Source organism: Neobacillus pocheonensis (genome assembly GCF_050477905.1).
Classification (GTDB): domain Bacteria; phylum Bacillota; class Bacilli; order Bacillales; family Cytobacillaceae; genus Neobacillus; species Neobacillus pocheonensis_A.
Map to the genome: position 1 here is coordinate 1 of NZ_JBCNAD010000007.1, position 230,686 is coordinate 230,686.

General features: G+C 38.4%; 233 protein-coding genes, 2 pseudogenes and 1 other annotated feature (1 of these 236 cut by a window edge). Of the genes and pseudogenes, 206 read left to right on the forward strand and 29 right to left on the reverse strand.

Features of this window, described 5'->3' with window-relative positions:
• Positions 1 to 369: 369 nt before the first annotated feature.
• Both ABES02_RS02815 and ABES02_RS02820 read left to right on the forward strand, forming a co-directional pair.
• A complete protein-coding gene (locus tag ABES02_RS02815; protein ID WP_430131293.1) occupies positions 370 to 570 on the forward strand; it encodes a tyrosine-type recombinase/integrase in 201 nt (66 codons plus the stop codon).
• A gap of 99 nt (positions 571 to 669) precedes the next feature.
• Positions 670 to 954: pseudogene (locus tag ABES02_RS02820) on the forward strand (ferredoxin family protein).
• A gap of 136 nt (positions 955 to 1,090) precedes the next feature.
• Here the strand turns inward: ABES02_RS02820 and ABES02_RS02825 are convergent.
• Complete coding sequence (locus ABES02_RS02825; protein WP_430130447.1) at positions 1,091 to 1,438, reverse strand: hypothetical protein; 348 nt, start codon at positions 1,436 to 1,438, stop codon at positions 1,091 to 1,093.
• Positions 1,439 to 1,661: 223 nt separating this feature from the next.
• On the opposite strand from ABES02_RS02825, the gene ABES02_RS02830 reads away from it, so the two are divergent.
• On the forward strand, positions 1,662 to 2,186 hold the full coding sequence (locus ABES02_RS02830) for a hemerythrin domain-containing protein (protein WP_430130450.1): 525 nt from the start codon (positions 1,662 to 1,664) through the stop codon (positions 2,184 to 2,186).
• Positions 2,187 to 2,514: 328 nt separating this feature from the next.
• Here ABES02_RS02830 and ABES02_RS02835 read toward each other — a convergent pair whose 3' ends face one another.
• The gene (locus ABES02_RS02835; RefSeq protein WP_430130453.1) at positions 2,515 to 4,023 is read right to left on the reverse strand and encodes an ATP-binding protein; all 1,509 of its coding nucleotides are present in this window, start codon (positions 4,021 to 4,023) and stop codon (positions 2,515 to 2,517) included.
• A gap of 130 nt (positions 4,024 to 4,153) precedes the next feature.
• Here ABES02_RS02835 and ABES02_RS02840 point away from each other — a divergent pair, with 130 nt between their 5' ends.
• Together ABES02_RS02840 and ABES02_RS02845 are read left to right on the forward strand one after the other, a co-directional pair.
• Positions 4,154 to 4,594, forward strand: a complete 441-nt coding sequence (locus ABES02_RS02840) for a MarR family winged helix-turn-helix transcriptional regulator (RefSeq protein ID WP_430130456.1) — start codon at positions 4,154 to 4,156, stop codon at positions 4,592 to 4,594.
• 95 nt (positions 4,595 to 4,689) lie between these two features.
• On the forward strand, positions 4,690 to 6,384 hold the full coding sequence (locus tag ABES02_RS02845; RefSeq protein WP_430130459.1) for a M3 family oligoendopeptidase: 1,695 nt from the start codon (positions 4,690 to 4,692) through the stop codon (positions 6,382 to 6,384).
• Between the two features lie 43 nt (positions 6,385 to 6,427).
• Here ABES02_RS02845 and ABES02_RS02850 read toward each other — a convergent pair whose 3' ends face one another.
• A complete protein-coding gene (locus tag ABES02_RS02850) occupies positions 6,428 to 8,584 on the reverse strand; it encodes an AAA family ATPase (protein WP_430130461.1) in 2,157 nt (718 codons plus the stop codon).
• A 189-nt stretch (positions 8,585 to 8,773) separates the two neighbouring features.
• On the opposite strand from ABES02_RS02850, the gene ABES02_RS02855 reads away from it, so the two are divergent.
• Positions 8,774 to 9,823: a YkvI family membrane protein gene (locus tag ABES02_RS02855; protein ID WP_430130464.1), complete on the forward strand. Its 1,050-nt coding sequence runs from the start codon at positions 8,774 to 8,776 to the stop codon at positions 9,821 to 9,823.
• Positions 9,824 to 9,857: 34 nt separating this feature from the next.
• Here the strand turns inward: ABES02_RS02855 and ABES02_RS02860 are convergent, their stop codons facing one another.
• On the reverse strand, positions 9,858 to 10,472 hold the full coding sequence (locus tag ABES02_RS02860) for a CPBP family intramembrane glutamic endopeptidase (protein ID WP_430130467.1): 615 nt from the start codon (positions 10,470 to 10,472) through the stop codon (positions 9,858 to 9,860).
• A gap of 110 nt (positions 10,473 to 10,582) precedes the next feature.
• Here ABES02_RS02860 and ABES02_RS02865 point away from each other — a divergent pair, with 110 nt between their 5' ends.
• The gene (locus ABES02_RS02865) at positions 10,583 to 10,702 is read left to right on the forward strand and encodes a DUF6254 family protein (protein WP_430130469.1); all 120 of its coding nucleotides are present in this window, start codon (positions 10,583 to 10,585) and stop codon (positions 10,700 to 10,702) included.
• Between the two features lie 52 nt (positions 10,703 to 10,754).
• On the opposite strand, the gene ABES02_RS02870 is transcribed toward ABES02_RS02865, so the two are convergent.
• A complete protein-coding gene (locus ABES02_RS02870) occupies positions 10,755 to 10,943 on the reverse strand; it encodes a YkvS family protein (RefSeq protein ID WP_289982512.1) in 189 nt (62 codons plus the stop codon).
• Positions 10,944 to 11,165: 222 nt separating this feature from the next.
• Here ABES02_RS02870 and ABES02_RS02875 point away from each other — a divergent pair, with 222 nt between their 5' ends.
• The 12 genes from ABES02_RS02875 (at position 11,166) to ABES02_RS02930 (ending at position 20,964) form a co-directional block, all read left to right on the forward strand.
• On the forward strand, positions 11,166 to 11,360 hold the full coding sequence (locus tag ABES02_RS02875; protein ID WP_430130472.1) for a hypothetical protein: 195 nt from the start codon (positions 11,166 to 11,168) through the stop codon (positions 11,358 to 11,360).
• Positions 11,361 to 11,562: 202 nt separating this feature from the next.
• Positions 11,563 to 12,513 (forward strand): AAA family ATPase, encoded by a 951-nt coding sequence (locus ABES02_RS02880; protein ID WP_430130476.1) that lies wholly within the window; start codon positions 11,563 to 11,565, stop codon positions 12,511 to 12,513.
• Entirely contained in the window at positions 12,510 to 13,679 is a 1,170-nt protein-coding gene (locus ABES02_RS02885) for a DUF58 domain-containing protein (RefSeq protein WP_430130480.1), read from the forward strand. The genes ABES02_RS02880 and ABES02_RS02885 overlap by 4 nt, the downstream gene beginning before the upstream one ends.
• Before the next feature lie 15 nt (positions 13,680 to 13,694).
• The gene (locus ABES02_RS02890) at positions 13,695 to 14,891 is read left to right on the forward strand and encodes a hypothetical protein (protein WP_430130483.1); all 1,197 of its coding nucleotides are present in this window, start codon (positions 13,695 to 13,697) and stop codon (positions 14,889 to 14,891) included.
• A gap of 288 nt (positions 14,892 to 15,179) precedes the next feature.
• Entirely contained in the window at positions 15,180 to 15,446 is a 267-nt protein-coding gene (locus ABES02_RS02895) for a phosphocarrier protein HPr (RefSeq protein ID WP_430130486.1), read from the forward strand.
• A complete protein-coding gene (gene ptsP, locus ABES02_RS02900) occupies positions 15,446 to 17,158 on the forward strand; it encodes a phosphoenolpyruvate--protein phosphotransferase (protein WP_430130489.1) in 1,713 nt (570 codons plus the stop codon). The genes ABES02_RS02895 and ptsP overlap by 1 nt, the downstream gene beginning before the upstream one ends.
• A gap of 191 nt (positions 17,159 to 17,349) precedes the next feature.
• The gene (locus tag ABES02_RS02905; protein ID WP_430130492.1) at positions 17,350 to 17,496 is read left to right on the forward strand and encodes a hypothetical protein; all 147 of its coding nucleotides are present in this window, start codon (positions 17,350 to 17,352) and stop codon (positions 17,494 to 17,496) included.
• Between the two features lie 107 nt (positions 17,497 to 17,603).
• A complete protein-coding gene (locus tag ABES02_RS02910) occupies positions 17,604 to 18,239 on the forward strand; it encodes an FMN-dependent NADH-azoreductase (protein WP_430130495.1) in 636 nt (211 codons plus the stop codon).
• A gap of 112 nt (positions 18,240 to 18,351) precedes the next feature.
• A complete protein-coding gene (locus ABES02_RS02915) occupies positions 18,352 to 19,137 on the forward strand; it encodes an SDR family oxidoreductase (RefSeq protein WP_430130498.1) in 786 nt (261 codons plus the stop codon).
• A 90-nt stretch (positions 19,138 to 19,227) separates the two neighbouring features.
• Positions 19,228 to 19,701 carry a hypothetical protein gene (locus tag ABES02_RS02920; RefSeq protein WP_430130501.1) on the forward strand — a complete coding sequence of 158 codons (474 nt, stop codon included), beginning with the start codon at positions 19,228 to 19,230 and terminating at the stop codon, positions 19,699 to 19,701.
• Between the two features lie 144 nt (positions 19,702 to 19,845).
• Positions 19,846 to 20,724, forward strand: coding sequence for an NAD(P)-dependent oxidoreductase (locus ABES02_RS02925; protein ID WP_430130504.1), 879 nt, complete (start codon positions 19,846 to 19,848; stop codon positions 20,722 to 20,724).
• Between the two features lie 63 nt (positions 20,725 to 20,787).
• Positions 20,788 to 20,964, forward strand: a complete 177-nt coding sequence (locus tag ABES02_RS02930; protein WP_430130507.1) for a hypothetical protein — start codon at positions 20,788 to 20,790, stop codon at positions 20,962 to 20,964.
• A 50-nt stretch (positions 20,965 to 21,014) separates the two neighbouring features.
• Here ABES02_RS02930 and ABES02_RS02935 read toward each other — a convergent pair whose 3' ends face one another.
• Both ABES02_RS02935 and ABES02_RS02940 read right to left on the reverse strand, forming a co-directional pair.
• Positions 21,015 to 22,163: an aminotransferase A gene (locus ABES02_RS02935; protein WP_430130510.1), complete on the reverse strand. Its 1,149-nt coding sequence runs from the start codon at positions 22,161 to 22,163 to the stop codon at positions 21,015 to 21,017.
• 20 nt (positions 22,164 to 22,183) lie between these two features.
• Positions 22,184 to 22,663: a YkyB family protein gene (locus tag ABES02_RS02940; protein ID WP_430130513.1), complete on the reverse strand. Its 480-nt coding sequence runs from the start codon at positions 22,661 to 22,663 to the stop codon at positions 22,184 to 22,186.
• A 282-nt stretch (positions 22,664 to 22,945) separates the two neighbouring features.
• Here ABES02_RS02940 and ABES02_RS02945 point away from each other — a divergent pair, with 282 nt between their 5' ends.
• Positions 22,946 to 25,045: an EAL domain-containing protein gene (locus ABES02_RS02945; RefSeq protein WP_430130516.1), complete on the forward strand. Its 2,100-nt coding sequence runs from the start codon at positions 22,946 to 22,948 to the stop codon at positions 25,043 to 25,045.
• Positions 25,046 to 25,079: 34 nt separating this feature from the next.
• Here the strand turns inward: ABES02_RS02945 and ABES02_RS02950 are convergent, their stop codons facing one another.
• Both ABES02_RS02950 and ABES02_RS02955 read right to left on the reverse strand, forming a co-directional pair.
• Positions 25,080 to 25,955 carry a metallophosphoesterase gene (locus ABES02_RS02950; RefSeq protein WP_430130519.1) on the reverse strand — a complete coding sequence of 292 codons (876 nt, stop codon included), beginning with the start codon at positions 25,953 to 25,955 and terminating at the stop codon, positions 25,080 to 25,082.
• A 350-nt stretch (positions 25,956 to 26,305) separates the two neighbouring features.
• Positions 26,306 to 27,130: a C39 family peptidase gene (locus ABES02_RS02955; protein WP_430130522.1), complete on the reverse strand. Its 825-nt coding sequence runs from the start codon at positions 27,128 to 27,130 to the stop codon at positions 26,306 to 26,308.
• Between the two features lie 265 nt (positions 27,131 to 27,395).
• Here ABES02_RS02955 and ABES02_RS02960 point away from each other — a divergent pair, with 265 nt between their 5' ends.
• The 11 genes from ABES02_RS02960 (at position 27,396) to ABES02_RS03010 (ending at position 36,709) form a co-directional block, all read left to right on the forward strand.
• The gene (locus ABES02_RS02960) at positions 27,396 to 28,607 is read left to right on the forward strand and encodes an EAL-associated domain-containing protein (protein WP_430130524.1); all 1,212 of its coding nucleotides are present in this window, start codon (positions 27,396 to 27,398) and stop codon (positions 28,605 to 28,607) included.
• Between the two features lie 72 nt (positions 28,608 to 28,679).
• Positions 28,680 to 28,916, forward strand: coding sequence for a hypothetical protein (locus tag ABES02_RS02965; RefSeq protein WP_430130527.1), 237 nt, complete (start codon positions 28,680 to 28,682; stop codon positions 28,914 to 28,916).
• 192 nt (positions 28,917 to 29,108) lie between these two features.
• Positions 29,109 to 29,345 carry a YkuJ family protein gene (locus ABES02_RS02970; RefSeq protein WP_430130530.1) on the forward strand — a complete coding sequence of 79 codons (237 nt, stop codon included), beginning with the start codon at positions 29,109 to 29,111 and terminating at the stop codon, positions 29,343 to 29,345.
• Between the two features lie 116 nt (positions 29,346 to 29,461).
• Entirely contained in the window at positions 29,462 to 29,914 is a 453-nt protein-coding gene (cbpB, locus tag ABES02_RS02975) for a cyclic-di-AMP-binding protein CbpB (protein ID WP_430130532.1), read from the forward strand.
• Positions 29,915 to 30,043: 129 nt separating this feature from the next.
• On the forward strand, positions 30,044 to 31,474 hold the full coding sequence (locus ABES02_RS02980) for an MDR family MFS transporter (protein WP_430131296.1): 1,431 nt from the start codon (positions 30,044 to 30,046) through the stop codon (positions 31,472 to 31,474).
• A 34-nt stretch (positions 31,475 to 31,508) separates the two neighbouring features.
• Positions 31,509 to 32,387: a LysR family transcriptional regulator gene (locus ABES02_RS02985; protein ID WP_430130535.1), complete on the forward strand. Its 879-nt coding sequence runs from the start codon at positions 31,509 to 31,511 to the stop codon at positions 32,385 to 32,387.
• A gap of 87 nt (positions 32,388 to 32,474) precedes the next feature.
• The gene (dapD, locus tag ABES02_RS02990) at positions 32,475 to 33,185 is read left to right on the forward strand and encodes a 2,3,4,5-tetrahydropyridine-2,6-dicarboxylate N-acetyltransferase (RefSeq protein ID WP_430130538.1); all 711 of its coding nucleotides are present in this window, start codon (positions 32,475 to 32,477) and stop codon (positions 33,183 to 33,185) included.
• 56 nt (positions 33,186 to 33,241) lie between these two features.
• Positions 33,242 to 34,363: an N-acetyldiaminopimelate deacetylase gene (locus ABES02_RS02995; protein WP_430130541.1), complete on the forward strand. Its 1,122-nt coding sequence runs from the start codon at positions 33,242 to 33,244 to the stop codon at positions 34,361 to 34,363.
• A gap of 255 nt (positions 34,364 to 34,618) precedes the next feature.
• On the forward strand, positions 34,619 to 35,167 hold the full coding sequence (locus ABES02_RS03000; RefSeq protein ID WP_430130543.1) for a peroxiredoxin: 549 nt from the start codon (positions 34,619 to 34,621) through the stop codon (positions 35,165 to 35,167).
• A 66-nt stretch (positions 35,168 to 35,233) separates the two neighbouring features.
• Entirely contained in the window at positions 35,234 to 35,689 is a 456-nt protein-coding gene (locus tag ABES02_RS03005) for a TlpA disulfide reductase family protein (RefSeq protein ID WP_430130546.1), read from the forward strand.
• A gap of 204 nt (positions 35,690 to 35,893) precedes the next feature.
• Positions 35,894 to 36,709, forward strand: a complete 816-nt coding sequence (locus tag ABES02_RS03010; protein ID WP_430130548.1) for a DUF4349 domain-containing protein — start codon at positions 35,894 to 35,896, stop codon at positions 36,707 to 36,709.
• A gap of 40 nt (positions 36,710 to 36,749) precedes the next feature.
• On the opposite strand, the gene rnjA is transcribed toward ABES02_RS03010, so the two are convergent.
• Entirely contained in the window at positions 36,750 to 38,417 is a 1,668-nt protein-coding gene (rnjA, locus tag ABES02_RS03015) for a ribonuclease J1 (protein ID WP_430130551.1), read from the reverse strand.
• Between the two features lie 3 nt (positions 38,418 to 38,420).
• Positions 38,421 to 38,630 carry a DNA-dependent RNA polymerase subunit epsilon gene (locus ABES02_RS03020; protein WP_430130554.1) on the reverse strand — a complete coding sequence of 70 codons (210 nt, stop codon included), beginning with the start codon at positions 38,628 to 38,630 and terminating at the stop codon, positions 38,421 to 38,423.
• Between the two features lie 498 nt (positions 38,631 to 39,128).
• Between ABES02_RS03020 and ABES02_RS03025 the strand changes: the two genes are divergently transcribed.
• Positions 39,129 to 40,025, forward strand: coding sequence for a DMT family transporter (locus ABES02_RS03025; RefSeq protein ID WP_430130556.1), 897 nt, complete (start codon positions 39,129 to 39,131; stop codon positions 40,023 to 40,025).
• A 27-nt stretch (positions 40,026 to 40,052) separates the two neighbouring features.
• Positions 40,053 to 40,823 (forward strand): Cof-type HAD-IIB family hydrolase, encoded by a 771-nt coding sequence (locus tag ABES02_RS03030; RefSeq protein ID WP_430130559.1) that lies wholly within the window; start codon positions 40,053 to 40,055, stop codon positions 40,821 to 40,823.
• 28 nt (positions 40,824 to 40,851) lie between these two features.
• Here the strand turns inward: ABES02_RS03030 and def (ABES02_RS03035) are convergent, their stop codons facing one another.
• Positions 40,852 to 41,406: a peptide deformylase gene (def, locus tag ABES02_RS03035; RefSeq protein WP_430130562.1), complete on the reverse strand. Its 555-nt coding sequence runs from the start codon at positions 41,404 to 41,406 to the stop codon at positions 40,852 to 40,854.
• 159 nt (positions 41,407 to 41,565) lie between these two features.
• On the opposite strand from def (ABES02_RS03035), the gene ABES02_RS03040 reads away from it, so the two are divergent.
• From ABES02_RS03040 to ABES02_RS03065, 6 genes are all read left to right on the forward strand, one after another.
• The gene (locus ABES02_RS03040) at positions 41,566 to 42,228 is read left to right on the forward strand and encodes a YkyA family protein (protein ID WP_430130565.1); all 663 of its coding nucleotides are present in this window, start codon (positions 41,566 to 41,568) and stop codon (positions 42,226 to 42,228) included.
• Between the two features lie 381 nt (positions 42,229 to 42,609).
• Entirely contained in the window at positions 42,610 to 43,725 is a 1,116-nt protein-coding gene (gene pdhA, locus ABES02_RS03045; protein WP_430130568.1) for a pyruvate dehydrogenase (acetyl-transferring) E1 component subunit alpha, read from the forward strand.
• A 3-nt stretch (positions 43,726 to 43,728) separates the two neighbouring features.
• A complete protein-coding gene (locus tag ABES02_RS03050) occupies positions 43,729 to 44,706 on the forward strand; it encodes an alpha-ketoacid dehydrogenase subunit beta (protein WP_430130571.1) in 978 nt (325 codons plus the stop codon).
• Positions 44,707 to 44,784: 78 nt separating this feature from the next.
• Positions 44,785 to 46,101: a dihydrolipoamide acetyltransferase family protein gene (locus ABES02_RS03055; RefSeq protein ID WP_430131299.1), complete on the forward strand. Its 1,317-nt coding sequence runs from the start codon at positions 44,785 to 44,787 to the stop codon at positions 46,099 to 46,101.
• 3 nt (positions 46,102 to 46,104) lie between these two features.
• A complete protein-coding gene (gene lpdA / locus ABES02_RS03060; protein WP_430130574.1) occupies positions 46,105 to 47,520 on the forward strand; it encodes a dihydrolipoyl dehydrogenase in 1,416 nt (471 codons plus the stop codon).
• 101 nt (positions 47,521 to 47,621) lie between these two features.
• The gene (locus tag ABES02_RS03065; RefSeq protein WP_430130577.1) at positions 47,622 to 47,864 is read left to right on the forward strand and encodes a hypothetical protein; all 243 of its coding nucleotides are present in this window, start codon (positions 47,622 to 47,624) and stop codon (positions 47,862 to 47,864) included.
• Positions 47,865 to 48,059: 195 nt separating this feature from the next.
• Here the strand turns inward: ABES02_RS03065 and ABES02_RS03070 are convergent, their stop codons facing one another.
• Positions 48,060 to 48,494 (reverse strand): DUF1885 family protein, encoded by a 435-nt coding sequence (locus ABES02_RS03070; RefSeq protein WP_430130579.1) that lies wholly within the window; start codon positions 48,492 to 48,494, stop codon positions 48,060 to 48,062.
• A gap of 161 nt (positions 48,495 to 48,655) precedes the next feature.
• Here ABES02_RS03070 and ABES02_RS03075 point away from each other — a divergent pair, with 161 nt between their 5' ends.
• Entirely contained in the window at positions 48,656 to 48,955 is a 300-nt protein-coding gene (locus tag ABES02_RS03075) for a DUF3055 domain-containing protein (protein WP_430130582.1), read from the forward strand.
• A 165-nt stretch (positions 48,956 to 49,120) separates the two neighbouring features.
• Positions 49,121 to 49,243 (forward strand): GapA-binding peptide SR1P, encoded by a 123-nt coding sequence (locus ABES02_RS03080; protein ID WP_430130585.1) that lies wholly within the window; start codon positions 49,121 to 49,123, stop codon positions 49,241 to 49,243.
• 50 nt (positions 49,244 to 49,293) lie between these two features.
• Here ABES02_RS03080 and ABES02_RS03085 read toward each other — a convergent pair whose 3' ends face one another.
• Positions 49,294 to 50,766 carry an aminotransferase class I/II-fold pyridoxal phosphate-dependent enzyme gene (locus tag ABES02_RS03085; RefSeq protein WP_430130588.1) on the reverse strand — a complete coding sequence of 491 codons (1,473 nt, stop codon included), beginning with the start codon at positions 50,764 to 50,766 and terminating at the stop codon, positions 49,294 to 49,296.
• Positions 50,767 to 50,941: 175 nt separating this feature from the next.
• On the opposite strand from ABES02_RS03085, the gene ABES02_RS03090 reads away from it, so the two are divergent.
• Entirely contained in the window at positions 50,942 to 51,901 is a 960-nt protein-coding gene (locus tag ABES02_RS03090; protein ID WP_430130591.1) for an NAD(P)H-dependent flavin oxidoreductase, read from the forward strand.
• A 40-nt stretch (positions 51,902 to 51,941) separates the two neighbouring features.
• Positions 51,942 to 52,214 (forward strand): UPF0223 family protein, encoded by a 273-nt coding sequence (locus ABES02_RS03095; protein WP_430130594.1) that lies wholly within the window; start codon positions 51,942 to 51,944, stop codon positions 52,212 to 52,214.
• 37 nt (positions 52,215 to 52,251) lie between these two features.
• Here the strand turns inward: ABES02_RS03095 and ABES02_RS03100 are convergent, their stop codons facing one another.
• Positions 52,252 to 52,884, reverse strand: coding sequence for a YktB family protein (locus ABES02_RS03100; protein WP_430130597.1), 633 nt, complete (start codon positions 52,882 to 52,884; stop codon positions 52,252 to 52,254).
• A gap of 179 nt (positions 52,885 to 53,063) precedes the next feature.
• On the opposite strand from ABES02_RS03100, the gene ABES02_RS03105 reads away from it, so the two are divergent.
• Together ABES02_RS03105 and ABES02_RS03110 are read left to right on the forward strand one after the other, a co-directional pair.
• On the forward strand, positions 53,064 to 53,258 hold the full coding sequence (locus tag ABES02_RS03105; protein ID WP_430130600.1) for a hypothetical protein: 195 nt from the start codon (positions 53,064 to 53,066) through the stop codon (positions 53,256 to 53,258).
• A 222-nt stretch (positions 53,259 to 53,480) separates the two neighbouring features.
• Complete coding sequence (locus ABES02_RS03110; protein ID WP_430131302.1) at positions 53,481 to 54,281, forward strand: inositol monophosphatase family protein; 801 nt, start codon at positions 53,481 to 53,483, stop codon at positions 54,279 to 54,281.
• Positions 54,282 to 54,307: 26 nt separating this feature from the next.
• Here the strand turns inward: ABES02_RS03110 and ABES02_RS03115 are convergent, their stop codons facing one another.
• Positions 54,308 to 54,493, reverse strand: a complete 186-nt coding sequence (locus tag ABES02_RS03115) for a YlaF family protein (RefSeq protein ID WP_430130603.1) — start codon at positions 54,491 to 54,493, stop codon at positions 54,308 to 54,310.
• A 146-nt stretch (positions 54,494 to 54,639) separates the two neighbouring features.
• Here ABES02_RS03115 and typA point away from each other — a divergent pair, with 146 nt between their 5' ends.
• From typA to ABES02_RS03130, 3 genes are read left to right on the forward strand one after another with little or no spacing between them, the layout of a single operon-like run.
• Positions 54,640 to 56,478, forward strand: a complete 1,839-nt coding sequence (gene typA, locus ABES02_RS03120) for a translational GTPase TypA (RefSeq protein WP_430130606.1) — start codon at positions 54,640 to 54,642, stop codon at positions 56,476 to 56,478.
• Between the two features lie 16 nt (positions 56,479 to 56,494).
• Positions 56,495 to 56,809: a YlaH-like family protein gene (locus tag ABES02_RS03125; RefSeq protein WP_430130609.1), complete on the forward strand. Its 315-nt coding sequence runs from the start codon at positions 56,495 to 56,497 to the stop codon at positions 56,807 to 56,809.
• 19 nt (positions 56,810 to 56,828) lie between these two features.
• Positions 56,829 to 57,122 carry a hypothetical protein gene (locus ABES02_RS03130; protein ID WP_430130612.1) on the forward strand — a complete coding sequence of 98 codons (294 nt, stop codon included), beginning with the start codon at positions 56,829 to 56,831 and terminating at the stop codon, positions 57,120 to 57,122.
• Between the two features lie 38 nt (positions 57,123 to 57,160).
• Here ABES02_RS03130 and ABES02_RS03135 read toward each other — a convergent pair whose 3' ends face one another.
• A complete protein-coding gene (locus tag ABES02_RS03135) occupies positions 57,161 to 57,361 on the reverse strand; it encodes a YlaI family protein (protein WP_430130615.1) in 201 nt (66 codons plus the stop codon).
• 169 nt (positions 57,362 to 57,530) lie between these two features.
• Here ABES02_RS03135 and ABES02_RS03140 point away from each other — a divergent pair, with 169 nt between their 5' ends.
• Positions 57,531 to 57,986, forward strand: a complete 456-nt coding sequence (locus ABES02_RS03140; protein ID WP_430130618.1) for a pyridoxamine 5'-phosphate oxidase family protein — start codon at positions 57,531 to 57,533, stop codon at positions 57,984 to 57,986.
• A gap of 19 nt (positions 57,987 to 58,005) precedes the next feature.
• On the opposite strand, the gene ABES02_RS03145 is transcribed toward ABES02_RS03140, so the two are convergent.
• Positions 58,006 to 58,596 (reverse strand): YhcN/YlaJ family sporulation lipoprotein, encoded by a 591-nt coding sequence (locus tag ABES02_RS03145; protein ID WP_430130621.1) that lies wholly within the window; start codon positions 58,594 to 58,596, stop codon positions 58,006 to 58,008.
• A gap of 159 nt (positions 58,597 to 58,755) precedes the next feature.
• Between ABES02_RS03145 and ABES02_RS03150 the strand changes: the two genes are divergently transcribed.
• A complete protein-coding gene (locus ABES02_RS03150; RefSeq protein WP_430130624.1) occupies positions 58,756 to 60,084 on the forward strand; it encodes a PhoH family protein in 1,329 nt (442 codons plus the stop codon).
• A gap of 34 nt (positions 60,085 to 60,118) precedes the next feature.
• On the opposite strand, the gene ABES02_RS03155 is transcribed toward ABES02_RS03150, so the two are convergent.
• On the reverse strand, positions 60,119 to 60,616 hold the full coding sequence (locus ABES02_RS03155; protein ID WP_430130627.1) for a peptidyl-prolyl cis-trans isomerase: 498 nt from the start codon (positions 60,614 to 60,616) through the stop codon (positions 60,119 to 60,121).
• Positions 60,617 to 60,782: 166 nt separating this feature from the next.
• Here ABES02_RS03155 and ABES02_RS03160 point away from each other — a divergent pair, with 166 nt between their 5' ends.
• The 3 genes from ABES02_RS03160 (at position 60,783) to pyc (ending at position 66,147) form a co-directional block, all read left to right on the forward strand.
• A complete protein-coding gene (locus ABES02_RS03160; RefSeq protein ID WP_430130630.1) occupies positions 60,783 to 61,064 on the forward strand; it encodes a YlaN family protein in 282 nt (93 codons plus the stop codon).
• A 173-nt stretch (positions 61,065 to 61,237) separates the two neighbouring features.
• Complete coding sequence (locus tag ABES02_RS03165; protein WP_430130633.1) at positions 61,238 to 62,446, forward strand: FtsW/RodA/SpoVE family cell cycle protein; 1,209 nt, start codon at positions 61,238 to 61,240, stop codon at positions 62,444 to 62,446.
• Positions 62,447 to 62,703: 257 nt separating this feature from the next.
• Positions 62,704 to 66,147, forward strand: coding sequence for a pyruvate carboxylase (pyc, locus tag ABES02_RS03170; RefSeq protein WP_430130636.1), 3,444 nt, complete (start codon positions 62,704 to 62,706; stop codon positions 66,145 to 66,147).
• A 37-nt stretch (positions 66,148 to 66,184) separates the two neighbouring features.
• Here the strand turns inward: pyc and ABES02_RS03175 are convergent, their stop codons facing one another.
• On the reverse strand, positions 66,185 to 67,093 hold the full coding sequence (locus ABES02_RS03175) for a COX15/CtaA family protein (RefSeq protein WP_430130639.1): 909 nt from the start codon (positions 67,091 to 67,093) through the stop codon (positions 66,185 to 66,187).
• 487 nt (positions 67,094 to 67,580) lie between these two features.
• On the opposite strand from ABES02_RS03175, the gene cyoE reads away from it, so the two are divergent.
• The 7 genes from cyoE (at position 67,581) to ABES02_RS03210 (ending at position 74,186) form a co-directional block, all read left to right on the forward strand.
• A complete protein-coding gene (gene cyoE / locus ABES02_RS03180; RefSeq protein WP_430130642.1) occupies positions 67,581 to 68,519 on the forward strand; it encodes a heme o synthase in 939 nt (312 codons plus the stop codon).
• Between the two features lie 126 nt (positions 68,520 to 68,645).
• Complete coding sequence (gene coxB, locus ABES02_RS03185) at positions 68,646 to 69,704, forward strand: cytochrome c oxidase subunit II (protein ID WP_430130645.1); 1,059 nt, start codon at positions 68,646 to 68,648, stop codon at positions 69,702 to 69,704.
• 31 nt (positions 69,705 to 69,735) lie between these two features.
• On the forward strand, positions 69,736 to 71,607 hold the full coding sequence (gene ctaD / locus ABES02_RS03190) for a cytochrome c oxidase subunit I (protein ID WP_430130648.1): 1,872 nt from the start codon (positions 69,736 to 69,738) through the stop codon (positions 71,605 to 71,607).
• Entirely contained in the window at positions 71,607 to 72,233 is a 627-nt protein-coding gene (locus tag ABES02_RS03195) for a cytochrome (ubi)quinol oxidase subunit III (protein ID WP_430130651.1), read from the forward strand. Before ctaD ends, ABES02_RS03195 begins: the two co-directional genes overlap by 1 nt.
• 4 nt (positions 72,234 to 72,237) lie before the next feature.
• Positions 72,238 to 72,573: a cytochrome c oxidase subunit IVB gene (ctaF, locus tag ABES02_RS03200; RefSeq protein ID WP_430130654.1), complete on the forward strand. Its 336-nt coding sequence runs from the start codon at positions 72,238 to 72,240 to the stop codon at positions 72,571 to 72,573.
• Positions 72,574 to 72,704: 131 nt separating this feature from the next.
• Positions 72,705 to 73,610, forward strand: coding sequence for a cytochrome c oxidase assembly factor CtaG (gene ctaG / locus ABES02_RS03205; protein ID WP_430130656.1), 906 nt, complete (start codon positions 72,705 to 72,707; stop codon positions 73,608 to 73,610).
• 111 nt (positions 73,611 to 73,721) lie between these two features.
• On the forward strand, positions 73,722 to 74,186 hold the full coding sequence (locus ABES02_RS03210; protein ID WP_430130659.1) for a DUF420 domain-containing protein: 465 nt from the start codon (positions 73,722 to 73,724) through the stop codon (positions 74,184 to 74,186).
• A 38-nt stretch (positions 74,187 to 74,224) separates the two neighbouring features.
• On the opposite strand, the gene ABES02_RS03215 is transcribed toward ABES02_RS03210, so the two are convergent.
• On the reverse strand, positions 74,225 to 74,584 hold the full coding sequence (locus ABES02_RS03215) for a YugN family protein (RefSeq protein WP_430130662.1): 360 nt from the start codon (positions 74,582 to 74,584) through the stop codon (positions 74,225 to 74,227).
• A gap of 186 nt (positions 74,585 to 74,770) precedes the next feature.
• Between ABES02_RS03215 and ABES02_RS03220 the strand changes: the two genes are divergently transcribed.
• Both ABES02_RS03220 and ABES02_RS03225 read left to right on the forward strand, forming a co-directional pair.
• Complete coding sequence (locus ABES02_RS03220; RefSeq protein ID WP_430130665.1) at positions 74,771 to 75,205, forward strand: CBS domain-containing protein; 435 nt, start codon at positions 74,771 to 74,773, stop codon at positions 75,203 to 75,205.
• Between the two features lie 304 nt (positions 75,206 to 75,509).
• A complete protein-coding gene (locus ABES02_RS03225) occupies positions 75,510 to 76,466 on the forward strand; it encodes a CAP domain-containing protein (RefSeq protein ID WP_430130668.1) in 957 nt (318 codons plus the stop codon).
• 37 nt (positions 76,467 to 76,503) lie between these two features.
• Here ABES02_RS03225 and ABES02_RS03230 read toward each other — a convergent pair whose 3' ends face one another.
• Both ABES02_RS03230 and ABES02_RS03235 read right to left on the reverse strand, forming a co-directional pair.
• A complete protein-coding gene (locus ABES02_RS03230) occupies positions 76,504 to 76,860 on the reverse strand; it encodes a hypothetical protein (RefSeq protein WP_430130671.1) in 357 nt (118 codons plus the stop codon).
• Positions 76,861 to 76,883: 23 nt separating this feature from the next.
• Positions 76,884 to 77,366 carry a PaaI family thioesterase gene (locus ABES02_RS03235; protein ID WP_430130674.1) on the reverse strand — a complete coding sequence of 161 codons (483 nt, stop codon included), beginning with the start codon at positions 77,364 to 77,366 and terminating at the stop codon, positions 76,884 to 76,886.
• A 149-nt stretch (positions 77,367 to 77,515) separates the two neighbouring features.
• Here ABES02_RS03235 and ABES02_RS03240 point away from each other — a divergent pair, with 149 nt between their 5' ends.
• From ABES02_RS03240 to ABES02_RS03260, 5 genes are all read left to right on the forward strand, one after another.
• Positions 77,516 to 77,920: a YlbD family protein gene (locus ABES02_RS03240; RefSeq protein WP_430130677.1), complete on the forward strand. Its 405-nt coding sequence runs from the start codon at positions 77,516 to 77,518 to the stop codon at positions 77,918 to 77,920.
• Positions 77,921 to 77,938: 18 nt separating this feature from the next.
• Positions 77,939 to 78,178: a YlbE-like family protein gene (locus tag ABES02_RS03245; RefSeq protein WP_430130680.1), complete on the forward strand. Its 240-nt coding sequence runs from the start codon at positions 77,939 to 77,941 to the stop codon at positions 78,176 to 78,178.
• Between the two features lie 104 nt (positions 78,179 to 78,282).
• Positions 78,283 to 78,633, forward strand: a complete 351-nt coding sequence (locus tag ABES02_RS03250; RefSeq protein WP_430130683.1) for a hypothetical protein — start codon at positions 78,283 to 78,285, stop codon at positions 78,631 to 78,633.
• 59 nt (positions 78,634 to 78,692) lie between these two features.
• The gene (locus tag ABES02_RS03255; RefSeq protein ID WP_430130685.1) at positions 78,693 to 79,130 is read left to right on the forward strand and encodes a YlbF family regulator; all 438 of its coding nucleotides are present in this window, start codon (positions 78,693 to 78,695) and stop codon (positions 79,128 to 79,130) included.
• Positions 79,131 to 79,259: 129 nt separating this feature from the next.
• A complete protein-coding gene (locus tag ABES02_RS03260) occupies positions 79,260 to 79,535 on the forward strand; it encodes a YlbG family protein (RefSeq protein ID WP_430130688.1) in 276 nt (91 codons plus the stop codon).
• A 32-nt stretch (positions 79,536 to 79,567) separates the two neighbouring features.
• On the opposite strand, the gene ABES02_RS03265 is transcribed toward ABES02_RS03260, so the two are convergent.
• Positions 79,568 to 79,957: a DUF7147 family protein gene (locus tag ABES02_RS03265; RefSeq protein WP_430130691.1), complete on the reverse strand. Its 390-nt coding sequence runs from the start codon at positions 79,955 to 79,957 to the stop codon at positions 79,568 to 79,570.
• Between the two features lie 393 nt (positions 79,958 to 80,350).
• Here ABES02_RS03265 and rsmD point away from each other — a divergent pair, with 393 nt between their 5' ends.
• Both rsmD and coaD read left to right on the forward strand, forming a co-directional pair.
• Complete coding sequence (rsmD, locus tag ABES02_RS03270; protein WP_430130694.1) at positions 80,351 to 80,911, forward strand: 16S rRNA (guanine(966)-N(2))-methyltransferase RsmD; 561 nt, start codon at positions 80,351 to 80,353, stop codon at positions 80,909 to 80,911.
• Between the two features lie 13 nt (positions 80,912 to 80,924).
• Positions 80,925 to 81,407, forward strand: coding sequence for a pantetheine-phosphate adenylyltransferase (coaD, locus tag ABES02_RS03275; RefSeq protein ID WP_430130697.1), 483 nt, complete (start codon positions 80,925 to 80,927; stop codon positions 81,405 to 81,407).
• A 39-nt stretch (positions 81,408 to 81,446) separates the two neighbouring features.
• On the opposite strand, the gene ylbJ is transcribed toward coaD, so the two are convergent.
• Positions 81,447 to 82,661 (reverse strand): sporulation integral membrane protein YlbJ, encoded by a 1,215-nt coding sequence (ylbJ, locus tag ABES02_RS03280; RefSeq protein ID WP_430130700.1) that lies wholly within the window; start codon positions 82,659 to 82,661, stop codon positions 81,447 to 81,449.
• A gap of 204 nt (positions 82,662 to 82,865) precedes the next feature.
• On the opposite strand from ylbJ, the gene ABES02_RS03285 reads away from it, so the two are divergent.
• Together ABES02_RS03285 and ABES02_RS03290 are read left to right on the forward strand one after the other, a co-directional pair.
• Positions 82,866 to 83,645 carry a patatin-like phospholipase family protein gene (locus tag ABES02_RS03285; RefSeq protein WP_430130703.1) on the forward strand — a complete coding sequence of 260 codons (780 nt, stop codon included), beginning with the start codon at positions 82,866 to 82,868 and terminating at the stop codon, positions 83,643 to 83,645.
• Between the two features lie 7 nt (positions 83,646 to 83,652).
• A complete protein-coding gene (locus ABES02_RS03290) occupies positions 83,653 to 84,672 on the forward strand; it encodes a SepM family pheromone-processing serine protease (protein WP_430130706.1) in 1,020 nt (339 codons plus the stop codon).
• Positions 84,673 to 85,105: 433 nt separating this feature from the next.
• Here the strand turns inward: ABES02_RS03290 and ABES02_RS03295 are convergent, their stop codons facing one another.
• Entirely contained in the window at positions 85,106 to 86,320 is a 1,215-nt protein-coding gene (locus tag ABES02_RS03295) for a nucleotidyltransferase (protein WP_430130709.1), read from the reverse strand.
• Between the two features lie 225 nt (positions 86,321 to 86,545).
• Between ABES02_RS03295 and ABES02_RS03300 the strand changes: the two genes are divergently transcribed.
• The 4 genes from ABES02_RS03300 (at position 86,546) to ABES02_RS03315 (ending at position 88,886) form a co-directional block, all read left to right on the forward strand.
• Entirely contained in the window at positions 86,546 to 87,070 is a 525-nt protein-coding gene (locus tag ABES02_RS03300) for a YceD family protein (RefSeq protein WP_430130712.1), read from the forward strand.
• 82 nt (positions 87,071 to 87,152) lie between these two features.
• On the forward strand, positions 87,153 to 87,326 hold the full coding sequence (gene rpmF, locus ABES02_RS03305; protein WP_066318102.1) for a 50S ribosomal protein L32: 174 nt from the start codon (positions 87,153 to 87,155) through the stop codon (positions 87,324 to 87,326).
• An 87-nt stretch (positions 87,327 to 87,413) separates the two neighbouring features.
• Complete coding sequence (locus tag ABES02_RS03310) at positions 87,414 to 88,172, forward strand: enoyl-CoA hydratase/isomerase family protein (RefSeq protein ID WP_430130715.1); 759 nt, start codon at positions 87,414 to 87,416, stop codon at positions 88,170 to 88,172.
• 84 nt (positions 88,173 to 88,256) lie between these two features.
• Positions 88,257 to 88,886, forward strand: coding sequence for an RsfA family transcriptional regulator (locus ABES02_RS03315; RefSeq protein ID WP_430130718.1), 630 nt, complete (start codon positions 88,257 to 88,259; stop codon positions 88,884 to 88,886).
• A gap of 28 nt (positions 88,887 to 88,914) precedes the next feature.
• Here the strand turns inward: ABES02_RS03315 and ABES02_RS03320 are convergent, their stop codons facing one another.
• Complete coding sequence (locus tag ABES02_RS03320; RefSeq protein ID WP_430130721.1) at positions 88,915 to 89,385, reverse strand: N-acetyltransferase; 471 nt, start codon at positions 89,383 to 89,385, stop codon at positions 88,915 to 88,917.
• A 239-nt stretch (positions 89,386 to 89,624) separates the two neighbouring features.
• Here ABES02_RS03320 and ABES02_RS03325 point away from each other — a divergent pair, with 239 nt between their 5' ends.
• From ABES02_RS03325 to pyrE, 48 genes are all read left to right on the forward strand, one after another.
• Entirely contained in the window at positions 89,625 to 90,962 is a 1,338-nt protein-coding gene (locus ABES02_RS03325; protein WP_430130724.1) for an acetyl-CoA carboxylase biotin carboxylase subunit, read from the forward strand.
• 13 nt (positions 90,963 to 90,975) lie between these two features.
• The gene (locus ABES02_RS03330; RefSeq protein WP_430130727.1) at positions 90,976 to 91,188 is read left to right on the forward strand and encodes an acetyl-CoA carboxylase biotin carboxyl carrier protein subunit; all 213 of its coding nucleotides are present in this window, start codon (positions 90,976 to 90,978) and stop codon (positions 91,186 to 91,188) included.
• A 20-nt stretch (positions 91,189 to 91,208) separates the two neighbouring features.
• On the forward strand, positions 91,209 to 92,750 hold the full coding sequence (locus tag ABES02_RS03335; RefSeq protein ID WP_430130730.1) for an acyl-CoA carboxylase subunit beta: 1,542 nt from the start codon (positions 91,209 to 91,211) through the stop codon (positions 92,748 to 92,750).
• 96 nt (positions 92,751 to 92,846) lie between these two features.
• Positions 92,847 to 93,746 (forward strand): 2-dehydropantoate 2-reductase, encoded by a 900-nt coding sequence (locus tag ABES02_RS03340; RefSeq protein WP_430130733.1) that lies wholly within the window; start codon positions 92,847 to 92,849, stop codon positions 93,744 to 93,746.
• A gap of 2 nt (positions 93,747 to 93,748) precedes the next feature.
• Entirely contained in the window at positions 93,749 to 94,144 is a 396-nt protein-coding gene (locus tag ABES02_RS03345; RefSeq protein WP_430130736.1) for a DUF3397 domain-containing protein, read from the forward strand.
• A gap of 90 nt (positions 94,145 to 94,234) precedes the next feature.
• Positions 94,235 to 95,869, forward strand: a complete 1,635-nt coding sequence (bshC, locus tag ABES02_RS03350; protein ID WP_430130738.1) for a bacillithiol biosynthesis cysteine-adding enzyme BshC — start codon at positions 94,235 to 94,237, stop codon at positions 95,867 to 95,869.
• Positions 95,870 to 96,215: 346 nt separating this feature from the next.
• Positions 96,216 to 96,647 (forward strand): division/cell wall cluster transcriptional repressor MraZ, encoded by a 432-nt coding sequence (gene mraZ, locus ABES02_RS03355; RefSeq protein WP_430130741.1) that lies wholly within the window; start codon positions 96,216 to 96,218, stop codon positions 96,645 to 96,647.
• Between the two features lie 65 nt (positions 96,648 to 96,712).
• Complete coding sequence (gene rsmH, locus ABES02_RS03360) at positions 96,713 to 97,645, forward strand: 16S rRNA (cytosine(1402)-N(4))-methyltransferase RsmH (protein WP_430130744.1); 933 nt, start codon at positions 96,713 to 96,715, stop codon at positions 97,643 to 97,645.
• Positions 97,646 to 97,677: 32 nt separating this feature from the next.
• Positions 97,678 to 98,037, forward strand: a complete 360-nt coding sequence (ftsL, locus tag ABES02_RS03365) for a cell division protein FtsL (protein WP_430130747.1) — start codon at positions 97,678 to 97,680, stop codon at positions 98,035 to 98,037.
• On the forward strand, positions 98,034 to 100,274 hold the full coding sequence (locus ABES02_RS03370) for a penicillin-binding protein (protein WP_430130750.1): 2,241 nt from the start codon (positions 98,034 to 98,036) through the stop codon (positions 100,272 to 100,274). Before ftsL ends, ABES02_RS03370 begins: the two co-directional genes overlap by 4 nt.
• 119 nt (positions 100,275 to 100,393) lie before the next feature.
• Positions 100,394 to 102,313: a stage V sporulation protein D gene (locus ABES02_RS03375; protein ID WP_430130753.1), complete on the forward strand. Its 1,920-nt coding sequence runs from the start codon at positions 100,394 to 100,396 to the stop codon at positions 102,311 to 102,313.
• Positions 102,314 to 102,504: 191 nt separating this feature from the next.
• A complete protein-coding gene (locus ABES02_RS03380; RefSeq protein ID WP_430130756.1) occupies positions 102,505 to 103,971 on the forward strand; it encodes a UDP-N-acetylmuramoyl-L-alanyl-D-glutamate--2,6-diaminopimelate ligase in 1,467 nt (488 codons plus the stop codon).
• 2 nt (positions 103,972 to 103,973) lie between these two features.
• Positions 103,974 to 104,423 carry a hypothetical protein gene (locus ABES02_RS03385; protein WP_430130759.1) on the forward strand — a complete coding sequence of 150 codons (450 nt, stop codon included), beginning with the start codon at positions 103,974 to 103,976 and terminating at the stop codon, positions 104,421 to 104,423.
• Position 104,424: 1 nt separating this feature from the next.
• Positions 104,425 to 105,399, forward strand: a complete 975-nt coding sequence (gene mraY, locus ABES02_RS03390) for a phospho-N-acetylmuramoyl-pentapeptide-transferase (RefSeq protein WP_430130762.1) — start codon at positions 104,425 to 104,427, stop codon at positions 105,397 to 105,399.
• Complete coding sequence (gene murD, locus ABES02_RS03395; protein WP_430130765.1) at positions 105,400 to 106,752, forward strand: UDP-N-acetylmuramoyl-L-alanine--D-glutamate ligase; 1,353 nt, start codon at positions 105,400 to 105,402, stop codon at positions 106,750 to 106,752.
• A gap of 100 nt (positions 106,753 to 106,852) precedes the next feature.
• Positions 106,853 to 107,917, forward strand: a complete 1,065-nt coding sequence (gene spoVE / locus ABES02_RS03400; protein WP_430131305.1) for a stage V sporulation protein E — start codon at positions 106,853 to 106,855, stop codon at positions 107,915 to 107,917.
• Between the two features lie 283 nt (positions 107,918 to 108,200).
• Positions 108,201 to 109,304, forward strand: coding sequence for an undecaprenyldiphospho-muramoylpentapeptide beta-N-acetylglucosaminyltransferase (murG, locus tag ABES02_RS03405; protein WP_430130768.1), 1,104 nt, complete (start codon positions 108,201 to 108,203; stop codon positions 109,302 to 109,304).
• A gap of 63 nt (positions 109,305 to 109,367) precedes the next feature.
• Positions 109,368 to 110,276: a UDP-N-acetylmuramate dehydrogenase gene (murB, locus tag ABES02_RS03410; RefSeq protein WP_430130771.1), complete on the forward strand. Its 909-nt coding sequence runs from the start codon at positions 109,368 to 109,370 to the stop codon at positions 110,274 to 110,276.
• Between the two features lie 246 nt (positions 110,277 to 110,522).
• On the forward strand, positions 110,523 to 111,296 hold the full coding sequence (locus ABES02_RS03415) for a cell division protein FtsQ/DivIB (protein ID WP_430130773.1): 774 nt from the start codon (positions 110,523 to 110,525) through the stop codon (positions 111,294 to 111,296).
• Between the two features lies 1 nt (position 111,297).
• Complete coding sequence (locus ABES02_RS03420) at positions 111,298 to 111,999, forward strand: DUF881 domain-containing protein (protein ID WP_430131307.1); 702 nt, start codon at positions 111,298 to 111,300, stop codon at positions 111,997 to 111,999.
• 52 nt (positions 112,000 to 112,051) lie between these two features.
• On the forward strand, positions 112,052 to 112,783 hold the full coding sequence (locus tag ABES02_RS03425; protein ID WP_430130776.1) for a DUF881 domain-containing protein: 732 nt from the start codon (positions 112,052 to 112,054) through the stop codon (positions 112,781 to 112,783).
• Entirely contained in the window at positions 112,783 to 113,145 is a 363-nt protein-coding gene (locus ABES02_RS03430) for a small basic family protein (RefSeq protein ID WP_430130779.1), read from the forward strand. Before ABES02_RS03425 ends, ABES02_RS03430 begins: the two co-directional genes overlap by 1 nt.
• Positions 113,146 to 113,267: 122 nt before the next feature.
• Positions 113,268 to 114,563: a cell division protein FtsA gene (gene ftsA / locus ABES02_RS03435; protein ID WP_430130782.1), complete on the forward strand. Its 1,296-nt coding sequence runs from the start codon at positions 113,268 to 113,270 to the stop codon at positions 114,561 to 114,563.
• A gap of 42 nt (positions 114,564 to 114,605) precedes the next feature.
• Positions 114,606 to 115,745, forward strand: coding sequence for a cell division protein FtsZ (gene ftsZ / locus ABES02_RS03440; protein ID WP_430130785.1), 1,140 nt, complete (start codon positions 114,606 to 114,608; stop codon positions 115,743 to 115,745).
• Positions 115,746 to 115,937: 192 nt separating this feature from the next.
• Complete coding sequence (spoIIGA, locus tag ABES02_RS03445; protein ID WP_430130787.1) at positions 115,938 to 116,876, forward strand: sigma-E processing peptidase SpoIIGA; 939 nt, start codon at positions 115,938 to 115,940, stop codon at positions 116,874 to 116,876.
• 44 nt (positions 116,877 to 116,920) lie between these two features.
• The gene (gene sigE, locus ABES02_RS03450; protein ID WP_430130790.1) at positions 116,921 to 117,640 is read left to right on the forward strand and encodes an RNA polymerase sporulation sigma factor SigE; all 720 of its coding nucleotides are present in this window, start codon (positions 116,921 to 116,923) and stop codon (positions 117,638 to 117,640) included.
• A gap of 155 nt (positions 117,641 to 117,795) precedes the next feature.
• A complete protein-coding gene (sigG, locus tag ABES02_RS03455; RefSeq protein WP_430130793.1) occupies positions 117,796 to 118,575 on the forward strand; it encodes an RNA polymerase sporulation sigma factor SigG in 780 nt (259 codons plus the stop codon).
• Between the two features lie 923 nt (positions 118,576 to 119,498).
• Positions 119,499 to 119,768 carry a YlmC/YmxH family sporulation protein gene (locus ABES02_RS03460; RefSeq protein ID WP_430130796.1) on the forward strand — a complete coding sequence of 90 codons (270 nt, stop codon included), beginning with the start codon at positions 119,499 to 119,501 and terminating at the stop codon, positions 119,766 to 119,768.
• Positions 119,769 to 119,837: 69 nt separating this feature from the next.
• The gene (gene pgeF, locus ABES02_RS03465) at positions 119,838 to 120,668 is read left to right on the forward strand and encodes a peptidoglycan editing factor PgeF (protein ID WP_430130799.1); all 831 of its coding nucleotides are present in this window, start codon (positions 119,838 to 119,840) and stop codon (positions 120,666 to 120,668) included.
• Entirely contained in the window at positions 120,665 to 121,342 is a 678-nt protein-coding gene (locus ABES02_RS03470) for a YggS family pyridoxal phosphate-dependent enzyme (protein WP_430130802.1), read from the forward strand. Before pgeF ends, ABES02_RS03470 begins: the two co-directional genes overlap by 4 nt.
• Positions 121,343 to 121,353: 11 nt before the next feature.
• Positions 121,354 to 121,824, forward strand: coding sequence for a cell division protein SepF (locus tag ABES02_RS03475; RefSeq protein WP_430130805.1), 471 nt, complete (start codon positions 121,354 to 121,356; stop codon positions 121,822 to 121,824).
• 4 nt (positions 121,825 to 121,828) lie between these two features.
• Entirely contained in the window at positions 121,829 to 122,089 is a 261-nt protein-coding gene (locus ABES02_RS03480; RefSeq protein WP_430130808.1) for a YggT family protein, read from the forward strand.
• A gap of 34 nt (positions 122,090 to 122,123) precedes the next feature.
• On the forward strand, positions 122,124 to 122,897 hold the full coding sequence (locus ABES02_RS03485) for an RNA-binding protein (RefSeq protein ID WP_430130811.1): 774 nt from the start codon (positions 122,124 to 122,126) through the stop codon (positions 122,895 to 122,897).
• An 82-nt stretch (positions 122,898 to 122,979) separates the two neighbouring features.
• The gene (locus ABES02_RS03490; protein WP_430068910.1) at positions 122,980 to 123,495 is read left to right on the forward strand and encodes a DivIVA domain-containing protein; all 516 of its coding nucleotides are present in this window, start codon (positions 122,980 to 122,982) and stop codon (positions 123,493 to 123,495) included.
• Positions 123,496 to 123,549: 54 nt separating this feature from the next.
• Positions 123,550 to 123,791, forward strand: a binding site (T-box leader).
• A 75-nt stretch (positions 123,792 to 123,866) separates the two neighbouring features.
• Positions 123,867 to 126,638 carry an isoleucine--tRNA ligase gene (gene ileS, locus ABES02_RS03495; RefSeq protein WP_430130813.1) on the forward strand — a complete coding sequence of 924 codons (2,772 nt, stop codon included), beginning with the start codon at positions 123,867 to 123,869 and terminating at the stop codon, positions 126,636 to 126,638.
• A gap of 143 nt (positions 126,639 to 126,781) precedes the next feature.
• Complete coding sequence (locus ABES02_RS03500) at positions 126,782 to 127,066, forward strand: hypothetical protein (RefSeq protein WP_430130816.1); 285 nt, start codon at positions 126,782 to 126,784, stop codon at positions 127,064 to 127,066.
• 89 nt (positions 127,067 to 127,155) lie between these two features.
• Positions 127,156 to 127,647, forward strand: coding sequence for a signal peptidase II (gene lspA, locus ABES02_RS03505; RefSeq protein ID WP_430130819.1), 492 nt, complete (start codon positions 127,156 to 127,158; stop codon positions 127,645 to 127,647).
• On the forward strand, positions 127,619 to 128,530 hold the full coding sequence (locus ABES02_RS03510) for an RluA family pseudouridine synthase (protein ID WP_430130822.1): 912 nt from the start codon (positions 127,619 to 127,621) through the stop codon (positions 128,528 to 128,530). The genes lspA and ABES02_RS03510 overlap by 29 nt, the downstream gene beginning before the upstream one ends.
• 185 nt (positions 128,531 to 128,715) lie before the next feature.
• The gene (pyrR, locus tag ABES02_RS03515; RefSeq protein ID WP_430130825.1) at positions 128,716 to 129,258 is read left to right on the forward strand and encodes a bifunctional pyr operon transcriptional regulator/uracil phosphoribosyltransferase PyrR; all 543 of its coding nucleotides are present in this window, start codon (positions 128,716 to 128,718) and stop codon (positions 129,256 to 129,258) included.
• Between the two features lie 142 nt (positions 129,259 to 129,400).
• Positions 129,401 to 130,711: a solute carrier family 23 protein gene (locus tag ABES02_RS03520; protein ID WP_430130828.1), complete on the forward strand. Its 1,311-nt coding sequence runs from the start codon at positions 129,401 to 129,403 to the stop codon at positions 130,709 to 130,711.
• Between the two features lie 149 nt (positions 130,712 to 130,860).
• Positions 130,861 to 131,805 carry an aspartate carbamoyltransferase catalytic subunit gene (locus tag ABES02_RS03525; RefSeq protein ID WP_430130831.1) on the forward strand — a complete coding sequence of 315 codons (945 nt, stop codon included), beginning with the start codon at positions 130,861 to 130,863 and terminating at the stop codon, positions 131,803 to 131,805.
• Entirely contained in the window at positions 131,765 to 133,051 is a 1,287-nt protein-coding gene (locus tag ABES02_RS03530) for a dihydroorotase (RefSeq protein ID WP_430130834.1), read from the forward strand. The genes ABES02_RS03525 and ABES02_RS03530 overlap by 41 nt, the downstream gene beginning before the upstream one ends.
• Positions 133,048 to 134,154, forward strand: a complete 1,107-nt coding sequence (locus ABES02_RS03535; RefSeq protein WP_430130836.1) for a carbamoyl phosphate synthase small subunit — start codon at positions 133,048 to 133,050, stop codon at positions 134,152 to 134,154. Before ABES02_RS03530 ends, ABES02_RS03535 begins: the two co-directional genes overlap by 4 nt.
• A complete protein-coding gene (carB, locus tag ABES02_RS03540) occupies positions 134,133 to 137,339 on the forward strand; it encodes a carbamoyl-phosphate synthase large subunit (protein WP_430130840.1) in 3,207 nt (1,068 codons plus the stop codon). Before ABES02_RS03535 ends, carB begins: the two co-directional genes overlap by 22 nt.
• On the forward strand, positions 137,336 to 138,109 hold the full coding sequence (locus ABES02_RS03545) for a dihydroorotate dehydrogenase electron transfer subunit (protein ID WP_430130843.1): 774 nt from the start codon (positions 137,336 to 137,338) through the stop codon (positions 138,107 to 138,109). Before carB ends, ABES02_RS03545 begins: the two co-directional genes overlap by 4 nt.
• Entirely contained in the window at positions 138,106 to 139,047 is a 942-nt protein-coding gene (locus tag ABES02_RS03550) for a dihydroorotate dehydrogenase (RefSeq protein WP_430130845.1), read from the forward strand. The genes ABES02_RS03545 and ABES02_RS03550 overlap by 4 nt, the downstream gene beginning before the upstream one ends.
• Positions 139,019 to 139,735: an orotidine-5'-phosphate decarboxylase gene (gene pyrF / locus ABES02_RS03555; RefSeq protein WP_430130848.1), complete on the forward strand. Its 717-nt coding sequence runs from the start codon at positions 139,019 to 139,021 to the stop codon at positions 139,733 to 139,735. The genes ABES02_RS03550 and pyrF overlap by 29 nt, the downstream gene beginning before the upstream one ends.
• A complete protein-coding gene (gene pyrE, locus ABES02_RS03560; protein WP_430130851.1) occupies positions 139,732 to 140,364 on the forward strand; it encodes an orotate phosphoribosyltransferase in 633 nt (210 codons plus the stop codon). The genes pyrF and pyrE overlap by 4 nt, the downstream gene beginning before the upstream one ends.
• A gap of 29 nt (positions 140,365 to 140,393) precedes the next feature.
• On the opposite strand, the gene ABES02_RS03565 is transcribed toward pyrE, so the two are convergent.
• The gene (locus ABES02_RS03565; RefSeq protein ID WP_430130854.1) at positions 140,394 to 142,106 is read right to left on the reverse strand and encodes an Rqc2 family fibronectin-binding protein; all 1,713 of its coding nucleotides are present in this window, start codon (positions 142,104 to 142,106) and stop codon (positions 140,394 to 140,396) included.
• Positions 142,107 to 142,267: 161 nt separating this feature from the next.
• Here ABES02_RS03565 and ABES02_RS03570 point away from each other — a divergent pair, with 161 nt between their 5' ends.
• From ABES02_RS03570 to spoVM, 17 genes are all read left to right on the forward strand, one after another.
• The gene (locus tag ABES02_RS03570; protein WP_430130857.1) at positions 142,268 to 144,946 is read left to right on the forward strand and encodes a calcium-translocating P-type ATPase, SERCA-type; all 2,679 of its coding nucleotides are present in this window, start codon (positions 142,268 to 142,270) and stop codon (positions 144,944 to 144,946) included.
• A 92-nt stretch (positions 144,947 to 145,038) separates the two neighbouring features.
• Positions 145,039 to 145,914, forward strand: a complete 876-nt coding sequence (locus tag ABES02_RS03575; RefSeq protein WP_430130860.1) for a YicC/YloC family endoribonuclease — start codon at positions 145,039 to 145,041, stop codon at positions 145,912 to 145,914.
• Between the two features lie 60 nt (positions 145,915 to 145,974).
• A complete protein-coding gene (gene remA / locus ABES02_RS03580; protein ID WP_430130863.1) occupies positions 145,975 to 146,238 on the forward strand; it encodes an extracellular matrix/biofilm regulator RemA in 264 nt (87 codons plus the stop codon).
• An 11-nt stretch (positions 146,239 to 146,249) separates the two neighbouring features.
• On the forward strand, positions 146,250 to 146,864 hold the full coding sequence (gmk, locus tag ABES02_RS03585) for a guanylate kinase (RefSeq protein ID WP_430130866.1): 615 nt from the start codon (positions 146,250 to 146,252) through the stop codon (positions 146,862 to 146,864).
• A 1-nt stretch (position 146,865) separates the two neighbouring features.
• Positions 146,866 to 147,084, forward strand: coding sequence for a DNA-directed RNA polymerase subunit omega (rpoZ, locus tag ABES02_RS03590; protein ID WP_430130868.1), 219 nt, complete (start codon positions 146,866 to 146,868; stop codon positions 147,082 to 147,084).
• Between the two features lie 142 nt (positions 147,085 to 147,226).
• Complete coding sequence (coaBC, locus tag ABES02_RS03595; protein ID WP_430130871.1) at positions 147,227 to 148,435, forward strand: bifunctional phosphopantothenoylcysteine decarboxylase/phosphopantothenate--cysteine ligase CoaBC; 1,209 nt, start codon at positions 147,227 to 147,229, stop codon at positions 148,433 to 148,435.
• Between the two features lies 1 nt (position 148,436).
• On the forward strand, positions 148,437 to 150,848 hold the full coding sequence (gene priA, locus ABES02_RS03600; RefSeq protein ID WP_430130873.1) for a primosomal protein N': 2,412 nt from the start codon (positions 148,437 to 148,439) through the stop codon (positions 150,846 to 150,848).
• 120 nt (positions 150,849 to 150,968) lie between these two features.
• Entirely contained in the window at positions 150,969 to 151,454 is a 486-nt protein-coding gene (def, locus tag ABES02_RS03605) for a peptide deformylase (protein WP_430130876.1), read from the forward strand.
• The gene (gene fmt / locus ABES02_RS03610) at positions 151,451 to 152,395 is read left to right on the forward strand and encodes a methionyl-tRNA formyltransferase (protein ID WP_430130879.1); all 945 of its coding nucleotides are present in this window, start codon (positions 151,451 to 151,453) and stop codon (positions 152,393 to 152,395) included. Before def (ABES02_RS03605) ends, fmt begins: the two co-directional genes overlap by 4 nt.
• A 1-nt stretch (position 152,396) precedes the next feature.
• A complete protein-coding gene (gene rsmB / locus ABES02_RS03615; RefSeq protein ID WP_430130881.1) occupies positions 152,397 to 153,746 on the forward strand; it encodes a 16S rRNA (cytosine(967)-C(5))-methyltransferase RsmB in 1,350 nt (449 codons plus the stop codon).
• Positions 153,747 to 153,749: 3 nt separating this feature from the next.
• A complete protein-coding gene (gene rlmN, locus ABES02_RS03620; RefSeq protein WP_430130884.1) occupies positions 153,750 to 154,841 on the forward strand; it encodes a 23S rRNA (adenine(2503)-C(2))-methyltransferase RlmN in 1,092 nt (363 codons plus the stop codon).
• 6 nt (positions 154,842 to 154,847) lie between these two features.
• Positions 154,848 to 155,597 (forward strand): Stp1/IreP family PP2C-type Ser/Thr phosphatase, encoded by a 750-nt coding sequence (locus ABES02_RS03625; protein ID WP_430130887.1) that lies wholly within the window; start codon positions 154,848 to 154,850, stop codon positions 155,595 to 155,597.
• A gap of 6 nt (positions 155,598 to 155,603) precedes the next feature.
• Positions 155,604 to 157,583, forward strand: coding sequence for a Stk1 family PASTA domain-containing Ser/Thr kinase (pknB, locus tag ABES02_RS03630; protein WP_430130890.1), 1,980 nt, complete (start codon positions 155,604 to 155,606; stop codon positions 157,581 to 157,583).
• A gap of 71 nt (positions 157,584 to 157,654) precedes the next feature.
• Positions 157,655 to 158,536 (forward strand): ribosome small subunit-dependent GTPase A, encoded by an 882-nt coding sequence (rsgA, locus tag ABES02_RS03635; RefSeq protein ID WP_430130893.1) that lies wholly within the window; start codon positions 157,655 to 157,657, stop codon positions 158,534 to 158,536.
• A 2-nt stretch (positions 158,537 to 158,538) separates the two neighbouring features.
• On the forward strand, positions 158,539 to 159,183 hold the full coding sequence (gene rpe / locus ABES02_RS03640) for a ribulose-phosphate 3-epimerase (protein ID WP_430130895.1): 645 nt from the start codon (positions 158,539 to 158,541) through the stop codon (positions 159,181 to 159,183).
• Between the two features lie 61 nt (positions 159,184 to 159,244).
• Positions 159,245 to 159,892, forward strand: a complete 648-nt coding sequence (locus ABES02_RS03645; protein ID WP_430130898.1) for a thiamine diphosphokinase — start codon at positions 159,245 to 159,247, stop codon at positions 159,890 to 159,892.
• A 106-nt stretch (positions 159,893 to 159,998) separates the two neighbouring features.
• Positions 159,999 to 160,082, forward strand: a complete 84-nt coding sequence (spoVM, locus tag ABES02_RS03650) for a stage V sporulation protein SpoVM (protein ID WP_007087787.1) — start codon at positions 159,999 to 160,001, stop codon at positions 160,080 to 160,082.
• 126 nt (positions 160,083 to 160,208) lie between these two features.
• Here spoVM and rpmB read toward each other — a convergent pair whose 3' ends face one another.
• Positions 160,209 to 160,397 (reverse strand): 50S ribosomal protein L28, encoded by a 189-nt coding sequence (rpmB, locus tag ABES02_RS03655; protein ID WP_007087786.1) that lies wholly within the window; start codon positions 160,395 to 160,397, stop codon positions 160,209 to 160,211.
• Between the two features lie 224 nt (positions 160,398 to 160,621).
• On the opposite strand from rpmB, the gene ABES02_RS03660 reads away from it, so the two are divergent.
• The 66 genes and pseudogenes from ABES02_RS03660 to ABES02_RS03985 all read left to right on the forward strand — a co-directional run.
• Positions 160,622 to 160,984, forward strand: a complete 363-nt coding sequence (locus ABES02_RS03660; RefSeq protein ID WP_144548976.1) for an Asp23/Gls24 family envelope stress response protein — start codon at positions 160,622 to 160,624, stop codon at positions 160,982 to 160,984.
• A 35-nt stretch (positions 160,985 to 161,019) separates the two neighbouring features.
• Entirely contained in the window at positions 161,020 to 162,693 is a 1,674-nt protein-coding gene (locus tag ABES02_RS03665; protein ID WP_430130901.1) for a DAK2 domain-containing protein, read from the forward strand.
• A gap of 113 nt (positions 162,694 to 162,806) precedes the next feature.
• Positions 162,807 to 163,469, forward strand: coding sequence for an L-serine ammonia-lyase, iron-sulfur-dependent subunit beta (sdaAB, locus tag ABES02_RS03670; RefSeq protein WP_430130904.1), 663 nt, complete (start codon positions 162,807 to 162,809; stop codon positions 163,467 to 163,469).
• A gap of 21 nt (positions 163,470 to 163,490) precedes the next feature.
• Positions 163,491 to 164,381, forward strand: coding sequence for an L-serine ammonia-lyase, iron-sulfur-dependent, subunit alpha (gene sdaAA, locus ABES02_RS03675; protein WP_430130906.1), 891 nt, complete (start codon positions 163,491 to 163,493; stop codon positions 164,379 to 164,381).
• Positions 164,371 to 166,419 (forward strand): ATP-dependent DNA helicase RecG, encoded by a 2,049-nt coding sequence (gene recG, locus ABES02_RS03680; protein WP_430130908.1) that lies wholly within the window; start codon positions 164,371 to 164,373, stop codon positions 166,417 to 166,419. Before sdaAA ends, recG begins: the two co-directional genes overlap by 11 nt.
• Before the next feature lie 120 nt (positions 166,420 to 166,539).
• Positions 166,540 to 167,106 (forward strand): transcription factor FapR, encoded by a 567-nt coding sequence (fapR, locus tag ABES02_RS03685; RefSeq protein ID WP_430130911.1) that lies wholly within the window; start codon positions 166,540 to 166,542, stop codon positions 167,104 to 167,106.
• 12 nt (positions 167,107 to 167,118) lie between these two features.
• On the forward strand, positions 167,119 to 168,123 hold the full coding sequence (plsX, locus tag ABES02_RS03690; RefSeq protein ID WP_430130914.1) for a phosphate acyltransferase PlsX: 1,005 nt from the start codon (positions 167,119 to 167,121) through the stop codon (positions 168,121 to 168,123).
• Between the two features lie 14 nt (positions 168,124 to 168,137).
• Positions 168,138 to 169,085, forward strand: a complete 948-nt coding sequence (fabD, locus tag ABES02_RS03695) for an ACP S-malonyltransferase (protein WP_430130917.1) — start codon at positions 168,138 to 168,140, stop codon at positions 169,083 to 169,085.
• The gene (gene fabG / locus ABES02_RS03700; RefSeq protein ID WP_430130920.1) at positions 169,082 to 169,825 is read left to right on the forward strand and encodes a 3-oxoacyl-[acyl-carrier-protein] reductase; all 744 of its coding nucleotides are present in this window, start codon (positions 169,082 to 169,084) and stop codon (positions 169,823 to 169,825) included. The genes fabD and fabG overlap by 4 nt, the downstream gene beginning before the upstream one ends.
• Before the next feature lie 70 nt (positions 169,826 to 169,895).
• The gene (locus ABES02_RS03705; protein ID WP_223588553.1) at positions 169,896 to 170,129 is read left to right on the forward strand and encodes an acyl carrier protein; all 234 of its coding nucleotides are present in this window, start codon (positions 169,896 to 169,898) and stop codon (positions 170,127 to 170,129) included.
• A gap of 162 nt (positions 170,130 to 170,291) precedes the next feature.
• Positions 170,292 to 171,032, forward strand: coding sequence for a ribonuclease III (gene rnc, locus ABES02_RS03710; RefSeq protein WP_430130922.1), 741 nt, complete (start codon positions 170,292 to 170,294; stop codon positions 171,030 to 171,032).
• Positions 171,033 to 171,087: 55 nt separating this feature from the next.
• On the forward strand, positions 171,088 to 174,654 hold the full coding sequence (gene smc, locus ABES02_RS03715) for a chromosome segregation protein SMC (RefSeq protein WP_430130925.1): 3,567 nt from the start codon (positions 171,088 to 171,090) through the stop codon (positions 174,652 to 174,654).
• 18 nt (positions 174,655 to 174,672) lie between these two features.
• On the forward strand, positions 174,673 to 175,659 hold the full coding sequence (gene ftsY, locus ABES02_RS03720) for a signal recognition particle-docking protein FtsY (RefSeq protein WP_430130928.1): 987 nt from the start codon (positions 174,673 to 174,675) through the stop codon (positions 175,657 to 175,659).
• 95 nt (positions 175,660 to 175,754) lie between these two features.
• Entirely contained in the window at positions 175,755 to 176,087 is a 333-nt protein-coding gene (locus ABES02_RS03725) for a putative DNA-binding protein (RefSeq protein ID WP_430131310.1), read from the forward strand.
• A gap of 12 nt (positions 176,088 to 176,099) precedes the next feature.
• Entirely contained in the window at positions 176,100 to 177,452 is a 1,353-nt protein-coding gene (ffh, locus tag ABES02_RS03730; protein ID WP_430130931.1) for a signal recognition particle protein, read from the forward strand.
• Between the two features lie 121 nt (positions 177,453 to 177,573).
• Complete coding sequence (gene rpsP / locus ABES02_RS03735) at positions 177,574 to 177,846, forward strand: 30S ribosomal protein S16 (RefSeq protein WP_430130934.1); 273 nt, start codon at positions 177,574 to 177,576, stop codon at positions 177,844 to 177,846.
• 12 nt (positions 177,847 to 177,858) lie between these two features.
• Positions 177,859 to 178,089: a KH domain-containing protein gene (locus ABES02_RS03740; RefSeq protein WP_430130937.1), complete on the forward strand. Its 231-nt coding sequence runs from the start codon at positions 177,859 to 177,861 to the stop codon at positions 178,087 to 178,089.
• A 76-nt stretch (positions 178,090 to 178,165) separates the two neighbouring features.
• A complete protein-coding gene (locus tag ABES02_RS03745; RefSeq protein WP_430130939.1) occupies positions 178,166 to 178,552 on the forward strand; it encodes a YlqD family protein in 387 nt (128 codons plus the stop codon).
• Positions 178,553 to 178,556: 4 nt separating this feature from the next.
• Complete coding sequence (gene rimM / locus ABES02_RS03750) at positions 178,557 to 179,075, forward strand: ribosome maturation factor RimM (protein WP_430130941.1); 519 nt, start codon at positions 178,557 to 178,559, stop codon at positions 179,073 to 179,075.
• Positions 179,075 to 179,815, forward strand: coding sequence for a tRNA (guanosine(37)-N1)-methyltransferase TrmD (gene trmD / locus ABES02_RS03755; protein WP_430131313.1), 741 nt, complete (start codon positions 179,075 to 179,077; stop codon positions 179,813 to 179,815). Before rimM ends, trmD begins: the two co-directional genes overlap by 1 nt.
• A 144-nt stretch (positions 179,816 to 179,959) precedes the next feature.
• A complete protein-coding gene (gene rplS, locus ABES02_RS03760; protein ID WP_223588716.1) occupies positions 179,960 to 180,304 on the forward strand; it encodes a 50S ribosomal protein L19 in 345 nt (114 codons plus the stop codon).
• 175 nt (positions 180,305 to 180,479) lie between these two features.
• A complete protein-coding gene (gene lepB / locus ABES02_RS03765; protein ID WP_430130944.1) occupies positions 180,480 to 181,040 on the forward strand; it encodes a signal peptidase I in 561 nt (186 codons plus the stop codon).
• Positions 181,041 to 181,072: 32 nt separating this feature from the next.
• Positions 181,073 to 181,954 carry a ribosome biogenesis GTPase YlqF gene (gene ylqF / locus ABES02_RS03770; protein WP_430130946.1) on the forward strand — a complete coding sequence of 294 codons (882 nt, stop codon included), beginning with the start codon at positions 181,073 to 181,075 and terminating at the stop codon, positions 181,952 to 181,954.
• A gap of 49 nt (positions 181,955 to 182,003) precedes the next feature.
• Positions 182,004 to 182,807 carry a ribonuclease HII gene (locus ABES02_RS03775; protein ID WP_430130948.1) on the forward strand — a complete coding sequence of 268 codons (804 nt, stop codon included), beginning with the start codon at positions 182,004 to 182,006 and terminating at the stop codon, positions 182,805 to 182,807.
• A 177-nt stretch (positions 182,808 to 182,984) separates the two neighbouring features.
• Positions 182,985 to 184,145: an ADP-forming succinate--CoA ligase subunit beta gene (gene sucC, locus ABES02_RS03780; RefSeq protein WP_430130951.1), complete on the forward strand. Its 1,161-nt coding sequence runs from the start codon at positions 182,985 to 182,987 to the stop codon at positions 184,143 to 184,145.
• 23 nt (positions 184,146 to 184,168) lie between these two features.
• The gene (sucD, locus tag ABES02_RS03785; protein WP_223588529.1) at positions 184,169 to 185,071 is read left to right on the forward strand and encodes a succinate--CoA ligase subunit alpha; all 903 of its coding nucleotides are present in this window, start codon (positions 184,169 to 184,171) and stop codon (positions 185,069 to 185,071) included.
• Positions 185,072 to 185,162: 91 nt separating this feature from the next.
• Positions 185,163 to 186,062, forward strand: a complete 900-nt coding sequence (gene dprA / locus ABES02_RS03790) for a DNA-processing protein DprA (protein WP_430130954.1) — start codon at positions 185,163 to 185,165, stop codon at positions 186,060 to 186,062.
• Between the two features lie 322 nt (positions 186,063 to 186,384).
• Entirely contained in the window at positions 186,385 to 188,463 is a 2,079-nt protein-coding gene (gene topA / locus ABES02_RS03795) for a type I DNA topoisomerase (RefSeq protein WP_430130957.1), read from the forward strand.
• Positions 188,464 to 188,611: 148 nt separating this feature from the next.
• Positions 188,612 to 189,916 carry an FADH(2)-oxidizing methylenetetrahydrofolate--tRNA-(uracil(54)-C(5))-methyltransferase TrmFO gene (gene trmFO / locus ABES02_RS03800; RefSeq protein WP_430131316.1) on the forward strand — a complete coding sequence of 435 codons (1,305 nt, stop codon included), beginning with the start codon at positions 188,612 to 188,614 and terminating at the stop codon, positions 189,914 to 189,916.
• Positions 189,917 to 190,152: 236 nt separating this feature from the next.
• Complete coding sequence (gene hslV, locus ABES02_RS03805) at positions 190,153 to 190,695, forward strand: ATP-dependent protease subunit HslV (protein WP_430130960.1); 543 nt, start codon at positions 190,153 to 190,155, stop codon at positions 190,693 to 190,695.
• Between the two features lie 20 nt (positions 190,696 to 190,715).
• Positions 190,716 to 192,119, forward strand: a complete 1,404-nt coding sequence (gene hslU / locus ABES02_RS03810; RefSeq protein ID WP_430130963.1) for an HslU--HslV peptidase ATPase subunit — start codon at positions 190,716 to 190,718, stop codon at positions 192,117 to 192,119.
• A gap of 83 nt (positions 192,120 to 192,202) precedes the next feature.
• Positions 192,203 to 192,982, forward strand: a complete 780-nt coding sequence (codY, locus tag ABES02_RS03815; RefSeq protein WP_430130966.1) for a GTP-sensing pleiotropic transcriptional regulator CodY — start codon at positions 192,203 to 192,205, stop codon at positions 192,980 to 192,982.
• 297 nt (positions 192,983 to 193,279) lie between these two features.
• A complete protein-coding gene (gene rpsB / locus ABES02_RS03820; protein WP_289982282.1) occupies positions 193,280 to 193,984 on the forward strand; it encodes a 30S ribosomal protein S2 in 705 nt (234 codons plus the stop codon).
• Between the two features lie 134 nt (positions 193,985 to 194,118).
• On the forward strand, positions 194,119 to 195,003 hold the full coding sequence (gene tsf, locus ABES02_RS03825; RefSeq protein WP_430130969.1) for a translation elongation factor Ts: 885 nt from the start codon (positions 194,119 to 194,121) through the stop codon (positions 195,001 to 195,003).
• Positions 195,004 to 195,098: 95 nt separating this feature from the next.
• Entirely contained in the window at positions 195,099 to 195,824 is a 726-nt protein-coding gene (gene pyrH / locus ABES02_RS03830) for a UMP kinase (RefSeq protein ID WP_430130972.1), read from the forward strand.
• Positions 195,824 to 196,381 (forward strand): ribosome recycling factor, encoded by a 558-nt coding sequence (gene frr / locus ABES02_RS03835; RefSeq protein WP_430130975.1) that lies wholly within the window; start codon positions 195,824 to 195,826, stop codon positions 196,379 to 196,381. Before pyrH ends, frr begins: the two co-directional genes overlap by 1 nt.
• Before the next feature lie 423 nt (positions 196,382 to 196,804).
• Positions 196,805 to 197,584, forward strand: coding sequence for an isoprenyl transferase (locus ABES02_RS03840; RefSeq protein ID WP_430130978.1), 780 nt, complete (start codon positions 196,805 to 196,807; stop codon positions 197,582 to 197,584).
• 35 nt (positions 197,585 to 197,619) lie between these two features.
• The gene (locus tag ABES02_RS03845; protein ID WP_430130981.1) at positions 197,620 to 198,411 is read left to right on the forward strand and encodes a phosphatidate cytidylyltransferase; all 792 of its coding nucleotides are present in this window, start codon (positions 197,620 to 197,622) and stop codon (positions 198,409 to 198,411) included.
• 29 nt (positions 198,412 to 198,440) lie between these two features.
• Positions 198,441 to 199,583: a 1-deoxy-D-xylulose-5-phosphate reductoisomerase gene (gene dxr, locus ABES02_RS03850; RefSeq protein WP_430130984.1), complete on the forward strand. Its 1,143-nt coding sequence runs from the start codon at positions 198,441 to 198,443 to the stop codon at positions 199,581 to 199,583.
• Positions 199,584 to 199,601: 18 nt separating this feature from the next.
• Positions 199,602 to 200,864 carry an RIP metalloprotease RseP gene (gene rseP, locus ABES02_RS03855; protein WP_430130987.1) on the forward strand — a complete coding sequence of 421 codons (1,263 nt, stop codon included), beginning with the start codon at positions 199,602 to 199,604 and terminating at the stop codon, positions 200,862 to 200,864.
• 164 nt (positions 200,865 to 201,028) lie between these two features.
• Positions 201,029 to 205,357, forward strand: coding sequence for a PolC-type DNA polymerase III (locus ABES02_RS03860; protein WP_430130990.1), 4,329 nt, complete (start codon positions 201,029 to 201,031; stop codon positions 205,355 to 205,357).
• Positions 205,358 to 205,574: 217 nt separating this feature from the next.
• A complete protein-coding gene (gene rimP / locus ABES02_RS03865) occupies positions 205,575 to 206,045 on the forward strand; it encodes a ribosome maturation factor RimP (protein ID WP_430130993.1) in 471 nt (156 codons plus the stop codon).
• Positions 206,046 to 206,082: 37 nt separating this feature from the next.
• Positions 206,083 to 207,204 (forward strand): transcription termination factor NusA, encoded by a 1,122-nt coding sequence (gene nusA / locus ABES02_RS03870; RefSeq protein ID WP_430130995.1) that lies wholly within the window; start codon positions 206,083 to 206,085, stop codon positions 207,202 to 207,204.
• A gap of 17 nt (positions 207,205 to 207,221) precedes the next feature.
• Positions 207,222 to 207,494: an RNase P modulator RnpM gene (gene rnpM / locus ABES02_RS03875; protein WP_430130998.1), complete on the forward strand. Its 273-nt coding sequence runs from the start codon at positions 207,222 to 207,224 to the stop codon at positions 207,492 to 207,494.
• An 8-nt stretch (positions 207,495 to 207,502) separates the two neighbouring features.
• Positions 207,503 to 207,805, forward strand: coding sequence for a YlxQ family RNA-binding protein (locus ABES02_RS03880; protein WP_430131001.1), 303 nt, complete (start codon positions 207,503 to 207,505; stop codon positions 207,803 to 207,805).
• A 19-nt stretch (positions 207,806 to 207,824) separates the two neighbouring features.
• Positions 207,825 to 210,146, forward strand: coding sequence for a translation initiation factor IF-2 (gene infB / locus ABES02_RS03885; protein WP_430131004.1), 2,322 nt, complete (start codon positions 207,825 to 207,827; stop codon positions 210,144 to 210,146).
• Positions 210,146 to 210,424: a DUF503 domain-containing protein gene (locus tag ABES02_RS03890; RefSeq protein ID WP_430131319.1), complete on the forward strand. Its 279-nt coding sequence runs from the start codon at positions 210,146 to 210,148 to the stop codon at positions 210,422 to 210,424. The genes infB and ABES02_RS03890 overlap by 1 nt, the downstream gene beginning before the upstream one ends.
• A gap of 17 nt (positions 210,425 to 210,441) precedes the next feature.
• Positions 210,442 to 210,813 (forward strand): 30S ribosome-binding factor RbfA, encoded by a 372-nt coding sequence (gene rbfA / locus ABES02_RS03895; RefSeq protein WP_430131006.1) that lies wholly within the window; start codon positions 210,442 to 210,444, stop codon positions 210,811 to 210,813.
• Between the two features lie 259 nt (positions 210,814 to 211,072).
• Positions 211,073 to 211,993 (forward strand): tRNA pseudouridine(55) synthase TruB, encoded by a 921-nt coding sequence (gene truB / locus ABES02_RS03900; protein WP_430131009.1) that lies wholly within the window; start codon positions 211,073 to 211,075, stop codon positions 211,991 to 211,993.
• Between the two features lie 32 nt (positions 211,994 to 212,025).
• Positions 212,026 to 212,973, forward strand: coding sequence for a bifunctional riboflavin kinase/FAD synthetase (gene ribF, locus ABES02_RS03905; protein WP_430131012.1), 948 nt, complete (start codon positions 212,026 to 212,028; stop codon positions 212,971 to 212,973).
• A gap of 437 nt (positions 212,974 to 213,410) precedes the next feature.
• Entirely contained in the window at positions 213,411 to 213,680 is a 270-nt protein-coding gene (gene rpsO, locus ABES02_RS03910; RefSeq protein WP_430131014.1) for a 30S ribosomal protein S15, read from the forward strand.
• Between the two features lie 234 nt (positions 213,681 to 213,914).
• On the forward strand, positions 213,915 to 216,032 hold the full coding sequence (gene pnp, locus ABES02_RS03915; RefSeq protein WP_430131017.1) for a polyribonucleotide nucleotidyltransferase: 2,118 nt from the start codon (positions 213,915 to 213,917) through the stop codon (positions 216,030 to 216,032).
• A 131-nt stretch (positions 216,033 to 216,163) separates the two neighbouring features.
• Complete coding sequence (locus ABES02_RS03920) at positions 216,164 to 217,111, forward strand: polysaccharide deacetylase family protein (protein ID WP_430131020.1); 948 nt, start codon at positions 216,164 to 216,166, stop codon at positions 217,109 to 217,111.
• A 97-nt stretch (positions 217,112 to 217,208) separates the two neighbouring features.
• Positions 217,209 to 218,448 (forward strand): annotated as a pseudogene (locus ABES02_RS03925) (M16 family metallopeptidase).
• Between the two features lie 99 nt (positions 218,449 to 218,547).
• A complete protein-coding gene (locus tag ABES02_RS03930) occupies positions 218,548 to 218,790 on the forward strand; it encodes a YlmC/YmxH family sporulation protein (protein WP_430131022.1) in 243 nt (80 codons plus the stop codon).
• Between the two features lie 159 nt (positions 218,791 to 218,949).
• The gene (gene dpaA / locus ABES02_RS03935; protein WP_430131025.1) at positions 218,950 to 219,852 is read left to right on the forward strand and encodes a dipicolinic acid synthetase subunit A; all 903 of its coding nucleotides are present in this window, start codon (positions 218,950 to 218,952) and stop codon (positions 219,850 to 219,852) included.
• Positions 219,849 to 220,448: a dipicolinate synthase subunit B gene (gene dpaB / locus ABES02_RS03940; RefSeq protein WP_430131028.1), complete on the forward strand. Its 600-nt coding sequence runs from the start codon at positions 219,849 to 219,851 to the stop codon at positions 220,446 to 220,448. The genes dpaA and dpaB overlap by 4 nt, the downstream gene beginning before the upstream one ends.
• A gap of 189 nt (positions 220,449 to 220,637) precedes the next feature.
• The gene (gene asd, locus ABES02_RS03945; protein WP_430131031.1) at positions 220,638 to 221,684 is read left to right on the forward strand and encodes an aspartate-semialdehyde dehydrogenase; all 1,047 of its coding nucleotides are present in this window, start codon (positions 220,638 to 220,640) and stop codon (positions 221,682 to 221,684) included.
• Between the two features lie 34 nt (positions 221,685 to 221,718).
• Positions 221,719 to 222,963: an aspartate kinase gene (gene dapG, locus ABES02_RS03950; RefSeq protein WP_430131034.1), complete on the forward strand. Its 1,245-nt coding sequence runs from the start codon at positions 221,719 to 221,721 to the stop codon at positions 222,961 to 222,963.
• Between the two features lie 31 nt (positions 222,964 to 222,994).
• Positions 222,995 to 223,864, forward strand: coding sequence for a 4-hydroxy-tetrahydrodipicolinate synthase (gene dapA, locus ABES02_RS03955; protein WP_430131037.1), 870 nt, complete (start codon positions 222,995 to 222,997; stop codon positions 223,862 to 223,864).
• A gap of 285 nt (positions 223,865 to 224,149) precedes the next feature.
• Positions 224,150 to 225,817 (forward strand): ribonuclease J, encoded by a 1,668-nt coding sequence (locus ABES02_RS03960; protein WP_430131040.1) that lies wholly within the window; start codon positions 224,150 to 224,152, stop codon positions 225,815 to 225,817.
• Positions 225,818 to 225,934: 117 nt separating this feature from the next.
• A complete protein-coding gene (locus ABES02_RS03965) occupies positions 225,935 to 226,690 on the forward strand; it encodes a ClpP family protease (protein WP_430131042.1) in 756 nt (251 codons plus the stop codon).
• Positions 226,687 to 226,923, forward strand: a complete 237-nt coding sequence (locus ABES02_RS03970) for a YlzJ-like family protein (protein WP_430131045.1) — start codon at positions 226,687 to 226,689, stop codon at positions 226,921 to 226,923. Before ABES02_RS03965 ends, ABES02_RS03970 begins: the two co-directional genes overlap by 4 nt.
• Before the next feature lie 109 nt (positions 226,924 to 227,032).
• Positions 227,033 to 229,381, forward strand: a complete 2,349-nt coding sequence (locus ABES02_RS03975) for a DNA translocase FtsK (protein ID WP_430131048.1) — start codon at positions 227,033 to 227,035, stop codon at positions 229,379 to 229,381.
• 322 nt (positions 229,382 to 229,703) lie between these two features.
• On the forward strand, positions 229,704 to 230,429 hold the full coding sequence (locus ABES02_RS03980) for a GntR family transcriptional regulator (RefSeq protein ID WP_430131051.1): 726 nt from the start codon (positions 229,704 to 229,706) through the stop codon (positions 230,427 to 230,429).
• Positions 230,430 to 230,518: 89 nt separating this feature from the next.
• Positions 230,519 to 230,686 carry the 5' end (the start) of a BMP family lipoprotein gene (locus ABES02_RS03985; RefSeq protein WP_430131054.1) on the forward strand. The gene runs 918 nt beyond the window's last position, so only the first 168 of its 1,086 coding nucleotides appear in the window; it begins with the start codon at positions 230,519 to 230,521; its stop codon lies off the right edge, out of view.

Here is a 230,686-nt window from a genome sequence, read left to right on the forward strand (position 1 = left end):
TAGGAACATTTCGCACAACTATACTGCCCCGTTAGCCACCCATGCAGCGCAAAAATCAGCGCTGCACCACAGAGGATGAAAATAGTTAAGAAATGTCAATACTGATACTGACCTTAATCCAGTCAACCCTTATCCATAGTCTTTTTAATACCGCTCTCCTCTTTTTTTAACGATTGAGCAGAGTCTTCTTCAACATTGTCTTTTTTCGGAGTTAGATAAGTTTATTTTCATAGTAGTGCAATAAGCACGCTTCATAAATATGAATAAATATTAGTGTTCATACATGTTTACCCTTTAGTAATGATTCATAAAGATTAATAAACATACTGCCAAAACATACATCAGTTAATTTCCAGAAAAAGGAAGATAATTTTACGTTTTCATGATTTGCGTCACACTCATGCCACAATGCTAATTCAACAAAAAATTAATCCAAAGGTAATACAAGAGCGTCTTGGACATTCAAGAATTGGAATTACACTTGATATTTATAGTCATGTACTTCCAAGTATGCAACAAGAGGTTGCCATGAAATTAGACGAAATGTTAGGAAGTTTAACTATCATGTGACCAAATTTGTGACCAAAATCCATTTTCAAGGTTTTGGACCTTTATAAATAAAGGATTTTTTCATAAATTATGCCTTCGTGCTTGGAAGGCGGTGAAATAATGTCTACTAAAAATATCGAAGAAAAACAGTATCTTCTCCGTTTTAAGTGTGACACGAAATCCCATTTAACTGTACTAGATCATGATGTTTGCATGACCCAATGTCCTGATAAACTTTGTACAGTCTTCTGCCCGGCTGAAGTGTATAAATGGTAAAGAACTAGGATGCAGGTTGGCTATGAAGGCTGTCATGAATGCGGAAGCTGCCGTATTGGCTGTCCATACCAGAATATTAAATGGGAATACCCTAAAGGCGGACATGGAATTGTCTTCCGGTTAGCATAATAAATCCAAAAAGTGCTGTTGCATTAAATGCAAACAGCACTTTTTGATATATGGAAAAGAAAAGAAAACACTATATGTATGTTATTTCACAAGGAATGATAAAAAGAAGGTGAAGCAGAAGGTAGTATTTTAGAGGTTAGCTTATTTTCTCTAGTATTGTGGTGGAGGAAAGTTCATCTTTTTTGCTGGAGCATACAAAAGAGCTTGCAAGCTTTGTAGCACTGTCAATTGACTCCATATTTGCCGAACAATAATAAGGCTTTTTCCAATTAAAATCACCTTCACAGTCAGCAGGATAAATACTCACTTTCCAATGGTAGTATATCTTTGGTTGAGGGAGCTGTACCCCTTCAACGGCAATAAGCCAGTGAGTAGAGGGAGAACCAGGGATATAAGCATCTGAATCCTTAAGTGACATCAGGTCATTTAAACCAATTGGAATCAATGCCTTTTGATAAAAGTCGTGATAATTTGGTGTTTTCATGAATTGTTGTCCTCCTTTATCTGTCTTAACTATATTATATGAAACTATTAACGATTTTTGTGTGATAAATGTTAAAATTTTTAAAAAATATAAAGCGTTTTCATAAAATCGACAAAAAGTTTAAATTCTAACAAAAGTATTTTTTTTGTGACCAGCGTCACTACAAATATTTAAGTTTCTTTTTATACTTAAATTAATTAAAAGGTAAGAGGTGAACAATTAAATGAGCGGGTGTATGAGTGCATTTGGAGGAATGCCTTCAGGTGAATTAAGTGAAGGACTTAAACAATTAAAAAGTGAGCATCCCCCTTTATTAGCGCAATTAGAGGAATTGTATAGCTTAACCCAAAAAATTGATCAAGAAATAGTTCTTGAAGAGAGCTTTAACGAATTGATTAAGAAAGTAAAAGAATTTAAGGCAGCCTTAGATCCTCATTCAGAAAGGGAAGAGGGTGTTCTTTTTCCAATGATGGGCGTGTATATTGGAACAACTTCTGGACCAATTGCTGTCATGGAGTATGAACATGATCAGGCTAAAGCTAATATCGTGGCATTTCTTGAAAAATCGGCTGATGTACCTTCATCACCTGGTGAAATAAAATCATTGGCTGAATTAATCCAAAACGCTTACTTTATCTTGACCGACCACTTTGCAAAAGAAGAAAATGTATTGTTCCCAATGGCAGAGAGAATGCTGACAGATGAAGAAAAATTAGAATTATACCGTAAAATTCAAGAAATCAAATAAAAAGCGAGACAAATCAGACTCGTTTTCTCTGGCTGTCGAAAAACTATCGATAGCCTTTTATTGTATTCTTTTTCCATAATAACTCACAGAGTTAATTGTTATAAAAATCTAAATATATAGGGTTTTAACTTGTCTGTTGATTTGCGCTCCAGGCGCTTCGCTTTCCGCGGGCGTGCCGGGGAGCCTCCCCGCGGAAAGCGAGTGCCCGGATCGGAAATCAACAGGCCCAATTGCAGGGACAATCTATAAATTTGGTATTTAGATTCTGACTACATAAAAAATTACCGAGAAAAATAACCTTTCTAACAATCTAAAAAAACGAGACTAATCAGTCTCGTTTTTCTTTTATTATTGGCAATGTGATTTCTACTGTTGTGCCTATTGTTTCTTTACTGTTTATTTGAATGGTACCACCGAAAGAATTAATAATCCGCCTGCAAATTACCAGACCAAGTCCAGTTCCCGTTTCTTTGGACGTAAAGAACGGTCGGAATATTTTTTCTAATTCATCAGTCGGAATTCCCTTACCGTTATCGCTGATCTCTAACTTGCAAAAATCAGCAAATGCTTGAAGCTTTATTTCCAGCGTCCCTGAACTTTCAAATGATTCGAAAGCATTTTTTGCGATATTTAAAATCACTTGTTTCATTTGATCTTTGACACATTTTACTACTATCGGTTCATCGGATATCTGCCACACACATTCAACGTTATGAGAATTTGCCTCTGATATTATTAATGGCCGTAAATCATGAACTATTTCATGGATATTAACGTTTTCCATCAGTTGAGCCGTTGGTTTACCAAGTATTAAAAACTCGCTGACAATCTCATTTATTCGTTTTAGCTCAGAATCAATAACATCAAAATAATATCGGTCATCGGGTTCGGTATATTTTTCACTTAATAGTTGGATTAAACCTTTTACCCCAGTTAAAGGGTTCCGGATTTCATGGGCTGTACTGGCAGCCAGGGTACCAACTAGTTCAAGCTTTTGCAGCTCATTTTCTTTTCGTTCTTTACCCGTATGAATACTTAGAAGAATATATTTGATTAGTAAGAAAAGAATATGTGTGATGATAAGGAGAATAAATAAATATTCAGCCATTTCTTTGATAATCACATTCTTATTGCGTTCGGACATTTTTACTTTAATACTCCAAGGCAAGCGGTCCATTGGATAAGTGACCCATTCAGATGAATCCATCAAATCATTTCGGTTTACATTCATTTCAAGCAAGGTATTATCTGCCCCGTTTACAACGTATAGCTTTGTATCCGGTGTCAGAACCTTCATTAGATTCCTCATATAATCGATTCTGAGGTCAGCAACAAGAATGGCCTTTAGCTTGTGATTCTCATCGAGAACCGGGGTTGCTAACCCGATGATTCTTTGATTGTTTTTAAGAATTTCTTCATGTTCAGAAATAATGATATCCTTCGTATTGATTACTTCTTGAATAAAGTTTAATTTGGAAAAATCAGCATCATTTCGTAATGAAACTGTACCAATTAACAAGTTTCCTTTATCATCTAATAAGTAAAGACCTCCATATCGAGGGTCGTTCTGGTTTACCCTTGTGAGTAAAGGTTCCATTTTTTCTGGTAAAATTAGGTTATCCTCAGCTGAAAGGGATAAAATTCTCAAACTAGTCACGGTTTCGCTTATGAATTGGTCCCAATTCTTTTGATAAATGAATGCAACCCAACTGGCATGGTCTCTTCTGTTTTTATCATTATCTTTTAAAATATTATAATAAAAATATACGCCTAAAAGGAAAACAGGAATAATCACGACGATTAAATATGTAAGGATACTACCCTTGCGAATTCTCATGAATGTACCTCAATTAATTTCGTTATCATTATTAACGAAATTATTATACCATTAAAAGGGAATTTGACAGTACTTAAAAAATTTTTTATAATAATTTTGAAATCGAGATAATTTAAAAGGATGAGTTTTTATGGAAAACGATTCAGTTTCAACTTCATTAAAATTATTTATTGTTCTTTCAAGAGCCTATAAAGCTATAAATGAGCATGTTAATAAGGCCATACAAGCTAATGGATTAAATCCCACTGAATTTGCTGTTTTAGAGCTCCTATATCATAAAGGAGACCAGCCGATGCAACAAATTGGCGGGAAAATTCTGCTTGCAAGCGGAAGCATAACGTATGTAGTTGACAAACTTGAACAAAAGGGAATGCTGAAAAGGATTGCGTGCCCTAAAGACAGACGGGTAACATATGCGCAAATAACAGATGACGGGAAGAAGTTCATCCAGGAAATTTTTCCAGATCATGCCCAGCAAATTGATAAATTAATGTCGAGCTTAACTGCTGAAGAGAAAATGCAAGCCATTGAGTTGCTAAAAAAATTAGGAATACCTGCAGGAAAATTTTAATACGGCTAATGCCGTATTTTTTTTATATAAAGGAATATTATTGAATAGTGTCGAAATGTTTATATCTGGAAAATTAGAACAAAGGGGTTGTTTTAATGAGTTTTGAAAATTATACATATGCTCGTCCAAATTTGGAAGAAGTAACGGCGAAATTTGAAGTAGTCCTTGAACGCTTTAAAAAAGCTTCTTCAGCTGCTGAACAAATCAAAGAAATGATTGAGATTAATCAGTTGAGAAATGACCTTGGGACGATGTTCAATCTTTGTTATATTCGTCATTCGATTGATACAAATGACGAGTTTTATAAAGTAGAACAGGATTATATTGATGAAATTCAGCCTGAGGTTGAAGGCCTTGTGTCCAAGTATTATCAAGCCCTTGTCGATTCCAAATTCCGTATGGAGCTTGAAGAAAAGTTTGGAAAACAGCTTTTCGCACTTGCAGAAGGTCAGCTCAAAACATTTAAACCGGAAATCGTTCCATTACTTCAGAAAGAAAATCGCCTTTCCACGGAATATACAAAGCTACTAGCTTCGGCCAAAATTGTATTTGAAGGGGAAGAAAGAACGCTTGCTCAACTAGAGCCATATACTCAGGATACCAGCCGTGAGAAACGAAAACTGGCTAGTGAAGCGAAATTTGGCTTTTTTGCAGAGCATGAATCAGAGTTAGACCGTATTTATGATGAGCTTGTAAAAGTAAGAACCGAAATTGCCCAAACTCTGGGTTATAAGAACTTTGTAGAACTTGGTTACTATCGAATGATGAGAACCGATTATAATGCCGAAATGGTTGCCAATTTCCGTAATCAAGTAAAAGATTATATCGTTCCGATTGCGAGTAAATTAAAAGAGCGTCAAAGGGAGCGTCTTGGACTTGAGCAACTAAAATATTATGATGAAAACTTTATTTATCAGACTGGAAATGCGAAACCAAAAGGCAGTCCTGAGTGGATTATTGAAAATGGGCAAAAAATGTATGAAGACCTTTCGAAGGAAACAGGGGAATTTTTCAGCTTTATGCAGGAAAATAACCTGATGGATCTCGTTGCAAAAAAGGGTAAAGCCGGGGGCGGCTATTGCACTTACATTGAAAATTATAAAGCTCCGTTCATTTTTTCAAATTTTAATGGAACTTCCGGCGATATTGATGTGTTGACACACGAAGCAGGGCATGCCTTCCAGGTTTATTCCAGCCGTCATTTTGATATACCTGAATATGCATGGCCTACGTACGAAGCTTGTGAAATCCATTCTATGAGTATGGAATTTTTTACATGGCCATGGATGGAGCTATTCTTCAAAGAGGATACCGATAAATATAAGTTTTCACACTTAAGCGATGCGCTTTTATTCCTGCCATATGGTGTTTCTGTTGATGAGTTCCAGCATTGGGTATATGAAAACCATTCAGCCTCACCAGAAGAACGAAAACAAGCATGGCGTGAAATCGAGAAAAAATATTTGCCGCATAAAGATTATGATGGCAATGCGTATTTAGAAAATGGCGGTTTCTGGCAGCGTCAAGGACATATTTATAATTCCCCTTTCTATTACATCGATTATACTCTGGCACAAATTTGTGCATTCCAATTCTGGAAGCGTTCAAGAGAAAGTCAAAACGAAGCGTGGGCAGACTATGTGAAGCTTTGTAAACTTGGCGGAAGCATGTCCTTTACTAAACTTGCAGCTGCAGCGAATTTAATATCACCATTTGAAAACGGCTGTGTGGAGTCCGTTGTTGGCGAAATTGAGAATTGGTTGAATTCAGTTGACGATAAACAACTATAAATGACAAAAAAGCGAAGCCATATATGTGGCTTCGCTTTTACAATTATGAAATTGAAACAACTTCTGATTTCACCTTTAATTCCCCGGATTCGATTCCAGCAGTTAAATTTTTGGCATCAGGCTGTTCTAAAATATAATCCGCAATCTTATCCTCAAGCTGTTCTTGAATTACTCTGCGGAGTGGACGAGCTCCGAAAGCTGGGTGGTAGCCTAGTTCAGCTAATTTTTCTTTTGCTTCAGTTGTAATGGTTAATTCCATATCTTGTTCTTTAAGTGTTTCTTGTAATTCCTGAATCATAAGGTCAACAATAGTCAAAATGTGTTGTCTATTTAATGAATGAAATTCAATGATTCCATCAAAGCGATTTAAGAATTCAGGTTTAAAGAAACTGCCAAGGGAATCAAGAATACTAGCCTCTTCTACTGCTTCATTTGTTCCAAAACCAACATGTACAGTTTTATGCCCAACGCCAGCATTGCTTGTCATGATGATTACTGTGTCTTTAAAGCTTACAATTCTGCCTTGGCTGTCAGTGAGACGGCCGTCCTCAAGTATTTGCAGGAACATGTGCTGTACGTCCGGATGAGCCTTTTCAATTTCATCCAGTAAAATGATGCTGTATGGATTTCGGCGTACTTTTTCGGTCAGTTGTCCTGCTTCATCATGACCAATATAACCAGGAGGTGAACCGATTAATTTTGAAACGCTGTGTTTTTCCATGTATTCACTCATATCAAGACGAATCATCGATTCCTTAGTACCGAATAATTCCTCAGCTAACGTTTTCGTTAATTCTGTTTTACCGACACCTGTTGGACCAACAAATAGGAAGGAACCGATTGGGCGGTGTTTAGATTTTAAGCCGGCACGACTCCGTCTAATCGCTTTTGCCACCTTTTGGACAGCTTTTTCCTGTCCAATGACTTTTTGGTTTAAATTCTCTTCTAATTTTTTCATCTTTAGCTGTTCATCTTCATGCAACTTTCCTACAGGAATACCTGTTTTTTGTTCGATAATTTCTTGAATATGCGACACCGTGACAATGGGTCTTTCTGTGCTTGCTGCCGTATTTAAAGCTTTTTCAAGTTTTGCTTCTTCATCACGAAGCTTGGCAGCTGTTTCATAATGCTCATTTTTTAAAGCTTGTTCCTTCTTAAGAGCTATCTCTTTCAAACGTCCTTCAATTTGCTCATTGTTTTTGTATTCAGAAGTAAGATTTAATTTTGAACCCGCTTCATCCAGTAAGTCAATAGCTTTATCAGGTAAGAAACGGTCTTGAATAAAGCGCTGTGATAATTGGACACAGGCACGGATGGCTTCTTCTGTATAGGTTACTTCATGGTAATCTTCGTATTTCTTTTGGATTCCTTCTAAGATGTTAATCGCAGCATTTACATCAGGTTCCAGAACGTGAACAGGCTGGAAGCGACGCTCTAAAGCTGAATCCTTTTCGATTTGACGATATTCCTTTAAAGTTGTCGCACCAACAACCTGCAACTCTCCACGGGCAAGGGCAGGCTTTAAAATATTACCTGCATCCATGGAACCTTCTGCAGAACCTGCACCAACAAGGAGATGAATTTCATCAATGAACAGGATAATATTTTTTCGCTCTTGCAGCTCTGAAATTAACTGTTTCATTCGTTCTTCGAATTGACCACGTATTCCTGTATTAGCCACAAGGGAAGCGACATCTAGTAAATAAACCTTTTTATTTTGGAGCTTTCCAGGCACATTTCCATCGGCAATTTTCAGGGCAAGACCTTCTGCAATGGCTGTTTTTCCAACACCTGGTTCTCCGATTAATACAGGATTATTTTTATTTCTTCTGTTCAAGATTTCAATGACTCGTTTCACTTCTTCATCACGGCCAATAACAGGATCAATCAAGCCTGCTCTAGCCATTTGCGTTAAATTACGGCCGAATTGATCGATAAAGCCGCCAGCCTGTGATTTACGAGCGCTTTGCGGCGGAGTTTGACCATGAAAGTTTTGGTTTGGAGAAAAGCCCTTCCCCATAAACAAATCTTCAAAGGAGAAGCCTGGAAAAGAATTCATAGATGGGCCGAAGTCTGCTCCCATTGTTTTCTTTTCTCTTGAATAACATTCGTGGCACAATTTCATTTCTTTAAGTTGACCATTAATATTTAAAGTAAATTGTAAGTTTGCGTTGTTTTGATTACATTTTTGACAAAGCATGAATAATAACCTCCTTGTTATTTAGCTTTAATCAATTTGACTTTGACTATCTTTGACCTTATGACTAAAGTATACTCTGACCTTTTTTGACTTTCAAGATGTTTGCTTATAGTAAATCTTTACAATACAAGAAAAAGCTCGTCTTTGTTTGTCCCTTCATACATATATTGATGATAAGGGGGGGATGGTGTGAAGCGGAATTGGGCAGCAGCCTTTCAAATTGCGGCGGTCTATGTAGGGACTGTTGTTGGTGCAGGTTTCGCCACAGGAAAAGAAATCGTCGAATTTTTTTCGCGATTCGGTTTCTTTGGCTTTATAAGTATATTAATGAGCGGTTATTTTTTTGTCGCCATCGGCTCAAAGTTGATGCGTATGGCCGCTCAGATTAAGGCAAAATCTTATCAAGAGTTTAATGAGTATTTGTTTGGAAAATGGCCAAGCAGGCTTATCAATATTTTTATGCTCTTGATGCTGCTTGGAGTAAGTGCGGTAATGCTTTCAGGTGCAGGAGCTGTATTTGAGGAACAACTGAATCTTCCAAAAGCTGCTGGGGTATTTCTGACAATTTTTCTTTCTATAATTGTTATGTTAATTGGTACCAAGGGGCTCTTTGCTGTAAATACATTTGTAGTCCCGTTAATGATTTCTTTTAGCTTAATATTGATGGTTTATTCATTAAGAATGCCTAACTTCATCAACCAATTTTTATTTATTCCCCATGCCGACGACGGCTGGAAAAGTGTTGTGGCTCCATTTTCGTATGTGGCATTAAACCTTGGTTTAGCACAAGCTGTTTTAGTGCCAATTGCAACCGAGATAAAGGATGATTGGACAATTAAATGGGGCGGAATTCTCGGTGGGCTTGCTCTAACACTAATATTAATTGCGAGCCATTTTACCTTGATTATGTTGCCGAATCTAGAATTATATGATATTCCGATGGCAATTATCATGAAAAATTTAGCCCCATTTTTATATTGGATATTTGTTCTGGTCATTTATGGGGAAATTTTCACATCTGTCATTGGAAACGTCTTCGGGCTTGATCGGCAACTGAAGCAATACATGGCTATTCCAACGATAGCATCGGTATTTGCCATTTTTGCTGTTTCCTATCTCATTAGTTTGGTGGATTACAGTACACTCTTATCGTATTTATATCCATTGTTTGGTTATGTTTGCATGACTTTTTTTGTATTGCTTTGGATGAAACCTTTTACAGCCAATGAAAGAAAATAAAAAGACAGCTGTTCGATCATGAACAGCTGTTTACCTATTTTAAAGGCAAAATAATAAAAATCATGATTTCAAAAATGATATGAGAAACAATCACGAGTGGCATGCTTTTTTTCCAAAAATATAAGAAGCCCCAAACAAAGCCGGATAAAAATGCAGCAAGGACTAATAGGAAGGACCCTGAATAAATATTTACTGAAGCGTACAATAAAGAGGCTGTTAAAATACTGACCATGGGTCTAAAGTGCTTTGATAGTCGTTTTTGAATAAATCCACGCCAGAAAAATTCTTCTCCTGGTGCCGCCACGAACACAAGGGCAAGGTATTGCCAAAATAAAGATGGTGCATACCAATTATAGAGTTTAGTAATGCTCTTTTTAATTGGAAGATGGAAAAGGTGGATTGCATGGAAGCCCAGCCAAAAAACAGCATACAGAAGAAGTCCAGAGACGGCACCAAAAAATATATATTTTATGAAGGATGCCTTGTCATCGACGTCTCCTTGGAACATGGCGTAAACAATTAAAAACAGTAAAGATCCTGAAAAGATATACCAAAAAATCACTTTATCAAGGAAGGAAAAGTATATTAGGACATGGGCGATTAGAATTCCAATCACAAGACGCATATCTAAGAAGATATTCTTTATCATGGTGAACTCCTTTAAAAATCAATAAATTATTTCTCATTAAACATTTTATCCAATTCCTTTGATAAGAATTTGAAAAATAGAAAAAAATAATCAGGAAAGGAGTGAAAGAAATGAGCAAATCTCAAAGTCAGCAAGAGAGAGAATGGACTGTAAGAAAGCAGGATCAAAATCCTCATGGTAAGGTAAAGTCTTTAAAACAATTATCGAAAGAAGCTGGACAAGGTAAATAGGAAAAAAAAGAAAAGGCAGTGAATGGGCTGCCTTTTCTACAAATCTATTAATTTAAAAAGCGCTTTCTTTTACAACCTTATAGTTTTTATGATTCACAACTGTACGTTGGTCCAATTCTAAATCTCGATAATTATCCATATATGTTAGGTCGACTATTACAGAATTTTCATTCACTTTTTCTACTATCCCTTGTAAGCCACCACGGAATTCGATAATATTTCCTACTTCTGCTTTTTTCATTTAGTCTCTCTCCTTTGCCTTCAAAGCGTGAAATGAAATCCAATTAAATAACAGTTTGCACTAAATTTCCCGATTCGTAAAGGCTTTTGTTTGACAATTTTGTTAATTCTAAATGAATTATTTGATTATATGTGTAATATAAAATAATAGAATAGAAAGCGCTTACTAATATAGAATATGAAATGGAAAAAATTTGACTTAGATAAATGGTGGTGTTTATGAGTGAATGAAGAAATGATTACAGATATTTTGGATCGGATAATGAATGGTGAACTATCAGAATACTATGTTAAAAATGAAGATTTTATGGAATTTCGCCAGGTACTTGTAAAACGACAAGATTTTAAGCATTTCCGAGGCATTGGACAGCGGGGCGGGGACGTCCTATACCAATACTTAAAAGAACCAAGAAGTTAATTAGAAGAGCTCATATCGGGCTCTTTTTCTTTTTGTAATGGCTGTGTTAAAGGTAAATGTTGATTAATTAACTCTGTTGATTGGAGCGGAAATCGACAGGAAAGTTAACACAGCTTTTGTAATAGTAAAAGTTTGGAAGAGTTTAAAAATTTGGTAAAATAAAAAGGATGTATGAATAAAAGATTTCTAAGGGGATGCAGGAATGTCTTTAACTGAAAAAATCGTTCAACTAAAAAATGAAATCAGTAAAGTAATGGTTGGTAAGGATATGGAAGTAGAATTGATGGCTATTTCTTTATTATTTAATGGACATATTTTACTGGAAAGTGTGCCTGGAACAGGAAAAACAATGCTCGCAAAAAGCTTTGCAACCGGAATTGGCGGGGAATTTTCACGAATTCAATTTACACCCGATGTTCTGCCAAGTGATGTAACTGGGATACAATTTTTCAACCCTAAGTTGCAAGAATTTGAGTTACGTCCTGGTCCAATTCAAGCAAATATTGTTTTAGCAGATGAAATTAACCGAGCAACACCTAGAACACAGTCCAGTTTATTAGAAGTTATGGAGGAAAGGCAGATTACAATCGATAGGGAAACGGTCAAATTGCAGGAACCCTTTATGGTCATTGCTACGCAGAATCCAGTTGAGTCACAGCAAGGAACTTTTGCTTTACCGGTAGCGCAAATGGATCGGTTTTTTATCAAAATTAAAGTTGGCTATCCTGTTTATGAGGATGAAAAAAGAATCATGCAAATTCATCGTGGAGACAAGAAGCTAAACACCATTAAACAAGTGTTTTCAACAAAAGAAATTATGGAATTGAAGGAAAGAATAAACGGGATCCATATATCAAGTGATATGGAAGATTACCTTCTTAATATCATAAGAAAAACGCGTGAGAATAATAGTATTGAACTAGGAGTAAGCCCAAGAGGAACTTTGGCACTCATGAAAGCGGCACAAGGAAAGGCCTTCTTGATGGGACGTTCATATGTTATTCCAGATGATGTGAAACAAGTGGCCAAATATGTGCTAGGGCATCGGATTTTCATGTCCATTGAAGGGTCGTTAACAAAAACACCAGAAACTGTAATCGATGAAATCCTAGATTCTATTCCCGTTCCAGTAGAAGCGGAGGCTAATGGATGAGTTGGAATAAATATATGGTAGAAGAACGATTAATTCCGATAATTAACGGATTAGCAATTGTAATGATCATTGTAAGCCTTTATATGGATTCCAAATTAGTCCTTTTTCTAGCGATCTTTTCTTTAGCAGTATGTATTGGAAATCATTTTTATTTAAAACAAGTTGGAGACCTGCTATTTGTTGAGAATCTAGCTGAAAAAAAACGCTTTTTTATTAATGAAAAAGGCAATTGGGTAATCACCTTTCGGAATGAGGGATTTCCGATTTTAAAAGGGGAGATAAAGGTTTACTTCGACCACTTTGTTGCACCAGAAGGCGACCATATAGAATCTACCCTATCCGTGTATCAAATTACAGTTCCACTTTCCATCTATACTAAGCAAACAAAACAATTTAAGCTTTCTTTTTCAGCAAAAATGAGAGGGATTGCAAAAATTCGAAAGCTAGAAATACATATTCCCAGCCTTTTAGGATTTGGTGAAACCATCCTAGAATCCAAGTATTTTCTCAATCAACAAGCCATTGTCTACCCGGAAAGAATCCCCGTAAAAGGATTGAAGGACTATCTGTCAAATCTTCAAGGGACTAATGTGGTACCTTATTCAGTATATAAGGATCCGCTTGGACCTGTGGGAACAAGGGAGTATGTCCCTACCGATAGTTTTAACCATATTCATTGGAAAGCCAGTGCCAAACATCAATCATTACAAACAAAAATCTATGAAGCCATCTCGGAAAGAGGCTGGACAATTGCCATAAATGTCAGTGATGGTCATTCAATAACAGGCAATCTTGAAAGGCTGCTAAGTTGCATAACAGAATTTGCTTATTTTGCATTAGAACAGAAAATCCCTTATTCCGTATGCATTAACGTTCGAACTGCCGGAAATACTCCCTTTCTATTTTTATCAAAGGGAGAAGGTAAAGAGCATTTACAAAAGGTATTAGAGACACTTGCATCGATAAGTACACAAAATTCCAGTTTACCTTATGATCATATGCTGTCATTTATTAATAACCATCTAGGTGAACAGCCCTTTTTTCTTCATGCTGGGATACGGACGGATGCAACAAAAAGATTGTTATTTAATATGACAAAAAAAGGTACTAGATTGTTTGAATTAGTTTTAGAAAAAGAAACAGGTGTTTTAACTGGGCTGAAGTGAGAGAAGGGCGTTGATATGATTTATCGTGTAGCAGCTGTTTCCTATCACTTTACTTTAGAATTGATGTTGACTGTCCTTTGTGTATTTCTATTCTTTATTCAAAAAAACGAGTTACCACCTATTTTCGTTTTTCTTGGTATTTGTCTATTCGGCATTATCCTTTTCACCATGCTTTTATCTAAATTTCTGAATAAAGGAAAATGGCTTTATTTTATAACGATTTTTCCGCTGTTATTAATGGCTGGTCAACTGTTGGGATTCTCCCTATTGTTTTCGGCCATGTCTGGCTTATTTATTTTTTGGCGTGGTATTTCCTTGTTTGATGATTATTCTGAGCATTCTGAAGTTCTCATGGTTCTCCTTTCCTTTTTAATAGGCTTGGTTGTGATTATCTATTCAGCAATGAGACACTATTCTTATCAAAATCAAATTGTTTTCTTCCTTATTTTTGAAGTGTTTTTAGTGGTAACTGCCGCATTTATTAAAAAATGGAATGTGATTCATAGTGATAGATGGAGGTTTGCACAGTATTTTATTAAAATTCTTTCGGTGCTTTCTTTAATTGGTTTGATACTAACATCTTTATTTAAATATCTTCAGACTGTTGTTTTTTCCATCTTGCAGTTTATCGTAATAGGTTTGAGCAGTATTGTGGAACCTATGATAAACATTCTCCAATATCTTTTAAATAATTTTAGTAAAAAAGAGTTTAAGTCTACTTTGAAGGAAAGCGATGTTAAGCTTGATGGAGACAATTTCCACGAACATTCATTTGGAATAACAGAAAATATCTTGTATCATTTGCTCATTATGGCTGTGGTTGGTTTTATTATTTTTCTGTTTTATAAAAGGAAATTGAAGTTTCGGAAAATTTTGGGCAGTTCTTTAGCAAATGTCGAAATTACCAATGGGGTTTTGTCGGCACTCCAACCATCCTTTATGCGTAAGCGAGTGAAACCTCCCAACGATTTTATAAGAAGAGAAATATTTGAATTACAGAAGCTTGCTCATAAGCTTCATTTAGAACGTCTTCCCCACGAAACTTTGGAGGAATGGTGGAATAGAATTGGTATACCATCATCGGGAGACATAATCCAGATTTACGAAAAAGTCCGATATGGCGAGGTTGTTTCCTCAATTGAAGAGATTGCAAAAGTAAAAGTGGATTTTCGCGTTGTAAGACAGTATTTTAAAGATATTCATAATAAATAATAAGGAGCTTTCTTGTCTATTTTATGAAATTTGAAAAAAAAAATAAATTGTCATTTATTAATGCGCTTACATTATAGTTTTTAAGTTGTCTGTAGTGTTTGAACGTGTTATTCTAGCAATTGTATTACTGTTTATTAATCATAAATGAGGCTATCAGCTTACATACTTAATTTTATTTTAGGGGAAATTATCTTAAGTCTATTTGTGATATAAATGACTAAAAGAAATTAGTATTGGTAATAGAAGGCTCATTTTACTACATTTAAACTAAGAGGAGTTTGATTTTACATGGCAGAAAAGCACTTTAAAGTAACAGCGGAAACAGGAATTCATGCAAGACCAGCAACCTTGTTAGTTCAAACAGCAAGCAGATTTGATTCTGAAATTAATTTAGAATATAAGGGTAAAACCGTTAATTTAAAATCGATTATGGGTGTAATGTCTTTAGGAATTGGTCAAGGTTCAGACATTAAAATTTCTGCTGAAGGCAGCGACTCTGCTGATGCCTTAAATAGCCTTGAAGAAACATTGAAAAAAGAAGGATTGGCAGAATAATGACTTTTTTAAATGGAATAGCTGCATCAAATGGTATTGCTATTGCGAAAGCATACCGTCTCGTTGAACCAGATTTAACGTTTGAGAAGAAAACAATTGAAGATCCAAGTGCTGAAGTTGAACGGTTCCGTCAGGCTATGGCTAAATCAAAGTCAGAACTTGAAGCGATTCGTGACCGAGCAAAGGTTGATCTCGGTGCTGACAAAGCAGCAATTTTTGAGGCTCATTTACTTGTTCTTAGCGACCCTGAATTAAATTCGCCTATCGAGGATAAGATTCAGTCTGAAAAAGTAAATGCAGAGTTTGCCCTAAAAGAAACCGCAGATATGTTCGTTATGATGTTTGAACAAATGGATAATGAATATATGAAGGAACGTGCAGCTGATATCCGCGATGTTACAAAACGTGTATTAGCACATTTATTAGGTGTTCAATTAGTGAATCCAAGCATGATTGCCGAAGAAGTAATCATTGTGGCGGAGGATTTAACTCCATCCGATACCGCACAATTGAACCGTGAATTCGTAAAAGGGTTTACGACTAATATTGGCGGCCGCACCTCGCATTCTGCCATTATGGCGCGTTCGATGGAGATACCAGCTGTGGTTGGAACAAAAACAGCAACTGAAGAAATTAACAATGGAGACTTGGTTATTGTCGATGGTCTAAAAGGTGAAGTACATATTAACCCAACTCCAGAGCTTGTTGCTGAATACCGTAAAACCCATGAAGCATACGAAGTTCAAAAAGCAGAATGGGCTAAGCTTGTCAATGAAGCGACTGTCACTGCAGATGGCACGCATGTAGAACTTGCTGCCAATATCGGTACTCCAAGTGATTTAAAAGGGGTTATTGAAAATGGTGGTGAAGGTGTAGGTTTATACAGAACTGAATTCCTTTATATGGGCAGAGAACAGCTCCCAACCGAGGAAGAACAGTTTGAAGCCTATAAAGCTGTGTTAGAAGGTATGGCAGGAAAGCCGGTTGTCGTTCGTACATTGGATATTGGCGGTGATAAAGAACTGCCATATTTAGAACTACCAAAAGAAATGAATCCTTTCTTAGGTTTCCGGGCGATTCGCTTATGTCTTGAGGAACAAGGGATTTTCAGGACACAACTTCGAGCTCTTTTAAGAGCAAGCAGTTTTGGTAATCTTAAAATCATGTTCCCAATGATTGCCACTTTGGATGAATTCCGTGAAGCCAAAACGATTCTTGAAGAAGAGAAACAAAAGCTTGTTTCTGAAGGTCAAAACGTAGCTGATAAAATCGAGCTTGGGATTATGGTAGAGATTCCATCTACCGCTGTTTTAGCTGATCAATTTGCTAAAGAAGTTGATTTCTTCAGTATTGGAACTAATGATTTGATTCAATATACAATGGCGGCAGATCGTATGAATCAACGTGTTTCTTACCTTTATCAGCCATATAGTCCATCGATTTTACGATTGGTTAAAATGGTAATCGATGCAGCACATGCAGAAGGAAAATGGACAGGTATGTGCGGCGAAATGGCAGGGGACGAAACAGCGATTCCAGTTCTAATTGGACTTGGTCTCGATGAGTTTTCAATGAGTGCAACTTCAATTTTAAAGGCTCGCTCTCTTATTAAAAATTTAACAAAATCTGATATGGAGAAACTTGCCCAAGAAGTGTTAAATATGCAAACAACCAGTCAGGTTATTGATGCTGTAAACGCTACAACTAAATAATAAACATAAAACCGACTTTTAAAAGAGTCGGTTTTTTTTTATGTGTAAATTTCACTATTATTTTATTCATATTATTATGTCAATTTTGTGAAATATTTGGTATAATTATAGTCAGAAAGGCCTGAATTACATAAGTAAATAACTAAAAAATGCAAATGCTAAAAGTAGGAATTGGTGGAGGTGAATGTTATATGGAACAAAAACCTGTACATTATGATGGCAGTTTACAAGCAAGTCAGGCAGCAGATGAGTCAGTGGTAAATGAACCATTCCTAATGACTGATGAAATGAGACAAAGTATTGGTCGCAATCCTTATTCACTTGAAACAAACGAATAAAAAAGATGGAATAAAAGGATTTGTCAAAATGGCAAATCCTTTTTGGTTATTTTAGGGCTTTTTGACTAAAACTAAAATGTCATATCTCAAAAGGAAAGGTGATGAACATGGCACAGGTTTTATATATTACAGCCCATCCACATAATGAAACAACGTCTTATAGTATGGCAGTAGGAAAATCCTTTATTGACAGCTATAAACAGGTTAATCCGAACGATGAAGTCGTCCATCTAGATTTGTATAATGAAAACATCCCACATATCGATGCGGATGTATTCAGCGGTTGGGGCAAGCTTCGCTCTGGGCAATCTTTTGATGAGCTGTCAGCCGAAGAAAAGGCAAAGGTAGGCCGTTTGAATGAGCTAAGTGAGCAGTTTGTGGCAGCCGATAAATATGTATTTGTCACTCCATTATGGAATTTCTCATTTCCTCCAGTAATGAAAGCCTATCTGGATTCGGTTGCCGTTGCTGGAAAAACGTTTAAATATACTGAAAAAGGCCCGATTGGTCTGTTAACAGATAAAAAGGCATTACACATTCAGGCACGAGGGGGATTCTATTCAGAGGGGCCAGCGGCACAAATGGAAATGGGACACCGTTATATCAGTGTAATGATGAGTTTTTTCGGGGTTCCGACCTTAGAGGGACTGTTTGTCGAAGGGCATAATGCGATGCCAGATAAAGCCCAGGAGATTAAGGAAAATGCAATTGCTCGTGCAAAAGATTTTGCACACACCTTCTAAAATGAAAACTCGCCAATCGGCGAGTTTTCATTTATGTCAAAATACATTTCCAACTTTTTCTTTTTTTTTTTGTATAATAGAAATAGAACTTCAAGAAGGAGATGGAAAAGATATGGAATTAAATTTAAATGGTAAAACTGCGCTAATCGCTGCTTCCAGTCAGGGATTAGGGTTTGCCATTGCGGAGCGGCTTGTAAGAGAAGGGGCCAATGTGATGATTTCTGGCCGGGAAGATGAAAAGCTAAAACAAAAAGCTTATGAACTAGAATCTATTGGAGCAGGAAAAGTGGCCTACCAAAAAGCAGATATTACGAAAACGGCTGATATAAGAGAGCTTGTATCAGCTACCACCGAGACCTTTGGCGGGATACACATGCTTGTCAATAATGCTGGGGGCCCTCCAGCTGGTTCGATTGAGGATTTGAGCGATGAAGCATGGCAAGCGGCTTTTGAATTAAATCTATTATCATATGTTAGAATGATTCGCGAAGCTTTACCCTATTTAAAAATACAGGGAGGAAAAATCCTTAACATTGCATCTTCTTCCATAAAGGAGCCAATACCAGGTTTAATACTTTCAAACACGTTCAGGACTGGGATTATAGGACTATCTAAAACTCTCGCTTCTGAATTAGCTCCCGATAATATTCTTGTTAATACAATTGCGCCTGGGCGAATTGCGACTGACCGTGTAAAGCACCTTGATCAAGTAAATGCAGACAAGCTGGGATTAGACCGAGAAAGTGTTGAATTACAGGTTAAAGCGGGGATTCCTTTGAAAAGATATGGAACACCTGAAGAATTTGCCAATGTGGCTGCCTTTCTGCTTTCCGATGCAAATTCTTATATGACAGGCAGTTCATTTCTTGTCGACGGCGGCATGATCAAAGCAATTTAACAGCACTGGATAATTTCCCTTGATTAACCTTTCTTTACGTTTATTACCACTGTTTTTTGGCTATGGTAAAAATATAAAGGAGTGTTTTAGATGCGCAGGAATATTCGCATGATATTCGTTTTGGTTATCGGAATTTTTTGTTCGTCACTTGTAAGCGGCTGTGGGATTCTGTTTTCAAATGAACTTATTGTAAACCGTTATGCAGATGCATTGCTAACGAAAAATAACGAGCTTCAATTTCGTTTTAGGATCAATAATGAAATCTTAGAAGGCCAGCAATTATATAAGGTAAAAGTAACTATTCACGATGACAAGCTAGCTGCCGCAATCGGAAAAAGGGAAATCATCTATGGAGAAGATCAAGTACTTAACGGAGAATATTTAGAAGTAAAAGGGAAAAGTGAAAAATATATTTTTATGGATCCAATCCCATTAAAAGAGGATCTACATATACAAGAGCTTAAAACGATGATCGAAAAGGACAATGCCGTTTCTATTGAAGTATTCAACGATAAGGAAGTATTTGGAAGAGTATATTTAACGAACTTTTCTTCAGAGTTGTAAAAATAGGAGTATGATTAAAAATAAAAGGACAACATTAATATGTGCATAAATTTGGAGATGGAGCACAAGGACCGGAACGACTGAGACGTTTCGGTCTTTTTCGTGTTAAAATAATAGAAAATACTAATGAGAGGAAAGATCATTTTGATTAATCGGGAAAATACGGTTATTGGTTTTATTGGGACAGGTGTCATGGGTAATAGTATGGCTGGACATTTATTGAAGGCTGGATATTCTTTGTTGGTATATTCAAGGACGAAGGAAAAAGCTGCAGAATTATTGGAAAGTGGAGCCAAATGGGCGGCTTCGCCAAAGGAGTTAGCAGAAAAGGCATCAGTTGTTTTTACAATGGTTGGTTATCCAGCGGATGTAGAAGAAGTATATCTTGGTGAAAACGGTCTGATTAAACATGGCCTTCCAGGTGGTTATTTCATTGATATGACCACTTCAGCGCCATCTCTTGCCGTTAGAATCTATGAAGAGGCCAAGAGACGGGATATACATGCGATTGACGCACCTGTTTCCGGTGGGGATGTAGGAGCTAAAGAAGCCAAGCTTTCGATTATGGCTGGTGGTGAAAAGGATGCTTTTGACACGGTGCGCCCTTTACTTGAGTATCTAGGAACAAATATTGTCTATCAAGGGAATCCCGGAGCAGGGCAGCACACTAAAATGTGTAATCAAATCGCCATTGCCTCTAATATGATTGGAGTTTGTGAAGCGATTATATATGCTGAAAAAGCGGGATTAAATCCTGAGAATGTACTAAAAAGTATTACAACCGGAGCAGCCGGCAGCTGGTCGTTAAGCAATCTTGCTCCAAGAATGCTTAATGGAAATTTTGAACCAGGTTTTTACATAAAGCATTTTATTAAAGATATGAAGATTGCCATGGATGAAGCAGAACATATGGGAATGAAAGTGCCTGGATTGGCACTAGCGAAATCTCTTTATGATCAATTAGCGGAGCATGGTGAAGGAAATAGCGGGACCCAGGCACTCTATAAATATTGGAAAAACTAGTTTGAATAAATTTCTCCTGTCTTCAAAAAACTATGATAGAAAAGTTGATAGGAGGAATTTTTAATGGCGAAACGAACAAAAAAGAATGATGCCCAGCAAAAAAACAAAAAGGGGTTTGACTCCTCTAAGCTAAATGAAGAATTTGCTCATGAAATTGGCTCTGCAGCCACAAATAAAATCCATAAAGATAAAGCTAAAAAAGAAAAAGCTCCAAAAAACAACGGAAAATTTAATGGCTAATCTAAAAACAAGAAACCCTCACTTTTATTAATATCGTGAGGGTTTCCTGTTTATTTTTTAAAATACTTTTCCATCCGGTCTAGTCCGATTTGTAACATTTCCATCGAGCAGGCGAAGGATAATCGGAAATAACCTTCGCCATATTCTGAAAACGCACTTCCTGGAACAACCGCCACTTTTGTTTTTTTGACAAGGTCGAGTGCAAAATCAAAGCTATTTAACTGAATAGAGGATGGTATTTTTATAAAAAAGTAAAAAGCACCATCTGGCTTAACAGCTTTAAGACCCATTGCAGTTAGTCTTTCATAAACGAAGTCTCTTCTTCTTTCATATTCCTTTTTCATTAACAAGGCATCATCGATTCCCTCAGTTAACGCTTCGTAAGCCGCTTTTTGCGCAATCGAATTTGCACATGAAACATTATATTGATGAACCTTTAATATGTGTTTTGCAATGGTTTCCGGTGCAAATAAAAAGCCAATTCTCCAGCCTGTCATCGAATGAGATTTTGACAATCCGTTTATGACAATGGTTTTTTCCTTCAGGAAGCTAGCAATCGATTGATGCTCGCGATCAAAGGTTAGCTCGCTGTAAATTTCATCTGCTAGTACAAAAATATCCTTATCGCTCAAATAGTCAGCAATTTCCTTTAACTCGTCCGCTGAAAGACTTACCCCGGTTGGATTTGAAGGGTAGGGAAGTACGATACAGCGGGTTTTTTCCGTAATAAAGGGTTTAATCATATCAAGGGTAAAACGAAATTGATTTTCTCTAATGTCAACATGGACAGGCGCTGCTCCCATCATGCGTATGATGGGTTCATACCCAGGATAAATAGGACCTGGCAAAATAACTTCACTGTCTTCAGCGAGAATAGTCCTAAACGTGATATCAATTGCTTCACTTGCACCCATCGTAACGATCGCTTCTGAATCAGGATCGTATTGTAAGCCATATTTCTTTTCGACAAACTCACAAGCAGCCTTCCTTAATTCCAATGTCCCGGCATTATGGGTATAGGAGGTAAAATTTTGCTCAATTGCATCTTTTCCTGCCTGTTTCACATGCTCGGGAGTAGGGAAATCAGGCTGACCAATTGTAAAAGAAATCAAATCATCCACATGCGAAACCATATTAAAAAATTTTCTAATTCCTGAGATTTCAATATTTTTAACTCGTTGATTAATTAAATGCTCCACTTATGTCTTTCCTTCCAAATTTAAAAATATCTTTCGCCTAATTTTTTGAAAATAGGCTTTTGGTAAGTTCTGTGTTTTTGGCGTTGATCATTCGAAGGAGGCCCTAACTCAGATAATCCAGTATAAGACAGTAATATTGCTTTTGCTGCATTTAGCGAAAGTGTCGCCTTTGGGTTTCTTACACGGTCATCTAATTTACCCAAATGTGGAAGTTGTTCAAAATCCATTTTAGCAGGTGGAATATGGAACGTATACCTTCCGCATTCAACAAGGACATCAGATTGTTGTTGGCTATTTTTGGGGTTATCAGAAAAATGAAGACCAACTTTTTTTGCTTTGCCTTCTTCAATTAGTTTTTTTAATGATTCTTGTTTTAATTTGTATAAAAATTTGGGGTTTGTTGCTGTTTTTGCATGTCGATTCACAATAAAGACTGCTTGTGCGAGGTTATCGATGGTCAGATTTACATTTTTTTGGGGATATTTCTGATCGGGATTCAAGATATGTTCTCCTTTCTATCTTTTTGAACCTCTTTATTATACCTTTTTTTTACCTGAATTAAAATATAGCAGAGGTTCTATAAAATACTTGGATTATTGATAAACAGAATATGAATGCCAGTATTTCTTATACTAATGAAAGAATAATATAATTTTAGCAAAATAATCAATATTTTCAATAAATTGCTTTCTTTCAGTTAAATTAATTGTAAAATATAAATAAAAGATTGTAAAAACATTATTGTGAAAAATTTAGTACTTTTTCGTTTGAAGGATGATGTCATGAATCAATTGCAGAATTTATTAACGGATGAGCTAGCATCTGACAAAGCAAGTAACAAAATACAAAAAATAATCTTCGATATTATTTTTCAGCATATTCAAGATATGGTTTTTGTTATGAAGGTTGAAAAGGGACCCATGTTTCGTTATTTGTTTGTCAATGAGACAGGGATGAAAAAAGCAAAACTCTCTCCAAATTCAATTGGAAAAACTCTTCAGGAAGTTCTCCCTGTTGACATCGCCAATTCTCTTCAGCGAGAGTATGTGAAATTATTAAAAAGAAAAGATATTGTGATGTATGACGATCATTTCACTTTCAACAATGAGTTTGAGGTGTATGGAGAAACGATTTTAACTCCCATTTCACAAGAAAATAATACGATCAGTTATATTGTTGCGGTAACCCGTGATGTTACCCAGTGGTACATAGAGAAAAAGAAAATAATTGAAAGTGAACAAAAGTATCGCTCGATTGTGGAAAATAATTTGGATGCGATATTTACAATTAGCCCAGAAGGTAAGATTCTTGAAGCAAACCCGGCAGCATCACTGCTGACTGGGTATTCTCTAAGGCAAATGTCAAATAGATCCATTTACGACCTTATAAATGATTCTGATATTGAAAAATTTAAAGATCTTATAGAGAAAACATATACTGGGTATGCTTTGGAAACTTTAGATTGTAAAATCTTGCATAAAAAAGGGCCACTTTTACTTGTTCATATCAAAACAGTCCCCATTGTCATACACGGTGAAATTAACGGTCTTTATGTTATTTTTAAAGATTTATCAGAACAGGCCAAAAATGTGGAAATGTTAAAATTCATGGCTTTTCATGATCAGTTAACGGGTTTATTAAATAGAAGGTCATTAATAGATCATTTAAATGAAAATATAGCTACCAAATCAAAAAACATCCATAGTTTTGCTTTGCTTTCTATTGATTTGGATAGATTTAAACAATTAAATGATACCCTTGGCCATTTAGCAGGTGATGAAATATTAAAGCAGGTAGCAGGACGTCTAATACAGTTTCAAAACGAAAATTGTCTTATCTACCGCTTAGGTGGGGATGAGTATAATATTCTATTGCTTAAATCTAACCAAAAAGTGACAAGTGCGTTTGTACAAAAAGTGTTTTCTGCCTTTTCACAATCCTTTTATTTTAATTCGCAAGAGTATTTTATTTCACCAAGTATCGGGATAAGTATGTATCCTAATGATGGAAAAGATGCAGAAATGTTGATTAAAAATGCAGATGAGGCCCTTTTTCAAGTAAAGGAGAGGGGTAAAGGACAATCTCAATTTTATCGTTCAGAAATGAGCAATGTTTATTCCAATCTTGTTACATTAGAAACACACTTAAGAAGGGCGATAGACAATAATGAGCTTACCTTGTTTTATCAACCGCAAATAGAAATTACTTCTGGAAAGGCAAAAAGCTTTGAAGCGCTGCTTCGTTGGAATAATAAAGACTTTGGCTATATTCCGCCATCTGAGTTTATTCCATTAGCTGAGGATACAGGTCTTATTCTACCGATTGGCCATTGGGTGATAGATAATGTTTGTCGACAAATCATGCTATGGAATGATAGTGGATATGATGATATACGTGTTGCCATAAACATCTCGCCTAAGCAATTTCATCAACCAAATCTTGTTCAATTTATTAAATCAATGATTGAAAAGTATAAAATTAAGCCATCTTCATTAGAAATTGAAATTACTGAAGGGGTCATGAGTGACACTAAAGAAGCCATCCCAATTATAAAAAAAGTAAAAGAATTAGGCATTTCGATTTCAGTTGATGATTTTGGAACCGGCTATTCATCGCTAAATTATATAAAACGACTTCCTATTGATGTTCTAAAAATTGATCAGTCCTTTATTCGGGATATCATGGTTGATGAGAAGGATGCAGCGATTACCACAACGATTATCCATCTTGGAAAAAGTCTTGGTCTTGAAGTTATCGCAGAGGGAGTAGAATCGAAAGAACAAGTAGAATTTCTTGTAAATGCAAAATGCCATAAAATTCAGGGCTATTATTATTCTAAACCTTTGCCAATCGATGAACTTGAATATCGATTTTTAAATTAAAAAATCCTTATCTTATTTAATGAGTAAGGATTTTTTATATTGTAGTTTGTTTTAAAGTGAAAATGGTTAATTCTGGTTTTGCCAAAAAGCGAAAAGGGAGTCTGGTTGTTCCGATTCCTCGATTGACATAGAGCGTTAATGGGTTGTCCACTCCAATGGAATAAAGGCCTTCAGGATAATTTTTAGCAAATGGTGGGATGACGAGCGCCCCAATAAACGGTATTTTAACTTGTCCTCCGTGGCTATGGCCGCTAATTTGCCATTCAATAGGATATCTCGATGCATCCTCAGCGAGATCAGGTGCATGGGATAAAAGAATCTTGAAACGATTCTTCGGTATTTTTTTTAAGGCCATGGGCAAATCTGGCTTCCCTAACATCGCATCATCAATACCCAGTAAAAAGATACTGCTTCCATCCTTTAATCTAATGGATGTCGACTCATTTAATAGGACGGTAAAATTAGTAGCTTCCATAATATTTCGATAAATATCAGACCCATAGCCGCCATGGTCGTGATTACCGAAAATACAGAATTTCCCTAAGGGTGGGCGCAATTTTTCCAAAATAGGAATCAATTTATTAATTTCAGTGTATTTATTAGGCTCATCCATTAAATCGCCAGTAAAAAAAATAATGTCAGGCTTAAGTGAATTGATTTTATCTACCAATTTTGTGAATTGATGTAAGTTATATTGAAAGCCAAGATGCGTATCGCTAAACTGGATAATTTTTATACCGTTAAAGCTTTTAGGGATTAAAGGGTGTTTAATTTCTATTTTTTTGATATCGAGTAATGAGGGCTCAATCCGATTGGCATAAAAGTAGCCCCCCGAACTTAGGCCGAAAACGGTAAGAAGTGAACCAAAAGTTCGTTTCAAAAACGTTCTCCTTTTCAGTTTTTTAGGCATTTTTATCTACCAACCCATCTTTAATTTACTTTAATGAAGGCGCTGTTAAACGATATTGTTGTTTATGTACTCTGTTGATTGGAGCGGAAGGCGCTCGACTCCTGCGGGAGTACGGGGCAGGGGAGACCCCACAGGTGCTAATGAGCCGAGGAGGCTCCCAGGCACGCCCGCGCGGCGCTGAGCGCCTGGAGCGGAAATCGACAGCCAAATTTAAAAGTGCCTTAATAAAAAGTAGATTCCCTATGTATTTTCAGTAAAATTAACTCTTTTTGCAAGTGATATAGTTACTATTAATTTTTATTCGAAAAAAATAAGAAAATTCATAAAAAAAGCAGCCTGATCGGGCTGCTTTAACGATAGCTTACTGCACGATTTTGCAGTGCTTTCCATGAGGTGATAAATTGCTGTTTGTTAACTCTAACCTGTTTCCTTCCTGAAAGCGGATCATTTAAATAAACATGATTGGTATCATATCCTACAAGAACGACGGCATGTAAATCAAGTGGTGTTTTAATATATTGGTTTCCGTGATACCAACCTTCCCAACGGTCAGGAATACGATAATCCCCCGTAGTCCATACCACCACTGGGTATCCAGCGGAAACATGCTCTAATACCCGTTCAAAAGGCAGACTGGTTAGATTGACGGCCCTGCCGGGAAGTTTTTGGTTAATTAAAGCAATCATTGGCTTATCAAACACCGCATATCCGGCTCTTCTCCCAGACATATCCCCAACGAATCCATCAGCTGGGTTACCCCATCGCAATATATCACCCTTAGGCGACTTGATAAGCGGGTCAGGATCTTTTTGAACCTGTCGGTATAACTCCATTTTATTCGTTTTAACACCGGCATAATTTAACACCATCGCCAGGCTGGTCACTTCACAGCCATATCTCAACTCTGGGTTTTGCCTAATTAATATGACATTGAGCATGGCTGAATTTTTTTTCGCTGTTGTATTAACGGTTGTATTTTTATATTCTGTATTTTTTGGATTAATCACTTGGTTGGTAAGATCATTAATCGAATAGCTTGTGGTCTTGGGTTCTTCCACAACTGAATATGATGAAGCAGGCTTGTTCTTTTTGGGGCTTGAACTTGGTGTATCATCATTAAAGTGGCTGCATCCAAACATCGGAAGGATCGAGGCAACTAAGCAAAGTTTTTTCAAAAACTTATCCTCCTTATTTGTCTAGCTCCAGCGCCTAGGGGCTCTTTGGTCTAAGCCAATCCGTCGCAAAGGTTAAAAAGCAACCTTTCCGCCGGCTCGTCTTATGCTTGTCGCCCCTGTTCAAGGAGCCTCCGCTTTTCTAACAAGCTTGAGAATAGTGTTTGATTGTTTCTTTTCTGCTATAATGGTATCCTTTTGGTAATGAACGGGCTGGAGCATGTTAACGTATGGTATTATAAGTAAAATTTTTTTTGGAGGTACTTGGATGGATGCCTTGGAAATCCTATCGGATCTTGAAAATGTTTTTCCTTATTTCCAACCGATTTTTAGTGCCGATGAGCAACAAGTCATTGCCTATGAAGTTTTGGGAAGATATCGAACTGAGGATAATATTATTAGCCTGGGGCCCTTTTTTAAGGATGATCAAATTCCGGATGAATATAAATTTGAAGTGGACCTGCTGTTAGTTAAGAAAGCACTAGAAAAAGCATTTGATCTTGAGAATGATATAAGTATATTTCTGAATCGAAATGCTGAGTTATTAATGTATGGACATGGTGAGCCTTTTTTACAAGAACTATTAGCTTTTGAAAAAAAAGGATTTAACTTAAGCCGGATCGTCCTTGAAATTTCGGACCGAAATTATCGGGGTGATTTAGATCAATTTGATCATTTGTTACAGTATTATAGGACATATGGGATAAAAATTGCAATTTCCAGCATTGATAGTGAAAGCCATCATTTTGAACGCATTGGCCAGCTGGAACCAGATATTTTGAAAATTAATCTAGAAGCACTTAAATCAACTGCCACTGGAGTGAACTTTAATGATGTGTTGTTCACGTTATCTCTTTTAGCAAGAAAAATAGGAGCCACGCTCTTATTTGAAAATATTGAGATGAGCTATCAACTCCAGTTCGCATGGAAGAACGGCGGCCGCTATTATCAAGGCTTTTATTTATATCCACCTGAAGCTGAATTTATTCAAAGAGATTTTTTAAAACATCGCTTAAAAGAAAAATTTCACGATTTTATTTCTTATGAAAAAAGAAAATTAGAGGGTGTTTATTTAGCTACAGAATATTTTCATGTAAAAGTCCAAGAAATCGTCATGAAAAACAAAAAAGTTGGCTATGAAGAGCTATTTCAGGCGGTAGTGAAGGAAATGGATCAAATTGCTTTTCGAATGTATATTTGTGATGAAGATGGTTTTCAAAAATCAGCGAATTTTTTTAATGGAAAAAATGGATGGGTTATTCAATCAGAATATATGAACAAAAACTGGAGCTGGCGACCTTATTTTTTAGAAAATATCATTAAAATGAGAAACGAAAGAAAAGGGATATTATCCGATTTATATTGTGATATCGAAACAGGAGAGAATATTCGAACCTTTTCATATCCCATGAACGAAAATGAATATTTATTTATCGATATTTCTTATCAATACTTATTTGAACACGATCAATTACTGTAATTTTGTCCTTGTATAAGATGATTCATGGTGTGGCAATTTAATCTTAGATTTTATTATGAAGGAGCAAAAGCCATGAATCTTTTTGAAATGACCATAGCTATTATCATTGCAGGGTTACTTGCGGTTTCGTTTATTTATACACTTGTTGTTGGAAGACAGCAAAAAGTGGCGGAAGGGGACATTGATACCCAAATAGCAAAGCCGATCCAAAAAAATGTTTATGTAAAAAATCCCATTTTTCTAGCTTATGGAATCTTTTTTGCATTAGCATTGTTTATCGTCCTTTTTGTAGCCATCACCTTTTATTAGGAGGTCTCGTTCCACATGAGGCCTATTTTTTTTGCTATTTTAAAAAAATTAGCCAATTTTTTCATTTTTACTTGGACAAATAGAGTTTGTTATTTTATTCTTTTAATATTGGCATGTGAATAAGGATAGAAACAAGTCAATTGCGAAACATAAAAGTATAAGTTTGTTTGTGTTTGAAAGGAGAATAAATTAATGTCACAGCTTCAAGGTATATTAACAAGATTAAAAAATCTTCAAGAACAATCAAGCAGCGGTGAGCCTGCGCAGCGTTATTTTGAGGTTAATGGAGAAAGAAAGTGCCAAGTCACTTTTCATCCTAAGACGGAAACGTTTGAATTAGAAGTATATAATGAAAAGGAAAAGCCAAAACGATATCAATTTGATAATGTTGATATGATTACAATTGAAATCTTTGATCTAATTCAATAGGAACCTTTATGGTTCCTTTCTTTTCCTAATGCTCAAGGTATTTAAAGTTACACAGACATCCGAAAACTATGATAAAATATGTCTGTAGAAAAACATACATTGAGGAGTTTTCGGCGATGATTAGTCTTCCCAGTGGGGAATTTTTAGAATTAACGATTAAAGAATTAATGATCCCATCTGAACGGGTAGCACATGTGCAAATTGGTAACAGTCTCGAACATGCCTTATTGGTTTTAACAAAAAGCGGCTATACCGCGATACCAGTCCTAGACCCGCATTATAAGCTTCATGGGCTGATTAGCACTCCGATTATCATGGACTCCATTCTTGGGCTGGAAAGAATTGAATTTGAAAAGCTTGAGAATAAACGTGTAGAAGAGGTTATGAAAAAATCTATTCCTCGGATTAAAATATCCGGTTCGCTTAGCAGGTCCTTGGAGCTGCTTGTCACTCAGCCCTTTTTATGTGTTGAGACAGAAGATGGATTTTTTGAAGGGATTTTGCCAAGAAGCACTGTATTAAATCAATTAAATAAATTGGTAAAACGTTTTACAAAACATGATAAATAATTGCTCCTGGCCCCCTTTTTGGGGGCTGTATTTTTTTAAATAGGTGAGGTGTGAAGTTTGGGCACTGCTATTGAGAAATCAACGGCTCAAAAAAAACAAACTAAAAGACCGCTTGTTTTAGCAGCTGTCATGCTTGCGATGTTCATGGGGGCAATCGAAGCGACCATTGTTTCAACTGCGATGCCTGCAATAGTTGCTGATTTGGGTGGATTTACTCTTTACAGCTGGGTATTTTCTGCATATCTTTTAATGAATGCCGTCACGGTGTTGATTTATGGTAAATTATCTGATCTTTTTGGTCGAAAACCCATTCTTTCAATTGGAATTATTATCTTTTTAATTGGATCGATTCTATGCGGGTTTGCTACATCTATGAAAACCTTAATTATTTTCCGATTAATTCAAGGTCTTGGAGCAGGTGCGGTTACTCCGATTGCTACAACCATTGTAGGGGATATATATACAGCTGAGGAAAGAGCGAAAATTCAAGGGTATCTATCTAGTGTTTGGGGAATCTCTGCGATTACTGGACCTGCCGTTGGTGGACTGCTTGTACAATATGTCAGTTGGCATTATGTCTTTTGGATTAATATCCCTCTAGGAGTTCTAGCTCTTCTTGGGTTATGGCTATTTTTGCATGAGAACCTCGCTAAGAAAAAGCATAAGATTGACTATATTGGTGCTACTCTATTAACGATTGCCATTTCATCGCTAATGTTTGTTTTAGTAGAAGGTGGTAGTCATAGGCCTTGGAGCTCATGGCAGGTTCTTGGTCTTCTCACCATGTCCGTAGTAGCTTTTATCTGTTTTGTCTATCAGGAAGGACGTGCAAGCGAACCCGTCATGCCTTTCTCTATTTGGAAGGAAAGATCAATTTTTATTGCCAATATTACTTCGCTAACAACCGGAATAATGTTAATTGGAATTTCCAGCTTTTTGCCTACCTTTGTACAGGGGGTAATGGAACAGACGGCCATTGTAGCTGGGTTTTCATTAACAACCATGTCCATCGGTTGGCCGATTTCCTCGGCTCTCGCTGGTAAAATGCTTATCACGATTGGTTATCGAAAAACCTCCATAACAGGCGGTGTATTTTTAATTATTGGTAGTATTGCATTTGTGACTATGTCTGCTTCATCAGGCCCTATTTGGGCAGCAGTGGGTTCCTTCTTTGTAGGAGTGGGTATGGGCTTAACCTCAACGGCTTTTATCGTCTCGATCCAAAGCACTGTTAGCTGGCAGCAGCGTGGTATTGCTACGGCAGCCAATATGTTTATGAGAAACCTCGGGAATACCATTGGTGCTGCACTACTAGGTGGAATTTTAAATAATCGTTTAAGTAATTATTTAAATGAGAAAGATAAGTCATTAACAGTGGATGATGCAAATATACTTCTCAAAGCCAATGAGCGGGATAAACTGCCCTATTCTGTCCGTAATTTATTACAAGATGGATTAACGATATCGTTACATTCTGTTTATTATATTGTTCTCGCTTTTGCCTTGATTAGTTTACTGTTAATATTTTTTATACCCAAAAAGGAAGATAGCTCTGTGTAATCGGCACAGAGCTTTTTTGAAGGAGGAGAAGACCATGTCCTCATTATCGGAATTTCAATTATTATCAGTTTTAGCTCAAGAAATGAATATGCGTAAAGCATCGGAGCGGCTATTTGTCTCACAGCCGGCCCTTTCTCAGCGCTTGCAAACCATCGAAAAAGAATGGGGGGCTAAATTATTTATCCGCTCGCAAAAAGGCCTAGCCCTCACTCCTGCAGGAGAGCAAGTAATTAATTTTGTAAATGACGTTCTCAATAAGCAAGAAAAGGTTCGTGAAAATATTTATTCGCTGCAGTCCGGAGTGTCAGGCACCCTGAAAATAGCAGTTGCCTCGATAGTAGGTCAAAACTGGCTGCCTCAAGTATTAAAGAAATTTATTGATAAATATCCCCAAGCGAAAATATCATTGGTTACAGGTTGGAGCAGTGAAATATTAAAATGCTTATATGATGATCAGGTTCATATTGGTATTATCCGGGGTACTCCTGATTGGAAGGGGGTGAAAGTACATTTATTCGATGATCCCCTTTACCTGGTTGACAGGGAAATTACAAGTCAGGAACAAGTTTTGGATATCGACCGTCCATTTATCCAGTTTAGAAGTGACTCGAACTATTATCAGGAAATTCAGGACTGGTGGATGAGAAATTTTAAAACATCGCCAAAAAGAACAGTGCTTGTGGATCAAATTGAAACCTGTAAACAGATGGCCTTTAACGGAATTGGCTATGCCATATTGCCGGGGATTACTCTGACTAAAGCAGAACGGGATATTTTCAAAATTCCCCTTTTAGATGAGAATGACAAGCCGCTTAAAAGGGATACATGGCTGCTGGGATATGAGTCTTCCTTCCAATTAAAGCAGGTTCAGGCATTTGTTGAACTCATAAAAGAACATATTTCTGAATCTTAGGAAGGTTTCGGGCTATTTTTCTTGTTTTCAGTCCTTTTGTTTGGTAAATTATTTTTTAGTACATACAATTAGGGGGTACAAAGCATTATGAAAATGATGGATGCACATGAAATTATTTCTTTTATCCAAAATAGTAAAAAATCTACTCCAGTGAAGGTTTATTTAAAAGGTGATTTAGCTGGGATTGATTTTGGCGCTAGTGCTAAGACTTTTGTAAATGAAAATACTGGCGTTGTTTTCGGTGAATGGGCAGAAATTAGCGAAGCGCTGGAGGCAAACAAACAAAAAATTGAAGATTTTGTTGTTGAAAATGATCGCCGTAATTCCGCCATTCCATTACTTGATACAAAGCATATCAATGCCCGTATTGAACCAGGTGTTACCATTCGTGATCAAGTTGAAATCGGTGATAATGCCGTTATTATGATGGGGGCTGTTATCAATATTGGAGCCGTTATCGGCGAAAAAACAATGATTGATATGGGTGTTGTTCTAGGTGGAAGGGCAACAGTCGGAAAGAATTGTCACATTGGCGCTGGAACCGTTCTAGCAGGCGTCATTGAACCGCCATCAGCAAAGCCAGTAGTTGTTGAAGATGATGTTTTAATTGGTGCTAATGCTGTAGTTCTAGAAGGAGTTACCATTGGACAAGGTTCCGTTGTAGCGGCAGGCGCAGTGGTTACTCAGGACGTAGCTCCATATACCGTTGTAGCAGGAATGCCAGCTAGAAAAATTAAAGATATTGACGAAAAGACAAAGTCTAAAACGGAAATTATGCAGGAACTTCGTCAACTATAATAAAACGGAAGCGTGGAGAACCTCCACGCTTCTTTTTAAAAAAGGAGAGGCAAAAAATGGATTCATTAATCAAAATACGCCGTGACCTTCATCAAATTCCTGAACTTGGATTTCAGGAGTATAAAACGCAAGCATACTTATTGGCGTATTTAGAGAATTTACCTCAAGAGCGATTATCGATTAAAAAATGGAAAACAGGATTATTTGTAAAGGTTCATGGTCTAAAGCCTAAAAAAACAATAGGTTTCAGGACGGATATTGATGGATTGCCGATCAGTGAAGAAACAGGCTTGCCGTTTTCATCTTCGCATGAGGATAGAATGCACGCCTGTGGACATGATTTTCACATGACAATCGCTCTTGGAGTTCTGAAGCATTTTGTCGAAAATCCGATTAAAGATGACCTGCTGTTTATTTTCCAGCCAGCAGAAGAAGGACCGGGCGGAGCCGAACCAATGTTAAAAACAGCAGAAATGCAGGAATGGAAGCCTGATATGATTTTTGCTCTTCATATTGCGCCGGAGTATCCTGTCGGGACAATTGCTGTGAAAGAAGGGCTTTTGTTTGCCAATACCTCGGAATTGTTCATTGATTTGAAGGGAAAAGGCGGGCATGCAGCCTATCCACACCAAACAAATGATATGGTTATAGCGGCATGTACACTCGTTACTCAGCTACAAACTATTATTTCAAGAAATGTAAACCCGTTAGATAGTGCTGTTATAACAATTGGAAAAATTACCGGGGGAACCGTTCAAAATATCATTGCTGAAAAAGCAAGGCTCGAAGGAACGATTCGAACATTGTCGCCAGAATCGATGAAGAAAGTGAAGCATCGCATCGAGGCATTAGTAAAAGGAATTGAAACAGGCTTTGAATGTGAAGCTGTCATTGATTATGGCTCTATGTATCACCAAGTTTATAATACGGAATCCATAACAAGGGATTTTATCAATTATATACAAGAAAATACAGATGTTCAGGTGATCGAATGCAAAGAGGCCATGACTGGAGAGGATTTTGGGTACATGCTTAAAGAGATTCCTGGTCTCATGTTCTGGCTTGGTGTCGATTCACCATTCGGGCTACACCATGCCAAATTAAATCCCAATGAACAGGCTATAGAGGTTGCTGTTAAGATAATGACGAGCTATTTATCGTATAAAGCTGAAGGCTAATCATTTTATTCTCTAGGATAATCATGGTAAAATATAAGAGAATAAAAGGAATATTGTTACATATCGTCGTTTATTATCGAACAAATAGGAGAAACTGATTAAGGGGAATTTTAGGTTATAATTAATAATAAGTATTTATTTAAATTAATTATAATTTAATATTGACTCAAATTTAGATTTGTCCTATAATAAAAAATGTCAAAGAGATAGCAAATGAGAATTGCTATAATACTTAATTAATTTGGAGGGATTCAAATGCCAGAACGTATGGTAGCTAAACAAGCCCCGCGCTTTGAAATGGACGCAGTATTGCCAAATAAAGAATTTGGTAAAGTAAGTCTTGAAGAAAATATGAAAAATGATAAATGGACAGTTTTGTTCTTCTATCCAATGGACTTTACTTTTGTTTGTCCAACTGAAATTACAGCTCTATCTGATCGTTATGATGAGTTTGAAGACCTTGATGCACAAGTAATCGGTGTTTCAACTGACACTATTCATACACACCTTGCTTGGATCAAAACAGATCGTAAGGAAAACGGACTTGGCGATTTAAATTACCCATTAGCGGCAGACACTAACCATGTTGTAGCCCGTGATTATGGCGTTCTAATTGAAGAAGAAGGTATTGCACTTCGCGGCTTATTCATCATCAGCCCTGAAGGTGAATTAATGTATTCTGTTGTTAACCACAACAATATCGGCCGTGACGTTGATGAAACATTACGTGTTCTTCAAGCATTACAAACTGGCGGTCTTTGCCCAGCAAACTGGAAGCCAGGACAAGCTACTCTTAACGTATAATTATTAACCAAACAAGATAGACCTAACCTTTTAAAGTGTTAGGTCTTTTTCATAGGAGGAATTTCGATGAAATTACGTGAGCCAATGCCAGAATTAACCGGAGCAACGGAATGGTTAAATAGTGAAGTAACGAAGGATGAGTTAATTGGTGACAAGCCAACCTTAATCCATTTTTGGTCGATTAGCTGCCATTTATGTAAAGAGGCAATGCCGCAGGTTAACCAATTCCGTGATGACTTTAAAGATAAACTAAACGTGGTAGCAGTTCATATGCCAAGATCGGAAAACGATTTGAACCTTGAGGAAATTAAACAAGTGGCTGCTGAACATGGCATAAACCAACCAATCTTTGTTGATAGTGAGCACAAGTTAACGGAAGCATTTGAAAATCAATATGTACCTGCTTATTATGTATTTGACCGTGAAGGAAAGCTTCGTCATTTCCAAGCAGGCGGCAGCGGAATGAAAATGCTTGAAAAGCGTGTAAACCGTGTTTTAGATGAATTGGAAAAAACTGAATAAATATCAAAGACTGTTCGTCTCTATCGGCGAGCAGTTTTTTATTGCTTCACTGTAACCTTGTCATTATTTAACCGTCCGTAATAATAAATAGAGAAAAAGGGGTGTCAAAGATTGAAAATGGTAAAAAAGATGTTCCCTATTTTTTTCATAGTTATAATGCTTGGTATTACAGGGTGTAGTTCAAATCGTTCTGAGGATGTAAAAATGAGTAAGGATGATACGGCTGCCATGGATTCAGCGCAGTCAAGTAATGGGGAGAAAGCCTCGATTTATTCTGGTGAGACAGATAATTCGAGCACTCCAAAGGAGAAATCAAAAATAGATTTACCAAACAAGATGGTAATCTATCAAGCTGATCTGCAGCTGAGGGTAAAAAAGTTTGAACAAACGATTGGAAATCTTGAAGAAAAGGCCGAAGCGTATGGCGGATACGTCGCGTCCTCTAATGTAACAAAGGAAGGCAAAGAACAGGTGAGTGGGAGTATAACCATCCGAATCCCTCAAAAGAATTTTCAAGCTTTTTTACATGACGCAGAGGGGCAGGCTGTGGAGGTCCTACAGAGAAACATTACAGGTCAGGATGTAACCGAGGAATATGTCGACCTGGAATCCAGATTAAAATCGAAGCGGCTAGTTGAAGAAAGACTATTATCATTTATGAAAACCGCAACGAAAACAGAGGATTTATTAAAAATATCCGCTGATTTAGCGGCTGTTCAAGAGGAAATTGAGACGATTGAGGGTAAAATGAAATTTTTAGAAAATCAAACTTCATTTTCAACAGTAACCATTACTCTTTTTGAGAACAAGGTTGTCGTCCCCGATATTGATAAAGACAAACTAAATACTTGGGAAAAAACGAAAAAGCAATTTATGAAAAGCACAAATACGTTATTAGCTGGTCTATCAGGTCTAGTGGTATTGATTATTGGTAATCTGCCGATTCTGGCGATCTTAGCTATTATAGGTTTCGTCGGATATCTTTATTTTCGAAGGAAGAAAAATAGTAGTAGAGAATAACAAAAGCGGAAGCCTCTTTAAAAGGCTTCCGCTTTTATTATTAAACTTCCATAATGATTGGTAAAATCATTGGTCTGCGTTTTGTTTTTTCATATAGGAAAGGCGCTAATGTGTCAGTGATTTCATTTTTGATTTCGGACCACTGACTTGTTTTTCGCTCCATAACCTTGTTTAAATGTTTAGTTATTAAACTTTGAGCATCGTTGATCAAATCGCCTGATTCTCTCATATACACAAAACCACGAGAAATGAGATCTGGTCCTGATGCAATTTTAAATTCCTTCATATTGATGCTTACAACCACTACAACTAAGCCTTCCTCTGAAAGGATTCGACGGTCACGTAATACAATATTCCCAATATCTCCTACACCGCTTCCATCAATATAAACTGAGCCTGATGGAATCTTTCCTGCAACTTGTGCAGAGTTTTCAGAAAGGGCTAATACTTCACCGTTGTCCATAATAAAGCAATTTTCTTCTTCGACACCACAGTCCACTGCAAGCTTAGCATGCATTCGCTGCATCCTGTATTCACCATGAATTGGCATGAAGAATTTAGGTTTAATTAAACGAAGCATTAATTTTTGTTCTTCTTGGCCGCCATGTCCAGAAGTATGGATATTGCTTAATTTTCCGTGAATGACGTCAGCACCGGCTCGATACAGCATGTTAATTGTTCGGCTGACACTTATCGTGTTACCAGGAATAGGAGATGAAGAAAAGACAACAGTATCTCCAGGAATGATTTGAATTTGTCTGTGTGTGCCGTTTGCTATTCTTGAAAGGGCTGCCATTGGTTCTCCCTGACTTCCCGTACAAAGAATGGTGACTTTGTCAGCAGGTAAACGATTAATTTGGTTAGCTTCAATAAAGGTTTCTTTTGGAGCACTTATATATCCTAATTCAAGGCCAATATTAATTGCAGCCTCCATGCTCCGACCAAAAACAGCTACTTTTCTGTCATTTTCTACAGCGGCCTCTACTACCTGCTGTAGCCTATGGATGTTAGATGCAAAGGTAGCAAAAATAATTCGGCCATCAACTTTACGAAAGATATCATTGATATTTTCGCCGACACGTCGTTCTGACATAGTGAAATCCGGGATTTCACTATTGGTACTATCTGAAAGTAGACATAAAACGCCTTCTTTTCCGATTTCGGCCATTTTCGTTAAATTGGCAGGTTCACCAACAGGAGTGAAATCAAATTTAAAATCACCTGTATGAACAATTTGACCTGGCGGTGTTTTGACTACTATTCCATAGGAATCAGGAATACTATGGGTAGTGCGGAAAAACGTAACAGATGTTTTTCTGAATTTAATTACGTCGTCTTCTTTTATCTCAATCAATTTTGCATTCCTTAAAAGGCCATGCTCTTCTAATTTATTTTTTATTAAACCAAGCGCCAGTTTCCCGCCGTAAATTGGTATGTTTATTTCACGCAACAAATAAGGGATACCACCGATGTGGTCCTCATGTCCATGGGTAACGAATAATCCTTTAATTTTCTCTTCATTTTTAACTAAATAGGTATAATCAGGAATGACATAATCAATACCTAATAACTCATCCTCAGGAAATTTAATTCCAGCATCAATTAAAATAATTTCATCCTGGAATTGAACTGCATAAGTGTTTTTGCCAATTTCTCCTAAACCACCCAGGGCAAAAACAGCAGTTTGATCATTTTTTACAAATTTCATAAATTATATCTCCAATACTTTAAAGTCTTCATTTTGTTTTTCATATTCTAAATAAGCGCCACTAACTTCTTGTACAAGCTCAACGTTATATCCACGGTCGGCAATTTTTTTACGAACATCACGAACGGATTCACCCTCAATATAAAGAGTTTTAGTGTTCTCTCTAACTGGTACTTGCTTAATACTTTCTTGGTAGTAAACTTTAAATAGCATAACTATATCGCTCCTCACTAAATCATAGCTTTTTCTATTATATAAAACATTTTCATCTTTTTCATTTATTTTCTTAGAAAACCCTTAGGCTTATTGTGAAAAGTATGTAAAAAAAGAATCTGTTTTTACAATTTACAATAATGAAGGAGCCCTTCGCAAGTTTGAAGGGCTCAAAAAATTTAGGCAATAGATTTTTTTCTCAGTAAATCTTTCCACTGTTTTAAGAGCTTTTTCCTTAGCTTCTTTAACATAGTGGATCATCTCCTTACTTCTTATTTTAAACAATCCTTGTCCAATGTAAAGCAAGCAATGGTAGATAATTGAAATTTTTTTAAATGATCGTTTTTTTACTACTATTATATGATTAAAACGCTGATTCTTTCATGGTTAAACATGGAATTAATTGTGAAAACAAATTGACAATTAAAATGAGAAGGTTTAGTGTTTTAAAGGGATAAACTAAGGAGACAACAAGAATAGGAAGAGGATTTAAGAGAAATGGGAAGATTATATTCAGCTTTGATTGGATTAAGCCTTATTTGGGGGACATCCTTTTTATTCATAAAAATACTCTTATCATCAATGGGACCTGAAAACATCGTACTTGGCCGCTCCCTTTTTGGAACTATTATACTTTTACTGATCATTTTATTAAAAAAGAAAATAACGAACCTTAAAAAACTTCCTTGGACTAAAATATTCGTTGTTGCTTTGACCAATAACGCACTTCCATGGTTTTTAATTTGTTCAAGTGAAACAAAACTAACCTCTAGTATGGCTTCGATTATTAATGCTACTACACCTATTTGGACTTTAATAATTGGCTTTTTCTTCTTTTCTTCCTCACTAAGAAAAAGTCAATGGATTGGCATTTTAGTTGGCTTTATGGGAATCTTTGTTTTATCTGGCATTAAATTAGGTGATTTTTACTCAGGACATATTTCCGGCATTCTACTTATGACTGGTGCCACTCTTTCTTATGGATTGGCTTCACACCTAACAAAAAAGCATTTAACCCAGTTATCGGTGCTTGAAACATCCTTTTTTACTCTATTATTTTCCACTATTATAAGCTTTTTTGTCATATTATTTATGAATCCAAGGTCACTGTCTTCTTTTTTAACTATTGAAACGGTCGGATCTTTTATTGGTTTAGGAGCACTTGGTTCTGGGGTAGCATATTTGCTATTTTATTATCTCGTTAAGAAAGGCAGTCCGGAATTTGCTTCTCTGGTGACCTATCTTGTTCCAATTTCCGCCCTATTATGGGGTACCATATTATTAAATGAGGAAATACATCTATCAATGGTTTTAGGATTAATTGTGATTTTTATTGGTGTATACATTTCCTCTCTCAAACCTAAGGAAAAATCAAAAGAATCACATGCAGCATAGATGTTTGCTTAAAGGAGTTTGTGAGTTATGAAAAAAATAGTCTTTTTTGACATTGATGGGACATTACTTGATCACGAGAAAAATCTACCGCTCAGCACAAAAAGAGCAATCCAATTATTAAAGGAAAACGGAGTTTTTGTTGCTATCGCAACGGGAAGGGCTCCTTTCATGTTCGAAAGCTTGCGCGAGGAGCTCGACGTGGATTCCTTTGTAAGCTTCAATGGCCAATATGTGGTCTTTGAGAATAAAGTGATTTATGAAAATCCCTTACATGAGATAGGGATTGAGAAACTCTATCAGGATGCCCTAATGAATAAGCATCCACTCGTCTTTATGAACGAAAAAACAATGAAGGCAAGTGTGCAGCATCATCGCTTTATTGAGACCAGTATGGGTAGTCTTAACTTTTTACATCCTGAGGAAGATGCTCGCTTTTACGTAAATAGAAAACTATATCAATCATTACTTTTTTGTGAAAGTCAAGATGAACCACTGTACTTTGATGCTTACCCGGAATTTGATTTTATACGATGGCACCCATATTCAGTGGATGTCTTGCCAAAAGGCGGCTCAAAAGCCGAGGGAATAAAAAAAATGATTGAACAATTAGGATTTGAATTAAAGGATGTCTATGCCTTCGGAGACGGTTTGAATGATTTAGAAATGCTGAAAGAAGTAGGGACAGGAGTGGCTATGGGAAACGGAGTTCCTGAAGCAAAAAAATTGGCAGATATAATCACTTCGGACGTTTCCAATGATGGTATTTGGAACGGATTAAAAGAACTTCAATTAATATAACAAAAACTCGCCAAGCGGCGAGTTTTTGTTATCTTTCAATGGGAATTGCTCCTTGAATCTCTTTTAGAGGTTCCTGTTTATCGATATGGTCATAAAACATTACACCATTTAAATGATCAATTTCGTGTTGAAAACAAATAGCTGGAAGTCCTTTTAAGCGAAGCTTAACCTCTTCACCGGTATGAGTTATTCCTTTTACAGTAACTCTCGCATACCTCGGAACGTAACCAGGAATAGCCTCGTCCACTGAAAGACAGCCTTCACCTGACGTTAAATAAGCCATTTCAACAGAGTGGCTGATAATTTTTGGATTAAATAAGGCATAACTATAAAGAGTTCCCTTATCGTCCATGAGATGAACAGCAATCATCCGTTTAGACACATTAATTTGAGGGGCTGCCAAACCGATTCCAGGACGCAATCCGTATTGATAGGCAATTTCGGGATTTTGGCTGTTGATGACGTATTCTAACAGACTAAGTAAAATTTTTGTATCCTCTTTAGATGGCGGCATTTGTACTTCAGCAGCCACTTTTCTTAGAGTAGGATGGCCATCTCGAATGATATCCTCCATCGTTAACATAAACCTTCACTCCTGATTTTAATTATAATTAAGTCCAACATTAGTCTATCAAACAATGTAGAAAATGTTAACAATTGATTATGAAAACAACCACTTTATATTGTCAAACCAACTAAGTACCGATATAGTAGGAAATGGTATAGATAGGAGGTTCCAATAATGTTTTTTTCTGGAAAATATAAGTTTTTATTAATGTTAATAGCAATATTTTTATTAGCATCAGGGTGCAGTAATAAAAAATCATCCGTAGAGAAGATGTATGATGTGTTAGAAAATGTAGTATCGAAAGAAAAGGGATTTGAAGAACAACAAGAACCACTTGTTTCATTAGAAAAGAAAGAAAAAGAACTATATGATAAGATCATTGGTCTTGGGATGAAAGAATACGACGAGATTGTAAAGCTCTCCGATGAAGCAATAGCTCTTGCCAATCAACGGCAAGAACATATGGAAAAAGAAACAAAGAGCATGAAGGAATCTGAAAAAGAGTTTAAAAAAGTAACTGATATTAAAGATGGGTTAGAAGATCCAGCACTAAAAAAATTAGCAAATGAACTTTATGTGATTATGATTGAAAGATACAAGGCCCATGATGATCTTTACACGGAATATTCAGAGGCATTAAAGGATGATAAACAATTATATGAAATGTTTAAGGATAAGAATCTGCCCTTAGAAGACCTTGAAGGACAGGTAAATAAACTAAATGATTTGTATAAAAAGGTTTTTGATACTAATGAAAAATTTAATAAGCTAACTGAACAATATAATGAAAAGAAACTTGCTTTTTATAAAAAGGCTGAATTAAATACAAACAAATAACCACTTAAAATAAAGAATCGGCCTATGGTCGATTTTTTTCTATATTATAACAATAATTAAAAATAGTGAAATTATATATAACAGTTTAACAGTGAATATTAGTACAGGGATAAAAAGTGTAACGACTATTATTAACTTGTTTGTGGTGAAAAATTATTATGCAAAGGATTTGACGCTTTAAAATGATTGGTGTAAACTCATATTGTGATAAATAATTGTATCAATAAAGTTACATAAAATAATGATACAGAATAAGATAGTGGTAGGATAAAAAAATGATGTCACTTTCACATCAGGCTTTTATTCGTGTTTTTTGGGTAATCTAACTTAGTGGATTTTATTTTTTATTTATCTTTTATCTAGAAAGGAAGATGTGACCAAATGGCTTCAAAACTTAAGAACGCCCAGCTCGATGCGAAAAAAGCACTCGAGACAGTAGAAAATCAATTTGAAACTCTTCAAATATTAAACGAAGAAGGCGAAGTCGTTAATGAGGCGGCAATGCCAGAGCTAACGGATGACCAACTTCAGGAATTAATGCGCCGCATGGTTTATACACGAATTCTTGACCAACGATCTATATCGTTAAATCGACAAGGAAGATTAGGATTCTATGCACCAACTGCTGGTCAAGAAGCGTCCCAATTAGCATCCCAGTTTGCCCTTGAAAAAGAAGATTTTATTTTACCAGGCTATCGTGATGTTCCGCAATTAATCTGGCATGGATTACCATTATATCAAGCATTTTTATTTTCTCGTGGACACTTCCAAGGAAACCAAATTCCTGAGGGTGTGAATGTTCTTTCGCCACAAATTATTATCGGGGCACAGTATGTTCAAACTGCCGGTGTTGCCTTAGGATTTAAAAAGAGCGGTAAGAAAGCTGTTGCCATTACCTACACAGGTGACGGTGGTGCTTCGCAAGGGGATTTCTATGAAGGAATTAACTTTGCGGGGGCATTTAAAGCACCAGCCATTTTTATTGTTCAAAATAACCGTTTTGCGATTTCGACTCCTGTAGAAAAACAATCAGCAGCAAAAACGATTGCTCAAAAGGCGGTTGCGGCTGGTATTCCAGGTGTTCAAGTTGACGGTATGGATCCATTAGCTGTATATGCAGCGGTTCATGACGCTCGTGAACGTGCTGTTAATGGTGAAGGGCCAACATTAATTGAAACATTAACTTACCGATATGGTCCACATACAATGGCCGGAGATGATCCTACTCGCTATCGTACGGCTGATTTAGATAATGAATGGGAAAAGAAAGATCCGTTAGTTCGTTTCCGTAAGTTCCTTGAAAAGAAGGGCCTTTGGAGCGAAGAAAAGGAAAATCAAGTTATTGAACAAGCAAAAGAGGATATCAAAGAGGCAATTAAAAAAGCGGACGCAGCACCAAAACAAAAGGTTACCGACCTCATGTCCATCATGTTTGAAGAAATGCCTTCTAACTTAAAAGAACAGTATGAAATTTATAAAGCAAAGGAGTCGAAGTAAGTCATGGCTCAAATGACAATGATTCAAGCTATTACCGATGCACTGCGCACGGAACTGCGCAAAGACCCCAATACATTAGTTTTTGGTGAAGACGTAGGTGTTAACGGTGGTGTTTTCCGTGCAACGGAAGGCTTACAAAAAGAATTTACCGAGGACCGAGTATTTGATACTCCTCTTGCAGAATCTGGTATCGGTGGATTGGCGATTGGTTTGGCGCTGACTGGATACCGACCAATCCCTGAGATTCAATTCTTTGGATTTGTTTTCGAAGTAATGGATTCGATTGCCGGCCAAATGTCTCGTATGCGCTACCGTTCAGGCGGCCGTTACAACATGCCAATAACTGTACGTTCTCCTTTTGGCGGCGGTGTTCATACACCTGAAATGCACTCAGATAGCTTGGAAGGTTTAATGGCACAAACTCCGGGATTAAAGGTCGTTGTTCCTTCCACACCATATGATGCAAAAGGATTATTACTTTCTTCCATTCGTGATAATGACCCAGTCATTTTCCTTGAGCATTTAAAACTATATCGTGCTTTCCGTCAAGAAGTTCCTGAAGAAGAGTATACTATTCCTCTTGGAAAAGCTGATGTGAAGCGTGAAGGTACAGATTTATCCATTATTACTTATGGTGCGATGGTTCATGAATCATTAAAAGCGGCAGATGAATTAGCAAAAGAGGGACATTCTGTTGAGGTAGTTGATTTACGTACTATTAGCCCGCTTGATATCGAAACGATCATTACTTCTGTTGAAAAAACAGGTCGAGCTATCGTTGTTCAAGAGGCTCAAAAGCAAGCAGGTGTTGCTGCGAACGTTGTAGCTGAGATCAATGACCGGGCAATTTTAAGCCTTGAAGCACCAGTATTGCGTGTTGCTGCAGCTGATACAATCTATCCTTTCTCACAAGCAGAATCAGATTGGTTGCCAAACTACAAAGACGTAATTGAAACAGCTAAAAAAGTATTATCATTCTAATAGAGAATTTTCAGAAATCTATAAACAATAGGAGGATGAATCCAAGTGAGCGCAACCGCAACCACATTTCAATTTAAAATGCCTGACATTGGTGAAGGTATTCATGAAGGTGAAATCGTCAAATGGTTCATCAAACCGGGCGATAAAGTTCAAGAAGATGACGTACTTTGCGAAATACAAAATGATAAGGCGGTAGTTGAAATTCCCTCGCCTGTTGAAGGAACCGTATTAGAGGTTTTAGTTGGAGAGGGAACCGTAGCAACTGTCGGACAGGTGCTTGTTACCTTTGATGCTCCAGGATATGAAAACTTGCAATTTAAAGGTGATCATGGTGATGAGGGGCCTGCTCAAGTTGAAGCGGCTGCACCAATGCCTGAATCAAAGCCAGAAGCAGCACCTCAGACAGTACCTGCAGCGGCCGTTGTTCCTGCTCAGCCTCAAGCGGAGGTTGATCCAAATCGCCGCATCATCGCAATGCCATCAGTAAGGAAATACGCCCGAGATAAAGGTGTAGAGATTGCATTAGTTGCTGGTACTGGGAAAAATGGCCGGATAATGATAGCGGATATTGATACCTTCTTATCTGGCGGAGCGCAAACTGCAGCACCTCAAGCGGCAAATGTTGCTGAAACTCAAGCAGAGGCTCCAAAAGTTGAAACGGCAAAAGCAGCAACTCCAATTCCACAAGGTGAATATCCTGAAACTCGTGAAAAAATGAGCGGAATTCGGAAGGCTATTGCAAAAGCTATGGTTAATTCTAAGCACACCGCTCCACATGTAACATTAATGGACGAAGTGGATGTTACCAAACTCGTTGCACACCGAAAGAAATTTAAAGAAGTGGCTGCAGCTAAAGGCATCAAGCTTACATTCTTGCCATACATCGTAAAAGCCTTAACAAGTGCATTACGTGAATTCCCGGCACTGAATACATCACTTGATGATGCAACAAGTGAAATAATTCATAAGCATTACTTCAACATTGGAATTGCGGCTGACACAGAAAAAGGCTTATTAGTTCCAGTTGTAAAAGATGCAGATCGTAAGTCAGTTTTCTCTATTTCTAATGATATCAATGAATTAGCAACCAAAGCCCGTGATGGCAAACTTGCTCCGGATGAAATGAAGGGCGCGTCATGCACGATTTCAAATATTGGATCTGCAGGCGGACAATGGTTTACGCCGGTTATTAATCACCCTGAAGTAGCTATTTTAGGTGTTGGAAGAATTGCAGAAAAACCGATTGTTAGAGACGGAGAAATTGTTGCTGCACCAGTATTAGCACTTTCATTAAGCTTTGATCATCGTATGATCGACGGTGCTACAGCGCAGAATGCAATAAATCACATTAAACGATTGTTGAACGATCCAGAACTATTGTTAATGGAGGCGTAATAAATGGTAGTTGGAGATTTCCCGATAGAAACAGATACTATTGTCATTGGTGCAGGTCCCGGAGGATATGTCGCAGCCATTCGTGCGGCACAGCTAGGACAAAAGGTTACCATAGTGGAAAAAGAATATGTTGGCGGAGTTTGTTTAAATGTAGGCTGTATCCCTTCAAAAGCATTGATAGCAGCGAGTCACCGGTACGAAACAGCCAAACATTCTGAAAGCTTTGGGATTACAGCTGAAAATGTTAAAGTTGACTTTTCGAAGGTTCAAGAATTTAAATCTGGTATTGTAAACAAGTTAACTGGCGGTGTCGAAGGCTTATTAAAAGGAAATAAAGTAACGATAGCTCGTGGTGAAGCTTACTTTGTGGATGCGAATACCCTTCGCGTCATGGATGAAAATTCTGCACAAACGTATACCTTTAAAAATGCCATTATCGCGACAGGTTCTCGTCCAATTGAGCTTCCTGCTTTCAAATATTCGAAACGAGTTCTTAATTCTACAGGTGCACTTAATTTAAATGATATTCCCGAAAAAATCGTTGTTATTGGCGGCGGAGTAATCGGAATTGAACTTGGCGGTGCATACGCAAACTTTGGCAGTCAGGTAACTGTATTAGAGGGTGCGGATGAAATTTTAGGTCTTGGCGTTTTTGATAAGCAAATGGCTGCACTCGTTAAGCGAACTATGAAGAAAAAAGGTGCAGAATTCTATACTAAAGCATTAGCTAAGGGTGTAGAAGAAACAGAAAATGGTGTAGTTGTCACTTTTGAAACAAAAGGCGAAGAGAAGAAAATCGAAGCTGACTACGTATTTGTCATGGTTGGCCGCCGTCCAAACACTGATGAAATGGGCTTGGAACAAGTAGGTGTGAAATTAAGTGACAGAGGTTTAATTGAAATTGACAAACAATGTCGAACAAATATAAGCAATATATTTGCAATTGGAGATGTAGTTGCTGGACCTCAATTAGCACATAAGGCATCCTATGAAGCTAAAATTGCCGCAGAGGCGATTGCCGGTCACTCTTCAGAAATTGATTATTTAGGCATACCTGCAGTCGTTTTCTCTGACCCAGAATTAGCTTCTGTGGGTTATACGGAATCACAAGCAAAAGAAGAAGGCATAGATGTAATTGCTGCTAAATTCCCATTCGCGGCAAACGGGCGTGCTTTATCACTCGATAGCGGTGATGGCTTCTTAAAATTAATTACTCGTAAAGAAGACGGCCTTGTAATTGGGGCGCAAATTGCCGGTGCTAGCGCTTCAGATATGATTGCTGAACTTGGTCTTGCCATCGAAGCAGGAATGACTGCTGAAGACCTTGCAATGACCATTCATGCCCATCCGACGCTTGGCGAAATAACAATGGAAGCGGCTGAAGTAGCTCTTGGTAGTCCGATCCATATAATCAAATAAAAAGTAAAATAAAGTCCTATTCCTTGTAATAAAAAGGAAAGGACTTTATTTTTTTTTGGCGAATAAATATATAGATAAATGCAATTTGTGTGGTGATAAATATGAGGGTCTATGTTGTCATGATGCTGCAATTTATCATTTGGAGTGGTTATACATTAATTGAATGGCTATCAAAGCATGATCAGTTAGTTTATAAAGTAATTATGTTTTTTGTATTTTTTTATTTGGCTTTTTTAATAGGTAATCAGGTAACCCGGTCTGCGCGTAAAACGCTATTCCTTACCTCTTTAAGTTTAGTCATCTATACTTCCATCCATTATACAATGGCCCTTTTTACCCATTAGGGCTCTTTTCGTAAACTTTGCCGCTTTTGGAACTTAATAAGGTTCATTTACAAAGTTTCTAGGCAATTTTCGCAAAATGTTCTTACGAAAAGATGCCACGATGCTTCTAGATATACGGGTTGATAAACTTATACGAAAAACAACAATCTATGCGAAAATAGCCTTCATTAAAAAAAGCCCCATTAGGGAGCTTTTTTATTTTCTTGGATAGTAATACATGATTCTTTCATTAAAAAGGTGTAGTTCTCCTTGAAGTTTCTTCGCCAAGAATTTACAAAATTCATTTGCTTTTCCTTTATCTCCAAAGGTGGACTGTTCAGGTAAAGTAACTTGGATGTACATTTGTTCTCTTTCTTGCCCATTTTCGTCTCGAATAGTTTCCTTATCGATTCCTGTTAAAATTGCATAGTAGCGCTCGTGGTCAGAGTGTAAATAAAACCACTTGCCTTTTCCGTCTACGGTCTCCTTAATTTCATATGGAAAAGCATTTTCTCCGTACTGCCAGTTTAATTGATCACCGGTTTTAGCAGTAATATTCTTATAGTAATGAAAAAATTCTTTTAACTCTTCAATAGTTATCGTTTGCTTTGCAGATGAAGGCACAAGCTTAATAAATGCGTTTTCAGCCATCATCATTCCCCCTCACTAGTCCGATATGTATGCCCCTTCTATTCTAGCATTGAACAAAAAGTGATGACAACACTTACAAATAAATTGTCAAGATTTCTTGTCTTTTTTTAAAATATAAATTATAATAATATTCTAAATATTAAATGAAAAGGAGGAGTAAAATGGAATTATTTGATAAGCTCTATGATGAGCATGAAAACGCTAAAGTGAGGTTTATTGGCTTTACAACAGAACATACTCGTTACGACTTTGGTATTATTTACACAACTATGTTTTTCGGAAAACCTCTTGTCATCTGCATGCAAACCGGCCGTTCAACTCTCCTCGACCCCAAAGATATTGAAGATATTGATTACCTTCAAACTGTATTCCGTATCCCAGATAAACAACAAGCATCTGATTTGGCTGAGTTCTTTAGTGAAGCACTACCTGCTATACCGTTTGTCACTCAATATGAATAAAGAGTATAAAAAAGGCCTTTAAAGGTCTTTTTTTATGCTATTTTTTTAAATGTGACATACAAATTAGGCTTGAAAAATTAAATGTGATATATTATTATTGTCTTAGGGATATTTAAACGCTTTCAATAAGGGTCAATATTAATTAATGAAAAGGGGATTGGACAGATGGGAACACTTGTATGTCAAACTTGTAACTCTACTATTGATCATTTTGAAGATGAAAAAGTAACAGTACTTTATTCTAAATGCAATTGCTGCGAAGAACAGCATAACCACGAAGAAGCATAATTGTTTTTTGATAAAATAAAACAGGATTCCTTGTAGGGAATCCTGTCTTTTTATTTAATGGCTTTATATTCTTTTATGACATGAATCGTTTTGATTTCGTCATCCTCCGGCCCTTGAACAGGCAGGCCGACTTCCAGGTTTTTCTTGATATAATGAAGGTTTTCCTTCGTAATGATTTCTCCAGGAATAAAGATTGGGATCCCAGGTGGATATACCATCACAAATTCTGCAATAATCCTTCCTTCGGATTCATCAAAAGGAATTACTTCTGTATCCGAATAAAATGCATCTCGAGGTGTTAAGGCAAGCACAGGAATTTCAGGAAGAAGAACTTCAACTGGTTCCACTTTTTCAGCACGGTGCTTACATTCTTCAGCAAGATCTTTCATAGCTGATACTAAGAGGTCTGCTTCATATTCTGTGTCCCCTAGAGAGATAATACAAAGAATGTTATAAAGGTCAGATAATTCAACTTCAATGTTATGCTTTTCTCTCAGCCATTTTTCTACTTCAAAACCTGTTAGCCCTAAATCTTTAACAGAAATAATCAACTTGGTGGGGTCAAAATCAAAGGTTGCTTTTGAACCCAAAATTTCTTCGCCAACACAATGCAGATTGTCAATTTCGTTTATTCTTTTGCGAATAGATTGGGCAACGTCAATTGTTTTATCAATCAATTCCCTCCCTTTAGTTGCTAATTGCTTACGAGCAACATCAAGAGAAGCAAGCAATAAATAGGAAGTAGAAGTTGTTGTCAGCATGCTTAGAATGGATTGAACGTGTTTAACAGATACTAGTCCTTCTTTCACGTTAAGAATGGAGCTTTGTGTCATGGAACCGCCAAGTTTATGAACACTTGTCGCAGCCATATCTGCTCCAGCCTGCATGGCCGATAAGGGCAAATCCTCATGGAAATGAATATGAACGCCATGTGCTTCATCAACAAGAACAGGAACATCATAGGAATGGGCAATTTCGACGATTTTCTTTAAATCTGCAGAGATGCCAAAGTAGGTAGGGTTTATAACCAGTACTCCCTTTGCATCAGGGTGCTGTTCAAGTGCTCTTTCAACAGCGTCATTTGTAATGCCATGGGAAATTCCTAATTCCATATCGATTTCCGGATGAATAAATACAGGGATAGCTCCAGAAAAAACAATCGCTGACATAACAGATTTATGAACATTCCTTGGAACGATAATCTTTTCTCCAGGACCACAAACGGCCATTACCATTGTCATAATTGCTCCGCTTGTTCCTTGGACCGAGAAAAATGTATGATCGGCGCCAAAAGCTTCAGCTGCAAGGTCCTGGGCCTGTTTAATCATTCCTTTTGGGGAATGCAGATCATCAAGTGGTCCAATATTAATTAAGTCTATAGAGAGGGCATTATCTCCAATAAAATTTCGAAATTCAGGGTCAATTCCTGCTCCTTTTTTATGGCCGGGAATATGGAATTGGATCGGATTTCTTTTTGCATGCGCTAATAACCCGCTAAATAACGGTGTTTGATTTTGTGACAATTTATAACCACACCTCTTTATCTAAAAAATACTCATTTTATCTTTAGGCAAACAAAAGCATTATAGCACTTATCTCTTACCTTGCATAGGATTTAATTTAGTTTTCCTTTAAGACAGGAAAATTACCCTTTTAGGACGAAATAAGAAAGAATCAAATTATTAGGAGGAAGTTAAATTGAATTGGCAAACGAGGGTAACAGACATTCTCAACATTCGATATCCGATTATTCAAGGGGGACTGGCGTATTTAGCTTACTCTGATTTGGCAGCTGCAGTGTCCAATGCCGGAGGTCTTGGACAAATTACGGCCATGTCTTTAGAAAATCCGGAACTGTTAAGGGAAGAAATTAGGAGAGTGAAACAATTAACTGATAATCCCTTTGGTGTTAATTTCGCAATTGGGCAGCATGGCAGGCCGTTCTCTGAGTTCCTGCAGGTTGCCATTGATGAAGAGGTACCTGTCGTTTCGATGACTGGCGGTAATCCTGCACCCATTTTTGAACAATTAAAGGGAACATCTATTAAAACTCTTGTCCTTGTTGCTGCCAGAAGACAGGCAGTTAAAGCAGAAGAGCTTGGCGCTGATGCGGTCATGGTTGTAGGGCAGGAAGGTGGTGGACACCTCGGTCGTGATGACGTTGGAACAATGGTATTAATTCCGCAGGTGGTGGACAGCGTTTCCATCCCAGTCATTGCATCCGGGGGAATTGGTGACGGCAGAGGGCTGATGGCTGCGCTCAGTTTGGGTGCTGAAGGAATTGAAATGGGTACAAGGTTTATTGCCACAAAAGAATGTGTTCATGCTAACGAGGTATATAAACAGGCGCTAATAAGAGGTACAGAGGCGGACACTGTTGTCATTAAGAGAACACTAGGCGCGCCTGCACGGGCCGTTTTGAATAGCTGGACTGAAAAAATCCTTGAAATTGAAAAAAATAAAGGTGAGTATGAACAATTAAAAGATTTCATTAGTGGGATAGCCAATAAACGTTACATATATGATGGCGCTGTCGATGAAGGGTTTGCATGGGCTGGGCAGGTTATGGGCCTCATTAAAGATGTTCCAACAGTATCTGAACTATTTGAACGAATGATAACTGAATCGGAACAAATTCGTGCTAAATGGGGAAAATAAGGTATGATACTCTTGAAGAAACAAGTAAGAAGGTGAGTGAATGGAGTACCAATACCCGATTGATTATAACTGGTCAACTGATGAAATCGTTGACGTTATTAACTTTTTTGAAGCAATTGAAAGAGCTTACGAAAAGGGAATCGAACGTGATGAAGTAATGATGCATTATCGCCGTTTTAAAGAAATTGTCCCTAGCAAGGCAGAAGAGAAAACAATTTGTGGAGAATTTGAAGAAATCAGCGGTTATTCATCCTATCGGACAATGAAGAAAGCAAAAGAAGCATCATCTGGAGATAGAATATTGATGAGGTAAATAAGAGAAGCTCCCGAACCATGTTCAGGAGCTTTTTCTATTTGATGTTCAGTGCAATTTTATATAGTGGAGCTACTTGCTTAAAAACTTCTTCGATTTTATGTACTAATCCATCAGGACCCATCTCGATTAAACTTTCCCTGTTAATTGTATACCCGCATAATAATTCTGCTTTTTTTACGTTTTGGAAACGGTCGATTAGGGATTGCAATTCTTTTTTTGACAAATTCCCGTGTATGACAGTGTCTGGTTTCATATGATCGCCAGACCAGGCATAATCCTTCGGCGTTTCTTTGAAAAGCTTGTTTATCTTTTTGGTGAATCTTTCCGCAATGATTTCTTTTTGTGGTGCTTCATAAATGATTGCAAACCAAATAAATAAATGGGTGTTCCATAAGCCAATTTGAAAATGAGGGAGCATTTTATAGCCCCTAGAATTATTTGCAAATGCGACCCAGGTGTCCTTTGGTGGATTGATGGTCCTTCTTGCGTGTTTCGCTACATGGACAAACATTTCATCTCCAGTCAGCGCAGATAAGATCGGTGCAAAATGCTGGCCTAAAACTTCCAATTTCGGACGAATCGTTTCTTTAAGTGCCTCCATTCTTGCCTCTAAACCATCTATTTTAAATACATCAAAATCCTCATTTGTAAATCCTTTGAATTCCATTTTTTTACCCCCAACCAACCATTTGTCATTTATTGTAGCATATCAGAAAAAAGACAAGAAGTTTGATGCATTTCTAGGTTAAAGCACATATTTGTTGCAACATATCAATTCGGCTCATATTATACAGTAAAAAAAATAATCTGAAAAATTAGTTAAATCTTCGAAAGGGGAGGAGAAGTGTGAAACAATTGATGAATACTTCATTAAAAAAAGCTAGTGATAAGGAAAGAACAGCTGTTTTGAGATTAGAAATGGATTATGAATTAGCGGTATTATTTGAGGCGATTGAAGAAAAGAATGAAAAGAAAATGAAAGAGTGTAAGCAAAAATTAGAAAAAATTCGCCAAGAATTATTACGATTAAAAGCTCTTTAATTTGGCATGTTCATATCTTTCTAAGGGGAAACAAGATAGAATGAAGATTAATATTGGACTCATCTAAACGAACTCCAAAAAGTGAGGGGAGTTCGTTTGTTATTGTCTGGAGATTGAATAAAAAGGAAACCCCAAAAGTTGATATGGCTTTACAATTTGATTAAGCTATAGATACGACTACATAGAAATTTTGAAAAATAATCCATTGAGATTTGGAGGGGAATCATGAATTGGGAAAGTATTTATGCCAATGCAAAAGAATGGGTAAAAGAAGCAGGGGATAGAATCCGCTCCTCCTTTAATGAGACCTTAAATATTCAGACGAAAACAAACCCAAATGATCTGGTCACGAACATGGATAAGGAAATTGAACAGTTTTTTATTGCTAAAATAAAAGAGGTATACCCAGGGGATAAAATTATGGGGGAAGAGGGATTTGGAGACAAGCTCACAAACCTTGAAGGAACTGTTTGGATAATTGATCCCATTGATGGAACGATGAACTTTATTCATCAGCAAAGGAATTTCGCGATTTCCCTCGGAGTATATGAAAATGGTGTAGGAAAAATTGGGATTATTTATGATGTGGTCCATGATGAGCTTTATCATGCTTTTAATGGAAAAGGGGCATATTTAAACGAAAAACCTATTCCTCGCTTAGAGGAAACTACCGTACAGGAATCGATTATTGCGTTGAATGCGACATGGGTAATGGAGAATCGTCGAATAGATCATAATTTAATGATACCATTAGTACGGGCTGCTAGGGGAACAAGATCATATGGAACAGCTGCCCTTGAAATGGTGTTTGTGGCTACAGGTAGAGTGGATGCCTACCTTTCGATGCGCCTATCACCATGGGATTATGCTGCTGGAGTGGTCATAATAGAGGAACTTGGCGGAAATGTTACAAATTTAAGGGGGGAAAAGCTGGACTTTCTCACCCAGGATTCCCTTTTCGCTGCCAAACCTGGTCTTCACCAGACGATACTGAAGGAATATTTAAAGGATGGAAAATGGTAAAAGAAGCCAATCGATTGGCTTCTTTTTTATAGTTTCCCGTTTTCACGCATTCTTTTTTTAGTTGAAAAGCCTAGTCCCATAATAACGATCACGGCCAATATACTTCCAATAATCCCAAGTAAGCTTTTTTCACTTATGGCAACGCCTATCCCCATAATACTTGCTGCGGCTAAAATTGCATAAATCAGTAATGGCCATTTAATGTTTTTCATTTTTTTTGCCCCTTAAATATATATTTATTTTTATTCTACATAAAATGCTTTTAGGTTTCCACATTAATTATGGTATAATGTTTTAGTTGTAAATGGGAAACTATAAATAGTTTTATTTTTTATTATAAAGGCAGGAGTGGAAATTTTTGAAAATTAGAGAAGATATTCGTAATATAGCGATTATTGCCCACGTTGACCATGGGAAAACAACCTTGGTTGACCAATTGTTAAAACAATCAGGTACATTCCGTTCGAACGAGCATGTGGAAGAGCGTGCAATGGACTCGAATGATTTAGAAAGAGAGCGCGGAATTACCATCCTCGCGAAAAATACGGCGATTCAATATAAAGATACACGAATCAATATTTTAGATACACCTGGACACGCAGACTTCGGAGGCGAAGTAGAGCGTATTATGAAAATGGTTGATGGGGTTTTACTTGTGGTTGATGCATATGAAGGCTGTATGCCGCAAACCCGTTTCGTGCTTAAGAAAGCACTTGAGCAAAACTTAACACCAATTGTGGTTGTTAATAAAATTGACCGTGATTTTGCCCGTCCAGCAGAAGTAATTGATGAAGTTATTGATTTATTTATTGAACTTGAGGCAACAGAGGACCAGCTTGAATTCCCTGTCATCTATGCTTCAGCAATAAATGGTACGGCAAGTACTGATCCAGAAAAACAAGACGAAAACATGCAATCCTTGTATGATTCCATTGTTGAGCACATTCCAGCACCAATTGATAACCGTGAAGAGCCGCTTCAATTCCAGGTAGCGCTTCTTGATTATAACGATTATGTAGGCAGAATCGGAATTGGACGCGTCTTCAGAGGAACAATGAAGGTTGGACAACAAGTAGCATTGATGAAATTAGACGGATCTGTTAAACAATTCCGTGTAACTAAGATTTTTGGTTTCTTTGGATTAAAACGAGAAGAAATTCAGGAAGCAAAAGCAGGAGATTTAATTGCTGTTTCCGGTATGGAAGATATTAATGTCGGTGAAACCGTATGTCCAGTGGAACATCAAGAAGCATTGCCAATTTTAAGAATCGATGAGCCAACACTTCAAATGACGTTTGTTGTTAATAATAGTCCATTTGCAGGAAGAGAGGGCAAGTATTTAACATCAAGAAAAATTGAGGAAAGACTTCGTGCCCAATTACAGACTGATGTTAGTTTACGTGTTGAAAATACAGATTCACCAGATGCTTGGATTGTCTCTGGCCGCGGCGAACTTCATTTATCGATTTTAATCGAAAATATGCGCCGAGAAGGATATGAGCTGCAAGTATCAAAGCCTGAAGTTATCGTAAAAGAAGTTGACGGTGTTCGTTGTGAGCCGATTGAGAGAGTACAGATTGATGTTCCAGAAGAACATACTGGTGCTGTAATGGAATCAATTGGTGCCCGTAAAGGTGAAATGCTTGATATGGTTAACAACGGGACTGGTCAAGTTCGCTTGATCTTCAATGTTCCTGCTCGTGGACTAATCGGTTATACAACAGAGTTCTTAACCATGACACGTGGTTATGGAATTATCAATCATACCTTCGATAGCTACCAGCCGATGGTACAAGGAAATGTTGGCGGCAGACACCAAGGTGTACTTGTTTCAATGGAATCTGGAAAAGCTTCCACCTATGGAATCATGCAGGTTGAAGACCGTGGTACGATTTTCGTTGAACCGGGTACAGAGATTTACGAAGGAATGATTGTCGGAGAACATACTCGTGAAAATGACTTAACAGTCAATATTACGAAGGTAAAACAAGCAACCAATGTTCGTTCAGCAAATAAAGATCAAACGTCTGTCATTAAGAAACCAAGAATAATGACATTAGAAGAATCTTTAGAGTACTTAAATGACGATGAATATTGTGAAGTAACTCCTGAATCAATTCGACTTCGAAAGAAAATTCTTGATAAAAACGAACGTGAAAAAATGGCGAAAAAGAAGAAATACGCTGAAATGAGTTAATTGAGGAGGTTTTATCGTGGATGTTGCAGAACGTCTCTCATTCTTTGCTGCCCTCTATAAAGTAAGCGAGCAACCCAAGGTTGGTATGTGGCTTTTATATTTAACAATTGTTGCTTTATCAATTGTTGTTTATAAACTGGGTTTTGCCAAAAAGCTGCCACTTGGAAAATCAATTATCATTTACATCTTTTTAGGTGTAGGATGCACAATTCTTACTTTTTTGGGAATCTTTTTGCCTGTCGCCGAGGGCTTGGTAGTCGCGGCTTTAATCTTAATTATTTATAAAATCCGCTTACACCAATCGAAGAAACAGCAAACAGAAGCAAAGTAAGTAACGGGGGTAAAACGTAATGAAATCCTTACAAGATGCACTTTATAATTGGCTTACGATTAAGATTGTCTGCGATGCACGTCCCGATGACTCAGCCGCAAAAGAAACACTTGATCTTTTCGATGATATGTTAATCTCACAGCATCATGTATCGAACATAGAGGTCACAACAGATGATGTCATGTATTATGTATCGTATCAACAGAACGGGGAAAATAAAAAAACACGGTACCCTCGTGAATTAATTGAGATTATGCTCAATCAAATTAATCAAGAGCCTGAAAAATATGAGAACTACCCAATTGAGGATTAAAAAAACACAGGGCATACTAGAGTATGCCCTGTGTTTTTTTACCAATCATCCTTCTCGGATTTGGCACGATAAAACTTGAAATTTCCAGTATCTATTCTAGCATTTGTTTTTTCTGTAATTCTCTCGCTGCAGTTTTTACACATATATGTATGAATAGGCCGATTACGGAGTCGTTTTGCTGCTAATGACTCATCTTCAATCGCTTCAATTTTATCGCATATTACACATTTTACTCTCATTAAAGCACCTCATGATTTCATTATCATAACTTATTACTTTAATTATACTATACCAGTTTAGAGTACATTAGGTAAATAAGTGTTTAAGTTGATGAAAAAAAGGGATAGTAGTAATATGAGAATATCTGTTTTGAAATAGATATTTGGAATTAATAAAGGGGTTGTAAGGATGGCAAATCAAGTGGAAGAAAGGCTGATTAAGCCTTTATATGATGAGTTGCAAAAGGAAAGGTTTGTAACGCTAGCAACAATTGATCATGAAACAGGCGGACCTAATGTAAGTTCAATATCTTGGGTGTTGGCTAAAGATGAAGGGACCATTTATTTTGCTGTGGATAATCGTTCGAGAATTCTCGAGAATATTAGGAAAAATAACAAGGTAGTCATTAATTTGATTGCTAATGAATCTACATATTCGATCTTCGGAGAAGCAACAATAAAAGAAGAGCGACTACCTGATGTTCCATTAAAGTTAGCCTTGGTGGAGATTGGTATTAAAGAAGTGAGAGATGTCATGTTTTATGGTTCAAAAATTGTCTCTGAAGTCCAATATGACAAAACATATGATAAAAATGCTGCCGAAAAATTAGATCGTCAGGTTATGGATGCGATGAAAAAAGCTTAGGAAAACCCTAAGCTTTTTTCTATTTATAATGGTTTGATTGGTCTTCCTGTTCTCTTTTAAGCTTTTTTTCTTGTTTTGGGGGAAGCTTTTTATCTGGCTTTTCAGTTGCGTTTTTCGGGCTTGGTGTAATTAAGTCACCAGGAATCTCTGGCATAAGTCGGCCGGCCACATCCGCGAGCTCCTCCATGATGCCTCGAATGGGTCTCCCTTTATTGATATCTGACTGAATTTCTTTTAAACGTTGTGTGGTATCAGCATCAGCAACGACTACTGCATTTGCTCCATATGGATCCTTTCTTAAGCTCTCGGCCACAGAATATTTAATCGACCCAACCTGGGACCGATCAATCTTGGCATTTACATCAATACCAACAATGGCGTATCTACCTAATACTACAGCAGTAGCATCATTTACATTGGGGATACTCGTAGCTAACTCGACCAATCGCTTAGATATTTGTTGACCCGTTTTACGATCGACATTATCCATGTAGCTGTTTTTTACATTCACTAACGACTGTTTTTCATTATTCGCTATTTCTTTATTTTTTTCGGTATTACATCCACTTAGGAGCAAGAAGAAAGCAAATGTCATTAAGATATACTTCATTTATACCCCACCTCCAAGATAGTCCTGTTTACAATTATTGTGCGGAACGTCTTCTATCTTTATTCCAATAAACATATATTTTACCAAAGTCCAATCTAGCAAAAGGTTTGTTTAATCTTTAAAAACAAGCCTTACAACAAGTGAAGCGGAGGCGTCGCTTTGAGTAAAATATACGTGTTAGATACAAATGTCTTGTTGCAAGACCCGTATTCCATTTTTTCCTTTGAAGACAATGAAGTTGTTATTCCTGCAGTTGTTCTCGAAGAAGTGGACTCAAAGAAAAGGTACATGGATGAGGTCGGGAGAAATGCAAGGCATGTATCAAGATTAATTGATGGTCTTCGGGCCTCAGGCAAGCTACATGAAAAGATTCCACTCGAAAATGGCGGGACAATTCGAATAGAACTTAATCATCGTACATTTCATGAGCTTCAAGACATTTTTATTGAAAAAACGAATGATAACCGCATCCTAGCGGTAGCAAAAAATTTATTCCTAGAGGAGCAAACGAAGGAAAATGGGAAACCGGTCATCCTTGTTAGTAAGGATGCTCTAGTAAGGGTTAAAGCAGATGCAATTGGATTAGATGCGGAGGACTTTTTAAATGATCGTGTTGTTGAAATCGATCATATATATACTGGATTTTATGAGGTGTTTATACCAATTGAATTACTCGGCCGCTATTATGAAAAAGGGGAATTAATCCTATCCGAAATAGTAAATCATCCCTTTTATCCAAATCAATTTCTCATTATGAAAGATGCAAATGGAAGTTCCGCTTCTGCAATCGGAATGGTTGATAAAACCAGCAAAAAAGTAAAGAAATTGGTCTTAAATCAAGAACATGTTTGGGGGATTCATCCGAGGAATGTTCAGCAAACGATGGCGATTGAATTATTGCTGCGAAAGGATATTCCGCTTGTCACTTTAATCGGAAAAGCAGGAACAGGTAAAACCCTGTTAGCCTTGGCAGCTGGTTTAATGCAGACTGAAGATTTCCGGGAATATAAAAAGCTCTTAGTTGCTAGACCAATCGTACCAGTCGGAAAAGATTTAGGTTTTTTGCCAGGTGAAAAACAAGAAAAGCTCAGGCCATGGATGCAGCCCATTTACGATAATCTGGAATATCTATTTAATACAAAAAAACCTGGTGAACTTGATGCTATATTAGCTGGAATGGGCTCGATTGAGGTGGAGGCGTTAACATATATTCGCGGAAGAAGTTTACCAAAACAGTTTATTATCATTGATGAAGCACAAAATCTAACAAAGCACGAAGTAAAAACCATTTTAACCCGTGTAGGGGAAGGAAGTAAAATTGTGTTAATGGGTGACCCGGAACAAATCGATCATCCCTATCTGGATGCCTATAATAATGGCTTAACATATGTGGTAGAACGATTTAAGGATCAGGATATTTCTGGACATGTGAAACTTTTAAAAGGTGAACGGTCTGGATTAGCACGCTTAGCAGCAGATTTACTATAAAAAAGATAACGGGCGCCCAAGGGCACCCGTTTTATTATTTCACCAAAAAGCCTATAACATTTTTTATTGGATTTAACTGATTTGTTCCGTCACCAAAATAAATATGTACTGGTCCATCTGATGATAATGGTTTACCATTTTGTGAGAAACCTAAGATAAGATCATACGCTTTTTCTATAGGAACCTCATAATTCTTATTTACACACTTGACGACTAAGAAGCGTGAATCATCAGCGGGTTCAGCATTTTTCAAAAATGGTTGAAAAGGAATTCCAAAAGTGCCGGTCATTACCTTTTCTTTTTCAAATTTTTTTTCGCTTTTTAATGTTGGTGGATAAATTGCCCCTTCCATAATTTCACGATCCCAGTGTTTTGAAACAGCTTTTGTATATTCCTCAAGTGAATCAATCTTCTCTTTATCAGTTGAAAAATAAGTAGTTAAATCAATTCGACGGTCGTCGAAAATCCAGACACCCGGATCAAGAGTAATGGTATATTTTACACTCCCTGAAATGATAAGGATATTTTCCATGTTCTTACCCCCTATAGTTAACATTATTAAGTATAGCCTTTTTTCAAAAGATTGTCATAATCCGAATGCTTGGTGTCCTAAACCTTATTGTTCTTGCAATTTTCGATAGTTAAAGGTAAAATTTATAGATAAGTTGAATAATCGCTCTGAAATGGGGGGATCAATGTTGGCGTCTGAAATGATCGTGAATCACCAGGAAAAAGCTTTAGCTTTATTACAGGCTGACGCTGAAAAAATATTAAAGCTAATCAAAGTGCAAATGGACAATCTCACGATGCCTCAATGCCCTCTTTATGAAGAGGTGTTGGATACACAAATGTTCGGCCTTTCAAGAGAAATAGACTTTGCTGTAAGATTAGGCTTAATAGATAGTAAAGATGGAAAAGAGATACTAGATAAATTAGAAAGAGAATTATCTGCTTTGCATGACGCATCCTTAAGAAAATAAGAACATAAACTCAAACAATGAAGTCGAGTTGTTTGGGTTTTTTATTAATAGTACAATTCTGAATATTCATGATTAAAAAAATACTTCAACAGTAACATTTCCTCAAGTAATGAAATGCATAATCCATTATAATAGAATGTAGAAATTTAATTTTGAAAATGAGGAAATAAAAAATGGTTAAAAAAATATTAAAATCCTATGATTTTACTTTAATAATTGCCATCATCCTTTTATGTGCTTTTGGACTGGTAATGATTTATAGTGCCAGTATGGCTTATGCTGTTCAAAGGTATGAAGTGGCAAGTGATTTTTTCTATCAAAGGCAAAAAACTTTTTTACTAGTTTTTGCTGTAATCTTTTTGATTACAGCTATTGTTCCTTATAAAATGATGCAGTTTACCAAATGGTTTCAAGTACCAATGGTATTTGCCTCTATTATTACGCTCCTTGGTTTATTTGTTTTTGGACAAACCAAAAACAATGCGCAAAGCTGGTATCAAATTGGAACCTTTTTATTCCAACCCGCTGAGTTTGTTAAGCTTGCTGTGATTATTTATTTAGCATCAGTTTATGCAAAAAAGCAAGACTATATCAATCAATTTAACAAAGGTGTCCTACCACCACTGGTATATCTGGTTATCGTATGCGGCCTTATTGTTATTCAACCAGACTTTGGTACGGCATTTATCATTGCTCTCATTGCAACTACAATCATTTTATCATCTGGGATGAATTTCAAAAGTATCGGAAAGTTACTCATATCGGCTCTTATCATTCTGATTCCGCTTGTATTAGTGCTATGGGGAACTGGAAAGTTATTTTCAGAAGAACAAATGAGCCGTATTCACGTTTTAAAAAATCCCTTTGCTGATGCTCAGGATGCTGGTTTTCATTTAGCAAACTCATTCATAGCCATTGGTTCTGGGGGTGTAAATGGACTGGGGCTAGGTAAAAGTATTCAAAAGCTCGGCTATTTGCCTGAATCACATACGGACTTTATTATGGCTATTATTGCAGAAGAATTAGGAGTATGGGGAGTCGGTTTTGTATTAATCTTGCTTGCCTATGTTGTATTAAGGGGAATTTATATTGGTGTTCAATGTAAAGATCCTTTTGGAAGTTTACTTGCAATTGGAATATCAAGCATGATTGGAATTCAGTCCTTTATTAATTTAGCTGGTGTATCGGGGATTATTCCGCTAACGGGTGTACCGCTGCCATATATTAGTTATGGTGGTTCATCCTTGTTAATGCTTGCCGCAGCAACCGGAATCCTTGTTAATGTATCCATGTTTGTTAAATATGAAAAAAAATATAAACATAAACAAGAACAACCAAACAAAAAAATGCAAAATCGTGATGGTAAGGTTTTTTATATTTAGCTGTGGTAAAGGTAAATGTCTATTTTGTAACTATGATGATTGGAGTGGAGGGCACTCGACTCCTGCGGGATAGAGAGGTCACTGGAGACCTCACAGGCGCCAAAGCGCTGAGGAGGCTCCAGTACCTCCCCGCGGAAAGCGAGTGCCTTGAGCGGAAATCAACAACCAAATTTAACATTGCAATATTTAAATAAAACGCGGGGGTCATATTTGCTCCTCGCGTTTTTTAAAAATACATAGATTATGAGGTGCTCTAAGTGACTAGACAGATTAATAAAGTATTGGTTGCCAATCGAGGAGAGATAGCGATAAGGGTTTTTCGCGCTTGTACTGAACTGAATATTCGGACTGTTGCGATTTATTCCAAAGAAGATTCAGGGGCTTTTCATCGTTATAAGGCAGATGAAGCCTATTTAGTTGGGGAAGGGAAAAAACCAATTGAAGCCTATTTGGATATTAATGCAATAATTGCTATTGCTAAAAAAAGCGGTGCTAACGCTATCCATCCGGGTTATGGTTTTTTGTCTGAAAACATTCATTTTGCTAAGCGGTGTGAAGAGGAGGGGATTATTTTTATTGGCCCGTCCTCGAAACACCTTGATATGTTTGGTGATAAGGTAAAAGCAAGAAAGCAGGCAGAACTTGCAGAAATCCCCGTTATTCCTGGAAGTGATGGCCCGATAATTGGGCTTAATGAGGTAGAGGAATTTGCAGATAGGCATGGCTACCCAATCATTATTAAAGCCTCGCTTGGCGGTGGTGGCCGTGGCATGAGAATCGTTAGGAACCATGATGAAGTCAAGGAAGCTTATAACCGTGCAAAATCGGAGGCTAAAGCAGCTTTTGGAAATGACGAAGTTTATGTGGAAAAGTTAATTGAGAAACCCAAGCATATAGAAGTGCAAATTATTGGGGATAAACATGGAAATATCGTCCATCTATTTGATAGGGATTGTTCGGTGCAAAGACGCCATCAAAAAGTTGTTGAAGTCGCCCCAAGCGTTTCTATTTCAAATGAACTAAGAAATAAGATTTGTAACGCAGCAGTAAAATTAATGGAAAATGTTTCCTATCTTAATGCTGGTACTGTTGAATTTCTTGTTGCAGGAAATGACTTCTATTTTATTGAAGTAAACCCTCGCGTCCAAGTTGAACACACCGTTACTGAAATGGTAACCGGTATTGATATCGTACAGACGCAAGTTTTAGTTTCGGAGGGTCATGACTTGCATGGGCCGATTATTGGGATTCCTGAACAGGATAAAATCCAGTTAAATGGATTCGCCATTCAGTCACGTGTTACAACAGAGGACCCGCTAAATAATTTTATGCCTGATACAGGTAAGATAATGGCCTATCGCTCAGGAGGCGGTTTTGGAGTACGGCTTGATGCAGGAAATGGCTTTCAAGGTGCGGTCATTACTCCTTATTATGATTCATTACTCGTAAAGCTTTCAACATGGGCATTAACGTTTGAACAGGCTGCTTCCAAAATGGTTAGAAATCTGCAGGAATTTAGAATAAGAGGAATTAAAACGAATATTCCTTTTTTAGAAAATGTCGTCAAACATGAGAAGTTCCGAAATGGCGAATATGATACATCTTTTATTGACACGACTCCTGAGCTGTTTATTTTCCCAGTTCGTAAAGACCGTGGCACCAAAATGTTAAGCTATATCGGAACAGTTACTGTAAATGGATTTCCAGGAATTGAGAAAAAGAAAAGACCTGTTTTTTCGAAGCCAAGAATACCAGCATTACCATTTGACCTTTCATACCAGTCAGGTACAAAGCAAATATTAGATCAGAATGGTGCTGAGGGCCTTATTAAGTGGGTTAAGAGTCAAAAACAGGTATTATTAACAGATACAACCTTTAGAGATGCTCATCAATCATTATTAGCGACAAGAATGAGAACGACAGATCTGGTACACATAGCAGAACCTGCAGCAAAACTATTACCAGAATTATTTTCATTCGAAATGTGGGGCGGTGCCACGTTTGATGTGGCTTATCGTTTCCTAAAAGAGGACCCATGGGACCGATTATTAACGCTTCGGGACAAAATTCCTAACGTATTGTTTCAAATGTTGATTCGTGGTGCAAATGCAGTCGGATATAAAAATTATCCTGATAACCTAATTAGAGAATTTGTTCAACAATCAGCTTCAGCTGGAATCGATGTTTTCCGGATTTTTGACAGCCTAAACTGGCTTAAAGGGATGGAAACAGCCATTGATGCTGTTAGACAAACAGGAAAAATTGCTGAGGCTTCTATTTGCTACACAGGGGATATTTTAGACACAACAAGAACGAAATATAATCTAACATATTATAAAACATTAGCAAAAGAACTGGAGCAGCAAGGGGCTCATATATTAGGAATAAAGGATATGGCGGGTTTGTTAAAGCCGGAAGCTGCCTACAGATTAGTGTCTGAATTAAAAGAAACTGTCGATATCCCTATTCATCTTCATACTCACGATACTAGCGGAAATGGAATTTTCACCTATTCCCGGGCCATTGCTGGAGGTGTTGACATTATTGATACAGCTTTAAGTACAATGGCAGGATTAACTTCACAGCCAAGTGCTAATTCCTTATATTACGCTCTGGAAGGGACAGAAAGAAAACCCGCCGTTAATATTGCGTCACTTGAAAAGTTATCTTATTACTGGGAGGATGTACGCAAATATTATCAAGATTTTGAAAGTGGTATATTGTCACCTCATTCCGAGATTTATCAGCATGAGATGCCAGGGGGACAGTATAGCAATCTTCAACAGCAGGCAAAAGCAGTTGGGCTGGGTGAACATTGGGATGAAGTAAAAGAGATGTATGCGCGGGTAAATAAAATGTTTGGTGACATTGTTAAGGTTACTCCATCTTCTAAAGTAGTCGGTGATATGGCGCTATTCATGGTTCAAAATGAATTAACGGAAGAAGATGTTTTACAAAAAGGACAGTCGCTTGATTTTCCTGATTCAGTAATTGAATTATTCGAAGGTTCCCTTGGACAGCCGCACGGTGGTTTTCCAGAAGACCTTCAAAAAGTGATTTTAAAAGGCAGAAAACCTTTAGAAGTCCGACCGGGTGAGTTGCTTGAAGCAGTCGATTTTGATCAACTCAAAAAAGAACTTTTTGAAGAATTAGGAAGACAAGTAACGACATTTGAGATTATTTCCTATGCATTATATCCAAAAGTATTTATGGAATTTATGAAAACAGTTGATCAATTCGGTGATATTTCCGTACTTGATACCCCCACATTCTTATATGGAATGCGCTTAGGTGAAGAAATTGAAGTGGAAATCGAAACAGGAAAAACGCTCATTGTCAAGCTTGTCTCCATCGGTCAGCCACAAGCAGATGGAACAAGAATTGTATATTTTGAATTAAATGGCCAGCCGCGTGAAGTGGTTATTAAAGATGAAAATATTAAAGCCACCGTAATATCGCGGTTAAAAGCTGACCCGAAAAATGAACAACATCTCTCAGCATCCATGCCAGGAACGGTTATTAAGGTTCTTGTTGAAAAGGGTGAAAGGGTTGAACGTGGCGATCATTTAATGATTACGGAAGCGATGAAAATGGAAACGACGGTTCAAGCTCCTTTTTCAGGAATTGTAAAAGATATTTATGTAACGAGTGGCGCTGCGATTCAAACAGGCGATTTGTTACTAGAAGTAGATAAAGCATAAATTAAAAAGTTGTCGGGAATTTTCCCGACAACTTTTTTTATGGATGGTTCCTTCTTGATCTTGAATATAAAAGAAGAAAATAACTTAATACCCCGAATAAACAAGTAATAAAGAAGGCATGTAGGAGCGCAATATAAAGATTTAAGCGGCTAAAAATGATTAAAGCACCTGCAGTCACTTGTAAACAAACGAGTATAAAGGAAATGATCCATCCCCAATAAAGAACTTTTTGATCCTTGTAATGACGGATAGCCAGATAGGTAATATAGGCGATCCAGATAAAGATTAATCCTGCAGCAGCTCTATGTCCCATTTGCACCCATTCGTACATATTACTTGGAAATGCCGGTGCGTCGTTTAGACATAAAGGCCAATCCCGACAAATAAGACTTGATTTTGTGTGGCGTACAAGGGCCCCAGAATAAATAACAAGGTAACTGTAAATGGAAACACCAACAATATGAAAGCCCATTCTCTTATCGATTATTAGTTTTTCTGCTTCAAACTTTTTATCAACTTCAAAAATAAGTAACGTCAACAAAAATACTGATGAAAACGAGATAAGAGAAATTCCAAAATGCAATGCAAGGACAAAATCAGATTGTCCCCATTTCACTGCTGCAGCACCAATTAACCCCTGCAGAAGTAAAAAGAAGAAAGAGAGAAAAGAAAGAAATTTAGTTTCTCGAACATGGCCAATTGCTTTCCATGACCAGATAGATAATACTAACACCATGATTCCACCGATACCTGAGACGAGGCGGTGAGCAAGTTCAATCATTAATTCAGGTGTTATATCTAGTGGTAGAAATTTCCCGTGACATAATGGCCAGGATCGACCACATCCCATCCCAGAGCCAGTTTTTGTTACTAGTGCTCCTCCAATTAATATAAAAATCATTCCGATTGTAGTGGCAACAGCCAACCACTTCAAAGAGCGTCGCAAAAAATTCACCTCTTAAAAAAGTTCAATCATTTGTCAAAATATTCCCTTGACAGTATAATGAGTGAAAAAAAGTAGAAAGATTAAAAGTACATATCCCATCATAACGAATAAACAAGAAAAAGAACAGAATTTAAGTCAAGATTTTTTAAGGGAAATTTTTATTTAATTTCACTTAATCAATAATTTTTATTTTACACTATTATTATAGTGAAAAACGTTGAAACTCGGTTTTCAGTCTGTTAAAACTATAATTGGAGCATTTAAAAATACATATTATTTAGTAACTAGATTTTCAAAAATGCAGTATAATAAGTAGTAAATAGGCGTTGTCACAATTTAGTCAAAAATTATTCAAAAAAAATTCACAAAAATATCGCAAAGTGTGATTTAATATACAGAGAAAGTGATGTTAAAATCACGGCTTTTTATTATTTAATTTCAAAAAAATGTTTGAAGATTGGTTTATTAAGGATTAGGAGGAAAAAATATGTCCAACTCAAAGGCTTATGGAGATACAACCATTAATACTGGTTCTTCAAGCCTTCATTCTGATACAGAAAAAACTTCCGTTTGGAAAGATTTTATGGCACTAATCAAAATTGGAATTGTGAATTCTAACCTTATAACAACCTTTACAGGATTATGGTTAGCACTTCATTTTTCAGGCCAAAGCTTTCTGAATAATCTAGATATCGTGTTTTTCACAGTTGCTGGTTCCTCCCTAATAATTGCTGGTTCATGCGCGATTAATAATTATGTTGATCGGGATATTGACCATTTAATGGACAGGACGAAAGCAAGACCTACAGTAACAGGGAAAGTACTTCCGGTAAAAGTTCTTGTGTTGGGTATTTTACTTATTGGGTTGGGAACACTGTTTTTATTCTTTACTACCATGACTGCAACAGTAATTGGACTGCTTGGAGTTTTTAGTTATGTTTTCCTCTATACCTTGTGGTCAAAGCGACAGTTAGTATCGAACACAATAATTGGCAGTATTTCTGGTGCGGTTCCTCCGCTAATTGGCTGGGCTGCAGTTGATGGTAACCTGGATATAATGGCCTGGGCATTGTTTGTCCTCATGTTTGTTTGGCAGCCCCCTCACTTTTACGCACTTGCGATGAGAAGAGTTGAGGAGTACAGAGCAGCTGGTATTCCAATGCTTCCTGTGGTAAAAGGATTTAAAACCACAAAAATACACATTCTAATTTGGATAGCGCTCTTATTGCCAATCCCATTTTTTCTAACTAAGTTAGGAATCCCATTTCTAATTCTAGCTACCATTTTAAATATTGGCTGGCTTGTCTTAGGGATTTATGGATATAAGATCAAAGATGACATAAAGTGGGCAAAACTAATGTTTGTTTATTCACTGCAATATTTAACTATTATTTTTGTAGCGATGGTTATAGTTACATTAATTTAGTTTTGCAAATTGATTCTCTCCGGTTGTTAAGCAATTATTGTTACAATGGAGGAATCGTCCTACATACTTCTTTGGTCAACATAAAATTTTAAGAATTTATAAGCGAAAGAGGGGTTTGATTAAGCTATGAAAAGGCTTGCAAAATGGCGTCTGATATCGTTGTTCGCGATTTTAGCGCTTGTACTCTCCGGATGTGGTGAACCGTTCCTTTCAACGTTAAATCCAGCCGGTGAAGTTGCAAAGACACAATATGATTTGATGAAGTTGAGTACCTTGATAATGGTTGGTGTAATCATTGTCGTATTGATTATTTTCGCTTTGGTTTTTTTACGTTTTAGAAGAAAAGACGAAAAAATTCCAAAACAAGTTGAAGGAAGCCATAAATTGGAGATAATCTGGACTGCTATCCCGATTCTTTTACTTTTAATTCTGGCTGTCCCAACCGTTGCTGCTACATTTAAACTTGCTGATGTTGCACCGATGGATAAAAAGAATTCTAAAGCACTCGTCATTAATGTTCGCTCCCATTTATATTGGTGGGATTTTGAATATCCAGGACAAAAAATTGTAACAAGTCAGGAATTAGTCGTTCCTACTAATGAAAAAGTATATTTCAGCTTAAAGTCAAATGATGTAAAACACGCGTTCTGGATTCCCGCTGTCGGCGGAAAAATGGATACAAATCCCGAAAATATCAATAAGTTCTGGTTGGAATTTGATGATAAAAAAGCAAATGAAGCCGGAAATCTTTTCTATGGTAAATGTGCTGAACTTTGCGGACCATCCCATGCTTTGATGGATTTTAAAGTAAAAGCGATCAGCCGTGACAAGTTCGATGATTGGGTTTCTGCGATGCAGTCTGTTAAAGCACCGCAAAAAGCCACAACTGATTTAGCATCACAAGGACAAGACATTTTCAATAAAAGCTGTATTGGCTGTCACGCTGTAACACCTTCTAACAAAATGCCTGATACCGCTCGTGTGGCACCGAACTTAACCAATTTCGGCGACCGCTCTCGAGTTGCTGGTATTTTAGATCATAACAAAGAAGATGTGAAGAAATGGATTAAAGATCCTGAAGCGTATAAACCGGGTAATATGATGACTGGTAAATATGGAAATCTGACTGATGATCAAATTAATGCATTAGCAGAATATTTAATGGGATTAAAGGTTCAGGACTAAAAGGGGATTTGGTTGAAAGGGAGGTAAAATTGTGAGTACCTATGCTCAAAAAAAGGGATTCGGCGCAACTTTGTGGGATTTTTTAACAACTGTAGACCATAAAAAAATCGCCATCCTATATCTGATTGCAGGCGGATTATTCTTCGTGATTGGCGGAATTGAAGCGGTATTTATCCGCATCCAGCTTGCAGTGCCAAACAATGATTTCGTAAGTGCAGGTTTATTTAATGAAATTATTACCATGCACGGAACTACGATGATTTTCCTTGCAGCGATGCCGCTCGTATTTGCTTTTATGAATGCGGTTATGCCTCTGCAAATTGGAGCTCGTGACGTTGCTTTTCCATTTGTTAACGCCATTAGCTTTTGGTTATTCTTCTTTGGAGGAGTATTCCTAAACCTTTCATGGTTTTTAGGAGGCGCGCCAGATGCAGGTTGGACATCTTATGCATCACTAGCCATGGCTTCTAAGGGACATGGTGTTGACTTCTATATCTTAGGTTTGCAAATTTCTGGTTTTGGTACATTAATGGGAGGTATTAACTTCCTTGTCACCATTATTAATATGCGTGCACCTGGTATGACATATATGAGGATGCCGTTGTTTACATGGACAACATTTGTTACCTCGGCCCTAATATTATTTGCTTTCCCTCCATTAACGGTTGGTCTCGTATTAATGATGTTTGACCGTATGTTTGGGGCTCATTTCTTTGAAGCAGCAATGGGTGGTAATACTGTTATTTGGGAACATCTTTTCTGGATTTTTGGACATCCTGAAGTGTATATTCTTATACTTCCTGCTTTCGGAATTTTCTCGGAAATTATTCCAATCTTTTCAAGAAAACGTCTTTTCGGTTATTCATCGATGGTTTTCGCAACCGTGTTAATCGGTTTCTTAGGTTTCATGGTTTGGGCCCACCATATGTTTACAACTGGTTTAGGACCAGTTGCTAATGCAATCTTTGCAGTGGCAACAATGGCAATTGGTGTACCTACAGGTATCAAAATCTTTAACTGGCTTTTCACCATGTGGGGAGGAAGTGTAAAGTTTACTACACCAATGCATTGGGCCTTTGCATTTATTCCATCATTTCTTGCCGGTGGGGTGACAGGGGTAATGCTTGCCTCTGCAGCAGCGGATTATCAATACCATGATACCTATTTTGTTGTTGCACACTTCCATTACGTAATTGTTGGTGGTGTGGTATTTGCACTCTTTGCAGGTACTCATCTTTATTGGCCAAAAATGTTCGGTACAATGTTGAATGAAACATTAGGAAAAATTACCTTCTGGACTTTCTTCATTGGTTTCCATATGACATTCTTTATCCAGCACTTCTTAGGCCTTTGGGGAATGCCACGCCGTGTATTCACATACCTTCCTGGTCAAGGCTTTGAAACAGCAAACGCGGTAAGTTCACTTGGAGCAGCATTTATGTCTGTTGGTGTAATCGTTATGTTGATTAATATCATCATGACATCAGTGAAGAATGTTAAAGTGGGGAATGACCCATGGGGTGACGGAAGAACACTTGAATGGGCTATCCCATCACCACCACCTTTCTATAACTTTAAACAGCTTCCGCTTGTACGCGGTCTTGATGCATATTGGTTAGAAAAAATGGAAGGCAAAAATGGGATGACACCTGCGGAACCGCTTGGTGATATCCATATGCCTAACTCATCATTTTTACCATTTATTATGTCGTTAGGATTATTCATTGCTGCTTTTGGTGTAATGTATCATGTTGATAAGGAAGCATGGGCATTGCCAGTAATGATTTTAGGCTTACTGATTACATTTGGTGCAATGTTTACGCGTTCAGTTAAAGATGATCATGGTTTCCATATTCACAAGGAAGAGCTAATGGACGATGATGATAAGGGGGTTAAGGCATAATGCACGCTGAGGAAAAATTTACTTATGAAACATGGCCTGCTGCGCCGGAAAAATCAACCCTTGAAGCAAAAAATAAATTTTTAGGTTTTTGGTTCTTCTTAGGGGGGGAGACAGTTCTTTTTGCCTCACTCTTTGCAACCTACCTTGCATTGAAGGATAAAGTACCGAATACAAACATGCCTTTAGCAAAGGATTTGTTTGAATTACCGCTGACATTTGTAGCAACAATGCTGTTATTAACCAGCTCGTTAACAAGTGTTTACGCAATGTATCATATGAAAAACTTTGCTTTCAAAAAGATGATGCTATGGCTTGGAATTACGGCACTACTCGGCGCCGGTTTCTTAGGCCTAGAGGTTTATGAGTTTAGTAAATATGTCCATGAGGGACATAAATTTACAAGCAGTGCCTTTGGATCTGCATTCTATACGTTAGTCGGTTTCCACGGAGGTCACGTTGCTTTTGGATTGTTATGGTGTATTACGCTAATGTTGCGCAATGGAAAACGTGGTTTGAACCTTTACAACGCACCAAAGTTCTATGTATTTAGTTTATATTGGCACTTTATCGACGTTGTTTGGGTGTTTATCTTTACAGTAGTTTATTTAATGGGAATGGTGGGATAAACTGATGGCAAATCCACAATTAAATTCAGGTAACCCAAGAGTTGACATTGAATATCGCCGTAGAAAAAGTGCTGAAGAGATGAGATATCAAGTAGTTTCATTTGCTTTGATGATTTTCTTAACTCTCATTGCCTTTGCGGCCGTAGCGATTAAAGGATTTACTTCATGGTTTACTATACCATTTATTATCCTGTTAGCCGTAGTTCAAGTGATTTTCCAACTTTACTATTTCATGCATATGAGTCATAAAGGTCATGAGGCTCCATCACTATTTTTATATTCTGGTGTATTAGTTGGAGCAATTACCGTCTTAGCTTTTTCAACCATTATTTGGTGGTAAATACAAAAAAAGAAAATCGGCATTGGCCGATTTTCTTTTTTAAGAATTGGAAAGTATCCTGCTTTGCTTCCTACTTATACGAAGAGTATAATCAAGTTGTGATATTTTTAATATTATTGAGGTGATATGTGGTGCTTACTTTAGATATCTTTGGTTTTAAAGCACTTTGGAGCCCTTACTTTTTACTCATTTTAGCTGTTTTAACAGCAGGATTTTTTATCCTGACTACTAAATTCAGGTCTTTATTTCCTGATAGTGAGCCCTTAACAAAGAAACAAGGAGCATTATTTTTACTATCGATGATTCTCCTCTATGCCATCAAAGGATCTCCTATTGATTTACTGGCCCACCTTATGTTCTGGATGCACATGATTCAAATGGCTGCCCTCGTATTAATTGTTCCTGTAATCTTCATTTTCGGTGTACCGAACTGGGTTTGGAGGAAGGTTTTAAGAGTAAGAATCGTAAGTTCCTTATTTAAGTTTTTTACAAAGCCTCTCATGGCGTTAGTACTTTTCAATGGATTCTTTTCGTTTTATCATGTTCCATTAATATTTGACCATGTCATGCAAAATATTTGGTTACACGCAGGCTATTCTGTCTTGTTATTTACTGTCGCTATCTTCATGTGGTGGCCATTGATTAACCCGCTACCCGAGCATCAGACATTAAGCGGCATAAAAAAGGTCGGTTATATATTTGCTGATGGGATTTTATTAACACCTGCTTGTGCTCTAATCATTTTCGCTGATAATCCTATCTATGCAACATATTCAGATCCTCACGTATGGGGACAAGTAATGAGTTTGTGTGTGGGAACGGCCAATTTTGACAGTTTGAATTTAAGTGGACCAGAGCTGTTCAGTTCGATGTCAATAATTGATGACCAGCGGCTGGGTGGTGTTATTATGAAAATTATCCAAGAAGTCATATATGGTGTGATGCTTGGTCATGTTTTCTTTGATTGGTACCGAAAAGACCAAGCGGAATCTGAACGGGAAATGAAGCAATCTCTGAATCCATCGTTGATTAAATAATCTCCCATAAACAATGGGAGATTTTTTTTGCAGAAGGTTATCAATCATTGAAAAAATTGGGGAATTACACTACTATTATTATAGAATAATGTAAAAAGAGAGGACTAGTTAATGATCTCCTTACCGATATTACCAACGATAAGTACTTCATTTATTGTTTTAAGTGGAATTACTGTTGCAATTGGCTGGTGGCAAATTAAGCAAAAAAATATTGAAGCACACAAAAAGACAATGACATTGGCAAGCATTTTTGCTCTAATTTTCTTTATTATTTATGCTTCTAGGACCATTTTTATAGGAAATACTTCGTTTGGTGGACCTGATGATATTAAAATTTATTACACAATCTTTTTAGTGTTTCATATTACTCTGGCTACAATTGGTGCGGTTTTAGGTGCCTTCTCACTTACTACAGGGTATAAGAATAACCTAAAACTACATCGCAAGCTAGGCCCAATCACCAGTATTGTTTGGTTCTTTACTTCCATTACTGGTGTAGCGGTCTATTTGTTACTTTATGTATTCTACCAAGGCGGACAAACGACATCGATGATTAAAGCAATTCTTGGATTTTAAAAAAGAAAGGCGCATGACCGCTCATGCGCCTTTCTTTTTTATTCTGCGAACTTACTTACTTCGTTCTTTACTTCATCGAGAATTTTTTTACATTGGGTCACAAGGGAAGCTGGGAAGTTTTCACCCTCGCCATATTCAACACCGTGAGGATAATAATGCTTTCCTAATAATGGTGTCATTAATTGAATAGTGGCTTTAAAGGTATCGACATCACCTTCAGTCGCATAGCCTTGAACACGAAGGTAAAATACCCCTTCCTTCATTTCGAACTTGCGGTCATATGTAACTCGATCGTAGTCCCATTGGCCGGCACGAATTAAACCGTGATTATGCATTACTTCATCCAAACGGTTTATTTCAGCCTTTAATTTCTCAATTCCAGTATTCTCGAATTTCACAATAAATCCCTCCTAAAAACAATGCCATGCCCCTAAAGATCATTACTTGGAATTATAGCAAGTTTAATTCATTTTTAATAATAGATGAAAATGCTACAACTTGCAATGGATACATTCAGTGAATAAATCATTCTCAGTTGGAAAACCTAAATTATGTTCCGAGCAAAAAAACATGGGGGCGAAGTAATGGAAAAAATCCGTGATATTATGACAGATGAGATTGAATGCTGCACATTATTAGATAATATCTTTGAAGTAGCTGTAAAGATGAAAGAACTAAATGTAGGTGCTATTCCAATTGTGGATCAGGAAAAACTTGTCGGTATGATTACAGACCGTGATATTGTTATTCGTGGAGTGGCAGAAAAACATCCTGGCTCAACCAAGGTTGAAGATATAATGAGTAACCAACTCATTACGGTTTCTCCAGAAACAGCAAGCAATGAGGCGGCAAAGCTAATGGCGGAGCATCAAATTCGCAGGCTTCCTGTTGTAGAGGATGGTAAGCTAATAGGAATTGTCTCATTAGGAGATTTTGCTATTCGTGAATTAACCGATGACCAAGCAAAGGAAGCACTTACCCAAATTTCTGAGCAGAACTATAATGGAGTTCAACATTAGAAATATTATTTTGATAATAGGATTTAAACTATAAAACAGGTGCAAATGCACCTGTTTTATTTAATTAATGATGCATTTATCAGACATATTTGATAATAACTATTACTAATCAAGTTAATGATGATATAATTATTTTATCTATACATATATATGATAGAAAAAGGAATAGAGAGGGTGAAAGCCTCTGCGAGCACTGCTTAGAATCTTAATACTTTCCGCTGTTTTCTTGACGATTGGTTTCTATGCTAGTATAAACGATAAACCTAAAGATAGGGTTTTAATAAAGGAAGATCATACCTCGGAAATGAAACAATCTTCGTCACAGGAGAATCCAGATAACAAGCCCAGTAATAAAACCGCTTCTGAAAAACCTAAACAAGGATTGGCTTTATTTATTGGTAATGATATTTCTTCCCTTGAAAAAGAATTTGGTAAACCAGTTCGGATTGATGAATCATTGTATGGCTATCAATGGTATATATTTAATCAGGATAATAAGCATTACGTACAGGTTGGCGTTGAGGACCAACAAATTGTAACCATCTATGCTATTGGTGAAAATCTAGATGTCGCACCTTTTGAGATTGGACAACCTGTTGAGGAGATATTTAACACACAATTTATTGATACAAATATAAGTATTGACCTGAATGGGAACTCCTATCGTTTTGAATTAAATGACACTGATTTAAATCTCCGTCCCATTGTTCAGCTAGGTGATGTGTATGTTCAACTTTATATTGATAAGTTTACTGGAAACCTTTCTAGTGTCCGCTTTCTAAATGCAACCACCTTGATTAAGCAACGGCCCTACGAGCTGAGCTATCGCGGGCAATTAATTGAACCTCCTGTACCCGATGAAAATAAGATGAAATTAATTGAAAGTGGTACAGAACATGAGATATTTGATATAACCAATGTTTTACGTATAAGGCATAAATTAAAACCTTTGAAATGGGATGAACTAACGGCAGAGGTGGCCTTTGGTCATAGTAGAGATATGTCAGAGAATAATGATTTTTCCCATACATCCAAGAAATTTGGTGATCTTTCTAATCGATTAAAAACAGCCAAAGTTGCCTACCAATCTGCAGGTGAAAATATTGCAGCCAATTATACAGATGGTCCTGCCGTTGTAGAAGGCTGGCTTAATAGTAAAGGACATCGTGATGCTTTACTAAATAAAGACTTCACACATCTTGGGGTAGGTGTATATCAAAAATACTATACACAAAACTTCATTCAAAAGGTTGAACAATAAAGAAACAGAAAAGGTGGCAATGAAATTGCCACCTTTACTATTTAATTGCTTCAAAATAGCTAAATACAAATTTTGAGCCTTCCCAACTTCCAAAAACACGAATCATTTCCCCTTTATGAAAATTCATCATTTGAACATTTTCGGTAAGGGGAGTAATTTTTTTCGCTGTAACTAACCTGTCGATTGTTTGAAGTTGCAGAGTTTGAATAACTATGTATCTATGGTAATAAAAGCGCTGTTTCTCCTCTACAATACTTTTTACTTCTCCCGTTAGTACCGCCTCATGAGGAAAATTGCCTGCCGCGAGCCATTTTTTGTCGTGCTCTTTCATCTCTTTTCGAGTAAGCAAAAAAAAATAAAGGCAAATAATCGGGATTACAATGGCGGTCACCATTTTTAATCAAACTCCTGATGAAATTATTTTTTTATAATAAAAAACGTACCAGATGCATAAGCGACTTTCTTTCCATCGCTTCGATAGGCTTCCCCAGAGATGACAAAAGTTTTTGTACCTTGATGAACGATTTCCGCCCTGCAGCGAAGTTGATCCCCAATGCCAGGAGCAGTGTAATGGATATTAAGTTGATTAGTGACTGCACCATAGCCTTCTGGAAGCAGATAATTAGCCAATGTCCCCATCGCTGTGTCAAGAACAGTTGCAGTGATCCCGCCATGAACGATATTTAAGTTATTATGAATTGCTGAATTAAGCGGAATGGTAATTTCACAAGAATGATTATCCAATTTTTTCTCCATATGGAGAAGCCCGTCAATATAGGTACTGTTTTTACGATTAATTTTTCTTTGAACCCCTTCTATCATGAAGGAAAGGGCTTCTAAGTCCTCTTTCGAACCTGTTTCGATGCAGGTTTCTAAAAGTTGACGCAGCTCATCTTTCATACTTTTACCTCTTTCATTATTTTTTTCTTTAGTCATCTTACCACTTACTGTCATATTAATAAATATTTTCACCTTGATAAGAGGTTTCACATTTTAAATTATTTTTCATATTGTATTAGTGGCGATGAGAATGGGCAGAGGTGAGAAATATGACGCAAAAAGAATTGCACCCATCTGTATTAAAATTTAAAGAATTCGTAAAAAATAATCCAACTATTATTCAAGAGGTAAGGAAAGGAAAGGCAACCTGGCAGGAGTTATACGAGGACTGGTATTTATTGGGTGAAGAAGATGAACGGTGGGAATCACATGGAGTAGAAAGAAGTTCAGAACCTGAAGCAAGTGCTGATTCCAAGGGAGATTGGATGTCCAGTATTATCGGAATGGTCAAGAAAATGGATCCAAATCAAATGCAAAATCATATTAATAACCTAAGTCAGGCACTTGGTGCTATTCAAGGTGTTATTTCACAATTCCAAGGAACGAATTCTTCAGGTGGAACAGCAAAGTCTCAAGAAGGACCAAAACACCCCTTTTCATTTAGAAAAGATTAGAGGAAGTGACTATCAATTATGCGCCGAGAGGTCTTAGAGTATTTAGGAAATCAAAAGGATCTTAAACAATTTGTCAGAGAACAACCACAATGGTATCGCAAACTTTCAAGGAATCCATACGAACTGCAATCACTCGAGGTTGCTTCGTTACACTATTATAAAAAGACAATACCTGACCAAGTTGAAAAGTTTTCAAATAGCGTACAAATGGCTTCGATGATGTATCATATGTTCCAAGCAATGAAAAATCAAAATTAACATAAGTCCACATGAAAAAGGATGTGGCCTTTTTTTATTTTAACTTAGAGAGACTAAAAATTATCAAGGAGGCGAAAAATACTGGAAAGAAGGAGTGATAGGTTTTGAAAAGGTTTCTTCCATTTGGCCTCATAATGTTGATGATAATTTTTATTTGTGGGTTCACTTCAAAAGAATTTCCAACGTTCTCTGTACAGCACCACATAAATGGAAATCAGGTTATGGTTGAATGTGTCGTCACAGGGATTAGTTTTCGGGAATTGGACCATAAAAAAGATAAAGTCGGTAAATTGGTGCTCTGGGTAGATGGGGAAAAGAATCAAGAAGTCAAAACTGCGGCATTTATAATAAAAGATCTTTCACCAGGCAGCCATAAATTAAAACTTGAAGTCGTTAAATTAAATAATGAACCATACGGCTTAGCCGAGGAATTTGTGGTAAATATCCCTAAATAAACGGAAATTTTCGCTTTCTCTAAGCTTTCGTGGTAAAATGGCTTTGGAGGTGAGCATAAGTGCTTGCTACTTTAGAAAGAATTGAATTATTGGAACAGGCGAATCATCTAGCTAAAATGGTGTTAGAGTCTGATATCGCAGAACACTATCAGATTTGTTTATATAAAATGCAATCTAATAAGGAAACACAGCGGAAAATAAACCAATTTGTTGGATTAAAAGAGCTTTATGAAGAAGTTCAACGGTTTGGCAAATACCACCCTGACTACAAAAGAGTAATGACTCAAATAAGGGAATATAAAAGGGAAATGGATTTAGACCCGCTCGTAGCAGACTTTAAGTTAGCAGAAAATGATTTGCAAGGTCTTTTAGATGAAATTAGCATGTTAATTGGCGGTGCAGTGTCTGAACATATAAAAGTACCAACTGGCAACCCGTTTTTTGATTCCGGCCATGGCAGCGGCTGCGGTGGTGGAGGAAGCTGTGGTTGTGGTTGAAAAAACAGCTTCACTGAAAGCTGTTTTTTCATTTATATTCTTAAAGGTTTTGAAAAGTTTGAATTGAAATATAATGTTTTGGTATGCTAGACTTATTTATAATGATGGTTTTGTTGAAGGGGAAAAAATATGTTTGTTCAAAGACAAGGATTAGTAGTTTGGCTTTACTCTTTAAAACAAGCTAAAATGCTTAGGCGCTTTGGAAATGTACATTACGTTTCAAAGAAACTTAAATATGTTGTCCTTTACTGTAATCAAGATGAAGTAGATGGAATCATGGAAAAGTTAAATTCTTTTTCATTTGTAAAAAGAGTAGAACCTTCTTATAAACCATTTTTAAAAATGGAATACGAGAATTCAGCACCAGATAAAGCTAAAGAATATGATTATAAAATGGGCATTTAAAAAGGTGGGGCTATCTTAAGCCTCACCTTTTCTTATTGGAGTGGAGCGATATAATGATTCAATCTTAAAATCCCAATTAGATACTGATAAAATAACTCTTTTTCATGAAAAAGAGTAGAAGCCTTTACCGAAAGCTCAAAAATGGGCTTGTCCAGTTCCTTGGCTGTTTGGGCAAATAGTTCATAGCGTTTGTTTGGTATATAATTGGGATTTGGAATCCCCTCACGACAAATATAAAGTCCCTGAAATTTACCTGGGTCCGTGGGTTTTAGACCTACGACTAATGAGGAAACTTCCTTATTTTCAATTTTGGTGTGTAAGACCATCATTAAATGCAAGCGGTGCTGATTCGCTTTTGCAAGCTCGATAAGTTCATATAAATCAGAATATCCCTCACCTAATTCTATAAAACGTTGTATCAAGTAAAACTCTCCTTTAAAATGTTAATCATCAATACTTTACCACTTGTAGTCTTTTTTTGAAATAGAATAAAAAAAACCCTGCAGAAAAATTCTACAGGGTCCTTCTACATCCTATCAATAGGATAGAAGGCAAAGGGAGAGGAGAAACCGGAGGAAGAACTTATGGGGAAACGTAAGTCTTCTCCGCGGTTGGCAACAACATCCTCGAATTGATGTTGTTAATAACATTATTTCCAACACCAAAAAGCTTATACGTATTTTTTTATAAAATTTCTATTCGGATTAAAACTATGGTAGGATATTAGAAAAGCGGAAGCGCCTCGAGCCCCTAGGCGCTGTAGCTGGACAGTAATCAAAGTTAAAGCTAATTTTGAATAAAATGTGGTGATAGTTGTGAGAGTTGTTTCAGGTGTATGTAAAGGAAGGCCTTTAAAAGCTGTTTCCGGCAGCTCAACAAGACCGACTACCGATAAGGTCAAAGAGGCCATTTTTAATATGATTGGTCCTTATTTTGAAGGCGGGCTGGGCTTGGATCTTTTTGCCGGAAGCGGTGGTTTGGGCTTGGAAGCGCTTAGTAGAGGATTAGATAAGGTTATTTTTATTGATCGGGAGTCAAAAGCAATACAGGTTATTCATGAAAATATTAAAGCCTGCCAATTTGAAGAAAAAGCTGAGGTCTATCGAAATGATGCAGACAGGGCTTTGAAAGCTCTAATAAAAAGAGAAATCAGCTTTAATTATATATTTTTAGATCCACCGTATAAAAAACAGCAGCTGGTCAGTTTAATGGAAAAAATGGATGAACAGGAAATAGTCAAAACGGATGGAATTATTGTTTGTGAACATAGTTTTGACGTAGAATTACCTCAAATGGTTGGACGTTTTAAGCAAATTAAACATGAAAAATATGGGATTATTGCAGTGACGATTTATTCAAAAATTGATGAAGTGTAGAGGGGGAGTCATTTTGGCTAGTATTGCCGTTTGTCCAGGAAGTTTTGATCCAATTACATATGGTCATTTAGATATTATTCGCAGAGGTGCTAAAGTTTTCGATCAAGTTTATGTGGTGGTATTAAACAACTTAGCAAAGCAACCTCTATTTTCTGTGGAGGAACGAATTAGTCTCATTCGAGAAGTGACAAAAGATATACCAAATGTAAAAGTAGATGTTTTTTCGGGCTTGCTGATGGACTACGCTAAAAGTGTAAACGCAAATGCCATTCTACGCGGCCTGAGAGCTGTTTCTGACTTTGAGTATGAGATGCAAATCACTTCAATGAATAGGGTACTGAATGAAGATATAGAAACCTTTTTTATCATGACCAACAATCAATATTCTTTCTTGAGTTCTAGTATTGTTAAAGAAGTAGCTAAGTATAATGGAAAGATTTCAGAACTTGTACCGCCAATTGTTGAAAAAGAATTGCAAAAAAAATTTAATGGGTAATTAAAAAAGGAGCTAGGCCTTGGCCTGGCTCTTTAATTATTAGTTATTCCTTAATCTGAAAACTAATATTATCACATACACTAATAGCGAAAAGATTGTAATGATTGGACCTATTTCGATTAATTGATGGTAAAAATGACCTGTCCAGGTTCCGTCACCAAAAAAACCAACAGGCAGAGCGTTAGAGGGTTGTTCGCTATTGTTAAAACGAACATAAACGGGTTTCCAAAGGATTAGAGCAAACAGACTAGCGAACATGCCTTGAAGGATTCTAGCCAAAAAAAATGGCTTAAATCTGATATCAGTTTGGGCAAGAATACTGGCAACCTGTGCCTGCACACTAAAGCCGCTAAATCCAAGAATGAAGCTTGTAATCATGGCCTTTTGCAAAAGCGTTGACTCATTGACAAGGCTTGTAAGTTGACTTCCTGATGTGATTTCAAATAGTCCTGAGATAAAAGGTATACTTAACATTTCCGGGAATGACAAAGACGAGAGTAGAAGTTCAACTGTTTTTGCCAGTATCGCTGTTATATGTAAATGATAAAGCAGTTTATTTACCACGGAAAATAAAATTATGAAACCGCCCACCATTAGAAGCGTTTGAATCGAAGAATTTACAGCATCCCCGAGAAGTTTACCGATTGGCCTATTATCTTTTAATCTAGTTTGATGCAGGGCGGAAAGAGCTGACCTAATTTTGGATTTTTTCTGCTTCTTCGAATCATCCTCTGGGGTTTCATTTCCATAAAAGCGCATGATAATTCCAACACATATATTTCCTAAATAATGAGCCAGGGCAAGCAAAATTCCTAAATGGGTATTATGAAAGAAGCCAATAGAAACAGCCCCAAAGATAAATAATGGGTTCGATGAATTTGTGAAAGAAACAAGTCTTTCTGCTTCAATTTGTGTTAGCTGTCCTTCTTGGCGTAACCTAGCGGTAAATTTTGCTCCTGCAGGGAAACCTGAGGCCATACCCATAGCCCAGACAAATCCTCCTACTCCAGGCACCTTAAAAAGAGGTCTCATAAGGGGCTCCAGCAATACCCCAATGAATTTTACAACGCCGAAGCCGATCAACATTTCGGAAACTATGAAAAATGGCAAAAGGGAAGGAAAGACAATTTCCCACCACATATTAAGTCCGCGGATTGAGGCATCAAACGATTCTTGTGGGAAAGAAATAAGTGATGCGGCTAATATAGTAACCGAAATAGATAAAATGATTGTTTTTAGTTTCGAACGAAACAATGGAGTTGTCCTCCTCCCCAGAGGTTTTTTATACTTACTGTCCAATATGTGATTTCAATGATAAAATAGGAATAATTCCTTCTTGAATGCCTTGTCCTCATATAACACAAATATACTCATAGAACATTAATTTAGACCATAAGATTGAACGAGTTTCGATTTAATCGTTATTGTCATTATTTGATTTTTTGGGAGGTAGCGAACATGGAGCACCCTAAAATTGGCTTGGCACTTGGTTCAGGTGGTGCCCGTGGTTTTGCTCATTTAGGTGTCATTATCGCCTTAAAAGAAGCTGGAATTCCGATTCATTTGATTGCTGGCAGCAGTATGGGGGCTCTTGTCGCTAGTTTTTATGGTGCTGGTCTTGATTTAGAACGGTTATATAAATTATCAACCGCATTTAAAAGGAAGTACTTTTTGGATTTTATTGTACCTAAAATGGGGTTAATCTCTGGTAAGAAAGTAAAAGAATTTATTCGGTTATTTACTCATGGGAAAAACATTGAGGATTTAACAATACCCGTTGGTATAGTGGCAACTGATTTATTGACAGGTGAAAAGGTTGTTTTTAAGTCAGGGCCTGTTGCCGAAGCAGTTAGAGCCAGTATTTCCATACCAGGGATCTTCGTACCTGAAAAATACAATGGCAGGATTCTTGTCGATGGGGGTGTATCTGACCGAGTCCCAGTTTCTGTTGCTAAAGAAATGGGGGCAGATATCGTCATTGCAGTTGATGTTTCGAGAGTTAAACGTAACGCTGAAATTTCCTCGATTTACGACGTTATCATGCAAAGCATTGATATTATGCAAGCTGAAATTCTTAATAGTAGGGAGATAGCGGCTAACATAATGATACGACCGCCAGTTGAGATTTTTAGCTCTCGAGCGTTCACCAACGTCGAAGAAATTATTAAATTGGGTGAAGAAGAAACAAAAAAACATTTGCAGCAAATTAAAGCTGAAATTGAACAATGGAAGGGGTGAATATTGCATGCGTAAAAAATTATCTATTGGATCTTTCTTATTGCTTATTTTTATTTTAATTGGCGGTATGTATTATTCATTGCCTTATTATGTATCGAAGCCGGGGATGGCTAAAGAACTTGCTCCGATTATAACGGTTGAAAATGGATATAAGGACGAAGGAAACTTTATGCTGACAACGGTTAGGATGGGCAGAGCAAATATTTACTCTTATTTGGAAGCAAAGATCAGAAAATATGAGGAAATTTATCCTGTGGATTTGATTTTAAATAAAAAAGAAACAGAAGAAGAATACAATGCAAGGCAGCTTCATTTAATGGCCGGATCGAAGCTGAATGCCATTGAAGTGGCATATCGGCATGCTGGATTGCCAGTAGATTACAATTATAAAGGAATTTATGTCATGCAAGTTCTGCCTGGTATGCCGGCGGAGGGAAAACTTCAAGCCGGTGACCGGATATTTAAAGTGGATGGGCACGAATTCTCATCTTCAGAAAAATTTATTAACTATGTTGGATATAAAAAGGCTGGAGAAAAAATTACGGTTACTTTTCTTCGTAACAAAGAGACGAAAACAGCTAACGTAAATTTGCAGCCTTTTAAAGAGGACCCTAAAAAGATAGGAATTGGAATATCCCTAGTGGACGATAAAGAAATAAAAGTTGACCCGAAAGTAAAAGTTAGAACTGATGAAATTGGCGGACCATCTGCAGGACTTATGTTTTCATTGGAAATATATAATCAATTAACAAAAGATGACCTAACGAAAGGGTACCAAATAGCTGGAACCGGAACGATTGATGTTGATGGAACGGTCGGACCAATTGGTGGAATTGAACAAAAAATTGTTGCTGCAGACAAGGCGGGAGCAGAAATCTTTTTAGCTCCAAATGAAAAAGGAATTAAGGGTTCCAACTACAAAGCGGCGGTGAAAACTGCTCATGAAATTCATACGAAAATGAAAATAGTCCCAATTGATACGTTTGATGATGCTGTTAGTTACTTAGAAAAGCTTCCAGAAAAGTAAAAAAAAGATGGTGCAAGCCATCTTTTTTTTATGTTCTGCTTAAAAACTAGGTTTACCCTTTGTACGTGACCTTAATCCTCTTATCCTGCCGGTTTGGGTCACGTAGACCGAGTCTATGTGACCCAATTCCTCATATCATCTCATTTTCGGTCACGTAGACCCTGTTTATGTTACTCAAATCCTCACTTCATTTCAGTTTCGGTCACGTAGACCCCTTCATGTTACTCAAATCCTCATATCATCTCAGTTTAGGTAACGAAAAACATGTCTACGTGACCCGAATCCTCTTTTCAACCCTGTCTCAGTGTTTCATTTACCGAAGACGCCCACATTTTCGATTTTGGGTAAATGCACCGCACTTTCCTTTACCGAAGAAGCTCTCATTTTCGTTTTTCGGCCAATGAACACACTTTTTTATATTATTAACAAAGCCTTAATTAATAAAGATTGGTGTCTCTTTATATTCTTGAAGTAATAGCGCGTGATTAATGTTAATTCTAATTCCCAATGAATATATTCGGGCTGCTTTAATATCACTAAAAATGTTTTTCTCTTTATAGGAAGATAGTTTGGAAACAAGCGGCAGGCTAAACTGTTTTTTCATCTTATTTAGATACTCTTTACCAGTGGATGTCATACCTAAAAGTCGTAAATAATCTGCTTTTTCAGGAAGTCCAGCCATATCCGATTTGCAGGTATTGGTTAAAATATGTATGCATAGTCTTTGCAGTCTTGTCCATGTATATCGTTTTGTTTTGATCTTTTGCATGAAGTCCTGAAAATTATCAGACTCTAATGCTGCCGCAATCAATCGATTTTCCAGCCCTTCTTCGACTTCGTAAATTTCTCTAAGTTGTTCAGGAGTGCATTGAATAAGCCGAAATTGCAGATAGTTCCAATAACTTTCCCAATGATGAAACATACCAAATTTTTGTATGTATTCGATTAATAAGTGCTTAGTTGGAATGGGTATAAATTGGCTGATGTCTATATTATTGTCGTCACCAGCAAAGATTGCCTTTCTTATGCTTGTAGCACTAGCAATCGTTTCAGAAGCAAAATGTTCATCATGATAATCGGCATTTTTTCTTTGCACCGTCAATGGCTTAATCGAACTTTTTTGTTTATGGATGGCTTTTATGTATTGAAATCCAAGAATATTATTGGGCTTTGCTAAATCTAAAAACTTTTCTGAATCAGATAAATGCTGAAATGCCAATGCCATTGCCTTTGGATAACTGACGCCAGTATGGATGAACTGTTTTATATTTTCGTCATATGATTTTTGATTTTCTTCTAGGAAATGAATGGTCTGCAGAAACGAAGAAATATCCCCACTTTCACTTCCAAAACATAACGATTCGCAGCCTGCAGCATCTAAAATGGAAACGGCACCATTTGCAAAGGTTTCTGCCTTTTGCACAGCAAAACGGTAGGGAAGTTCAAAGACGAGATCAACTCCATTTAATAGCGCCATTCGTGTACGGTACCATTTTGAAACAAGAGCAGGTTCCCCTCTTTGCAAAAAGTTTCCGCTCATCACCGCTATCACAACATCCGCACCGGCTGCTTCCTTTGCAGCCTGTAAATGATAGGCATGCCCGTTATGAAAAGGATTGTATTCGACAATTAAGCCAACAGCTTTCATTTGCTTTCTCCTTGTTTTGAAAATAAAATTATTATCATTATAGCAAATTGATAAGGAAATCAATCAAATATTATGATAAGATGTTCAAGACGTTTGTAAAAAGCGCTAATGGATACAATAGTAAAGGAATTCTTTTAAAAATCACCTGACGAGGTGTAAAGAAAAAACATTGACAAAAATATTATCGAAGGCTATAATTACCTTTGTTGCCTTGGGGTGATTCATTTGAAATGGACATTAAGTCAATTACAAAAATATCGAAACAAGGAATTTCTAATTGATGATATCATTCGAGTTGATGAGATTAAGGAGACGGATCCATCAATTCGAGAAGTGTCTCCGATGCATATTACGGGTCGGGGTGATATTGATTCAACGAAAGTAACCTTCCATTTAAAAATAGTTGGTTATCTAATCCTTCCTTGTTCTCGTACTTTAGTTGATGTAAAACTTCCGATTAATGTCGAAACAACTGAAACGTTCCTCTTGCAAGGTTCAGAATATGAAACTGAAGAGGAATCACATCAAGTAAAGGGTGATATGATTGACTTAAAACCAGTCATTCGAGAAATCCTGTTACTTGAGGTTCCAATGCAAGTTTTTTGCGAAGATTTTGATAGTGAAAAAGCTGCCCCGCAATCCGGCAAGGATTGGGAAGTTATTCACGAAGAAGTCGGGTCGAATAGGATTGATCCTCGACTCGCAGGACTTGCCAAGTTTTTTGACGAAAACAAATCTTCCGATTCATAATCGGCAAAAAAAGAAGCAAAGTGAAGAACCAGCATTCCTGGCCTTCATTACTTTCTTATAACTCTTTAAGGAGGTGGGAAGAATGGCTGTACCTTTTAGAAGAACTTCTAAAACTGCAAAAAGAAAGCGTCGTACTCATTTTAAATTAAACGTACCTGGTATGGTAGCTTGCCCAAACTGTGGTGAAATGAAACTTGCTCACCGCGTATGTAAAGCTTGCGGAACATACAAAGGAAAAGATGTAGTAAACGACTAAGTTTCTACTTAGATAAAGCACAAGGAGCATTATGCCCTTGTGCTTTTGTCATTTCTGGCTATATCTAAATGAAAGGACGAGGTAGATTTGTCATACATAATCGAAAAACGAGAAAAGGGATATTTATTATTTACGATTGCAAGAAGTGAAAAAAGAAATGCGATCAATTATGAAGTAATGGAAGGGCTGAGCGAGGCAATAAAAATATCCCAACAAGCTGATATGAAGGCTCTTGTTATCACTGGTACAGGTGAGAAAGCATTTTGCTCAGGCGGTGACTTGTCAGTTTTTCATGCTCTTCATACGAAAGAGGAAGCTTATCCAATGCTTTCCAAAATGGCAAAAATTCTATTTTCGCTGCTAACCTTACCCATTCCGACAATTGCCCTAATGAATGGGACTACGGTAGGAGGAGGGTGTGAGCTGGCAGCTGCTTGTGATTTTCGTTTAGCCCGTAAAGGTATTAAAGCGGGCTTTGTTCAAGGGAACCAAGCAATTACGACCGGCTGGGGTGGAGGGTCCATCCTTGCAGAAAAGCTTCCCGCCTCCTTTGCTATGAAGTTATTAATGGAAGCAGAACTACAATCAGCCGAATATCTAAAAGATGGTGGTTTTGTAGATTTACTTTACGAAAATGATTCTCATGCAGCTTGTGAGGCCTTCTTAGAAAAGCTATTAGCTAAAGATGGAAGTGTATTGCAATCGTATAAAAGAATTTGGCTGCGGAAGTGGGAGGCATCTATGCTTTATGAAAGAATAGAGGAAGAAGTTAGAAATTGTTCCTTCCTTTGGGAAAGTGATGCTCATCTTGACTATGTGAAAACATTTATAAGAAAAAATTCATAAATAAAAGTAAATCAGCACGCATGTTAAGTCTATCTTTTCTAGTAGATGCATATGTATTATAAAAACACTAGGAGGGATATTCTGATGTCACCAACTCGACAAGATGCGTGGTCTCAGGACGAGGATTTGTTACTCGCAGAAGTAGTGTTAAGACATATCCGCGAAGGAGGTACACAGCTGCAAGCATTTGAAGAAGTTGGAAAACAGCTGACAAGGACCTCAGCAGCATGTGGCTTCCGTTGGAACTCGTTTGTAAGAAAGCAATATAAATCAGGAATTGAGCTTGCTAAGAAACAGAGAAAAGAGTTAAAAAAACAAGCAGTCGAAAGTGAAGGGGAACCAATTCAAGAACAAATTGAAGTGGAAATGGGATCATCACCGTCTACCAGCGACCAAGTTGGTACTCTTACCTTTCCTGCCGTCCTTCATTATTTAGAAAGTCTCCATAAAAAAGTGGAGGATTCGTCCGCCATTGCAGAGGATAGAAATAAATCTATCGAAAAGATCAAAGAGTTGGAGAAGAAAACTTACTATTTGGCTGCGGAGAATGAAAGACTGACAAAAAACTTGAAAGCTATTGAAGAAGATTACCGTTCGTTAATTGAAATTATGGAAAGAGCTCGTAAAATGGTCGTATTACAAGATGAAGACCGTCAGCAAAAAGTAAAATTTCAAATGGACAAAAACGGTAATCTCGAAAGGATAGAAAAGTAGAAAAGCGGACTTCACCAGTCCGCTTTTTTTAAAGTTGTGCTTCGACACCCTCAGGATACCATACTAATGGATTTTCCCCTCGGTCACGCTCCATATCATATTCTACATTTTTGAAGTTCATTTTTTCCCAAAATCCGCTTGATTTCACCCTTGGATTTGTCTTTATTGGCAGCCCAAAGCTTTTGGCAAACTCAACAAGTAGTTTTCCATAACCCTTACTTTGATATTCAGGTAGTACCTCTAGCTTCCATAATTCTAAATAATTCTGCGGTGGATAAAAATAGCGGTCAAATTTTGCATCAATTTGATATAAGCTCATACGCGCTACTAGTTTGTCTCCAAAATATACACCGTAAAAGGGTGAGTCACTATCATTATCAACCATATTGGCTTCAAGATCTTCAAGCATCGATAATTCTTGTATCCCATATTCCTTAAACTTTTTAAATTCTTCAAGCGTTTTAAAATTAACTTTTAATTTTTCCACTTTTGCTCTCATTGTCAAACCTCCTAATAATGATAACCTTCTATTTGTATATATTCATTTTATCGTGAATAATTATGAAGGGTAATAATTTTTGCATTTTTCAAAATGAATTAATATCATTATATAACAAAAAACAAAAAATTTCTTCTAAGAAACTTTAGAAACCGTTTTCAAAATTTGCAGGAAATTCGGAGAAAGATGTAGAAACATATTATTTGGAGGAAGAAAAGGGGTATGAAAGGGGAAATAAAGTGCAAAAAATTTTAATTGCCAATAGGGGAGAAATTGCTCTACGAATTATAAAAACATGCCATGAGATGGGAATTGAAACAATCGCGATCTATTCAGAGGCTGATAAGGATATGCCATTTGTAAAAGCGGCTACCAAAGCGGTATGGGTTGGAGAACCACCAGTAAACAAATCCTACTTACAGGCAGATAAAATATTAGAAATCGCCAGAAGTGAAAAAGTAGACGCAATCCATCCAGGGTATGGCTTTTTGTCTGAAAATGCCAGGTTTGCAGAACAAGCTATTAATGAAGGTATAATTTTTATTGGTCCGAAGCCAAAGACGATTGAATTAATGGGGGATAAAATTGTTTCCCGTCAAACGATGGAAAAGGCAGGAGTTCCTGTCGTACCAGGGAGTGGCTTTGGCTTAAAGTCGATTGAAGAGGCAAGTAAACTGGCTGAAGAAATCGGCTATCCTGTTATGCTTAAGGCAAGCAGTGGCGGCGGTGGAATTGGCATGGTGCTTTGTGAAAATGAGCAAGCGCTCATTAAGTCATATGATTCGACAAAATCAAGAGCCTTGGCCTATTTCGGTTCTGATGAAGTTTTTATAGAAAAATATATTGCAGAGAGCCGACATGTCGAGGTGCAGGTGTTTGGAGACGATGCAGGTAACATTGTTCATCTTTTTGAAAGAGACTGTTCCATCCAAAGAAGGCACCAAAAGGTTGTAGAGGAATCACCTTCTCCCTTCCTTTCAGAAGAGGTTCGCCAAAAAATGTTCGAAACAGCTCTAAAAGCTGCCCGGGCCGTGGACTATGTCAATGCAGGAACAATTGAATTTATTGTTGATGAGAAGGAGAACTTCTACTTTCTCGAAATGAATACACGACTGCAGGTAGAGCATCCGGTTACCGAAATGATCACAGGACTTGATTTGGTTAAATGGCAAATTCTTATCGCTAGAGGTGAGACGATACCATTATTACAAGCGGAAATTAACTCGTCAGGAAATGCAATTGAATTCCGTTTGTATGCTGAAGACCCTGTTCGCTTTTTACCTTCACCTGGAAAAATTACTACATTAAATTGGAATCAAACGGAAAGCGTGAGAATTGATGCAGGGTACGAAGAAGGTGGTTCAGTAACCCCATTTTACGATCCAATGATTGCAAAATGTATTTTCCATGGAGATACCCGTCAAGCAGCATTAGCATCTGCGGAAACCTTTTTTAGAAATGTACAAATTGAAGGGATTAAAACAAATGCCCCGTTATTCTTGAATATTCTAACAAATAACGATTTTCAAAATGGGGTATATACAACCAGCTTTTTATCCAAAAAATTAGTCAAATAAGGAGTGTTATAGAATGAAAGAAATCACAGCATCAATGGCAGGTACAGTATTAAATATTTTTGTGGCAGCAGGGGATCAAGTAAACGCAGGCCAGGAAGTATTAATGCTCGAATCGATGAAAATGGAAATCCCGATTGAAAGTGAAACAGCGGGGGCGGTACAGGAATTGAAGGTAAACATCGGTGACTTTGTTAATGAAGGCGATGTTTTACTTGTTCTAGAATAGTGTTATGAGGGGGAACTGATATGGCATCAATGAATACGTTAACAGATCTATTAAATGAGAATAGAAAACTCATTGAAGCAGGCGGCCATCCAAAATATCATGAGAAAGCCAAAGAGCAGAAAAAGCTTTTTGTACGCGATCGCCTTGCGTTATTGTTTGATGAAGGAAAGTATGAAGAAGATGGTAAGTTCGCCAATTTTAAAGCAGGTGATCTCCCAGCTGATGGTGTTGTAACAGCGATGGGTAAAATTAATGGCCAAACGGTTTGTGTTATGGCTAATGATTCTACCATCAAAGCGGGATCATGGGGAGCACGTACAGTTGAAAAAATAATTCGTATACAAGAAGTCGCAGAGAAATTAAAGGTTCCACTTCTCTATCTTGTTGATTCTGCTGGGGCTCGAATTACCGATCAATTAGAAATGTTTCCGAACCGCCGCGGGGCTGGAAGGATTTTTTATAACCAAGTGAAACTTTCCGGGATGATTCCACAAGTTTGTATTTTATTTGGACCTTCAGCCGCTGGCGGAGCTTATATCCCAGCCTTTTGCGATATTGTCATCATGGTTGATCAAAATGCTTCCATGTACCTTGGCTCACCTAGGATGGCAGAAAAAGTTATCGGTGAAAAGGTAACACTTGAGGAAATGGGCGGTGCCCGCATGCACTGTTCAGTAAGCGGTTGTGGCGATGTCCTTGCCTTCAGTGAAGAAGAAGCAATTGAATCTGCTAAAAAATATCTCAGTTATTTTCCGGCTAGCTTCAAAGAAAAAACAAAATTGGTGAATGGAATTGCTGTAAAAGAAGGCCGTGAACTTGAAGCGATTATTCCGGAAAATCAAAATGCCCCATTCGATATGTACGAGTGTATTGATAGACTAGTTGATAATGCTAGCTTTTACGAGATTAAAAAATTGTTTGCGCCTGAACTCATTACGGGATTAGCAAGAATCGACGGAAGAGCAGTAGGAATTATTGCCAATCAGCCGAAAGTAAAAGGCGGAGTGTTATTTGTTGATTCCGCTGATAAAGCCGCAAAATTTATTCAACTTTGCGATGCTTTCCATATTCCGTTATTATTCCTAGCAGATGTGCCAGGTTTCATGATTGGAACTAAGGTTGAACGTGCAGGCATTATTCGCCATGGTGCAAAATTAATTGCGGCCATGAGCTCAGCCACTGTTCCTAAAATTTCGGTCATTGTTCGTAAAGCATATGGTGCCGGATTATATGCTATGGCGGGTCCTGCCTTTGAACCGGATTGTTGTATTGCGCTGCCAACAGCGCAAATTGCCGTCATGGGTCCTGAAGCAGCCGTTAATGCTGTTTATTCGAATAAGATAAATGAAATTACTGATCCAAAAGAAAGAATCGCTTACGTTCAAGAAAAACAAAAAGAATATAAAGAGCATATCGACATATATAAGCTTGCTTCCGAGATGATTGTCGATGAAATTGTGGCACCAGCAGAATTAAGAAATGCACTTATTGAACGCTTTGCTTTTTACGAAACAAAAGAATTAAACTTTAGTGTACGAAAGCACCCCGTTTATCCGGTATAAAAATCTAAAACCCTTTTCGATCATCATCGAAAAGGGTTTATTTTATCATAAAATCATACTAAAATTGGATAAAGAAGATAAAAAAGAGGGGTTCGCATGAAAGTTGGAATTATTGGGGCCGGCTCAATTGGATTATTATTTGCAGCCTACTTAAGTAAGCGTTTTGATGTTGAAATATACACTAGAACACCTGAACAATCATTTGAAATAAATAAATTTGGTATTTGTGTTCAAAAAGGATCTGAACGCACAATATCGGTGGTTAAAGCCTATCCAATTTCTGAGTGGAGAGGTTTAGAGGATTTTACCATTATTACCGTAAAACAATATCAACTTAAAGAGATTATTATGCACAATAATAAGTTAGCTTCCATGCCTAAAAATCTATTATTCCTACAGAATGGGATGGGCCACTTAAAGTTGCTAGATAATATTCGCGCACATAACACTTATGTGGGCTCCATTGAGCATGGGGCATTAAGAGAGAATCCCTATACAGTTAGTCATAATGGTGAAGGTATTACAAATGTTGCGGTATTTAACGGAAATTCACAACCGTTAATTCAATTTATAGCTTTCGCACCTAAAGATTTTCCTATCATCTTGAAAGAGAATTACTATGAGATGCTAGTAAATAAATTAATGATAAACGTGGTGATCAATCCATTAACAGCGATTCTTCGAGTGAAGAATGGAGAATTAGTCCAAAATCATTTTTATTTTCAAGCTTTGAAAAACCTTTTTTCCGAAGCTAGCTCCATATTAAAAATTGAAAACAAAGAATTTTATTTTGACCAAATCCTAAATATTTGCAGGTCAACTGCAGAGAATCGCTCCTCTATGCTAAAAGATATTGAAGCAGGAAGACTTACAGAAGTTGACGCTATCTTAGGCTATATATTGGAGGAAGCGAAAAGACAAAAAAGAAGTGCTCCTCAAATAGAAAATTTATTTTTTTTGATTAAAGGGAAAGAACGGGAACAAGGGGGAGTATAATTTTGAGTAGCATCATTTCGACGGTATTAACGTTTTTCATTAGTTTGCCATTCTTCGGATTTTTGTTTACGCTGTTCATATTTAAACTGGTTACGAAAAATACACGTAAATCCGTACATAGGGCGTTAGATTATACAACCATTTTTTTCATCTTCTCCGTGCATTTTTTAATCATTACTATCTGGGGAAAATCACTATTTTGGTTAATAATACTAATAATGATTGTTTTTGCAATGGTTTTTGTCATTGTACATTGGAAAGTGAAGGAAGAAATTGTCCTCAAGAAGGTATTAAAGGGTTTTTGGCGTTTTAATTTTATTTTCTTTATCATAATTTATATCACCCTGACCCTTTATGGTTTAATACATCGTGCTGTAACTTTTACCTTTTCCTCCTAAAATATTGGAGCAAATGTTTTTTTTTATTAGGGTGGGTAGTGGTATACTCGAAAAAGAATGAATTTGGGTGATCAGAAAGGAAGTACATGAATGGAGATTTTAAATCTCTCTTTACCAGCAACCAATCGCTTTGCTTCTAATTATTTGGAACAATCTGCTGCTATTCAGCCTTTTTTCCATTATCGATATAATGATTTAAGCGATGACGAAAAAAGAGTTGCTGAATTAAGAATCAGGACATTCCCGCGCTTGGAGGTTGCTGAACATATTGAGAGCTTTATGGAGCGTTTTCCATCTTCAAAAGCTGTTAAAAGTTCGATTGAGAAGCTAAGACAAAGTGAAAGCGTAGTTGTAATTGGAGGCCAGCAAGCTGGTATCCTTACAGGACCGCTTTATTCGATACATAAAGTGATTTCAATTATAAAATTGGCGGAGCAAAAGGAAAGGCAGCTTGGCGTTCCGGTTATTCCAGTTTTTTGGATTGCCGGTGAAGACCATGATTTTCAAGAAGTAAACCATGTGTTTGTTCCAGTAAAGCAAAAAGTAGATAAATGGGTATACCCTGAAAAAGTTCTTCAAAAAAAGATGGTGTCGGATATCCAGTTAAATCGGGACCTTTGTCTATCATGGGTGAAAAATTTAATTGAAAATTTCGGAGAAACAGACCATAGTAATCATCTTTTAGCTTTTGCCGAAGAAAAAATTAGTAAATCTACAACATTTGTCGACTTCTTTGCTTTTATCATTATGGAGATGTTTAAGGATTCTGGACTATTAATCGTCGATTCAGGCGACAAAGATTTCCGCCGTTTGCAGAAAGAATTCTTAAAAGATCAGATTGTTCATCATGACTCAATCACTTTCTCCTTACTCGAACAGCAAAAAGAGATTGAGAAAAATGGGTTCCCGATTACCATTGATGCAGGCGAACAAAACGCTAATCTGTTTTATTATGATCAAAAGAAGAATGAACGTATTTTATTGGAATATGATCGTATTGATGACCGGTTTGTGGGGAAAAGTGGTGGCGTTTCTTTTTCAAGAGAGGAATTAGTGGAGCTTGCGGAAGAGAATCCGGCAACATTAAGCAATAATGTGGTGACTAGACCCCTTATGCAAGAATGGCTTTTTCCGACACTTGCGTTCATTGCCGGGCCAGGTGAAATTTCCTATTGGGCAGAATTGAAGCTTGTTTTTGAGTATTTTAAAATTAAAATGCCACCTATTGTCCCAAGGTTAAATATTACCTTTTTAGATCGTTCCATTGAAACGGATTTAATGGAGTTAAATGTAAATATCGAGGATGCTCTTAAGCGTGGTACAGCTAAGGAGAGAGAACAATTCTTATCCTCAATTAAAGACAAAGAAATGGACGAATTATTTTTACAGGCAAAAGAACAGCTAGTAAGTCAGTATCGGCTAATAGAAGAGAAAACCTTGGAGTTGGATCGAGGCCTTTTGCCACTTTTAAAGAAGAATGAAAGTTATTTACTGAAAGAAATAGGTTTTATGCAAACTAGATTGGATGAAGCGGTTAAATTGAAGCATGAAGTCAATCTTAATAAATTTACTCGAGTTGATTTTGCTATAAGGCCGGATGGTTACCCACAAGAAAGAGTTTGGAATATCTTTTATTATTTAAATCGATATGGACTGAACTTTATTAATGATATCATGACATGCTCGTTTGAATTTGATGGAACACATAAGGTAATTAAAATATGAAAAACTTCACTTTATTGTGGAGTTTTTCTTTTTTTTGTGGCTCTGTTAGATAGGCTGTTGATTTCCACTCCAGGCGCTCAGCAAACCCGCTGGCGTGCCGGGGGGCCTCCTCGGCGCTTTGCGCCTGTGGGGTCTCCCCAGCCCCGTACTCCCGCAGGAGTCGAGCGCCTTCCGCTCCAATCATCAGTACATAAAAATACAAGAATATTGTTTATCAGAGACTTTTTTGTAAAAAAAATCACAGTGTTAAAAGGATTTTTATGATATAAAGACGAATTGTAAAAAAATAAGTGGTGGAAAGTGGGGGAATGTGGTACATTTTTAATAGAAAGTGGGGGTAATGGGTATGTTCATGGGTGAATACCATCACAGCATTGATAATAAAGGCCGTATGATTGTGCCCTCCAAATTCCGTGATGAACTAGGTGAAATGTTTATCATCACAAGAGGTTTGGATCAATGTTTGTTTGGTTACCCATTATCAGAGTGGGAGCTGATAGAAGAAAAGCTAAAAGGCTTACCTCTGACCAAAAAAGATGCCCGTGCTTTTACTAGATTCTTCTTTTCAGGTGCTACAGAAAGTGAACTGGACAAGCAAGGAAGAATCAATATCCCTGCACCACTTTTGCAATATGCAAAGCTGGAAAAAGAATGTGTGATTTTGGGTGTTTCCAATCGAATTGAAATTTGGAGCAAGCAGATTTGGGAAGACTATTTTACAGAGTCAGAAGAATCTTTTGCGGAAATTGCAGAAAATATGATTGGCTTTGATATATAATGGATAAGTTATATTAATATATTTTCTGTCTAGATTATCGTTTGATTGGAAAAGGTGGTACGAATATGTTTAAACATACAACTGTGTTATTAGAGGAAGCCGTTAATGGCCTAAACATTAAGCCAAATGGTATTTATGTTGATTGTACATTGGGTGGGGCCGGACATAGCTCACTTATTCTTTCAAGACTTGGAGAATATGGCAGGCTGTTTGCATTTGACCAGGATGAGACTGCAATAGCAAATGCTAAAGAGAGGTTAACCGAATACAAGGATCAACTAACCATTATTAAAAGCAATTTCTTATTTTTACAAGAAGAACTGTTAAAACAAGGAATCGAAAAAGTAGATGGAGTTCTTTATGACTTAGGAGTGTCCTCTCCACAGCTGGATACACCAGAAAGAGGCTTTAGCTACCATCACGATGCCCCGTTAGATATGAGGATGGACAATGAAGCGGATATTTCAGCTTACGATGTGATTAATCATTGGTCCTATGAAGACTTAGTCCGCATCTTTTTTCGTTATGGTGAGGAGAAATTCTCCAAGCAAATTGCGCGGAAAATAGAAGCGGCTAGACTAGTTAAACCAATTGAAACAACGGCTGAGTTAGTTGAACTGATTAAGGAAGCGATCCCTGCTCCTGCCAGAAGAAAAGGCGGACACCCTGCCAAACGAGTTTTTCAGGCAGTGAGGATTGCTGTTAATGATGAATTGGCTGTTTTTGAGAAATCACTAAACCAAGCGATTGAATTGTTAAACCCAGAAGGTCGAATAAGTGTGATTACTTTTCACTCCCTAGAGGACAGGATTTGCAAGGCTGCCTTTAAAAAGGCAAGTGAAACCCCTGATTTACCTCATGGCCTACCAATTATTCCGGAAGAGTACAAGCCAATTTTAAAGTTAATTACCCGTAAGCCGACTATTCCATCCGAAGAAGAATTAGAACAAAACAATCGTGCACGTTCTGCAAAACTTAGAATTGCGGAAAAACTATAAAAAATAAGAAAAAATAATCCGGAGGGGAAAGAATGAGTAATCTTGCCAGGAATTTTGAGCAACAGCAGCGAGTAGAACAAAAAAGCCAAGACAGGAGCCAAGTAAAAATTAAAAAATCCTGGCTTACTCCAGGGGAAAAAATTATTGGGGTAGCTTTTGCTGGATTGATGTGTTTCGGTGCCGTCCACCTGATTTCAAACCAAGCTAAAATTTATGAAGTGAATAAGGATATTCAAAATGTCCAGACAAAGGTAGACGAACAACAAAAAGTTAACAGAGATTTACAGGATCAAGTCAGTGAATTAAGTTCATATGAACGGATTTTTGAAAAGGCTAAGAAAATGGGTCTATTAATAAATGAAAATGACGTCAAGGTTGTGCAGGAGAAATGAACAAGAAACAGCCATATATGAATTTAGGAGCAGCCTGCTTATTTGGATTATTCGGCCTGCTCTTTTTTGTATTACTTATCAGGTATTTCACCATTCAAATTACTGGCGAAGTTGGAGGGCAGGCCCTCGCGGCTAAAGCAGAGCAAAAATATAGCCGAAATGGAGTCTTACAAGCCTCAAGAGGAACTATTTTTGATCGCAACGGAGAGGTTGTGGCTGAAGATACTGCAGCCTATACCTTAATTGCTGTTTTGGATAAGAGGATGACAACGAATCCTAAAGAACCTCATCATGTAAAGGACCCGAGTTTTACAGCTAAAGAGCTTGCTAAGTACATTAAAATGGATGAATCCGAGATTTATAAGATCTTAACCGATGGGATGAAAAAGAAAAGATTTCAAGTGGAGTTTGGACGGGCAGGAAGAGATATTTCGCATGAAACTAAGATAAAAATCGAAGCCTTAAAGCTTCCTGGGATTACTTTTACCCGTGATTCGAAACGCTTTTATCCTAACGGTGTTTTTGCTTCACATCTAGTCGGTTATGCGGATCGTATCGAGCAGAAGGATGGAACCTATAAATCAATAGGAAAAATGGGGATTGAAAAGGCTTTTAACAAAGATTTAACAGGTAAGAATGGTGAAATCAATTATGAAAGTGATTTGTGGGGATATTTACTCCCTGACGGCAATGAAAAAATCAAGGCCGCCCAGAATGGAAATGATATTTATTTAACCATTGATCAAAAGATCCAAACCTTTTTAGAAGATGCGATGAATAAAGTGGTAAAGGATTATAAACCGAAAAAAATTATTGCTATTGTTGCTGACCCGAAGACCGGTGAGATTTTAGCAATGGGACAACGTCCATCCTTCCATCCGAGAACGAAAGAAGGAATTGATGAGGGATGGCATAATGAAGCTGTCGAAACCTCATTCGAGCCTGGATCGACGATGAAAATTTTTACACTTGCTGCAGCTGTCCAGGAAAATGTTTTTAATCCAAATGAACTCTATAAGTCTGGTTCTTATCAGGTAACCAATAAGGATAAGGCCATCCATGATCATAATGGATCAGGTTGGGGAACAATCTCATACCTCGAAGGTGTCCAGCGTTCATCAAATGTTGCCTTTGCAAAAATTGCCAAGGAAAAATTGGGTTTTGAAAGATTCAGAGAATATTTAACCAAATTTGGCTTTGATAAACCAACGGGTATTGAATTACCGGATGAAACTTCAGGGAAAATTCAATTTACTTATCCAATTGAAAAGATCACAACAGCCTATGGACAGGGCACAGCCATCACGCCGATTCAACAAATTCAAGCCGCTACAGCGATAGCAAATGGCGGGAAAATGATGAAGCCACATGTCGTTGAAAAAGTTGTCGATCATAATACGGGAGAAATAATCAAAGATGGATCTCCGGAAGTAGTTGGAACACCGATTTCGGCAGAAACCGCAAAAAAGGTTCGTGACATTCTCGAAACAGTTGTAACATCTCCGAAGGGTACAGGTGTTCGTTATAAAATAGATGGCTATAGTGTTGCAGGGAAAACAGGAACTGCTAATATCCCAGGCCCTGATGGGAAATATTTAAAGGGCGCGGACAATTATATGTTCTCATTTCTCGGGATGGCACCAAAAGACGACCCGAAGCTGATTGTCTATGTGGCTGTTCAACAACCAGATCTTGATGGAACCGGCCAAGGGGCACTTCCTGTATCAGCAATTTTTAACCCGGTTATGAAAAATAGTTTGCATTATTTGAATATCCAGCCATCAACAATAGAAAAAACGACAGTCAATAAACTAACAAATCTAAAGGGACAGTCAGTAGATGAAACTGTAAAATTGCTTAAGGCTCAGGGCTTAGAAACCGTTGTCTTAGGAAAGGGAAATGAAGTGATCGGTCAGATGCCAGAGGCAGGGACCTCCATTTTAGAGGGTGAGAAAATCATTTTACAAACGGACGGTCAGTTACTTGCGCCAGATTTAACAGGCTGGTCTCTCAGAGATGTCATGAAAATAGCTAACATTTCCGGATTAAAACTAAATTCTAAAGGCAAAGGTTATGTCAATCAGCAAAATATCAAACCTAAGACACCTTTAAATAAGGGAGATTTCCTTATTGTCGATTTAAAAACTCCTGAAGAACAATGGAAAAATGAGACCGGCACTAAGAAAGATGTGAAAGGAACACAAGAGGAAAAACCAGAAGAAAAAGTTAAAGATTAACGAAGAATCCCGCTGAATGAAGCGGGATTTTTACTAGTTGTGACCCTGATTCGTCGGTCTATTCAAATAAGTACAAGCATATATTTGAACGATAAGTTAAGAGGAGGATCGTTCATACTATGCGTGTTTCAAATGTAACTGTTCGTAAACGCTTAATGATTGCACTATTCATTGGAATTCTAACCTTCTTAATTATTGATGTTCGCCTTGGCTATGTACAATTTTTTCTAGGGGATACGTTGACTGACCGAGCAAAGGGATTGTGGAGCAGAAATATTCCTTTTGAACCCGAACGGGGCCAAATTGTTGACCGAAATGGAGTAGCGCTCGCAACCAATATTAGTGCACCAACCGTTTATGTGATACCTAGACAAATCAAAGATCCGGCAACAACAGCAGAAAAGCTTGCTTCGGTGTTAAATATGTCAAAGGAAAAGGCCTATCGGGATATAACGAAAAAAGCCTCGTCTGTTCGAATTAAAGAGGGCAGAAAGATCTCACATGAAAAGGCAAAGGAAATCAGAGCATTAGGACTTGAAGGTGTATATATTGGTGAGGATTCTAAACGTTATTACCCATATGGAAGCTTTCTTTCTCATGTTTTAGGTTTTACAGGGGTGGACAACCAAGGGTTAATGGGATTAGAACAATACTATGATAAAGAGCTTAGTGGTGAACGAGGGGCTGTTAAATTTTACGCGAATGCTAAAGGTGAACGAATGAATAGCATGGCTGATGATTATGAGCACCCTGTTAATGGCCTGGATTTAAAACTGACGATTGATTCAAAAATCCAAAAAATAATGGAGCGAGAACTGGATAATGCCGAGGCTAAATATAATCCAGATGGAATAATTGCCATTGCAATGAACCCCAATAATGGTGAAATTTTAGGAATGTCAAGCCGGCCAACGTTTGATCCCGCTAATTTCAGAAATGTCTCGCAAGAGGTGTATAACCGCAACCTGCCTGTTTGGTCAACCTATGAGCCCGGTTCTACATTTAAAATTATCACGCTCGCTGCTGCCCTAAATGAGGGTAAAGTAAATTTAGAAAAAGAACATTTTCATGATTCAGGTTCGGTTCAGATTGCAGGAGCAAGGTTAAAATGCTGGAAAAGAGGCGGTCACGGAAGCCAAACCTTTCTAGAGGTGGTCCAAAACTCCTGTAACCCAGGGTTTGTAGAATTAGGTGAGCGGCTTGGAAAAAACAAGCTATTTCAATACGTGAAGGATTTTGGCTTTGGGCAGAAAACAGGAATTGATTTGCAAGGTGAGGGAACGGGAATTTTATTTAACTTAGATCGAGTTGGTCCTGTTGAACAGGCTACCACTGCTTTTGGACAGGGAGTCTCCGTTACACCTATTCAACAAGTTACAGCTGTTTCAGCGGCCATTAATGGCGGAATTTTATACAAGCCTTTTATCGCCAAGGAATTAATTGATCCCCTTACAAAAGAAGTGGTGATGAGAAATTCACCTGTTGAAAAACGAAGAGTCATTTCAGAGAAAACATCTAAAGAAATTCGCCATGCTCTTGAAAGTGTTGTTGCACAAGGTACTGGAGGCAGGGCCTTTGTGGAGGGATATCGTGTCGGTGGGAAAACAGGGACAGCCCAAAAAGCACAAAACGGGAGATATTTAGAAAATAACTTTATCGTTTCGTTTATTGGTTTTGCTCCTGCTGATGACCCGCAAATTGTTGTATATGTGGCAGTGGATAATCCTAAAGGTGTGACTGCTTTTGGTGGAACCGTTAGTGCACCGATTGTAGGCAATATTATGAAGGATGGATTAAGTGCTTTAGATGTTCCGCCTCGTAAAGATCAAATTGAAAAAGAAATTAAATGGCCTGATACGCCTTTAATTAAGCTGCCTGACTTTGTCGGATTATCAAAATTAGAGCTTGGGGAGCAGCTTATTAATTTAAGAATAGATGCCAGCGGTGAAGGAGATGTTGTAGTTAGGCAGTCTCCAGCCCCGGGAACCAAGGTAAAAGAAGGAGCAAAAATTAGGCTTTATTTCGGTAAGGAAGAATAACAGAATTATGATAATACAAACATGAAGGCGGCCGGAAGATTTTCTGCCGCCTAATTTTTCTTTAAGGTTTGATTACTAAATAGCAAAATAAAATATTTTAATGTAAAATAAGATGGAACTTCTGTCAGGAGATTAGCGTTTTTTTTAGTCTGACAAAATTGTATGTAAGGTTATGAGAGGATTTGAGAGCAATGAAGTTACACAAGCTACTTGAAAATTTGCACCTATTAATTCCTTTTAAAGGAGAAGATCCAGAAATTACTTCGATTGAAAATGATAATCGAAAGGTGCAAAACGGGAGCTTATTTATTTGTATTAAAGGCTATACAGTGGACGGTCATGATTATGCAGAATCTGCTGTAAAAAATGGAGCAGCGGCTATACTTGCAGAACGGCCGCTACAGCTTGATGTCCCAGTCATCATTGTTCAGGATACAACAAGAGCAATGGCAGTGCTGGCTGACGCTTTTTATGGGCAGCCAACTAAAAAACTACATTTGATTGGCATTACAGGAACGAATGGAAAAACAACTACTAGTCATTTAATTGAAAAGATATTTGCTGACAAGGATAAAAAAACGGGCCTAATCGGTACAATGTATACAAAAATAGCTGAAAAGAAAATCGAAACAAAGAATACCACTCCAGAAAGCTTAACACTGCAAAAAACCTTTCAACAAATGGTGCAGGAAGGTGTCGAGGTTGCCGTGATGGAGGTTTCTTCGCATGCTCTTGATTTGGGAAGAGTGCATGGTTGTGATTATGATGTGGCAGTATTTTCAAACCTGACACAGGACCATCTTGATTACCATAAAACAATGGAAGAATACCAACGCTCCAAAGGTCTATTGTTTGCTCAGTTAGGCAATACCTTTAATATCGAAAAGCCCAAATTTGCGATATTAAACGCAGATGATCCGGCATCTGATATGTTTAAAAGATCGACAGCGGCGCATGTCATTACATATGGAATTGATCAAAAGGCAGATATACTGGCAACTAACATTCAAATGACATCTGCCGGTACACAGTTTGAGCTCGTTATAGCGGAGCGCAGTTACCCTATTAAAATGCAGTTAATTGGGAAATTCAGTGTATACAATGTATTGGCAAGTATTTCTGCTGCGATTGTATCTGGAATCCCGTTATCCGATATTATTAATTCTATTGAAAGTGTAGATGGTGTTTCAGGAAGGTTTGAGCTTGTAAATGCTGGACAGGATTTTACAGTCATCGTTGATTATGCGCACACCCCAGACAGTCTTGAAAATGTATTAAAAACCATTCAACATTTTGCCAAGAAAAAGGTTTTCGTTGTTGTTGGCTGTGGTGGAGACAGGGATCGAACCAAACGTCCATTGATGGCTCAAATTGCTTGTAAATTAGCAACCAATCCAATTTTTACATCGGATAATCCAAGGAGTGAAGATCCGGTAGAGATATTAAAGGATATGGAGGCTGGGGTGCAAGAAGGATCATTCAGCTATCATGTTATACCTGATCGAAAAGAAGCTATTAAAAGTGCTGTTGAGCAGGCAAAAGCAGGGGATGTGATTTTGATTGCCGGTAAAGGACATGAAACCTATCAAATTATTGGCAGTCAAGTTTATGATTTTGATGACCGGCTTGTGGCACGTGAGGCCATTGAGGGGAGATAAGTATGTATCTAGCTTTAGATGACATAGCCAGTTTATTTTCAGAACATCAGGGGATTCAAGACAATCTGATATTTTATACTGTTACAGATGTAGCAAGCGTCATTCAGCCGAGAGGTTTGTTTGTGCCGATAGACGCAGATGCGGGGGAACTTTCGGAAGCGATAGCAAATGGAGCTATAGCAGCTATCTGGGATCGTGAAAAGAAGCTGCCTCATTATACCCCCAATCATTTTCCGGTGTTTTTTACATCAAATAAGGATGAAGCGATAGAGAAGCTATTAAAACTCTATCTTGAAAAAAAAAATGGAGAAACAGAAAAGACAATGGAGAAAACGAACTTTAAATTTACAAATAAAAAACTTCTTAATAAAAACGAAGAAACATATGATATTGCTGTGATGCTTAAAATGCTAACGCATGAACAAGAAACTGATTCAGAAGGGAGGGAGTAATATGCTGCAGCAAGTTATTTTTTTCACAATTATAATGGGCTTTCTCTTAACAGTTTTGCTTTCTCCAGTGTTTATTCCCTTCTTGAGAAGGTTGAAATTTGGACAAAGCATTCGAGAAGAAGGACCTAAATCACATCAAAAAAAATCCGGAACGCCAACAATGGGCGGACTTATGATTTTATTTTCAATTGTGATCACGACAATTGTGATGGCAGAAAAGTTCTCAGAACCAACTGTAAAGACGTATTTGCTTCTTTTAGTAACACTTGGATTTGGCTTACTTGGATTCTTAGATGATTTTATTAAAGTGGTCTTGAAACGAAATTTAGGGTTAACTTCTAAACAGAAGCTTTTAGGTCAAATCATCATATCAGTCATTTTTTATTTAGTTTATAAACAGAATGGTTTTTCTACTGAAATAAATATTCCATTTACCGATACCTCCTTCGATTTGGGATGGTTTTTCATATTTTTTATTATTTTTTGGCTGGTCGGATTTTCCAATGCTGTTAACCTGACAGATGGACTCGATGGCTTGGTATCAGGAACGGCAGCCATTGCTTTTGGAGCATTTGCCGTACTTGCTTGGAGTCAATCACAAATGGAGATTGCCATTTTTTCTGTGGCAGTTGTTGGAGCAGTGTTAGGATTCCTCGTTTTCAATGCCCATCCAGCAAAGGTTTTCATGGGGGATACCGGTTCTCTTGCACTTGGTGGGGCGATAGCCACGATTGCGATCCTGACAAAGCTTGAAATATTACTTATTATCATTGGCGGCGTTTTTGTCATTGAAACATTATCAGTTATTCTGCAAGTTGCATCTTTTAAAACAACTGGTAAACGAATCTTCCGAATGAGTCCTCTTCACCATCATTATGAATTAGTCGGTTGGTCAGAATGGAGAGTTGTCGTTACCTTTTGGAGTGTTGGATTAATACTTGCAATACTAGGAATCTATATAGAGGTGTGGTTGTAAGTGAAGCAGATTGAAAAGTACCGTCATAAAAAAATTCTAGTTCTTGGATTGGCTAAGAGCGGGGTTACCGCTGCCGCTTTATTACATACGCTTGGCGCATTTGTAACAGTGAATGATAAAAAACCCCTTTCGGAAAATCCGGAAGCCCAAGGATTATTAGAGCAGGGAATTAAGGTGATTTGCGGAGACCATCCTGTTGAGTTGCTAGATGAAGGCTTTGAGCTAATCGTAAAAAATCCAGGAATCCCTTATAATAACCCGATGATTGAAGGTGCAATTGAAAAGGGAATTCCGGTGATTACGGAAGTTGAGCTTGCTTATGAAATCTCTGAAGCACCTTTTATTGGAATTACTGGCACAAATGGTAAAACAACCACCACAACCCTTATTTACGAGATGTTAAATGAGGGCAGCAAGAAGCCATTAATAGCTGGCAATATTGGAACAGTCGCATCGGGAGTTGCTCAAAAAGCAACAAAGGAAAATACAATCGTAATCGAATTATCTTCTTTTCAGCTAATGGGAATTCAAACCTTTAATCCGAAGATTGCGATCATCACAAATCTTTACGATGCCCATTTGGATTATCATGGGACAAGAAAAGAATATATTGCGGCAAAGGCAAATATTACGAAGAACCAAACAGAGTTGGAGTATCTAATTCTCAATGCCGATCAAGAAGAGACCTTTGAAATTGCCCGGCAGTCTAAAGCGAAAATAATCCCCTTTTCAACCAAAAAAGAATTGTCGGAAGGTGCCTATATCCGTGACGGATGGATCTACTTCAATGATGAAAAGGTCATGCCGATTGAGCAAATTGCTTTGCCAGGCCAACATAATCTAGAAAATATTTTATCGGCAATGGCCGCTGCAAAGCTTTCTGGTGTGGAGAATAAAGCAATTGGGGAAGTACTCCGTACCTTTACAGGTGTAAGGCACCGCTTGCAATATGTTACGGAAGTGGATGGCAGAAAATTTTATAACGACTCAAAGGCAACGAATATTTTAGCCACTATCAATGCCCTTGCTGCCTTTGAGACTCCAGTCATATTGTTAGCTGGTGGACTTGACCGCGGCAATGAATTTGATGAACTCAAGCCTTATCTTAAAAATGTAAAAGTATTAATTACCTTTGGGCAAACAGCAGCTAAGCTTGAGCGTGTTGGACGTGAGGCTGGAATAAAAGTCATTAAGCATGTCGATAATGTTGCTATGGCTGTGCCTGAAGCATTCGGTTTATCTGATTCAGGAGATGTCATCTTGTTATCTCCTGCTTGTGCCAGCTGGGATCAATATAAAACTTTTGAAGTCAGGGGAGACATTTTTATCGATGCGGTGCATAAGCTTAAATAAGGGCTTGTCTTACTAGACTTCACTCACTACTAAGCCCAAAAACTTGCAGTTGAGGTGTTTAGTGGTGCCGACAAAGAGAACTACTCCTGATTTTATTCTAATGATTGTTACATTTACGCTGCTGGCAATTGGGCTCATTATGGTGTACAGCGCAAGTGCTATTTGGGCAGAGTATAAATTCAATGATTCATTTTTCTTTGCAAAAAGGCAGACTTTGTTTGCTGGAGTAGGGATCGCTGCCATGTTTTTCATTATGAACATTAACTATTGGACCTGGAGAACATGGGCGAAAACCATTTTAATTGTATGCTTCGTTTTATTAGTCTTAGTTTTAATTCCTGGGGTAGGAAATGTCAGAAATGGATCGCGAAGCTGGATTGGAGTGGGGGCTTTTTCCATCCAGCCATCAGAATTTATGAAGCTTGCGATGATTGCCTTTTTGGCTAAATATTTGTCTGAACGGCAAAAACTGATTACTTCCTTTAAAAAAGGACTTGTCCCATCATTAGGTTTGGCTTTTGTCGCATTTGCGATGATCATGCTGCAGCCTGATTTGGGAACTGGTACGGTGATGATTGGAACTTGCGTTGTTATGATTTTTATTGCTGGTGCCAGGGTTAGTCATTTTGCTTTCTTGGGCTTTTTGGGTGTGGCAGGGTTTGTTGGATTAATCGCCTCGGCTCCGTATCGAATAAAACGGATTACTTCCTTTTTAGATCCTTGGTCCGACCCGTTAGGCAGTGGATTTCAAATCATTCAATCCCTTTATGCGATAGGGCCAGGCGGTTTATTTGGATTAGGGCTTGGCGAAAGCAGGCAAAAGTTTTTTTATCTTCCTGAGCCGCAAACAGATTTTATATTTGCGATTCTTTCGGAAGAATTAGGCTTTATTGGCGGATCATTTATTTTGCTGTTATTTGCTTTATTGTTATGGAGGGGAATCCGCATCGCCTTAGGCGCACCTGATTTATATGGAAGCTTTCTCGCGGTTGGAATTATCGCAATGGTGGCAATCCAAGTTATGATTAATATCGGGGTTGTTACGGGTCTAATGCCGGTAACAGGTATTACCTTGCCGTTCCTAAGTTATGGCGGTTCATCATTAACCTTGATGCTAATGGCAATAGGTGTTCTCTTAAATATTAGCCGCTATTCAAGATATTAAGGATACCCTGTTCCCGCAGGGTTTTTTATATTGTCCAGCTCCAGCGCACAGCGACTAGTGTCCTTCGCTCTCCGCCCTACGATAAGTCAAGCACGAATGCGCTGTCGCTCTTCGTGTTTCCTTTATCTCAGTTGGAGTGCTCCAGGCCATACGTCGCTAGACGTGCGCTTGCGCTTTTATTTTTACATTTAGATAACATTCTCATATCATTTGCTTTTTTTATTCATTTTTTATAGTAAGATAGGAATGCATTCAGGTTTTAAATTGTTAATGAGGTGGAAAAATGAAAATAGTAGTAAGCGGCGGGGGAACTGGCGGACATATCTATCCTGCACTCGCTCTCATTAGAGAAATTCAAAAAGAGAACAAACAAGCTGAGTTTTTATACATAGGTACAATCAATGGCTTAGAAAGTAAAATTGTCCCAAGAGAAAATATTGCCTTTAAATCCATCCATATTACAGGCTTTAAAAGGAAACTTTCCTTTGAAAATGTGAAAACTGTTTTTCGATTTCTGAAAGGCGTTCAGGACAGTAAAAAAATTTTAAAAGAGTTTAATCCAGACGTAGTAATTGGGACTGGAGGATATGTGTGCGGACCTGTCGTTTACGCAGCTTCTAAGCTCCGTATCCCTACGATTATTCACGAACAAAATAGTGTTCCTGGATTGACAAATAAATTCTTAAGCCGTTACGTTAGCAAAATAGCGATTTGTTTTGAAGAAGCTAAAGAATATTTTCCAAAAGACAAAGTTGTGTTTACTGGAAATCCCCGTGCTTCTGAGGTGATTGGCAAGGATGGAATCAAAGGGCGTCTATCAGCAGGGTTAAGTACAACAATGCCCGCTGTCCTCATCTTTGGCGGCAGCCGGGGGGCACGACCTATCAATGAAGCTGTCGTTAAGGCATTAGCGGAATTTGGTGAAAAACCTTACCAGATTCTCTATGTTACTGGGGATGTGCATTTTGATGATGTTAAAAAGGAAGTAGAGCTGGTGGGGAATCCCAAAAATGTTGTGATAAAGCCATTTATTCATAATATGCCGGAAGTATTGGCAGGTATTGATTTAGTTGTTTCAAGGGCTGGTGCAACGTCATTAGCTGAGATTACCTCGCTTGGGATTCCAAGTATATTAATCCCAAGTCCTTACGTGACTAATAATCATCAAGAAAAAAATGCCCGCTCCTTAAGTGATCATGGGGCAGCAAAACTTTTATTAGAAAAAGAATTAACTAACAAAAGTTTAATTGGACATATTGATCGAATTCTTTTAAATAATGAAAATCTGAACGAAATGAAAGTAAAGGCCAAAAAACTGGGTGTTCCAGACTCTGCAAACAGGCTTTATAAGGTAATGGAACAGCTTGTTGAAGGGAATCAAAAGTAGCCCATATTATTTTTTTGCATAGACTAAAATTATATGTACGTTTGGAAAGTTAGGGTGGTATATATGGACGCAATATTAGCTGAATTACAAGCTTCAAATCTTGGGAAAGTAAAGAAAAATGAACCACTGGCCCATCACACCACAATTAAAATTGGCGGTCCTGCAGATATTTTTATTGAACCTTCGTCTGTAGAAAACTTATATAAAGTAATGGAGATCATAAATAAACATCGGATAAATTGGCGTGCTATTGGCAGAGGATCCAATCTTTTGGTCTCTGATAAAGGGATTGAAGGGGCCATTATTAAACTTGGATCAGGAATTGATCACCTAGATATTTCTGGGTCAGAAATTACGGTTGGCGGCGGTCACTCCCTTGTTAGTTTGTCAACACTTATCAGTAAAAAGGGGCTGTCAGGTCTTGAGTTTGCCAGCGGCATTCCCGGTTCCATCGGCGGTGCGGTTTATATGAACGCAGGGGCACATGGTTCAGATATTAGTAAAATATTAACAAAAGCTCATATTTTGTTTGAAGATGGAAAGATGGAGTGGCTTTCTAATGAAGAAATGGAATTCGCCTATAGAACATCGGTCCTTCAGAAGAAACGCCCTGGAATCGTTGTTGAAGCGGTATTTCAGCTTGTTGAAGGAGAAAAAGCGAATATCGTAACGCAAATGCAAAAAAATAAAGATTATCGAAAAGAAACACAGCCTTGGAATTACCCTTGTGCTGGAAGTATTTTTCGCAACCCTCTGCCTAATTATGCTGGTAAATTAGTTGAGGTAGCTGGATTAAAAGGTTTCAGTATTGGCGGTGCGAAAATCTCAGAAATGCATGGAAATTTTATCATCAATGCAGGAAATGCAACGGCAGGAGATGTCCTCTCATTAATTCAGCACGTGAAAGATACCATCTATAGCCTATATGAAATAAGAATGGAAACAGAAGTAGAAATAATTGGCAGAAAATAGAAATATAGTGGTGGTTCATTTATTTTCCTCCAAATTTATCCATACTTTTAAAGTAATTATACTCTTACGAATGACAAATTTTGTGGTATAATAACTGATAATATTATAGGTGCGAACTCTGAGGTAAACGAATGACGGCATGATTTTTCGTGCCGTTGTTTCCTTTTCAAGGTTATCTCTAGCCAGTTTAAGGACAAGCTTTGGTTGTTATTTTAGGGCAACTGCATTTATGTGGGGGAATAATGAATGGAAAAAGGGAAAATCGTTGCTCTCGAGGACCGTATTCCAAAACTAAAAGAACAGAGACGACGTAAAGCTAACAAACGGCTTGTGCTCCTGCTCATTTTGTTTTTTACCATGATCGTGGTTGTCGCCTATACACAATCACCACTAAGTCATGTTAAGACGATAACCATTAAAGGTAATGAAATATATACAAAACAAGAGATTATCAAGAGTAGCGGCCTTTCGAATCATATGAATATTTGGAAAGTTAGAAAGGACACTGTTTCTTCAAAAGTGCGAAAATTATCTGAAATTAACAATGTGGATGTTAAGACAAAGTGGCCCAATACCATTCTAATCGAAGTTAAAGAGCATAAAAGGATCGCTTATTTAAAAAAGGATACAAACTACTTACCAGTAATGGAAAATGGAAAAATTCTTAAAAATAGAAAAACGGAAGTGATTCCTGTAAATTCTCCAATTCTTTTCGATTTCAAAGAAGGGGCAGCTCTTGGCGAAATGATAAAAGAGTTAGAAAATCTTCCTAGTGAAATCGTAAACTCCATTTCTGAAATTCATTACACTCCCAAAAAAACAGATAAGTACCACATTTCCTTATTTATGAATGATGGATTTGAGGTTAGCGCCACTTTAAGAAGTTTTTCAGATAAGATGGTGCATTATCCGTCTATTATTAGCCAATTGGATCCAAATAAAAAAGGAATTATTGACTTAGAAGTTGGTTCATATTTTAAAGCTTTTGAAACGGAAGTGGAGGAAAAAACAGTTGAATAGGATGAAGGTAAAGGGTAAACACGTTATATTGTCCCTTGTCTGCCTTGTTTTAGGATTTATGCTTGCTTTTTCCTATCATCTTACGCAAATTGAAAATCAGAAAGAAAAGCCGAAGATGTCCGGAAAGCAATATGAAAATACCCTTGCATTACGGAACGAATTGATTGCACAAGAAGAGACCAATCGCAAGCTTCAAAAAGAATTAAATCAAAAGCAAGATAGAGTGTTAAAAAATGAAAAAAATCTCGCAAAAGAGGCACAAGTATTTCAAAATTTTGCCGAGGACGCGGAAAAATACCGGATGTACTTAGGTAAGGTGAAAGTAAAAGGTAGTGGGGTTAAGGTTACCCTAACAGACGGCGCTTACGATCCAAAAGAAGATAATATCAATAATTATCTCGTCCATGAACATCATGTATTTAAAGTGGTTAATGAACTTTATATATCCGGTGCAGATGCAGTTGCGATAAATGGGCAAAGGCTAACAAGCCATTCTTATATCGTTTGTAATGGACCAGTTATTACAGTTGATGGGATTCAGCATCCTGCACCATTTATCATTACAGCAATTGGTGACCCAAATGTTCTTTCGTCTGCATTGAATCTTACAGGCGGGGTTAAGGATCAGCTGGTGAATGACAATATTATTTTCTCATTGGAAAAAGAAAGTGATATCACTCTAAATCCAATTTTAGGAAGCTAAAAAAAGGATTTTGATGTCCACGATAAACATAGTAAAAGGTTAGGTGAAAAAAGTGGACAAACAAAAATTAAGTATTAGTTTCACTTTAATTGCCGCGGTAGTTGGTTTTATGATTGCCGTTCAATTTCAAACCGTGAAAAAACCGGAAGAACGGGACACACGTGATATTTGGCAGCTGAGGGAAGCATTGCTTCAGGAAAAAGAACTTCAGTCCAATTTATTGACAGAAATACGTTCTAATGAAGAAAAACTATCAGCCTATGAATCTAAACGGAAGCAAAGTAAGGAACAAGCTCTAAGAGGAACCTTAGATGAATTAAAAAAAGAGGCAGGTTTAACAGAGATAACGGGTCCTGGAATCACTTTAGAGATTGAACCAGCTGTAGAGGATACTCAATTAGGAGATCCTGTTACAAGGGGTGTCTCACCAGAATTATTAAAGAGACTATTGAACGAGTTAAATATGTATGAAGCAAAATATGTTTCCATTGATGGTCAACGAATTATTAATACTACCGTTATTAGGGATATCAACAAGGAAACAAAAATTGATGGTCATTCAATTAAGAGTTTACCAATTGAAGTAAAGGTGGCTGTTGATGATTCCGCTACAGCTGATAAATTATATAATCGGATGAAAGTATCAAAATCAAGGGATGAGTTTTTTACTGAAGGCTTGAGACTGAATGTTTCGGCGCCTAGTCAGAATATTAAGGTTCCTGCCTATGATAATCCAATTCGTATCCGGTTCTTGGAACCGATTAAAGAAGGGGTCGGTACCTAATGTGGCTTCCGTTTATGGGACTTGTGATTGGAATCGTTCTTGGTTTATTAACGGAGATACGAATTCCTGAAGAATATTCGAATTATTTGTCGATTGCTGTCCTCGCGGCTTTCGACACGTTATTTGGTGGAATTAGAGCATACTTGCAAAATATCTATGATGAAAAGGTGTTTGTATCAGGTTTCTTTTTTAATATTGTACTAGCTGCAAGTTTAGCTTTTCTCGGTGTACATCTTGGTGTAGACTTGTATTTAGCAGCAGTTTTTGCGTTTGGGGTCAGATTGTTTCAGAATATTGCTGTAATTCGTCGAATATTATTGACAAAATGGTCAACCAACAAAGAAAAATTAGAAAAAAGTTGAAATTATTTAAAGGGAATCATTTAATTGTGACGAATATTTTTATAAGATATGACTATGTGAATTTAATTGAACAAAGAAAATTGTTGTTCTATATTTAGGAAAAATGAAGGAGGTGCCAAAGAATGAACAGCAATGAAATATATGTTAGCCTTGACATCGGTACATCCAGTGTAAAAGTAATCATTGGTGAAATGGTTCATGATTCAGGAAAAGGCTCGTTAAATATAATTGGTGTAGGCAATGTGAAATCTGAAGGGTTAAGAAAAGGTTCGATTGTCGATATGGATGATACGGTTCATTCTATTAAGCGGGCAATCGAACAGGCAGAAAGAATGGTAGGAATGGAAATCAGGGAAGTTGTTGTCGGAATTCCAGGACACCATGTTACACTTCAGCCATGTCATGGTATTGTGGCAGTTTCTGGCCAAAATCGAGAAATCACAAATGAAGACGTTATTCGTGTCATAGAAGCCTCCCATGTAGGATCCATTCCTCCTGAAAGAGGGAAAATGGGGGTTATCCAAAGGCAATTTATCTTAGATGGTAAAGATGAAATTAATGATCCCCGTGGTATGATTGGTGTCCGCTTGGAAATGGAAGGAACACTGATTACGGGTTCTAATTCCGTCCTAGCCAATACCATACGCTGTGTCGAGCGCGCTGGTCTTAGTTTTTCAGATATCATCCTTCAGCCGTTAGCTGCAGGTGAATATGCTTTATCCAAGGATGAAAAAAACCTTGGTGTCGCTTTGATTGACCTTGGCGGCGGATCAACCACCATCTCTGTTTTCCAAGATGGCTTTATTACCGCAACTGGTGTAATTCCAATTGGCGGTGACCATATCACAAAGGATCTTTCTGTCGGACTCAGAACTTCTACTGAGGATGCTGAAAAAATAAAGATGAAATATGGACATGCCTTCTATGATGATGCATCAGAAGATGAAGTGTTCAGTGTACCAATCATTGGCAGTGATCAACACCAGCAATTCAATCAATTGGAACTTTCCGATATAATTGAAGCCAGAATGGAAGAAATTTTTGAATTGGTTGCCCATGAATTAAAGCGTTTGGGTGTAACCAGTTTGCCAGGAGGATTTGTATTAACTGGCGGCGGTGCCAACATGCAAGGAGTTTTAGAACTTGCTCAAGATATGTTTCAAAATCCAGTACGGATTGCAGTACCAGATTACATTGGTGTAAGAGAACCTCAATATACAGCAGCGGTTGGCTTAATAAAATATGCCTATAAGAATGCTAGATTACCTGGTGGAACCATGAGCTCTTCATCATCTGTTTCTGAGCCAATCGAAAAGAGAGTACCAAAACAGCAACAGCCAAAAGCTAAAGTAGAAAAACATCCGGAAGATAAGATGTCATCAAAAGTAAAAAAATTCCTTGGTTACTTTTTCGAATAGGCATAATCGAAAAGGGATATCGACGAATTAGGAGGATTTGTCATGTTAGAATTTGATACAAATTTAGATTCTCTTGCAACCATAAAAGTAATCGGGGTTGGCGGCGGAGGTAATAACGCTGTTAACAGAATGATTGAACATGGCGTACAAGGCGTAGAATTTATCGCAGTAAATACCGATGCACAAGCATTAAATTTATCAAAAGCTGAAGTGAAAATGCAGATTGGCGCTAAGCTGACTAGAGGTCTTGGTGCTGGAGCAAACCCTGAGGTTGGAAAGAAAGCTGCTGAGGAAAGCAAGGAGCAAATTGAGGAAGCACTTCGCGGCGCAGATATGGTTTTCGTTACAGCTGGTATGGGCGGCGGTACAGGAACTGGTGCAGCACCTGTTATTGCTCAGATTGCTCGTGACTTGGGTGCGTTAACAGTGGGTGTTGTTACCCGTCCATTCACTTTTGAAGGTAAAAAGCGTTCAAATCAAGCCTCTGGCGGAATCGGCTCGATGAAAGAGGCAGTAGATACATTAATCGTAATACCAAATGACCGCCTTCTTGAAATTGTTGATAAGAGCACTCCGATGCTTGAAGCGTTCCGTGAAGCAGATAATGTGCTTCGTCAAGGGGTTCAAGGTATTTCAGATCTTATCGCGACACCAGGTCTTATTAACCTAGACTTCGCTGATGTGAAAACAATTATGTCTAATAAAGGCTCTGCATTAATGGGCATTGGTGTTGCCGGTGGTGAAAATCGCGCCACTGAAGCAGCAAAGAAAGCTATTAATTCACCTTTATTAGAAACATCTATCGATGGAGCACAAGGCGTTCTGATGAATATTACAGGTGGTACCAATTTAAGTCTTTATGAGGTTCAAGAAGCCGCAGATATTGTTGCAACGGCAACTGACCAGGAAGTAAACATGATTTTCGGTTCCGTAATCAATGAAAATTTAAAAGACGAAATCATTGTAACCGTAATTGCAACAGGCTTCAACGAGGAAGTAATTCAGCCGAAGGTAACTCGTCCAACCTTTGGTCAAAATAAAGCTCCAGTAAACAGCATTAAAAGAGAGCAGCAGCCAAAGCGAGAAGAGGTTCATCAAGAGCCAGTCCGTAATAACAATTCTTCTCCAGAGGAAACATTGGATATTCCAACATTCTTGCGTAATCGCAATCGCAGACGTTAATTATTAAAAAAGGCATTGCCCCATTATTATTAGGGGCAATGCCTTTTTTTGTAAATATTATCTGACAAAATCCGTTTTTAAAGGTGAAAATTTCTGTTTTTTTGATTACAGAAAGTGACACACTTTAGGGTTCTACTACGTTATACTTTTTCGTAAACAGATTAATAGAACTGCCTTAAAGGAGGAAGCTGTTTGGTTGTTTATTTAGATGTGATTTGGGCTCTTAACTTGTTTTTTGATAGCCTACTCCTTTATTTAACAGCTATCTTTCTAAAAAGAAGGATTCGAATTTGGAGATTATTAGCTGGGGGATTTATTGGTTCACTAATTATTCTATTAGCCTTTACACCATTAAATGTCTACTCAAACCATCCAATTGCAAAACTGTTTTGTTCCATCATGATGGTTCTGGCGGCCTTTGGGTATAAACGTTTATCTTATTTTATTAAGGCATTAATGACCTTATATCTAGCTACTTTTTTAATTGGCGGCGCATTATTGGGGACCCACTATTTTATTCAATATGATGTAGAACTAACTACAAAGGTGTTAATGTCTAGTATAAAAGGCTTTGGGGATCCTGTCAGTTGGCTATTCGTCTTAATTGGCTTTCCAATTGCTTGGCACTTTTCAAAGAAAAATGTAGAAGACATGGAAATGACTAAAATACAATTTGAACAAATTGTAAATGTAAGCCTGATTATTGAGGGGGAAACATTTATTTTTAGAGGGTTGATAGACAGTGGGAACCAACTGTATGATCCGTTGTCAAAGCTCCCCGTTATGTTTGTCTCAATCAAAAACCAATTGGATGGAATTCCTAATCCAATAAGGAAAATTGCCGAGAGCCCAGATCCACTACTGATCAGTACCGATGATGTTCCGGTTGAATGGCAAAATAGGTTAAGAATTGTCCCTTGCAAGGTGGTGGGACAAGAGCACCAGCTAATTGTTGCCATCAAACCTGATAAAATATTAATTGAACAAAATGGTGACGAGTACTTGTGCGAAAAAGGGCTTGTATCCTTCACTACACAGCAGCTTTCTGGAGATGATGCCTTTGAATGTATTGTCCATCCAAAAATGCTGACAGGACCTAAGCAGCAAGGGGGGGCTGTGAAGGTAAGTTAATATTACTATACTCAGAAAAACACATTTTAGAAGGAGGAACAAGAATGAAAAAGTGGAAACTTCGCTTATCCTACTACTGGTATAAATTATTGATAAAATTAGGTTTGAAGACAGATGAAGTTTATTATATTGGCGGTAGTGAAGCACTGCCTCCTCCTTTGAGTAAAGATGAAGAAGAGATGCTATTAAAAAAGCTGCCTGGCGGTGACAAAGCGGCAAGGTCAATCCTAATTGAACGAAATCTTCGTCTTGTTGTTTACATTGCCAGGAAATTTGAGAATACAGGGATCAATATTGAGGACTTAATCAGTATTGGAACAATTGGGTTAATCAAAGCGGTTAATACTTTTAATCCTGAAAAGAAAATCAAACTAGCTACATATGCTTCAAGATGTATTGAAAATGAAATTCTCATGTACTTACGGAGAAATAATAAAATCAGGTCAGAAGTGTCGTTTGATGAACCATTAAATATCGATTGGGATGGTAATGAGCTTTTATTATCAGATGTTTTAGGAACTGACGATGATATTATTACAAAGGATTTAGAAGCCAATGTTGATCGGAAGCTCTTGACTAAAGCTTTGCATCAGCTGACCGATCGTGAAAAACAAATTATGGAGCTTCGCTTTGGCCTAGCAAATGGTGAGGAAAAAACGCAAAAGGATGTAGCTGACATGCTTGGAATCTCCCAATCCTATATCTCAAGATTAGAAAAAAGAATTATTAAACGATTAAGAAAAGAATTTAATAAGATGGTTTAAGAAATTTTTTTCTACCAAAAAAAGCCTTTCATTTCGTGATTTAATTGCAATTTTCGACAATCATGCGTCATTCGCTTCACTTGGACAGGTGCATATTTTTCCTCCTCAAGGAAATACTGTTTTTTGTACAGCAGCTCCTGTGAGGAGGGAAAAGATTGACTCGAAATAAAGTTGAAATTTGCGGTGTGGACACATCAAAACTTCCTGTATTAAAAAATGAAGAAATGAGAATTCTCTTCAAGCAAATGCAAGAGGGCGATATTTCCGCTAGGGAAAAGCTCGTCAATGGAAATTTACGACTCGTATTAAGTGTCATTCAGCGATTTAACAACCGTGGGGAATTTGTTGACGACCTATTTCAGGTTGGCTGTATTGGATTAATGAAATCAATTGATAACTTTGATTTAGGTCAAAACGTAAAGTTTTCCACTTATGCCGTACCAATGATTATTGGGGAAATAAGAAGATATTTACGAGATAATAACCCTATTCGTGTGTCCCGATCCTTAAGGGATATCGCCTATAAAGCCCTTCAGGTTAGGGAAAGATTAATGAGCGAAACCTCACGAGAACCAACTGCTGAAGAGATTGCGAAGGTTTTAGAGGTGCCACATGAAGAAATTGTCTTCGCCCTCGATGCCATACAGGACCCTGTGTCCTTGTTTGAGCCTATCTACAATGATGGCGGCGATCCCATTTATGTAATGGATCAATTAAGCGATGAGAAAAATAAAGATATCCATTGGATTGAAGAAATTGCTTTAAAAGAAGGAATGCGACGTTTAAATGATCGCGAAAAATTAATATTACGAAAAAGATTCTTTCAAGGTAAAACACAAATGGAGGTCGCTGATGAAATTGGGATTTCCCAAGCTCAGGTTTCCCGTTTAGAAAAAGCAGCGATTAGACAAATGAATAAAAATATCCAAAGCTAAGGCTGTCATATCGGGCAGCCCAGATTGTCGAGAAAAGGTAATTTTCTCGGCAATTTTTTAGTTAGTTAGCATCTAATCACCAATTTTTAATGTTTGTCCTTGCTAATGGGCCTATTGATTTCCGCTCCAGGCACTCGCTTTCCGCGGGGAGGTCCTGGAGCCTCCTCGGCGCTTTGCGCCTGCGGGGTCTCCAGTGACCTCTCTATCCCGCAGGAGTCGAGTGCCCTCCGCTCCAATCAATAGGGAGGCAAATCAACTTTTAGAATTGCCACACACTTTTTCCAATCTGGCTAAGTGTGTGGCAATCTTTTTTTTGAAGAAATGAAAACTATACTTTTGGTATGGGAATTCATATGCGGAGAATTTCCGGCTAATGTATATATAGCAAGCTTAAGAAGCAGATATAAGTGGAGATATTCCGATTAACGGCTCTAAATAATACAAAATCCAAAGATTTGAATAATATAAACGGAAAAATCCTTTTATTTTTAAGGAAATAAGGGGATTTCCCAATTTAAGCGGAATTTTACCGTTTATTTTTCAAACACAGTGAAATCACCATTCAGTTAAAACAGAGCCTAAATTTAAACTAAGTAAAAGAACTCTGTTGATTGGAGCGGAAGGCGGCGAAGACTCCTGCGGGAGTATCGGGCAGGGGAGACCCCGCAGGAGCGAAGCTATGAGGAGAAGAAAAGCGGAAGCGCCTTGTTCAGCCCCGACAAGCGCTGGAGCTGGACAGGCTCCCCGGCACGCCCGCGGAAAGCGAAGTCGCCTGGAGTGGAAATCAACAGACAAAGTAAATATACACTCAAAATTATAGTGACATTTTCAGTGGCTAGTCTTAAGGGACAGCTTTTTCTATTACTAAATTAATTGTCACAATCATATATTCTAATTAGGAATATGACTAGGAGTGGTATAGAATGGTTAAAATTTCTGAATTTCAGATAAAAGATGTTGTAAATGTTGCAGATGGTAAAAGACTTGGTAATATAGGAGATATTGAGATTAATTTATCTACTGGAAAGATAGAGGCTGTCGTGATCTCTGGGAGCGGAAGAGTTCTGGGCTTTTTTGGGAAGGATGAAGATATAGTGATTCCTTGGAAAAATATTATTAAAATTGGTGAGGATGTTATCTTGGTAAGATATAAAGGAAGTGTAGAACGAATTACGGAAGAGGCAGAAGTCTAACCATGCTGATTTAAAATGACCAATTTTTTGTTTCATGATAAACTAGAGGAAAACAGAAGAGGTATAAATATGGAGCCCTTTGTTTTAAAAAATAATTCATTTTTAACAATTGAAACCTGGATGGAGCAATTTCCAGGGCTAGTTGCCGGTATGACAACTAAAAACGGAGGGACGAGTAACGGCAGCTATGGAACATTAAATCTTGGCTTTCATGTAGGAGATGCTTTTAGTGATGTTTGTTCAAATAGAGAAAATCTTTCCGGGCTCATGGAATTCCCATTAAATTATTGGGTTGGAGCCGAACAAACTCATGGTACTTTCATTAAAAAAGTGTCCAAAGCGGAGCGTGGGATAGGAGCAACCTCTTACGAACAGTCATTTAAAAACACTGATGGTTTTTATACAAACGAAGAGGGAATCCTGTTAACTCTGTGCTTTGCTGACTGTGTCCCTCTTTTTTTTATTGCTCCAGATTCACGGATGATTGGGGCAGCCCACGCAGGTTGGAAGGGAACAGTAGGAAAAATTGCAGGACAGATGATTGCAGCGTGGGATAAAGAAGGGATAGCGCCCGAACAGATATTTGTCGCTATAGGACCTTCAATCTGCGAAAAATGTTATATAGTGGATGATCGTGTCATTAACTTAGTTGAAAATACACTAGAAGATGTCGAAGGAAAACCATATAATCTAATTAGGGATGGTCAATATTCATTAGATTTGCGTGAAGTAAATCGACAAATCCTTTTAAAAGCAGGCGTACCGAATAAAAATATTAGTATAACTGAATTTTGCTCAAGCTGTAATCATGAAATGTTCTTCTCTCACCGCCGTGATCAAGGCAGGACAGGAAGGATGTTAAGTTTTATTGGCTGGAAGGAGACTAAGGTTCGTTTATGAAGGTAGAATCAAAGCTAGAACAAGTTAAACAACAAATTATTGAGGCATGCCTAAAAGTAAATAGAGATCCTGAAGAGATAAAGTTGATTGCCGTTACAAAATATGTCAGCACAGAAAGAGCTAAAGAAGCCATAGATGCAGGGATTAATAATCTAGGAGAAAATCGAGATGAAGGACTACTTGCAAAGTGGGAAGTATTAAGGGACAAGCCATCTTGGCATTTTATTGGCACACTTCAGACCCGTAAGGTCAAAAATATTATCGATAAGGTTGAATATATTCATTCTTTGGACAGACTTTCTTTAGTTGAAGAAATTAATAAACGTGCTGGACGAAAAATAAAGTGCCTTGTACAAGTTAATGTTTCGCAGGAAGAATCCAAACATGGGTTATCTCCTGAAGAAGCCATTAGCTTTATTAAATCCCTCCGCCCTTATGAAAATATAAGTATTGAGGGTTTAATGACAATGGCGCCATTAACGGATGATGAAAAGGTTCTTCGTGAATGTTTTCGCAAATTAAGAGAACTTCGCACTCAAGTACAGGCTGATCATTTGGATTTTGCTCCATGTACCGAGCTTTCGATGGGAATGTCAAATGATTTTCAAATTGCCATTGAAGAAGGAGCAACCATGGTAAGAATAGGCACGGCACTTGTCGGTGAAGATGGTTAGGAGAGAAAAAAATGACGATAAAATCAAAATTAAAAACATTTTTCTTTTTAGATGATGAATATGATGATAACAATGGTGATAATCTTGATGCGGTTGAACCAATAAAGCAAAAGAAACAAGCTGTGGTCAAAACGCAGAATGTTGTAAGTCTTCAAAGTGTCCAAAAATCATCAAATATCAATACTAGCAACCCTTCAAAATCATCAAAGGTAATATTGGTTGAACCACATAGTTATTCTGATGCTACCGAGATTGCCGATCAATTAAAAAATCGCCGTGCTGTTGTGGTGAATCTTCAGCGAATTGATAATGAGCAAGGTAGACAGATTATTGACTTTTTAAGTGGAGCTGTATATGCAATCGGGGGAGAAATTCAGAAGATCGGAACCTGTATTTTTTTATGTACTCCTGATAATGTAGAGGTATCAGGAAATATATCGGACCTTATTCCCGACGATGTAAATCGAATACAGAGGTGGTAATAAAATGGATTTTGTAGTGAGTCTCCTGACACAGTTAATAGGAATTTATCAGTGGGCATTGATCATTTATATACTAATGTCTTGGTTTCCAAACGCAAGAGAGACGGTAGTCGGTCGTTTTTTAGCGAATATTTGTGAGCCTTATTTAGAGCCGTTTAGAAAAATTATTCCTCCAATTGGAATGATGGATATTTCGCCAATTGTGGCATTTCTTGTTCTGAGATTTGCTACCAGTGGCTTACTTCGTGTTGCTGCTTGGTTTTAGCTAAGAATTTTATTAGTAGGTTGTGTGTTTATAAATGAACATTTATCAGCATTTCAGGCCAGAGGAACGGGATTTTATCGATCAAGTATTACATTGGAGAAACTATGTTGAGACACAATATACTCCTAAATTAACTGATTTCCTCGACCCAAGGGAACAGCATATATTAAAAATGTTAATTGGTGAGAATGGCGATGTGAAATATACTCTTTTTGGGGGGAGCCCCGGAGTAGAAAGAAAAAGAGCATTAGTGCAGCCAGATTATTTGACAGCTGTTCAAGGAGACTTTCAAATTTGCCTCTATGAAATAGATTATCCTAAAAAGTTTGTCACAATTGAGCACCGGCAGGTTTTAGGTACCCTCATGTCCTTAGGGTTAAAGCGCGGGAAATTCGGTGATATTCTTACCCATGATGGGCAGATTCAATTTTTCGCTGCGAAGGAAGTCAGTGAGTATATCCAAAGTAATCTTCAATCAATAGGGAGGGCGGGGGTTAAATTGGTGGAAACATCACTTAGTCATGCCCTTAGCTCTCAAGAATTATGGGAAGTAAATGAATTAACAGTTTCTTCATTACGACTGGATACGGTTATTTCTAATATTCATCATCATTCACGGCAAAAATCGCAAACTTTTATCCAACAAGGACTTGTTAAGGTTAATTGGACATTAATCGAAAACCCTTCATTTGAATGTCAAGTCGGTGACATGATTTCTGTTCGTGGTCATGGCAGAGTAAAAATCATGTCTATTGAAGGAAGAACTAAAAAGGAAAAATGGCGAATTATTGCAGGAAAGCAAAAATAATTAATTTTTATGCAGGATTTTCGAAAAACATGTCGAATATTTCCTTATACATAGTGTAGTACAGATTTATGGAGGTGGCATCATGCCGTTAACGCCGTTAGATATTCATAATAAAGAATTTAATAAAGGCTTTAGAGGATACGATGAGGATGAAGTAAATGAATTCTTAGATCAAGTTATTAAGGATTATGAATTAGTTCTCAGAGAAAAAAAAGAGATGGAAGAACGCTTGAATGATATGAAAGAGCGGTTAGGCCATTTTACTAATATCGAAGAGACGCTTAACAAATCCATCATTATAGCTCAAGAAGCTGGTGAAGAAGTTAAACGTAACGCTCAAAAAGAAGCAAAGCTAATTATTAAAGAAGCCGAGAAAAATGCGGACAGAATCGTGAATGAATCACTTTCCAAAGCTAGAAAAATTGCGCTTGAAATTGAGGATTTAAAAAAGCAATCTAAAGTATTCCGAACTCGTTTTAAGATGCTGATTGAAGCACAACTAGACATGCTTAATACGGACGATTGGGATCACTTATTAGAATATGAAGTGGATGCCACAGAGCTAAAAATCCACGAAGAAGAAGATTCATTAGCTTGACGAAATATGCATAAATAGCATATAATTTTTTAACAGATTATTATGAATAGATTACAATTGACGATGAAAGGGACAGTACAATTTTTCATAGGCTTTTCTAGCGAATCGGGGATGGTGAAAGCCCGGTAAAGCAGAAAAAATTGGAAGATCACCCTCGAGTCCTAAGGTCGAACTTCGTGTAGCATAAGTAGGTCTTGGCGTGTTATTCACGTTACGAATCGAAAGAGGATAGAACGGCAAGAATCGTTCTATTTATCAGGGTGGTACCGCGGGAATCAAACCTTCTCGTCCCTATTTTGGGATGAGAGGGTTTTTTTATTTGTCAATTGGCAATTCTGTGTTTATGAAGTGAGTTACAGGAGGAAAAGAAAATGGAATATAAAGATACGTTATTGATGCCGCAAACCGAATTTCCGATGCGTGGGAATCTTCCGCAAAGAGAACCAGATATTCAGGCAAAATGGGAAGAAATGAACATTTATCAAAAAGTGCAGGAGCGCACTAAAGGGCGGCCAATGTTTGTCCTGCATGATGGTCCTCCATATGCAAATGGCGATATTCACATGGGCCATGCCCTAAATAAAATTCTAAAAGATATGATTGTTCGTTTTAAATCGATGAGCGGCTATCATGCACCATATGTACCTGGATGGGATACCCATGGGCTCCCCATTGAACAGGCACTTACGAATAAAGGTGTTAAACGAAAAGAAATGACCGTTGCAGAATTCCGAGAGCTTTGCACCAAGTATGCACTCGAACAAATTGATAATCAACGTACCCAGTTTAAACGTTTAGGGGTCCGCGGTGATTGGGAAAATCCATATATTACTTTAAAACCTGAATACGAAGCACAGCAAATTAAAGTGTTCGGTGAAATGGCGAAAAAAGGATATATTTATAAAGGGCTTAAACCGGTTTATTGGTCGCCTTCAAGTGAATCTGCCCTTGCGGAAGCAGAAATCGAGTACCAAGATAAGCGGTCTCCATCCATCTATGTTGGCTTTAAAGTCAAAGATGGCAAGGGTGTCCTAGATACTGATACGCAAATTGTCATCTGGACGACAACTCCTTGGACCATTCCTGCCAACCTTGGAATTTCTGTTCACCCAGAGCTTTCTTATGTGGTGGTTTCAGCTAACGGAACCAAATATTTAGTGGCTGAGGCGCTTTTAGAAGCCGTTTCAAAAGAAATTGGCTGGGAAGATGCTGCAGTAGTTCAAAAGTTCAAGGGAACGGAATTAGAACACATCGTTGCTTCTCATCCGTTATACGGGCGTGATTCATTAGTTATGTTGGGTGAACATGTTACTACTGATGCAGGTACTGGTTGTGTTCATACTGCACCAGGGCACGGGGAAGATGACTTCCATGTCGGCCAAAGGTACGGATTAGAAGTGCTTTGTCCTGTTGATGACAAGGGTAACATGACTAGCGAGGCTCCAGGATTTGAAGGGCTATTTTACGAAGAAGCAAATAAGCCAATTGGTCAGGCGTTAGAAGAAGCAGGTGCTTTGTTAAAGCTGTCATTTATTACACACTCCTACCCACACGATTGGAGAACAAAAAAGCCGGTTATTTTCCGTGCAACAGCTCAGTGGTTTGCTTCCATAAAAGACTTCCGCAGCGAACTTCTAGAAGCCGTGAAGGAGACCAAATGGGTTCCAGCATGGGGTGAGACCCGTCTATTTAATATGGTTCGTGACCGAGGAGACTGGTGTATTTCACGTCAGCGTGTCTGGGGCGTTCCTATCCCTGTTTTCTATGCTGAAAATGGTGAAGAGATTATTACTGATGAAACAATTGATCATGTATCAAATCTTTTCCGTCAACATGGGTCTAACATTTGGTTTGAACGGGAAGCAAATGACCTTCTGCCGGACGGCTTTACTCATCCAGGAAGTCCAAATGGTACCTTTACAAAAGAAACAGATATCATGGATGTGTGGTTTGATTCTGGTTCATCTCATCAAGCCGTTCTGCTTGAGAGAGAGGATTTAGTCCGCCCTGCTGACCTTTATCTTGAAGGGTCTGACCAATATCGTGGCTGGTTCAACTCTTCTTTATCAACTGCTGTAGCCGTTACTGGTAAAGCGCCGTATAAAGGAGTATTAAGCCACGGATTTGCTCTTGATGGTGAAGGCAGAAAGATGAGTAAATCATTAGGTAATGTAGTCGTCCCTGCAAAGGTAATGAATCAATTAGGTGCAGATATCCTTAGGCTTTGGGTTGCATCCGTTGATTACCAATCTGATGTTCGTGTTTCAGATGCGATTTTGAAGCAGGTTGCAGAAGTTTACCGTAAAATCCGTAATACCTTCCGTTTCCTATTAGGAAACCTTGCAGACTTTGATCCTTCGGTAAATAAGGTTGCATATGAAAACTTGCGTGAAGTGGATCAATTCATGCTTGTTAAATTAAACAAACTTATCAAATATGTTCGTCATGCTTATGAAAATTATGAGTTTGCCGGTATTTACCACGCAGTTAATAATTTCTGTACACTTGATTTAAGTGCATTCTATTTAGATTTTGCAAAAGATGTTCTTTACATTGAAGCCGTTGATCATCATGATCGTCGTGCTATTCAAACTGTTTTATATGAATCCTTGCTTGCGTTAGCAAAATTGGTTTCACCAATTCTTTCTCATACAGCGGATGAAGTGTGGAAATTCATTCCTGCAGTTAAGGAGGAAAGTGTTCAATTAACGGATCTTCCTGAATATGTGGACCTTCCTGGTGCACAAAACTTAGAAGAAAAGTGGACTTCATTTATGAAGCTTCGCGATGATGTCTTAAAGGCTCTTGAGGAAGCCCGAAATGAAAAGGTAATTGGTAAATCGTTAACAGCCAAGGTTAGTTTGTATGTTAATGATCAATCAAAAGCGTTATTAGAATCGATTGACGAAAATATGAAACAGCTGTTTATCGTATCTGGTTTTGAAGTAGCAGGCTCATACGAACAGGCTCCTGAAAATGCTGTTAGATTAGAAACAGCAGCTATTGTCATTACAAAAGCAGAAGGCGAAACTTGTGATCGCTGTTGGATTGTTACTCCGGAAGTAGGTCAAGATCAAGATCATAAAACACTTTGTCCTCGTTGTGCGCAAGTGGTAAAAGAAAACTATTCACACCTTGCATAAAAGTTCGCCCCGTGCATTTTTTGTACGGGGCTTTTAAATTTTTCCTTCTCCGTTAATTGTTTCAGTTGATGTCAAATGTTTGTCCGTGTCAGAAAACCACTGCCGGTAATAATAAAACAAAGACAATCACGGAGGTAACAACTATGAATGCACTGCAGGAAAAGCTGTTTTTGGAACTCCGTCAAACAAAGGTAGAAATTGAAAATTCATTAAAAAACAAGCAAAAAAAAGATTGGTTAACGAAAATCTTAGAAGAAGAACTTGATGATATTAATTGTGCAATCCAAAAGCTGGCCGATGGCAATTATGGTCAATGCGAAATTTCTGGTGAATTTTTATCTGATGATTTGTTGAAAATGGTCCCTACAATTAAGTCGGTGAAGGATTCGGAATATTTAGAAGTATTTTGTAAAAAAACTCTTCATTAATCATTTTTATATGTTACATTGTCGTTTTACAATTAAGTATGCTAAAATGCTAAAGAAGTAAGTATAGGTTGATGTGGGGGTATTTCTTAGTGTTTTATTACTTAATTGCACTTTTTGTCATTTTATTAGATCAATTTACGAAATGGTTAATCGTGAAAAATATGTATTTAGGAGAAAGCATTCCAATTATTGATAATATTTTGTATATTACTTCTCATCGCAACCGCGGGGCCGCCTGGGGAATTCTGCAAGGACAGATGTGGCTCTTTTATGTCATTACCATATTGGTCATTATCGGCATTATGTATTATCTTTACAAAGCAGCTAAAGGTAAATGGTTATTGGGGGTTTCTCTGGCATTTATGTTAGGAGGAGCGATCGGGAACTTTATTGACCGTCTCATTCGGAAAGAAGTTGTCGATTTTATCCATACTTTTATTTTTAGTTATAATTTTCCTGTCTTCAATATTGCTGATTCAGCATTAGTGATTGGAGTTATTTTGTTGATGATTCAAATGCTTCGAGAAGAGAAGGAATCGAAGGAGAAGTCTTATGGAGAAAATGGAACACACCATTCTTGAAGAACAAAAAGGGGATCGAATTGATAAAGTCATCTCCACTCTTGATGAAGAATGGTCAAGAACACAAGTACAACAATGGATTAAGGATGGAAATGTCCTGGTGAATGGACAAAGGGTTAAAACCAATTATAAATGCAGCTTGAATGATGAAATTGAAATTAGTATTCCTGATCCAGAAGAACTGGACGTCATCCCTGAAGATTTGAACTTAGAAATATATTATGAGGATAGAGATGTATTGGTAGTAAATAAACCTCGTGGAATGGTCGTTCATCCTGCCCCAGGACATATGACGGGTACGCTCGTGAACGGATTAATGGCCCATTGTAAGGATTTGTCTGGAATTAATGGGGTGTTAAGACCTGGGATTGTTCACCGAATTGATAAAGATACCTCCGGCTTGCTAATGGTCGCTAAAAACGATATGGCCCATGAAAGTCTTGTCAATCAATTAGTGGAAAAAACCGTTACTCGAAAGTATAAGGCGATTGTCCATGGGGTAATTCCTCATGATTTTGGGACGATTGACGCACCGCTGGGAAGAGATACAAAGGATAGACAAAGTATGGCAGTAGTGGATAATGGAAAACATGCCGTCACCCATTTTCATGTGATTGAACGGTTTAAAGATTTTACTTTTGTAGAATGTCAATTAGAAACAGGAAGAACCCATCAAATTCGCGTTCATATGAAATATATTGGCTACCCGCTTGCGGGTGATCCGAAATATGGACCGAAGAAAACGCTTGATATAGATGGACAGGCATTGCATGCCGGAGTGCTTGGCTTTACTCATCCAAGAACAAACGAGTATTTAGAATTTGAAGCCCCACTTCCTGAAGAGTTCGAAAGACTGCTTAACCAGCTTCAAATTAATCGTTGACATTATATTAGTATTATTGTAAGATGACTATAGTTTAATAAGCCTTTAAATTCAGTCCCGTGAGGCTGAGAAGGAAACGGATAAATTAGTAAGGGGCAGTCTATACCTCCTATTAGTTGAACTTACACGTTAACCTCTCGCCGATCGGTGAGAGGTCTTTTATTTTATAAAAAGCAGGTGTACCTATGAATCAAAAAGCTCTTGTACTTGATGAGCAGGCAATTGGCCGTGCATTAACAAGGATAGCCCATCAAATAATTGAAAAAAATAAAGGGATAGAAGAGTGTATTCTTGTTGGCATTCGTACGAGAGGCATTTATATAGCCAAACGGCTTGCTTTAAGAATCGAAGAAATCGAGGGAAGCCCAATACCTGTTGGAGAACTTGATATTACCCTTTATCGAGACGATTTATCGAAGAAAACGGAAAATCAAGAGCCCCTTGTTAAAGGATCAGATATTCCAGTCAACATCAGTGATAAAAAAGTCATTCTCGTTGATGATGTTTTATATACAGGACGTACGGTCCGCTCAGGACTTGATGCCCTAATGGACTTAGGGCGACCTGCAGCCATTCAGCTTGCTGTATTAGTCGACCGGGGTCATCGGGAGCTTCCGATTCGCGCCGATTATGTCGGGAAAAACATCCCGACATCAAGTGAAGAAAAAATCGTAGTCGAGCTTGTTGAAGTAGACCAGATTGATCAAGTTAGCATATTTGACAAATAAATAGCTGCCCTTTTAAATGCAGTCCTGTGAGGCTGACAAAGGGGAAACTGCCGAAATTCTTTGCGGCATTTCCAAACCCTCTTTGTCATGCAATGGACATAGAGGGTTTTTTATTAAAAAAATGATTTCGGGGGAGATAATAATGAACAACAGACCAATCTTAGACGTACAAGATAAACCAAAACTATCCCAATGGCTGACATTAAGTATTCAGCATTTATTCGCCATGTTCGGCGCAACCATTCTCGTACCCTATCTCGTAGGCTTGGACCCAGCGATTGCCCTAATATCAAGTGGACTTGGAACCTTAGCATTCTTGTTAATCACAAAATTTCAAGTACCTGCTTATCTTGGCTCATCATTCGCCTTTATCGCACCAGTAATAGCTGCTAAAGCTGCTGGTGGTCCGGGTGCGGCAATGGTTGGAACTTTTATCGCCGGCCTTGTTTATGGAATTGTCGCACTAGTGATAAGTAAAGCAGGTCATCGTTGGATTATGAATTTGCTCCCGCCAATCGTAGTGGGTCCTGTTATCATCGTAATCGGCTTAGCACTTTCTGGAACAGCCGTAGGAATGGCCATGAATAACCCAGACGGGAAATATAGCATGCTTCATTTCTCTGTAGCGCTTGTAACCTTAGCTGCAACGATTATCTTCTCGATTTATGCAAAAAAAATGTTGAGTATCATTCCAATCTTGGGTGGAATCATTGTAGGTTATATTTACGCATTAGTGGTGGGGCTTGTTGATTTCAGTCCAGTTTTGAAAGCATCTTGGTTTGAAATGCCAGAATTTATTATCCCTTTTGTAAGTTATAAAGTGAAGTTCACATGGGATTTAGTAGCACTAATGGTACCAGTTGCAGTTGTAACCTTGTCAGAACATATTGGTCATCAGCTAGTACTTAGCAAGGTAGTAGGGCGTGATTATATTAAGGAACCAGGTTTGCACCGCTCCATTCTTGGTGATGGTACAGCAACGATGATTTCCGCTCTAATTGGTGGACCGCCAAAGACAACTTATGGTGAGAATATCGGGGTCCTTGCCATTACTCGAGTATACAGTGTTTATGTGATTGCTGGAGCGGCAGTGTTCGCGATCATCTTCGGATTCATTGGAAAAGTGACAGCCTTAATCCAAACCATTCCAACACCCGTAATGGGCGGGGTATCCATCCTTCTGTTTGGAATCATTGCCTCTTCCGGATTAAGAATGCTAGTCGACAGTAAAATTGATTTTGGAGATAAACGCAACCTAGTCATTTCATCCGTCATTTTGGTACTTGGAATCGGCGGAGCGATCGTGAAACTTCCTTTTGATATTCAAATACAAGGGATGGCTTTAGCAGCAATCATTGGAGTGTTGTTAAACCTTATCCTTCCTGGCAGACAATCTGCGGACGAAAACATGTTTGAAGTAGAACAATCAGAGAAAGTGAAGAAAACAGCATAATAAAAACCTTTTAAAGGAAGTCCAGAGAGGCTTATAAGGGTGTTAATCTTGAACCATTCTATAAGAATTGGTTTAAGGATGGATTCATCGCACCCTGATCTTTTGGTCAGGGTGTTTTTTTACAAAAATATAAAAAGGTGGGGAACAAATTGCTAAATCATTTACTTACCACGAACGAATTAAAGGTGGAAGAGATTTATCAAATCTTAGATGATGCGCAGCGTTTTGCTGAAGGCATGACATGGCGTCCGGAAGGTCAAATGTTTTCTGCTAACTTATTTTTCGAAAATAGTACTAGAACAAAATGTAGTTTTGAGGTAGCTGAAAGAAAATTAGGTTTAGGGGTAATCCCATTTGAAGTGCAAACCTCGAGTGTCCAAAAGGGTGAAACATTATACGATACGGTTAAGACGCTCGAATCCATCGGTGTAAACACAATCGTGATTCGACACGGACAGGATCGGTACTTTGACGAGCTCGTTGGAAAAATTAATATTCCGATAATTAACGGGGGAGATGGCTGTGGTCACCATCCAACACAATCACTTCTCGATCTATTGACAATTTACCAAGAGTTTGGCAGTTTCACGGGGCTAAAGATTGCCATTATCGGGGACATTCGCCATAGCAGAGTAGCACGATCAAATGCCGACACCTTAACAAGGCTTGGAGCGGAGGTCATCTTTTCAGGTCCGGAAGAATGGTTTGACAGCCATAGTTTACATGCTGCGAGATTTATCCCGATTGATCAAGCCATCCAGCAAGCGGATGTGGTTATGCTCCTTCGAGTGCAGCATGAACGTCATCAAAAAAAGGGAAGCTTTACGGCAGCAGAATACCACCAACAATTCGGACTTACCCTAGAAAGAGAAAAACAAATGAAGCCGAATAGCATTATTATGCACCCTGCCCCGGTTAATCGAAATGTCGAGATTGCTGATAGTTTAGTTGAATGCCAGCGTTCAAGAATCTTTAAGCAGATGGAAAATGGTGTGTTTGTCAGAATGGCAGTTTTAAAACGATCAATCGAAAGTATGAATGGAGGAATTACGAATGAAAATTCTTATTCAGAACGCCAATTACATAGCATCTAACGGAGAAAATAAACAGTCCGATATTTTAATAGAAAATGGAAAAATAACTAAAATCGAGAAAATGATTGAAGCCAATGTCGACCGCAAAATAGATGCTGCAGATATGCTAGTATCACCTGGGTTCATCGATTTACATGTCCATCTTCGTGAACCAGGCGGAGAGAAAAAAGAAACAATTGCAACGGGTACACAAGCAGCTGCAAAAGGCGGCTTCACAACGGTAGCCGCTATGCCAAATACAAGACCGGTGCCTGACACCATTAACCACATGGAAGACTTGCAAAAAAGAATTCAAGATACTGCACATGTTAGAGTTTTGCCATATGCCTCTATAACGACAAGATTGCTTGGCCAAGAGTTGACAGATTTCGAGGGACTAAAAAATGCCGGGGCATTTGCCTTTACAGATGACGGTGTAGGGGTTCAAACGGCGAGTATGATGCTCGAAGCCATGCAAAAAGCTGCAGCTTTAAATATGGCAATTGTTGCTCACTGTGAAGAAAATACCCTCATTAATAAAGGCTGTGTTCACGAAGGGTCATTTGCGAAAGAAAATGGATTAAACGGGATTCCTTCTATTTGTGAATCGGTGCAAATTGCCAGAGATGTTCTACTTGCTGAAGCAGCAGGCTGCCATTACCATGTCTGCCATGTCAGTACGAAGGAATCTGTCCGGGTCATTAGGAATGCAAAGCGGGCAGGAATAAAAGTTACTGCGGAAGTAACCCCACACCACTTATTATTAACCCAGGATGATATCCCAGGGCTTGATGCCAATTATAAAATGAATCCTCCGTTAAGAGACGCTGCTGACAGGGAGGCGTTAATTGAAGGGCTCTTAGATGGAACGATTGATTTTATTGCAACCGATCACGCACCACACACCATGGAAGAAAAAAGTGAAGGAATGGAATTAGCCCCATTCGGCATTGTTGGGTTAGAAACAGCATTCCCTCTTCTTTATACAAACTTTGTCTTAAAAAATAAGCTCTCACTTGAACAGCTAATCGGATTTTTGACACATAAGCCAGCAGCAAGCTTTTCCCTTCCATACGGAAACATGGAGGTGGGGGCACCAGCGGATCTCGTGCTGCTGGACTTAAAAGAAGAACGTGAAATTGAAACGAAAGAATTTTTATCTAAAGGGAAAAATACTCCATTTGGCGGCTGGAAATGTAAAGGCTGGCCAGTTTTGACAATCGCAGCAGGAAATATAGCTTGGGAAAAAGGATGTGTAACAGCATGAAAGCACAGTTAATTTTAGAAGATGGAACGATTTTTATCGGAGAAGGTTTTGGAAGTCATATGGACACTTTTGGTGAAGTGGTATTTAACACAGGTATGACTGGTTATCAAGAAATTCTTTCAGATCCATCCTATTGTGGACAAATCGTCATGCTAACCTACCCTTTAATCGGGAATTACGGTATTAACCGCGATGATTTTGAATCGATTAATCCTGCCGTCAAAGGATTTATTGTTAAAGAAGCCAGTGATTTTCCGTCCAATTGGAGAAGTGAATTTACCATCGATGAATATTTTAAAATGAAAAAAATTCCAGGGATTGCCGGGATTGACACAAGAAAACTAGCACGAATTATCCGCCAGTATGGAACATTGAAAGGGGCCATTTGCAGCATTGAAAACGATGCAGATGAGGTATTAAGAAAATTAAGGCAAACTCGGCTTCCAATTGACCAGGTTCGAAGGGTATCAACGAAAAATGCCTATCCGAGTCCAGGAAGAGGCAAGCGAATTGTTCTTGTAGATTTTGGCATGAAACATGGTATTTTAAGGGAGCTAAATAAACGCGGTTGTGATGTTGTCGTCGTTCCTTACCATACTACAGCAGAGGAAATTCTCCAGCTTCGTCCTGATGGGATCATGCTTTCCAATGGACCTGGAGATCCGAAAGATGTTCCAGAAGGCATTCAAATGATTAAAGAGGTGATTGGGAAAGTTCCACTCTTCGGCATCTGTCTCGGCCATCAATTATTTGCTCTTGCCTGCGGTGCGGATACTGTGAAAATGAAGTTCGGGCACCGTGGTTCCAATCATCCTGTAAAAGAACTTACAACAGGTAAAGTGTCGATAACCTCCCAAAACCACGGGTATACAGTTGACGGTAAATCGATTAAAAACACTAGGCTTGAGGTTACTCATATTGCATTAAATGATGATACGATTGAAGGCTTGAAACATACAGATTATCCAGCATTCACCGTGCAATACCATCCAGAGGCTTCCCCTGGACCTGAGGATGCAAACGGCCTATTTGAACAGTTCCTTAACATGATTGAATCGGAAAAACAGGAGGTAACAGCAGCATGCCAAAACGTACAGATATAAACTCCATTTTAGTAATCGGATCAGGACCAATCGTTATCGGCCAGGCAGCAGAGTTTGATTATGCGGGCGCTCAAGCCTGTATGGCTTTGAAGGAAGAAGGATATCGCGTCATTCTGATCAATTCAAATCCAGCAACCATTATGACAGATACAGAGATGGCTGACGCGGTTTATATTGAACCATTAACATTAGAATTTGTAAGTAAAATTATCCGAAAGGAACGTCCAGATGCCCTGTTAGCCACACTTGGCGGGCAAACAGGACTTAACTTAGCTGTAGAACTAGCAAACTCCGGGGTTTTAGATGAGTGCGGGGTTGAAATCTTAGGAACGAAGCTATCAGCAATCAAACAAGCAGAGGACCGGGAATTATTCCGTAATCTAATGAATGAACTAGGGGAGCCGGTACCTGACAGTGAAATCATTCATGAATTAGAAGAAGCGAATGCCTTCGTTGAAAGAGTTGGCTTCCCAGTCATTGTCCGCCCTGCTTATACCCTTGGCGGTACAGGAGGCGGCATTTGCCACAATCAAGAAGAATTAGAAGAAATCGTGACAAGCGGGTTAAAGAACAGTCCTGTTCATCAATGCTTACTGGAGAAGAGTATTGCCGGATTTAAGGAAATCGAATATGAAGTGATGCGCGATGCTAATGATAGTGCGATTGTCGTTTGTAATATGGAAAACATTGACCCCGTTGGTGTTCATACTGGTGACTCCATAGTTGTTGCTCCCAGCCAGACATTAAGCGACCGAGAATACCAATTATTAAGAAATGTATCCTTGAAAATTATTCGTGCATTAAAAATAGAAGGCGGCTGTAACGTTCAACTTGCCCTTGATCCATATAGCTTTAACTACTACATTATTGAAGTCAATCCGCGTGTAAGCCGTTCATCGGCCCTAGCTTCAAAAGCAACAGGGTATCCGATCGCGAAGCTTGCCGCAAAGATTGCAGTTGGCCTTACCCTTGATGAAATGAAGAATCCAGTTACCGGTAAAACGTATGCAAGCTTCGAGCCTGCTCTTGATTATATCGTTACAAAAATTCCAAGATGGCCGTTTGATAAATTTGAATCAGGAAATCGCTCACTTGGAACACAAATGAAAGCAACGGGTGAAGTCATGGCGATTGGCCGCAATTTTGAGGAGTCATTATTAAAAGCAATCCGCTCCCTGGAAGCTGGGGTTCATCATTTTGAATTGAATGATGCAAAGGATTTTGCAGATGAAGTTGTCGAAAAGCGAATTCGGAAAGCTGGGGATGAGCGACTCTTCTACATCGCCGAAAGCTTAAGAAGGGGAACCACAATTGAGACGATCCACGAATGGAGTAAAATCGATTTATTTTTCCTAAAGAAGCTAGAAGGAATCCTAAAATTAGAAGAAAGTCTGTTAGAAAATCCATTAAACGCTGAAATCCTATTGGAAGCAAAACAAAAAGGATTTACTGATAAAAAGATTGCAGAGTTATGGGAAATGACGGAAACAGAACTTTATCACTATCGAAAAAACAACCAAATAATTCCTGTCTATAAAATGGTCGATACATGTGCAGCTGAATTTGAATCAGAAACACCTTATTATTATGGGACTTATGAGGAAGAAAATGAGTCAATCGTTACCGATAAACAGAGTGTAGTTGTTCTTGGGTCAGGTCCAATCCGCATTGGTCAAGGAATTGAGTTCGATTATGCGACTGTTCACTCTGTCAAGGCAATTAAGGAAACCGGCTATGAAGCTATTATTATTAATAATAATCCAGAGACCGTTTCAACGGATTTCAGTATATCTGATAAGCTTTATTTCGAACCGCTCACCATCGAGGAGGTCATGCACATTGTTGACTTAGAAAAGCCGCTTGGTGTAGTCGTTCAATTTGGCGGGCAAACAGCGATTAATCTGGCTGCAAAACTGGCTGAAAATGGGGTAAAAATTTTAGGAACAAGCCTGGAGGATTTAGACCGTGCAGAGGACAGAGATAAATTTGAATATGCTCTTCAGCAATTAAATATTCCGCAGCCGCTTGGTAAAACGGCCCTATCTGTTGAAGAAGCACGATTGATTGCGGAGGAAATCGGCTATCCAGTCTTGATACGTCCTTCTTATGTGTTAGGCGGCCGGGCAATGGAAATCGTCTACGAAGAGGAAGAACTGCTTCGTTATATGGAAAATGCCGTAAAAATTAACCCAGAACATCCAGTCTTAATCGATCGTTATTTAACAGGAAAAGAAATTGAAGTAGATGCCATTTGCGATGGGAAGAATGTATTGATTCCAGGGATAATGGAGCATATTGAACGGGCCGGAGTCCACTCTGGTGATTCGATTGCCGTGTATCCGCCGCAAACATTATCAACCGAAATTAAACAAAAGCTCGTTGAGTATACAGAGAAATTAGCAATCGGCTTGAATATTGTCGGGTTATTAAATATTCAATATGTCATCTCTGATAATCAAGTTTTTGTACTGGAAGTGAATCCGCGTTCAAGCCGGACGGTACCATTCTTAAGTAAAATCACAAATGTTCCAATGGCAAAAATTGCGACAAAAGCCATTTTAGGAGTTTCCTTACCAGATCAAGGCTATCGTGGCGGATTAGTTCCGGAAAAAGAGGGCGTTTATGTAAAAGTGCCAGTATTCTCTTTTGCAAAGCTGAAAAGTGTTGATATCAGCCTTGGACCGGAGATGAAGTCTACGGGTGAGGTAATGGGCAAGGATGTCACGCTTGAAAAGGCCTTATATAAAGGGTTAGTTGCTTCAGGTATGAACATTCACAAGTTTGGTACGGTATTATTCACAGTGGCTGATAAGGACAAAGTGGAAAGCTTAAAGCTTGCGAAAAGGTTTGCAGCCATCGGCTACCGGTTAATGGCCACAAGCGGAACAGCTTCAGTCTTAGAGGCAGCTGGCCTTCCAGTCAAAGTTGTCGGTAAAATCGGCTCAGAGGGTGCAACACTAATCGACGTCATTCATCGTGGTGAAGCTCAGTTTATCATTAACACCCTTACAAAAGGAAAGCAGCCGGAAAGTGACGGCTTCCGAATTCGCCGTGAAGCTGTAGAAAATGGTGTGCCTTGTTTGACCTCATTAGATACCGCTGATGCGATTCTTAATGTGATTGAATCGATGAATTTTTCCGCTGAAGCGATGAAAGCTCCAAAAAAGGAGGCGGTATTTGCATGATCCGCAAAGAATTATGCAAAATCGTTTCTCAAAAGGAAATTGCCGAGGATATTTACGAACTGACTGTAAAAGCAAGGTTCGTTCATGAAATAAAAGCACCTGGACAATTTGTTCATATAAGGGTCTCTAATGGATGGGACCCTCTTTTACGGAGACCAATAAGTATTTGTTCGTTTGATAAAGTGAAAGAAGAGTTTACGATGATTTACCGGAAAGAAGGACAAGGAACATCTATGCTTGCTGGAACGGTGGCTGGAATGGAAGTAGATATTCTTGGTCCCTTAGGGAATGGATTTCCTGTTGAAGAAGTACATGTTGGTGAAACTGCCTTGCTTGTCGGCGGCGGAATCGGTGTACCACCGCTCTATGAGCTTTCTAATCAGTTAGTGGCTAAGGGAGTAAAGGTTATCCACGTACTTGGGTTTCAAACGGAATCAGCCGTTTTTTACGAAAGCGAATTTTTGAAAAATGGGGAAACCTTTGTTACGACTGTAGATGGGTCATATGGGCAAAAGGGTTTTGTTACCGATATTATGAAGGAATTGAGTTTTGATTGTATTTTTACATGCGGTCCAACTCCAATGCTCAAAGCTATCGAACAAGGGTATCAAAATAAAAAAGTGTTTTTATCATTGGAGGAACGAATGGGCTGCGGAGTGGGTGCATGCTTTGCCTGTGTGTGTAAAAAAGCAGATGATCCATCCGGTGTTTCTTATAAAAAAGTGTGCAGTGATGGTCCTGTATTCCGTGCTGGGGAGGTACTGATATGAGCCGTTTAAACATGGAGTTACCGGGTTTAAATTTGAAAAATCCCATTATGCCTGCCTCCGGTTGTTTTGGATTTGGGAGAGAGTATAGTCAATTTTATGATTTAAGTACGCTTGGGGCGATTATGATTAAGGCGACAACTGTTGAACCTCGGTTTGGTAATCCTACACCGCGAGTCGCAGAGACTCGTGCTGGAATGTTAAATGCCATCGGACTACAAAATCCTGGACTTGAAAAAGTTATTGGTGAAGAACTGCCATGGCTATCTCAGTACAATGTACCAATTATAGCGAATGTAGCAGGATCCCTTGAAGAGGACTATGTTGAAGTTGCGCGGAGAATTTCAAAAGCACCCAATGTTCAAGCTTTAGAGCTAAATATATCTTGTCCAAATGTTAAAACCGGAGGTATTGCCTTTGGCACGATTCCTGAGGTTGCAAAAGAATTAACTAGAAAAGTAAAAGAAGTCTCAGAAGTGCCTGTTTATGTGAAATTATCACCAAATGTAACAAATATTGTTGAAATGGCGAAGGCTGTTGAAGATGGCGGAGCAGATGGGTTAACAATGATTAACACGCTCGTAGGAATGAGGCTTGATTTAAAGACGGGTAAACCAATTTTGGCTAACCGAACTGGCGGACTTTCTGGTCCTGCGATAAAGCCTGTCGCGATTCGAATGATTTATGAAGTCAGCCAAGCAGTGAACATTCCTATTATCGGAATGGGCGGTATCCAGTCAGCTGAAGATGTAATTGAATTCTTTTATGCCGGGGCAAGCGCCATTGCAGTCGGTACAGCAAACTTTGTCGATCCGTTTGTTTGTCCGACTATCATTGAGGAGCTGCCGCAGCTGTTAGAACGATTAGGTTATGAACACATCAGTGAATGTATCGGAAGGAGCTGGAACAAGCATGAACAACTCACTCATCATCGCGCTTGATTTTGCAAATGGCAATGAGGTGGAACGGTTTTTAAAGCCGTTTGCGGGCACGGAGCTTTTTCTAAAGGTTGGCATGGAACTTTTTTACCAAGAAGGTCCCGCTATTATCCAGCTATTAAAAGAACAAGGACATCGTATTTTTCTAGATTTGAAGCTTCATGATATTCCAAATACGGTTAAAAGTGCGATGAAAGGTCTTGCGAGACTGGATTGTGATCTGGTCAATGTTCATGCAGCAGGTGGGAAGGAAATGATGGAGGCGGCTCTTGAAGGACTAGAGGCGGGAACACCTGCAGGAGTGCAGCGCCCGAAGTGTATTGCTGTCACACAGTTAACAAGTACCTCTGAAGAACAAATGAACAGAGAACAACTTATCCCCGTTAGCTTAAATGAGTCAGTGCTTCATTATGCTTCGTTAACAAAATCGGCAGGATTAGATGGAGTTGTTTGCTCAGCCTGGGAGGCTCATTCGATTCGAGAACAGATTGGCCCTGACTTTTTTACTGTCACACCAGGAATTCGGATGGAGGATGACAGTGTTGGCGATCAAAAGCGTGTTGCGACACCTGCATTTGCGAGGATTACTGGAGTTAGTTCCATTGTAGTCGGCCGTTCAATAACAAGGGCAGTTGACCCGGTGAAAAGCTATGAAAATTGGATGAAAGCATGGAGAGGGGTACTTCAATGAAACAATTAATTGCAGAAAAATTATTAGAAATCAGCGCGGTTGCATTAAAACCACAAGATCCTTTTACGTGGACTTCAGGCTTACGTTCCCCGATTTATTGTGATAATCGTTTAACTTTATCGTTTCCTTCAGTGCGAAGAGAAATTGCTGGCGGGCTGCAAAAATTAATCCTTGAACATTTTGGAGCAACGGAAGTCATCGCCGGGACTGCAACAGCCGGCATTCCACATGCTGCTTGGGTAAGTGAACTAATGGATTTGCCAATGTGTTATGTACGTTCAAAAGCCAAAGGTCACGGTAAAGGTAATCAAATCGAAGGTAAAGTCGAGCCGGGGCAAAAAGTGGTGGTAGTTGAAGATTTAATCTCAACTGGCGGCAGTGTTATAACTGCTGTTCAAGCACTTAGAGAAACAGGCTGTGAGGTGCTTGGAGTCGTTTCTATATTTACATATGGGCTTGAAAAAGGGAAAGAAGCCTTTGAGCAAGAAGGAATAAGGAGCTTTTCGCTAACCGATTTTCCTGCATTAGTCGAAGTTGCAATTCAAAAAGACTATATTAGTGAGGGAGATCAAGAGAGTTTGCTAGCTTGGAGTAAGAATCCGGGTGAATGGAGTAAGAAGTGGGAATAAAATAAAGCCCCGGAACCCCCGGGGCTTTTCTAATTTTTCTTTAATTTCAATACGAGCTCCTCATCCGGAGTAACATAAACCGTCTGCTGATTGTCGTAAATAACAAATCCAGGCTTGGCACCGCTTGGTTTTTTAACAAACCGAACCTTTGTGAAATCTACAGGAACTGAGCTTGAAGTACGTGCCTTACTAAAGTAAGCCGCCAAATTGGCTGCCTCAAGAATCGTTTCGTCAGATGGTTCTTTACTGCGAATGACCACGTGTGAACCAGGAATATCCTTTGTATGCAGCCATATCTCATCCCTCGCAGCAAGCTTATTGGTTAAATAGTCATTTTGCTTATTATTTTTCCCAACGATAATATCGGTTCCATCAGTGGATAAAAAGTGATCTAAAACAGGTTTAGCGTTTTGAATCTTTTTTCCGCTCCTTTTTTGACGTTCCCGAACATAACCGCCCTCGACAAGCTCTTCACGAATTTCTTGAATATCTTTCGGCGAAGCTGCCTGCACCTGTTGCAGTAAATTATCAAAATAATCAACCTCAAGCCGAGCCTTTTCAATTTGTTCTTCAACTACCGAAACAGCATTTTTGGCTTTCTGGTATTTAGAAAAATATTTTTGAGCATTTTCTGAAGGTGTTTTCCGTGGGTCAAGCGGAATTGCCAGCGTTCCACCTAATTCATCATAATAATTAAGTACTTCTATTTCCTTCATGCCTTTTTTTGCGGCATATAGGTTCGCCGTTAACAGTTCACCAAAGCGCTGGTATTGCTCCGCCTTTTCCGCTTCCTTTAACGTCCGATTAAGCTTTTCAATTTTCTTTTCATTCTTTTCTTTTTCATTGATGATAAACCGTTCAACATCATTTCCCTGCTGCTTCACTCGGTCGCGTTCGGCCTTGCCAAAATAATAGCGGTCCAGCATTTCACTGAGGGTCGAAAAGCTCTTTACCTCACCCTTTAAATGTTCAAGCGGAAATAAATAAAAGGCTTCCTTGCCACCAGTAGACATGATTGAGGGTGATAAATCGCCACTCTCGATTTTTTTAACTAAACTTATAAATGCTAGCGGAACTGTAGTCCGATTCGCTAACCCGCTTTGAAAAATTACTTCCTTCGCAAAAAGGGGAGAAGTACCAGCAAAATGCTCGACTAGCTGGCGGTCTAACTTTCCGCTATTAAAATCGATTTTCCGCAAAACATCCTCTTCCGAAAGGCCAAATGGATTGGTTTTGTTCTGTTCAGGTGGAAAGATGTAAGCCTGGCCTGGCATTATCGCCCTGTGACTATTTATCGCAAAAGAAATATGCTTAATACTATCAAGAATGATATTGCGAGTTTTATCCACTAAGACGATATTACTGTGCCTGCCCATAATTTCAATAATGAGTTGCTTATAGCTGATATCCCCGATTTCATTTCGTCCCTTTATTTCAAAAATAATCATCCGATCATTTTCAACTTGATATAAGTCTTCTAAAATGTAACCCTCAATATGCTTTCTTAGTAGCATACAGAACATTGGAGGTTCACTTGGATTCTCATATGCTTCATTTGTTAATTGTACCCGTGCATAGCTTGGGTGGGCCGATAATAACAGCTTTTGATTCACACCGTTTGCCCTAATGGTTAAAATAACTTCATTTTTATAGGGCTGATGAACTTTATTAATCCGGCCGCCCTTTAAAGAACGCGAGAGTTCATCGACCATTGCTTTTGTAAATAAACCATCAAATGACATGGAAAAACATCCTTTTCTTCAAACATATCTTTCATTATATCCTACTTCAATAAAATCTGTCTTATTTTCCCGCTGCAAGAAAGTTAATATAGCATTTTTTTGGACGACCCTGAATAAGATTTCTTTAGACATGTTATATAAGGGGGAAGTGAGATGGTCGGATGAAGTTCCATGAGATGGAGATAAAACAAGTAGAAAAGGTCTTAGAAACCGACTTTTCAATTGGATTATCACAGGCAGCAGCCGAAAAAAGGATTGCAGAGCACGGACCAAATGAATTGGACGAAGGAGAAAAGCAATCGGCTTTACTCTTATTTTTTAGTCAATTTAAAGATTTTATGGTCTTAGTACTGCTTGCTGCGACCTTGATTTCTGGATTGTTAGGTGAATATATTGATGCCATTGCCATTATTGCAATCGTGATCATAAATGGGTTTCTTGGTTTTTTCCAGGAAAGACGGGCAGAAAAATCACTTCAAGCCCTTAAGGAATTATCTGCTCCACAAGTGTCTGTCCTTAGGGATGGGCAATGGATCAAATTACCGTCCAAAGAAATTGTCAGCGGGGATATTTTAAAATTCTCGAGTGGAGACCGGATTGGCGCAGATGTCCGGATTATTGAATCAAGAAATTTAGAAATAGAAGAATCTGCTCTTACAGGGGAGTCAGTGCCTGTTTCAAAGCATTCAGATTGTTTAACCAATCCAAACCCGGGAATTGGCGATATGGAGAATATTGCCTTTATGGGAACGATGATTACCAGGGGAAGCGGAGTCGGTGTCGTCATTGCTACTGGGATGAAAACAGCTATGGGCCAAATTGCAGATTTACTGCAAAACGCCCAATCACAAGAAACCCCTCTCCAGCGCCGATTAGAGCAACTGGGGAAAATTCTCATTACCGTTGCACTTGCTTTAACCGTTCTTGTGGTTGCGGTGGGTGTTATTCAAGGGCATGACCTCTATACGATGTTTTTAGCAGGGGTTTCCTTAGCAGTAGCAGCCATACCAGAAGGGCTGCCGGCGATAGTAACGGTAGCATTATCCCTTGGTGTACAAAAAATGATAAAGAAAAATGCCATTGTTAGGAAACTGCCAGCCGTTGAAACACTCGGATGTGCATCGGTCATTTGTTCCGATAAAACGGGAACCATGACTCAAAATAAAATGACCGTAACTCACCTGTGGAGCGGCGGTCATACTTGGACCGTGGATGGGGTTGGTTATCAGCCGCAAGGGAATTTTTATCGAAATGATCGAACGGTCCAGCCAAAGGATGAAAGAGCCCTGCAGCAAATGCTGATATTTGGGATGCTATGCAATCATTCGGATCTGGTCATGAAGGACAATGATTATATTCTTGATGGAGACCCGACTGAAGGGGCATTGCTGGTAAGTGCGATGAAGGCGGGGTTTGCTAGAGCGAAATTATTAGATGAGTTTACGATTTTAAATGAATTCCCGTTTGACTCAGCCAGAAAGATGATGAGTATTCATGTAAAAGACAAACAAGGGAGACATTTTATTGTCACAAAAGGAGCCCCTGATGTCATTTTAGGCATTAGTGAATCCATCCTTTGGGATGAGCGAACGCAATTTTTAAACAAGGAAACACAAATTAAGGTTCAGGATGCGATAAATGGTCTTGCCTCACAGGCACTTCGGACGATTGCCATTGCTTTTAAACCAGTACCCGCAAATACGCTAATCCTAAGTGAAAAGGAAGCCGAGAAAAAACTAACGTTTATCGGCGTTCAGGGAATGATTGATCCGCCAAGACCTGAGGTCAAAGCAGCCGTAAAAGAATGTAAGGAAGCAGGAATTAAAACAGTAATGATTACCGGTGATCATATCATCACGGCTAAAGCGATTGCTTCCCAGTTAGGAATTTTAACGAAAAAAAGCAAAGTGCTTGATGGAAAAGCGTTATCTGATATGTCAGTCGAGGAGCTAGAAGAAGTGGTTGATGATGTATCGGTTTTTGCTAGGGTATCGCCAGAGCATAAATTAAAAATTGTCAAAGCCTTACAAAATAGAGGACATATCGTTGCTATGACAGGGGATGGGGTTAACGATGCCCCCGCAATCAAAGCAGCAGATATCGGTGTGGCCATGGGGATTACGGGAACTGATGTCGCAAAAGAAGCATCGGCTCTTGTCTTGTTAGATGATAATTTTGCAACCATTAAAGCGGCGATTACAGAAGGCCGAAATATCTATGAAAATATTCGTAAATTTGTCCGTTACTTGCTTGCTTCCAATGTTGGTGAAATTTTGGTGATGTTGTTTGCCATGATCTTAGCACTTCCATTGCCGTTAGTACCAATCCAAATTCTTTGGGTAAATTTAGTAACGGATGGCTTGCCTGCCATGGCACTTGGATTAGACCGTCCAGAAGAAAATGTGATGAAACGGAGGCCGCGTAGTCCAAATGAAGGAGTTTTTTCTCGGGGGTTAGGCTGGAAGGTTGTTTCACGCGGATTTTTAATTGGTCTTGTGACGTTATTAGCGTTTATGGTTATTTATCATAATGATCCAAGTCAATTGAAATATGCCCAAACGGTGGCCTTTGCTACACTCGTCATGGCCCAGCTTATCCATGTTTTTGATTGCCGCAGTGAAAAATCAGTGCTATCAAGAAATCCCTTTGGGAATCCATATCTTGTGTGGGCAGTCATTTCATCGCTTGCGTTAATGTTTGTGGTCATTTATTATCCACCTTTGCAGCCAATTTTCCATACGCTTCCGATTGCAGCACGGGACTGGCTTCTGATTGTCGGGTTATCTTCCATTCCAACTTTTTTACTAGCAGGATCATTTTTGTTAAGAAAAACAAAATAAAGTATGTTATAATCCAAAAAGTAATAGAAACCATTCTATTGCTTTTTGGATTTTTTAGGCCGATCATATTGCAAAGATTGGATGTGCACATAATGGTAATAAGTATGACAGGCTTTGGAAGAGGTAAGACAGAATCAGGGTCCTACTCTGTAAATGTTGAAGTAAAAACAGTAAACCACCGTTTTTGTGAAATGAATATTCGTATGCCAAGACAGCTTTTAAAAATAGAAGATAAAATAAAGAAGAAACTTAATCAGCATATTCGCCGTGGACGAGTTGAGGTTTATGTTAGTTTAGAAGGTGAAGGTGCTGTCACACGAAAAGTCCATGTGGATTGGAAGCTTATTGAGGAGTATTATCAATTCATAAAGGAAGCACGCAGCAAATTCAAAATTGAAGGGAATGTATCACTTCAAGATTTGCTGAATCGAACGGATTTAATACATATTGAAGAAAGTGAAGCAGGGAACGAAGACTTGGAAAATCTGGTCCTTGCCGCAACGGAAGAAGCTGTTATTTTATTAAAACAAATGAGGATGGCTGAAGGGGAAGAGATAAAGAAAGATTTAATTGCTATTATTTCTCAATTAGAAGCCATTGTTTTTGAACTTCAGAAATTTGCTCCACTTGTTGTTCAATCCTATAAAGACCGCTTAACAAAAAGAATGTTAGAATTCGTAAATGGACAATTGGATGAAACGAGAATTCTTACTGAAATAGCGGTTTTTGCTGATAAAGCAGATATTAATGAAGAAATGACCAGATTAAAAAGTCATATTCAGCAATTTTTACAAACGTTAACCGATCAGGAGCCAATTGGAAGAAAACTTGATTTTCTTGTTCAAGAAATGAATAGAGAGGCCAACACAATCGGTTCTAAGGCTAATGACTCAAACATCGCAAAAATGGTTGTAGAAATGAAAAGTTTGCTCGAGAAGTTAAAGGAGCAGGTTCAAAATATCGAATAGACCTTGTTTAGAAACGGTTTGACACGGTCAAAATATATTATTGATGATTGGATGATTACCATGTCGATTAAGCTAATTAATATTGGATTTGGAAATATAGTGTCCGCAAATCGAATTATTTCCATCGTTAGCCCTGAATCTGCTCCCATAAAAAGAATCATTCAAGATGCCAGGGATCGGGGATCATTGATTGACGCTACATACGGTAGACGCACCCGTGCAGTAATTGTTATGGATAGTGACCATGTCATACTATCCGCTGTACAGCCAGAAACGGTTGCAGGCCGCTTAACGGACCGTGACGAATCGATAGAGGAAGGGTAGGATTATTGAAAATGAAGGAAAAAGGATTACTGATTGTACTTTCAGGGCCATCCGGTGTTGGAAAAGGAACGGTTCGAAAAGAAATTTTTTCTCATCCGGATACGGCATTTGAATATTCTATTTCGATGACCACCCGTAAGCCGCGTGAAGGTGAAGTGGATGGGGTAGATTATTTTTTTAAATCAAGAGAAGAATTTGAAGAATTGATCGGTCAAGGGAAGCTATTGGAGTATGCCGAATTCGTGGGAAACTATTATGGCACCCCTGTTGATTATGTTCGTGAAACGCTTGAGTCTGGTAAAGATGTTTTTTTAGAAATTGAAGTAAAAGGGGCCCGCCAGGTGCGTGAAAAATTCCCTGAAGGGTTATTTATCTTCTTGATGCCGCCAAGCCTATCAGAGTTGAAAAACCGAATTGTTACAAGAGGAACAGAAACAGAGGACATAATTCATAATCGATTGCTGTCTGCTCGAGAAGAGATTGAAATGATGGAATTATACGATTATGTCGTTGAAAATGATCAAGTAGAACTCGCCTGCGACCGGGTTAAAGCCATTGTCATGGCTGAACATTGCCGCAGGGAACGAGTAGAACACCGCTATAAAAAATTACTGGAGGTTGAATAAAATGTTATATCCTTCTATTGATTCATTGCTTGAAAAAATTGATTCAAAATACTCGCTTGTATCGGTTGCCGCCAAGCGTGCCCGTGTGATGTCCCAAGTAAAAGATGAAAGATTACCGAAATATGTTTCCTATAAATATGTTGGGAAAGCACTAGAAGAAATTTATAGTGGTGAACTAACATATCGAATTGCAAAAAAAGCTGAATCTTCTGCTGAGTAATTTAAAAGCATAACCTGATGGAAGGCATGACTCTCAAGGGCTAACACCTTAACTGTCAGCCTTTTTTATTTTGAAAAATAGCTTACATTCTAGCATAATTAAAGATATGAAAATGTATTGGATTAGAAGTGGGGGTTTTACCATGATAACAGATAAAAAAATACTATTATGTGTGACCGGAGGTATTGCAGTCTACAAGGCAGCAGCCTTGACCAGTAAGCTTGTTCAAGCAGGGGCGCAAGTAAAAGTAATATTAAGTGAATCGGCAGCTAAGTTTGTTACCCCATTAACCTTTCAGGCATTATCCCGCAATGAAGTTTATACGGATACTTTTGATGAAAAGAAACCGCAAGTCATCGCCCATATTGACCTAGCTGACTGGGCAGATCTCATCCTTGTTGCACCAGCAACAGCTAATACGATTGCTAAGCTGGCGAGTGGAATTGCCGATAATATGATCACGACTACCTTGCTTGCTGCAACGGCTCCTGTTTGGATTGCTCCAGCCATGAATGTGCATATGTACGACCATCCAGCGGTGAAGAATAATCTTTCCGTCTTAGCTAAGTTTGGATATCAATTCATTGAACCAAGTGAAGGCTATCTTGCTTGCGGTTATGTTGGGAAAGGCCGACTGGAGGAGCCTGAAAAAATTGTGGAATTGATTCAAATCTTTTTCAAAAATAAGAACATGTTGCCGCTAAAGGGAAAAACGGTTTTAGTTACTGCTGGACCAACACGAGAGAAGATTGATCCTGTCCGGTTTATTTCAAATCACTCAACTGGGAAAATGGGGTACGCTCTTGCAGAAGAGGCAAGAAAACAAGGTGCCGATGTTATTTTAGTTTCAGGTCCTGTGCAAATACCCGCACCTGCAGGAGTAGATGTGGTGAAAGTAGAAAGTGCAGAAGAAATGTTCGAAGCGGTCCTAAATTTTTATGGGCGTGCAGATATCGTAATTAAAACAGCAGCGGTTGCCGACTATCGCCCTAAAAACGCTTTTGATTATAAAGTGAAAAAGAAGCCAGGTGACTCCAGTATTGAATTAGAAAGAACGAAAGATATTTTATATGAACTTGGGCAGAGGAAGAAGCATCAATTTCTGATTGGGTTTGCTGCAGAGACAGATCATTTAGAAGAATATGCACGAAAGAAATTAGTGGCAAAAAATGCGGATATGATTGTTGCCAATAATGTCAAAACAGAAGGCGCCGGCTTTGGAACGGATACCAACATCGTAACGCTTTTCAAACGGGATGGTTCTGTAACTACATTACCAATGATGTCAAAAACAGCGGTGGCCGGAAAAATTATTGAAGAAACTACTTCACTTTTGAAGGATATGAAATGAAATGGAAATTGCAGCGGTAATCGTAGATGTTCCAACAAAACAAACGGATAAAGCCTTTGATTACCTCATCCCTGAGCGGTGGAGGGAAGTCATTCAGCCTGGAATGAGAGTGGTGGTTCCGTTTGGACCTAGGAATATTCAAGGTTTTGTTACTGAGGTAAAAGCTGAATCCGAATTCAAACAACTCAGGGAGATCATTGAGCCGATGGATCTTGAGCCAGTATTAAATCAGGAATTATTAGAGCTTGGGAACTGGTTAACTGAAAATACTCTTTGCTTTAAAATTTTTGCTTATCAGGTTATGCTGCCTGCAGCATTAAAAGCGAAATATGAAAAAAAAGTAAAGCTTACAAAAGGGGTCGACGTTTCCAATTTACCCGAAGGGCTTAAAGGTTATTTTGAAAACAAAGGAATGCTTGATTGGGAAGAAGCTTTAAAAAGTGGAATTGTTTCGCTTCTTCAACGTGAAACAGCAAAAGGGCATCTTGAGGTTATTTATGCAGTGAAGGAAAAGGTAAAAAAGAAACAGGTGAAATACGTTCGACCGCTCATTTCACAGCTTGAATTAAAGGAAGAAATGGAACGCCTGCCTGGTAATGCTGAAAAGCAAAAGCTGGTATTATCTTATTTTCTTGAACATGAACATGCTATCGAATTGAGTAAACTCGTCGCAACTGTTAAAACCTCAACATCCACTGTAAAAGCTTTGATTGATAAAAAGCTGCTCACTGAGTTCGAAATGGAGGTTTATCGTGATCCTTATGAAAACCGAACGTTTGAAAGGTCACAGCCTTTACCATTAACAGATGCTCAAACTACAGCAATTGGTCCAATTCTTAATGCCATTGAAACAGAGAAACATGAAGTATTTTTACTTTATGGGGTTACAGGAAGCGGTAAGACGGAAATTTACCTTCAGTCCATTCAGGAGGTTATTGAGAAAGGTCAAGAGGCGATTGTTCTTGTTCCAGAAATCTCACTCACTCCGCAAATGGTCAATCGTTTCAAAGGCAGATTTGGAGACTTAGTTGCCGTATTACACAGTGGTTTGTCAGCAGGGGAAAAATATGATGAATGGCGAAAGATTCAGCGTAAAGAAGTAAAAGTTGTGGTTGGAGCAAGGTCGGCTATATTTGCTCCGTTTGAGAACCTAGGAATTATCATTATTGATGAAGAGCATGAGACAAGCTATAAACAAGAGGAAATGCCACGGTATCATGCGAAGGATGTTGCAATCGAACGGGCGAAAACGTACAACTGCCCTGTCGTTCTTGGGAGTGCGACTCCGTCTCTTGAATCGTTTGCCAGAGCGCAAAAAAAGGTTTACCATCTTTTATCATTGCCCACTAGAATGAATAACCAAACACTGCCATCGGTCGACATTATCGATATGCGCGAGGAGCTCCGTGAAGGAAATCGATCGATGTTTTCTCGGAAACTTTTCGAAATGCTGAAGGATAGAATCGAGAAAAAGCAGCAAACCGTTTTATTTTTAAATAAACGCGGTCATTCTTCGTTTGTTATGTGTCGGGATTGCGGCTATGTTGTAAATTGCCCAAATTGTGAAATCTCACTTACATATCACCGCGCCGGCAAGCAAATGAAATGCCATTATTGCGGCTATGAAAGCTATGTGCCTAACGTTTGTCCTGAATGCACAAGTGAGTACATTCGTTATTTTGGTACGGGAACACAAAAGGTCGAGGATGAACTCGGTAAAATATTGCCTGAGGCTAGGGTTATTCGGATGGATGTTGATACTACGGGAAGAAAGGGTTCACATGAGCGGCTCTTAAAAGATTTCCAGGATGGTAAGGCTGATATTTTATTAGGAACACAAATGATCGCGAAAGGATTAGATTTTCCTAATATTACGCTTGTAGGTGTCCTTTCCGCTGATACGATGCTGCATTTACAAGATTTCAGGTCCTCGGAAAAAACATTCCAATTGTTGACACAGGTCAGTGGCCGGGCAGGAAGGCATCAATTGCCAGGTGAGGTTATTATCCAAACCTATACGCCTGAACACTATAGTATTGAACTAGCAGGGAAACAAGACTATGATCTTTTTTATCAGCGTGAGATGATGGTTCGAAAAATGCATCATTATCCGCCATTTTATTATCTTTCACTGATTACTGTCAGTCATGAGCAACTTTTGACAGTCGTAAACGTAACAGAGCAGATCGTGAATTATCTCCGCTCGCAAATTTCAAACGAGGCAGTTGTTTTGGGACCTGCTGCATCTCCAATTCCAAGGATAAATAATAGATATCGTTATCAATGTCTGATAAAATACAAGCGGGAAACGAACCTAAATGCTGCGCTAAAAATCGTTCTTGATCAGCATCAAAAAGATGCAGCTAAAGGTCTTCAAGTTTCGATCGACTTAAACCCGTTTATCTTAATGTAATAGTGGCGAAAATATTATAAAGCGGAAGCGCCTTGACCAGGGGCTTATGACCTCGAGCCCCTAGGCGCTGTAGCTAGGCAGTAATCGAAGTTGAATAACGAATTTATTGGAGGAAAAGTTTTGGCAATACGAAAAATTGTAATCCATCCGGCTGAAATCCTTGAGCAGAAATGCCAAGAAGTTATCAAGTTTGATCGGAAACTTGGGAAATTGCTTGATGATATGTACGATACGATGATTGAACACGATGGGGTGGGGCTTGCTGCACCGCAGATAGGAATAGATGCAAGAATAGCGATCGTGGATATTGATGACGAATTAGGAACGATCGAAATGATTAATCCTCAAATTATAGGAACTTCAGGAGAACAGACTGGACCAGAAGGCTGTTTAAGCTTTCCTGGCTTGTTTGGTGAAGTTACCAGACCTAATTACGTAAAAATCGAAGCATTTGACCGCAAAGGCCGAAAATACACGCTCGAAGCAGAAGAATTTCTAGCCAGAGCTGTTCAACATGAAATCGATCATCTTGACGGGATTTTATTCACAACTAAAGTATCGAGATACCTTGAGGAAGATGAGTTAAAAGGAGTAGAAAGTGAATGACGAAAATAGTATTTATGGGTACACCAGATTTTTCTGTACCGGTACTTAGACAAATTATAGAGGACGGCTATGAAGTCATTGGCGTTGTAACACAGCCAGACCGGCCGGTAGGAAGAAAAAAAGTGTTAACACCTCCTCCAGTTAAGGTAGAAGCCTTAAAACAAGGAATTCCCGTCTTTCAACCAGAAAAAATCCGTCAAGAAGAAGAGCTTCAGAAGATCCTCTCTCTAAACCCAGATTTAATTGTTACGGCAGCTTTTGGTCAAATTTTACCCAAAAAATTATTAGATGCACCAGCGCATGGTTGTATTAATGTTCATGCTTCTCTCCTTCCTGAATTGCGCGGCGGGGCTCCCATCCACTATGCGATAATGCAAGGGAAAAAGAAAACCGGAATTACCATCATGTACATGGTGGAAAAACTGGACGCAGGTGATATTTTAACAACTGTGGAAGTTCCGATAACAGAAGAAGACAATGTAGGTACACTCCATGTTAAGCTAAGTACAGCGGGAGCCAAGTTATTATCAGAGACATTGCCGCTCCTGTTAGAAGGAAAATTAAAACCGATTCCTCAAAATGATGGGGAAGCCACCTTTGCTGCAAATATTAAAAGGGAGCAAGAAAAGATTAATTGGTCAAAAACAGGGGAAGAAATTTATAACCACATCCGTGGCTTAAACCCTTGGCCAGTAGCTTTTACATCAATGGAAGGACAAGTATTAAAAATTTGGCGTGCAGAAAAAATTTCAGGTCTAAAGAGCGAGGAGCCTGGAACAATAGTAAAAATAGAATCGGATGGGTTTACAGTGAGTACCGGTAATGATACTTCCCTTAAAATCATAGAACTTCAGCCTTCCGGAAAAACAAAAATGCTAAGCGATCAATTTTTAAGGGGAGCAGGTTCTAAAATTTCAATAGGCCGAAAACTGGGGGAATAAGATGACATCAAAGAAAAATAATGTACGTGAAACGGCAATGGATTTGCTAACAGCCATTGAGAAAAATCAATCCTATAGTAATTTGCTTCTTAACACCACCATTGAGAAAAATGATTTGTCACCAAAAGATGTGGGATTGTTAACAGAGTTGACATATGGAACATTACAAAGAAGAATGGCACTTGACTTCTTTTTAAGGCCGTTTATCAAGGATAATAAAAAATTAGCCGATTGGATTCACCATTTACTCAGAATGACGCTGTATCAAATGGTTTATCTCGATAAAATTCCGGATCGTGCCGCTATTTTTGAAGCGGTTGAAATAGCTAAAAAACGCGGGCATAAAGGAATTGCCAGCTTGGTAAATGGAGTGCTTAGAAGCATACAAAGAGAAGGACTTCCCTCATTAAATGAAGTTGCTGACCCTATTGAACGTCTTTCACTTGAAACTAGTCATCCGTTATGGCTAGTTACAAGATGGGTTAATCAATTTGGGTATGATAAAACAAAAGAGATGTGTTTATTGAATTTAACAGCACCCATGCAAACAGCTAGGGTGAATCTCACAAAGATTTCTAGAGATGAATGTGTTACGATGCTGGAGGAAGATGGCTTTCAAATCGAAAAAAGTCCGGTTATTCCTGAGGCGATAAGGTGTTTAAAGGGAAATCTTGCTTCAACCCTTGCCTTTAAATACGGAATGCTTACGATACAAGATGAAAGTTCAATGCTTGCCACCTATGCATTAGGAGCAGAACAAAACGAATTTGTCCTTGATGCTTGTGCAGCACCAGGTGGAAAAAGTACGCATATTGCCGAAAAAATGGATAATACCGGTGAAGTCATTTCTGTTGACCTTCATCAGCATAAAGTAAAGTTAATCAATGAAAATGCCCGTCGTTTAGGGTTATCCAATATCAAAACAAATGTATCGGATTCCAGACTTTTACAGGAAAAGTTCCAGGATGAATCCTTCCATCGAATTCTACTCGATGCACCATGTTCAGGTCTTGGCGTGATGCGGAGGAAGCCTGACATGAAATATACGAAAACAGAAAAGGATTTAGAACGATTAAGCAGTATCCAGCAAAATCTGTTAATGTCTGTTGCTCCTTTATTAAAAAAAGGTGGAACACTTGTATATAGCACTTGCACGGTAGATAAAGAGGAAAATGAACATACAGTGAAGACATTTTTGGAAAACAATCCTGAGTTTGAAGGGGATGTATCATTCAAAAGCCGGATGCCTGAAGCAGTTCAACCTTTGATTAACGGCTTTGATCTTCAAATTTTTCCGCAGGATTTTGGATCAGATGGTTTTTATATTGCAGTTTTAAGAAAGAAGGTGTAGGTGTTGGAACAATTAAACACAACTGAGACTAACACAACAATGGACATAAAGAAAAAATCGATTTATTCACTTGAGCTTCACGAATTAAAGGAATGGTTGTCTGAAAATGGAGAGAAGCCATTTCGGGCGGAACAAATTTTTGATTGGCTTTATATAAAAAGAATAACCAGCTTTGAAGACATGAGCAATGTATCAAAGGGATTAAGAGATAAGCTAACGAATCAATTTCAGCTGACCCCCTTGAATACAGTTATCCAACAAACTTCTTCTGATGGAACGATAAAATTCCTGTTTGAGCTTCATGATGGATATTCAATTGAAACGGTCCTCATGCGCCATGATTATGGGAACTCAGTTTGTGTTACGACCCAGGTTGGCTGCCGTATAGGTTGTACTTTCTGTGCTTCAACTCTTGGAGGGTTGAAAAGGCATTTGGAAGCTGGAGAAATTGTCGCCCAAGTTGTTAAAGTTCAACAAGCACTTGATGAAACAGATGAGCGCGTCAGCTCGGTTGTAATCATGGGTATTGGAGAACCGTTTGATAACTATGACAATATGCTTTCATTTTTAAAAATTATTAATCATGAAAAAGGGTTGAATATTGGAGCCCGTCATATTACCGTTTCAACAAGCGGTATCATTCCAAAGATTTATCAATTTGCCGATGAAAATATGCAAATCAATTTCGCCATATCACTGCACGCACCGAATACCGAATTAAGATCTAGGCTAATGCCGATTAATAAAGCCTATAAACTTGATGACTTAATGAAAGCAGTGCGGTATTATATCGATAAGACAGGTAGGCGTATAAGCTTTGAATATGGGCTTTTCGGCGGTGTAAATGATACAACCGAGCATGCCGAAGAACTTGCTGCCTTACTAAAAGGGGTCAAGTGCCATGTAAATCTTATTCCTGTGAACTATGTTCCTGAAAGGGATTATGTTCGTACGCCAAGAGATAAAATTTTTGCTTTTGAAAAAACACTGAAAAACCGAGGTATTAATGTAACAATCCGCCGAGAGCAGGGGTCAGATATAGATGCAGCATGTGGACAGCTTCGTGCAAAGGAGCGGAAAGAGGAGACGAGGTGACAAAGAGTGAAGGCTGTTTTTAAAACGGACCAAGGAAGAGTTCGCCAGAATAATGAGGATAGTGTTGGAACTTTTGTCAACCGAGACGGTCACCGCCTTGCCATTGTAGCGGATGGTATGGGTGGTCACCGTGCCGGTGATGTTGCGAGTAAAATGACTGTTTCACATTTGCAGGAAATGTGGGAGCAGACTGAAGGGATTAAAACTGCAGACCAAGCCGAAGCGTGGCTGAAAAAGCATATTCTTGAGGTTAATCATTTGGTATTTGAACACTCCAGAAATAACCAGGAATGTGAAGGAATGGGTACAACGATTGAAGCGGTAATCGCAACAGAAAATTTCACAACGATAGCTCATGTAGGAGATAGTCGATGTTACATCTTAAATGACTCTGGTTTCCAGCAGTTAACGGAAGACCATACTCTTGTAAATGAATTAGTCCGAACTGGACAAATCACGAAAGAGGATGCAGAACATCACCCCCGTAAAAATTGGATCTTGCGAGCATTAGGAACAGAGCAGGATGTGAAAATTGATACTAAAACTATCATGTTCGAAGAGGGAGACTTTCTGCTAATTTGTTCCGATGGTTTATCTAATAAAGTAACGGATACTGAAATGGTTAATATTCTTCAAAATCAGGATTCACTTGAACTAAAAGCTCAAGATTTAATAAACATGGCAAATGAAAATGGTGGAGAAGATAACATTACCCTAATCATATTAGAGTTTAATGATGAAAATGAAAGAGGGTGATGATGAATGATCATTGGGAAAAGAATAAGCGGCCGCTATAAAATCCTTGAAATGATTGGTGGAGGCGGTATGGCAAACGTGTATCTTGCTCATGATATGATTTTGGACAGAGATGTTGCCGTCAAAATGCTTCGCCTTGATTTTGTAAATGATGAGGAATTTATTAAACGCTTTCATAGAGAGGCTCAATCAGCTACTAGTCTTGCCCATCCGAATATTGTCAGCATTTTCGATGTTGGTGAAGAAGATACTCTTTACTATATTGTCATGGAATACGTAAATGGGCAAACCTTAAAACAATACATACAGCAGCAATCACCTCTTCGAGTGGAAGAAGCTATTGACATAATGATGCAATTGACATCTGCCATTTCCCATGCCCACCAAAATCACATTATTCATCGCGATATTAAGCCCCATAATATCTTAATTGACCGGGAAGGTAATGTGAAAATCACTGATTTTGGTATCGCTATGGCACTTAGTGCAACTAGCATCACACAGACCAATTCTGTACTTGGCTCTGTGCATTATTTATCGCCGGAACAGGCACGCGGGGGTATGGCCAATCGGAAATCAGATATTTATTCTTTAGGGATTGTCATGTTTGAACTCTTAACAGGAAGGCTTCCATTTTCAGGGGAATCCGCTGTTTCCATTGCCTTGAAGCATCTTCAATCTGAGACCCCTTCGGTTAGACGCTGGAATCCTAATATCCCGCAGAGCGTTGAAAATATTGTCCTGAAGGCAACCGCAAAAGATCAATTCCACCGATATAATAGTGTGGAAGAAATGGAAGAGGACCTTAGGACAGCACTCGACTCTGAGAGACTGGATGAGCCCAAGTTTATGATTCCGATTGATGATGAAGCAACGAAGGCAATTCCAATTATTACGAATGATAAGCCATTAAAAAATCTTGATGAAACATTAGTCCATAGTAATGAGAAGCCGGTAATGAAACAAGAGAAACCAGCAAAAAAAGAGAAAAATGAAAATAAAAAACGAAAAAAGTGGCCGATAATTTTAATATCTACCTTTATTGTTCTTGCCATTCTAGGAATATTAACTATTACTTTATTACCTGGCTTATTATCAGCTAATGACGTTAAAATTCCAGATGTAAGCAGGATGAATGTAGATGATGCTATTTCTAAGCTAAAATTAAAAGGGTTGGAAGTTAGCGACCAAATTGAAATAACTGATGAAGAAGTTCAGAAAGGGAAAGTTATAAAGACCGACCCTGAGGCTGGTTCTACCGTAAAGGAAAATTCAAAAATCACTCTTTACGTAAGTTCAGGTAAAGAAAAATATGAACTATCTGATTATGTAGGAAGACAATATGATGATGTGATTCGTTTATTAGAAAATGAAAATTTTAAAGAAATAACGAAAGTGGAGAAGAACGATGATAGGGAGCCGGGAACCATTATCAGTCAGAATCCACCCGGAGGAGAAAAAGTAGTTCCTGAAGAGACCGTATTAGAATTCGAAGTTAGTAAAGGACCAGAAATAATTGCCTTAAAGGACCTCACCCAATACAATTTAAAGGGCGCTCAGGACTATGCCTCACTAGTAGGACTTACTTTAGATTCGTCTGAAGAAAAGTATGATGAAAATATCCCGGCAGGAATGGTCATATCTCAATCACCTGCCCCAGGAACAGAATTGAGAAAAGGTGACAAGGTTAAGGTTATTATTTCAAAAGGAAAAGAGCAAAAGCCGCCAAGAGAGGTAATCAAAGAAATCACCATTGATTATGATCCTGCTATACCTGGAGAACCTGGACAAAAACAAGATGTTATTATTTACATTGAAGATATGAACCATAGTATGACAGAACCGGCAGAAACCTTTTCAATCACGGAGACGACCAAAAAGCAAATTAAATTATTAATTCCTTACGGAAAAAAAGCCGGTTATAAAGTCATGCGAGATATGAAAGTAATTGCGGAAGAAACAATAAGTTATGATGATACAGAATAAAAATGATTACACTCGTAAAAATTTTAATAGTAGAATTACGTTAGGTAAGTTTAAAGGCAAGGAGTGTGGCTATGCCTGAAGGAAAAATTGTAAAGGCGTTAAGTGGGTTTTATTATGTTTTTCATAATGACGAATTAATTCAATGCCGTGGCCGAGGGGTCTTCAGAAAGAATAAAGTGACCCCTTTAGTCGGGGATGAGGTCGTTTTTCAAGCTGAAAATGAATTGGAAGGCTATATTCTTGAAGTGAAAGAACGGAAAAATGAGTTGGTCCGTCCGCCGATTGCGAATGTTGACCAAGCGATTCTTGTGTTCTCAGCCGTTGAACCAGACTTCAGTACCGTTCTATTAGATCGATTTCTCGTCTTAGTCGAATTTAACCATATCGAACCACTAATTTGTATAACAAAAATGGACTTAACAAGCAGCGAACAAAAAAAATTAATTATGGACTATGCAGCGCAATATCAAACAGCTGGATATGAAGTGATTCTCACTTCATCGGAAACAGAAACAGGGATTGAACAGTTAAATCCGCACTTAGAAAATAAAATCTCTGTTTTTGCAGGCCAGTCAGGTGTCGGGAAATCCTCTTTACTTAATGTACTAAGACCTGATCTCGAATTAAAAACAAATGATATCTCGTCACATTTGGGAAGAGGAAAGCATACGACCAGGCATGTGGAACTAATTAAAATAGGAAATGGTCTTGTTGCCGATACACCTGGGTTTAGTTCCTTAGAATTCACCAATATCGATGCGGAAGACTTAACTTCCTGTTTTCCCGAATTGCAAGAAGCAAGTGAAAATTGTAAATTTCGCGGCTGCCTCCATATCAGTGAACCAAAATGCGGTGTGAAGCAAGCTGTTGAATCTGGGGAAATTCCAACTTATCGCTATGAACATTATGTTGATTTCCTTCAAGAAATAAAAGATAGAAAGCCGAGGTATTAACCATGGTGAAAATAGCACCTTCGATCCTTTCAGCCGATTTTTCAAAATTGGGGGAAGAAATTTTAGCGGTGGAAAAGGGTGGAGCCGATTACATTCATGTTGATGTCATGGATGGTCACTTTGTTCCAAATATTACCATTGGACCTTTAATTGTAGAAGCGATTCGTCCGATTACTCAGCTGCCGCTTGACGTACATCTAATGATTGAAAATCCAGATCAATATATTGAAGCATTTGCGAAAGCGGGAGCGGATTATATTACTGTACATGTAGAAGCTTGCCGTCATTTGCACCGAACTATTCAAAATATTAAATCGTTTGGTGTAAAGGCAGGGGTTGTACTAAATCCTGCGACACCAGTCGAAACCATCCAACATATCATTGGGGATATTGATATGGTCTTATTAATGTCTGTCAATCCTGGGTTCGGGGGGCAAAAATTTATTCCCGAAGTTCTGCCGAAAATAAGGAAAGTGAAAGAAATGGCAGAGCAAAAAGGATTAAATATTGAAATTGAAATTGATGGTGGTGTAAATCCTGAGACTGCAAAACAGTGTATGGAAGCAGGGGCAAATGTTCTTGTCGCAGGATCAGCTATTTATAATGAAGAAGATTATGGGAAAGCCATTTCGTTAATACGTGGATAAAAAGAAAAAGCCGGCTTTTTAAGCTCGGCTTTTTTGTAATGGTAAAGGAGTAAAAATATATATGAATATCAATATCCTTGCCGGAGGTCCTGAAGACCTTTTTCCGGACTTACGAGAATATAATGAGGAAAATTCGATTTGGGTTGGTGTGGATAGGGGGGTTTTTCATCTCTTAAAAATGAACATTCGTCCTATTATAGCTTTCGGTGATTTTGATTCGGTGTCATCTGAGGAATTACAGTTCATTGAAAATGAGGTAAAAGAATTGAAACGGTTTAGACCCGAAAAGGATGAGACCGATATGGAACTTGCTCTCCAATGGGCTTTAGATCAAAACCCAGCAACAATCCGAATCTTCGGGGCCACCGGCGGGAGATTAGATCATTTGTTTGCCAATGTCCACCTTTTATTAAATCCGTTCAATGCCAATAATCCAGCTGACATCCTTTTAATTGACCGCTTTAACCAAGTTTTTTTGAGAGGACCGGGCACTTATACCATTGAAAAAATGAAGGCTAAAAAATATATTTCGTTTGTTCCTTTAACCCTTGATGTTACTGGTCTCACACTTAAAGGCTTTAAATTTCCATTGGAAAATCAGCATATTTCACTTGGCTCAACACTATGTATTAGTAATGAACTTATTAGTGATTATGGTACTTTTTCATTTTCCGAAGGCATATTAATAGTGATAAGAAGTCGCGATTAATATGCATTACAATTAGGTACTGTTTTCGTCCGTTTGAATAGTATGTAAGGGCGTACGAAAAAAGTTGAGATGAATAAGAAGCGGGAGATTGGTGAGGAGGGACAGTATGAAATTTTATACGATTAAACTGCCGAGATTTTTAGGCGGACTTGTCCGGGCGATGATTGGAGCGTTTAAAAAGAACGAATAGAAATATGAATGTGTTTTGGCACCCAGTTTATTTGGGTGCTTTTTATTTTAACTTAGGGGAATAATAAAATTGAGATTTTTTGTACAAAAAGAAAGGACACCCAGTGGATGTCCTTTCAGTTTCATATTAAACGCGTTCAACTTTACCTGATCTTAACGCTCTTGCAGAAACCCAAACACGCTTTGGCTTTCCATCAACAAGAATACGTACTTTTTGTAGGTTAGCACCCCATGTACGCTTGTTAGCGTTCATAGCGTGAGAACGTGCGTTACCAGTTGTGGTTTTCTTTCCAGTTACTACACATTTACGTGGCATAATGATTTCCCTCCTTAACTACCAAAAGCTTTATACAGCAATACTCAAATTTTCTAGTCTTGAGATACCTTAATAATTTAACATACAACCGTTTTGAATGCAATACTTGTATACAAACCTTTCAAGAAAAAAACCTTGACATGCAAGTATGACTTTCCATATTTAGCTGACTATAGTAAAATGACTGTAGTCAAGGAGCAATTTTTCAGGAGGGGGAACGATTCATGTCCATTGAATTGAAAACTAAGTACGGACAAATTGATATTTCAAACGAAGTAATCGCTACCATTGCTGGTGGAGCGGCAATCGAATGCTATGGAATCGTCGGTATGGCCTCTAAAAATCAAATTAAAGACGGTATTACAGAAATTTTACGTAAAGAAAACTTTACCCGCGGCGTTATCGTACGCCAGGAAAATGAGGCATTACATATTGATATGTACATTATTGTCAGCTATGGAACGAAAATTTCCGAAATTGCCCACAACGTGCAATCAAAGGTTAAATACACCCTCGATAAGACAGTTGGACTTGCCGTTGACTCGGTAAATATTTACGTTCAAGGAGTTCGTGTGACGAATCCGTAAGTTCGTGTAACGAACCTCAGTAAGGAGGAAGATTTGTGTCAATAACAGCATTAGATGGAAAACGTTTTGCCGAAATGGTGATTAAAGGAGCCAACCATTTGTCCGCGAATGCCAAAATGGTGGATGCCTTAAACGTTTTTCCTGTGCCTGACGGTGATACCGGAACGAATATGAATTTATCAATGACCTCCGGGGCAAAAGAAGTAAAAAATAATGTTCAGGAACATATAGGAAAAGTAGGGGTTGCCCTTTCAAAAGGATTGCTCATGGGAGCGCGAGGAAACTCAGGCGTCATTCTCTCCCAGCTATTCCGTGGTTTTTCAAAAGCAGTTGAAAATAAAGCAGCTATATCTGGTAAGGATTTTGCAATTGCTTTGGAAGCAGGTGTAGAAACTGCTTATAAAGCAGTTATGAAACCAGTAGAAGGTACCATTCTAACGGTGGCAAAAGATTCTGCCAAAAAGGGCGCTCAAGCTGCGCAAAATTCAAATGACATCATTGTAATTATGGAAGAGGTTTTAAAAGAGGCAAAAGCTTCTTTGAAACGTACGCCAGATTTACTTCCTGTGCTAAAGGAAGTCGGTGTAGTTGACAGCGGCGGACAAGGTCTTGTTTTCGTATACGAGGGATTTCTAGCGGAATTAAAGGGTGAAGAATTGCCAGATTCACCAAGTGCACTTCCAACAATGGATGAAATGGTCAGTGCAGAACATCATAAAAGCGTCCAAAGTCATATTAATACCGAAGATATAGAATTCGGTTATTGTACTGAATTTATGGTAAGATTTGAGACAGCTAAGACCTCTAAACATCCATTTAATGAGAGTGTATTCCGCAATGATTTAAGCAAATATGGTGATTCTTTATTAGTTATTGCTGATGAAGATGTCGTAAAAGTGCATATTCACTCCGAACAGCCGGGAGAAGTATTGTCCTATGGACAGCGTTACGGCAACTTAATTAATATGAAGATTGAAAACATGCGTCAGCAGCATTCCAATATTGTTGGTGAAACACACACTCCGCTAGTGGCGGAACGTCCGCAAGAGCAAAAGGAATATGGAATTGTTACAGTTTCCATGGGAGCAGGAATTGCAGATTTATTCAAAAGCATTGGAGCTCATGCGGTTATTGAAGGCGGTCAAACGATGAATCCAAGTACGGAGGATATCGTTAAAGCTGTAAAACAAGTAAATGCCAAAAAGGTATTTATTTTACCAAATAACAAAAATATTATAATGGCTGCAGAGCAGGCTGCGGTTGTTTCAGAAGAGGAAATCTATGTGATTCCTTCTAAAACAGTGCCCCAAGGTCTTTCGGCGATGCTTGCCTTCAATCCGTCTGCTGATGTACAGGCAAATGAAGCAGCAATGAAGGAAGCCCTTCAGCATGTGAAGACTGGTCAAATCACCTACGCTGTCAGGGATACCCAGATTGATGGTTTAGAAATTGAAAAAGATGATTTCATGGGTATTGCCGAAGGGAAAATTGTCGTAAAAAACAAGGACAAAATCGAAGCAGCCCAAAACCTGCTTTCTAAAATGTTAGATGAAGACTCCGAAATCCTAACAGTTATTTTTGGTGAAGACGTATCGGAAGATGAAGTCAATACATTAACACAATATGTGGAAGAAAATTATGGCAATGTTGAGATAGAAATCCATAATGGCCAACAACCATTATATTCTTTTATCTTTTCAATTGAATAATGAACAGATAAAATAGAAGGGGTTACACCCTTCTTTTTTATGTTGATGAGACTAGGAATTATGTTTTGAATATAATTTTAATAGATAGAATTGCGCTAAGGGAGAGAATTCTTATGAAATATAGAAGCGTGTTTGATATCATTGGCCCCGTTATGATCGGTCCTTCCAGTTCCCATACAGCGGGAGCCGCAAGAATCGGCAGGGTCGCAAGAAGTTTATTTGGCAGGGAGCCAAAATGGGCAAATATCTCTTTGTATGGTTCTTTTGCTAAAACTTATAAAGGCCATGGAACGGATGTAGCCATTGTTGGTGGATTATTAGATTTTGAGACGGATGACGTAAGAATCATTGATGCTATAGATATCGCTAAGGAAAAAGGTATCAAACTCCGATTTATTGAAGAAGATGCGGTAACTGATCATCCAAATACTGCTAGAATCATTATTGGTGACCATAATGGCGAATTAGAATTAGTTGGTATTTCCATTGGCGGTGGAAAAATTGAAGTAACGGAACTGAACGGCTTTGAACTAAAGCTTTCAGGAAATCATCCGGCCATTTTAGTTGTCCATAATGATCGATTTGGAGCCATTGCAAGTGTCGCCAACATTCTGGCAACATATGAAATCAATATTGGTCATATGGAGGTTTCGCGAAAAGAAATAGGCAAGCTCGCATTAATGACGATTGAGGTGGATCAAAATATCGATGACAAGATTCTTAACGAGCTTGAAGAGCTCCCTAATATATTAAAAGTCACCAAGATTGCTGATTAACATCAATGAGGGGGAAAAATCGTGTTTCGAAATGTAGCAGAATTAATTGAAATCGCTAATAATCAAAATAAAAAGATCTCTGAAATTATGATTGAACAGGAAGTAACCGTAACGGGCCGGTCGAGAGAAGAAGTACTCGCGGTAATGGACAGAAATCTTAGGGTAATGGAAGAGGCTGTAGAACGCGGGATTAGAGGAGTAACTTCCCATTCTGGTTTAACAGGCGGAGATGCTGTACTCCTCCAAAAATATATTGAAAAGGGTAACTTCTTAACAGGAGAAACCATTCTTGATGCCGTTAGTAAAGCGGTTGCAACCAATGAAGTAAATGCAGCAATGGGGACAATTTGTGCAACTCCGACTGCAGGATCAGCTGGAGTTGTTCCTGGCACCCTATTTGCCGTGCAAAAAAAATTAAATCCAACAAGAGAGCAAATGATTTCATTCCTGTTTACAGCTGGTGCTTTCGGCTTTGTCGTTGCTAATAATGCTTCTATTTCCGGTGCTGCAGGTGGCTGTCAAGCAGAGGTAGGCTCGGCAGCTGGGATGGCAGCTGCTGCAATCGTTGAAATGGCTGGAGGAACTCCAGAGCAATGTGCAGAGGCAATGGCCATCACATTAAAAAACATGCTTGGATTAGTATGTGACCCAGTTGCCGGTCTTGTTGAAGTGCCATGTGTCAAGCGGAACGCAATGGGCGCTGCCAACGCCATGGTAGCAGCGGATATGGCATTGGCTGGTATTACAAGCCGTATTCCATGTGATGAAGTTATTGACGCAATGTTTAAAATTGGCCAATCGATGCCATCTGCATTAAGAGAAACAGCGCAGGGAGGGTTAGCGGCTACACCTACAGGTCGAGCGCTTGAAGCAAAAATCTTTGGTATACCGCGAGTGAACAGTGAATCCTAATCTAAACCAATCAATCTCAGTTTTAAAGGGAATTGGTGAAGAAACTGCTGAAATATTTTCAGAGATGAAAATATTTTCGATCCAAGATTTGTTGGAATATTTTCCTTATCGCTATGAAGACTATTCGCTAAGAGAACTTACAGAAGTACAGCATGATGAAAAAGTGACAGTCGAAGGGAAGGTTCATAGCGAGCCTTCTCTTAACTATTATGGGAGAAAGAAATCCAAGCTGACAATTCGACTATTCGTTGGATCCTATTTAATTAAGGTGGTCTTTTTTAACCAGCCCTATTTAAAAAATAAAATTGTTATGAATGAAACGATAACCGTCACCGGTAAGTGGGATGCCCACCGGCAAACAATTACAGCAAATGAAATGCAGGCAGGTCCAAATGCGAAACACAAAGATTTTGAACCGGTCTACTCTTTAAAAGGAAAATTAACGACTAAAGGGATCCGAAAATTTATTACCCTAGCCTTTCAACAATACGGTAGCGTAATAGAGGAAACCCTACCCATTTCTTTTTTAAAAAAATATCGGCTTTTATCAAGGCGGGATGCTATTCGCGCCATGCATTTTCCCGCTGATCAAGAAGAAGTGAAACAAGCCCGGCGCCGGTTTGTATATGAGGAATTTCTCTTGTTTCAATTAAAAATGCAGGCCTTAAGAAAATTTGAGCGCGAGCATTCACCTGGTATTATCCAAAACTATGATATAAACAAAGTAAAAGAATTTATCAAGTGTCTTCCGTTTCCGCTTACCAATGCGCAAAAACGGGTCGTAAATGATATTTTAAAGGAACTTAAATCTCCTTACCGAATGAACCGTTTACTTCAAGGAGATGTTGGATCAGGGAAAACGGTCGTTGCGGCAATAGGCCTATATTCCAGCGTAACAGCAGGATTCCAAGGAGCTCTGATGGTTCCAACGGAAATCTTGGCGGAGCAGCATGCCGAATCGTTAAAGAATTTACTTGATCCTTTTGACATAAGGTGTGAACTTTTGACTAGTTCTATTAAAGGAAAACGAAGACGGGAAATTCTGCAAGAATTGGCAGCAGGAAAAGTGGATATTTTAATTGGTACGCATGCCCTTATACAGGACGAAGTTTCCTTTCAAAGATTAGGCTTTGTGATAACGGATGAACAGCATCGCTTTGGGGTTGAGCAGCGCCGAGTTTTACGGGAAAAAGGCGAAAACCCTGATGTTTTGTTCATGACAGCAACGCCAATCCCCCGGACTCTGGCGATCACGGTTTTTGGAGAAATGGATGTCAGTATCATCGATGAGATGCCTGCGGGAAGAAAAACAATTGAAACCTATTGGGCAAAACCGGAAATGCTTGAACGCGTTCTTGCCTTTGTAGAAAAAGAATTAGTCAAAGGGCATCAAGCCTATGTGATTTGTCCCTTAATTGAAGAATCGGAAAAGCTAGATGTGCAAAATGCTATTGATGTTCATACCACATTAAGCCACTATTTTCAAAATCGCTATAAAGTCGGCCTGATGCATGGGCGTCTGACCTCTGATGAAAAGGATTCAGTCATGAAAGCTTTCAGTGCAAATGAGGTTCAGGTCCTAGTTTCGACAACGGTGGTAGAAGTGGGGGTTAATGTTCCGAATGCAACGATGATGGTCATTTACGATGCAGAAAGATTTGGACTCTCCCAGCTACACCAACTCCGCGGCCGGGTCGGCAGGGGAAGTGATCAATCTTATTGTATTCTCCTAGCAAGTCCTAAATCAGAGGTCGGCCAGGAGAGAATGAGAATAATGACGGAAACGAATGATGGATTCGTTTTGAGTGAAAAGGATTTAGAGCTCAGAGGACCTGGAGATTTTTTTGGTAGAAAACAAAGCGGCGTTCCTGAATTTAAGGTTGCTGATATGGTTCATGATTATCGTGCCTTAGAAACGGCAAGAAATGATGCAGCTATGCTCATACAGTCAGAGAGCTTTTGGACCTCACCTGAATATGTATACTTAAGAAACCAACTTGAAGAATCTGGGGTTTTAGAGGGAGAAAAGTTGGATTAATTGATTATTTGAGCAATATAAAGCAGATTGTAAGAACAAAGAAATTCTTGCAATCTGCTTTTTTAAATTTTATACTACTCTTAGTACCTAGTCATAAGATTTCGGACGGTGTGGAAAATCATGCGAAGAAACAAAAAAGAGCGCCAGCAATTATTAATCTCAACCATTAATGATAATCCTTTTATTACAGACGAAGATCTCGCAGAAAAATTTCAAGTTAGTGTGCAAACGATACGTCTGGATCGGTTGGAATTATCCATTCCTGAACTTCGTGAACGAATTAAAACGGTCGCCGAAAAAAAAATTGATGATGAAGTCAGGTCCTTGCCAATCGATGAAATCATAGGTGAAATTATTGATATTGAATTAGACAAAAGTGCCATTTCCATTTTTGATGTCAAAGAGGAACATGTTTTTAAGCGAAATAATATTGCCCGTGGACACCACGTTTTTGCACAGGCAAACTCACTTGCGGTTGCAGTAATTAATGATGAATTGGCTCTTACCGCAAAAGCTAATATCCAATTTAAACGTGCTGTAAAATTGAATGAACGGGTTATTGCGAAGGCGAGAGTTATAAAAATCGATGAGAATGCTCTCAGAACTTTTGTCGAAGTGGCAAGTTTTGTGAATAATGAACTGGTATTTACCGGAGACTTTGAAATGTACCGTTCGAAAAATCGTTAAAGGATGAGCAAAATGAAACTATCAATCGATGCCATGGGCGGCGATCATGCCCCAAAAGAAATAGTCTTGGGGGCGATGAAGGCAGTCAGCACCTATCCCGATATACATATTACCCTTGTTGGGGACGAAAATAAAATTAAAGAAACATTAACAAACCATGAAAGAATTTCTATTATTCATACAACAGAGGTTATTCTAGGAACAGATGAACCTGTCAGAGCAGTCCGCCGCAAAAAAGATGCCTCCATGGTTCTTGCTGCTAAGCTCGTTGTAGATGGGGCCGCAGATGCCTGCATTTCTGCAGGCAATACGGGTGCCTTAATGGCTGCAGGTTTGTTTGTTGTTGGAAGAATCGAAGGAATTGATCGGCCAGCATTAGCACCAACCCTTCCTACTATTGGTGGGGAAGGTTTCTTGCTCCTTGATGTTGGGGCTAATGCAGACGCGAAGCCGGAGCATTTACTTCAAAATGCGATTATGGGTTCCATCTATAGCGAAAAGGTTAGAGGGGTTTCGAATCCCAGGGTGGGACTCTTAAATATTGGGACGGAAGAAAAGAAAGGGAATGAACTAACAAGAAATTCTTTTGACCTTTTAAAAAATGCTAATCTAAATTTTGTCGGGAATGTGGAAGCACGGGATTTACTCGATGGTGTTGCAGATGTTGTTGTAACAGACGGTTTCACTGGCAATATGGTTTTGAAGACAATCGAGGGAACAGCGCTTTCGATGTTTAAAATGTTAAAAACAGCTTTGATGAGCAGCTTCACAAGTAAATTAGCGGCTGCCGTATTAAAACCTAACTTAATGACATTGAAAAATAAATTGGACTATTCAGAGTATGGAGGAGCGGCCCTTTTTGGTTTGAAAGCTCCGGTTATCAAGGCACATGGTTCGTCAAATGCCCAATCTATTTTTAGTGCGATTCGCCAAACACGTGAAATGGTTCAAAAAGATGTGATTACACAAATTCAGAAGACAGTAGAAGAAACGAATACTTCCAAAATTGAACTCTAATAAGGAGTGTTAAAATGAGTAAAATAGCATTTGTTTTTCCAGGACAGGGTTCACAAGTTGTCGGGATGGGCCAAGAGCTTGCGAATAAACATCCTGAAGTGATGAATTTTTTTAACAAAGCAGATGAAACCCTAAAAGGTAAACTAAGTTCCCTCATTTTTGAAGGACCGCAGGAAGAGTTAACAAAAACGGTAAATGCTCAGCCTGCCTTATTAACGACAAGTATTGCAGTATTAAGCCTCTTTCAAAAATCAGGAATTAAAGCGGAGTATGTTGCAGGTCACAGTTTAGGAGAATATACAGCGCTCGTTGCTGCTGGGGCATTATCTTTTGAAGAAGGTGTCTATGCGGTTCGCAAGCGAGGCGAGTTTATGGAAAAGGCTGTTCCTAATGGTGAAGGAACAATGGCGGCTGTTCTTGGCCTTGACCGTGAGAAACTTGCTGATGTAACAAAAACAGTCGATGAATCAGGTTTTCCAGTATCTCTAGCCAATCTTAACTGCCCTGGGCAAATTGTTATTTCCGGCTCTGTTAAAGGAGTAGAGTTGGCGGGTGAAAAGGCAAAAGAAGCAGGTGCAAAACGTGTTATTCCACTAGAAGTTAGCGGACCCTTCCATTCATCTCTGATGAAGCCTGCTTCAAGCGAATTGCGTGCTGTTCTTGATAGTCTTGATATGAAAAATGCCGAAATTCCAGTCGTTGCTAATGTTACGGCAGATCTTATGAACGATGCTACTGAAATAAAGGAAAAACTAATTGAGCAGCTTTATTCTCCAGTCTTATGGGAGGATTCGGTCGAAAAAATGATTGAACTAGGTGTTGATACCTTTATCGAAATTGGCCCTGGGAAAGTTCTTTCAGGCTTAATCAAAAAGGTTAATCGTACGGTTAAAACCTATTCTGTTTCAGATGAGGAAAGCTGTCTGGCAGTAATTGACGCATTAAAGGAGGAAAAGCTATGAATTTGGCAGGGAAAGCAGCCCTAGTAACTGGTGCATCTAGAGGGATTGGCAGAGAGATTGCTCTGGAACTTGCAAGGCAGGGAGCGAATGTCGCGGTCAATTATTCTGGAAGTGAAGCAAAGGCGAATGAAGTAGTTGATGATATCAAAGCGCTAGGCAGAGATGCTTTTACCATCAAATGCGATGTTTCTAACACTGTAGAGGTTTCAGAAATGGTGAAAGAGACGATTGAACGTTTTGGTAAGCTTGATATTCTCGTTAATAATGCAGGGATTACAAAGGATAATCTATTAATGAGAATGAAAGAAGAAGAATGGGACGATGTAATAAATATCAACCTTAAAGGCGTCTTTTTAACAACTAAAGCTGTAACAAGGCAAATGATGAAACAAAGAGTAGGCCGAATCATTAATATTGCTTCGATTGTTGGCGTAAGTGGAAATCCAGGTCAAGCCAACTATGTGGCGGCTAAAGCTGGTGTTATTGGTTTAACGAAAACAACGGCTAAAGAGTTGGCGACTCGAAATATTACCGTAAATGCCATCGCCCCTGGATTCATTACTACCGATATGACCGACAAATTATCGGAAGATGTTAAAGCAGAAATGTTAAAACAAATTCCTTTGGCAAGATTAGGTGAACCAAAAGATATCGCCAAAATCACTGCGTTCCTCGCTTCAGACGATTCATCCTATATCACTGGGCAGACTTTCCATGTTGATGGCGGCATGGTAATGTAAAAATAATAAAATCTTTCATTTATTATTTGAATGAAATACTCTATAATAGCTTGAGGGGAGGTGAACTAGCATGGCAGAGGTATTAGAACGTGTTACAAAAATCATCGTTGACCGCTTAGGTGTTGATGAATCTCAAGTTACACTTGAAGCTTCATTTAAAGATGATCTTGGCGCTGATTCCCTTGACGTAGTTGAACTAGTTATGGAATTAGAAGATGAGTTCGATATGGAAATTTCTGACGATGATGCTGAAAAAATCAGCACTGTTGGTGATGCTGTTAACTACATAAATAGCACGAAGTAATCGTTGGATTTATTCAAAAAGCTCCGTTTTCAAACGGAGCTTTATTCTGTAGAATAGAACTTGGCAGTTTCAATCGTGCTGCCAAGTTTCTTTGCGTTTTTATTCAAATTTTTTTAAACTCATAGAGAGTGGTTTGTAAATTTAATGCAAGGTGGAGAACTTATGCGCAGAAATGGGAAAGAAAAAGAAGTAAACAATCGCGCAAAAGAAAATCAATTTAAAGATTTTCAAAAAACTATTGAGATTCTTTTTTGTAATGAAAAATTGTTAAAGCAAGCTTTTACTCATTCATCCTATGTGAATGAGCATCGCAGAAAGCCTTTTGAAGATAATGAAAGACTCGAATTTTTGGGAGATGCCGTACTTGAACTAACCATTTCACAATTCCTTTTTAAAAAGTATCCAACCATGACAGAAGGAGAATTAACCAAACTAAGGGCTGCTATTGTTTGTGAGCCGTCGCTTGTAGCTTTTGCGAATGAATTAGGGTTTGGAAAATTAATTTTGCTTGGTAAAGGGGAGGAAATGACGGGCGGAAGAGAGCGACCGGCACTGTTAGCCGACGTTTTTGAAGCGTTCATTGGCGCTCTTTATTTAGACCAAGGAATTGATAAAGTCATTGATTTTCTTGAAAAGGTAGTTTTCCCAAAAATAAATGCTGGTGCTTTTTCTCATGTGATGGATTTTAAAAGCCAATTACAGGAACTTATTCAAAGAGATGGGACAGGGGTTATTGAATATCGTGTTCTTCAAGAAAAAGGACCTGCCCATAATAAAGAGTTTGTCTCTAAGGTTTCCTTAAATGGTGAAGAATTAGGTATAGGAACGGGTAAGTCTAAGAAAGAGGCAGAGCAGCATGCTGCACAAATGGCATTAGATGTTTTGAAAGCAAAAACAACCTAGAAATGACGAAATGTTTTAGAGGAGTTATCCCGGGCATTTTAGGGAGGAAAAAGAAATGTTTTTAAAACGGTTGGACATTATTGGCTTTAAATCTTTTGCTGACCGCATTGGAGTGGATTTTGTCCCTGGGGTTACGGCTGTAGTTGGTCCAAATGGAAGTGGAAAAAGCAATATTACCGATGCGATCCGTTGGGTTTTAGGGGAGCAATCAGCAAAATCTCTTCGTGGCAGTAAAATGGAAGATATTATTTTTGCAGGCAGCGATACAAGGAAAGCCGTTAATTTTGCCGAAGTAACCCTGACTTTAGACAATCAGAAGCAAGGTTTATCCATCGATTATAATGAAGTAAGTGTGACGAGAAGGGTCACGCGCTCAGGTGATAGTGATTACTTTATTAATAAACAATCATGCCGATTAAAGGACATTATTGATTTATTTATGGATTCCGGACTTGGCAGAGAAGCTTTTTCGATTATTAGTCAAGGAAAAGTAGAAGAGATTTTAAACAGTAAAGCAGAGGATCGCCGGACAATTTTCGAAGAGGCAGCAGGGGTTTTAAAGTACAAAAACCGTAAGAAAAAAGCAGAGGTAAAACTAACCGAAACACAAGACAATATTAACCGCGTAAATGATATTTTACATGAACTCGAAAGCCAAGTAGAGCCATTAAAAATTCAAGCTTCAATGGCAAAGGATTTTTTAGAGAAAAAAGGGGAACTAGAGAAGTTTGAAGTAGCGCTAACCGTTTATGAAATTGAAGACATGCATCAAAAATGGGGAAATCTCTCCAAACAGCTAGAAGAACATCAACAAGAGGAACTGAAACTTTCTTCAGAATTGCAGGTCAAAGAAGCCAAAATAGTTGAAACTAGAGATCAGATTACTGCATTAGATGAATCGATTTCCGACCTTCAGAATGTCCTTCTTCGTGCAAGTGAGGAGCTTGAAAAACTAGAGGGAAGAAAAGAAGTTCTCAAAGAACGAAAAAAGAATGCCACGCAAAATAAGGGGCAGCTTGAAACGAACATTCGCGAATTAACATCGCGAATCAGTCAGCTTCAACAAAATAGGGATTCACAAGTCGAAGCAGTTGAATTGCTTGGTAAGCAGGTAAAATCGTTGCAATCTCAACTAAAGGAGAAACAAGAAAAACTACAATTGTTTTCTGAAAATATAGATGAAAAAATTGAAAGCTTAAAAAGTGAATATATTGAACTGTTGAATGACCAAGCAGGCGCTAAAAACGAATTAAAATACATTGATCAGCAGCTTGAACAGCAAGAACGAAAAAGCTCACGTCTGGATGCAGAAAATGAAAAATTTCTTCAAGAACGACAACTAGCGCAAAACAAAAAGACAGATATCCAATCGTCTTTAGATGAGCTTCAAACAAAACTGGCTGACCAAGTTGTTGCTTTTCGAGAACAGCAGCGCAAGCTTGAAACAGTAAAAAATAATTACCAAAAGCAAGAAAAGACGTTATACCAAGCTTACCAACTCCTCCAGCAGGCAAAGTCAAAAAAAGATATGTTAGAGGAAATGGAAGAGGATTTCTCAGGCTTTTTCCAAGGTGTAAAGGAAGTTCTCAAGGCGCGTGGAAAAAAACTGAATGGCATTGAAGGTGCGGTTGCAGAGCTTGTTTCGGTACCGAAAGAATATGAACTTGCTTTAGAAACGGCCCTTGGTGGCGCCTTGCAGCATATTGTAGTCGATAATGAACAAAATGCCAGGGCCGCTATTCAATTCCTAAAACAGAATTCATATGGACGAGCAACTTTTTTACCACAGTCTGTCGTAAAGGGACGTCCCTTATCTTCAGCCCAGCTAGCCTCCATTCAAAATCATCCTTCGTTGGTTGGGACAGCCGTCAGCCTAGTTCAATTTGAGCAAAAGTATGCTGAGATTTTCAACAACCTTCTTGGGAACGTTGTTATCACCAAGGATCTAAAAGGTGCCAATGAATTGGCGAAAGTTCTTCAATATCGAGTTCGGCTCGTTACCCTCGATGGGGATATTGTCAATCCTGGCGGCTCAATGACCGGTGGTGCCGTTAAACAAAAAACAACCTCACTATTAACTAGAAAAGGTGAGCTTGATGAATTAAAGACTAAGCTTATAATTATGGAGGAGAAAACGGCGAGTTTAGAACAGCTTGTTAAATCCTTAAAAGAAGAAGTTCAAACGGTTGAATCAGAACTTGAAGAAATTCGCAAAAATGGTGAAGAATTAAGGTTGACGGAACAGTCTGTCAAAGGAGACCTTCGGGAAGCTGAGCTTGAAGTAAAGAATATAAATGACCGTTTGGCTATTTACGATCTTGAAAAGGGGCAATTTTCAACTGACCAATCTACTTTGTTAACACGAAAAACCGAATTACAATCGGCGATGGAAACCTACATGGAATCGATTGCTGAACTTGATCGACAGATCGTGAAACTAACCGAGCAAAAGACAAATAATCTTACCTCAAAAGAGGCTTTAATATCAGAAATAAATGAGTTAAAGGTTGAATTTGCCTCCAAAAATGAGCAATTTTTAAATACGAAGGAACGATTTGCGATTCTCATGGAGGATTTAGCTGAGAGCCAACAAAAATTCACCCTTTTTTCTGAGGATCTTAACCTGTTAACATCGGAAATGACAAATAGCTCGTCTGGAGAGGAACAATTAGAAGTTGCTGCCAAAAGAAAGCAGCAGGACAAGGAAGCAACCATAGGGCTAATCAGCTCAAGAAGACAGGAACGGATGCAGCTTCAGGTTTCCCTTGAAGACTTGGAGTTAGATGCTAAGGAATTAAAGAGACTCCATAAAGGATTAATAAATGTATTAAAGGATGAAGAAGTAAAAATTAATCGCTTGGATGTAGAGCTTGAAAACCGACTAGCCCACTTAAGAGAAGAATATCTATTATCATTTGAAGGGGCAAAGGAGCAATATCCATTAACAGTACCAGTCGAAGAAGCGCGCAAAAAGGTTAAGCTGATAAAGCTTGCCATCGATGAGTTAGGTAATATCAATCTGGGTGCTATTGAAGAATACGAACGTGTCTCGGAACGATATGAATTTTTGAATGAACAAAAAACAGATCTTCAAGAAGCAAAAGATACCCTTTTCCAAGTGATTGAAGAGATGGATATGGAAATGAAAAAACGCTTTGAGCAAACATTCGAAGGGATTCGCGAACATTTCGAGCCTGTATTCAGGGCCCTTTTCGGTGGCGGAAGAGCGGATCTGGTCCTAACTGCGCCTGAGGATATCTTAAATACAGGTGTAGAAATCGTGGCCCAGCCGCCTGGGAAAAAACTGCAGAACCTTGGTCTCTTATCAGGAGGAGAACGTGCATTAACCGCGATTGCGCTTTTATTTTCAATCTTAAAAGTGCGCCCTGTTCCATTCTGTATTCTTGATGAGGTGGAAGCGGCTCTTGATGAAGCGAATGTTCATCGCTTTAGCCAGTACTTAAAAAAATATAGTTCGGAAACCCAATTCATTGTTATTACGCACCGAAAAGGCACCATGGAAGAAGCGGATGTCTTATACGGGGTCACGATGCAGGAATCGGGGGTATCAAAGCTTGTTTCAGTTCGTCTAGAAGAAACCAAGGAGCTTGTTGAAACTTAAATTAAGGGAAGTGAAAGAATGAGCTTTTTTAAAAAGTTAAAAGAAAAAATTACTAAATCAACGGATGCGGTGACTGAGAAGTTTAAGGATGGCCTTACGAAAACGAGGGACAGTTTTTCCGGTAAAGTTAATGACCTTGTAGCTAGGTATCGAAAAGTCGATGAAGACTTCTTTGAAGAATTAGAAGAAATTTTAATTCAGGCAGATGTTGGTTTTGATACAGTTATGCAATTAATCGATGAGCTGAAAATGGAAGTGAAACGCCAGAACATCCAAGATCCACAAGAGGTTCAAAGTGTCATTTCGGAGAAACTTGTCGAGATCTATAATGCTGGAGAAGGACAGTCTTCAGACTTAAACATCCAAGAGGATGGTTTGACCGTCATTCTCTTTGTTGGGGTTAATGGCGTCGGAAAAACAACGACCATTGGTAAACTTGGCCATAGGTTTAAGAGTGAAGGCAAGAAAGTATTGATGGCTGCTGGTGACACTTTCCGAGCAGGTGCGATTGAGCAGCTCGAGGTATGGGGAGAAAGAGTAGGCGTTGAAGTGATTAAGCAGGCAGAAGGTTCTGACCCTGCTGCCGTCATGTATGATGCAATCCAAGCCGCCAAATCCCGCAAAGCGGATATATTATTATGTGATACGGCAGGTCGTTTACAAAACAAAGTGAACCTGATGAAAGAGCTTGAAAAAGTTAAGCGTGTCATTGAAAGAGAAATTCCTGGTGCCCCGCATGAAGTTATTCTTGTTCTTGATGCAACCACAGGGCAGAATGCTCTCATTCAGGCGAAGAATTTTAAAGAAGTCACCAATGTTAGTGGAATTGTTCTTTCAAAATTAGATGGGACTGCTAAAGGTGGCATTGTTCTTGCTATCCGTAATGAATTAAAGATTCCGGTCAAATTTGTTGGTCTAGGTGAAAAAATGGATGATTTGCAGGAATTTGACGCTGAAAAGTATGTCTACGGTTTATTTGCGGACCAAGTAGAAAAGGCAGAATAATGGATGTAAAGGTATTATCTTGACAGATAATGTCCTACTGTGTAAACTTACTTTTGTAAAGGCATTTCACTTAACAAGGAGGGAACAAAAGCATGATGCTTGAAAAGACAACACGAATGAATTATCTCTATGATTTTTACTATTCGTTGTTAACACCAAAGCAGCAAAGCTATATGTCTCTCTATTATTTAGACGATTACTCATTGGGTGAAATTGCTGAAGAGTATGATGTCAGCCGCCAGGCCGTTTATGATAATATTAAGCGGACAGAAGCCATGCTCGAGGAATACGAGGAAAAGCTGTTATTATTTCATAAATTTCAAGAGCGTGTTAGACTTTTAAATCAAGTTAAAGTATTGCTAAAAGAGGAGAACCCTTCAAAGCAAGTACTAAGTGAAGCGGTTGCTGAGCTTGAAAAATTAGATTAGGAGGCGGCATGAATGGCATTTGAAGGATTAGCCGACCGACTGCAGAATACGATCCAAAAAATCCGTGGAAAAGGTAAGGTCTCGGAAGCGGATGTAAAAGAAATGATGCGTGAAGTGCGACTTGCATTGCTTGAAGCAGACGTTAACTTCAAAGTGGTCAAAGATTTTGTGAAAAAAGTCAGCGATCGTGCTGTTGGACAGGAAGTCCTTAAGAGCTTAACTCCTGGACAACAAATCATTAAAATTGTTAACGAGGAATTAACAGCTTTAATGGGGGGCGAACAAAGCAAGATTGCAGCATCCAACCGTCCTCCAACTGTTATCATGATGGTGGGTCTTCAAGGTGCTGGTAAAACAACGACAACAGGAAAACTATCCCTCTTGCTCCGCAAGAAGTATAATCGCAAACCGTTGCTTGTTGCCGCTGATATTTATCGTCCTGCTGCCATTAAACAGCTTCAAACACTCGGCAAGCAATTAGACATGCCTGTATTCTCTCTTGGTGATCAAGTGAGCCCGGTTGAAATTGCCCGTCAGGCTATTGATAAAGCAAAAGAGGATCATAACGATTATGTCTTGATTGATACAGCCGGACGTCTTCATGTTGATGAAGCCTTAATGAACGAGTTAAAGGACATTAAAGAGCTGACAAAACCTGATGAAATCTTCCTTGTAGTTGATGCGATGACCGGGCAGGATGCCGTCAATGTTGCGCAAAGCTTTAATGAACAGCTTGGCTTAACAGGTGTTGTCTTAACTAAGCTTGATGGAGATACGAGAGGCGGTGCAGCACTTTCAATCCGTGCTGTAACGCAAACACCGATTAAATTTGTTGGTTTAGGTGAAAAAATGGATGCCCTTGAACCATTCCATCCAGAACGAATGGCTTCGAGAATTCTAGGCATGGGTGATGTGCTAACACTGATTGAAAAAGCACAGGCAAATGTTGACGAACAAAAGGCGAAAGAATTAGAACAGAAAATGCGAACAGCATCGTTTACGCTGGAGGATTTTTTGGAGCAGCTTGGCCAAGTTCGCAACTTAGGTCCGCTTGATGAATTGCTAAAAATGATGCCAGGAGCAAACAAAATCAAAGGTTTGAATAATCTTCAAATTGATGAAAAGCAAATAGCTCATGTGGAAGCGATTATTAGATCGATGACCAAGGCAGAAAAAAATAATCCCGAAATCCTGAATTCCAAACGGAAAAACAGGATTGCCAAGGGTAGTGGCCGTTCTGTCACAGAAGTAAACCGTTTGCTGAAGCAGTTTGAAGATATGAAAAAAATGATGAAGCAAATGACAGGAATGCAGCAAAAAGGCAAGAAAAAAGGCGGATTTAAGTTTCCTTTTAAACCATTCTAACTTGTTTTATTTTGTGAAAAAATTGGTAATACTAACTGTAAAGAAAAAACACTTTACAAATGATATATTAATTGATAATATACTATCTTGTGTGAAACAATTTCGGAGGTGCTTATTTAAAATGGCAGTTAAAATTCGTTTAAAGCGTATGGGAGCTAAGAAAACTCCTTTCTATCGTATCGTTGTTGCAGATTCTCGTTCACCACGTGATGGACGTTACATTGAAATCGTTGGAACTTACAATCCAGTTGCACAACCAGCTCAAGTAGAAATCAACGAAGAGTTAGCTCTTAAATGGTTACAAGACGGCGCTAAGCCATCTGATACAGTTCGTAACCTTTTCTCAAATCAAGGCATCATGGAAAAATTCCATAATGCAAAATTAAGCAAGTAATCGAAGGCTTATATGAAAGAGCTTATCGAGACAATTGTTAAGCCTCTTGTTGATTTTCCTGAAGACGTCCGTGTTGACGTACTGGAAGACGAAAACCGCGTTACTTATCAACTAGCTGTTAACAAAACAGACATGGGGAAAGTAATTGGCAAGCAAGGGCGTGTTGCAAAAGCCATTAGAACTGTTGTATATGCAGCAGGATCATCACAACAAAAGAAAGTTTTTCTAGAAATTGGTGAATAGCTTTTTGCATCTAGATGAAAGGGAGGAATTTTTCCTCCCTTTTTTGCTATATGAAAAAATGAAGGAGGCCATCTTCATGCAAATTATTCAAACTGTTGTGGTCAAGCAAATTTTAACCGATAAAAGCAAAGTGAAATTATTGGAGCTATACAATGCTCAAATGCTCCAGGTGCAGAAAGAATGCAGTCAGTTGCAATTCGAGGTGAAGCGATTGGAAAAAACCAAAAACTTTTCACCAGGAGAATTGAAAAACCACTTTGAAAAAGAAATCAATAAACGAAAAGAAAAAGAAAAGCTTCTAGAGTTCCAAATTGAACAATTACATATGCTACCTTTAGGCAGTGAATTAAAGGAAAAGGAAGTTCAGGCTTTAATGGAAGTTAAAGTAGGAGATGCATGGATTTTTCAACCTGCAATTATCATTAAAGATGGAATCATTGAGGAAATAAGAGGGTGTGAATGACAGTATGGAAAAATGGTTTAATGTCGGGAAAATTGTTAACACTCAAGGAATAAAAGGGGAAGTGCGTGTTATTTCAAAAACGGATTTCCCAGAAAAGCGTTATAAACCAGGAAATATTTTATTTTTGTTTATGCCGAAAACCAATTCGCCTATTGAGCTGACAGTAAAAAGCCATAGGACCCATAAAAACTTTGAATTACTGACATTTGAGGGTTATACAAATATAAATGAAGTTGAAAAATTTAAAGAAGGTATTCTCAAAGTACCTGAATCACAGCTAGAAGAATTAAATGAAGATGAATTTTATTATCATGAAATCATCGGCTGCCTTGTTGCTACAACTCATGGGGAGGAGTTAGGGAAGGTTACTGAAATTCTATCACCCGGTGCTAATGACGTATGGGTTATTAGAGGAAAAGGCGGCAAGGACATTCTAATTCCTTATATCCACGATGTAGTCAAGAAAGTGGATGTAAAAGAAAAAGTCATTTTAATTGAGCCAATGGAAGGGCTGCTTTCATGATGCACATTGACATCCTAACGCTTTTTCCGGAAATGTTTTCCGGGGTTCTGAATCAATCTATTTTACAAAAAGCTGCGGAGAAAGATGCCGTTCAATATAATGTGGTCAATTTTCGTGATTTTGCAGATAACAAACACTCCTCAGTGGATGATTACCCATATGGAGGGGGAGCTGGAATGGTACTAATGCCACAGCCAATTTTTGATGGAGTCACAGCTCTTAAAGAACAAGCAAAAAGCACGAGTCCAAGGGTAATCCTCCTTTGTCCTCAAGGTCAACGATATGATCAGAGGAAAGCCGAAGAATTAGCAAAGGAAGAGCACCTAATATTTATCTGCGGCCATTATGAAGGTTATGACGAACGAATACGCCAGCATGTTGTAACCGATGAAATCTCAATAGGTGATTATGTCTTGACCGGCGGTGAGCTTGGTGCAATGGTTGTTGTTGACAGCGTTGTCCGCCTTTTGCCGGAAGTATTAGGGAACCAAGAATCACATATGAAGGATTCATTCAGCACTGGGCTGCTTGAACACCCGCATTATACACGACCTGCTGATTTTCGCGGCTTGATGGTGCCTGATGTATTAATGTCAGGAAATCATAAGTTAATTGATGAATGGCGAAATAAAGAGGCACTTAGAAGAACGCTGGAGAGGCGTCCTGATTTACTGGAAAAAATTGAACTTACATCCCAGCAGGAAAAATGGTTAAAAGAAGTAAAAAAAGAATACAAGTAGTATTGCGGGTAAGCGGCATATATGGTATGATACTTCTTGTGACTTGAACTGAACCTATTCAGAATTAAGTCTTAGAACGATGTTCCGCTGCAATGGAAAAGGCTTTAGATGTGCAAGAGCATCTGTTGGAAGGAGTTGAAAACGATGCATAAATTAATCGAAGAAATCACAAAAGAACAACTTCGTTCTGATCTTCCTGCGTTCCGTCCTGGTGACACTGTACGTGTACACGTTAAAGTTGTTGAGGGAACTCGTGAGCGTATTCAGTTATTTGAAGGTGTAGTGATTAAGCGTCGTGGTGGTGGAATTAGCGAGACTTTCACAGTTCGTAAAGTTTCTTACGGAGTAGGCGTTGAGCGTACTTTCCCAGTACACACACCTAAAATTGCGAAGCTTGAAGTAATTCGCCGCGGTAAAGTCCGCCGTGCTAAGCTTTACTACTTGCGTAACCTTCGCGGTAAAAAAGCAAGAATTAAAGAAATTCGATAACATGAAAAGAAAAGAGCTTGCTCATGAGCAGCTCTTTTTTTATACAGATTTTAACATTGTTTAATCAAATTATTAAAGTTTCATTAAAATCATTTTCCCATCGTGTTAAATAGGTTGAAGTTATGTAAAATAGGCTCTATAAGATATTTTGTTATAAAGATTGGTGGGGACAAGAATGGCAAAAAAGAAAAATGAACTCTGGGAATGGACTAAGGCGCTTTTAATAGCTGTTATTTTAGCTGCATTAATCCGCTATTTCCTCTTTGCTCCAATAGTAGTGGATGGCTTATCAATGATGCCGACATTAAAGGATCAGGATCGGATGATAGTCAGTAAGTTTAGCTATGATATTGGAAAACCAAAGAGATTTGATATAATCGTTTTTCATGCACCTGAGCATAAGGATTACATAAAACGTGTAATTGGTCTTCCAGGGGATACCATCGAATATAAAGATGATGTTTTATATGTTAATGGAAAAGCGTATAAAGAACCTTATTTGGATGAATATAAGAAACAAGTAAATGATGGGCCATTAACAAGCTCGTTTAAATTGGAAGAAACCGCGGTAGGACGTAAAACAGTTCCTGAAGGTGAGTTATTCGTCATGGGAGATAACCGTCGTTTCAGTAAAGATTCCAGACATATTGGAACCATTCCGATGAGCAAAGTAATTGGTAAGACAAGCGTAGTATATTGGCCTTTAAACGACGCACATATTGTTACAGTGAAATAGAGTACCAAGGTGCTTATGAGGAGGTGACAACTTTGACGATCCAATGGTTTCCTGGCCATATGGCCAAGGCTCGCAGAGAGGTCACGGAAAAATTAAAATTAGTTGATATTATTTTTGAGTTGGTGGATGCAAGAATCCCATTCTCTTCTCGAAATCCGATGATTGATCAAATTATCCAGCATAAGCCAAGGTTAGTGTTATTAAATAAAGCTGACATGGCCGATAAAGAGGCAACAAAGGAATGGATTGCCTTTTTTGCTGAAAAGGGAATAAAAGCACTTGCCATCAATTCTCATGCCGGTGAGGGCATGAGGGATATTGCCCAAGCCTCTCAAGAGATATTGAAAGAAAAATTTGACCGTTTACGCGCAAAAGGCGTAAAGCCAAGAGCGATTCGTGCGATGATTGTTGGTATACCTAATGCTGGAAAATCAACACTTATAAATCGCTTAGCGAAAAAAAATATTGCTAAAACAGGAAATACCCCAGGTGTGACTAAATCACAGCAGTGGATAAAAGTTGGAAAAGAAATGGAACTTCTGGATACACCGGGGATATTATGGCCAAAATTCGAAGACCAAGAGGTTGGTATGAAACTGGCGATCACAGGTGCAATTAAAGATGTATTGTTAAACCTGCAGGATCTAACTGTTTATTCGCTTCGATTTTTAGAAAGGGCCTACCCTGAGCGATTGCAGGAACGATATAAATTGACGGAACTGCCCGATGACCTAGTGGCCTTATTTGACCATATCGGTAAGCTCCGTGGCTGTTTAATGGGCGGCGGCATGGTGGATTATGATAAAGTAGCAGAACTGGTAATCAGAGAAATCCGATCTGAGAAATTTGGGCCGCTTACATTTGAAAGGCCAAAGGATATTCTTACTTCTGATGATAATGATGAAAATAAATAAGCTCTCCATATCGGAGGGCTTTATTTTTCGAAAAATAGGGGATTAAGATATGATAAGGCTGTCGATTTCAGAAATAGAACAAAAATTATCTGCAATAGTAACAGAAACGGACCCGTTCTTGTTTGAAGTAGAAAAAGATGAACGAAAAGGGGTTCAAGCTTGCCTAGCTAAGTGGAAGAAACAAAAAGAACTAGAAAAAGAACTAGAAGATAAGTTTTTTGAAATGACCTTATTTGAGCGAAAAATAAGGTCACAGGGCTTTTCATTCATTGCAGGAGTGGATGAGGTCGGCAGAGGTCCGCTTGCCGGTCCTGTCGTGGCAGCCGCTGTCATATTATCGGAGAATTTTTTCCTGGCGGGGATCGATGACTCCAAAAAACTTTCAGAAAAAAAGCGATTAGAATATGATTTCATAATTAAAAAAGAGGCAATCGCCTATAGTATTTCCATGATAAAGGCTGCGGAAATTGATCAGATAAATATTTATGAAGCCACAAAAAAGGCGATGTCCTCAGCGATTGCCACATTAAAGCAAGCACCAGACTTTTTACTGATTGATGCAATGAAGCTGAATACTCCATATCCTTCTGAATCGATTATTAAAGGGGATGCCAAAAGTATATCAATCGCTGCAGCTTCAATCATTGCTAAGACAGCAAGAGATGAGCTGATGATAGAATTATCTAAGGAATATCCCGCTTATGGATTTCAACATAATATGGGATATGGAACGAAAGAACATCTTCTGGCACTTCAGCAGTTTGGAATGACTCCAATTCATAGGAAAAGCTTTTCTCCTGTCAAGGAGATGCTTGATACAAATATTAACGAACAAATCAGTATGAATTTATAAATAAACAGAATAATAAAAAGCAGGTCCAGGCCTGTTTTTTTTATTGTAAATATTTACTATTCTGAATTTTATTAAATTGAATTTAATTTTTTCAGCATAATGGTGGACAAGGTATGTGTCATTATATAAAATGAAAACGGAGTCAATTTTTAGAAGAGTTTGATAGGAGGATGGGAAATGAATATCCATGAGTATCAAGGCAAAGAGATCCTCAGAAAATACGGGGTAGCGGTTCCTAATGGAAAAGTGGCATTTACTGTTGAAGAAGCAGTGGAAGCAGCAAAAGAACTTGGAACACAAGTATGTGTAGTAAAGGCGCAAATTCACGCTGGCGGACGGGGAAAAGCTGGTGGAGTTAAAGTTGCGAAAAACCTTGATGAGGTTCGTACATATGCTAGCGAAATCTTAGGAAAAACATTGGTAACCCACCAAACAGGTCCTGAAGGAAAAGAAGTAAAACGCCTCCTAATTGAAGAAGGCTGCGACATCAAAAAAGAATACTATGTAGGTTTAGTATTAGACCGTGCCACTTCACGCGTTGTGTTAATGGCTTCTGAAGAAGGCGGAACAGAAATCGAAGAAGTAGCTGAAAAAACACCTGAGAAAATTTTTAAAGAAGAAATTGATCCGGTGATTGGTCTTCAGCCATTCCAAGCTCGCCGTATCGCATTCAATATCAATATTCCAAAAGAGCTAGTCAATCAAGCAGTGAAATTTATGACAGCTTTATATACTGCTTACATTGAGAAGGATTGTTCTATCGCAGAAATTAATCCACTCGTAGTGACTGGTGATGGAAAAGTAATGGCATTGGATGCAAAATTAAACTTTGACTCTAATGCATTATACCGTCAAAAAGACGTATTAGAATACCGTGATCTCGAAGAAGAAGATCCAAAAGAAATTGAAGCATCTAAATATGATTTAAGCTATATTGCCTTAGATGGAAATATCGGCTGTATGGTTAACGGTGCCGGTCTTGCGATGGCAACAATGGATATCGTGAAGCATTATGGCGGTGACCCGGCAAACTTCCTTGATGTTGGGGGCGGTGCCACAGCTGAAAAGGTTACAGAAGCATTCAAAATTATCCTTTCTGATCCAAATGTAAAAGGTATTTTTGTTAATATCTTCGGTGGAATCATGAAGTGTGATGTTATTGCTGAGGGTGTAGTAGAAGCAGCTAAGCAGGTTGGACTGAATATCCCTCTTGTTGTTCGTTTAGAAGGAACGAATGTTGACTTAGGTAAGACGATCTTGGCTGAGTCAGGGCTTAACATTACTGCTGCAGAATCCATGGCTGACGGTGCACAAAAAATCGTTTCATTAGTGAAATAGGATCCGTAGAAAGGGGAATTAACGTGAGCGTTTTTATTAATAAAGATACTAAGGTCATTGTTCAAGGAATTACAGGTGCAACTGCCCTATTCCATACAAAACAAATGCTTGAATACGGTACACAAATCGTTGGAGGTACAACTCCAGGTAAAGGCGGCATGGAAGTAGAAGGCGTGCCTGTTTTTAATACGGTTAAAGAGGCAGTAGAAGCTACAGGAGCAAATGCGTCTGTTATTTATGTTCCTGCACCATTTGCGGCTGATGCCATTATCGAAGCGGTTGATGCTGGACTAGATCTTGCAATTTGTATTACTGAGCATATCCCAGTCTTGGATATGGTCAAAGTTAAACGTTACATGGAAGGCAAAAAGACTCGTCTAGTGGGACCTAACTGCCCAGGCGTTATTACTGCAGATGAATGTAAAATCGGCATTATGCCTGGATACATTCATACAAAAGGCCATGTAGGGGTCGTTTCACGCTCTGGAACATTAACCTACGAAGCAGTTCATCAATTAACTCAAGCTGGAATCGGGCAAACTACTGCTGTTGGTATTGGCGGAGACCCTGTTAACGGAACAAACTTCATCGATGTATTAAAAGCATTTAATGAAGACCCTGAAACATACGCTGTCATCATGATTGGTGAAATCGGCGGTACAGCTGAAGAAGAAGCAGCTGAATGGGTAAAAGCAAATATGACTAAACCAGTTGTAGGCTTCATCGGCGGACGTACAGCACCTCCAGGAAAGCGTATGGGACACGCTGGTGCCATCATTTCCGGCGGTAAGGGTACTGCAGATGAAAAAATCCGTGTCATGAATGCTTGCGGAATTAAAGTCGCAGACACTCCATCTGTAATGGGTGAAACATTAATCGAAGTTCTTAAAGAGCAAGGCTTATACGAAAAGTGTAAGACACACTAAAAATTTATCCATCATGATATTACAGATAGTCCCTCATATTTTGAGGGGCTATTTCATTTTAAAAATATTTTCATTGGAGGTTTGTTAAAAAATGGATGATTTTAAAGAAAAATTAATAGCTTTACTTCATTATCCAAACATGTCATGGCATTCTATATTTCAAATGCTTAAAAGAGATCCAACACTCCAATCTTTGTACCATGAACGAACGATGACAATGGAGGAGAACTATTTATTTCCTCTTGCAATCACTACATTACCTTCCACTAATTCTTCTGTATCCGCCCTTCAATCTGAAACTATTCACGAACAAATCCGTCAATATAAAACGAATGATATTTCGGTTATTACTATTTTTGATAAAGAGTATCCTGCCAATTTAAAAGAAATTTTTCAACCACCTTGGGCACTTTTTGCTAAAGGTGACTTATCGTTGCTCGAAAAAGGACCTAAGCTTGCAGTAGTAGGTTCCAGGCAAGCAACACAGTACGGAAAAAATGCTATTAGGCTGATATTCCCGGAATTAATTGAAAATGATCTCCTCATTGTAAGTGGGCTTGCAAAAGGAATAGATGCTCTTGCGCACGAATATGCAATTAAAAATGGAGGGAATACAATTGCAGTAATTGCTGGCGGGTTGTATCATATATATCCAAAGGATAATATGAATCTGGCATTAGAAATGATGAAAACCCAGCTGGTTATATCGGAATATCCTCCAGATACAAAACCACAAAGATGGCATTTTCCAGCAAGGAACCGAATCATTAGTGGACTCTCAAATGGAACCTTTATTATAGAAGCAAAAAGAAAAAGCGGTTCTCTCATCACTGCTAATTATGCTGTGAATGAAGGTAGAGATGTTTTTTCCTTGCCAGGCAGTATTTTTAATCCATACTCAGCAGGTACGAATGAATTAATCCAGCAAGGGGCGAAACTTGTGACAAGAGCAGAGGATATTTTAGAAGAAATAAGATTAAACTTTAGATAAATTAGAATAAAATTGGATTTATTTGCAGGTTTTTTACGGATTAATGGAGAAATTAGCTAAAAAAGGTTGAAATTATTTTTAATATGTTATACATTTTCCAACAGAAGTTCGAAAAAAAGAATATATGAAACCTGAATTAATATGAATGTTATTAATATAGAATTGAAAAATTTGGGATAGGGCAGTTTTATAAAGTATTTTCTCCGGTTAAAATAGTTTAAAACTGGAATTTAGGAAAACTTCTCAAATGGTAAGCATCTTAGAAAAGGCTTTTGCCGAATTCGAGGCGCTTTCATACTTCCCTCTTAAGGAGGATATTTGAATGGCAGATTTTCTTGTAATCGTCGAATCGCCAGCAAAAGCGAAAACGATTGAACGCTATTTAGGAAATAAATATAAAGTAAAAGCATCCATGGGACATGTGCGGGATTTGCCGCGAAGTCAAATGGGGGTAAATGCGGAAAACCACTTTGAACCAAAATATATAACCATTCGCGGTAAAGGGCCAGTTTTAAAGGAATTAAAGACGGCTGCTAAAAAAGTAAAAAAAGTTTTTCTCGCAGCCGACCCGGATCGCGAAGGGGAAGCAATCGCGTGGCATTTAGCCCATAGTTTAGATGTTGATATTCATTCAGATTGCCGTGTTGTGTTTAATGAAATCACTAAGGATGCGATTAAGGAATCGTTTAAACATCCTCGGCCAATTAACATGGATTTAGTGGATGCCCAACAAGCACGTAGAATTTTAGACCGTCTGGTTGGTTATAATATCAGCCCGCTACTTTGGAAAAAAGTAAAGAAGGGACTTAGTGCGGGACGTGTTCAATCAGTTTCTGTCCGATTGATTATTGAACGGGAAAAAGAAATAAAAGCTTTTGTTCCTGAAGAGTATTGGACAATTGAAGGAGAATTTCTTAAGGGAAAAGACCATTTCAGTGGTGCTTTTCATTCTCTTGTTGACGGGGAGAAAAAGGAACTTACATCAGAGCAGGATGTAAATATGATCCTAAAGGAAATCGATGGAAATAAGTTTAAGGTCATCTCGGTCACTAAGAAAGAACGAAAACGCAATCCGGCACCTCCGTTTATTACTTCTTCACTGCAGCAGGAAGCAGCAAGAAAGCTAAACTTCCGTGCTAAGAAGACGATGATGCTTGCGCAGCAACTTTACGAGGGTATCGAGCTTGGTAAAGAAGGCACCGTTGGTCTCATAACCTACATGAGAACGGACTCCACTCGAATCTCTGAAGTGGCTCAAGCCGAGGCAGCCGATTATATTAAAGCTATATACGGAGAGAATTTTCTGAAAGATGAGCAAAAGAAAGAAAAAAAATCCGCTAATGCCCAGGATGCACATGAAGCGATTCGTCCAACAAGCACTTTTAGGAGCCCTGATAGTGTAAAAGAATTTCTCTCAAGAGATCAATTTCGATTATATAAATTAATTTGGGAACGATTTTTAGCAAGTCAAATGGCTCAAGCAGTGATGGATACTATGAGTGTTGATTTGCAAAATGGCAATGTTTTATTCCGGGCAACTGGCTCAAAGATAAAGTTTCCTGGCTTTATGAAGGTCTATGTTGAAGGAACTGACGATCAAGAGGATGGTCCGAATAAGATGCTTCCAGATCTAAAAGAAGGGGACGAAGTATTCCAAAAGGATATTGATCCAAAACAGCATTTTACGCAGCCGCCGCCAAGGTACACAGAGGCTAGACTTGTTAAAACGTTAGAGGAACTTGGAATTGGCCGACCGTCCACTTATGCTCCAACATTAGATACCATTCAAAAGCGCGGGTATGTAGCACTAGATAATAAACGCTTTGTCCCAACAGAGCTTGGGGAAATTGTTCATGAAGTAATGGTGGAATTTTTCCCGGATATCATCGATGTGGAATTTACCGCGAGATTGGAAAAAGGATTAGACTATGTTGAAGATGGAAATATGCCTTGGATAAAACTGATTGATGCATTTTACAATGATTTCGAGAAACATTTAAAAATAGCAGAACAGGAAATGGAAAAAATAGAAATAAAAGATGAACCAGCCGGTGAGGATTGCGAAAACTGCGGCAGCCCGATGGTCTTTAAAATGGGCCGCTACGGAAAGTTTATGGCCTGCAGCAATTTTCCGGATTGCCGCAATACAAAAGCAATTGTGAAAGAAATTGGTGTAACGTGTCCTACATGTAAGGAAGGGCAAATTATCGAACGAAAAAGTAAGAAGAAAAGGCTGTTTTACGGTTGCACCAAATATCCTGAATGTGAGTTTATTTCCTGGGATAAACCACTGCCAAGAACCTGTCCAAAATGCGAAGGACTCCTTGTAGAAAAGAAATTGAAAAAGGGTGTCCAAGTTCAATGTGTAAGTTGTGATTACAAGGAAGAACCACAAAGTTAAAAGAGTGGGCACAGCCCGCTCTTTTATTTTTTGGTAGCAAAAACTTTTTTCTTTTTAATTCGTATAGTACAATGCAAGATGGACTTAATTGAGGGAAAGGTATTAATATACATATTTTTCAAGCTAGATTTCAGGAGGTTTATACATGATAGATAAAACAATTAATGTAGTTGGAGCAGGGCTTGCAGGAAGTGAGGCCGCATGGCAGATTGCTAAGCGTGGAGTCAAAGTTCGTTTATATGAAATGAGACCAGTAAGACAAACACCAGCACATCATACAGATAAATTTGCCGAATTAGTTTGTAGTAATTCATTGCGTGCCAACACTTTAACAAATGCAGTGGGTGTTTTAAAGGAAGAAATGAGGAAGCTTGATTCTGTGATTATCGCTGCGGCTGATGCTTGTTCTGTTCCTGCAGGTGGTGCTTTAGCGGTAGACCGTCATGAATTTGCAGCTAAAGTAACGGAAATGGTGAAGAACCATGAAAACGTGACAGTTGTTAATGAAGAGGTGACGGAAATTCCTTCAGGCCCAACCGTTATTGCAACAGGACCGCTGACCAGCCCGGATCTTTCAGCGCATTTGAAAAACTTAACTGGTGAAGACTATCTTTATTTTTATGATGCGGCAGCACCTATTCTTGAAAAAGATAGCATTGACATGGACAAGGTTTATTTGAAATCACGTTATGATAAAGGTGAGGCAGCCTATTTAAATTGCCCGATGACAGAGGAAGAGTTCAACCGTTTTTATGAAGCGTTAATCGCTGCGGAAACAGTTCCATTAAAGGAATTTGAAAAAGAAGTATTTTTCGAAGGTTGTATGCCAATTGAAGTCATGGCATCACGCGGAATAAAAACAATGCTGTTTGGCCCGTTAAAGCCAGTCGGACTTGAAGACCCAAAAACAGGGAAAAGACCATATGCTGTTGTTCAGTTACGTCAAGATGATGCTGCTGGAACCCTTTTCAATATTGTCGGTTTTCAGACACATTTAAAGTGGGGAGCACAAAAAGAAGTGATTAGATTGATTCCAGGGCTTGAAAACGCGGAAATTATCCGTTTTGGAGTCATGCATCGCAATACGTTTATTAATTCACCGAAAGTATTAAATGCCTCCTATCAATTCCGAAATAGAGAAGATTTATTTTTCGCCGGTCAAATGACAGGGGTTGAGGGATATGTTGAATCTGCTGCAAGTGGATTAATTGCGGGTATTAATGCAGCCCGGCTTGTTCAAGGAATGGAGACTGTAGAATTTCCTGCTGAAACGGCAATTGGCAGTATGGCCCGCTATATTACGACAGCAAACCCTGATAATTTCCAGCCAATGAATGCAAACTTTGGATTATTTCCTGAGCTGCCTGTAAGAATTAAAGGTAAGCAGGAAAGGAATTTACAGCATGCAAATCGAGCGTTAGAAACAATTCAGAACTTTGTGAAAGTTTTGTAAAATTTATTGCAAGGGCTATCGAAGTATGTTACGATTTAGTAGCCCTTGTGAGCTGAGGTATGCAAATGTGAATCTTTTATTAAAGTTATTTATTGAGTATTTACAATTGTAGTGAAATTACGCAAAATAAACAATTGAACATTATCATCGTGAGATAAGTAATTTCTTATTGTGTTACATAATTATTGTTGAATTTTATGTATTTCGGATAAATACTCCAAAAGGAGCTGATCGTAATGAACCAATTTCATGCGACAACGATATTTGCTATCCAACATAATGGTGAATGTTCTATGTCAGGAGATGGTCAAGTAACATTTGGTAATGCGGTTGTGATGAAGCACACAGCAAAAAAAGTTAGAAAGATATTTAATGGTAAGGTATTAGCAGGTTTTGCTGGTTCTGTTGCCGATGCTTTTACCCTTTTTGAACTGTTTGAGGGAAAATTAGAGGAATTTAATGGTAATCTTCAAAGGGCAGCAGTTGAACTTGCTAAAGAGTGGAGAAGTGACAAGATATTAAGGAAACTTGAAGCAATGCTCATTGTAATGGACCGCGAACATATGCTTCTCGTATCAGGAACTGGAGAAGTAATTGAACCAGATGATGGAATTCTCGCTATTGGCTCAGGTGGTAATTACGCCTTATCTGCTGGACGTTCATTAAAGAAATATGCCGGAGAACACTTATCAGCAAAAGAAATTGCCAAAGCTTCTTTAGAAATAGCTGCTGAAATTTGTGTATACACGAACCACAACATAATCGTGGAAGAGCTATAACCGGAAGGAGACTTGAAAAAATGGGACGAACAACTAATTTAACTCCCCGCCAAATTGTTGAGAAACTTGATCAATTTATTATTGGCCAAAAGGATGCAAAGAAAGCAGTTGCGGTCGCACTACGGAACCGATACAGAAGAGGCCTGCTGAATGAAAAGCTTCGTGATGAAATTATTCCAAAAAATATTTTGATGATTGGTCCAACAGGTGTAGGTAAAACCGAAATCGCTAGAAGGATTGCCAAACTTGTCGGAGCGCCATTTATCAAGGTAGAAGCCACTAAATTTACTGAAGTAGGCTATGTTGGCCGTGATGTAGAATCTATGGTACGTGATCTTGCTGAAACTTCTGTTCGATTGGTAAAAGAAGATCGAATGAATAGTGTCAAGGAGCGGGCGGAAGAAAATGCAAACCTAAGGCTGGTTGATTTACTTGTTCCATCTGCCAAGAAGTCAAATAACTATAAGAACCCACTTGAAATGTTATTTGGAGGCGGAAATTCTTCTAATGAGCAGGAGAATCATTCAGAAGATTATTCTATTCAGGAAAAGCGGAAAATTGTGAAAGAAAAATTGGCATTAGGTCAACTTGAAGATGAAGTTGTTACAGTTGAAGTAGAAGAGCAGGCCCCATCAATGTTTGATATGCTTCAAGGTTCTGGGATTGAACAAATGGGAATGAACATGCAGGACGCTCTCAGCAGCTTTATGCCGAAAAAACACAAAAAGCGAAAGCTTACTGTTCGTGAAGCTAGGAAGGTCCTAACAAGTGAAGAGGCTTCCAAACTCATTGATATGGATGAAGTAACATCTGAAGCTATTTATCGGGCAGAACAAACCGGAATCATTTTTATCGATGAAATTGATAAAATTGCAAGCAAAAACTCCGGAGGTTCATCTGCGGATGTATCAAGAGAAGGGGTTCAAAGAGATATCTTGCCGGTTGTTGAAGGTTCCACAGTAGTAACGAAGTATGGATCAATTAAAACCGATCATATTTTATTTATTGCTGCCGGAGCATTCCATATGGCAAAACCTTCAGATTTAATTCCTGAACTTCAAGGACGTTTTCCAATTAGGGTTGAGTTGACTAAATTAACTGTGGATGACTTTTTCCGAATTCTGATAGAGCCTGATAATGCCTTAATTAAACAATATCAAGCATTATTGGAAACAGAAGGTATACAAATTGAATTTTCTGACGATGCTATTCGTAGAATTGCCGAAGTAGCTTTCGAAGTGAATCAAAATACAGACAATATTGGGGCCAGACGCCTTCATACGATATTAGAAAAGCTTTTAGAAGATCTCTCTTTTGAAGCTCCGGAGATTTCGATGGAGAAAATTACAATTACACCACAATATGTCGAAGAAAAACTAGGGGCTATTTCTAAAAATAAAGATTTAAGTCAATTTATTCTTTAGAGCATATTGCCTAATATGATGCAATAATGGTTGAAACAAAAACAATTTAATAATGGTTATAGTTAATTAGGAGGAAGAAACAGATGGATTTACTTACAAAAACTAGAAGAATTAATGTTTTATTGCAAAAAGCAGCAGGAAAGCCAGTAAATTTCAAAGAAATGTCAGAAATATTAAGTGAAATTATTGAGTCAAATGTGTATATCGTAAGCCGCCGCGGAAAGCTTTTAGGTTATTCTATTTATCAGCAAATTGAAAATGAAAGAATGAAAAAGATGTTTGAAGATCGTCAATTTCCTGAAGAGTATACAAACAGCTTATTCAATCTTCAAGAAACTTCTTCGAATCTAGATGTAGAAAGCCAGTATACTGCTTTCCCGGTTGAAAATAGTGATCTATTCCGTGAAGGATTAACAACCATTGTTCCAATCATTGGCGGTGGTGAACGTCTAGGAACGTTAATATTGGCAAGATTACATGAAAAGTTCCATGATGATGATCTTATTCTTGCAGAATACGGTGCAACCGTAGTTGGTACGGAAATCCTACATGAAAAATCACAAGAAATTGAAGAAGAAGCTAGAAGTAAAGCTGTTGTACAAATGGCGATCAGCTCATTATCATACAGTGAACTTGAGGCAATTGAGCATATTTTTGAAGAGCTTAATGGTCATGAAGGCTTATTAGTTGCTTCCAAAATTGCAGACCGTGTAGGGATTACACGATCCGTTATCGTTAACGCATTAAGAAAACTTGAAAGCGCTGGGGTAATCGAGTCACGTTCTCTTGGTATGAAAGGAACTTACATCAAAGTCTTAAATGATAAGTTTCTCGTTGAGCTTGATAAACTAAAATCAAATTAATTCATGATAAAATCCTGGCATCTGCTGGGATTTTTAATTTTAGCCATGTTAAAGAACATTGTTGATTTTCTAAGCTCGTTGATTGGAGCGAAGCGCCTGGAGTGGAAATCAACAGACTAGTTTAACAGAGACTTAATTTTAATAAAGTTAACCTTGATTGTTTTTCGCACATGTGCTATATTATTTCATGGTGTTAATACACACGCCTGTTGATTTAGGCAGATGGTGCTGTAAATTACAGTTTCTGTTTAAAAATGAGAGAGGCGGAGGAAAACAAACCACTAGGAGGAAAAAAACATGTCAGTAATTTCTATGAAGCAATTGCTAGAAGCTGGTGTACATTTCGGACACCAAACTCGCCGTTGGAACCCTAAGATGAAGAAATATATCTTCACTGAGCGTAACGGTATCTATATCATCGACCTTCAAAAAACAGTTAAAAAGGTTGAAGAAGCATACAACTGGGTAAAGGATCTTGCTGGTAACGGCGGAACAATCCTTTTCGTTGGTACAAAGAAACAAGCTCAAGATTCTGTTAAAGAAGAAGCTGGCCGTTCAGGTATGTACTATGTAAACCAACGCTGGTTAGGTGGAACTTTAACAAATTTCGAAACAATCCAAAAGCGTATTGGCCGCTTAAAAGATATCGAAAGAATGTCTGAAGACGGTACTTTCGAAGTATTACCTAAGAAAGAAGTTGTTCAATTAAAGAAAGAACAAGAACGTCTTGAAAAATTCTTAGGCGGTATCAAAGATATGAAACAACTTCCAGATGCGTTATTCATCATCGACCCTCGTAAAGAGCGTATCGCAGTTGCTGAAGCTAAGAAATTAAACATTCCTATCGTAGGTATTGTTGATACAAACTGTGATCCAGACGAAATCGACGTAGTTATTCCTGCGAATGACGATGCGATCCGTGCGGTTAAACTTTTAACTGGTAAAATGGCTGATGCGATCCTTGAAGCAAAACAAGGTGAAGAAGTAGCTGTAGAAGCTTAATTCGAATTTTTTGAACTTACAAAAAGGTGATAAGAGGGAGACCCTTTATCACCTTTTTTTAAAGAATGTTTATCTTGACTGTGAATGGCTAAGATATGAGTATAATACATAGTAATTAAAGGAGGAAGTAAATTATGGCAGTTACTGCTCAAATGGTTAAAGAACTTCGTGAAAAAACTGGCGCAGGTATGATGGATTGTAAAAAGGCACTTACAGAAACTAATGGTGACATGGAAAAAGCAATTGATTTCTTACGTGAAAAAGGGATTGCAAAAGCTGCTAATAAAGCAGACCGTATTGCTGCTGAAGGTTTAGCTGCTATTTCTACTGAAGGTAACGATGCAGTTATCCTTGAAGTGAACTCTGAAACTGATTTCGTTGCAAAAAACGAAGGTTTCCAAACTCTTGTAAAAGAACTTGCGTCACACCTACTTAAAAACAAGCCAGCAACAGTTGAGGAAGCACTTCAGCAAACAATGGAAAACGGTGCTACAGTTGCCGATCATATTAATGCTGCGATTGCAAAAATTGGTGAAAAACTTTCACTTCGTCGTTTTGAAGTAGTATCAAAAACAGATAATGATGCCTTTGGTGCATACCTTCACATGGGCGGACGTATTGCCGTACTAACTGTACTTGAAGGAACAACAGACGCAGATGCTGCTAAAGACGTATCTATGCACATTGCTGCTTTAAATCCAAAATATGTTTCTCGTGACCAAGTTTCACAGGAAGAAGTTGAGCGTGAGCGCCAAGTTTTAACTCAACAAGCGCTAAACGAAGGCAAGCCTGAAAATATCGTAGCAAAAATGGTAGAAGGCCGTCTTGGCAAATACTTTGAAGACGTTTGTGTACTTGACCAAACTTTCGTTAAAAATCCAGACCAAAAAGTTCGCCAATTTGTTGAATCAAAAGGTGCAACTGTTCGTGAATTCGTTCGTTACGGAGTTGGAGAAGGCATCGAAAAGCGTGAAGATAACTTCGCTGAAGAAGTTATGAATCAAGTTAATAAAAAATAATCAAAGTTACTGAAATAGTTTTTGAATAGGGGACACGCGTTGTGTTCCCTATTTTTAAAGGATATAAAGTTACAATTTACATACGGAGGGTTCATATGACAGGTCCTAAGTACAAACGCGTGGTATTAAAATTAAGCGGAGAGGCACTTGCTGGTGAATCTAGCTTTGGAATTAAACCTTCTGTTATCAAATCGATCGCTGTACAAGTGAAAGAAATAGCAGAACTGGGTGTTGAGGTGGCTGTAGTTGTTGGTGGCGGTAATATTTGGCGTGGTAAAATCGGTAGTGAAATGGGAATGGACCGTGCAACAGCCGATTATATGGGAATGCTAGCTACAGTTATGAACTCATTGGCCCTTCAAGATAGTTTAGAACACTTGGGAATTGAATCACGCGTCCAAACTTCGATTGAAATGCGCCAAGTTGCTGAGCCATATATTAGACGTCGTGCCATTAGGCATCTAGAGAAAAAACGTGTTGTTATTTTTGCGGCAGGTACGGGAAATCCATATTTCTCCACAGATACGACTGCAGCATTAAGAGCAGCAGAGATTGATGCTGAAGTAATATTAATGGCTAAGAATAATGTTGATGGAGTATACTCTGCAGATCCACGCATTGATGCAAATGCAACTAAATATGAAGATTTATCATTCCTCGATGTTCTTAAAGAAGGTTTAGCGGTTATGGATTCAACAGCCTCTTCCTTATGTATGGACAATGATATTCCACTTATTGTTTTCTCGATTATGGAACAGGGCAATATTAAAAGAGCTGTGATGGGCGAAAAAATTGGAACAATAGTTAGGGGGAAAAACTAATGGCAAAACAGGTCATCGCGCAGACAAAAGAAAGAATGACTAAAGCAATCCAAGCGTATACTCGTGAACTTGCGAGCATCCGTGCAGGAAGAGCCAGTGCTTCTCTTTTAGATAGAATAACAGTTGATTATTATGGTGCACCAACTCCTGTGAATCAAATGGCCGGAATCTCAACACCCGAAGCAAGATTACTTGTCATTCAACCATATGATAAATCCATCCTTGGAGATATTGAAAAAGCGATTCTTAAGTCTGATTTAGGATTAAATCCTTCTAATGACGGAACAGTAATTCGACTTGCAATTCCGCAATTGACTGAAGAACGCCGTAAGGAACTTGTAAAGTTAGTGAAAAAAGAATCAGAGGAAGCAAAAATCGGCATAAGAAATATTCGTCGTGACGCTAATGACGATTTAAAAAAGCTTGAAAAAAATGGTGAAATTACAGAAGACGCACTTCGCGGATTTTCTGATGATATTCAAAAGTTAACGGATGAACATATTAATAAAATTGAACAAATCACAAAAGATAAAGAAAAAGAAATTTTAGAAGTGTAAACTTGTATATATTGAACCCTCTGTATAGGGGGTTTTTTCACTATTTATTTGGCTGTGTTAAAGGTAGGCGTTAATTATAAAACTCTGTTGATTGGAGTGGAAGGCGCGAAGACTCCTGCGGGAGTACGGGGCAGGGGAGACCCCGCAGGAGCAAAGCGACGAGGAGGCTCCTCGTACCGCCCGCGAACCGCTCGTGCCTAGAACGGAAATCAACAGCTATGTTTAATAGAGCCATTTATTTAGATATTGCATTATTCTTATTTCCTTTTATTTTACATAAGGTATTTAATAGAGATATCTTCCTGCTTTTTTGGTATGATAATAGCAGACTACCTTGAAAGAATTACATAATAACTACCGGGTTTGATTAAAGTTTCACTTTATTATCGGAGGAACTGATTAATTTATTGGAGGAGCAATGTTATGTTTAATAAAATAAGGCTTTGGAAGAACCAAAATAACTCTTCCACACTCCGAGATAAAATAGAAGAAATAAAAAAACTGCCTGTTCCTGAACATGTTGCGATTATTATGGATGGGAATGGACGCTGGGCTAAAAAAAGAGCCCTGCCGCGGATTGCTGGTCATCATGAAGGGATGAAGGTGGTTCGCAAAACAACGATGCTTGCAAATGATCTTGGGATAAAGACCCTGACATTATATGCCTTTTCAACTGAGAACTGGAAAAGACCAAAAAATGAAGTCGAATATATTATGAAACTTCCGGAAGAATTTTTAGGTACATTTCTTCCTGAATTAGTTGAAAATAATGTTCAAGTTAAAATGATGGGCTATAAAGATCAGCTTCCAGTACATACACGACACGCGATAGAAAAAGCGATGGAACAAACTAAACATAATAATGGACTCGTATTAAACTTTGCTTTGAATTATGGAAGCAGGGCGGAAATTATCGATGCAGTCAAAGAAGTCTTAAATGATTGCAAAAGTGGTATATTAAAGGAAACGGAACTTGACGAAAGAGTATTTTCTTCCTACTTAATGACGTCGAATTTTTCTGACCCGGATCTTTTAATCCGAACTAGCGGCGAAATCCGCTTGAGCAATTTCATGCTTTGGCAGTTGGCATACTCGGAATTTTGGTTTACGGATGTGTTATGGCCAGATTTTAGTGAGGAACATTTGTTAGAAGCCATTGAAGTATTCCAAAAGCGCCAGCGCCGGTTTGGTGGAATATCTTAAACCTCTTAAGAATAAAAAAGGTGTTGAACTATTAAATGAAACAAAGAATTATCACAGGAGTTATAGCTGCTGCCCTTTTTCTCCCAATCGTCTTCTATGGTGGACTTCCGCTTATCATATTAGCGTATTTTTTAGCGACAATTGGTCTATATGAATTATTAAAAATGAGAAAACTTAACATTTTTTCGATTCATGGATTACTATCCCTTTTGTTTCTCTGGGTGATTATATTCCCAAAGGAATATAATCACATTATCGATTCTTTCTACTATTCGAAAACAGAGCTATGTATTGCGTTTATCATGTTGTTACTAACGTATACCGTAATTACAAAAAATCGATTTACTTTTGAAGATGCTGCTTTTTCGATTCTTTCTGCACTTTATGTCGGCATCGGCTTCTTTTTCTTTACGGAAACCCGCCAAGAAGGCGGACTAGTATTCATTTTTTATTCTTTATTCATTATCTGGGCAACTGACTCAGGTGCTTATTTTATTGGAAAAGCGCTAGGTAAGAACAAGCTTTGGCCTGAAATTAGCCCCAATAAAACAGTTGAAGGATCAATTGGTGGAGTTGTGTGTGCCGTTATTATCGCAGTCCTTTTTGTATTTTTTTCAAACATAAATGTGGGGCTACTTACTTTGATGGGGATAACGGTTGTTCTTTCTGTTTTTGGACAAATTGGCGACTTAGTCCAATCGGCATTTAAACGTCATTTTAATGTAAAAGATTCCGGAAATATTTTACCAGGCCATGGAGGTATTCTTGATCGATTCGACAGTCTCATATTTGTATGGCCGTTGTTACACTTACTCCACCTTTGGTAAATTGCTTTTCTTTTTAGGAGTTGACATTTTTGAAGACAATAAGTTTATTAGGTGCTTCAGGTTCGATAGGCACCCAAACATTAGATATCATTCGTGAACATCCAACAGAATTTAACTTAACTGCCTTCTCTGTTGGTAAAAATATTGACTTTGCACGAAAGATAATTGTTGAGTTTCAACCTGAGCTAGTTTCTGTACAAGACATAAATGATTGTAATAAATTAAAAGCAGAATTTCCCGCTGTGAAATTCACATTTGGTGAAGAAGGATTAATCGAAGTTGCAGTTTTTGAAAAAGCTGACATTCTTGTCAATGCAGTGCTGGGAAGTGTTGGCCTAAATCCTACATTACAGGCAATTGAATGCGGCAAGGTCATTGCGATTGCAAATAAAGAAACACTTGTAACCGCTGGACATTTGGTTATGGAGGCCGCAAAACGAAAAAATGTTCCACTTCTTCCTGTAGACAGTGAGCATTCAGCTATTTTCCAAGCCCTGCAAGGAGAGAGAGAGAAAAATATTGAAAGATTAATTCTTACCGCATCAGGTGGAAGCTTTCGTGACCGCACTAGGAAGGAATTAGAAGAAGTAACTGTTAAAGAGGCGTTAAATCACCCTAATTGGTCGATGGGAGCTAAGATAACAATTGATTCTGCAACCATGATGAACAAAGGGTTAGAAGTCATAGAAGCCCACTGGCTGTTTAATATGCCTTATGAAAAGATTGATGTACTGCTTCATAAAGAAAGTATCATCCATTCCATGGTTGAATTCCATGATAGCAGTGTTATTGCACAACTAGGAACTCCGGATATGAGAGTGCCAATCCAATATGCACTCACATACCCAGATCGGCTGCCGCTTCCATCCTCTAATCGTCTTAATTTAGCGCAGATAGGAACACTGCATTTTCAAGAAATGGATGCTGAGAGATTCCGCTGCCTGCATTTTGCTTACGTGGCTGGTAATGTTGGCGGAACGATGCCCACTGTATTAAATGCTGCAAATGAAATAGCTGTGGCAGCATTTTTAGAAGGTAAAATTCGTTTCTTACAAATTGAAGATTTGATTGAGAAAGCATTAACTGCTCATCAAACGATTGCACATCCAAGTCTAGCTGTGATTCAACAGGTAGATAAAGAAACGAGAGAATTTGTACGTTCACTTCTATAAAAAAAGGTGGTTTTATTATTGAGTACAGTTATTGCCTTTATTGTGATTTTTGGCGCACTCGTCTTCTTTCATGAATTAGGTCATTTTATTTTTGCGAAAAGAGCAGGTGTCCTCTGCCGTGAATTTGCCATCGGTATGGGTCCAAAAGTGTTCACACATAAAAAAGGAGAAACCACTTACACGATTCGTTTATTACCGATTGGCGGCTTCGTTAGAATGGCCGGTGAAGATCCAGAAATGGTTGAAATAAAACCAGGGTATCGGATTGGATTGTTATTTGATAAGGAAGATAAAGTAAGCAAAATTATTTTGAATAATAAAGAAAAGTATCCAAATTGCCGGATTGTTGAAGTAGAATATGCTGATATTGAAAAAGAGTTAATGATTAAAGGCTTCCCAGAAGATGCAGATGAATCCTTGCATACCTTTATCATCCATCCACAGGCAGTTATTGTAGAAAATGGCGTGGAATCGCAAATTGCCCCGATAGATCGTCAATTTGGCTCTAAAACTTTAGGACAAAGATTTATGGCGATTTTTGCTGGTCCGATGATGAACTTTGTTCTTGCCTTTGTTGTCTTTGTCCTGATAGCCTTGTTACAGGGTGTTCCAACAAATGAACCAAAATTAGGAGAAATTACACCTGATGGTGCAGCTAAAGCTGCTGGACTTAATAAAGGCGATATTGTCCAAAGTATAAGTGGCTCAGAAATTTCAAGCTGGTCCGATGTCGTGGAGATCATCCGAAAAAGCCCGAATGAGACACTTAACTTTTCCATCATCCGTTCAGGTAAAGAAAAAGAGATTCAAGTAACTCCCCAAGAGAAAACCGTGGAAGGCAAAAAGATGGGGCTCATTGGTGTTTACAGCCCAGTCGAGAAATCACCAATCAAAGCTGTTACCACTGGTGCTAAAGAAACGTATTTTTGGACAAAACAAATTTTTGTAATGGTTGGAAAATTAGTTACCGGTCAGTTTTCCATCGATGCACTCTCTGGTCCTGTTGGCATTTATAAATCCACTGATGAAGTAGCAAAATCAGGGATATATTACTTAATGAAATGGGCAGGAATTTTGAGCATTAACCTAGGAATTATGAATTTATTACCAATACCTGCCCTTGACGGTGGCAGATTAATGTTTTTTGCAGTTGAAGCCGTACGTGGAAAGCCTATTGACAGACAAAAAGAAGGAATGGTACATTTTATAGGATTTGCCCTTCTCATGCTGCTCATGCTGGTGGTAACATGGAATGATATTCAAAGATTTTTCTTGAAATAAGGAGAGGGACCGTATATTCGGTCCCTTATTTATTTGGTAAAAGCGTTATAAAAATGGATGAAGTTTTCTGTCGAATAAAGCCGAATCATTTTACGTCTTGTGATATAATTATTTTTTGACATAGAACTAATGTAGAGATTTTTTAATAGATGGGAGAGGGTACGATGAGCGAAAATGCCTTAGGCAAAAAAGAGCGATTCCAACTCTTGCTCCAGCAGCTGCAATTGATCGAAGATGCTGTAGTAGTGCATTTCAACAATGCCCAAATTGAAAGATTATTGGTAGAAAAGAAATCAAGGAAGTGGCATTTTCAATTTTTATTTGAAAAGATTCTTCCTTATAATGTGTATGCTATGTTTGCTTCGCGACTCGAAAAAACGTTTTCGAATATTGCAACAGTATCACATGATATTCAGGTTACAGATCAAACTATTTCTCCAGAATTACTACGAGACTATTGGAATTATTGTATACAGCAAATTGATGGTATTGCCCCGCCGCTCCTAAAGCTTTTATACGAACAGATTCCCGATGTAAATGGTAACAAAATAACAGTTTCTGTTCGTAATGATACGGAGGGACAAGCATTAAAGCGAAAATATTCTGCGATCATCACCAATATTTTTCAGTCATATGGTTTTCCTAATTTAGTAATTGAGACAGAAATAAAAAATGAAGACAAAAATGATGAATATCAGCAATTTTTACTTGCTAAACAAAAGGAAGACCAAGAGCGCGGCTTCCAAGCAATGGTAGATATGCAGAAGAAAGAAGCAGAAAAGGATCAAGGAAATGGTGGAGAAGTTTTGGATGGCCCACTGACGATTGGTCTGACGATTAAGGACGATAATGATCTTCGCAGCATGATTGAAATTGTTGATGAAGAAAGACGAGTTACGGTAGAAGGCTATATTTTTAACGCGGAAATTAGAGAATTAAGAAGTGGACGCTCACTCCTTACCTTTAAAATAACAGATTACACAAGCTCCATTATGGTAAAAATGTTTTCTCGTGATAAAGAAGATGCAGCTATGTTCCAACACGTAAAAAAAGGAATGTGGGTAAAGGTGCGCGGGAGTATTCAAAACGATACCTTTGTACGCGACCTTGTCATGATTGGAAATGATATTAATGAATTCAAGCCTGCTGGTCGTAAAGATACCGCTCCAGATGGTGAAAAACGTGTAGAACTTCATCTCCATACACCAATGAGCCAGATGGATGCTGTTACACCGGTTAGTGCACTAATTGCCCAGGCGAAAAAATGGGGACACAAGGCCATTGCTGTTACTGACCATGCCGTTGCCCAATCCTTTCCAGAAGCATATAGCGCAGGAAAGAAAAATGATATTAAAATTCTTTACGGCGTTGAAGTCAATTTAGTTGATGATGGAGTGCCGATTGCCTACAATGATGCTCACAGATTGCTGGCAGAAGATACCTTTGTCGTGTTTGACGTCGAAACAACAGGACTTTCTGCTGTGTATGATACGATAATCGAACTAGCTGCAGTTAAGGTGAAAGACGGGGATATTATTGACCGCTTTGAGTCTTTTGCGAATCCGCATCACCGCCTTTCGGCAACAACCATCAATTTGACAGGAATCACCGATGACATGGTGCAAAATGCTCCTGAAGTCGAAGAGGTTCTAAGGAAGTTCCATGAATGGGCAGGAGATTCCGTTTTTGTCGCCCATAATGCTTCCTTCGATATGGGGTTCCTCAATGTCGGTTATAAACAAATTGGCTTTGAAAAAGCGAAAAATCCAGTAATTGACACACTAGAACTTGGACGCTTTCTTTATCCTGAATTAAAAAACCATCGTTTAAATACATTAGCAAAAAAATTCGATATTGAATTAACCCAGCACCATCGTGCTATTTATGATGCTGAAGCAACCGGTTATCTATTATTAAAGATGTTAAAAGATGCCCTTGAAAAAGGAATCGAATATCATGATGAGTTTAATGACAATATGGGTAAAGGTAATGCCTATCAACGAGCTCGTCCATACCATTGCACCCTTTTAGCACAAACAGAAGCAGGATTAAAGAACTTATTTAAACTTGTTTCCATTTCGCATATCGAGTATTTTTACAGAGTCCCAAGAATTCCAAGATCTGTTTTGCAAAAATACAGAGAGGGTATTATCGTTGGTTCTGCTTGTAATAAAGGTGAAGTGTTTGAAGGGATGATGCAAAAGTCTCCAGAGGAAGTTGAGGCCTTTGCTGGATTCTATGATTACCTTGAAGTAATGCCAAAGGAAGTTAATGCTCCATTGATTGAAATGGAATTGGTCCGCGATGAAAAAGCAATGGAAGATATTATTTCTAAAATCGTCGCACTCGGTGATAAATTAGGCATTCCCGTTGTTGCAACCGGAAATGTTCATTATTTAAATGAAAATGATAAAATCTACCGAAAGATATTAATTAATTCACAAGGGGGAGCAAACCCTCTTAATCGACATAAATTACCGGATGTTCACTTTAGAACAACCAATGAAATGCTTGATGCATTTTCATTCTTAGGCAAGGAGAAAGCAAAGGAAATTGTCGTTACAAACACCAATAAAATTGCGGATATGATCGATGTCATAAAACCGATTAAAGACGACCTATATACTCCTAAAATTGAAGGTGCCGATGAAGAAATGCGTGAAATGAGTTACGCAATGGCACGAAGAATATACGGGGATACACTTCCAGAAATTGTCGAAGCAAGACTTGAAAAAGAATTAAAAAGTATCATTGGCCACGGATTTGCCGTTATTTATTTGATTTCACACAAGCTTGTAAAAAAATCGTTGGATGATGGCTATCTTGTTGGATCAAGGGGATCAGTCGGTTCGTCTTTGGTCGCAACGATGACGGAAATTACCGAAGTCAATCCATTGCCACCGCATTATGTCTGCCCAACCTGTAAGAATTCCGAGTTCTTTAATGATGGTTCGGTAGGTTCGGGCTTTGATTTACCTGATAAGGATTGTCCTAATTGTGGGGAGAAGTATCATAAAGACGGGCATGATATACCGTTTGAGACATTCCTTGGTTTTAAAGGGGATAAAGTTCCCGATATCGACTTAAACTTCTCGGGTGAATATCAGCCGCGAGCTCACAATTATACAAAGGTTTTGTTTGGTGAGGAATATGTATACCGTGCAGGAACAATCGGTACGGTAGCTGATAAAACGGCTTTTGGATACGTAAAAGCATATCAGCAAGACAATAATCTGCAAATCCGCGGTGCGGAGGTGGAACGGCTTGCATCAGGATGTACGGGTGTAAAAAGAACAACCGGACAGCACCCGGGGGGAATTATTGTTATTCCTGATTATATGGATGTTTATGATTTTACACCGATTCAATTTCCAGCCGATGATAGAAATTCTGAATGGAAAACAACGCATTTTGATTTCCATTCCATCCATGATAACGTACTAAAGCTTGATATCCTTGGTCACGACGATCCAACTGTTATAAGAATGCTTCAGGACCTAAGCGGGATGGACCCAAAAACCATACCGACAGATGACCCTGAAGTCATGAAGATTTTTAGCGGGACCGAATCACTAGGAGTAACGGAAGCGCAAATCATGTGTAAAACGGGAACCCTTGGTATCCCTGAATTCGGTACTCGATTTGTACGGCAAATGCTAGAAGATACAAAACCAACAACCTTTTCTGAGTTAGTTCAAATTTCAGGACTTTCTCACGGGACGGATGTATGGTTAGGGAATGCCCAAGAGTTAATCCATAATAATATCTGTAATTTAAGTGAAGTAATTGGCTGTCGTGATGATATTATGGTTTACCTTATTTATCAGGGATTAGATCCTTCCTTTGCTTTTAAAATTATGGAATCAGTTCGTAAAGGGAAGGGCTTAACGGAAGAAATGGAAGCCGAAATGCGAAAGAACGAAGTGCCGGAATGGTACATCGACTCGTGCAAAAAAATAAAATATATGTTCCCGAAGGCCCATGCTGCCGCATACGTACTAATGGCTGTAAGGATTGCTTATTTTAAAGTGCATTTGCCTCTCTTATATTACGCAGCCTATTTTACGGTCCGTGCCGAGGACTTTGATATTGAGGCTATGTCACGAGGATCAGAAGCAATAAGGGCGAAAATTGAAGAAATCAACGCCAAGGGACTAGAAGCATCAAATAAAGAGAAAAACCTATTAACAGTGCTTGAACTAGCACTTGAGATGACAGAAAGAGGTTTTTCCTTCCAAAATTACGATTTATACAAATCAGATTCCTCCGAATTTATAATTGAAGGAAACACATTAATTCCTCCATTTAATTCGATTCCAGGTCTAGGAACAAACGCAGCGTTTAATATTGTGAAGGCAAGAGAAGATGGAGAGTTTTTATCGAAGGAAGACTTGCAGCAACGCGGTAAAGTATCGAAGACTATTCTTGAATATCTAGATAAGCAAGGCTGTTTGAAATCACTTCCTGAACAAAATCAGCTATCCCTTTTCTAAATAGGGAAAACCGCGGTCTGGCTTTATTCCATTTGCATATGATTGTTGGTTATGATATAGTTTTATTGGAAATACTAAGAAATACTCTCGTGTACAAGAGTGGGGATCCTCCCACTCTTTCGTCTTTGTTATAAAGGTTTTTTTACAGAGTAACTTAATTAAACTTTCCGTGAACTACATAAAATATGGGTGAAAATATTGAAAAAGGAGGTATAGCATGAGCAAAGTAACGGAAGTGGTTGAAGAGCTGGCTGCACCAATTTTTCAAGATCTTGGTTTGGAATTAGTTGAGATCGAGTATGTCAAAGAAGGAAAAAGCTGGTTTCTTCGCGTATATATCGATAAAGAAACAGGTGTGGATATAGAGGATTGCGGCATTGTCAGTGAGCGACTTAGCGAAAAACTTGATGAAATTGATCCAATCCCGCATAACTATTTTCTGGAAGTATCATCTCCTGGTGCAGAACGTCCATTAAAAAAGGCAAAGGATTTCGAAAAGGCGATTGGCAAAAACGTCTTTATCAAAACCTATGAGCCAATTGATGGGGAAAAAAGCTTCGAAGGCCAGTTGTTAGAATTTGATGGTCAAACCATTAAAGTTGAAGTGAAAATCAAAACCCGGAAAAAAACTATTGAAATTCCCTATGAGAAAGTTGCGAATGCCAGATTAGCCGTTATTTTTTCATAAGAAATAAAATTGAAGAGGATTAGGGGGATACAAACAGATGAGCAGCGAATTATTAGATGCTCTTACGATACTGGAAAGAGAAAAAGGTATTTCCAGAAATATTTTAATCGAAGCTATTGAAGCAGCACTTATTTCGGCCTATCGCCGTAATTTCAATCAAGCACAAAACGTACGAATAGATTTAAACTTACAAACAGGTTCCATGCGTGTGTTTGCCAGAAAAGAAGTGGTCGATGAGGTTTTTGATCCACGTTTGGAAATTTCTATCGAGGATGCAAGACGAATTAATCCGAACTATCAAGTAGAAGACGTCGTGGAAATGGAAGTTACGCCAAAGGATTTTGGAAGAATTGCCGCACAAACGGCGAAGCAAGTGGTTACACAGCGTGTACGAGAGGCTGAAAGAGGAATTATTTATTCAGAATTTATCGACCGTGAAGAAGATATTATGACTGGTATTGTTCAAAGGCTTGATTCTAAATTCATATACGTAAGCCTCGGGAAAATTGAAGCTTTACTGCCGGTAAATGAACAAATGCCAAATGAAAGATATAAGCCGCATGACCGGATTAAAGTATTTATTACGAAGGTAGAAAAAACAACGAAGGGTCCGCAAATTTTCGTATCCCGGACTCACCCAGGATTGCTTAAACGCTTATTTGAAATCGAAGTACCTGAGATTTATGACGGGACCGTTGAAATTAAATCAGTTGCCCGTGAAGCAGGTGATCGCTCAAAAATTTCTGTTCACTCCGATAACCAAGAGGTTGATCCAGTAGGATCTTGTGTCGGACCAAAAGGAACAAGAGTTCAAGCGGTGGTAAATGAATTAAAGGGTGAAAAAATTGATATCGTAAAGTGGTCTGATGATCCCGTTGTTTTTGTTGCAAATTCCCTTAGCCCATCTAAAGTTTTAGATGTAATGGTTAATGAAAATGAAAAAGCGACAACAGTGGTTGTCCCAGATTATCAACTTTCATTGGCAATCGGCAAACGTGGACAAAATGCTCGCTTGGCTGCCAAGTTAACAGGTTGGAAAATTGATATCAAATCTGAAACGGAAGCACGTGAACTTGGAATTTATCCAAGGGAAGAAACAATCAGACTTTTTGATGATCAAGTTGATGATGATTTCAACTTTGATGATGAATTGGAATAAAGTAGAGGTGAATGATCGTGAACAATAAGAAAAAAGTTCCTATGCGCAAGTGTGTGGCAACCGGTGAAATGAAACCGAAAAAAGAACTCGTTCGCATCGTTCGCTCTAAGGAAGGGGATGTCACCATTGATTTATCGGGGAAAAAGTCCGGCAGGGGTGCATACCTTTCTAAAGACAAAGAAGCTATTCTGTTAGCCAAGAAAAAAAACACCTTATCGAATCATTTAGAGGTACCAATAAATGATTCATTATATAATGAATTACTTGAGCTAATAGAGAAGGAGAACTGACTATCCAAATGAAACAAAATCAATGGATGTCATTGCTTGGCTTGGCCAATCGAGCGCGCAAAATCATATCGGGTGAGGAGCTTTCTGTGAAGGAGATTCGGAGCGGAAAAGCAAAACTCATTTTATTATCCGCAGATGCATCTCAAAATACAACCAAAAAAATTACTGATAAATGTAATTCTTATGAAGTTCCATATAAATTTGTGGAGAATCGTCATCTTCTTGGTCAAGCGATTGGCAAAGAAGCCCGCGTTGTTGTTGCTGTTCTGGATGATGGATTTGCAAAAAAACTGGTAACGTTGCTCGATTAAATCTAGCGGGGGTGAAAAAATGAGTAAACTACGCGTTTATGAATATGCAAAACAATATAATATTTCAAGTAAAGAAATCATTACAAAACTAAAAGAAATGAATATAGAGGTTTCAAATCATATGGCAACTCTAGAGGATTCAGACATTAAAAAGTTGGATGCAACTTACAATAAAAAAGAGAATGCACCGCAACAAAAACAGGTAAATAATTCACAGCAAAAACAGACGAATGGTTCGCAGGCGAAACGTACAAATACAAATAACAACGGTCGTCCTGCTCAACAGCAGCAAGCTAATAAGCCACAAGTGCAGGTGAAAACCACACCTAAAGCATTTGAGGATGATGATGATAAAAAAGTTGTCCCAAGCAAGGTGAAAGTGGTAACACCGCCAAAGAATAAAGAAGGCAAAAAGCATGATCAGGAATACCAGTCAAAAGAAAATAAAGCCTTCAATTCTGGAAAAGCTAAGAGTAAACCGTTTAATAATAACAACCAAAATCGTAATAATCAAAACAATAAAAAGAAAAATAACACACACGTGCAACAACAGCAAGCACAGCCACAAAAGAAAAAAGAGAAGGAGCTTCCTGCTAAAATTACTTTTAGTGAATCTCTTACAGTTGCAGAGCTAGCGAAGAAGTTATATCGTGAGCCTTCTGAAATCATTAAAAAACTCTTTTTACTTGGTGTAATGGCAACCATCAATCAAGTTTTAGATAAAGATGCGATTGAATTAATTGCTGGTGAGTATGGGGTTGAGGTTGAAGAAGAAATCAAAATCGATACAACAGACCTTGAAGTATACTTTACAGAAGATTCAGCAGATACATTAGTGGAAAGACCTTCTGTTGTAACCATCATGGGACACGTTGACCATGGTAAAACAACCTTGCTTGATTCCATCCGGAACACGAAAGTAACGGAAGGTGAGGCAGGAGGTATTACTCAACATATTGGAGCCTATCAGGTTGTTGAAAACGGAAAGAAAATAACTTTCCTCGATACTCCTGGACACGCTGCTTTTACAACGATGCGTGCACGTGGTGCGAAAATTACAGACATTACCATTTTAGTGGTTGCTGCTGATGATGGTGTAATGCCGCAAACTGTTGAAGCGATCAATCATGCTAAAGCCGCAGAAGTACCTATCATTGTAGCGGTCAACAAAATGGACAAAGAAGCAGCAAATGCTGACCGAGTTATGCAGGAATTAACCGAACATGGATTAGTTGCTGAAGCATGGGGCGGGGAAACCATTTTTGTTCCTCTATCTGCAAAAACTGGTGAAGGTATCGATAATCTTTTAGAAATGATCCTTCTTGTTGGTGAAGTAGAAGAATATAAAGCAAATCCAAATAGAAAAGCAGTTGGTACTGTTATCGAAGCACAGTTAGATAAAGGACGCGGTTCAGTTGCCACTTTATTAGTTCAAAATGGAACACTAAAAGTTGGGGATCCAATTGTTGTAGGAAATACGTATGGTCGTGTCCGTGCGATGGTAAATGACCTTGGCCGTCGCGTTAAGGAAGCAGGTCCGTCAACACCAGTTGAGATTACCGGACTTAATGATGTTCCACAAGCCGGCGACCGCTTTGTTGTTTTTGAAGATGAAAAAACAGCCCGTCAAGTTGGAGAAGCACGTGCTCAAACAGCATTGGTAGCTCAACGTGGCGAAAAGTCAATCGTTAGTTTAGAAACTTTATTTGATCAATTAAAGCAAGGGGAAATGAAAGATCTAAACATCATCTTAAAGGCTGATGTTCAAGGATCTGCTGAGGCTGTAGCCGCTTCCTTGCAAAAAATTGATGTAGAAGGCGTAAATATTAAGATTATCCATAGTGGCGCGGGTGCGATTAATGAATCTGATATTAGCCTTGCCGCTGCCTCTAATGCTATCGTGATCGGCTTTAATGTCCGTCCTGACGCAAATGCTAAACGTGCAGCAGAAGCAGAAAAAGTAGATGTTCGACTTCACCGTATTATCTATAAAGTAATCGAAGAAATGGAAGCTGCGATGAAAGGAATGCTTGACCCAGAATTCCAAGAGAAAATTATTGGTCAAGCTGAAATTCGTCAAACCTTCAAGGTTTCTAAGGTTGGTACAATTGCCGGTTCATATGTAACCGATGGTAAAATTACCCGTGATAGCGGCATTCGTTTAATCCGCAACGGTGTTGTTATTTTCGAAGGACAAATTGATGCCTTAAAACGCTTTAAGGATGATGCTAAAGAAGTGGCTCAAGGCTACGAATGTGGGATTACCATTAAAAACTTCAATGATGTTAAAGAAGGAGATATCATTGAAGCATTTGTAATGGAAGAAATTGAACGTAAATGATCATCGGTTCGGCCGTATGTGAATGTGTAATATATAACGCCCATTCTTTAAAAGAGAAACGAGCAGTTTTGCAGCGAATCCTAACCCGCTTAAAGCAAAAATATAATATTTCCGTGTCAGAGGTTGATTACCAGGATGTATGGCAGAGAACGAAAATAGCCATAGTGGCTGTCACCTCTAACAGGATTTCGACTGAGCAGGAATTGCAGAACGCATTAAAACTAATCGACTCGTTCCCTGAGATAGAAAGAACGATCACCGAGATTGATTGGCTTTAAATTAAGAGGTGAAATAAGTGAGCCACAGAGCAAATCGTGTTGGAGAACAAATGAAAAAAGAACTAAGTGACATAATTGGCCGTAAAATTAAAGATCCTCGGATTGGCTTTGTTACCGTTACCGATGTTCAAGTAACAGGAGATCTTCAACAAGCAAAAGTATTTATTTCTGTATTAGGTGATGACGAGCAAAAAGAGAATACGTTAAAAGGTCTAGCTAAAGCGAAAGGGTTTATCCGGACTGAAATTGGCCATCGTATTCGTTTGCGCAAAACACCTGAAATCATTTTTGAATTTGATGAATCAATCGATTATGGAAATCGAATTGAAACACTTCTTCATCAATTGCATTCCGATGATACACCTATGGAAAAGCATGAAGAAGAATAACTGGATAGACTTATGTCTATCCTTTTTTCAATTGGCTGTGTTAATGGAAAACGTTGATTTTTTGACTCTGTTGATTTGAGCGTAAGGCACGGAGACTCCTGCGGGAGTACGGAACAGGGGAGACCCCGCAGGAGCGAAGCGACGAGGAGGCTCCCCGTACCGCCCGCGAACCGCTCGTGCCTGAAGCGGAAATCAACAGCCATGTTTAACACAGCCTATCATTAAAAGTAAAAAAAAGTTTAAGAACGGAGAGAATTGTTTGGAAGGAATCTTACCATTATTTAAACCAGCAGGGTTAACTTCTCATGATTGTGTTTTTAAATTAAGAAAGATTTTAAAAACAAAGAAGGTTGGACACACAGGTACACTGGATCCAGATGTTACCGGTGTTCTTCCGATATGTATTGGAAAAGCAACCAAGGTTGCCGAGTATATTACCGATGCCGGGAAGGCTTATGAAGGGGAAGTGACCCTTGGCTTTTCTACAACAACAGAAGACGCATCAGGAGAAATTGTTGCACAGAAACTAGTAGATCGCACCATAACTCGAGATGAAATCATGAATGTCCTTGATTCCTTAACAGGAGAAATTGAGCAGACTCCTCCCATGTATTCTGCTGTTAAAGTAGGGGGAGTGCGTCTTTATGAATACGCCCGTAAAGGAATTGAAGTGGAGCGGCCAACCAGAAAGGTAAATATATATACCATCGAACTTCTTGATGATCGCAGTGAATTTTCTGGTGAAACGATTCAATTTCGCTTTAGAGTCAGTTGCAGCAAAGGGACCTATATCCGTACATTGGCGGTTATGATGGGTGAGCTCCTCGGCTTTCCTGCACATATGTCGAATTTGATAAGAATCCAATCCGCATCGTTTAAATTAGAGGATTGTTTAACTTTTGATGAAATAGAAAAAATGATGGAAGCTGGAAAAATGGAAGAGGTATTGAGGCCATTAGAAACAGCACTTTCTCATTTGCCGAAATTACTGATTAATGATACAGTAGCAGAGAAAGTGAAAAATGGTGCACTATTAAAAATACCAGAACATTTAAATAACAGTAACGGACCTATTATCGCTGAAACCACAGAGGGGCTGGCGCTTGCTATCTATGCAAAGCATCCAAACAAGCCAGGACTTCTTAAACCAGTTAAAGTGTTAAGAAATGAGATAGTATAAAAAGGTTACGATATAGAAAAGGTGAGTTTCAATTGGAAATAAAGAAGCTTAGTTTTCCATTTAATTTAGAGAAACATGAATTTCCCCCGCTTGCTATGGCTCTAGGTTATTTTGACGGTGTACACCGCGGCCATCAGCAAGTTATTGTTGAGGCAAAGAAGCAGGCGGAAAATAGGGGATTACATAGTGCGGTCATGACTTTCGATCCGCATCCTTCTGTAGTGTTAGGAAAAAATGAAAAGCATGTACAATATATTACCCCGTTAACAGAAAAAATTAGCATTATTGAGGGATTGGAAATTGATTACCTCTTTGTTGTTCATTTTACAGCGGAATTTGCTAATCTCTTGCCTCAGGAATTTATCGATCAATTTGTGATCGGATTAAATGTAAAGCATGTAGTAGCTGGCTTTGATTTTTCTTATGGGCGAATGGGAAAAGGGAATATGGAAACTCTTCCCTTTCATTCAAGAGAGGAATTTTCTTATTCCGTTATTCCCAAGTTTTCTGAAGGTGATGAAAAGGTTAGTTCAACAAGAATCCGCAGGTTATTAAAAGAAGGAAAAACCGATGAACTTCCAAATTTGCTTGGCAGGTTTTATTCGACAACGGGAACGGTTGTTCATGGAGATAAACGTGGAAGAACGATTGGTTTTCCAACTGCTAACGTAAATGTGAATGAAGAGTATATTATCCCTCCTCTTGGTGTGTACGCTGTTAGAATGAAAGTGAAAAATCATTGGTATAATGGTGTATGTAATGTAGGTTTTAAACCAACATTCAATAAAGATTCTTTGAAGATATCCATTGAAGTGCATTTATTTGACTTTAATCAAGATATTTACGGGGAAGAAGTGGTCATCGAGTGGCATCTATACCTTCGAAAAGAACAAAAATTTTCGGGAATTGATGAGCTTGTAGCACAAATTGATAGGGACAAGCAAACTGCCATATCTTACTTTGAAGATAATCGTCGGTGATCATAAATGGAAAAATGAAACGTCTTTGTTAGAGTGTCATGAGGACAAAAGCCAAGTTGGTAAAGCAATAACAGTCCGCATAGAGTGTTCATGAGGACAAAACCCAGGCAGGAAAAGCGAAAACTGTCCGCATAGAGCGTTCATGAGGACAAAACCTAGGCAGGAAAAGCGAAAACTGTCCGCATAGAGTGTTCATGGGGACTAAACTCAGGCAAGAAAAGCGGAAACTGTCCTCATGAGTTGCACATATAGCAAAAAACCAAGAAGTTTGTTGTAAATTAGAAGTATTTCCTCCATTATATTTAGGTTTTAACTTGCTTTTTGACGTAAAAGGTTGTATTCTTAATTACGTATTAAAAATAACCTTTGCTTGGCAAAGCGATTCACCAACGCTTGCTCGGTAACTGGGGATTTGTAAATTTAGGAGGTGAACATGGATGGCAATCACTCAAGAACGTAAAAATGAACTAATCAGTGAGTATAAAACTCATGATAACGACACAGGATCTGCAGAAGTTCAAATCGCTGTCCTTACAGAATCAATCAACAATTTGAATGAGCACTTACGTACTCACAAGAAAGATCACCACTCACGTCGCGGTCTTTTGAAAATGGTTGGTAAACGTCGTAATCTTTTGACTTACCTACGTAACAAAGACGTACAACGTTACCGTGTTTTAATTAATAAGCTTGGCCTACGTCGTTAGTTTACAGAAGCGGGATTTTTCCCGCTTTTTTATTAGGTTTTTTTAAAGAAGAAAGAATTTTGTATACATATTTTAAGACTGGACTTATTTGTGCATACTATTATATGTGAATGAATGGATAACATAAGCTTTTTAGGCTTTTTTTATATTTTAAAGATTTAGTAAGATGATCACAGTGAAAGGTTTTCTTTCGCATCATCCTCCTAAGTGATTTAGATAGAGAGGGGTAAAAATATGGAACAAACGAAACATGAGTACTCCATGGATTGGGCAGGCCGCAAGTTATCTGTCGAACTTGGACAATTAGCCAAACAAGCAAATGGTGCTGTCCTTGTTCGCTATGGGGATACAGCAGTTCTCAGTACTGCAACAGCTTCAAAAGAACCTAAAAATTTAGATTTTTTTCCATTAACAGTTAATTACGAAGAGCGGTTATATGCAGTGGGTAAAATACCCGGAGGCTTTATTAAGCGTGAAGGCCGTCCAAGCGAAAAAGCAATATTAGCGAGCCGCCTTATTGACCGTCCGATTCGTCCGCTTTTTGCTGATGGATTCCGAAATGATGTTCAAGTAATCAGTATTGTAATGAGTGTGGATCAAGATTGCTCAACTGAAATGGCAGCAATGTTTGGATCATCATTAGCTTTAAGTACATCAGATATTCCATTTGAAGGGCCAATTGCTGGTGTTGTAGTTGGTAGAGTTAATAATGAATTTATTATCAATCCAACTGTTGATCAAGCTGAAAAAAGCGATATCCACTTAACTGTTGCTGGAACGAAGGATGCTATTAACATGGTTGAAGCAGGTGCACTTGAAGTACCTGAGGAAACGATGTTAGAAGCAATCATGTTCGGTCACGACGAGATCAAACGCTTGATTGAATTCCAAGAAAAAATTGTAGCTGAAATTGGTAAGCCAAAAAGAGAAATATCTCTTTATGAAATTGATAAAGAACTTGAAGCAGAAGTAAGAGAACTCTGTGAAGCCGATATGGTGAATGCGATTCAAGTTCAGGAAAAGCATGCCCGTGAAGACGCGATTAAAGAAGTAAAAAGACAAGTCATTGCCCGGTTTGAAGAACAGGAAGCAAATGATGATGATTTAAAACAAGTCAAACAGATTTTGGACAAGATTGTCAAAGGTGAAGTTCGCCGTTTAATTACTGTCGAAAAGGTTCGTCCTGACGGCCGTAAAATCGATGAAATCCGTCCATTATCCTCACAAGTTGGGATCTTGCCACGAACTCACGGATCAGGTTTGTTTACACGTGGTCAGACTCAAGCCTTGAGCATCTGTACACTTGGTGCAATGGGAGATGTCCAAATCCTAGATGGACTTGGTATTGAGGAAGAAAAACGCTTTATGCATCATTATAACTTCCCATCCTTTAGTGTTGGAGAGACAGGTCCAATTCGTGGACCAGGTAGAAGGGAAATTGGGCACGGTGCGCTTGGAGAGAGAGCACTTGAACCAATTGTGCCATCTGAAAAGGATTTTCCATATACAATCCGTCTAGTTTCTGAGGTTCTTGAATCAAACGGTTCAACCTCACAAGCAAGTATTTGTGCCAGTACATTAGCAATGATGGATGCGGGGGTGCCAATTAAAGCACCTGTAGCAGGAATTGCAATGGGTCTTGTAAAATCAGGTGAACATTATACCGTTTTGTCCGATATTCAAGGTATGGAAGACCATCTTGGAGATATGGATTTTAAAGTAGCAGGAACTGCTAAAGGGGTTACAGCCCTCCAAATGGATATTAAAATTGAAGGTCTTTCCCGTGAAATTTTGGAAGAAGCTCTGCAGCAGGCGAAGATTGGAAGAATGCATATTTTGAACTCCATGCTTGCTACAATTTCAGAACCAAGAGAGGAACTTTCACAATTTGCGCCAAAAATATTAACAATGGCGATTAATCCTGATAAGATTCGCGATGTTATTGGACCGAGCGGAAAGCAAATCAATAAAATTATTGAAGAAACTGGTGTTAAAATCGATATTGAACAGGATGGTACTATTTTTATCGCATCAACAAACCAAGAAATGAATCAAAAAGCCAAGAAAATTATCGAAGATATTGTTCGTGAAGTGGAAGTTGGCCAAATGTATCTTGGTAAAGTTAAGCGGATTGAAAAATTTGGTGCATTCGTCGAGATTTTTGCCGGTAAAGATGGTTTAGTGCATATTTCTGAACTTGCTGAAGAGCGGGTTGGAAAAGTTGAGGATGTTGTTAAAATTGGTGACGAATTGTTAGTAAAAGTCACTGAAATTGATAAACAGGGCCGTGTAAACCTCTCACGCAAAGCGGTATTAAAGGAACAGAAGGAAAAAGCTGAAGAAACAAAATAATCAAACTCAGTCTGTTGGTATCTGAGATCATAAAAAGTCAGGGCCCGGACCCTGACTTTTTCATGTATAAGTTCCAATGTTCTACCTTGTCCCCTTAATACATACTCTGTATAGAAGGGGGAAGAACTTAGATGAAAAGAGCAATTATTGTTTTCGTTTTTATCGTTGTGGCAGGGTTTTCTGTCAACAATCCTTTGGTGAATAAGTATGTAGCCACTTTAAAGGATTCCGCGCTACCAGTGGTAAAACAGTCAGATCCTCTTTATCAAAGTATCGTGAAAAATACTACTACATATGAAATTCCACCTTCAGATGCCAAAATAGACCCGGTTTGGAAAGCCATTCCAGGATATAATGGGCTGAAGGTTGATATTGCGGCCTCCTATAAAAATATGAAACATAAAGGTGTTTTTGATGAAAAGAAACTAGTCTTTACTCAGATAAAACCAAAGGTGCATCTAAACGATTTGCCAGCCTCTCCTATTTACAAGGGGAATCCGGATAAACCGATGGTAACCTTTATTATAAATGTTGCCTGGGGGAACGAATATTTATCCCAAATGCTTGCAACCTTGAAACAACATCATATTTCAACTAGTTTTTTTCTTGAAGGAAATTGGGTCAAAAATAATCCTGATCTTGCTAAAATGATTGTAAGCGCTGGGCATGAAGTAGGTAATCATTCCTATTCCCATCCTGACATGAAGCGGCTCACGGCTGGGCAGGCAAGAGAGCAAATAATTAGAACGAATGAAGTCATTGAAGCAGCTACAGGGAAAAAATGTGTTTGGTTTGCCCCTCCAAGCGGCAGCTATCGAGATGAAACAATAAAAATTGCCAATGATTTACACATGAAAACAGTTATGTGGACAGTAGATACAATCGACTGGCAAAGGCCTACACCAGAAGTATTAATTAATCGTGTGATTACAAAAATTGACAATGGTTCTATGGTTCTTATGCATCCAACGGAAGCCACTGCAAAATCGCTTGATCGCTTAATTACATTAATTGAGAAAAAAAATTTAAAAATTGGTACGGTTTCAGAGCTAATGAGTGAGAGTAGAATCATAAAATAAAAGAGCAAGAAGTTCCAAAAGTTTGGAGAAACTAGTCATTAAAAGTATAATTACAAATGGATAGTACCATCTGCTGCTTAGAGACAGGAGGAAGTCGATGATAAATAAATACACTTGCCAAAATGGAGTAAGAATTGTATTAGAAAATATTCCTACCGTACGATCTGTTGCCATAGGTATTTGGATTGGGACTGGTTCGAGGAATGAAAATCCTGAAAGGAATGGAATTTCTCATTTTCTTGAGCACATGTTTTTCAAAGGAACAACCACACGTACAGCTAAGGAAATTGCTGAATCCTTTGATAGTATTGGTGGTCAGGTTAATGCCTTTACTTCAAAGGAATATACCTGTTATTATGCAAAGGTCCTTGATACCCATTCCAAATTTGCATTAGATGTATTAGCAGATATGTTCTTCAATTCTACTTTTGTAGAAGAGGAATTAAAGAAAGAGAAAAATGTTGTCTTAGAAGAAATCAAGATGTACGAAGATACACCTGATGACATTGTTCATGATTTATTAAGCAGAGCCGTTTATGAAGATCATCCTCTAGGGTATCCGATTCTAGGGACGGAGGAAACATTAAATACGTTTACTGGTGAAACACTTAAAGAATATATTAAAGAAAGATATACTCCAGAAAATGTGGTTATTTCAATCGCCGGAAATATATCGGAATCATTTATTCAAGAAGTGGAGAACTATTTCGGTTCCTACGATGGGGGCGCAAAAGAAGTTCCAGAAAATATTCCAGTTTTTCATTCTAACCGAATTTCGCGTAAAAAAGAAACAGAGCAAGCACATTTATGTATTGGATTTGAAGGCTTAAAGGTGGGGCATGAGGATGTATACAGCCTGATTACCCTAAATAATATTTTAGGCGGCAGCATGAGCTCTAGATTATTCCAAGAAGTACGTGAGCAAAGAGGCTTAGCATACTCCGTATTTTCCTATCACTCCGCTTACCAGGATAGCGGCGTAGTCACCGTATATGGGGGAACTGGAGCAAAGCAACTGGATGTGCTATATGAAACCATCCAAGAAACACTAGAAAAATTAAAACAAAACGGGATTACCGAAAAAGAATTAACCAATAGTAAAGAGCAGTTAAAAGGAAGCTTAATGCTAAGCTTGGAAAGTACTAATAGCAGGATGAGCCGCAATGGAAAAAAATGAATTGCTCTTGAAACGCCATCGTTCACTAGATGAAATTATCGAACAAATTGATTTAGTTTCAAAAAACAGTGTCGATGAAATGACCAGACAAGTTTTTAATGATAAATATTCGGTTACATTAATAAGTCCTGATGGAGAATTTCCAACTAAACTTTCATAAGCAGAAAACAGTTCGGTGTACGAACTGTTTTTCTTTATTCTAAAAAAAGACTTCCCCTTATAAACTAATAGAAAAGGGAGCAGAGGGGAGTTCTTTTAAATGAGGCTGAGTGAATTAAGCGGAAAAGAAATTGTTGATGTGAAAAAAGCAGAACGACTGGGAGTACTTGGCCAAACAGACTTGGAAATTAATGAAAGTACAGGACAAATCCAGGCACTTCTCATTCCATCAGTAAAATGGTTTGGTTTTCGTAAACAAGGTGAAGAAATCAGAGTGCCATGGCAGCATATAAAAAAAATTGGTTCTGATATGATCATCATCGATGTACCAGAAAATGATTAGATGTGTGGAAAGCCCAAGCAAATTATCACTTGCTTGGGCTTTTTTATTTTACTATGGGTGGAAAACTCACCTATTTTAAGCAACTTACATAAGATGGTGAAGTGATAAGAAGAAAAGGAATCCTTAAGGGATTTTTTTAAAAAGAAGGTGAATGTTTTCATGCTGACAGGGATGCAGATAGCCGTGATTGGTGGAGATGCCAGACAGCTGGAAATCATCCGAAAGTTAACTGAATTAGACGCGAGATTATCGCTAATAGGTTTCGAGCAGCTTGACCATGCCTTTACGGGTGCGGTGAAGGAAAAAATGGATGAAGTCGATTTTTCAAATATAGACGCCCTTATCTTGCCGGTGCCCGGAACAAATTTGGAAGGCCAGGTGGAAACGATTTTTTCAAACGAAAAGGTTGTTCTCACAGAAGAAATGCTCGGAAAAACACCTGAACATTGTACCATTTATTCAGGTATTAGCAACGCTTATTTGAATGGAATAACAATGCAAAGCAAACGATCTCTCGTACAATTATTCGAGCGGGATGATGTGGCGATTTATAATTCAATTCCGACTGTCGAAGGAACGATTATGATGGCCATCCAGCATACTGATTTTACCATACACGGGTCCAATGTTACCGTTTTAGGCCTCGGAAGGTGTGGTATGAGTGTTGCTAGAACCTTTGCTGCGCTTGGGGCAAAGGTGAAGGTGGGAGCAAGAAAAAGTGAACATTTGGCAAGGATCACGGAAATGGGTTTGACACCATTCCATTTAAATGATCTTGTTCATCATGTAAAGGATACCGATATTCTCATAAATACTGCACCACATTTAATCGTTACAGCAATGGTTATCTCTCAAATGCCTTCACATACACTCATTATTGATCTTGCCTCAAAACCAGGAGGAACTGATTTCAGGTACGCTGAAAAAAGAGGTATTAAGGCATTGCTTGCACCAGGTCTGCCCGGAATTGTGGCACCAAAAACGGCAGGTCAAATACTGGCCAATGTTCTTGCCCAACTACTAGAGGATGATTTACGCAGGCGAAAGGGGAAAGCGAAATGAGTTTAAAAGGTAAAAGAATTGGCTTTGGTCTAACCGGCTCTCATTGTACTTACGATGCTGTATTTCCAGAGATTGAAAAGCTGGTGCTCGCGGGGGCAGAAGTAATGCCAGTTGTGACTTTTACTGTAAAAAATACAGAAACACGATTTGGGAAAGGGGAAGATTGGGTAGAGAGAATTGAGGATTTAACGGGTCACAAGGTTATTGATTCGATTGTCAAGGCTGAACCGTTAGGGCCCAAAATACCATTAGATTGCATGGTTATAGCTCCGATGACTGGAGTATCGATGAGCAAATTTGCCAATGCTATAAATGACAGCCCTGTATTAATGGCTGCTAAAGCAACATTAAGGAACCTTAAGCCAGTAGTTCTTGGAATTTCTACAAATGATGCTCTTGGATTAAATGGTGTAAACTTAATGAGATTAATGGCCACTAAAAATATCTATTTTATCCCTTATGGTCAGGATGATCCAGTTAAGAAGCCTAACTCAATGGTAGCCAGAATGACAATGCTGTCTGAAACAGTTGAAGCGGCTATCGCTGGAAAACAAATTCAGCCGGTGCTTGTCGAAAGGTATAGGGATGATGACTAGTTTACTGACCTCTTTCGGCAAAAAAGGTTATTTCTTTCTAGGAATGTGATAAAATAAATTAATCATTCAGCAGTGGGTTAAAAGTTTAACCCACTGCCTGAGTTTAACAATAATATATTACGACAAGCTGGCAGAAAGAAATATCAAGAAATGAAATAACCCGCCAGTCGATATGAAAGGGGAACTAGCATGAATCAAAATGGATTTCACGTTGCAGTGGTAGGGGCAACAGGTGCGGTTGGACAACAAATGATCCAAACCTTATTAAAAGAAAATTTCCCTATTAAAAAATTATCTTTACTGTCTTCTGCGCTATCAGCAGGAAAAACAGTAGAAGTTAATGGTCAGGAAATTACAATTCAGGAAGCGAAGCCTGAGAGCTTTGAAGGTGTCGATATTGCCCTTTTCAGTGCCGGCGGCGGTGTTTCTAAAGAACTTGCTCCTGAAGCTGTTAAACGAGGCGCAATCGTCGTGGACAACACTAGTGCGTTTCGGATGGAAACAGATATTCCATTAGTTGTTCCTGAAGTAAATGAAGCAGATTTACATCAACATAACGGTATCATTGCGAATCCAAATTGCTCAACGATTCAAATGGTCGTAGCACTAGAACCAATTCGCCAAAAGTATGGTTTGAAAAAAATTATTGTATCCACCTATCAGGCTGTATCTGGGGCAGGCGCTGCGGCTGTTCAAGAATTAATGGATCAAACAAAAGCAATTTTAAACGAAGAGTCTTATGATCCTGCTATTCTACCAGTGAAATCAGACAAAAATCATTATCAAATTGCGTTTAACGCGATTCCCCAAATTGATAAATTCCAAGATAACGGCTATACGTTTGAGGAAATGAAAATGATAAATGAAACAAAGAAAATCATGAACATGCAAGAGTTACAGGTGTCTGCAACCTGTGTACGCCTTCCTGTTGCTGTCGGACACTCTGAATCAGTTTATTTTGAAATTGAAGCTGAAGGTGTTAGTGCCAATGACATCAAAGCCTTGTTAAAGGATGCACCAGGGGTAATCCTTCAGGACGATCCTGAAAATCAAATCTATCCAATGCCAGCTGATTGTGTTGGGAAAAATGATGTCTTTGTCGGAAGAATTAGAAAAGACATCGATGAGGACCGCGGGTTCCATATGTGGGTCGTTTCTGACAACCTTTTAAAAGGAGCGGCATGGAATTCCGTCCAAATCGCTGAAAGCTTAGTTAAATTAGGCCTAGTAAAATAAAGTTACCTCAAAAAAGGTAGGGTTTGGTGTTACCATGAAGATTATTGTTCAAAAATTTGGTGGGACATCTGTAAAAGATGAGAAGAGCAGGAAACATGCTCAAAGACATATCGAGAAAGCATTAACTGAGGGCTATAAAGTGGTAGTGGTCGTTTCTGCCATGGGGAGAAAGGGAGACCCATATGCCACTGATACACTGTTATCCCTTATCGGCGGTAATCTAAGCAAAATCTCAAAGCGGGAACATGACTTATTATTGTCATGTGGAGAGATCATATCAAGTATCGTATTTACGAATATGTTATTGGAAAGTGGTATTAATGCGACCGCATTAACTGGAGCACAGGCAGGTTTTAAGACGAATAACGACCACACCAATGCAAAAATAAATGAAATGAAATGTGACCGACTCTTAAGAGAATTAGAAAATACGGATGTAGTTGTGGTGGCCGGCTTCCAAGGTGCTGCCAAAAATGGGGATGTCACAACTATTGGACGCGGCGGAAGTGATACGTCGGCAGCCGCTCTTGGTGCTGCTTTGAATGCTGAATGGATAGATATTTTTACTGATGTCGAAGGAATTATGACCGCAGATCCGCGAATCGCTGAAAATGCACGGCCCTTGTCTGTCGTTACCTATACAGAGGTATGTAATATGGCCTATCAAGGGGCAAAGGTCATCCATCCAAGAGCAGTAGAAATTGCGATGCAGGCAAAGGTGCCGATTCGGATTCGTTCTACTTATTCTGATTCACTTGGTACTCTGGTTACAACGTTAAACAAAGAAAATCGCGGCAGTGACATAAAAGAACGTATTGTAACAGGGATTGCCCATGTTTCAAATGTGACGCAAATTAAGGTGTTTGCGAAAAAAGATCAATATTATTTACAGGCAGAAGTATTCAAAGCGATGGCCAATGAAAAAATAAGTGTAGATTTTATCAACATTTCTCCAAATGGTGTTGTTTATACTGTTACGGATGAAATGACAGATCGTGCGATTCAGGTATTAAAGGAATTAGGCCATGACCCTGTAGTTGAGCGTCACTGTGCCAAAGTTTCAGTGGTAGGTGCAGGAATTGCTGGTGTACCGGGGGTAACTTCCAAAATCGTAACGGCATTATCCGATCAAGGAATACGTATTTTACAATCTGCAGATAGCCATACTACCATTTGGGTCTTAGTGAAACAAGATGACTTAGTAAAATCAGTAAACGCTTTACATGATGCCTTTCAATTAGAAGAAGAGTCCCTCGAATTTAAACTTTCCGATTTATAATTTCTTGTAGGGATTTGAAAGGAGAAAGAAAATGATTCAGTTTGGGCGAGTGTCCACGGCAATGGTAACTCCTTTTGATAATAAAGGGCATATTGATTTTGCCAAGACAACTCAATTGATTAATTATTTGATTGAAAATGGTACGGATTCACTCGTAATTGCAGGTACTACTGGTGAATCCCCAACAATGTCGAAAGAAGAAAAATTGGCACTTTTCGCTCACGTAGTGAAGGTGGTTAATAAACGTGTTCCGGTAATTGCTGGTACAGGAAGCAATAATACTTATGCATCAGTAGAATTAACTAAAAAAGCAGAGCAGCTTGGTGTTGATGGTATTATGGTAGTTGCGCCGTATTATAATAAACCAAATCAAGAGGGCTTGTATCAGCATTTTAAAACAGTAGCAGAAGCAACTTCACTTCCGGTAATGGTCTATAATATTCCTGGTAGGTCAGTGGTCAATATAATGCCAGAAACCGTTATACGCCTTGCTAAGATTGCTAATATTGTTGCTGTCAAGGAAGCAAGTGGTGATTTAAACGCTATGACGCATATCATTGCCAACACAGATGATGATTTTGTTTTATATAGCGGTGATGATGGTTTAACACTACCTGTGCTGTCTATTGGCGGAGCGGGGATTGTTTCCGTTGCTTCTCATGTAATAGGTAATGAAATGCAAGAAATGATTTCAGCATACTTTGAAGGTGAGAATAAAAAGGCTGCAAAACTGCATCAAGAGCTTCTTCCAATCATGCAAGGGCTATTTGCTGCTCCAAGTCCTGCGCCAGTTAAAACAGCTTTACAGTTAAAGGGATTGGACGTCGGGTCAGTTAGATTACCACTCGTCGGGTTATCTGAGCAAGAACGTGCGGCATTAATTTCACTATTAAAAAATTAACTTTTTAAAAGAGTCAACCGAGGTAAAAGCGGTTGGCTCTTCTTTTTATGTATTCCAGCTCCAGCGCCTAGGGGCTCTTTGGTCTAAGCCAATCCGTCGAGAAGGTTAAAAAGCAACCTTCCCGCCGGCTCGTCTTATGCTTGTCGCCCCTAGGAAAAAATGAATTGCTTTTTTCCCTGTTCAAGGCGCTTCCGCTTTTTTATGTTGTAAAGGTTTTCCTATATCAAGTATAATAATCATAACTGATTTCGATCGGGTCAATTCAGCATAGGAGGAAACGGAAAAGTGATAAAGAAAATAAATAATTCCATTAAGTTTATTACACTTGGTGGTATAGGAGAAATCGGAAAGAATATGTATCTTGTAGAAGTGGACAAGGACATATTCATTATTGATGCCGGCTTAATGTTCCCCGAGGAAGAAATGCTTGGCATTGATATGGTCATCCCGGATATTACATATTTAAAAGAAAATAAGGATCGGGTAAAAGCAATATTTTTAACGCATGGACATGAAGACCATATTGGAGCGTTATCATATGTCCTTAGGCAAATCGATGTCCCCGTATATGGAACAAAATTAACTCTTGCTCTTGCTGGTGCGAAATTGAAGGAGCAGGACTATTACGGAAAAGCCAATTTTATTGAAGTCGACTCTAATTCAATTGTCGATTTAGATACAGTTGAAGTAAGCTTTTTTAGAACCAATCATAGCATCCCTGATTCCGTTGGTGTATGTATCCATACATCTGAAGGCGTGATTGTCTATACCGGTGATTTTAAATTTGATCAAGCCGCAACTAGGCTTTACAAACCGGAAATTGGAAAAATGGCTGCCATCGGGGAACAAGGGGTTTTATGCTTATTGTCCGATAGTACTGAAGCAGAAAAACCTGGTTATACCACTTCTGAAGCTATCGTGGAGCGGGAGATGTCCAATGCTTTCTATAATGCGCCGGGCAGAATCATTGCAGCATGCTTTGCATCTGACATTAATCGAATTCAACATATTTTTGATGCCGCCAAAGAGAATAACCGTAAAATTGCCGTAGTTGGGAAAAGTCTTGAACGCATTTATCATATTGCACTTGATTTAGGATATTTAGAAGTTGCTGAAGATTTAATTATTCCAATTAATGAAATTCAGGAATATCCGGACCGTGAAATCGTCGTTCTGATGACTGGCAGTCAGGGGGAGCCAATTGAAGCTCTTCAGAAAATGGCCAAGCAAACACACAAGCTTGTGAATATCGAAAAAGGTGACACAGTTCTAATTGCGGCTTCACCACTTCGCGGAAGTGAAGTATTCTTATTTAAAACCATCGATATGCTTTTTAGAGCAGGAGCGAATGTAGTTTCTGGCAAACGGACTATCCATGTTTCAAGCCATGGAAGCCAAGAAGAATTGAAATTTATGATTAATCTAATGCAACCTAAATTTTTTATTCCCGTTCATGGCGAATATCGAATGCTAAAGGCCCATCGAAAACTGGCATTGGAATGCGGTCTTAAAGATGAACATATTTTAATTCCGGATCGTGGGGACATTGTTGAATTAAAGGAAGGGAAATTAGCGATAACAGGGAAAGTTCCTTCCGGTAATGTCCTGATTGATGGCATCGGTGTTGGCGATGTAGGGAACATTGTTTTACGGGATCGAAAGTTGTTATCCCAAGATGGTATTCTTATTGTCGTTGTAACCTTAACTAAGCAGGATAAGAAGATTGCCGCAGGTCCTGAAATCATTTCAAGAGGATTTGTTTATGTCCGAGAATCGGAAAAATTAATGGACGAATCAACAAAATTAGTCCGCGATATAGTTGAAAGAAATATTGCAAAGGACACTTTTGAATGGGCAAGTCTTAAGCAGGAAATTAGGGAAGAATTAAATCGATCTTTATTTGAAAAAACAAAAAGACGGCCAATGATTCTACCAATCATAATGGAAGTATAGTGATTGGATGAGGCACCGGAAAATTCCGGTGTCTTTTTCTATAAACAATTTCAGGTGGCATGATTTTGTAATGGAGGGAAATACTAAAAATATCTCATGTTTGAAGGGAGTATTAGAATGGATAACAATTTTCAAATAAATGCCACCGGAAACGGGGAAGACACAGAGCCTCAAAAAGAGGAAAAATCTACTTCTCCTTTAATAGAGAAAATTCAACAGCTTGGGCAAACCAATGTGCCACAACTATCAACAGACTCACGAATTCATTGCCTGACCATTATCGGACAAATTGAGGGGCACTTAGCACTCCCACCACAAAATAAGACAACCAAATACGAACATCTAATTCCACAGCTTGTGGCGATTGAACAAAATCCTAAGATCGAAGGAGTACTCATTATCTTAAATACAGTTGGTGGTGATGTCGAGGCTGGTTTAGCGATATCAGAAATGCTAGCAACACTATCAAAACCAACCGTTTCAATTGTTTTAGGTGGAGGTCATTCCATTGGGGTTCCAATTGCCGTTTCCTGTGACTATTCCTTTATCGCTGAAACGGCTACAATGACGATTCATCCTATCAGATTAACAGGTCTTGTCATCGGGGTGCCTCAAACATTTGAATACTTAGATAAAATGCAAGAACGTGTGGTTAATTTTGTAACAAAACATTCTAAAATTAAAGAGGAAACTTTTAAAGATTTAATGTTTGCTAAGGGGAATTTAACAAGAGATATTGGAACAAATGTAATCGGGGTAGATGCTGTAAAAACGGGTCTAATTGATGAAGTAGGCGGACTCGGGCAAGCCATGAAGAAATTAAATGAGATGATCGATATGAAAAAAGAGAAAACCGAGGGGCTGATTCAATGATTTTATATACGATGATGCCAGAGGAGCTTATTTTTCCTCAAGAGGCAGCTCCACTTCAAAAGCAGCAAATGATAACCTATCAGGGGATTCCTCTATTAGTAGAGTTTTCAGATCAGCAAAATGTACAGGTTATTCGCGTTTTAAGCAGCGACCCACAGCATTATTTAGATGAAAGAGTCTGTCCAGGTTCAAAAATTTCTTTCGCCAACCTCGATGGATTGTCCTTTTTCTAGCGGGGGATTATGGTATAATCAGGTTATAAAGACAAGAGCAGCCAATCAGGCTGCTTTCTTCCTTTTTACCGTTCAATTATATTCCATAATTTTTTATAAAGGTGATCAGATGGCTAAAAAAAAGAGAAGACAACCCAAACGAAGAGATAACCAAATAAAACGAACTGTTCAGTATGAATTATCAGCATTAATTATATTAGCATTAGCGATCATTTCGATGGCAAAGTTAGGAGCTGTCGGAAAGGCAACCGTTCTATTCTTTCGTTTTTGGATGGGAGAATGGTATATACTCAGTGTAATTGGACTTGTGTTATTAAGTGTTTACTTAATGTGGAAACGAGAAATACCTTTTTTCTTCCATATTAAATTGATCGGAAGTTACTTTATTATCTCGGCGATTCTTCTTTTGGATCATATTACATTGTTTCAGCCCGCAACCGATGGAGGTAGATTTACTAATCCTAGTGTCATCAAAAATACGTGGGAATTGTTTATGAGGGAAGTAAGTGGTCAAACAAGCTCAACTCATGACCTTGGCGGTGGAATTCTCGGAGCAATATTGTATGCTTTATTCCACTACTTATTCGCAGATACAGGCACGAAAATTATCGCGTTTATTTTTATTTTAATCGGTTTTATTTTATTAACCGGCAAATCTTTTGGTGATTTTATTGGAAAAATTATGACTGCGTCGTTTGGTTTTTCGAAAAACCAATGGGAAGCCTTTAAATTAGATATGGCTGAATGGAAACAAAAACAACAGGAACGTAGAAATGAGCGTAGAACTCAAAGGCGTCAGTCTCAAGAAAATCTCCAAACTGAAACCCAGACTCTCATCAATGTTCAGGCCCAATCTGAACCGGAAGAATCGATTATACCTGAACCAATTATTTCGAGTTTTGCTGATAGAGCCTATGTAGAAGAAGGACCATCCGAGAAAAATCAAAAAGAAGCAACAAAAAGAAAATCTTCTGCACCTGATGAGGAAGATGACAATACACCACCGATTACATTTACTGAAGTGGAAAATGTGGCTTATGAATTGCCACCTTTAAGACTTCTTAAACTACCCAAGAAAACGGATCAAAGTGGTGAATATGAATTAATTCATGCCAATGCCGCAAAGCTTGAACGGACATTTCAAAGTTTTGGTGTTAAAGCCCGTGTAACCCAAGTCCATCTAGGACCTGCTGTGACGAAGTATGAGGTGCATCCTGATGTGGGAGTCAAAGTAAGTAAAATTGTCAGCCTGAGTGATGACCTGGCATTAGCCCTTGCAGCAAAAGATATCCGAATTGAAGCGCCAATTCCAGGTAAATCTGCAATCGGTATAGAAGTTCCAAATTCTGAAGTGGCCATGGTATCTCTTCGTGAAGTTCTTGATGCTACACAAAATGATAAGCCAGAAGCGAAGCTGTTGATTGGCTTAGGTAGAGATATTACAGGTGAAGCGGTACTTGCAGAATTAAACAAAATGCCTCACATGCTTGTTGCCGGAGCGACAGGAAGTGGTAAAAGTGTTTGTATTAACGGAATTATCACAAGTATATTAATGCGTGCTAAGCCGCATGAAGTGAAATTAATGATGATCGACCCCAAAATGGTTGAGCTAAATGTTTACAACGGAATTCCACACTTACTCGCACCTGTTGTGACGGATGCTAAAAAAGCCTCACAAGCATTAAAAAAGGTAGTAAGTGAAATGGAGAGAAGATACGAACTGTTCTCTTATACGGGAACAAGAAATATTGAAGGCTATAATGATCATATTAGAAGACATAATCTTGAAGAAAATGATAAGCAGCCACTCCTGCCGTATATTGTTGTCATTGTAGATGAGTTGGCAGATTTAATGATGGTGGCATCTTCAGATGTAGAAGATTCGATAACCAGGCTCGCTCAAATGGCTCGTGCCGCAGGTATTCATTTAATCATTGCGACACAAAGGCCATCAGTCGATGTCATTACGGGAGTCATCAAAGCAAATATTCCATCCAGGATTGCCTTTGCGGTGTCAAGTGCAACAGATTCAAGGACCATCCTCGATATGGGCGGTGCTGAAAAGCTGCTTGGTAGAGGGGATATGCTATTTTTGCCAGTGGGTGCATCCAAGCCCGTTCGAGTGCAAGGAGCATTCCTGTCCGACCAAGAGGTGGAGGATACTGTAGAATTTGTCATTTCTCAACAAAAGGCACAATATCAAGAAGAAATGATTCCGGATGATATTCCTGAAGTAACGGGAGCCGTAGATGACGAATTATATGAAGAGGCAGTTGAATTAATTATTGAAATGCAAACAGCATCCGTTTCCATGCTTCAGCGCCGTTTTCGGATTGGTTATACTAGAGCTGCACGCCTTATTGATGAAATGGAAGCACGGGGTGTTGTAGGACCCTATGAAGGCAGTAAACCACGGGCTGTCTTACAGTCAAAACCAAAGGAAGAACAAAGTTCATAAAAAAGGAGCCAAAGGCTCTTTTTTTTATTCTATTTTCCGATATATTTGATACTAATGTAATAGTGTACATTTGATTTTTTCTATGAATAAACTCCTAACTTTTACCTAGAATTTTCCTGATTATTTTGTGAAAGCCTTACATTATAACAGATATTCCACCTGATTTTTCGGCGAAATTATGAACATTGAAAACTTTACGCCTTTTTTCGACAAAATTACGAATAGCTATTTATTTATCACTAGAAAAGTGTTAATATAATCTCGATTAGTAGGAATGATATCAGAGGTCTGATGTCTTAGGAAAAGAGCTGGAGGAAACTGCATGTCAATAAAGTCAGATAACCGGCATTTATACTTGCAAGTAATCGATCGTTTAAAGCAGGATATTGAACGAGGGGAATATAAAGAAAAAGAAAAATTACCTTCTGAATTCGATCTTGCCAAACAACTTGGTGTAAGCAGGGCGACCCTCAGGGAAGCACTTCGCATCCTTGAAGAAGAAAACGTTATTATTAGGCGCCATGGTGTTGGAACCTTTGTTAACGCAAAGCCATTGTTTACTTCAGGGATTGAACAACTTAATAGTGTTACTGACATGATTAAACAGGCTGGAATGAAGCCAGGGACTATTTTCTTGAGTTCATCAACACAGGGTCCAACCGAAGAGGATATTCGTCGTTTCTCATGTTCAACGGATGAGGAAATGGTCGTGATGGAAAGGGTTAGAACTGCAAATGGGGAACCGGTTGTTTATTGCATCGACAAAGTACCTGAACGTATTTTGCCGGATACCTTCTCCCATGGTGAAGAATCTCTCCTCAATATATTGGAAGGAGAAGCTAACCGGAGAATTACGTATGCAGTTGCCAAGATTGAGCCGATTGGCTACCATGAACGAATTTCCCCGATTTTAGAATGTGATCCCGAAACTGCATTGTTAGTCTTAAAACAGATGCATTTCGATGAAATGGATGAACCTATCCTATTTTCGGTAAACTATTTTAAAGCGGATAAGTTTAGTTTTCATGTTTTAAGAAAAAGAACATAATTTTTTTGCAGAATCATGAAAACGCAAACAGTCTTGCTTTTCGGACATTTCTACTAAAACACTCAAAATTACTTAGGGGGTACAATACCTTGAAAATGCGTAAAGTTGGAATGGCGCTATCATTAGTTCTTGCTGCTGGAACACTTTTAGGTGCTTGTGGAAAAACCAATGACAACAAAGGCACTGAAACATCTAAAGGTGGAGAAAAAGGAAAAGCTTTCTCTGTAGGGATGGTTACTGATGTCGGCGGTGTAGAT

Coding starts and splice junctions, on each gene's coding strand:
- ABES02_RS02825 (WP_430130447.1), bottom strand. CDS start 1,438: ATGAAAACACCAAATTATCACGACTTTTATCAAAAGGCATTGATTCCA.
- ABES02_RS02830 (WP_430130450.1), top strand. CDS start 1,662: ATGAGCGGGTGTATGAGTGCATTTGGAGGAATGCCTTCAGGTGAATTA.
- ABES02_RS02835 (WP_430130453.1), bottom strand. CDS start 4,023: ATGAGAATTCGCAAGGGTAGTATCCTTACATATTTAATCGTCGTGATT.
- ABES02_RS02840 (WP_430130456.1), top strand. CDS start 4,154: ATGGAAAACGATTCAGTTTCAACTTCATTAAAATTATTTATTGTTCTT.
- ABES02_RS02845 (WP_430130459.1), top strand. CDS start 4,690: ATGAGTTTTGAAAATTATACATATGCTCGTCCAAATTTGGAAGAAGTA.
- ABES02_RS02850 (WP_430130461.1), bottom strand. CDS start 8,584: ATGCTTTGTCAAAAATGTAATCAAAACAACGCAAACTTACAATTTACT.
- ABES02_RS02860 (WP_430130467.1), bottom strand. CDS start 10,472: ATGATAAAGAATATCTTCTTAGATATGCGTCTTGTGATTGGAATTCTA.
- ABES02_RS02865 (WP_430130469.1), top strand. CDS start 10,583: ATGAGCAAATCTCAAAGTCAGCAAGAGAGAGAATGGACTGTAAGAAAG.
- ABES02_RS02870 (WP_289982512.1), bottom strand. CDS start 10,943: ATGAAAAAAGCAGAAGTAGGAAATATTATCGAATTCCGTGGTGGCTTA.
- ABES02_RS02880 (WP_430130476.1), top strand. CDS start 11,563: ATGTCTTTAACTGAAAAAATCGTTCAACTAAAAAATGAAATCAGTAAA.
- ABES02_RS02885 (WP_430130480.1), top strand. CDS start 12,510: ATGAGTTGGAATAAATATATGGTAGAAGAACGATTAATTCCGATAATT.
- ABES02_RS02890 (WP_430130483.1), top strand. CDS start 13,695: ATGATTTATCGTGTAGCAGCTGTTTCCTATCACTTTACTTTAGAATTG.
- ABES02_RS02895 (WP_430130486.1), top strand. CDS start 15,180: ATGGCAGAAAAGCACTTTAAAGTAACAGCGGAAACAGGAATTCATGCA.
- ptsP (WP_430130489.1), top strand. CDS start 15,446: ATGACTTTTTTAAATGGAATAGCTGCATCAAATGGTATTGCTATTGCG.
- ABES02_RS02905 (WP_430130492.1), top strand. CDS start 17,350: ATGGAACAAAAACCTGTACATTATGATGGCAGTTTACAAGCAAGTCAG.
- ABES02_RS02910 (WP_430130495.1), top strand. CDS start 17,604: ATGGCACAGGTTTTATATATTACAGCCCATCCACATAATGAAACAACG.
- ABES02_RS02915 (WP_430130498.1), top strand. CDS start 18,352: ATGGAATTAAATTTAAATGGTAAAACTGCGCTAATCGCTGCTTCCAGT.
- ABES02_RS02920 (WP_430130501.1), top strand. CDS start 19,228: ATGCGCAGGAATATTCGCATGATATTCGTTTTGGTTATCGGAATTTTT.
- ABES02_RS02930 (WP_430130507.1), top strand. CDS start 20,788: ATGGCGAAACGAACAAAAAAGAATGATGCCCAGCAAAAAAACAAAAAG.
- ABES02_RS02945 (WP_430130516.1), top strand. CDS start 22,946: ATGAATCAATTGCAGAATTTATTAACGGATGAGCTAGCATCTGACAAA.
- ABES02_RS02950 (WP_430130519.1), bottom strand. CDS start 25,955: ATGCCTAAAAAACTGAAAAGGAGAACGTTTTTGAAACGAACTTTTGGT.
- ABES02_RS02960 (WP_430130524.1), top strand. CDS start 27,396: ATGGATGCCTTGGAAATCCTATCGGATCTTGAAAATGTTTTTCCTTAT.
- ABES02_RS02965 (WP_430130527.1), top strand. CDS start 28,680: ATGAATCTTTTTGAAATGACCATAGCTATTATCATTGCAGGGTTACTT.
- ABES02_RS02970 (WP_430130530.1), top strand. CDS start 29,109: ATGTCACAGCTTCAAGGTATATTAACAAGATTAAAAAATCTTCAAGAA.
- cbpB (WP_430130532.1), top strand. CDS start 29,462: ATGATTAGTCTTCCCAGTGGGGAATTTTTAGAATTAACGATTAAAGAA.
- ABES02_RS02980 (WP_430131296.1), top strand. CDS start 30,044: ATGCTTGCGATGTTCATGGGGGCAATCGAAGCGACCATTGTTTCAACT.
- ABES02_RS02985 (WP_430130535.1), top strand. CDS start 31,509: ATGTCCTCATTATCGGAATTTCAATTATTATCAGTTTTAGCTCAAGAA.
- dapD (WP_430130538.1), top strand. CDS start 32,475: ATGAAAATGATGGATGCACATGAAATTATTTCTTTTATCCAAAATAGT.
- ABES02_RS02995 (WP_430130541.1), top strand. CDS start 33,242: ATGGATTCATTAATCAAAATACGCCGTGACCTTCATCAAATTCCTGAA.
- ABES02_RS03000 (WP_430130543.1), top strand. CDS start 34,619: ATGCCAGAACGTATGGTAGCTAAACAAGCCCCGCGCTTTGAAATGGAC.
- ABES02_RS03005 (WP_430130546.1), top strand. CDS start 35,234: ATGAAATTACGTGAGCCAATGCCAGAATTAACCGGAGCAACGGAATGG.
- ABES02_RS03010 (WP_430130548.1), top strand. CDS start 35,894: ATGAGTAAGGATGATACGGCTGCCATGGATTCAGCGCAGTCAAGTAAT.
- rnjA (WP_430130551.1), bottom strand. CDS start 38,417: ATGAAATTTGTAAAAAATGATCAAACTGCTGTTTTTGCCCTGGGTGGT.
- ABES02_RS03020 (WP_430130554.1), bottom strand. CDS start 38,630: ATGCTATTTAAAGTTTACTACCAAGAAAGTATTAAGCAAGTACCAGTT.
- ABES02_RS03025 (WP_430130556.1), top strand. CDS start 39,129: ATGGGAAGATTATATTCAGCTTTGATTGGATTAAGCCTTATTTGGGGG.
- ABES02_RS03030 (WP_430130559.1), top strand. CDS start 40,053: ATGAAAAAAATAGTCTTTTTTGACATTGATGGGACATTACTTGATCAC.
- def (WP_430130562.1), bottom strand. CDS start 41,406: ATGTTAACGATGGAGGATATCATTCGAGATGGCCATCCTACTCTAAGA.
- ABES02_RS03040 (WP_430130565.1), top strand. CDS start 41,566: ATGTTTTTTTCTGGAAAATATAAGTTTTTATTAATGTTAATAGCAATA.
- pdhA (WP_430130568.1), top strand. CDS start 42,610: ATGGCTTCAAAACTTAAGAACGCCCAGCTCGATGCGAAAAAAGCACTC.
- ABES02_RS03050 (WP_430130571.1), top strand. CDS start 43,729: ATGGCTCAAATGACAATGATTCAAGCTATTACCGATGCACTGCGCACG.
- ABES02_RS03055 (WP_430131299.1), top strand. CDS start 44,785: ATGCCTGACATTGGTGAAGGTATTCATGAAGGTGAAATCGTCAAATGG.
- lpdA (WP_430130574.1), top strand. CDS start 46,105: ATGGTAGTTGGAGATTTCCCGATAGAAACAGATACTATTGTCATTGGT.
- ABES02_RS03065 (WP_430130577.1), top strand. CDS start 47,622: ATGAGGGTCTATGTTGTCATGATGCTGCAATTTATCATTTGGAGTGGT.
- ABES02_RS03070 (WP_430130579.1), bottom strand. CDS start 48,494: ATGGCTGAAAACGCATTTATTAAGCTTGTGCCTTCATCTGCAAAGCAA.
- ABES02_RS03075 (WP_430130582.1), top strand. CDS start 48,656: ATGGAATTATTTGATAAGCTCTATGATGAGCATGAAAACGCTAAAGTG.
- ABES02_RS03080 (WP_430130585.1), top strand. CDS start 49,121: ATGGGAACACTTGTATGTCAAACTTGTAACTCTACTATTGATCATTTT.
- ABES02_RS03095 (WP_430130594.1), top strand. CDS start 51,942: ATGGAGTACCAATACCCGATTGATTATAACTGGTCAACTGATGAAATC.
- ABES02_RS03100 (WP_430130597.1), bottom strand. CDS start 52,884: ATGGAATTCAAAGGATTTACAAATGAGGATTTTGATGTATTTAAAATA.
- ABES02_RS03115 (WP_430130603.1), bottom strand. CDS start 54,493: ATGAAAAACATTAAATGGCCATTACTGATTTATGCAATTTTAGCCGCA.
- ABES02_RS03130 (WP_430130612.1), top strand. CDS start 56,829: ATGAAATCCTTACAAGATGCACTTTATAATTGGCTTACGATTAAGATT.
- ABES02_RS03135 (WP_430130615.1), bottom strand. CDS start 57,361: ATGAGAGTAAAATGTGTAATATGCGATAAAATTGAAGCGATTGAAGAT.
- ABES02_RS03140 (WP_430130618.1), top strand. CDS start 57,531: ATGGCAAATCAAGTGGAAGAAAGGCTGATTAAGCCTTTATATGATGAG.
- ABES02_RS03145 (WP_430130621.1), bottom strand. CDS start 58,596: ATGAAGTATATCTTAATGACATTTGCTTTCTTCTTGCTCCTAAGTGGA.
- ABES02_RS03155 (WP_430130627.1), bottom strand. CDS start 60,616: ATGGAAAATATCCTTATCATTTCAGGGAGTGTAAAATATACCATTACT.
- ABES02_RS03165 (WP_430130633.1), top strand. CDS start 61,238: ATGGTTAAAAAAATATTAAAATCCTATGATTTTACTTTAATAATTGCC.
- cyoE (WP_430130642.1), top strand. CDS start 67,581: ATGTCCAACTCAAAGGCTTATGGAGATACAACCATTAATACTGGTTCT.
- coxB (WP_430130645.1), top strand. CDS start 68,646: ATGAAAAGGCTTGCAAAATGGCGTCTGATATCGTTGTTCGCGATTTTA.
- ABES02_RS03195 (WP_430130651.1), top strand. CDS start 71,607: ATGCACGCTGAGGAAAAATTTACTTATGAAACATGGCCTGCTGCGCCG.
- ctaF (WP_430130654.1), top strand. CDS start 72,238: ATGGCAAATCCACAATTAAATTCAGGTAACCCAAGAGTTGACATTGAA.
- ABES02_RS03210 (WP_430130659.1), top strand. CDS start 73,722: ATGATCTCCTTACCGATATTACCAACGATAAGTACTTCATTTATTGTT.
- ABES02_RS03220 (WP_430130665.1), top strand. CDS start 74,771: ATGGAAAAAATCCGTGATATTATGACAGATGAGATTGAATGCTGCACA.
- ABES02_RS03225 (WP_430130668.1), top strand. CDS start 75,510: ATGAAACAATCTTCGTCACAGGAGAATCCAGATAACAAGCCCAGTAAT.
- ABES02_RS03230 (WP_430130671.1), bottom strand. CDS start 76,860: ATGGTGACCGCCATTGTAATCCCGATTATTTGCCTTTATTTTTTTTTG.
- ABES02_RS03235 (WP_430130674.1), bottom strand. CDS start 77,366: ATGAAAGATGAGCTGCGTCAACTTTTAGAAACCTGCATCGAAACAGGT.
- ABES02_RS03240 (WP_430130677.1), top strand. CDS start 77,516: ATGACGCAAAAAGAATTGCACCCATCTGTATTAAAATTTAAAGAATTC.
- ABES02_RS03245 (WP_430130680.1), top strand. CDS start 77,939: ATGCGCCGAGAGGTCTTAGAGTATTTAGGAAATCAAAAGGATCTTAAA.
- ABES02_RS03260 (WP_430130688.1), top strand. CDS start 79,260: ATGTTTGTTCAAAGACAAGGATTAGTAGTTTGGCTTTACTCTTTAAAA.
- ABES02_RS03285 (WP_430130703.1), top strand. CDS start 82,866: ATGGAGCACCCTAAAATTGGCTTGGCACTTGGTTCAGGTGGTGCCCGT.
- ABES02_RS03290 (WP_430130706.1), top strand. CDS start 83,653: ATGCGTAAAAAATTATCTATTGGATCTTTCTTATTGCTTATTTTTATT.
- ABES02_RS03295 (WP_430130709.1), bottom strand. CDS start 86,320: ATGAAAGCTGTTGGCTTAATTGTCGAATACAATCCTTTTCATAACGGG.
- rpmF (WP_066318102.1), top strand. CDS start 87,153: ATGGCTGTACCTTTTAGAAGAACTTCTAAAACTGCAAAAAGAAAGCGT.
- ABES02_RS03315 (WP_430130718.1), top strand. CDS start 88,257: ATGTCACCAACTCGACAAGATGCGTGGTCTCAGGACGAGGATTTGTTA.
- ABES02_RS03320 (WP_430130721.1), bottom strand. CDS start 89,385: ATGAGAGCAAAAGTGGAAAAATTAAAAGTTAATTTTAAAACGCTTGAA.
- ABES02_RS03330 (WP_430130727.1), top strand. CDS start 90,976: ATGAAAGAAATCACAGCATCAATGGCAGGTACAGTATTAAATATTTTT.
- ABES02_RS03335 (WP_430130730.1), top strand. CDS start 91,209: ATGGCATCAATGAATACGTTAACAGATCTATTAAATGAGAATAGAAAA.
- ABES02_RS03340 (WP_430130733.1), top strand. CDS start 92,847: ATGAAAGTTGGAATTATTGGGGCCGGCTCAATTGGATTATTATTTGCA.
- bshC (WP_430130738.1), top strand. CDS start 94,235: ATGGAGATTTTAAATCTCTCTTTACCAGCAACCAATCGCTTTGCTTCT.
- mraZ (WP_430130741.1), top strand. CDS start 96,216: ATGTTCATGGGTGAATACCATCACAGCATTGATAATAAAGGCCGTATG.
- rsmH (WP_430130744.1), top strand. CDS start 96,713: ATGTTTAAACATACAACTGTGTTATTAGAGGAAGCCGTTAATGGCCTA.
- ftsL (WP_430130747.1), top strand. CDS start 97,678: ATGAGTAATCTTGCCAGGAATTTTGAGCAACAGCAGCGAGTAGAACAA.
- ABES02_RS03370 (WP_430130750.1), top strand. CDS start 98,034: ATGAACAAGAAACAGCCATATATGAATTTAGGAGCAGCCTGCTTATTT.
- ABES02_RS03375 (WP_430130753.1), top strand. CDS start 100,394: ATGCGTGTTTCAAATGTAACTGTTCGTAAACGCTTAATGATTGCACTA.
- ABES02_RS03380 (WP_430130756.1), top strand. CDS start 102,505: ATGAAGTTACACAAGCTACTTGAAAATTTGCACCTATTAATTCCTTTT.
- ABES02_RS03385 (WP_430130759.1), top strand. CDS start 103,974: ATGTATCTAGCTTTAGATGACATAGCCAGTTTATTTTCAGAACATCAG.
- mraY (WP_430130762.1), top strand. CDS start 104,425: ATGCTGCAGCAAGTTATTTTTTTCACAATTATAATGGGCTTTCTCTTA.
- spoVE (WP_430131305.1), top strand. CDS start 106,853: ATGATTGTTACATTTACGCTGCTGGCAATTGGGCTCATTATGGTGTAC.
- murG (WP_430130768.1), top strand. CDS start 108,201: ATGAAAATAGTAGTAAGCGGCGGGGGAACTGGCGGACATATCTATCCT.
- murB (WP_430130771.1), top strand. CDS start 109,368: ATGGACGCAATATTAGCTGAATTACAAGCTTCAAATCTTGGGAAAGTA.
- ABES02_RS03415 (WP_430130773.1), top strand. CDS start 110,523: ATGGAAAAAGGGAAAATCGTTGCTCTCGAGGACCGTATTCCAAAACTA.
- ABES02_RS03420 (WP_430131307.1), top strand. CDS start 111,298: ATGAAGGTAAAGGGTAAACACGTTATATTGTCCCTTGTCTGCCTTGTT.
- ABES02_RS03430 (WP_430130779.1), top strand. CDS start 112,783: ATGTGGCTTCCGTTTATGGGACTTGTGATTGGAATCGTTCTTGGTTTA.
- ftsA (WP_430130782.1), top strand. CDS start 113,268: ATGAACAGCAATGAAATATATGTTAGCCTTGACATCGGTACATCCAGT.
- ftsZ (WP_430130785.1), top strand. CDS start 114,606: ATGTTAGAATTTGATACAAATTTAGATTCTCTTGCAACCATAAAAGTA.
- sigE (WP_430130790.1), top strand. CDS start 116,921: ATGAAAAAGTGGAAACTTCGCTTATCCTACTACTGGTATAAATTATTG.
- ABES02_RS03460 (WP_430130796.1), top strand. CDS start 119,499: ATGGTTAAAATTTCTGAATTTCAGATAAAAGATGTTGTAAATGTTGCA.
- pgeF (WP_430130799.1), top strand. CDS start 119,838: ATGGAGCCCTTTGTTTTAAAAAATAATTCATTTTTAACAATTGAAACC.
- ABES02_RS03470 (WP_430130802.1), top strand. CDS start 120,665: ATGAAGGTAGAATCAAAGCTAGAACAAGTTAAACAACAAATTATTGAG.
- ABES02_RS03475 (WP_430130805.1), top strand. CDS start 121,354: ATGACGATAAAATCAAAATTAAAAACATTTTTCTTTTTAGATGATGAA.
- ABES02_RS03480 (WP_430130808.1), top strand. CDS start 121,829: ATGGATTTTGTAGTGAGTCTCCTGACACAGTTAATAGGAATTTATCAG.
- ABES02_RS03485 (WP_430130811.1), top strand. CDS start 122,124: ATGAACATTTATCAGCATTTCAGGCCAGAGGAACGGGATTTTATCGAT.
- ABES02_RS03490 (WP_430068910.1), top strand. CDS start 122,980: ATGCCGTTAACGCCGTTAGATATTCATAATAAAGAATTTAATAAAGGC.
- ileS (WP_430130813.1), top strand. CDS start 123,867: ATGGAATATAAAGATACGTTATTGATGCCGCAAACCGAATTTCCGATG.
- ABES02_RS03500 (WP_430130816.1), top strand. CDS start 126,782: ATGAATGCACTGCAGGAAAAGCTGTTTTTGGAACTCCGTCAAACAAAG.
- ABES02_RS03510 (WP_430130822.1), top strand. CDS start 127,619: ATGGAGAAAATGGAACACACCATTCTTGAAGAACAAAAAGGGGATCGA.
- pyrR (WP_430130825.1), top strand. CDS start 128,716: ATGAATCAAAAAGCTCTTGTACTTGATGAGCAGGCAATTGGCCGTGCA.
- ABES02_RS03520 (WP_430130828.1), top strand. CDS start 129,401: ATGAACAACAGACCAATCTTAGACGTACAAGATAAACCAAAACTATCC.
- ABES02_RS03530 (WP_430130834.1), top strand. CDS start 131,765: ATGAAAATTCTTATTCAGAACGCCAATTACATAGCATCTAACGGAGAA.
- ABES02_RS03535 (WP_430130836.1), top strand. CDS start 133,048: ATGAAAGCACAGTTAATTTTAGAAGATGGAACGATTTTTATCGGAGAA.
- carB (WP_430130840.1), top strand. CDS start 134,133: ATGCCAAAACGTACAGATATAAACTCCATTTTAGTAATCGGATCAGGA.
- ABES02_RS03545 (WP_430130843.1), top strand. CDS start 137,336: ATGATCCGCAAAGAATTATGCAAAATCGTTTCTCAAAAGGAAATTGCC.
- ABES02_RS03550 (WP_430130845.1), top strand. CDS start 138,106: ATGAGCCGTTTAAACATGGAGTTACCGGGTTTAAATTTGAAAAATCCC.
- pyrF (WP_430130848.1), top strand. CDS start 139,019: ATGAACAACTCACTCATCATCGCGCTTGATTTTGCAAATGGCAATGAG.
- pyrE (WP_430130851.1), top strand. CDS start 139,732: ATGAAACAATTAATTGCAGAAAAATTATTAGAAATCAGCGCGGTTGCA.
- ABES02_RS03565 (WP_430130854.1), bottom strand. CDS start 142,106: ATGTCATTTGATGGTTTATTTACAAAAGCAATGGTCGATGAACTCTCG.
- ABES02_RS03570 (WP_430130857.1), top strand. CDS start 142,268: ATGAAGTTCCATGAGATGGAGATAAAACAAGTAGAAAAGGTCTTAGAA.
- ABES02_RS03575 (WP_430130860.1), top strand. CDS start 145,039: ATGGTAATAAGTATGACAGGCTTTGGAAGAGGTAAGACAGAATCAGGG.
- remA (WP_430130863.1), top strand. CDS start 145,975: ATGTCGATTAAGCTAATTAATATTGGATTTGGAAATATAGTGTCCGCA.
- gmk (WP_430130866.1), top strand. CDS start 146,250: ATGAAGGAAAAAGGATTACTGATTGTACTTTCAGGGCCATCCGGTGTT.
- rpoZ (WP_430130868.1), top strand. CDS start 146,866: ATGTTATATCCTTCTATTGATTCATTGCTTGAAAAAATTGATTCAAAA.
- coaBC (WP_430130871.1), top strand. CDS start 147,227: ATGATAACAGATAAAAAAATACTATTATGTGTGACCGGAGGTATTGCA.
- priA (WP_430130873.1), top strand. CDS start 148,437: ATGGAAATTGCAGCGGTAATCGTAGATGTTCCAACAAAACAAACGGAT.
- fmt (WP_430130879.1), top strand. CDS start 151,451: ATGACGAAAATAGTATTTATGGGTACACCAGATTTTTCTGTACCGGTA.
- rsmB (WP_430130881.1), top strand. CDS start 152,397: ATGACATCAAAGAAAAATAATGTACGTGAAACGGCAATGGATTTGCTA.
- pknB (WP_430130890.1), top strand. CDS start 155,604: ATGATCATTGGGAAAAGAATAAGCGGCCGCTATAAAATCCTTGAAATG.
- rsgA (WP_430130893.1), top strand. CDS start 157,655: ATGCCTGAAGGAAAAATTGTAAAGGCGTTAAGTGGGTTTTATTATGTT.
- rpe (WP_430130895.1), top strand. CDS start 158,539: ATGGTGAAAATAGCACCTTCGATCCTTTCAGCCGATTTTTCAAAATTG.
- ABES02_RS03645 (WP_430130898.1), top strand. CDS start 159,245: ATGAATATCAATATCCTTGCCGGAGGTCCTGAAGACCTTTTTCCGGAC.
- spoVM (WP_007087787.1), top strand. CDS start 159,999: ATGAAATTTTATACGATTAAACTGCCGAGATTTTTAGGCGGACTTGTC.
- rpmB (WP_007087786.1), bottom strand. CDS start 160,397: ATGCCACGTAAATGTGTAGTAACTGGAAAGAAAACCACAACTGGTAAC.
- ABES02_RS03660 (WP_144548976.1), top strand. CDS start 160,622: ATGTCCATTGAATTGAAAACTAAGTACGGACAAATTGATATTTCAAAC.
- sdaAB (WP_430130904.1), top strand. CDS start 162,807: ATGAAATATAGAAGCGTGTTTGATATCATTGGCCCCGTTATGATCGGT.
- fapR (WP_430130911.1), top strand. CDS start 166,540: ATGCGAAGAAACAAAAAAGAGCGCCAGCAATTATTAATCTCAACCATT.
- plsX (WP_430130914.1), top strand. CDS start 167,119: ATGAAACTATCAATCGATGCCATGGGCGGCGATCATGCCCCAAAAGAA.
- fabD (WP_430130917.1), top strand. CDS start 168,138: ATGAGTAAAATAGCATTTGTTTTTCCAGGACAGGGTTCACAAGTTGTC.
- fabG (WP_430130920.1), top strand. CDS start 169,082: ATGAATTTGGCAGGGAAAGCAGCCCTAGTAACTGGTGCATCTAGAGGG.
- ABES02_RS03705 (WP_223588553.1), top strand. CDS start 169,896: ATGGCAGAGGTATTAGAACGTGTTACAAAAATCATCGTTGACCGCTTA.
- rnc (WP_430130922.1), top strand. CDS start 170,292: ATGCGCAGAAATGGGAAAGAAAAAGAAGTAAACAATCGCGCAAAAGAA.
- smc (WP_430130925.1), top strand. CDS start 171,088: ATGTTTTTAAAACGGTTGGACATTATTGGCTTTAAATCTTTTGCTGAC.
- ftsY (WP_430130928.1), top strand. CDS start 174,673: ATGAGCTTTTTTAAAAAGTTAAAAGAAAAAATTACTAAATCAACGGAT.
- ABES02_RS03725 (WP_430131310.1), top strand. CDS start 175,755: ATGCTTGAAAAGACAACACGAATGAATTATCTCTATGATTTTTACTAT.
- ffh (WP_430130931.1), top strand. CDS start 176,100: ATGGCATTTGAAGGATTAGCCGACCGACTGCAGAATACGATCCAAAAA.
- rpsP (WP_430130934.1), top strand. CDS start 177,574: ATGGCAGTTAAAATTCGTTTAAAGCGTATGGGAGCTAAGAAAACTCCT.
- ABES02_RS03740 (WP_430130937.1), top strand. CDS start 177,859: ATGAAAGAGCTTATCGAGACAATTGTTAAGCCTCTTGTTGATTTTCCT.
- ABES02_RS03745 (WP_430130939.1), top strand. CDS start 178,166: ATGCAAATTATTCAAACTGTTGTGGTCAAGCAAATTTTAACCGATAAA.
- rimM (WP_430130941.1), top strand. CDS start 178,557: ATGGAAAAATGGTTTAATGTCGGGAAAATTGTTAACACTCAAGGAATA.
- trmD (WP_430131313.1), top strand. CDS start 179,075: ATGCACATTGACATCCTAACGCTTTTTCCGGAAATGTTTTCCGGGGTT.
- rplS (WP_223588716.1), top strand. CDS start 179,960: ATGCATAAATTAATCGAAGAAATCACAAAAGAACAACTTCGTTCTGAT.
- lepB (WP_430130944.1), top strand. CDS start 180,480: ATGGCAAAAAAGAAAAATGAACTCTGGGAATGGACTAAGGCGCTTTTA.
- ABES02_RS03775 (WP_430130948.1), top strand. CDS start 182,004: ATGATAAGGCTGTCGATTTCAGAAATAGAACAAAAATTATCTGCAATA.
- sucC (WP_430130951.1), top strand. CDS start 182,985: ATGAATATCCATGAGTATCAAGGCAAAGAGATCCTCAGAAAATACGGG.
- dprA (WP_430130954.1), top strand. CDS start 185,163: ATGGATGATTTTAAAGAAAAATTAATAGCTTTACTTCATTATCCAAAC.
- topA (WP_430130957.1), top strand. CDS start 186,385: ATGGCAGATTTTCTTGTAATCGTCGAATCGCCAGCAAAAGCGAAAACG.
- hslV (WP_430130960.1), top strand. CDS start 190,153: ATGAACCAATTTCATGCGACAACGATATTTGCTATCCAACATAATGGT.
- hslU (WP_430130963.1), top strand. CDS start 190,716: ATGGGACGAACAACTAATTTAACTCCCCGCCAAATTGTTGAGAAACTT.
- codY (WP_430130966.1), top strand. CDS start 192,203: ATGGATTTACTTACAAAAACTAGAAGAATTAATGTTTTATTGCAAAAA.
- rpsB (WP_289982282.1), top strand. CDS start 193,280: ATGTCAGTAATTTCTATGAAGCAATTGCTAGAAGCTGGTGTACATTTC.
- tsf (WP_430130969.1), top strand. CDS start 194,119: ATGGCAGTTACTGCTCAAATGGTTAAAGAACTTCGTGAAAAAACTGGC.
- pyrH (WP_430130972.1), top strand. CDS start 195,099: ATGACAGGTCCTAAGTACAAACGCGTGGTATTAAAATTAAGCGGAGAG.
- frr (WP_430130975.1), top strand. CDS start 195,824: ATGGCAAAACAGGTCATCGCGCAGACAAAAGAAAGAATGACTAAAGCA.
- ABES02_RS03840 (WP_430130978.1), top strand. CDS start 196,805: ATGTTTAATAAAATAAGGCTTTGGAAGAACCAAAATAACTCTTCCACA.
- ABES02_RS03845 (WP_430130981.1), top strand. CDS start 197,620: ATGAAACAAAGAATTATCACAGGAGTTATAGCTGCTGCCCTTTTTCTC.
- ABES02_RS03860 (WP_430130990.1), top strand. CDS start 201,029: ATGAGCGAAAATGCCTTAGGCAAAAAAGAGCGATTCCAACTCTTGCTC.
- rimP (WP_430130993.1), top strand. CDS start 205,575: ATGAGCAAAGTAACGGAAGTGGTTGAAGAGCTGGCTGCACCAATTTTT.
- nusA (WP_430130995.1), top strand. CDS start 206,083: ATGAGCAGCGAATTATTAGATGCTCTTACGATACTGGAAAGAGAAAAA.
- ABES02_RS03880 (WP_430131001.1), top strand. CDS start 207,503: ATGAAACAAAATCAATGGATGTCATTGCTTGGCTTGGCCAATCGAGCG.
- infB (WP_430131004.1), top strand. CDS start 207,825: ATGAGTAAACTACGCGTTTATGAATATGCAAAACAATATAATATTTCA.
- rpsO (WP_430131014.1), top strand. CDS start 213,411: ATGGCAATCACTCAAGAACGTAAAAATGAACTAATCAGTGAGTATAAA.
- pnp (WP_430131017.1), top strand. CDS start 213,915: ATGGAACAAACGAAACATGAGTACTCCATGGATTGGGCAGGCCGCAAG.
- ABES02_RS03920 (WP_430131020.1), top strand. CDS start 216,164: ATGAAAAGAGCAATTATTGTTTTCGTTTTTATCGTTGTGGCAGGGTTT.
- ABES02_RS03930 (WP_430131022.1), top strand. CDS start 218,548: ATGAGGCTGAGTGAATTAAGCGGAAAAGAAATTGTTGATGTGAAAAAA.
- dpaA (WP_430131025.1), top strand. CDS start 218,950: ATGCTGACAGGGATGCAGATAGCCGTGATTGGTGGAGATGCCAGACAG.
- dpaB (WP_430131028.1), top strand. CDS start 219,849: ATGAGTTTAAAAGGTAAAAGAATTGGCTTTGGTCTAACCGGCTCTCAT.
- asd (WP_430131031.1), top strand. CDS start 220,638: ATGAATCAAAATGGATTTCACGTTGCAGTGGTAGGGGCAACAGGTGCG.
- dapG (WP_430131034.1), top strand. CDS start 221,719: ATGAAGATTATTGTTCAAAAATTTGGTGGGACATCTGTAAAAGATGAG.
- dapA (WP_430131037.1), top strand. CDS start 222,995: ATGATTCAGTTTGGGCGAGTGTCCACGGCAATGGTAACTCCTTTTGAT.
- ABES02_RS03965 (WP_430131042.1), top strand. CDS start 225,935: ATGGATAACAATTTTCAAATAAATGCCACCGGAAACGGGGAAGACACA.
- ABES02_RS03970 (WP_430131045.1), top strand. CDS start 226,687: ATGATTTTATATACGATGATGCCAGAGGAGCTTATTTTTCCTCAAGAG.
- ABES02_RS03975 (WP_430131048.1), top strand. CDS start 227,033: ATGGCTAAAAAAAAGAGAAGACAACCCAAACGAAGAGATAACCAAATA.
- ABES02_RS03980 (WP_430131051.1), top strand. CDS start 229,704: ATGTCAATAAAGTCAGATAACCGGCATTTATACTTGCAAGTAATCGAT.